Source organism: Orenia metallireducens, from assembly GCF_003001995.1.
Lineage (GTDB): Bacteria > Bacillota > Halanaerobiia > Halobacteroidales > Halobacteroidaceae > Orenia > Orenia metallireducens_B.
Map to the genome: position 1 here is coordinate 1 of NZ_PVNB01000005.1, position 212,203 is coordinate 212,203.

General features: G+C 33.0%; 193 protein-coding genes, 5 tRNA genes, 2 pseudogenes and 3 riboswitches. Of the genes and pseudogenes, 43 read left to right on the forward strand and 157 right to left on the reverse strand.

All coding sequences use genetic code 11. The annotated features are described in order from the left end of the window. Positions 1 to 530: 530 nt before the first annotated feature. The 15 genes from BX659_RS04635 to pfkB (BX659_RS04700) all read right to left on the reverse strand — a co-directional run bounded on the left by BX659_RS04635 (position 531) and on the right by pfkB (BX659_RS04700) (position 15,207). Positions 531 to 1,133, reverse strand: a complete 603-nt coding sequence (locus BX659_RS04635) for a class I SAM-dependent methyltransferase (RefSeq protein WP_172431817.1) — start codon at positions 1,131 to 1,133, stop codon at positions 531 to 533. After that, a complete protein-coding gene (locus BX659_RS04640; protein WP_253250659.1) occupies positions 1,094 to 2,353 on the reverse strand; it encodes a putative glycoside hydrolase in 1,260 nt (419 codons plus the stop codon). Before BX659_RS04640 ends, BX659_RS04635 begins: the two co-directional genes overlap by 40 nt. A gap of 161 nt (positions 2,354 to 2,514) precedes the next feature. Further along, complete coding sequence (gene lysS, locus BX659_RS04645) at positions 2,515 to 3,987, reverse strand: lysine--tRNA ligase (protein WP_097016657.1); 1,473 nt, start codon at positions 3,985 to 3,987, stop codon at positions 2,515 to 2,517. Between the two features lie 47 nt (positions 3,988 to 4,034). Next, on the reverse strand, positions 4,035 to 4,511 hold the full coding sequence (gene greA, locus BX659_RS04650; protein ID WP_097016658.1) for a transcription elongation factor GreA: 477 nt from the start codon (positions 4,509 to 4,511) through the stop codon (positions 4,035 to 4,037). 132 nt (positions 4,512 to 4,643) lie between these two features. Further along, on the reverse strand, positions 4,644 to 5,714 hold the full coding sequence (locus BX659_RS04655) for a polysaccharide biosynthesis protein (protein ID WP_097016659.1): 1,071 nt from the start codon (positions 5,712 to 5,714) through the stop codon (positions 4,644 to 4,646). Positions 5,715 to 5,799: 85 nt separating this feature from the next. Further along, a complete protein-coding gene (locus BX659_RS04660) occupies positions 5,800 to 6,714 on the reverse strand; it encodes a quinate 5-dehydrogenase (protein WP_097016660.1) in 915 nt (304 codons plus the stop codon). Positions 6,715 to 6,824: 110 nt separating this feature from the next. Further along, on the reverse strand, positions 6,825 to 7,793 hold the full coding sequence (gene dusB / locus BX659_RS04665; RefSeq protein WP_097016661.1) for a tRNA dihydrouridine synthase DusB: 969 nt from the start codon (positions 7,791 to 7,793) through the stop codon (positions 6,825 to 6,827). A 126-nt stretch (positions 7,794 to 7,919) separates the two neighbouring features. Continuing rightward, complete coding sequence (locus BX659_RS04670; RefSeq protein WP_097016662.1) at positions 7,920 to 8,693, reverse strand: type III pantothenate kinase; 774 nt, start codon at positions 8,691 to 8,693, stop codon at positions 7,920 to 7,922. Positions 8,694 to 8,719: 26 nt separating this feature from the next. Next, a complete protein-coding gene (locus tag BX659_RS04675) occupies positions 8,720 to 9,742 on the reverse strand; it encodes a biotin--[acetyl-CoA-carboxylase] ligase (RefSeq protein WP_258176106.1) in 1,023 nt (340 codons plus the stop codon). 73 nt (positions 9,743 to 9,815) lie between these two features. Continuing rightward, a complete protein-coding gene (locus tag BX659_RS04680) occupies positions 9,816 to 11,192 on the reverse strand; it encodes a fructose-specific PTS transporter subunit EIIC (protein WP_216358743.1) in 1,377 nt (458 codons plus the stop codon). Between the two features lie 84 nt (positions 11,193 to 11,276). Further along, positions 11,277 to 11,729, reverse strand: coding sequence for a PTS sugar transporter subunit IIA (locus BX659_RS19255; RefSeq protein ID WP_216358744.1), 453 nt, complete (start codon positions 11,727 to 11,729; stop codon positions 11,277 to 11,279). Between the two features lie 15 nt (positions 11,730 to 11,744). Continuing rightward, positions 11,745 to 12,677 carry a 1-phosphofructokinase gene (gene pfkB / locus BX659_RS04685; RefSeq protein WP_097016664.1) on the reverse strand — a complete coding sequence of 311 codons (933 nt, stop codon included), beginning with the start codon at positions 12,675 to 12,677 and terminating at the stop codon, positions 11,745 to 11,747. An 11-nt stretch (positions 12,678 to 12,688) separates the two neighbouring features. Continuing rightward, positions 12,689 to 13,453, reverse strand: a complete 765-nt coding sequence (locus tag BX659_RS04690; protein ID WP_258176107.1) for a DeoR/GlpR family DNA-binding transcription regulator — start codon at positions 13,451 to 13,453, stop codon at positions 12,689 to 12,691. Positions 13,454 to 13,808: 355 nt separating this feature from the next. After that, positions 13,809 to 14,261, reverse strand: coding sequence for a PTS sugar transporter subunit IIA (locus BX659_RS04695; protein WP_097016665.1), 453 nt, complete (start codon positions 14,259 to 14,261; stop codon positions 13,809 to 13,811). Between the two features lie 13 nt (positions 14,262 to 14,274). Then, positions 14,275 to 15,207: a 1-phosphofructokinase gene (gene pfkB / locus BX659_RS04700; protein WP_097016666.1), complete on the reverse strand. Its 933-nt coding sequence runs from the start codon at positions 15,205 to 15,207 to the stop codon at positions 14,275 to 14,277. Positions 15,208 to 15,817: 610 nt separating this feature from the next. Here pfkB (BX659_RS04700) and BX659_RS04705 point away from each other — a divergent pair. The 3 genes from BX659_RS04705 to BX659_RS04715 are packed head-to-tail and all read left to right on the forward strand — an operon-like array spanning position 15,818 to position 16,869. Next, a complete protein-coding gene (locus tag BX659_RS04705) occupies positions 15,818 to 15,994 on the forward strand; it encodes a spore coat associated protein CotJA (protein ID WP_097016667.1) in 177 nt (58 codons plus the stop codon). Between the two features lie 24 nt (positions 15,995 to 16,018). Continuing rightward, positions 16,019 to 16,270: a spore coat protein CotJB gene (locus BX659_RS04710; protein ID WP_097016668.1), complete on the forward strand. Its 252-nt coding sequence runs from the start codon at positions 16,019 to 16,021 to the stop codon at positions 16,268 to 16,270. A gap of 17 nt (positions 16,271 to 16,287) precedes the next feature. Further along, the gene (locus BX659_RS04715) at positions 16,288 to 16,869 is read left to right on the forward strand and encodes a manganese catalase family protein (protein ID WP_097016669.1); all 582 of its coding nucleotides are present in this window, start codon (positions 16,288 to 16,290) and stop codon (positions 16,867 to 16,869) included. A 69-nt stretch (positions 16,870 to 16,938) separates the two neighbouring features. Here BX659_RS04715 and BX659_RS04720 read toward each other — a convergent pair whose 3' ends face one another. From BX659_RS04720 to BX659_RS04745, 6 genes are all read right to left on the reverse strand, one after another. Next, complete coding sequence (locus BX659_RS04720) at positions 16,939 to 18,093, reverse strand: glycosyltransferase family 4 protein (protein ID WP_097016670.1); 1,155 nt, start codon at positions 18,091 to 18,093, stop codon at positions 16,939 to 16,941. 39 nt (positions 18,094 to 18,132) lie between these two features. Then, a complete protein-coding gene (locus tag BX659_RS04725; RefSeq protein ID WP_106231677.1) occupies positions 18,133 to 18,663 on the reverse strand; it encodes a phosphatase PAP2 family protein in 531 nt (176 codons plus the stop codon). A gap of 666 nt (positions 18,664 to 19,329) precedes the next feature. Next, on the reverse strand, positions 19,330 to 19,854 hold the full coding sequence (locus BX659_RS04730) for a phosphatase PAP2 family protein (protein WP_097016672.1): 525 nt from the start codon (positions 19,852 to 19,854) through the stop codon (positions 19,330 to 19,332). 223 nt (positions 19,855 to 20,077) lie between these two features. Continuing rightward, the gene (locus BX659_RS04735) at positions 20,078 to 20,506 is read right to left on the reverse strand and encodes a C40 family peptidase (protein ID WP_097016673.1); all 429 of its coding nucleotides are present in this window, start codon (positions 20,504 to 20,506) and stop codon (positions 20,078 to 20,080) included. Between the two features lie 316 nt (positions 20,507 to 20,822). After that, on the reverse strand, positions 20,823 to 21,485 hold the full coding sequence (gene spoIIR / locus BX659_RS04740) for a stage II sporulation protein R (protein ID WP_106231679.1): 663 nt from the start codon (positions 21,483 to 21,485) through the stop codon (positions 20,823 to 20,825). Continuing rightward, the gene (locus BX659_RS04745; RefSeq protein ID WP_097016675.1) at positions 21,482 to 22,264 is read right to left on the reverse strand and encodes a SigB/SigF/SigG family RNA polymerase sigma factor; all 783 of its coding nucleotides are present in this window, start codon (positions 22,262 to 22,264) and stop codon (positions 21,482 to 21,484) included. The genes spoIIR and BX659_RS04745 overlap by 4 nt, the downstream gene beginning before the upstream one ends. A 229-nt stretch (positions 22,265 to 22,493) precedes the next feature. Here BX659_RS04745 and BX659_RS04750 point away from each other — a divergent pair, with 229 nt between their 5' ends. After that, positions 22,494 to 23,588, forward strand: a complete 1,095-nt coding sequence (locus BX659_RS04750; RefSeq protein WP_106231681.1) for a GerAB/ArcD/ProY family transporter — start codon at positions 22,494 to 22,496, stop codon at positions 23,586 to 23,588. Between the two features lie 311 nt (positions 23,589 to 23,899). On the opposite strand, the gene BX659_RS04755 is transcribed toward BX659_RS04750, so the two are convergent. The 6 genes from BX659_RS04755 to BX659_RS04780 form a co-directional block, all read right to left on the reverse strand. Next, on the reverse strand, positions 23,900 to 24,133 hold the full coding sequence (locus tag BX659_RS04755) for a hypothetical protein (protein WP_097016677.1): 234 nt from the start codon (positions 24,131 to 24,133) through the stop codon (positions 23,900 to 23,902). A 12-nt stretch (positions 24,134 to 24,145) separates the two neighbouring features. After that, a complete protein-coding gene (locus BX659_RS04760) occupies positions 24,146 to 25,357 on the reverse strand; it encodes a Ger(x)C family spore germination protein (protein ID WP_106231683.1) in 1,212 nt (403 codons plus the stop codon). Further along, positions 25,350 to 26,984 (reverse strand): spore germination protein, encoded by a 1,635-nt coding sequence (locus BX659_RS04765; RefSeq protein ID WP_106231685.1) that lies wholly within the window; start codon positions 26,982 to 26,984, stop codon positions 25,350 to 25,352. Before BX659_RS04765 ends, BX659_RS04760 begins: the two co-directional genes overlap by 8 nt. Before the next feature lie 118 nt (positions 26,985 to 27,102). Then, positions 27,103 to 28,221 (reverse strand): GerAB/ArcD/ProY family transporter, encoded by a 1,119-nt coding sequence (locus BX659_RS04770; protein WP_097016680.1) that lies wholly within the window; start codon positions 28,219 to 28,221, stop codon positions 27,103 to 27,105. After that, entirely contained in the window at positions 28,214 to 29,284 is a 1,071-nt protein-coding gene (locus tag BX659_RS04775; protein ID WP_097016681.1) for a GerAB/ArcD/ProY family transporter, read from the reverse strand. Before BX659_RS04775 ends, BX659_RS04770 begins: the two co-directional genes overlap by 8 nt. 172 nt (positions 29,285 to 29,456) lie before the next feature. Beyond that, positions 29,457 to 30,530 carry a GerAB/ArcD/ProY family transporter gene (locus tag BX659_RS04780; protein ID WP_097016682.1) on the reverse strand — a complete coding sequence of 358 codons (1,074 nt, stop codon included), beginning with the start codon at positions 30,528 to 30,530 and terminating at the stop codon, positions 29,457 to 29,459. A gap of 434 nt (positions 30,531 to 30,964) precedes the next feature. On the opposite strand from BX659_RS04780, the gene BX659_RS04785 reads away from it, so the two are divergent. Beyond that, complete coding sequence (locus BX659_RS04785; protein WP_097016683.1) at positions 30,965 to 31,453, forward strand: ferritin family protein; 489 nt, start codon at positions 30,965 to 30,967, stop codon at positions 31,451 to 31,453. Between the two features lie 26 nt (positions 31,454 to 31,479). Here the strand turns inward: BX659_RS04785 and BX659_RS04790 are convergent, their stop codons facing one another. Beyond that, positions 31,480 to 32,019, reverse strand: a complete 540-nt coding sequence (locus tag BX659_RS04790) for a carboxymuconolactone decarboxylase family protein (protein ID WP_097016684.1) — start codon at positions 32,017 to 32,019, stop codon at positions 31,480 to 31,482. A 368-nt stretch (positions 32,020 to 32,387) separates the two neighbouring features. On the opposite strand from BX659_RS04790, the gene BX659_RS04795 reads away from it, so the two are divergent. Next, entirely contained in the window at positions 32,388 to 33,476 is a 1,089-nt protein-coding gene (locus BX659_RS04795; RefSeq protein ID WP_097016685.1) for a GerAB/ArcD/ProY family transporter, read from the forward strand. Positions 33,477 to 33,503: 27 nt separating this feature from the next. On the opposite strand, the pseudogene BX659_RS19380 reads toward BX659_RS04795, so the two are convergent. From BX659_RS19380 to BX659_RS04855, 12 genes and pseudogenes are all read right to left on the reverse strand, one after another. Then, a pseudogene (locus BX659_RS19380) lies at positions 33,504 to 33,698 on the reverse strand (cold-shock protein); the annotation flags it as partial. Between the two features lie 234 nt (positions 33,699 to 33,932). Then, positions 33,933 to 34,259 carry a DUF4870 domain-containing protein gene (locus BX659_RS04805; RefSeq protein WP_097016687.1) on the reverse strand — a complete coding sequence of 109 codons (327 nt, stop codon included), beginning with the start codon at positions 34,257 to 34,259 and terminating at the stop codon, positions 33,933 to 33,935. 68 nt (positions 34,260 to 34,327) lie between these two features. Beyond that, a complete protein-coding gene (locus BX659_RS04810) occupies positions 34,328 to 35,590 on the reverse strand; it encodes an HD domain-containing protein (protein ID WP_097016688.1) in 1,263 nt (420 codons plus the stop codon). 303 nt (positions 35,591 to 35,893) lie between these two features. Further along, positions 35,894 to 36,655, reverse strand: a complete 762-nt coding sequence (locus BX659_RS04815; protein WP_097016689.1) for an ABC transporter permease — start codon at positions 36,653 to 36,655, stop codon at positions 35,894 to 35,896. Next, positions 36,648 to 37,571: an ABC transporter ATP-binding protein gene (locus BX659_RS04820; protein ID WP_097016690.1), complete on the reverse strand. Its 924-nt coding sequence runs from the start codon at positions 37,569 to 37,571 to the stop codon at positions 36,648 to 36,650. The genes BX659_RS04815 and BX659_RS04820 overlap by 8 nt, the downstream gene beginning before the upstream one ends. Positions 37,572 to 37,964: 393 nt before the next feature. Then, the gene (locus tag BX659_RS04825; RefSeq protein ID WP_097016691.1) at positions 37,965 to 39,020 is read right to left on the reverse strand and encodes a GerAB/ArcD/ProY family transporter; all 1,056 of its coding nucleotides are present in this window, start codon (positions 39,018 to 39,020) and stop codon (positions 37,965 to 37,967) included. A 185-nt stretch (positions 39,021 to 39,205) separates the two neighbouring features. Further along, positions 39,206 to 40,456, reverse strand: a complete 1,251-nt coding sequence (locus BX659_RS04830) for an NAD(P)/FAD-dependent oxidoreductase (protein WP_097016692.1) — start codon at positions 40,454 to 40,456, stop codon at positions 39,206 to 39,208. Beyond that, positions 40,453 to 40,902, reverse strand: a complete 450-nt coding sequence (locus tag BX659_RS04835; RefSeq protein WP_097016693.1) for a 4Fe-4S dicluster domain-containing protein — start codon at positions 40,900 to 40,902, stop codon at positions 40,453 to 40,455. Before BX659_RS04835 ends, BX659_RS04830 begins: the two co-directional genes overlap by 4 nt. An 87-nt stretch (positions 40,903 to 40,989) precedes the next feature. Then, positions 40,990 to 42,900, reverse strand: coding sequence for an anaerobic carbon-monoxide dehydrogenase catalytic subunit (gene cooS / locus BX659_RS04840; RefSeq protein WP_097016694.1), 1,911 nt, complete (start codon positions 42,898 to 42,900; stop codon positions 40,990 to 40,992). 121 nt (positions 42,901 to 43,021) lie between these two features. Then, positions 43,022 to 43,438: an RrF2 family transcriptional regulator gene (locus BX659_RS04845; RefSeq protein WP_097016695.1), complete on the reverse strand. Its 417-nt coding sequence runs from the start codon at positions 43,436 to 43,438 to the stop codon at positions 43,022 to 43,024. A 129-nt stretch (positions 43,439 to 43,567) separates the two neighbouring features. Then, entirely contained in the window at positions 43,568 to 44,086 is a 519-nt protein-coding gene (locus BX659_RS04850; RefSeq protein ID WP_097016696.1) for a hypothetical protein, read from the reverse strand. Positions 44,087 to 44,242: 156 nt separating this feature from the next. Next, entirely contained in the window at positions 44,243 to 44,779 is a 537-nt protein-coding gene (locus BX659_RS04855; RefSeq protein ID WP_097016697.1) for a PadR family transcriptional regulator, read from the reverse strand. 170 nt (positions 44,780 to 44,949) lie between these two features. Between BX659_RS04855 and BX659_RS04860 the strand changes: the two genes are divergently transcribed. Together BX659_RS04860 and BX659_RS04865 are read left to right on the forward strand one after the other, a co-directional pair. Continuing rightward, complete coding sequence (locus tag BX659_RS04860; protein WP_097016698.1) at positions 44,950 to 46,944, forward strand: oxidoreductase; 1,995 nt, start codon at positions 44,950 to 44,952, stop codon at positions 46,942 to 46,944. Between the two features lie 62 nt (positions 46,945 to 47,006). Continuing rightward, a complete protein-coding gene (locus tag BX659_RS04865; protein ID WP_097016841.1) occupies positions 47,007 to 47,975 on the forward strand; it encodes an alpha/beta hydrolase in 969 nt (322 codons plus the stop codon). Between the two features lie 144 nt (positions 47,976 to 48,119). On the opposite strand, the gene BX659_RS04870 is transcribed toward BX659_RS04865, so the two are convergent. From BX659_RS04870 to BX659_RS04905, 8 genes are all read right to left on the reverse strand, one after another. Beyond that, a complete protein-coding gene (locus tag BX659_RS04870) occupies positions 48,120 to 50,315 on the reverse strand; it encodes a CocE/NonD family hydrolase (RefSeq protein WP_097016699.1) in 2,196 nt (731 codons plus the stop codon). A 4-nt stretch (positions 50,316 to 50,319) separates the two neighbouring features. Next, the gene (locus BX659_RS04875) at positions 50,320 to 51,261 is read right to left on the reverse strand and encodes a 2-keto-3-deoxygluconate permease (RefSeq protein WP_097016700.1); all 942 of its coding nucleotides are present in this window, start codon (positions 51,259 to 51,261) and stop codon (positions 50,320 to 50,322) included. Positions 51,262 to 51,453: 192 nt separating this feature from the next. Further along, positions 51,454 to 53,463, reverse strand: a complete 2,010-nt coding sequence (locus BX659_RS04880) for an FAD-dependent oxidoreductase (protein ID WP_097016701.1) — start codon at positions 53,461 to 53,463, stop codon at positions 51,454 to 51,456. A gap of 81 nt (positions 53,464 to 53,544) precedes the next feature. After that, positions 53,545 to 54,045 carry a DUF1097 domain-containing protein gene (locus BX659_RS04885; protein WP_097016702.1) on the reverse strand — a complete coding sequence of 167 codons (501 nt, stop codon included), beginning with the start codon at positions 54,043 to 54,045 and terminating at the stop codon, positions 53,545 to 53,547. Positions 54,046 to 54,086: 41 nt separating this feature from the next. Further along, positions 54,087 to 55,022, reverse strand: coding sequence for an NAD(P)H-dependent oxidoreductase (locus BX659_RS04890; RefSeq protein WP_097016703.1), 936 nt, complete (start codon positions 55,020 to 55,022; stop codon positions 54,087 to 54,089). Positions 55,023 to 55,361: 339 nt separating this feature from the next. Further along, positions 55,362 to 55,937, reverse strand: a complete 576-nt coding sequence (locus tag BX659_RS04895; protein WP_172431818.1) for a TetR/AcrR family transcriptional regulator — start codon at positions 55,935 to 55,937, stop codon at positions 55,362 to 55,364. Positions 55,938 to 56,176: 239 nt separating this feature from the next. Next, positions 56,177 to 56,497 (reverse strand): DUF523 domain-containing protein, encoded by a 321-nt coding sequence (locus tag BX659_RS04900; protein ID WP_097016705.1) that lies wholly within the window; start codon positions 56,495 to 56,497, stop codon positions 56,177 to 56,179. A 547-nt stretch (positions 56,498 to 57,044) separates the two neighbouring features. Beyond that, positions 57,045 to 58,430, reverse strand: a complete 1,386-nt coding sequence (locus BX659_RS04905; RefSeq protein ID WP_097016706.1) for a deoxyribodipyrimidine photo-lyase — start codon at positions 58,428 to 58,430, stop codon at positions 57,045 to 57,047. Positions 58,431 to 58,811: 381 nt separating this feature from the next. On the opposite strand from BX659_RS04905, the gene BX659_RS04910 reads away from it, so the two are divergent. Together BX659_RS04910 and BX659_RS04915 are read left to right on the forward strand one after the other, a co-directional pair. Further along, positions 58,812 to 59,441 carry a response regulator gene (locus BX659_RS04910; RefSeq protein WP_097016707.1) on the forward strand — a complete coding sequence of 210 codons (630 nt, stop codon included), beginning with the start codon at positions 58,812 to 58,814 and terminating at the stop codon, positions 59,439 to 59,441. 4 nt (positions 59,442 to 59,445) lie between these two features. Continuing rightward, complete coding sequence (locus tag BX659_RS04915) at positions 59,446 to 60,480, forward strand: sensor histidine kinase (RefSeq protein WP_106231687.1); 1,035 nt, start codon at positions 59,446 to 59,448, stop codon at positions 60,478 to 60,480. 101 nt (positions 60,481 to 60,581) lie between these two features. Here the strand turns inward: BX659_RS04915 and BX659_RS04920 are convergent, their stop codons facing one another. From BX659_RS04920 to BX659_RS04940, 5 genes are read right to left on the reverse strand one after another with little or no spacing between them, the layout of a single operon-like run. Then, positions 60,582 to 61,622: a hypothetical protein gene (locus BX659_RS04920; protein ID WP_097016709.1), complete on the reverse strand. Its 1,041-nt coding sequence runs from the start codon at positions 61,620 to 61,622 to the stop codon at positions 60,582 to 60,584. A 12-nt stretch (positions 61,623 to 61,634) separates the two neighbouring features. Continuing rightward, a complete protein-coding gene (locus BX659_RS04925; RefSeq protein ID WP_097016710.1) occupies positions 61,635 to 62,390 on the reverse strand; it encodes an outer membrane lipoprotein-sorting protein in 756 nt (251 codons plus the stop codon). Between the two features lie 37 nt (positions 62,391 to 62,427). Next, complete coding sequence (locus tag BX659_RS04930; RefSeq protein WP_097016711.1) at positions 62,428 to 63,801, reverse strand: NAD(P)H-dependent oxidoreductase; 1,374 nt, start codon at positions 63,799 to 63,801, stop codon at positions 62,428 to 62,430. A gap of 43 nt (positions 63,802 to 63,844) precedes the next feature. Continuing rightward, entirely contained in the window at positions 63,845 to 65,038 is a 1,194-nt protein-coding gene (locus tag BX659_RS04935) for an ABC transporter permease (RefSeq protein WP_097016712.1), read from the reverse strand. Next, entirely contained in the window at positions 65,031 to 65,723 is a 693-nt protein-coding gene (locus tag BX659_RS04940) for an ABC transporter ATP-binding protein (protein WP_097016713.1), read from the reverse strand. The genes BX659_RS04935 and BX659_RS04940 overlap by 8 nt, the downstream gene beginning before the upstream one ends. 372 nt (positions 65,724 to 66,095) lie before the next feature. Between BX659_RS04940 and BX659_RS04945 the strand changes: the two genes are divergently transcribed. Continuing rightward, positions 66,096 to 66,419 (forward strand): YbjQ family protein, encoded by a 324-nt coding sequence (locus BX659_RS04945; RefSeq protein ID WP_097016714.1) that lies wholly within the window; start codon positions 66,096 to 66,098, stop codon positions 66,417 to 66,419. A gap of 29 nt (positions 66,420 to 66,448) precedes the next feature. Here BX659_RS04945 and BX659_RS04950 read toward each other — a convergent pair whose 3' ends face one another. After that, positions 66,449 to 67,057, reverse strand: coding sequence for a BsuPI-related putative proteinase inhibitor (locus BX659_RS04950; RefSeq protein ID WP_097016715.1), 609 nt, complete (start codon positions 67,055 to 67,057; stop codon positions 66,449 to 66,451). A 347-nt stretch (positions 67,058 to 67,404) separates the two neighbouring features. On the opposite strand from BX659_RS04950, the gene BX659_RS04955 reads away from it, so the two are divergent. Beyond that, positions 67,405 to 69,324, forward strand: coding sequence for a methyl-accepting chemotaxis protein (locus BX659_RS04955; RefSeq protein WP_097016716.1), 1,920 nt, complete (start codon positions 67,405 to 67,407; stop codon positions 69,322 to 69,324). Between the two features lie 83 nt (positions 69,325 to 69,407). Here the strand turns inward: BX659_RS04955 and BX659_RS04960 are convergent, their stop codons facing one another. The 9 genes from BX659_RS04960 to BX659_RS05000 all read right to left on the reverse strand — a co-directional run bounded on the left by BX659_RS04960 (position 69,408) and on the right by BX659_RS05000 (position 77,847). After that, complete coding sequence (locus BX659_RS04960; RefSeq protein ID WP_097016717.1) at positions 69,408 to 70,775, reverse strand: alpha-amylase family glycosyl hydrolase; 1,368 nt, start codon at positions 70,773 to 70,775, stop codon at positions 69,408 to 69,410. A gap of 82 nt (positions 70,776 to 70,857) precedes the next feature. Then, positions 70,858 to 71,424, reverse strand: coding sequence for a TetR/AcrR family transcriptional regulator (locus BX659_RS04965; RefSeq protein ID WP_097016718.1), 567 nt, complete (start codon positions 71,422 to 71,424; stop codon positions 70,858 to 70,860). A gap of 175 nt (positions 71,425 to 71,599) precedes the next feature. Next, positions 71,600 to 72,088, reverse strand: a complete 489-nt coding sequence (locus BX659_RS04970) for a ferritin-like domain-containing protein (RefSeq protein ID WP_097016719.1) — start codon at positions 72,086 to 72,088, stop codon at positions 71,600 to 71,602. Positions 72,089 to 72,196: 108 nt separating this feature from the next. After that, on the reverse strand, positions 72,197 to 72,706 hold the full coding sequence (locus BX659_RS04975) for a ferritin (protein ID WP_097016720.1): 510 nt from the start codon (positions 72,704 to 72,706) through the stop codon (positions 72,197 to 72,199). Positions 72,707 to 72,816: 110 nt separating this feature from the next. Next, positions 72,817 to 73,380, reverse strand: coding sequence for a MarR family winged helix-turn-helix transcriptional regulator (locus tag BX659_RS04980; RefSeq protein ID WP_097016721.1), 564 nt, complete (start codon positions 73,378 to 73,380; stop codon positions 72,817 to 72,819). 113 nt (positions 73,381 to 73,493) lie between these two features. Beyond that, positions 73,494 to 74,783 carry an acyl-CoA thioesterase/bile acid-CoA:amino acid N-acyltransferase family protein gene (locus tag BX659_RS04985; protein WP_097016722.1) on the reverse strand — a complete coding sequence of 430 codons (1,290 nt, stop codon included), beginning with the start codon at positions 74,781 to 74,783 and terminating at the stop codon, positions 73,494 to 73,496. A 523-nt stretch (positions 74,784 to 75,306) separates the two neighbouring features. Further along, complete coding sequence (rlmH, locus tag BX659_RS04990) at positions 75,307 to 75,786, reverse strand: 23S rRNA (pseudouridine(1915)-N(3))-methyltransferase RlmH (protein WP_097016723.1); 480 nt, start codon at positions 75,784 to 75,786, stop codon at positions 75,307 to 75,309. A gap of 53 nt (positions 75,787 to 75,839) precedes the next feature. Continuing rightward, the gene (locus tag BX659_RS04995) at positions 75,840 to 77,060 is read right to left on the reverse strand and encodes a S1C family serine protease (protein ID WP_258176108.1); all 1,221 of its coding nucleotides are present in this window, start codon (positions 77,058 to 77,060) and stop codon (positions 75,840 to 75,842) included. Continuing rightward, complete coding sequence (locus BX659_RS05000) at positions 77,053 to 77,847, reverse strand: MBL fold metallo-hydrolase (RefSeq protein WP_097016725.1); 795 nt, start codon at positions 77,845 to 77,847, stop codon at positions 77,053 to 77,055. Before BX659_RS05000 ends, BX659_RS04995 begins: the two co-directional genes overlap by 8 nt. Positions 77,848 to 77,990: 143 nt before the next feature. Here BX659_RS05000 and BX659_RS05005 point away from each other — a divergent pair, with 143 nt between their 5' ends. Further along, a complete protein-coding gene (locus BX659_RS05005; RefSeq protein WP_097016726.1) occupies positions 77,991 to 78,761 on the forward strand; it encodes a CheR family methyltransferase in 771 nt (256 codons plus the stop codon). A 38-nt stretch (positions 78,762 to 78,799) separates the two neighbouring features. Here the strand turns inward: BX659_RS05005 and BX659_RS05010 are convergent, their stop codons facing one another. Together BX659_RS05010 and BX659_RS05015 are read right to left on the reverse strand one after the other, a co-directional pair. Next, positions 78,800 to 80,506: a methyl-accepting chemotaxis protein gene (locus BX659_RS05010; protein WP_097016727.1), complete on the reverse strand. Its 1,707-nt coding sequence runs from the start codon at positions 80,504 to 80,506 to the stop codon at positions 78,800 to 78,802. A gap of 759 nt (positions 80,507 to 81,265) precedes the next feature. Beyond that, complete coding sequence (locus BX659_RS05015) at positions 81,266 to 81,889, reverse strand: redox-sensing transcriptional repressor Rex (protein ID WP_097016728.1); 624 nt, start codon at positions 81,887 to 81,889, stop codon at positions 81,266 to 81,268. 160 nt (positions 81,890 to 82,049) lie between these two features. On the opposite strand from BX659_RS05015, the gene lgt reads away from it, so the two are divergent. After that, the gene (gene lgt / locus BX659_RS05020; RefSeq protein WP_097016729.1) at positions 82,050 to 82,838 is read left to right on the forward strand and encodes a prolipoprotein diacylglyceryl transferase; all 789 of its coding nucleotides are present in this window, start codon (positions 82,050 to 82,052) and stop codon (positions 82,836 to 82,838) included. Between the two features lie 201 nt (positions 82,839 to 83,039). Continuing rightward, positions 83,040 to 83,957, forward strand: coding sequence for a P1 family peptidase (locus BX659_RS05025; protein WP_097016730.1), 918 nt, complete (start codon positions 83,040 to 83,042; stop codon positions 83,955 to 83,957). Here the strand turns inward: BX659_RS05025 and BX659_RS05030 are convergent. The 12 genes from BX659_RS05030 to BX659_RS05085 all read right to left on the reverse strand — a co-directional run bounded on the left by BX659_RS05030 (position 83,954) and on the right by BX659_RS05085 (position 95,642). Continuing rightward, positions 83,954 to 84,592, reverse strand: coding sequence for a thymidine kinase (locus BX659_RS05030; protein WP_097016731.1), 639 nt, complete (start codon positions 84,590 to 84,592; stop codon positions 83,954 to 83,956). The genes BX659_RS05025 and BX659_RS05030 overlap by 4 nt on opposite strands. A 192-nt stretch (positions 84,593 to 84,784) precedes the next feature. Next, a tRNA-Phe gene (locus BX659_RS05035) sits at positions 84,785 to 84,860 on the reverse strand. 32 nt (positions 84,861 to 84,892) lie between these two features. Further along, positions 84,893 to 84,969, reverse strand: a tRNA-Asp gene (locus BX659_RS05040). A 94-nt stretch (positions 84,970 to 85,063) separates the two neighbouring features. Further along, positions 85,064 to 85,139 (reverse strand) — tRNA-Val (locus BX659_RS05045). A gap of 91 nt (positions 85,140 to 85,230) precedes the next feature. Next, a tRNA-Glu gene (locus tag BX659_RS05050) sits at positions 85,231 to 85,306 on the reverse strand. 96 nt (positions 85,307 to 85,402) lie between these two features. Beyond that, a tRNA-Lys gene (locus tag BX659_RS05055) sits at positions 85,403 to 85,478 on the reverse strand. Between the two features lie 131 nt (positions 85,479 to 85,609). Next, positions 85,610 to 86,458 carry a sugar ABC transporter permease gene (locus BX659_RS05060; RefSeq protein WP_143786649.1) on the reverse strand — a complete coding sequence of 283 codons (849 nt, stop codon included), beginning with the start codon at positions 86,456 to 86,458 and terminating at the stop codon, positions 85,610 to 85,612. A 2-nt stretch (positions 86,459 to 86,460) separates the two neighbouring features. After that, complete coding sequence (locus BX659_RS05065; protein ID WP_172431819.1) at positions 86,461 to 87,762, reverse strand: carbohydrate ABC transporter permease; 1,302 nt, start codon at positions 87,760 to 87,762, stop codon at positions 86,461 to 86,463. An 85-nt stretch (positions 87,763 to 87,847) separates the two neighbouring features. After that, positions 87,848 to 89,071, reverse strand: a complete 1,224-nt coding sequence (locus tag BX659_RS05070; protein ID WP_097016733.1) for an extracellular solute-binding protein — start codon at positions 89,069 to 89,071, stop codon at positions 87,848 to 87,850. A gap of 798 nt (positions 89,072 to 89,869) precedes the next feature. Beyond that, positions 89,870 to 90,292: a ferritin-like domain-containing protein gene (locus BX659_RS05075; protein ID WP_097016734.1), complete on the reverse strand. Its 423-nt coding sequence runs from the start codon at positions 90,290 to 90,292 to the stop codon at positions 89,870 to 89,872. Between the two features lie 138 nt (positions 90,293 to 90,430). Further along, positions 90,431 to 91,669, reverse strand: coding sequence for a patatin-like phospholipase family protein (locus BX659_RS05080; protein ID WP_181186414.1), 1,239 nt, complete (start codon positions 91,667 to 91,669; stop codon positions 90,431 to 90,433). Positions 91,670 to 91,865: 196 nt separating this feature from the next. Continuing rightward, entirely contained in the window at positions 91,866 to 95,642 is a 3,777-nt protein-coding gene (locus BX659_RS05085) for a phosphoribosylformylglycinamidine synthase (RefSeq protein ID WP_097016736.1), read from the reverse strand. 240 nt (positions 95,643 to 95,882) lie between these two features. Here BX659_RS05085 and BX659_RS05090 point away from each other — a divergent pair, with 240 nt between their 5' ends. Further along, a complete protein-coding gene (locus BX659_RS05090; protein WP_097016737.1) occupies positions 95,883 to 97,079 on the forward strand; it encodes a patatin-like phospholipase family protein in 1,197 nt (398 codons plus the stop codon). Positions 97,080 to 97,150: 71 nt separating this feature from the next. Further along, the gene (locus BX659_RS05095; protein ID WP_097016738.1) at positions 97,151 to 98,035 is read left to right on the forward strand and encodes a LysR family transcriptional regulator; all 885 of its coding nucleotides are present in this window, start codon (positions 97,151 to 97,153) and stop codon (positions 98,033 to 98,035) included. An 87-nt stretch (positions 98,036 to 98,122) separates the two neighbouring features. Here BX659_RS05095 and BX659_RS05100 read toward each other — a convergent pair whose 3' ends face one another. Both BX659_RS05100 and BX659_RS05105 read right to left on the reverse strand, forming a co-directional pair. Beyond that, positions 98,123 to 99,244: a YibE/F family protein gene (locus BX659_RS05100; protein ID WP_097016739.1), complete on the reverse strand. Its 1,122-nt coding sequence runs from the start codon at positions 99,242 to 99,244 to the stop codon at positions 98,123 to 98,125. Between the two features lie 101 nt (positions 99,245 to 99,345). Further along, positions 99,346 to 100,872, reverse strand: coding sequence for a purple acid phosphatase family protein (locus tag BX659_RS05105; protein ID WP_097016740.1), 1,527 nt, complete (start codon positions 100,870 to 100,872; stop codon positions 99,346 to 99,348). 214 nt (positions 100,873 to 101,086) lie between these two features. Here BX659_RS05105 and BX659_RS19785 point away from each other — a divergent pair. The 3 genes and pseudogenes from BX659_RS19785 to BX659_RS05120 form a co-directional block, all read left to right on the forward strand. Beyond that, positions 101,087 to 101,216: pseudogene (locus BX659_RS19785) on the forward strand (LysR family transcriptional regulator); the annotation flags it as partial. A gap of 105 nt (positions 101,217 to 101,321) precedes the next feature. Beyond that, positions 101,322 to 101,507, forward strand: a complete 186-nt coding sequence (locus BX659_RS05115) for a hypothetical protein (protein ID WP_097016741.1) — start codon at positions 101,322 to 101,324, stop codon at positions 101,505 to 101,507. Between the two features lie 145 nt (positions 101,508 to 101,652). Beyond that, entirely contained in the window at positions 101,653 to 103,269 is a 1,617-nt protein-coding gene (locus BX659_RS05120) for a hypothetical protein (RefSeq protein ID WP_097016742.1), read from the forward strand. Between the two features lie 276 nt (positions 103,270 to 103,545). Here BX659_RS05120 and BX659_RS05125 read toward each other — a convergent pair whose 3' ends face one another. Beyond that, a complete protein-coding gene (locus BX659_RS05125; RefSeq protein WP_216358746.1) occupies positions 103,546 to 104,244 on the reverse strand; it encodes a class I SAM-dependent DNA methyltransferase in 699 nt (232 codons plus the stop codon). Between the two features lie 234 nt (positions 104,245 to 104,478). On the opposite strand from BX659_RS05125, the gene BX659_RS18950 reads away from it, so the two are divergent. Continuing rightward, positions 104,479 to 104,646 carry a hypothetical protein gene (locus BX659_RS18950; RefSeq protein ID WP_172431820.1) on the forward strand — a complete coding sequence of 56 codons (168 nt, stop codon included), beginning with the start codon at positions 104,479 to 104,481 and terminating at the stop codon, positions 104,644 to 104,646. A 97-nt stretch (positions 104,647 to 104,743) separates the two neighbouring features. Here the strand turns inward: BX659_RS18950 and BX659_RS05130 are convergent, their stop codons facing one another. The 6 genes from BX659_RS05130 to BX659_RS05155 form a co-directional block, all read right to left on the reverse strand. Then, positions 104,744 to 104,977 carry a DUF4351 domain-containing protein gene (locus BX659_RS05130; RefSeq protein WP_097016743.1) on the reverse strand — a complete coding sequence of 78 codons (234 nt, stop codon included), beginning with the start codon at positions 104,975 to 104,977 and terminating at the stop codon, positions 104,744 to 104,746. 16 nt (positions 104,978 to 104,993) lie between these two features. Further along, entirely contained in the window at positions 104,994 to 106,916 is a 1,923-nt protein-coding gene (locus BX659_RS05135; RefSeq protein ID WP_097016744.1) for a methyl-accepting chemotaxis protein, read from the reverse strand. Between the two features lie 281 nt (positions 106,917 to 107,197). Further along, the gene (locus BX659_RS05140) at positions 107,198 to 109,093 is read right to left on the reverse strand and encodes a methyl-accepting chemotaxis protein (RefSeq protein ID WP_097016745.1); all 1,896 of its coding nucleotides are present in this window, start codon (positions 109,091 to 109,093) and stop codon (positions 107,198 to 107,200) included. A 166-nt stretch (positions 109,094 to 109,259) separates the two neighbouring features. Next, complete coding sequence (locus BX659_RS05145) at positions 109,260 to 110,825, reverse strand: BglG family transcription antiterminator (RefSeq protein ID WP_097016746.1); 1,566 nt, start codon at positions 110,823 to 110,825, stop codon at positions 109,260 to 109,262. Between the two features lie 3 nt (positions 110,826 to 110,828). Further along, the gene (locus tag BX659_RS05150) at positions 110,829 to 111,293 is read right to left on the reverse strand and encodes a response regulator (protein ID WP_097016747.1); all 465 of its coding nucleotides are present in this window, start codon (positions 111,291 to 111,293) and stop codon (positions 110,829 to 110,831) included. Between the two features lie 45 nt (positions 111,294 to 111,338). After that, positions 111,339 to 114,347: a PAS domain-containing protein gene (locus BX659_RS05155; RefSeq protein WP_181186415.1), complete on the reverse strand. Its 3,009-nt coding sequence runs from the start codon at positions 114,345 to 114,347 to the stop codon at positions 111,339 to 111,341. A 642-nt stretch (positions 114,348 to 114,989) separates the two neighbouring features. Here BX659_RS05155 and BX659_RS05160 point away from each other — a divergent pair. Further along, a complete protein-coding gene (locus BX659_RS05160; protein ID WP_172431821.1) occupies positions 114,990 to 116,711 on the forward strand; it encodes a BamA/OMP85 family outer membrane protein in 1,722 nt (573 codons plus the stop codon). Positions 116,712 to 116,845: 134 nt separating this feature from the next. Here the strand turns inward: BX659_RS05160 and BX659_RS05165 are convergent, their stop codons facing one another. The 9 genes from BX659_RS05165 to BX659_RS05205 form a co-directional block, all read right to left on the reverse strand. Continuing rightward, entirely contained in the window at positions 116,846 to 117,829 is a 984-nt protein-coding gene (locus BX659_RS05165; protein WP_097016750.1) for an aldo/keto reductase, read from the reverse strand. Between the two features lie 159 nt (positions 117,830 to 117,988). Beyond that, complete coding sequence (locus BX659_RS05170; protein ID WP_097016751.1) at positions 117,989 to 118,789, reverse strand: carboxymuconolactone decarboxylase family protein; 801 nt, start codon at positions 118,787 to 118,789, stop codon at positions 117,989 to 117,991. Then, complete coding sequence (locus tag BX659_RS05175; protein WP_097016752.1) at positions 118,773 to 119,156, reverse strand: MerR family transcriptional regulator; 384 nt, start codon at positions 119,154 to 119,156, stop codon at positions 118,773 to 118,775. Before BX659_RS05175 ends, BX659_RS05170 begins: the two co-directional genes overlap by 17 nt. 120 nt (positions 119,157 to 119,276) lie before the next feature. Continuing rightward, entirely contained in the window at positions 119,277 to 120,059 is a 783-nt protein-coding gene (locus BX659_RS05180; protein WP_097016753.1) for an EFR1 family ferrodoxin, read from the reverse strand. 42 nt (positions 120,060 to 120,101) lie between these two features. After that, positions 120,102 to 120,782 (reverse strand): flavodoxin family protein, encoded by a 681-nt coding sequence (locus BX659_RS05185; RefSeq protein ID WP_097016754.1) that lies wholly within the window; start codon positions 120,780 to 120,782, stop codon positions 120,102 to 120,104. 356 nt (positions 120,783 to 121,138) lie between these two features. Beyond that, positions 121,139 to 121,567, reverse strand: coding sequence for a MarR family winged helix-turn-helix transcriptional regulator (locus BX659_RS05190; RefSeq protein WP_097016755.1), 429 nt, complete (start codon positions 121,565 to 121,567; stop codon positions 121,139 to 121,141). 195 nt (positions 121,568 to 121,762) lie between these two features. After that, positions 121,763 to 122,104 carry a DUF3024 domain-containing protein gene (locus BX659_RS05195; RefSeq protein ID WP_097016756.1) on the reverse strand — a complete coding sequence of 114 codons (342 nt, stop codon included), beginning with the start codon at positions 122,102 to 122,104 and terminating at the stop codon, positions 121,763 to 121,765. Positions 122,105 to 122,117: 13 nt separating this feature from the next. Beyond that, positions 122,118 to 122,420, reverse strand: a complete 303-nt coding sequence (locus BX659_RS05200) for an AzlD domain-containing protein (RefSeq protein ID WP_258176109.1) — start codon at positions 122,418 to 122,420, stop codon at positions 122,118 to 122,120. Next, the gene (locus tag BX659_RS05205) at positions 122,413 to 123,141 is read right to left on the reverse strand and encodes an AzlC family ABC transporter permease (protein WP_097016758.1); all 729 of its coding nucleotides are present in this window, start codon (positions 123,139 to 123,141) and stop codon (positions 122,413 to 122,415) included. The genes BX659_RS05200 and BX659_RS05205 overlap by 8 nt, the downstream gene beginning before the upstream one ends. Before the next feature lie 391 nt (positions 123,142 to 123,532). On the opposite strand from BX659_RS05205, the gene BX659_RS05210 reads away from it, so the two are divergent. The 6 genes from BX659_RS05210 (at position 123,533) to BX659_RS05235 (ending at position 129,925) form a co-directional block, all read left to right on the forward strand. After that, a complete protein-coding gene (locus BX659_RS05210) occupies positions 123,533 to 125,119 on the forward strand; it encodes an ABC transporter substrate-binding protein (RefSeq protein WP_097016759.1) in 1,587 nt (528 codons plus the stop codon). Positions 125,120 to 125,238: 119 nt separating this feature from the next. Further along, on the forward strand, positions 125,239 to 126,177 hold the full coding sequence (locus BX659_RS05215; RefSeq protein ID WP_097016760.1) for an ABC transporter permease: 939 nt from the start codon (positions 125,239 to 125,241) through the stop codon (positions 126,175 to 126,177). Between the two features lie 11 nt (positions 126,178 to 126,188). Next, the gene (locus tag BX659_RS05220; protein WP_253250663.1) at positions 126,189 to 127,211 is read left to right on the forward strand and encodes an ABC transporter permease; all 1,023 of its coding nucleotides are present in this window, start codon (positions 126,189 to 126,191) and stop codon (positions 127,209 to 127,211) included. Between the two features lie 12 nt (positions 127,212 to 127,223). Continuing rightward, positions 127,224 to 128,222, forward strand: coding sequence for an ABC transporter ATP-binding protein (locus tag BX659_RS05225; protein WP_097016762.1), 999 nt, complete (start codon positions 127,224 to 127,226; stop codon positions 128,220 to 128,222). Beyond that, entirely contained in the window at positions 128,212 to 129,189 is a 978-nt protein-coding gene (locus tag BX659_RS05230) for an ABC transporter ATP-binding protein (RefSeq protein ID WP_097016763.1), read from the forward strand. Before BX659_RS05225 ends, BX659_RS05230 begins: the two co-directional genes overlap by 11 nt. 13 nt (positions 129,190 to 129,202) lie before the next feature. Beyond that, positions 129,203 to 129,925 carry a gamma-glutamyl-gamma-aminobutyrate hydrolase family protein gene (locus BX659_RS05235; protein WP_097016764.1) on the forward strand — a complete coding sequence of 241 codons (723 nt, stop codon included), beginning with the start codon at positions 129,203 to 129,205 and terminating at the stop codon, positions 129,923 to 129,925. Positions 129,926 to 130,041: 116 nt separating this feature from the next. Here the strand turns inward: BX659_RS05235 and BX659_RS05240 are convergent, their stop codons facing one another. The 4 genes from BX659_RS05240 to BX659_RS05255 form a co-directional block, all read right to left on the reverse strand. Next, positions 130,042 to 130,236 (reverse strand): YwbE family protein, encoded by a 195-nt coding sequence (locus BX659_RS05240; RefSeq protein WP_097016765.1) that lies wholly within the window; start codon positions 130,234 to 130,236, stop codon positions 130,042 to 130,044. 54 nt (positions 130,237 to 130,290) lie between these two features. Then, on the reverse strand, positions 130,291 to 131,235 hold the full coding sequence (locus BX659_RS05245; protein WP_097016766.1) for a glycerophosphodiester phosphodiesterase family protein: 945 nt from the start codon (positions 131,233 to 131,235) through the stop codon (positions 130,291 to 130,293). 194 nt (positions 131,236 to 131,429) lie between these two features. Beyond that, positions 131,430 to 133,295: an LTA synthase family protein gene (locus tag BX659_RS05250; RefSeq protein ID WP_097016767.1), complete on the reverse strand. Its 1,866-nt coding sequence runs from the start codon at positions 133,293 to 133,295 to the stop codon at positions 131,430 to 131,432. Between the two features lie 487 nt (positions 133,296 to 133,782). Beyond that, entirely contained in the window at positions 133,783 to 134,043 is a 261-nt protein-coding gene (locus BX659_RS05255) for a stage V sporulation protein S (protein WP_097016768.1), read from the reverse strand. A gap of 294 nt (positions 134,044 to 134,337) precedes the next feature. Between BX659_RS05255 and BX659_RS05260 the strand changes: the two genes are divergently transcribed. The 3 genes from BX659_RS05260 (at position 134,338) to BX659_RS05270 (ending at position 138,461) form a co-directional block, all read left to right on the forward strand. Next, positions 134,338 to 135,918, forward strand: coding sequence for an ABC-F family ATP-binding cassette domain-containing protein (locus tag BX659_RS05260; protein ID WP_097016769.1), 1,581 nt, complete (start codon positions 134,338 to 134,340; stop codon positions 135,916 to 135,918). Between the two features lie 604 nt (positions 135,919 to 136,522). After that, complete coding sequence (locus BX659_RS05265; RefSeq protein ID WP_258176113.1) at positions 136,523 to 137,218, forward strand: TrmB family transcriptional regulator; 696 nt, start codon at positions 136,523 to 136,525, stop codon at positions 137,216 to 137,218. Then, entirely contained in the window at positions 137,211 to 138,461 is a 1,251-nt protein-coding gene (locus tag BX659_RS05270) for a diaminopimelate decarboxylase (RefSeq protein ID WP_097016771.1), read from the forward strand. Before BX659_RS05265 ends, BX659_RS05270 begins: the two co-directional genes overlap by 8 nt. 64 nt (positions 138,462 to 138,525) lie before the next feature. Here BX659_RS05270 and msrB read toward each other — a convergent pair whose 3' ends face one another. The 37 genes from msrB to BX659_RS05455 form a co-directional block, all read right to left on the reverse strand. Next, a complete protein-coding gene (gene msrB, locus BX659_RS05275) occupies positions 138,526 to 138,951 on the reverse strand; it encodes a peptide-methionine (R)-S-oxide reductase MsrB (RefSeq protein ID WP_253250665.1) in 426 nt (141 codons plus the stop codon). A 203-nt stretch (positions 138,952 to 139,154) separates the two neighbouring features. Continuing rightward, the gene (purH, locus tag BX659_RS05280; protein WP_097016773.1) at positions 139,155 to 140,723 is read right to left on the reverse strand and encodes a bifunctional phosphoribosylaminoimidazolecarboxamide formyltransferase/IMP cyclohydrolase; all 1,569 of its coding nucleotides are present in this window, start codon (positions 140,721 to 140,723) and stop codon (positions 139,155 to 139,157) included. A 120-nt stretch (positions 140,724 to 140,843) separates the two neighbouring features. Beyond that, the gene (gene purN, locus BX659_RS05285) at positions 140,844 to 141,455 is read right to left on the reverse strand and encodes a phosphoribosylglycinamide formyltransferase (RefSeq protein WP_097016774.1); all 612 of its coding nucleotides are present in this window, start codon (positions 141,453 to 141,455) and stop codon (positions 140,844 to 140,846) included. A gap of 93 nt (positions 141,456 to 141,548) precedes the next feature. Continuing rightward, a complete protein-coding gene (gene purM, locus BX659_RS05290) occupies positions 141,549 to 142,577 on the reverse strand; it encodes a phosphoribosylformylglycinamidine cyclo-ligase (protein WP_097016775.1) in 1,029 nt (342 codons plus the stop codon). 127 nt (positions 142,578 to 142,704) lie between these two features. Beyond that, on the reverse strand, positions 142,705 to 144,132 hold the full coding sequence (purF, locus tag BX659_RS05295) for an amidophosphoribosyltransferase (RefSeq protein WP_097016776.1): 1,428 nt from the start codon (positions 144,130 to 144,132) through the stop codon (positions 142,705 to 142,707). Between the two features lie 100 nt (positions 144,133 to 144,232). Continuing rightward, entirely contained in the window at positions 144,233 to 144,949 is a 717-nt protein-coding gene (gene purC / locus BX659_RS05300) for a phosphoribosylaminoimidazolesuccinocarboxamide synthase (RefSeq protein WP_097016777.1), read from the reverse strand. 63 nt (positions 144,950 to 145,012) lie between these two features. Then, positions 145,013 to 146,413, reverse strand: coding sequence for an adenylosuccinate lyase (gene purB, locus BX659_RS05305; protein WP_097016778.1), 1,401 nt, complete (start codon positions 146,411 to 146,413; stop codon positions 145,013 to 145,015). 91 nt (positions 146,414 to 146,504) lie between these two features. After that, a riboswitch (purine riboswitch) is annotated at positions 146,505 to 146,605 on the reverse strand. 94 nt (positions 146,606 to 146,699) lie between these two features. Continuing rightward, complete coding sequence (gene purE, locus BX659_RS05310; protein ID WP_097016779.1) at positions 146,700 to 147,221, reverse strand: 5-(carboxyamino)imidazole ribonucleotide mutase; 522 nt, start codon at positions 147,219 to 147,221, stop codon at positions 146,700 to 146,702. A gap of 110 nt (positions 147,222 to 147,331) precedes the next feature. Then, positions 147,332 to 148,492: a 5-(carboxyamino)imidazole ribonucleotide synthase gene (locus BX659_RS05315; protein ID WP_097016780.1), complete on the reverse strand. Its 1,161-nt coding sequence runs from the start codon at positions 148,490 to 148,492 to the stop codon at positions 147,332 to 147,334. Between the two features lie 119 nt (positions 148,493 to 148,611). Then, positions 148,612 to 149,877 carry a phosphoribosylamine--glycine ligase gene (gene purD, locus BX659_RS05320; RefSeq protein WP_097016781.1) on the reverse strand — a complete coding sequence of 422 codons (1,266 nt, stop codon included), beginning with the start codon at positions 149,875 to 149,877 and terminating at the stop codon, positions 148,612 to 148,614. 310 nt (positions 149,878 to 150,187) lie between these two features. Continuing rightward, positions 150,188 to 150,289: riboswitch (purine riboswitch) on the reverse strand. 151 nt (positions 150,290 to 150,440) lie between these two features. Then, a complete protein-coding gene (locus BX659_RS05325; protein WP_097016782.1) occupies positions 150,441 to 150,797 on the reverse strand; it encodes a hypothetical protein in 357 nt (118 codons plus the stop codon). A 358-nt stretch (positions 150,798 to 151,155) separates the two neighbouring features. Then, positions 151,156 to 152,016: a hypothetical protein gene (locus BX659_RS05330; protein WP_097016783.1), complete on the reverse strand. Its 861-nt coding sequence runs from the start codon at positions 152,014 to 152,016 to the stop codon at positions 151,156 to 151,158. Between the two features lie 134 nt (positions 152,017 to 152,150). Next, positions 152,151 to 152,885, reverse strand: a complete 735-nt coding sequence (pflA, locus tag BX659_RS05335) for a pyruvate formate-lyase-activating protein (RefSeq protein ID WP_097016784.1) — start codon at positions 152,883 to 152,885, stop codon at positions 152,151 to 152,153. Between the two features lie 322 nt (positions 152,886 to 153,207). Continuing rightward, positions 153,208 to 155,424, reverse strand: a complete 2,217-nt coding sequence (gene pflB / locus BX659_RS05340; RefSeq protein WP_097016785.1) for a formate C-acetyltransferase — start codon at positions 155,422 to 155,424, stop codon at positions 153,208 to 153,210. A 524-nt stretch (positions 155,425 to 155,948) separates the two neighbouring features. Further along, positions 155,949 to 156,033, reverse strand: a riboswitch (ZMP/ZTP riboswitch). A gap of 278 nt (positions 156,034 to 156,311) precedes the next feature. Beyond that, on the reverse strand, positions 156,312 to 157,598 hold the full coding sequence (locus BX659_RS05345) for an adenylosuccinate synthase (RefSeq protein WP_097016786.1): 1,287 nt from the start codon (positions 157,596 to 157,598) through the stop codon (positions 156,312 to 156,314). Between the two features lie 167 nt (positions 157,599 to 157,765). Beyond that, positions 157,766 to 159,061: an adenylosuccinate lyase gene (purB, locus tag BX659_RS05350; RefSeq protein ID WP_097016787.1), complete on the reverse strand. Its 1,296-nt coding sequence runs from the start codon at positions 159,059 to 159,061 to the stop codon at positions 157,766 to 157,768. A gap of 305 nt (positions 159,062 to 159,366) precedes the next feature. Further along, complete coding sequence (locus BX659_RS05355; RefSeq protein WP_097016788.1) at positions 159,367 to 159,489, reverse strand: cyclic lactone autoinducer peptide; 123 nt, start codon at positions 159,487 to 159,489, stop codon at positions 159,367 to 159,369. Next, positions 159,486 to 160,124 carry an accessory gene regulator ArgB-like protein gene (locus BX659_RS05360; protein ID WP_172431822.1) on the reverse strand — a complete coding sequence of 213 codons (639 nt, stop codon included), beginning with the start codon at positions 160,122 to 160,124 and terminating at the stop codon, positions 159,486 to 159,488. The genes BX659_RS05355 and BX659_RS05360 overlap by 4 nt, the downstream gene beginning before the upstream one ends. 698 nt (positions 160,125 to 160,822) lie before the next feature. After that, positions 160,823 to 161,143 (reverse strand): hypothetical protein, encoded by a 321-nt coding sequence (locus tag BX659_RS05365; RefSeq protein ID WP_106231689.1) that lies wholly within the window; start codon positions 161,141 to 161,143, stop codon positions 160,823 to 160,825. A 70-nt stretch (positions 161,144 to 161,213) separates the two neighbouring features. Beyond that, positions 161,214 to 161,687: a hypothetical protein gene (locus BX659_RS05370; protein WP_097016791.1), complete on the reverse strand. Its 474-nt coding sequence runs from the start codon at positions 161,685 to 161,687 to the stop codon at positions 161,214 to 161,216. A gap of 84 nt (positions 161,688 to 161,771) precedes the next feature. Then, positions 161,772 to 162,230, reverse strand: coding sequence for a hypothetical protein (locus BX659_RS05375; RefSeq protein ID WP_097016792.1), 459 nt, complete (start codon positions 162,228 to 162,230; stop codon positions 161,772 to 161,774). A gap of 72 nt (positions 162,231 to 162,302) precedes the next feature. Next, entirely contained in the window at positions 162,303 to 162,767 is a 465-nt protein-coding gene (locus BX659_RS05380; RefSeq protein WP_097016793.1) for a hypothetical protein, read from the reverse strand. Between the two features lie 14 nt (positions 162,768 to 162,781). Further along, the gene (locus BX659_RS05385) at positions 162,782 to 163,564 is read right to left on the reverse strand and encodes a sensor histidine kinase (protein WP_258176110.1); all 783 of its coding nucleotides are present in this window, start codon (positions 163,562 to 163,564) and stop codon (positions 162,782 to 162,784) included. Positions 163,565 to 164,024: 460 nt separating this feature from the next. After that, a complete protein-coding gene (gene dnaB, locus BX659_RS05390; protein WP_097016795.1) occupies positions 164,025 to 165,359 on the reverse strand; it encodes a replicative DNA helicase in 1,335 nt (444 codons plus the stop codon). Between the two features lie 14 nt (positions 165,360 to 165,373). Further along, positions 165,374 to 167,242 (reverse strand): Lon family ATP-dependent protease, encoded by a 1,869-nt coding sequence (lonC, locus tag BX659_RS05395; RefSeq protein WP_097016796.1) that lies wholly within the window; start codon positions 167,240 to 167,242, stop codon positions 165,374 to 165,376. Positions 167,243 to 167,262: 20 nt separating this feature from the next. Beyond that, positions 167,263 to 167,709, reverse strand: a complete 447-nt coding sequence (rplI, locus tag BX659_RS05400) for a 50S ribosomal protein L9 (protein WP_097016797.1) — start codon at positions 167,707 to 167,709, stop codon at positions 167,263 to 167,265. Between the two features lie 71 nt (positions 167,710 to 167,780). Beyond that, complete coding sequence (locus BX659_RS05405) at positions 167,781 to 168,668, reverse strand: DUF2232 domain-containing protein (RefSeq protein WP_097016798.1); 888 nt, start codon at positions 168,666 to 168,668, stop codon at positions 167,781 to 167,783. Between the two features lie 11 nt (positions 168,669 to 168,679). Further along, on the reverse strand, positions 168,680 to 168,997 hold the full coding sequence (locus tag BX659_RS05410; protein WP_097016799.1) for a MazG-like family protein: 318 nt from the start codon (positions 168,995 to 168,997) through the stop codon (positions 168,680 to 168,682). A 118-nt stretch (positions 168,998 to 169,115) separates the two neighbouring features. Next, positions 169,116 to 169,331 (reverse strand): 30S ribosomal protein S18, encoded by a 216-nt coding sequence (gene rpsR, locus BX659_RS05415; RefSeq protein ID WP_068714555.1) that lies wholly within the window; start codon positions 169,329 to 169,331, stop codon positions 169,116 to 169,118. Positions 169,332 to 169,354: 23 nt separating this feature from the next. Then, positions 169,355 to 169,765 (reverse strand): single-stranded DNA-binding protein, encoded by a 411-nt coding sequence (locus BX659_RS05420; RefSeq protein WP_097016800.1) that lies wholly within the window; start codon positions 169,763 to 169,765, stop codon positions 169,355 to 169,357. A 20-nt stretch (positions 169,766 to 169,785) separates the two neighbouring features. Then, the gene (gene rpsF, locus BX659_RS05425; RefSeq protein WP_097016801.1) at positions 169,786 to 170,070 is read right to left on the reverse strand and encodes a 30S ribosomal protein S6; all 285 of its coding nucleotides are present in this window, start codon (positions 170,068 to 170,070) and stop codon (positions 169,786 to 169,788) included. 152 nt (positions 170,071 to 170,222) lie between these two features. Beyond that, the gene (ychF, locus tag BX659_RS05430) at positions 170,223 to 171,320 is read right to left on the reverse strand and encodes a redox-regulated ATPase YchF (protein WP_097016802.1); all 1,098 of its coding nucleotides are present in this window, start codon (positions 171,318 to 171,320) and stop codon (positions 170,223 to 170,225) included. A 54-nt stretch (positions 171,321 to 171,374) separates the two neighbouring features. Beyond that, positions 171,375 to 171,557 (reverse strand): DUF951 domain-containing protein, encoded by a 183-nt coding sequence (locus BX659_RS05435; RefSeq protein WP_097016844.1) that lies wholly within the window; start codon positions 171,555 to 171,557, stop codon positions 171,375 to 171,377. Between the two features lie 212 nt (positions 171,558 to 171,769). Beyond that, the gene (locus BX659_RS05440; RefSeq protein WP_216358747.1) at positions 171,770 to 172,591 is read right to left on the reverse strand and encodes a carbonic anhydrase; all 822 of its coding nucleotides are present in this window, start codon (positions 172,589 to 172,591) and stop codon (positions 171,770 to 171,772) included. 154 nt (positions 172,592 to 172,745) lie between these two features. Further along, on the reverse strand, positions 172,746 to 173,609 hold the full coding sequence (locus tag BX659_RS05445; RefSeq protein WP_097016803.1) for a mechanosensitive ion channel family protein: 864 nt from the start codon (positions 173,607 to 173,609) through the stop codon (positions 172,746 to 172,748). Positions 173,610 to 173,614: 5 nt separating this feature from the next. Continuing rightward, positions 173,615 to 174,775 (reverse strand): alanine racemase, encoded by a 1,161-nt coding sequence (gene alr, locus BX659_RS05450; protein ID WP_258176111.1) that lies wholly within the window; start codon positions 174,773 to 174,775, stop codon positions 173,615 to 173,617. Positions 174,776 to 174,966: 191 nt separating this feature from the next. Continuing rightward, on the reverse strand, positions 174,967 to 175,998 hold the full coding sequence (locus BX659_RS05455; protein WP_097016805.1) for a YkvI family membrane protein: 1,032 nt from the start codon (positions 175,996 to 175,998) through the stop codon (positions 174,967 to 174,969). Positions 175,999 to 176,148: 150 nt separating this feature from the next. On the opposite strand from BX659_RS05455, the gene yyaC reads away from it, so the two are divergent. After that, positions 176,149 to 176,796: a spore protease YyaC gene (gene yyaC, locus BX659_RS05460; protein WP_097016806.1), complete on the forward strand. Its 648-nt coding sequence runs from the start codon at positions 176,149 to 176,151 to the stop codon at positions 176,794 to 176,796. 38 nt (positions 176,797 to 176,834) lie between these two features. Here yyaC and BX659_RS05465 read toward each other — a convergent pair whose 3' ends face one another. The 20 genes from BX659_RS05465 to rnpA form a co-directional block, all read right to left on the reverse strand. Then, positions 176,835 to 177,263 (reverse strand): GNAT family N-acetyltransferase, encoded by a 429-nt coding sequence (locus BX659_RS05465; RefSeq protein ID WP_172431824.1) that lies wholly within the window; start codon positions 177,261 to 177,263, stop codon positions 176,835 to 176,837. Position 177,264: 1 nt separating this feature from the next. After that, positions 177,265 to 177,762: a bactofilin family protein gene (locus BX659_RS05470; RefSeq protein ID WP_097016808.1), complete on the reverse strand. Its 498-nt coding sequence runs from the start codon at positions 177,760 to 177,762 to the stop codon at positions 177,265 to 177,267. 26 nt (positions 177,763 to 177,788) lie between these two features. Continuing rightward, positions 177,789 to 178,751 (reverse strand): M23 family metallopeptidase, encoded by a 963-nt coding sequence (locus BX659_RS05475; protein WP_097016809.1) that lies wholly within the window; start codon positions 178,749 to 178,751, stop codon positions 177,789 to 177,791. Between the two features lie 251 nt (positions 178,752 to 179,002). Beyond that, positions 179,003 to 179,674, reverse strand: coding sequence for a DUF554 domain-containing protein (locus tag BX659_RS05480; RefSeq protein WP_097016810.1), 672 nt, complete (start codon positions 179,672 to 179,674; stop codon positions 179,003 to 179,005). Between the two features lie 106 nt (positions 179,675 to 179,780). Beyond that, positions 179,781 to 181,202, reverse strand: coding sequence for an aspartate ammonia-lyase (locus BX659_RS05485; protein ID WP_097016811.1), 1,422 nt, complete (start codon positions 181,200 to 181,202; stop codon positions 179,781 to 179,783). After that, the gene (gene hydF / locus BX659_RS05490) at positions 181,202 to 182,422 is read right to left on the reverse strand and encodes a [FeFe] hydrogenase H-cluster maturation GTPase HydF (protein WP_097016812.1); all 1,221 of its coding nucleotides are present in this window, start codon (positions 182,420 to 182,422) and stop codon (positions 181,202 to 181,204) included. The genes BX659_RS05485 and hydF overlap by 1 nt, the downstream gene beginning before the upstream one ends. Positions 182,423 to 182,525: 103 nt before the next feature. Further along, on the reverse strand, positions 182,526 to 183,608 hold the full coding sequence (gene hydE / locus BX659_RS05495; RefSeq protein WP_097016813.1) for a [FeFe] hydrogenase H-cluster radical SAM maturase HydE: 1,083 nt from the start codon (positions 183,606 to 183,608) through the stop codon (positions 182,526 to 182,528). A gap of 19 nt (positions 183,609 to 183,627) precedes the next feature. Further along, positions 183,628 to 183,882, reverse strand: coding sequence for a hypothetical protein (locus tag BX659_RS05500; RefSeq protein ID WP_097016814.1), 255 nt, complete (start codon positions 183,880 to 183,882; stop codon positions 183,628 to 183,630). Beyond that, entirely contained in the window at positions 183,857 to 185,242 is a 1,386-nt protein-coding gene (gene hydG, locus BX659_RS05505) for a [FeFe] hydrogenase H-cluster radical SAM maturase HydG (RefSeq protein WP_097016815.1), read from the reverse strand. The genes BX659_RS05500 and hydG overlap by 26 nt, the downstream gene beginning before the upstream one ends. A 267-nt stretch (positions 185,243 to 185,509) precedes the next feature. Continuing rightward, positions 185,510 to 186,373: a ParB/RepB/Spo0J family partition protein gene (locus BX659_RS05510; RefSeq protein ID WP_097016816.1), complete on the reverse strand. Its 864-nt coding sequence runs from the start codon at positions 186,371 to 186,373 to the stop codon at positions 185,510 to 185,512. After that, complete coding sequence (locus BX659_RS05515) at positions 186,366 to 187,127, reverse strand: ParA family protein (RefSeq protein WP_097016817.1); 762 nt, start codon at positions 187,125 to 187,127, stop codon at positions 186,366 to 186,368. Before BX659_RS05515 ends, BX659_RS05510 begins: the two co-directional genes overlap by 8 nt. A gap of 247 nt (positions 187,128 to 187,374) precedes the next feature. Further along, on the reverse strand, positions 187,375 to 187,842 hold the full coding sequence (locus BX659_RS05520; RefSeq protein ID WP_253250666.1) for a hypothetical protein: 468 nt from the start codon (positions 187,840 to 187,842) through the stop codon (positions 187,375 to 187,377). 191 nt (positions 187,843 to 188,033) lie between these two features. Next, entirely contained in the window at positions 188,034 to 188,750 is a 717-nt protein-coding gene (gene rsmG, locus BX659_RS05525) for a 16S rRNA (guanine(527)-N(7))-methyltransferase RsmG (RefSeq protein WP_097016818.1), read from the reverse strand. Further along, entirely contained in the window at positions 188,750 to 190,633 is a 1,884-nt protein-coding gene (gene mnmG / locus BX659_RS05530; RefSeq protein WP_097016819.1) for a tRNA uridine-5-carboxymethylaminomethyl(34) synthesis enzyme MnmG, read from the reverse strand. The genes rsmG and mnmG (BX659_RS05530) overlap by 1 nt, the downstream gene beginning before the upstream one ends. After that, a complete protein-coding gene (gene mnmG, locus BX659_RS05535; RefSeq protein WP_097016820.1) occupies positions 190,630 to 192,501 on the reverse strand; it encodes a tRNA uridine-5-carboxymethylaminomethyl(34) synthesis enzyme MnmG in 1,872 nt (623 codons plus the stop codon). Before mnmG (BX659_RS05535) ends, mnmG (BX659_RS05530) begins: the two co-directional genes overlap by 4 nt. A 132-nt stretch (positions 192,502 to 192,633) precedes the next feature. Next, a complete protein-coding gene (gene mnmE, locus BX659_RS05540) occupies positions 192,634 to 194,016 on the reverse strand; it encodes a tRNA uridine-5-carboxymethylaminomethyl(34) synthesis GTPase MnmE (protein ID WP_097016821.1) in 1,383 nt (460 codons plus the stop codon). Between the two features lie 91 nt (positions 194,017 to 194,107). After that, positions 194,108 to 194,731, reverse strand: a complete 624-nt coding sequence (jag, locus tag BX659_RS05545) for an RNA-binding cell elongation regulator Jag/EloR (RefSeq protein WP_097016822.1) — start codon at positions 194,729 to 194,731, stop codon at positions 194,108 to 194,110. Position 194,732: 1 nt separating this feature from the next. After that, positions 194,733 to 195,755 (reverse strand): YidC/Oxa1 family membrane protein insertase, encoded by a 1,023-nt coding sequence (locus BX659_RS19385; protein ID WP_253250667.1) that lies wholly within the window; start codon positions 195,753 to 195,755, stop codon positions 194,733 to 194,735. A 20-nt stretch (positions 195,756 to 195,775) separates the two neighbouring features. Beyond that, a complete protein-coding gene (gene yidD, locus BX659_RS05555) occupies positions 195,776 to 196,006 on the reverse strand; it encodes a membrane protein insertion efficiency factor YidD (RefSeq protein ID WP_097016823.1) in 231 nt (76 codons plus the stop codon). Continuing rightward, complete coding sequence (gene rnpA / locus BX659_RS05560; RefSeq protein ID WP_097016824.1) at positions 196,003 to 196,341, reverse strand: ribonuclease P protein component; 339 nt, start codon at positions 196,339 to 196,341, stop codon at positions 196,003 to 196,005. The genes yidD and rnpA overlap by 4 nt, the downstream gene beginning before the upstream one ends. 353 nt (positions 196,342 to 196,694) lie before the next feature. On the opposite strand from rnpA, the gene dnaA reads away from it, so the two are divergent. The 8 genes from dnaA (at position 196,695) to gyrA (ending at position 206,481) form a co-directional block, all read left to right on the forward strand. Further along, positions 196,695 to 198,074 carry a chromosomal replication initiator protein DnaA gene (gene dnaA / locus BX659_RS05565; RefSeq protein WP_097016825.1) on the forward strand — a complete coding sequence of 460 codons (1,380 nt, stop codon included), beginning with the start codon at positions 196,695 to 196,697 and terminating at the stop codon, positions 198,072 to 198,074. Positions 198,075 to 198,359: 285 nt separating this feature from the next. Beyond that, positions 198,360 to 199,466, forward strand: a complete 1,107-nt coding sequence (dnaN, locus tag BX659_RS05570) for a DNA polymerase III subunit beta (protein ID WP_097016826.1) — start codon at positions 198,360 to 198,362, stop codon at positions 199,464 to 199,466. 19 nt (positions 199,467 to 199,485) lie between these two features. Then, positions 199,486 to 199,698 (forward strand): RNA-binding S4 domain-containing protein, encoded by a 213-nt coding sequence (locus BX659_RS05575; protein ID WP_097016827.1) that lies wholly within the window; start codon positions 199,486 to 199,488, stop codon positions 199,696 to 199,698. A 23-nt stretch (positions 199,699 to 199,721) separates the two neighbouring features. Beyond that, the gene (gene recF, locus BX659_RS05580; RefSeq protein WP_308870672.1) at positions 199,722 to 200,825 is read left to right on the forward strand and encodes a DNA replication/repair protein RecF; all 1,104 of its coding nucleotides are present in this window, start codon (positions 199,722 to 199,724) and stop codon (positions 200,823 to 200,825) included. A gap of 2 nt (positions 200,826 to 200,827) precedes the next feature. After that, positions 200,828 to 201,697 (forward strand): DciA family protein, encoded by an 870-nt coding sequence (locus BX659_RS05585; protein ID WP_097016829.1) that lies wholly within the window; start codon positions 200,828 to 200,830, stop codon positions 201,695 to 201,697. 13 nt (positions 201,698 to 201,710) lie between these two features. Beyond that, positions 201,711 to 201,968, forward strand: coding sequence for an extracellular matrix regulator RemB (gene remB / locus BX659_RS05590; protein ID WP_097016830.1), 258 nt, complete (start codon positions 201,711 to 201,713; stop codon positions 201,966 to 201,968). Between the two features lie 39 nt (positions 201,969 to 202,007). Then, positions 202,008 to 203,915 (forward strand): DNA topoisomerase (ATP-hydrolyzing) subunit B, encoded by a 1,908-nt coding sequence (gene gyrB, locus BX659_RS05595; protein ID WP_097016831.1) that lies wholly within the window; start codon positions 202,008 to 202,010, stop codon positions 203,913 to 203,915. Between the two features lie 10 nt (positions 203,916 to 203,925). Further along, positions 203,926 to 206,481 (forward strand): DNA gyrase subunit A, encoded by a 2,556-nt coding sequence (gene gyrA / locus BX659_RS05600; protein ID WP_097016832.1) that lies wholly within the window; start codon positions 203,926 to 203,928, stop codon positions 206,479 to 206,481. Positions 206,482 to 206,509: 28 nt separating this feature from the next. Here the strand turns inward: gyrA and BX659_RS05605 are convergent, their stop codons facing one another. Beyond that, entirely contained in the window at positions 206,510 to 207,505 is a 996-nt protein-coding gene (locus BX659_RS05605) for a substrate-binding domain-containing protein (RefSeq protein WP_258176112.1), read from the reverse strand. A 202-nt stretch (positions 207,506 to 207,707) separates the two neighbouring features. Here BX659_RS05605 and BX659_RS05610 point away from each other — a divergent pair, with 202 nt between their 5' ends. From BX659_RS05610 to BX659_RS05620, 3 genes are read left to right on the forward strand one after another with little or no spacing between them, the layout of a single operon-like run. Further along, the gene (locus BX659_RS05610; protein WP_097016834.1) at positions 207,708 to 209,279 is read left to right on the forward strand and encodes a spore germination protein; all 1,572 of its coding nucleotides are present in this window, start codon (positions 207,708 to 207,710) and stop codon (positions 209,277 to 209,279) included. Further along, positions 209,266 to 210,387: a GerAB/ArcD/ProY family transporter gene (locus BX659_RS05615; RefSeq protein ID WP_097016835.1), complete on the forward strand. Its 1,122-nt coding sequence runs from the start codon at positions 209,266 to 209,268 to the stop codon at positions 210,385 to 210,387. The genes BX659_RS05610 and BX659_RS05615 overlap by 14 nt, the downstream gene beginning before the upstream one ends. After that, positions 210,371 to 211,513, forward strand: coding sequence for a Ger(x)C family spore germination protein (locus tag BX659_RS05620; protein ID WP_097016836.1), 1,143 nt, complete (start codon positions 210,371 to 210,373; stop codon positions 211,511 to 211,513). The genes BX659_RS05615 and BX659_RS05620 overlap by 17 nt, the downstream gene beginning before the upstream one ends. Positions 211,514 to 212,203 lie beyond the last annotated feature (690 nt).

A 212,203-nucleotide genomic window follows, 5' to 3' on the forward strand; every position in this document is an offset into this window, starting at 1 on the left:
GTGAATACACATTTAATAACAAAAGTTTGATTAGCTCTATATTACGCTTGGTCAAAACTTGCATTGTTTAGTTTTCAAAGACCAAATTTAGTGCCGCCTTTAGTAGCGACATTTAATATCTTATCAAATCTCATTTCAGTTGTCAATAACTTTTTGAAAGTTTTTTTGGCAACAACAGAAAATAGAACCTGTCCAAGATTTTTTAAGGAAAACTTCAATACTCAACAAAGGTTATTCTATCAAATTTTATATTAATTGTCAAGAAAAAGTTTTAGATTAAATCTAACAAGTATATCTCATAGTAAAAACAATAATTGAGATTTTTTATTATAAATTGAAATCTTTTTTATATAATTCTTGCAAACAACAGTTAACATACTAACATCTAAACTATAGCTTGTCAATAATTATTTAATAATAAGTTTATAATGCTTAATATTGAGGTATAAAATTAGTCAACATCAAAAAATCTATACTCAACATTATAAAGAAACTGTAAATGCTGAGTATAGACTTTTATTTCTTATTATTTACCTACATAAAGCAACCATCAAATAATAATCTTTACCTTTAATCGGCTTTTCTATAGTCTTATCACATTGACAATATAAATCTATTTCTGAAAATGGACTTAATAATTCTCTAAATTCTTCTTCTGTATATTGTCTATAGTGATATGGATTAACACATTCAAAGTCTCTACCCCTTCCAAAAGGAGTAGAGACAATTAATAAGCCATCTTTTTTTAATAATTTTTTTAAGTTATAAACAAAAGTATGATCATCCTTAATATGCTCTATTGTCTCCATACTAACGATAGTATCGAATTTCCCTATTTTATCACAAAGAGATTTATCATTAACATCTCCTACTAAAAATTCATTCCATGAATAGTTATATACCCTTTTAGCATATTCAATTGTCTCTTCATCTATATCTATTCCTATTATCTTATCAATCCCTTCACCCATTGCCATTAGAATTTCACTTCCATATCCTACTCCACAGGCGATATCTAAGACTCTTCCTTTAGCAAAACGGCTAGCAAATTTGTATCTAGCTATATGCTCTATTACTAAACCATTTCTAGGATTCATTTCTTCTGGAATAACTCGCTCCCCTGTAAATTCCATCTCTCTTCCATTCCCTTCTTACTCTCATCTTTTACTGCACTAATTGTATAAACTGATCTAGGATTCCACAATAACCAACTAGATATCTGATTATCCTTTACAGCCTTTATCTGTTCTTTAACTTCTTTATCTGTATATATATGTCTCAAAGAAAAATCTTGTAACCATGGTCTTAATTTATAACTCTTATCACCTAGCTTTTCTCTTGCATCTTCTAAGCTTTCAAAAATTATATCATAGGGGTTACTATCAGGATTATCTATCCCATAAAATCCGGCACTATAATGAGAAGGATAAATCATCGGTGACAGATAATCTACATAATCAACTAATCTTGTAATATCCTGTCCTATCTTTAAATCACCTTTTGCAGTAGTAGTCAAACCAAATACATCTGCAGAGATCAAAATATTATATTTCCCTAATCTCTCATTAGCAAACTTCAAAAAACCCTCTATAGCATCTGTTCTTGATCTATTCTCTTCCAACCTAATAATCAACTCACTATTTACTGCCAAGGTAGGAAATCTAATGTAATCAAACTGAATCTCATCCAATCCTAACTTAACCGCCTGCTCTGCTATCGTTATGTTATGCTTCCAAACCTCTTTGGAATAAGGACTGGTCCAGAGGTTACTATTAATTACAGTTTCATTGTCAATAGCAGATATATATTTCAAAGCGTATTTTGAGTTCTTTTTAGCAAAGACAGGATCTTTAAAAACGGCTAACCTTCCAATCACATATATCCCTTTTTTATGGGCTTTATCTATCAATTCTTTTAATCCATTCCCAAATAAATTTGAAATATCATTCTGATTCTTAGAAAATGTAATACGCCCTGTTACATCCTTTAAATCCACTACAATTGAATTCAAATTACTCTCTTCAACCTCTTTTATCAAATTATCAATCTTTCTCTCATTACTCACTACCCAACCATTTATATAGATACCTCTAACCTCTTTAGAATAAGTAAAATGAGGTGATACTAAATCAATTTTACTTAAACTATAATCACTTTTATTTCTAATAGGAAGATTGAGAGTAATCCTATCAGATGTAAGTGATCCTTTATTTATATTAGATATATTAGATTGAGTGTAATCATTTAACTCTAATTCTTTCTTATAATCTAACACAAGACTAGCATCAACATTAAAGGAAAATAATGAAGCTAAAAACATAGTTATTACAATTACTGATATTTTTTTTATCACTCTCAACACCTCTTATTTTTTAGCAATTGTCTCTAATTCTTATTCTAAATCTTATTATAACATATGTTAGAGGCGCTTTTTATATAAATTTATTAGGTAAAAAAACAAAAAGAGGTGGCACTACCACCTCTTGAAGAAAAATCTATAAACTACTAAAGATACTATTTAACCTCTGGTCTTAAATGTGGGAAGAAGATAACCTCTCTGATAGATGGAGAATCTGTTAATAACATAATCAATCTATCAATTCCAATCCCTAATCCTCCTGCAGGTGGCATTCCATATTCTAATGCTCTAATAAAGTCTTCATCCATCATATGAGCTTCATCATCTCCTGCTTCCCTTTGGGATACTTGGGCTTCAAATCTTCCTTTTTGATCAATTGGATCATTAAGCTCAGAAAAGGCATTAGCTATCTCATTTCCTGCAATAAATAACTCAAATCTATCTGTAAAATCAGGATTATCTGGATTACGTTTAGCCAGTGGAGATACTTCTACAGGATATTGTGTGATAAATGTTGGTTGGATTAATTTAGCTTCTACAAACTCCTCAAAGAATTCATTTATAATCTCTCCAACAGATGTCTTGTCATCAACTTTAACACCTTTTTCCTTAGCTAAAGCCTTTGCTTCCTCTACCGTACTTATTTCAGAAAAATCCACTCCAGCATACTTTTTAATAGAATCAACCATAGTCATTCTATCCCAATCACCTAAATCAATCTCTAAACCATCATAAGAAATCTCTAAAGTTCCTAATACATCTTGGGCAACTGTCTTAATTAAATCTTCAGTAATCTCTATCATATCTTCATAATCAGCATAAGCCTCATATAACTCTAAAGAAGTGAATTCTGGATTATGTTTAGTTGATAAACCTTCATTTCTCATATTTTTACCAAGCTCAAATACCTTTTCAAAGCCACCAACTAGCAACCTCTTTAGATAAAGTTCTGGTGCAATTCTCATATATAAGTCGATATCCAAGGCATTATGATGAGTCACAAAAGGTCTAGCAGAAGCTCCACCAGCTATTGGATGCATTAATGGAGTCTGAACCTCTAAGAAATCTCTTCCTTCTAAATAACTTCTAATTTTATGTAAGATTCGACTTCTTAAAATAAACTTATCTTTTACTTCAGGATTTACTACCAAGTCAACATATCTTTGACGATATCTTAACTCAACATCCTTTAGACCATGCCATTTTTCTGGTAATGGACGTAAAGATTTTGATAATAATTTAAAACTCTTAACTCTGATACTGATCTCTCCACGTCTAGTTTTAAAAACAGTACCCTCTATTCCAACATGATCACCGATATTTAAGCTAGTAAATAACTCATATAACTCTTCACCTAGTTTATTCTGTTGAGCATAAACCTGAACTCTCCCTGACATATCCACAATATCAGCAAAAGAAGACTTTCCATGATTTCTAAAGGCCATGATACGACCAGCAGCCTTGATAACCTTCTCTTTAGCTTCTAATTCTTCAAAATTATCTAGTATATCGGCTACTATGTCCTCTCGATCAAAGTCATTACTATAAGCTTCAATTCCTGCTTCATTTAAATCATCTAACTTCTTATGGCGCTCCATCATCAACTCATTCAATTCATTTTCTAACATAACCCTATATACCCCCAAGTTTCATAAATTTATTACTATTTAAATTATTATTTTGTAATTGATAATATTTCAAATTTGACTGTCCCAACTGGTACTTCAATCTCAACAGTATCTCCCACTTTGTGACCTATTAAGCCATTTCCAATTGGAGAAACATTTGAAATTCTATTCTCATCTGGGTCAACTTCAGTAGGTCCTACAATTTTAAATTCTTCTTCCTCATCAAACTCTAAATCTCTAACTGTAACTGTAGTTCCTAAACTGACCTTATCAGTAGTGATATTTTCTGTATTTATAACTTCAGCATTCTTTAGCATCTGCTCTAGTTCTCTAATTCTTCCTTCAATAAAGGCCTGTTCATTCTTAGCATCATCATATTCTGAATTCTCACTAATATCACCTAATGCTCTTGCTTCTTTGATTCTTTTAGCAATCTCTTTACGTTTAGGTCCTCTAAGCTGTTGCAACTCTTCTTTTAATTTATTTAAACCCTCCTGCGATATAACAATTCTCTCCTCTTTCATCCTAGATACCCCTTTTCTTAAATTTTATAATATATTTATTATTTCAAAAATATAAAATAGTGTCAAGACATATTGACTTAACACTATTTATCACACTTTAATAAATTATTATAATTCAACTTGTAAAAATTGTCAAGTAGAGCTAACTATTCTCCGAACTTTACTGACCTGTTGTAAAGTAACCTCCCTTTCTAGACTCCTTAAACTGGATAATCTAAATCCATGCTTATCAGCTAAATTGCTAATTTCAATTATCTTCTCTAAATCCAGCTCTGCACCTAAGCTATAATTCTCATACCTTCCTTCTAAGGATAAAATCATAGTCTCTGCCATACAGGCATAAGATGTTCCTTTTGGAAAACCAAAGTTTAAATTAAATTCTACCTCCCCTGGAACCTCTACTATCCCTCCATCTATAACTAAAATATCATCTCTTTTAAGTGCTATCTCTTCTGCAACATCACGAGGTCTAGCAATATCACAGACTATTGCTCCTGACTTTAATAAACTTACATCAATCAGGCTATCTACTGAACTAGATACGGTTACCACAATATCTGCTTCTGGTAATAGTTTATTTAAATCTATGCCAGTCTCCACTTGAACATTATATCCAGTTCTTAATTCATCAGCTAGCTCCTTTAATCTCTCTTCTCTTCTAGCTACCAACATTAAGTATTTATTATCTCTTGCTAATATCTTACTACAAGCCTTACCTATAGAACCAGTAGCTCCTACAATTAAGATATTACTTTTTCCCATATTGATTCCCATGATATCACTTGCTAGTCTAATTCCCTCTAATGCTGTAGCCACTGTATAACTATTACCTGTAGTTACAGGAATATTGAGGTTTTGGGCAACTGTAAGACCTTTATCCCCTACTACAGAGGTAAATGCACCTAATCCCACAATCTCTGCCCCCAACTCTTCTGCCTTTCTTCCAGCATCAATAATCTTTTCTATAACCTCTTCTGTTGGCAGTTCAATCATCTGTCTAGCAGTTAGAGGGCAACAAACAAAGTATCCCTCCGCTTTAACCCCCTTAACTGATTCAATTCCTGTAATATGTGATGCTTTAAAAGCTGGCACTACCTTAAGCATCTTCTCTAATAACCTATCTGAGAAGAATCTAGAGACAGGAAATTTCCTTGCTATGTCACTAACATCAAGAGGGTGAATTATAAATCCAAATTTCTTCATTAATTTGCCTCCTTATGATCACAATTGATTAAATCTTAACTACTTATAGTTACTTTGACTCCTATACCCTCATTTCAAAATGTAGTTATTTGATCAAATAATCCTGATTGAACTCTTCTAGTCTTGGTTCAAAATCAATCTCACGTAATATATTCAGATAATCCGAGACCCTTATTTCATCTAATGGCTTGTCTAACAAGGTTACTAAGATTGCTTCCATTACATTGGTACCAAAAGAACGCCCTCTAAACTCTGGTGTAGTTGTAATTAATTTATTTAATCCTCTCTGCTTTAATAAGTCTATATCTGAAGTTGTGACTGTATTTGTAATTACTATTTTATTTTTCAAATTTGACGGCAAATATCTCTTTATATAATGAAAGTCTCCTGCTATAATATCAGCCCACTGATAATACTTGCTATATTTATCTCTACTCTCTTCTTGTTTATTTCCTGTAGGATATAATAGCTTAAAGGGTAATCTACTGACAACAGGCATGATAATCTGTGCTATATTATGTAGTGCATCTAAAGACTTTAAAGGGACAGGTATACCTAATCCAAAGATTAAATCACCAATCAATAGTTCAGCTCCAATATCTTTAAGGGCTTCTGCCATTCCAAATCTATCTAAGGCACAGACCATTAAAATCTTCTTATCCTTTAAGTTGATCTTCTGATTAACATGACGTATTGCTCTACGTTCTAAAGTATTTTTTAATCCACTACCATCAACGATAGGTGTCTTATTAATATTTTTTATGATCTTCTTAGCATCCCTTAACAGATATCTCTTCTTACCAGCATAAAGGTATAAATCTATCCCACCTAAACCAAAAGCATCTACCTTACCATCAAGATCATTAAACATCTTAATAGCCTTATCCATATCACCATCGGTACCTATCCGTTCAATAATAAACTGCTCTCCTAGTATCTCCCTTTGTACCCGATGATCTCTAGCGGAAGATCCTAAGCTTATACTTACTACTCTTTTCATCTAATTCACCTCTTGAGGTTTAAAACTAATAAATTACTCTCACTTTAATATGTGATAATGATTTTAAATTTATGTATAAAATAAAAAAAAAGCTGACAATCTCTAGAATGTCAGCTCAACTCTGCTTGATAATCTCTTAATATTTTATTCATCACATCTACACTCTCTGCTTGATTCAAAAGATCTTTAATTGTTGTACAGTTTTGCAACCCTTTGATATACCAACTAGCATGCTTACGCATCTCTCTAACTGCTACATATTCCCCTTTATAGTCGACTAGATTCTCTAGATGAATAATTGCAGTCTCTAGTTTCTCTACTGGACTGGGAGGAGCTAATAATTTACCAGTTTTGAGATAATGGGAAGTTCTTTTAAAAATCCATGGATTACCTTGAGCACCTCTACCAATCATCACTCCATCACATTTTGTCTGCTTAATCATCTTTAAAGCATCCTCTGGCTTAAAGATATCGCCATTGCCGATTACAGGTATAGTTACTGCTTCTTTAACCTGGGCTATAATCTCCCAGTCTGCCTTGCCACTGTAAAATTGGTTTCTAGTTCTCCCATGTACAGCAATAGCCTCAGCTCCATTCTCTTCAGCAATCTGGGCTACCTCTACAGCATTGATACTATCTTGGTCCCAACCTGTCCTAATCTTAACGGTAACAGGTCTACTTACCGCCTCTACCATCGACTTTACTATCTCACCTAATAACTTAGGCTCTTTCATTAAAGCAGAGCCATATCCATTCTTAACAATCTTGGGAGTAGGACATCCTACATTCAAATCGATTATCTCTGGGTTACTCTCTTCTTCCACCTTTTTAGCAGCTTGAGCCATCACTTCAGGATCATTACCAAATACTTGGAGCGAAACTGGTCTCTCCTCTAAAGCCACCTCTAATAACTTCTCAGTCCTCTGATTCTCATAAACCAACCCATTGGCACTGACCATCTCGGTACAGACTAAGCCACATCCCATCCCTTTAACCAGCTTTCTATATGGTAAGTCTGTAACACCTGCCATTGGTGCCAAAATAACTGGATTATCTATTTCTACATCTCCTATCTTCAACAAAATGCTCACCTCATTTGAAATTTTCTAAATTAAAAGTTAAAAGGGAAACCTAAAAGTCTCCCTTGATAGTACATATATTAAAATAAACCTATAGTAATTTAGGTACTAATCACTCTTTATTCCTTACTGTTTATCTCTATTCATCTTTTCAATGATCCTCAAGCCCTCTAAAGTAAGAAATTCATTAACAATATCGATCTCCTCAGAACGTGGACTAATCAGCTCTGCTAAACCTCCTGTGGAAATAACCTTAGCATCCTTAGCAAACTCTTCTTTCATCCTTCTAACTATTCCATCTACTTGTCCTACAAACCCATATAAGATTCCCGACTGTAATGCATCATGGGTATTCTTCCCAATTACATTCTGAGGAAAGTTTAACTCTATTCTAGGTAGCTTGGCTGCTCTATCAAACAAGGCCTCAGTAGAGATACCTATACCTGGAGCAATAACTCCTCCTAGATATTCACCATTAGTAGATAAGGCGTCAAAGGTAGTTGCTGTACCAAAATCAACTATAATAGCTGGACCACCATATAGTTCATCAACTGCAACAGCATTTACTATTCTATCAGCCCCTACTTCTCTAGGATTATCCATCTTGATATTGATTCCAGTCTTAACCCCTGGACCAATTACTAAGGCTTCTACTCCAAAATACTTGATCGCTACCTCATCTAAAGTGTTGATAATTGGAGGCACAACCGATGAAATCATCATCTTATCTACATCCTCTAACTTAAAACCATTACTCTCAAAAAGATTAATCAATAATATTCCATATTCATCTACAGTCTTACTTCTATCAGTAGAGATTCTCCAATCTATTAATAGCTCATCATCCTGATATAAGCCTAATACAATGTTAGTGTTACCTACATCAATAGCTAAAATCATCTTCCTTCTCTCCTTATCATTTATTATCAATTCCCAGAATTAAAGCCCTGATGACATAAAGATACTTCACCAGAGTAAAACTTTCTAACTTTATCATCAACCTTAACAAGCAATGCCCCATCTTCGGCTATATCGATAGCCTCTCCTATTATCTCTTCTCTTTTACTATCTATCTTTACTATCCTACCAAGGGTATAAGAGTATGCTTTCCATTCTTCTAATATCTCTTCGAAATTATTTAGCTTATAATAGATCCTCTCTATCTCTTCTAGCAGTGCTTGTACAAATTCAACTCTACTTACCTTCTTACCAGTCTCATGATAAATAGTAGTTACCTTATTATGTAAAGATTCATCAAAGTTGTCTAAAGAAAAATTGAGATTAATCCCCATTCCAACTACTAGATAGTCAACTCTATCTAATTCAGCACCCATCTCAGTCAAGATTCCACTGACCTTCTTATCACCAATAAGAATGTCATTAGGCCACTTTATCTTAGCATCTACAGCACTTAGCTTATTTATTGTCTTTACTATAGCTAAGGAAGCTATATAGGTAGCTCTAGTAGCCAATGTAGGCTTGATATCAGGGCGTAGAATACAAGATAACCAAATCCCCCCTAAAGGGCTACAGAACTCTCTGCCTAAGCGTCCCTTGCCTCTCTTCTGTTCTTCAGCTATAACTACTGTTCCTTCATCCACACCACTTTGGGCTAACCTCTTAGCTGTATCATTGGTCGACTCTATCTCTTTATAATAAATTATCTCTTGTCCAATTATCTCTGTATTTAAATTACGCTTAATCTCTTCTGGCAATAGATTATCAGCAGAAGTAATCAATCGGTAGCCTACCTTTGATGAAGATTCGATCTGATAACCTGCCTCTCTTAAGTAATTAATATACTTCCAAATTGAAGTTCTAGATACCCCTAATTTATTACTCAACTCTTCACCAGATAAATACTTATCTTGATTTTGATATAATAGATCCAATACTTTCTCTCTACGACTTAGATTCTTTTTCATAGCTTCACCTTCTTTTTCTAACAACAATTATATAATATCTTACCCCAAAATACAAAATAAAAAAGAGAGGATTACTCCTCTCTTTGAAATATTTATATTAAGCTTTTACTTCATCCTTTAAAATACTAATTAAAGCTGCAGAGACTATAGTACCAACCAAGATAGACACTGCATACATCACTACATTTCCTACAGCTCCAGGGATAAAGACAGTAAAGATTCCACCATGAGGGGCTCTTAAGGTTGCATTAAATAGCATTGATAATGCTCCAGTTACGGCAGATCCAGCGATAATAGAAGGGATTACCTTCACTGGATCAGCTGCTGCAAAAGGAATTGCACCCTCTGTAATAAAGGAGATACCTAATACTGCTGCTGCTTTACCAGCTTCTTTTTGCTGTTTGTCAAATTTCTTTGGAGCAATAAATGTAGCTACAGCTACAGCTAATGGTGGTACCATACCAGCTGCCATCACAGCTGCCATTGGAGCATAAACCTCAGATGCCAATAATCCAGTTGCAAAGGTATAAGCAGCTTTATTAACAGGTCCACCCATATCAAAGGCCATCATCGCACCTAAAATCAATCCTAACAATACTCTATTGGTTCCAGACATTCCTTGTAACCAAGCAGTAAGAGCATCCATGATATTCTTCATCGGAGTTCCCAGTACATAAATCATCAATAAACCAATGATTAATACAGACAATAAAGGTAAAATCAAGACTGGCTTTAATCCTTGGAAGTTCTTAGGTAACTTAATGTTGTCATTTAAGAACTTAGTAATATAACCAGCTAAAAATCCTGCTACCAGCCCACCTAAGAAGCCAGCACCAATATTGGCAGCTAACATACCTCCAACCATACCTGGAGCAAAACCAGGACGATCAGCAATAGAGCTAGCGATAAATCCTGCCAATACTGGAATCATTAAGGCAAATGCTGTTCCTCCACCAATTGTCATTAAAGCTGCAGCTAAAGTTCCCTCTTGCTCAAAAGCCTTGATCCCAAAGACAAAGGAGAGGGCAATTGCCAAACCACCAGCAACAACAAAGGGTAGCATATTAGAAACACCATTCATTAAGTGCTTATAGAATCCTGTTCTTTGAGAGCTTCTTTCTGCTTTATGCTGTTGAACATTATCTAATAGGTCTTCTTCTGGCTCAAAGTCTTTAGCCTTCTCTAAAGCTTCTTCTATCAAGCCAGCAGGGTCCTTAATCGCAGCTCCTACTGGTACAGAGACAACAGGCTTTCCTTTAAAACGATCAACATCTGCATCGGTATCAGCAGCAACAATAATTGCTTCTGCTTCCTTAATATCTTCTGGAGTCAACCCATTCTCTACTCCTACAGAACCTCTAGTCTCTACTTTAATCTCAATCCCTTTCTCCTTAGCAGCTCCTTCTAAAGCTTCAGCAGCCATATAAGTATGGGCTACACCAGTTGGACAAGCAGTTACAGCTAATATTCTCATTTTATTTCCCCCTTTAAAATAATAGTTATTTATATCTAGATTCCATTTACCAATATTACCTATACCTCTTCTAAAGCTTAATAATTACTCATTCTCTTTTATAACTGTTAAAATCTCTTCTTTTGTATTGGCAGCCATCAATGCTTCTCTAAAATCTGCATGCATTAATTTACGGGATAACTGAGCCAATACTTTCAAATGCTCATCATTCTTTCCTTCTGGAACTGCAATCATAAAGAAGATTTTTGCTGGCTGGTCATCAAAGCTCTCAAAATCAATCCCTTTCTCTGACTTAGCAAAAACTAAGGTAGGCTCTTTAACAACACCACTTTTCCCATGGGGAATTGCGACACCATTTCCTACACCAGTTGTACTTTTAGCTTCTCTGGCTAAGATTGTCTGATAAAACTCCTCCTTAGAAGTAATTTTACCAGCAACATCTAATAAATCTACCATCTCTGCTAAAGCTTCATTTTTAGTATTATTGGCTAAATTAAGTTTGATTAAATCTTCACTCATTAAATTACTAATTTTCACCTATACTCAACTCCCTTATTCTAAGATTTCTATCTCAACTTGAGTTAATAACTCTTCAACTTCATCCTTCTTACAGATTTGTGTACCTGACTGCATAACAGTATTAGCACTAGCCGCAGTAGCATAATGGATAGCTTCTTTTAAACTTTTCCCTTGACTTAACTTCAAGGATATAGCCCCTACCAAAGTATCACCTGCCCCAACAGAGCTAGCCACTTCAATCTTAGGAGCTTTTATCTTTAAGACTCCAGCGTCACTAACAACGATTGATCCCTCGCCTCCTAAAGAGACAACTATAATCTCAATCCCCTGTTGGTGGAGTTTCTTAGCTGCACTAATAACCTCATCAGTATCTTTTAGAGGTTTGTTAATCAACTTCTCTAACTCATCTAAGTTGGGCTTAATCAGATAAGGTTTTGCTTCTAACGACTTCATTAAAGAAATCCCTGATGTATCCAAAACTACTTTAACACCTTTGCCTTGTAGTTTAGCTATCAACTGGGCATAAAAATCTTCTGGAACCCCTCTTGGCAGACTACCAGCTAGTACTACTAGATTATCCCTTATGATGTTATTTAATAAATTTTCTTCTAAATTAATTAAATCTGATTTGCTAATACTAGGACCTGGTTCATTAACCTCTGTCTCCTCAGTAGTAGCAAGATCAATAATCTTTAAATTGGTACGGGTCTCACCCTCTACTTCAGTAAAAGAATGATTAATTCCAGCACTAGTCAACCTATCTTTAATAAACTGACCACTACTGCCTCCTACAAATCCTAAAGCCTTTGTACTACCATCTAGTTCAGCAATTACCTTTGAAACATTAATCCCTTTACCCCCAGCGTCCTTTCTAACATGTTTAATCCGATTTAATGCTCCAACTTTAAAATCGAATAATTCAACAGTCTTGTCTACGGCAGGATTTAAAGTTACTGTTATAATCATCTGCTCACCTCCTAAGCTAAGATAATATCAACCTTCTCTTTAAAACTATCTACTAACTCTTCTTTTAAGCTACTATCACTTACAATAATATCTACCTCTTCAATTTCAACCACTTTAACAAAGGATGTCTCTTCAAATTTACTATAATCGGCTAATACAATTACCTCTTTGGCTCTTTCTAGCATCGTCTTTTTGGTATTGGCTTCTACTAGATCAGGGGTTGTTATCCCTGCCTTTAAATCAATTCCATTGGTTCCTAAAAAGACTTTGTCGGCATAAAATTTACTTAAATTGTCTTCAGCAACAGGACCTACCATAGCTAAGGTATGCTTTCTTAAATGACCTCCAATTAAAATTACTTCACAGTTACCTTGTGATAATTCTAAGGCAATATTGACACCATTTGTTACAACTGTCAGGTCTTGATAATCACCTAAATGCTTAGCTAATTCAGTTGTAGTTGTCCCTGCATCCAAGATTATCGTATCTCCTTCATTGATTAATCCTGCAGCTTTGCGCCCAATATTTACTTTGGCTTGATGATGCTCTTTTTCTTTCTCAATAAAGGATGGTTCAAACTTTGTCCCTCCTTTAGCTACTGCTCCTCCATGAGTTCTCTGAATTAAACTCTGCTCTTCTAATAGTTGTAAATCCCTTCTGATTGTAGAAGCAGATACATTGAACTGTTCACATAATTGATTAACTGTAACAGAATTATTCTTTTCAAGTATCTCTACTATTTTCAATTGTCGTTCTTCTGCAAAAATTTTAATCACCTCTTATCTTGATATCTGTTTAGAAGTTTTCCACCAGCTAAACAAAAAATACCCTCCCTCAATTTTAGACTATCTACTTTTACAGATAGTAATTGAAAGTGGGTATTATCATCTTATATGGTCTTATCCCATTTATCTACTTTAGTGTAGATTATATTCGATTTTTATTCAAGAATGAACTTTTTAGTTTAATCACTTATGATTGCTTATGCTTGTTTGTTGTTACTTATGATTATATTATAAGTTTTCAGAAAAGTCAAGCCCATAACTTATAAAAGTTCCAATAATCTTTGACGACAGAAAAAGAGAAGGTTTACCCACCTTATGATAACCTCTCTAATTATTTTATAATCTTCTATTCATTCTCTTTGATTACTGCCAATACTTCTTCTGCAGTGTTAGCAGCTAATAAAGCATCTCTAAAATCAGCATGCATTAATTTACGAGATAATTGAGCCAATACTTTCAGATGTTCGTCATTCTTTCCTTCTGGAACTGCAATCATAAAGAAGATTTTTGCTGGATTATCATCGAAACTTTCAAAGTCTACTCCTGCTTCAGAATTAGCAAAAACAAGAGCAGCTTCCTTAACAACACTACTTTTCCCATGAGGAATAGCAACTCCATTACCTACACCAGTAGAGCTCTTTTCTTCTCTAGCTAAAATTGTTTGATAAAACTCTTCATTAGATGTAATCTTAGCATTCTGATCTAATACATCCACCATCTCTTGTAAAACAGCATTCTTTTCAGTATTCTCTAAACCAATTTTAATTAACTCTGGACTTAATAAACTACTAATTTTCATCTTTATCCTCTCCTTATTCTAATATGTCTATAGTAATTTGATCTAACAATTGATCAATCTCATCCTGTTTACATAACTGAGTCCCTGCTTTAGTTACACTGTTAGCACTAGCAGCTGTAGCAAAATGTATTGCTTCTTTTAAATCTACCCCTTGGCTTAATTTTAGACTTAAAGCCCCAACAAGAGTATCACCAGCTCCTACTGTACTTTCTACCTCTACTTTAGGAGCATTTACCTTTAGTACTCCATTTTGACTAACTACAATTGAACCTTCACCACCTAAAGAAACAACTACTATTTCAACCCCACTTTGATGTATCTCTTTAGCAGCTTCTATAACTTTAGATGTTGATTCTAAAGGTCTAGCAACTATCTTTTCTAATTCATGAATATTTGGTTTAACTAAAGATGGCTTAGCCTTAACTCCTTCAAGAAAAGGTTGCCCATATGTATCTAAAACCACTTTTCCACCTTTTTGCTTAACCTTTGTTATTAAATCAGCATAAATATCTTCAGGAGTACCTTGTGGTAAACTTCCTGTGAGAATTACAAAATCTCCAGTCTTAACTGTATTTAATAAATCATCAGTTAATTTAGCCAAATCTTCAGCACTTACCTGTGGACCTGGTTCATTAATCTCAGTCTCCTCATCAGTAGCTAGATCGATCATCTTCAGATTAGTACGGGTCTCACCAGCTAACCATGTAAAGTTATGCTTAACCCCTATCATTTCTAAGCTATCTGCGATAAATTGACCACTGCTACCAGCTAGAAAACCTAATGCTTTGGTCTGTCCCTGTAGCTCAGCTACTACCTTAGAAACATTAATCCCTTTTCCTCCTGCATCCTTTCTAACCTCTTTAATTCTATTTAAAGAGCCTATTTCAAAGTTAGACAACTTGACCGTCTTATCGATTGCAGGATTTAAAGTTACTGTTATAACCATTATTCCACCCCCCTGTGTTGTTATTATTTCTATCTTATCCTTAAATTGATTTAAAACTTCCTTATCTAAAGTCTTATTAATGTATGTTTTATGATTGTTTTTGATTGAATATTGTTATTTGTGATTATATTATATTGTTTTCTAAAAGTCAAGGTAGTAATTATGAAATTAAACTTTAGAAGGATATTATGACATTTTTACTTTTTAAAAAGTAGATAAATTATTAGGTTCCGCCTAAGGGCGGGTTACGTTTTTCCTTGATGAAAAAGTAACCAAAAAATCAAGAAGAAAATTAAACTCGCTACACAATCAATATTAATTGAAAACAAGACAGCTAAGAGTTCTACTTCAAAGATTATTTTATAAATTATTATTTTTTTAGAATACTTGCTCCGCTCAAACATTAATTTCCTTCGCGTTAAAATATTTTAAATATTAACTTTTAACTCTTAATTTTTAACTATAAAACTGTCGCAATATACCAATTAAGTCTCACTTCAAACTTGAACATCAACCTAAGTAAAATTTCATCTTGAAATTTTTGAAATTAATTTAACACTTTTCCATTAATAGGAATAGGATATATTAGCTCAAATATGGAGGTGATTTAATGGCTCGTAATCGACCAAATATAGAAAAAGAACATTATCCTAGTCGTGATTTTGAACTAGCACAAGCTTATATTCCCTTTCAAAACTATGGACCACGTTATAGTCCAAGGGAAGCATTAAAAAGAGGCACTATCTTTATCGACCTGTATCGACCATACAAAAGGAAAAAAATCTAGTCCCATAGATAAGGAGGTGAAGAGATGACTAGAGAGCAATTAGAGATGCTTAAAGAACTTATGGCTCTTGATTTTTATGTATTAGAACTGAGTCTATTTTTGAATACTCATCCTAATAATCGCCAAGCTTTGGAAGACCATAATATGACTGTTAGAAAATATCAAGATTTGAAGATGGATTATGTCAGAAGATATGGTCCATTATGTATTGGCTGTGTCAGTGAATATCCATGGCAGTATATCGAGACAGCATGGCCATGGGAAATTGAATATTAAAAGGAGGAAAGAAAGATATGTGGAATTATGAAAAAATACTCCAATATCCAGTTAAGGTAAGTAAAAATGATTTAGAGATGGCAAAATATCTTTATGCTCAATATGGAGGCCCTGATAGTGAGCTATCAGCAGGAATTAGATACTTAACTCAAAGATACTTTATACCTACTGATGAGGCTAAGGCTACTTTAACAGAAATCGGAACTGAAGAACTGGCTCACTGGGAAATCTTGGGTACTTTGATCTATAAATTAACTGAAGGGCTCCCCGTTCAGGCTTTAAGAGATGCAGGGCTAGGTGCTCATTATGCTCAACATGGTAAGAATTTATATCCCCATGATGCAGCGGGGGTTCCTTGGACGGCTTCATATATTCAATCCCATGAAGACCCTATTGCCACTTTACATGAGAATTTGGCTGCTGAACAGAAGGCAAGGGCTACTTATGAATATTTAATTAACCTTAGCAATGATGCTGGAGTTATCGATACCTTAAGCTTTTTAAGAGAGAGAGAAGTAGTTCATTTCCAAAGATTTGGAGAAACCTTGGATATTGTTAGAGATTATTTAGAAAATGAGGGTGGGCGCAGAGATTATTAATTTAACAATTATCTAGGAAAAATAAAAAAGTGCTGCTAAATATTTAGCAGCACTTTTTTATTTTTAAATTTAGGCTGATATAAAGGCTTCTCTAGACTTATAATCGATTACTTCTTGATAATTGCTAACTAATCTTTCAAATACATTATACCATGACTTACTTAGTGCATATTTATGAGCATTATTGGCTAGTTCAGCCCTCAGCTCTTTATTTATAATCAATCTCTCTAATTTAACAGCAAAATTTTCTGGGCTTATCTCTTCACAAGCTAAACCATTATAATTATCCAGCAAATTCTCTCTAACTCCCCCTTCTAAAAAACTAACAACAGGAAGTCCCGATGCCATCGCTTCTAAAATTACATTCCCATAGGTCTCAGTTATTGATGGAAATGCAAAGATATCTGCAGAAGCATATGCTTGGCTTAACTCTTTACCCTTCATATATCCAGTAAAGATAACATTTTCAGGTGAATCTGCTTTTAATTCAGCTGATAATGGGCCATCACCAGTAATTAATAAGTTAACCTTGTCTTTATACTTCCGATTGATTAGCTTCATACTCTTAATTAATAGACCTAAGTTCTTCTCTGGTGCTAAACGCCCTACGTATAATAAAGTTATCTTATCTTCTAATCCATAGCTCTTTCTCAAACTCTCATCTCGATAATCAGGAGAGTAAAGACTAGTATCAATGCCCCTATCCCAAATTGCTAAATCCTTAATTCCATTCTTTCTTAGCTCTTCTAATGTTGCTTGTGAAGGGCAGAAATTCATTTCACAATGATCATGGAACCATTTAAAGAAGCTCCAGATCGGTTTTTCTAATAGTTTTAAATTATAATAATCAAGATAATGGGTAAAATTAGTGTGATAAGATGATACTAAAGGAATATTATAGCTAGTAGCATATTTCAAACCACACAATCCAAGATTAAAAGGTGTTACTATATGAATTAAATCAGGTTTATACTCATTTAAAATATTCTTGATTCTAAAATAATTAGGAACTGATAATCTACATTCTGGATACAAGAAAAATCTAAAACTTACCATCCGTTGAATATTATCCTCAAAGCTCTCATTATTCTTCTTATAGTCATCAGGTGCAAAGATTAGATAATCAATCCCCTTTTGATCAAAATGTTCTTTAAGCTTGCCTAAGGTCTTTGTTACACCATTAATCTGAGGAAAAAAAGTATCAGTAAAGATAGCAACTTTCATGGTTAGCCTCCCTTAAATAACTTTATTCATAATTATCCCTTATAAACTCAATAGTAAGTGTATTATAGAGGAAAATAATATACTGATAATTATTCCAACAATTACATCAGAAGGATAATGTACTCCCAAATATATTCTTGATACCCCTACCAACAGAGCAAGAGACAGAAATAAAACACTGAAAAAAGGAAAATAAAAGCTTAAAGTAATTGCTAGAGAGAAACTAGCAGTCGTGTGTCCAGAAGGAAAGGAATACTCTTCAAAGGGTATATCTAATACTTCAATCTCTTCAAGTAACCTATAAGGACGTAAGCGATTGGTAATTCTCTTAATAATATAAACTAATAAATGACTACTTGATAGTACTAACAGTGCTTCATATCCAACATTATCAAGCTCTCTATTGCCAAAAATAACAAATAAACAAGGTAAAAGAATTGTAAAGACCGCCCCACCTAAATGAGTTATCTGAGACATAAAATAATCTAAAAAAGCTGATCTCTTTTTAGTATAAATAAAATCAAATAATTGCAAGTCCATTGTCAACAATTGATTTGTTAATCGATTCATAAAGCTACCTCCTTAATAAGGTAAATATTCTTAATAATATTATACTAATAAAGTATTAAAGGGTTGTTAATTTTAAATTAATTAAACGTAAAATCCATTTGTGAATTTATGGTATTATAGAGGTGATACAAATTAACAAGTAACAAGTAATTAGAAAAGGGCTTTAATTGCTAATAATTATCCTTACTCTCTTAATATTTCCATTGTGTGATACATCTATTATTTAATCCAATAAATTTATCTAATACTTTATAATGATATTGCGACACTTTCGTGTGATTTTACAGTGTACGGTGTACAGTTGACAGTTAGTTAAGGTCTTTAAAGGTGAAAAGAATTATTGTTTGAACGGAGCAAAAATTGAGATTAAATTTAGAGTATAATTAAGTTTTAATTAAAGAAATAATAATTGATAATATTTATTACTTTGATTGCGTAGTGAGTTTAAATTCTTTTCTAGACTTTTTGCTTACTTTTGGGGTAATGCCAAAAGTAAGGCGCCCTTAGGCGCAACCTAAGAAATTTGTCTACTTTTTAAAAGTAAAAGTGTCGCAATATCCCCATTAATTCTCACTTTAAGTTTCTATAAAAACAATATAAACAACAAAAAACTAGCTATCAGCTGATAGCTAGTTTTTTATAAGATTTATTAAATTTTAAATTGAGCTAAAGTAAAATGAGAGCCCAGTTAGAAAAATAGATTCCAATTAAAGCACCTATAATTATATCAGAAGGATAATGAACCCCTATATAAGCCCTTGAAATTCCAACTATACCTGCAACAGCTTGACTAACAGGATATAGACTTGGAAAGTTGGCTCCGCAAACAATTGCTAACGAAAAAGCAGCTGTTGTATGACCAGAAGGGAAAGAATGTTCACCAAAGGGTGGTTTCTTAAAGTTTACCTCCTCTAATGCCAAATAGGGACGAGTTCTACTGACAAGATGCTTAACAAGCTGTACTACTATTCCGCTGCTAAATAGCGCAATTAAAGATTGCCACCCCATATCACGAAATCTATCTTGACCAGATAAGACCAACAAAAGGGTAAAGGTAATAGTAAATAAAGCTCCTCCTAAGTGGGTTATCTTAGGCATAAACCAATCTAGAAGTCCACATTTAATTTTACGATTGAGTAGATAGAAGAGTTGAACATCTCTATTTATAATTGATTGTAATAAATTACCCATATTTTCGACTCCTTTTCTTCCTATTTATATCAAGATTAATATAAACATTATATTATATTTTATAACTGCTCTCAACAATTTTATCTATACTAATATATTATGAGTATAAGTATAAAGTTAAGTATGAGTCGAGTTAAGATTAGTTTTAGCCTTAATCTAATTACACTTTTAACTCCTAAATTCATTCTCCAGTTCAAATAATTTATTTATATAATATAGTAGATTATTCAGTTAGCCTCCTTGCTCCTGCAAACTTCTTTCGCCAAAATCTATTAAAACGGCTTACTTCTACATTCCTTCTTTGTAAAATATGAATAAATTCATGATCATTAATCATAATTCCTGAATGGGTCACAACTCCATCTAATAATTCAAAGTAGACTAAATCTAAAGTCTGCAATTGCTCAAAATCAATTGCTTCTCCTATATTTAAAATACCTTTTAAATAACGATCTGGGTCTTCTTTATACCATTCTTCAGAGATATATGAACCATCATCTGATGGTATTTCAATTCCAAACTCTCTATATACCGATATTAGTAAGCCTAAACAGTCTAAACCAGTCAAAGACCTGCCGTTATGCTTATAAGGTATATTCCTATATTTATTAACTATCTCTTCTACCTTCTTATCTATATCTTCCTCCTTCATGAATCCACCTCCCTCTTATCATTTTCCCAATTGATAACAGTTATACTGCTGAAAATAGATTATCTAGAGATTATAAATTGTACTAAAAGCTTATAATCTGCCAAACTCAACTTTGTCCAGTTGATTAATTCATCTAGGGTTCTGCAACAAAATCAGTCACTTCATTAAGATTCACTTTGACCACTGGATAAGTTCATCTAAAACTCTGCGACAAAATCAGTCGCTTCGTCAAGATTCACTTTATAACATCATATGTAATAAATAGCAATTGGTGAAAAGTTTATTTGATTATTAGAAGGTGTGAGAAACACATTATTTATTTTCCAAAAGAGAATATCTTAGCCAATTTTAAATTCTTCTTAATCAATTCAGGATTCTTCTTAAGATAATCTAAAAATTTCAATCTAAACTCAACTTCTACCTCTGTATCTTCTCCCATATTAGAACTATTGGCTTTAGCTTCCATTAATTTAGGAGACTTATTATTTACTGAGTCAACAGAATCTACAAAGCATAAAGGTGGAAATAAGACACACCACCAATTAGCCCCATTACCATCTCCTAAAATCACCCTTACTGCTTGATAATTACCTTCAGGTAAGGTTACACTACCATAAGTTCTCGTTGGAAAGTATGTTTCTTCTACTTTAATTGCTACCTTATAATCCTTACCTCTTCTGCTAAGTTCTTCATTTACTACTTCTGTTAAATAATCAATATTAGCTTCCATTATACTACTAGCATCAGTTACATCTTTAACATCAGTGAGAAGCTTTTTAGTTGATTCAATAACTTTGTTTCTAATCAATCTCTTTAATGCTTGATCAGCTAAAGTGTTACTATTTGCAATAACATGTAATCTTAATAAGTTATCAGGGGTATAATCTCTTGGCTCTAGTACAAAAGCTGTTTTACTCCCTAGTATTGATAATGTAAGTAAGGTAACTGCAATAATTAATATGAATCTTACTCTTTTCATTTTGCTTCCTCCTTTAATTCAATCTCATTTCTTAATTTCTCTAGAGCCTTCTTTTGAATCCGAGAGACCTGAGCTTGAGATACACCAATTCTTTGAGCAACTTCTGCTTGTGTCTGCCCCTGAAAGAACCTTAAATTAATGATAAATCTCTCTCTAGCAGATAAGACAGCAAAGGCATCTTTGATATTAATCTCTTCTGTCCAGTCTAGCCCTCCATTATCACTTAATTGGTCCATGATTCTCAATTGATCACCTTCATCCTCAAAGATTGGGGTAAAGATAGAGATAGGATTCTTGGTCGCTTCTAAAGCATAAACTATATCCGCCCTAGGAATATCAATTATTTTTGAAATCTCATCCAAACTAGGTTCTTTTCCAGTCTTTTTACGTAACTTATCCCTTGTTCTTAAAGCTCGATAGGCCAATTGCCTTAATGAACGGCTTACCCTAACTTCACGATTATCCCTAATATAACGTTTAATCTCCCCTAAAATCATCGGTACAGCATAAGTAGAGAACCTAACTCCTTTACTTATTTTAAAATTATCAACAGCCTTGACTAGCCCAATACACCCTATTTGAAATAGATCATCTATTGGATGGCTACTATTTCTAAACCTTTGTAATACACTTAAGACCAATCTTAAATTACCATTAACTATTTCTGTTCTTGCTTCTATATCCCCATTATTAACTTTATTAAATAACTCCATCATCTCTTTATTTGATAAGACAGGTAACTGTGAAGTATTAACCCCAGTTAGCTTTACCTTTTCCATATTATCACTCCCATTTTATACCATATTTTCTTAGTACTAGCATTGACACGAATAACAGGAGTTATACATATAAATTTTAATTTTTTTATTCTTAATATTATATAGCTATAGACCTTAAATGAATGAGAAACAAGATCAAAAGTAATTATTATTTGAATACTTAGGTATAAAATTCTTATAAATACAAAAAATAACCTATAATAACTAGATATATCTGTGGAGTGATTATATGAAAAAGATCTCCAATTTACAACTCTTTATTTTAGTAGTTAATTTTCTACTTGGCAGTGCTATCCTATTTCCTCTCGGAATTAAGGCTAAACAGGACTCTTATCTGGTCATGGTTTTTGCCCTACCTTTAGGAATCATTTTGGCAATGATATATATCAAGATAAATTCTATAGATCCTCAAAAAAATCTAATTGAAATAAACAAAGAGATATTTGGTAGATATTTAGGATGGCTAGTAGGTATGATTTATTCTTCCTTCTTTCTTTACATAAGTATTAGAAATATTAGAGATTTTGCAGGACAGCTCAACCACTTTCTAGTTACACAAGCAAGTCTAAAGTCACTTACTCTATTAGCTATTATCTTAATTATATACTGTATCTATTATAATATTGAAATGATAGCAAGAGTTACCACCTTTACTCTTGTAATAGGCTTATTACTCTTAACACCTAGTACTATTTACTTATTATTCTTCAGTGCTGACCTTACAACTCTACAACCAGTTTTAGCTAAAGGATTGACTCCAATTTGGAAGGAGATATATCCAGGAATTCTTGCCTTCCCCCTTGCTGAGTTAATAATTTTTCCTATGGTCTTTTCTAAAGTCAATAATTATAAAAATATTAAGAGATACTTTATCAGAGCAATTAGCTTATCCTTTTTGATATTAACTATAAATACTGTTACTATCGTCTCAGTTCTTGGTATAACATTAGCTGAGAATGTAAGTTATCCTTTAGTTAGAAGTGGACAGATAGTCAGTGGAAATCTATTAAAATTGGACTTTTTTATCGCCTTAAGCACCACCTTAATCTTATTTGAAAAGATCAAACTTTTAATGTATGGTGCTGTAAAGGGATTTTCAATTCTTTTTAATTTATCTTATAAAAGATTGTCCATTATATTACCCATCATAGCAGGCTATCTATCAATTATTATCGCTCCTGGTCGGGTACAGCATCTAGAATTTGGCTTAGGTCCCTCCCTCTGGATTAATATAGGAATTGGAATTTATCTACCGATAATTAGTTTATTGGTCTATTATCTGAAGAGATTGTTTGTAAAAAATAAGAAAAGTGATGATGGCTAATGGGGATAGTGCGACACTTTTAAAACTCCCCCCCTCCTAGCCTCCCCTACGAGTTTTTAAAAGACCAAAAACTCTTCGTGGAATCTCAATTTTTAAATGTCCCCCTTAAAAGGGGAGGGATAAAAAAGGTTCTTGAAGTCCTCTCCTTTTAAGGAAGAGGATTTAGGAAATTTATTGCGAAGTGGTCGTTAGACCCGAAAAGAGGGTGGTTGTTATATACTTAATCACACTAACACCCAAAGTGTCGCAATATCTCTATATTATCTCATTATATACATAAAAAGAGTTGAGGAATTTTTCCTCAACTCTTTTTATGCTAATAATTGATTAAAGATATACTCATAAAGTGGTTTAAATAAATTTGATAATATTAAAATGGGATTAGGTAGTGACAGCTCCAGAAGTACCCCATAACTATATAAGATCCCTATCGACATTAATAAAGTATATACAAATAATTCTTTCCATTCCTTCTGCTTGACCAGACCTTTAACTTGAAAATAAATTAAAACTATAAAGAACAAAGTTAAAGTTATTATCTTCATCTCTTTACTCCCTTATTGAGGTTTAGTGATTGGCTGTGAGATCATTCCTAATCGTTTGACAATAATCTCTACTTTAATATCTGTCACTACTGTAGGAAAGATTTGATCCCAATCATCCTTGATCTCTTCCCATTTCTTAGGATAGCTCCGATAGATAGCATTCCCATAGCCAAAGATATCAGCATTATATTCCTGTTGAGCCGTCTTTAAAGTTGTCTCAATGTACTTTTTAACCTCTTTAGCTAAATCCTTCTGTAGTAACTCAATATCCTCGCTCTTGGTAAGATCTAACTTAGTAATTGCCTCAGTGATTGCTACATCTGTCTTAACCTCTAATTTAAAACTTACCTTCCCATTCTTAAATTCTGGCTTTAACTTAGATTTATTGCTCAATATCTCTGCTGAGAACTTTTCCTTTTCCTTAGAATACTCTACAATAGCCCCACCTTCAATTTCATCCGCTATAAATAGATAACCCTTAGACTCTACTCTATCAAGCCAGCCCTTAAGTTTACCATCCTTTAAAACAGCCGCCCCTGATAAAGCAATTACATCCCTTAAATCAACAGGAACATCTTTTACTAAATCTAGCTGTTCATAAGTTCCCTCTGGTGCTAGCTGAGGACGGTGATTGGTTAATCTACCAGTAATCTCATCAAAGTCATCATCAGCTAATCTAATTAACATATCTTTTAAATTAATAGAATAAGACTCTGACCAATCTGTTTTGTTATTCTCAATTAAACCTTGAATCTCAGAAGGAAGACTTCCTTCAAAGCGTGGATTAGACTCCAAAGTCTCCCTAATAGGATATTCAGAGATTAAAACCCAGCTATTATATCTAATCTCTTTATTTCTAGCAAAAAAATCGATTATATCCTTTAAACCCTTTTTAGCTGCTTGCTCACCAATAATTATCAAATTACTATGAAACCAGACCAGTTTTTTAGAGACTCTAGATCTTAAATTCTTACTGGCTCTCATTAAAGTTTTTCCAGTAGCAGTAGCATTCCAAAGTTGAATATTTGAACCACCCATTCCACCACCTGCTCTACTAGGAACAATTACCTGTACCATAATTTCATACTTCTGCTGCTTTGGGTCCCAGTCAACAGCAGTTAGACCAACAATCCCTAATTCGTCCATCTCCCTCTTGCCAGCACAAGCAGTTAGGTTGACTACTAATAGTAATAATAGTAATAAACTGATAGACCTTCTATTCATCTTCATCATCCCCTTTAGCTGGTGAAGGCTTAACATTAGAGGCAATCCTTTGATTATCATCTTTAACCAGATAAGATGGGCGACTATTCTTAAACCACTCTGGAACTTTAATAAAGGAATCCTTTAAAGCTTCCCAATCTACCGGAGTAATTGGTGATAAATAGGGTACACCAAAGGTTCTTAGACTACATAAGTGGATTAACAAGGCTAAGACAGCAAAGGTAATCCCAAACATTCCCCAGCTAGCTGCTAAAAACATTACTCCAAAACGAATTAACCTCACACCTAGAGCAAAACTATAGGCTGGAATCATAAAGGAGGCAATACCTGTAAGTGCCACCACAATAACCATGGCCTGAGAGACCAATCCCGCCTGAACTGCTGCTTCCCCCACGACTAAGGCTCCTACGATACTGACTGCTTGCCCAACGGTCTTGGGCAATCTTATACCTGCTTCACGCAAGAATTCAAAGGCAATTTCCATAATTAATGCTTCTACTAAGGCAGGGAAGGGAACCCCAGCTCTTGAAGCAACAATACTTAAGAGTAATTTAGTAGGAATCATCTCCTGATGAAAAGTGGTAATAGCAATATAGACAGATGGACCTAGTAAAGCAACTAAAAAAGCTACAAACCTTAACATTCTTACAAATGAGGAGAAAAAGAATCTCTGATAATAGTCCTCATTTGCCTGTAGGAAATGGACAAAGACACTAGGCATAACAAGTACAAAAGGAGTACCATCAACAAATATACTTACCCTACCTTCATTTAAAGATGAAGCAACTCCATCAGGGCGTTCTGTATTAGATATTTGGGGAAAGGGAGAGAAGGGATCATCCTCAATTAGCTGCTCTATAATACCACTTTCATTAACTATATCTATATCTATCCGCTTGACCCTATTTAACACCTCATCTATTAAATCCTGAGGAGCAATCCCTTCAATATAAGCAACGGTAATATCGGTCTTGCTAACCCTACCTAATCTAAAGCTCTCAAACTTCAGATCAGGGGTCTTAATTCTTCCTCTTACTAAAGATAAATTGATATCTATGCTCTCTACAAACCCTTCTCTAGGTCCCCTTACAACACTTTCAGTCTCAGGCTCAGCTACATTTCTAACTTCACGGGTTGGAATCGGTATAGAAATCGCCTCATCATAACCATCTATTAACAATACCGCATGTCCACATAACATATCATCTATTATTGTAGTAAACTCATCTCTTCTCTCTATAGTCCCCATAGTCAATAGTCTATCTTCTATTAAATCAATTAAATTTGAGTAACTTCTTGATAATTTTAAATCTTGATTTCTACTAACAATCATCAATTCTCTTAAGATAGTATCATTAATAAAACCTTTATTTACTATCCCTTGAACATATACCAAAGTAGCCTTGACCTCTTCATCACCTAACTTAAATTTTCTAGTATTAAAATCACTTGCTTTACTGAATAAAGCCTCAAGATAAACTAAGTTTTTCTCAAGGCTACTATATACTTTTAAATTATTAATATCTATGTCATTGAGATACTTCTCTTCTAATCTTTCTAAAACTTCTTCTTCATCCTTTCTTTTCTTTTCTTCTATTGTTAAAGGTCTTTTCATCTTCTTACTCATTGATTATCCCATCCTTTTTATGTATAGAGAAGTTAATATTTATTTAGTTACAAACTATAAGGTTATTGTGTACAACTAATAGCTCATTTATTAATTGATCTCATTCTATTTAAATCATCTATGGATTAAACTTAACATTATTTTTAAATAGATAAGCTCCAATTAATAAGAGAAGAAAAGGGACTTCTAAAACAAATATAAAGATTGTTATAATATATATAAATAAAGTCTTTAAATAATGAATATCAGTTTGAAAATAGCCTAAAGAGACTGTAAATATCATAAATGGTAAAATTAGACTCCTATAACTACTTAACTTAAACCATTCCTTGATTAAATATAAAGATGTGAAGTAATAAAATCCTACCTTAATCATTGTTGCCATAATCCAAGCCACAAAAACAGTTACATCCAATCCAGTAATAGATAATGTACTCAATGTATAAAAAGGATATTCTATGATACTGCCTAACTGACTCCCAAATATCGTAATAGTAGTGGCTAATAAGACTGAAATAATAACCATGCTGGTTAAATTACCTAATAGGCTAATCTTAAGCACCTTAGCCTTGTCTTTAAAAAAAGGTTTATATACTAAAAATAGATTAGGAATTATTAAAAACCAATGTAATGGTAATAAACTACCTCTGGCTATTTGTTTAAAATCTAGTACTATAGGTTGTAACCTGGCAAAGTCGATTAAATCATAGTTAGTTGAGATAATAATAAAAATTGAAAATAACATAATAAATATTCCAAAACCATTTACCCGCATAATTGTTTCTATCCCTTTATAAGATAAATAACCTGCAATCAAAGCATTAGCAATCCAAATTCCCATTGCCCCTTTAGTCGGCATTACAAATTCTACAAATCCAACACTCTCGTATATTATTAAGATAGTTAATTCTATATTTAGCATGATAAAAGGGATTAAAATCAGTCTTCCCAGTATCTTTCCAAAAATATCTATACAATCTTGGACAAGGCTTTGATTAGAAAATTGGCAGCTTAATTTAAAAACTATATAATGTATAGCCAGAATGAGAAGACTGGCAAAAATAATTGAAATCCAAGCCGCTCTCCCAGCAGACATAATCATTTCACTTGGCACAAGCAATATAATAGTTGTTAAGATTACATTTAATGACAATAGAAAGGCCTGTTTATTACTTATCTTTTTTGTTGACATTATATCACCTAATATAAATTTAGTATTGTGTATCCATCTACCCATTCCTCCTACCCACTAAAGCATATGCCAGTATTAATAATAAAATAGTAGGTAAACTAACAGTTAATAAAGCACCAATAACAAAGTATTTAGTATCTGAACCAGGTAGACGAATATCGGTACTGTACACTGTTAAGGCAAGAATAGAGAACGTAAAGGGAATCACTATCTTCCTATAATCCTTTAACTCAAACAAATTGGCAATCAATTTGACAGCTGCAAAGTTAAATATCCCAATCTTTAAGATATTACCTAAAATCCAAATTACAAAGGTAATAGTCTCTACACCTGCCAATGATAAATCACTTAGATTATGAAAGGAGAAATTCAAAGTAACAGCTAATTCTTTACCAAAAGTAGCAACTAATAGGATTACTAAGATACTGACTACTATCTGAATTATTAGATTTGATAGTCCAATAGCCTTAATTGCTCCTCTTTTCTTACTAAAATAAGGCTTTAATACTATTAGGATAACTGAATGATAAAAGAATAACCTTGCTGGATATAATCCTCCAGCGATAACCTTCTTAAAGCTAAAGATTAAAGGTTTTAAGTTATCTAAGTTTATAGTTATAACTAAGGGAGTCGTTAGTATAATAATAACTATACCAACTAATAAGATAAAGCTTCCAATAGTATTGCTTCTGGCAATAGTTTCAATACCACTATAGGATAAGTATCCTACTAAAATACTAATAGCAATCCACAGACCAACTCCAGACGCCTTCTCCATCACAAATTGAATATACCCAGTACTAAAGACCAATAGAAAGAGATTGGTAATGATTAAAACAGCAATATATGGTAGTAAAATTACCTTACCTAATATTTTTCCAAATATCTCTTTACTATCATCAACAATGCTCTTATTAGAAAAATTACAGCCTAAAGTTAAGAATAGATGATTTAATGACCCCATAAATGTACCTGCCACTATTATAGGTGCCCAAGCAAGACCACCACAGGCTTCAATCACAATATTTGGAGCAGTCATCACGATAGTAGGTAAAATAACTGCTATTCCTATCCAGAAGGCTTCAAAACTGCTTATTTTTTCACTCATTTTATCACCCAACTATAAGATGTTATTTTAACCTATTGTGCTAGTTGAGCTTCAATATTGGTAATAACTATTAATAGGTAGATTACAACACTTTTACTTTTTAAAAGTTCCTCTCTCTTGGGAGGGGGAGAAGAATTAAAATTCAAAAGTGTCGCATTATCCTTATAATGTATCATTTTTTACCAATCTTCAAGCTCATCCAATATCCTATACTCACTAGAAATACTGTCGGCAGACTAATGACCGTCAAAAATCCTATAATAGCATACTTAATCTGTAATTCAGGTACAGGCATCTGAGTACCATAAAGGGTTAATCCTAAAATTAAAATAGAGAAAGGTATTATTATCTTCCTATAATCTCTAATACCAAACCAATCTCTGATTAATTTAAGGGATACAAAGTGGAAGATAGACATCTTTAGAACATTACCTAAGACCCAAATTATAAACATAATAACCTCTACCCCTCTTAAAGTTAAAGTACTTAAAATATAAAAAGGATATTGTATTATTTTAATCAAGTCAACCCCTAATAAACCTATAAAGACTACTATCAAAGTAGTTATAGCTAATTGATTAATTAAATTAGCTATGTTTACTGCTTTAATTGCCCTCTTCTGATTGCTAAAGAAATCCTTAAGCTGAATTACTATAATAGAATGGTACAAGAATAATCTGGCTGGATAAATACTTCCTGCAAATATACCCTTGAAGTTAAATACAAAGGGCTTTAAATTGTCAAAATCTATCCCTTGATTAGTGAAAATCGAACCTGTAATTATAATAAAGCCAATTAATAGAATAAAAATAGCGACAGCACTAACCCTCCCTATTACCTCAATCCCCTTATAAGATAATAATACAAGCAGTATCATCATTCCAATCCAGAAGAAGCTTAGAGGGGTACGGGGCATGATGACCTCGATATCACCAGTACTCTGATATAATAGATATAAATTGGTTATTGTAATTGCAAATATATAAGGAATAGTAATTATCCTTCCCAAAATCGGACCAAAGATGTTTTGGACATCCTCTATAACTCCTTTATCAGAGAACTTACATCCTAATGTTAGAAAGATATAATTTACTAAACCTATAATAGTTCCAGCCACTATGATAGATACCCAACCCATCTGTCCAGCTTGAGTAACAACAAAGTTTGGTATCCCAACAACAGCAGTTGGTAGTATTAGCCCTACTGATATCCAAAATAGTTGAAAGCTACTTGTTTTCTGCTCCATTTAATCACCTATTATTAAAATAATATTTATTAATAACTTTGGCTATTTGCTTAATAATTATTAAAAATACTATTATAAGAGATAATTCTCAACAATATAAAATTTATTTTGCTTACTTTTAATTTAAACAACTATCTCAAACTTATAGCCTTTATTCTTAGTAATTAAAGCTATTTTTATCCAAAATAGAACATATAATTTCAAATTTTAGCTATATTAGTAACAATAGATTCAAGAGATATTACAATACTTTAAATATAAATTTGAGATTAATTTTAAGCTTGAATAAATCATAAAATATTCTTTTAGCACTCTACTTGGGCTTAGCTAAATCTATTCCCTAGCAAAGTAAAATTATTTGAATTGTGCTACTTTAATGCTATGATTGCTAAACCTATCAAAACTTAGTATTATATAAAGAGGAGGTGTTTGATATGTCAACCCAATTTAATGCTTTAGAGATATTAAAGATTGCTATGAATGTTGAAAAACAAGGGGAGATATTCTACAGAAGATGTGTAGAGGTCAACTCTGAACCAGAGGTGAAGGCAGTTTTTAAAGAATTGCAAGAGGATGAACAAGAGCACTACCAATACTTTAAAAGATTATTAGAAGTCTTTGACGAAGAGGATAAAAGTATCACTAGAGACTACCTCTATGACCAAGAGGTTAACCAATACTTACGCGCTTTGGTCGATACTAAGGTATTTCCTGATGATGAAGAGGTTACTGATGATATCGCTCACAATCTACTTGAGGCGATCGAGGTCGGTATTAAGGCTGAAAAGAACTCTCTGCTACTTTATAGTGAATTATTGGAGATGGAGACCGATGATCAGACCCTTGATGCTTTAGAAAAGCTAATAATTGAAGAGAAACGCCATTTAATTAAGTTAGAGGTATTAAAGAGTACTATCTCATAATGAAAAAGATTAACCTCTAACTGAGGTTAATCTTTTTCTATATTTAATATTGCTGTAACACGATTTAATCCTGAAAATAAATCGATTACTGCTACCAACTCCAATAGTTCCTCTTCTTGTAAAGCCAGCTCTTCAAAATCATCATCAGCCAGCTCCCAGAAATTATTGGTGGCTTTATCTACAAACTCTAAGATTCTAGCTTCTATCTCAGTTAATAACTGATAATCACCTTCTCTAACCTGTTCTAATACTTCTGGTGGATAACCCACCTGCATCAGCCCATTGTAGTGAGCATTGATACAGTATTCAGCATTATTTAAGATAGATACTCGTAAAGCTACCAACTTCTTTACCTTTGCTGGCAGCTTTTCATCCTTCATAATGGACTGCATTCGATTCCAAGTTGACCTTAAGATTTGAGGCTTATGAGCTAAAGTCTTAAAGAGGTTAGGGATACTCCCCTTCTGCTGCTTAATATCTAAAAGAACATCCTTAACTATTCCAGTCGACTCTTCTAACTCAATTCTCTTAACCTTATCCTTGACTATAGTGATTGAATTAGCCATCTTTCCACCTCCTATATATATATCTTCCACTATATATAGGATTTTCATTCAATAAGCTATTTGATTTATCAAATTAAATCTATGTTTAATATTATTACTTTATACACAAAATAAGACAAATGTCAGGTTAGCATCAATAAAATTCATTCTAAACTTAGAAAAAATATAGATAAAAACTTTAAAATAAAAAAATAGAATGATAATGCTATGGTTTGGCTGTCTGGAATCAGAAATCAGTTATAAACATTGGTTCCAGATTCCTGATTCCCGACACGAAAGTGTCGCAATATACTCATTAAGTTTCATTTTAAATTCAAATACCTATAATAACTTATTGACTCATTTAATAATTAAGAAGGGGCTCATATATGAAATTTATCAATGATAATCAATTATTTGCTATAATGCTTACCTTTGTAATAGGTAACTCAACTATCTACCCTATGGGCATAGAAGCTAAACAAGATGCTTGGATTGCTGTATTACTGGCATTATTAATGGGAATTATCTTAGTTAAAATCTATCTACAAATACAAGCTAGTTTTCCCAATAAAAACTTAATTGAAATAATAGAAGTACTCTTAGGAAGATTTATCACAGTCCCCTTGGGTTTACTTTATACCTGCTATTTTCTCTATATCTCTTTATTGAATCTATTTGATATTAGTATTTTTTTAAATTCACGCTTATTAGAAGATGCTTCACTATCAGCAACTCAAATAATGATTTTAATGATTATTTTCTACCTTCTCTTTTTGGGAATTGAGACTATGGCTAGATTCACAGAGGTAATTACATACTTCTTAATCATCCCACTAGTTATAATTGGAATCTTCTTGATAATCGGTTCTGGGGAATTGAATTTCGATAATTTAAAGCCAATATTAAGTCAGGGATTAAAACCTATCATTAAAGTTTCCTTCTCTCAGCTTTTAACCTTTCCTTTTGGGGATATGATAACTTTTTTAATGGTTTGGCATTATCTTAAATCTAGAGATTATCTCAATGAAATCTCTTTTACTAGTACTATTATAGGAGGAATATTAGTCTGCTTATCAGTGATTAATATGATAGCTATTTTAGGGGTCCAATTAACTAAGCATACCACTATTCCTATTATGAGTATCAGCACTATTATAGATTTAGGCGAAATAATCCATGGAATGGATCCTCTAGTAGCAATTATTCTCTTTATCACTGGAATTATTAAGTTAGCATTCACCTGTTATGCTTCTGTATTATCATTCATAACTACCTTTAAGATAAAAAAAAGAAAGCTTGTTCTTATTTTCTTTATTTTAACTTTGATTCTAATTGCTAATAACTCTTTTAACCCAGTCAGCTTTCTGATTTTTCTCAAAGACTCACCAGAAAATTATATTCAACTTATCTTTGAATTAGCCATTCCAATTATACTCTTATTAATCTGTTACAAAAAAAAGAAAAAGAGTGTCTAGGAAAAAACCTAAGCACTCTTTTAAGATTTATAACTTAACTACATTCTGAGCTTGTAGTCCTTTGTCAGTTTTCTCAATAGAGAATTCTACACTCTCACCCTCTTCAAGGTTTCTAAATCCATCCTCTTTGATTGCAGAGAAATGAACAAATACATCATCTCCACTTTCTCTTTCAATAAATCCGAACCCTTTCTCACTATTAAACCATTTTACTTTACCATCAAATCTTTCTCCAGCATCTTCTACTGTTACTTTAGTAGTCCTTTTAGCTTGAGATTTTCTTGCTTCCTTTTTAGCTTCTTTATTAACTTTTTCTACTCTACTATCATCAACAACTCCTGCTTTGGCAAATGCTTCGCCTAAGTTCAACATAGAGATCCCCTCCAAAAACCTTTTATTTTATATATGCTCTAATTATGATAACATTCTCAAATCCCATTGTCAAATTTACTAGCACTACATTCTCCTAGCCCATTTACCTGTAATTGGATAAGAAAAGTCATAATCATTCCATACTTTCACAACGGCAACAATAGCTGCAATAATCGATAGAGGACCAATTACTGCTAAAAAAGCAAAGCCAATAAGCACAAAAGTTAAAACTGCACTGATTACCGTAGCCACCACCATCAGCCCTTGAAAGAATAATGCTTCTTTAGCTTGAATCTTAACAAAAGAGTCTTCACTTAAGAAGAATATCAGTAATGGAGCCAAAATCGGTGCTCCAAATAAAATTCCTATATGAGCAATAGTAGCCAAAATCTTCTGATCTGAAGTTAACATTATCCCACTCCTTTCTAACAATATAATCAATTATATTATATTCAAGTTTTATTTAAAAGGTTATTTTATTAATACCCTAATATCTCACGAATCTCTTTATACTCTCTTCCTTGATCCTCTAAGATAAGCTCCCTTGGATAGTAAAGATTATACATGACCTCTCTTTTACCTGCTATAGCCTTCACTGGATCTGACAGCTGAGAGAGCTCTTTTATACTTCCGCTCTTACTCTGCAAATAGATTGGATTCTTGCTATGCTCATCCTCTGGCTGATAGTAATCATAAGGAATATGATAGGGATGATCTATAACTAAGTAATATTTAGGGTTGATTCCTACCTTCTCAAATAATGGTACTAACCTTTCGTATAATCCATCCTTATCTTCACATTCGATTCTCTTTAAGAGTCTGCGGTCTAAGATTCTAGAGCTTAAATCAGCTAAGATCGGATCAGAACAATCTCTCCATTCTTGAAAGAGTGTCAAGATTAAAGAATCATCTAATTTTAAATAATCTGCTATATTTATCTTCCCTTTTAGCACATTTCTCAGACTCTCTGGTAGATAAAAGTCAAACCCTTTTTCGAAGAGATCAAGCACTCTTTCAAATATCTTCTTTAAAATTATCTCTCCACTACGGTTGGTCGGATGGAAATAGACCTGCCAATACATAGCATAACGTGCTAGGATATAAGCTTCAATAGAGTGCATCCCTGCTTCTCTAAATAGAATCTGCCCTTCAGTAGGCTTCATTACCCTAATAATTCTATCTAAATCAAAATCCCCATAAATAACCCCAGTTGCTTTAGAGTCCCGTAATAGATAGTCCATCCGATCAGCATCAATCTGGCTTGAAACTAGACTAACTATCAGCTTATTAGGATGCTTCCCATCTAAGACCTGTACTACCTCATCAGCAAAATCAGGACTAACCTCTGATAATATCCTATTGACTTCACTATCAGCAGCTATAATTCTCTTGCTCCACAGCTCATGGTTACCACCAAAGACACTCTCTAAGGAGTGGGAGAAAGGGCCATGACCTATATCATGTAATAAAGCAGTAACCTTGCATAATAACTCTTCTTTCTTAGATAATACTAACTCTCCTTTACGGGCTAGCTTTGATAGAATCTTTCTCATCACCTCATAAGTTCCTAAAGAGTGAGCAAATCTACTATGCTCAGCACCATGATAGGTTACATAAGCTATACCAAGCTGTTTAATTCTTCTTAACCGCTGCATCTCCTTACTATCAATTAAGTCTAAAATCACTTGGTCATAGACATATACAAAGTTATGTACTGGATCTTTAAAGACCTTTTCTTTCAAATTATCAACCTCCTTTAGCTCTAAGTTAGCTATCTATCTATCTATGAATTCCAGTTTAAATATAATACTATGTGGGTATATTGCAATAGTTTTGCTACTAGCTTATAGCTACTGGTTATTAGCTAAGACCTTAAAAGCTAAAGGCTAGAAGCCAGCAGCGGATTTATCACAAAGGGCTTGTTTTTAGCCCTGAAGGAGTAGCTAATAAAAAAGTGTCGTAATCTCTCTATATAATTTCATTTAATAATCCAAAATATCAATAAAGATAGCTGATAATTTTATCAGCTATCTTATTGATTCACTTTAACTTTTAACCTTATAGCCGATTTTGAATAGATAAGTAACTAATAGCAATAATCCTACAGCTAGTCCCCCAATTATCACCAATGAGAAGCTAGGATTGACATCAGACTGACCTATAAAGGCATATCTAGTAGCATCTACCATATAGAAGACTGGATTGAATAAGGAAACCTTACTCCAAATACCAGGTAGCCCTTTGACAGAATAGAATACTCCACTTAAAAAGGTTAAGGGTGTGATAAAGAAATTCGAGAAGATTGAGACATGGTCAAACTTCTCAGCCCATAAGCCTGCAATAATTCCTAACAAGGAAAATATAGAAGAGACTAAAAAAGCAAACAAGAGTGCCAATAAAGGGTGGACAATCTCTCCTCCATAAAATAGGATAGACACCAAATAGATTACACTTCCTACTAGCATACCTCTGACAATTCCACCGATCATAAAACCTAAAGTAAGTTCAATATAGGAGAAAGGAGCTAATAAGAAGTCAACAATATTGCCATTATACTTCGCCCCAATCAAGGATGATGATGTGTTGGCAAAGGAATTTTGAATCAAGCTCATCATAATCAAGCCAGGAACGATAAAACTAATATAAGGGATTCCATATCCCACAACTTCTCTGCTCTTAAAAGAGTAAGAAAAGATAATCAAATATAATCCAGTTGAGATTAAAGGAGCAAAGATAGTCTGAATAGCAACCTTAGAAAACCTAGATACCTCTCTTTTAACAAGACTATAAAAGGTAATACTATTCATCTCTATCACCTCCTAAATTAGTCAATTTGATAAAGACATCTTCTAGTTTTGCACTCTCAATATTCATATCAACAATATGTAAGTCTAAATTATTAATAAATTTGAGCAGATCATTTAAATCATTCTTGCTTGCCTCTATCTCAATTCGATTCTCCTCTTCATCTATTTTACAGCTTGTTCCTTCTAATTTTTCAGCCAGTCCAATAACTGAGTCAGCAAATTTAACACTAACCACCTTTTTGTCAATAGAATTGATTAAGTTTTCTTTAGTATCAATTTTTACTATCTCACCTTTATTCATAATTGCAATCCGATCACATAAGGTCTCTGCCTCTTCTAAGTAATGAGTAGTTAGAATAATCGTCTTTCCCTGACTATTTAACTTAATAACATAATCCCACAAACTATTTCTCAACTCTACATCTACCCCTGCTGTGGGCTCATCTAAGACGATTATCTCTGGGTTATGGACTAAGGCTTTAGCAATTAATAGCCTTCTTTTCATCCCACCAGATAATTGGCGTGGTCCTATCTCCGCTTTATCAGTCAGATCTAACGCCTTTAGAAGTTCATTAATCTTCTCATCATTATTCTTGATTCCAAAGTAGCCAGATTGAATCTCAAGGGTCTCTCTGACATTAAAATAAGGGTCAAAAGTAACCTCTTGAGGAACAATTCCTAAAGACTTCTTAGTTTCTCTATAATTAGAGATAATATCCTTGCCTAAAACAGTAATTCTCCCAAAATCCTTATTAACTAAACCTCCCAAAATTCCAATCAAGGTACTCTTTCCAGCTCCATTAGGTCCTAATAAGCCAAAAAATTCCCCTCGATTAATCGTTAAATTGATATCTTTTAATGCTTCTAAATCTCCATACTTCTTATTAATATTTTGAATTTCAATAGCAACTGACATCCGCAACCTCCTCCTTTATTAATATAATAACTCTTCAAAGTAAAATAATCAAAAATTTAATTTAATTTCAATGTAAAATATTAAGTTAATCTATATATATGAAGAATTTAATTTTTTCATAATAAATTTAGAGATTAAAAAGATTATAAGAATTTAAAATCAAAAAATCTATTAGACGCAGATTTACACAGACTAAAAGAAAACTAAAATATAAAAAAATAAAATTATTAAAAGTTTTAAGTCAGAATTTAATCAGATTTTAGTTTGCGTCAGAAAAAGGTTTTGATTTATATCTTTTATGAAAATCATTAATTCAATCTATATAGTTTAGCTAGGTAGAAAAATAAAGAGGGGGATTATGAGAAAAATAACAGGGTTATCAGAGGTCTTGGACTAATTTTTACTTGATAGCAAATAACCTATACTTATTATTAATAAAATAGGAATTTGAATCACTAAATATCCTACTACATAATAATTAGTATTAAGAAATTTAATTATAGGGACTTGACTTTTAAAGATAGATATCGCTAATATCATAATAGAAAAGGGAATAATTATTTTCTTCCATCTATTTAATTCAAACCATTCAGCTATACTTTTGATACTAATAAAATAATATAATGAAATTTTTACGATATTTCCAGAAATCCAAGCTACAAAAATAATAACACCTAAGCCCTCTATAATTAATGTGCCTAGACTATAAAAAGGATAACTTAATATAGAAAGTAAATTAATATCAAAAACCAAAATACAGATAACAATTAAAATAGTGATCAATAATTGACTGAATAGACTCCCTAATAGACTTGATTTAATCGCTTTATTATTATCCTTAAAGAAAGGTTTAAGAAATAATAAAACGATGGAGGGTAATATAAACCAACTAAAAGCATAAATACTACCTTTAAATATCTGATTAAAATCTATAAGTATAGATTTTAATCTATCTTCATAGTTTGGATAGTTTAATAACATAACAATTAAAATCACCATAATCAATAATGATGATGTTAATAAAGCAACTCGTGCTATATTCTCTATCCCAGCATAGACAAAATAGACAATTAATAATGTAATTCCTATCCAAATACCGATAATAAAGCTTCGAGGCATAAAAAATTCAATAAACTCAATAAGCTGATTTAATAAGGTAGTGGTATCATAAATTATCATAGAGAGATAAGGAAAAATTATTATTCTTCCTAATAATGGTCCAAAGATATCTTTAACATCTTCAACTATACTTTTATTGGAAAAACCACAGCCTAATTTTAATATAATATATTGTAACACTAACCCTACAATTCCAGCAACTATAACAGTAATCCATGCTGTCTCTTGGGCAAGACCAACTTCAACTGCAGGAACCCATAGAATAATTGTTGGTATAATAATTGCTATTACTAAGCAAAAAATTTGCTCTGAACTAATCTTTTCTTTCATCCAAGAACCTCTCCTAGCAATCAATTTAAATAATCTAGTTAAATAAAGGAGAAATACAGACTAACTTTCTGTTTCTTTCTGATAATTAACTATCTTATAATTTGAGATATCCTTAGTTTATTCAAACTATGTTACTATTATCCAATACAAGTAAAAAAAGACCTCGAAAGCTTCGAGGTCTAAACTCAATAACTAAAAACTCCATCCTTATTCTCTTTAAAGAAGTCAGCATAGCTTAGATTGAAGAGATTATCTAATCTATCATTTAGGTCTATTCTATCTTTAATCAACCTGCCATAAACACCAGAACCATCAATCTCTCCTTGGAAGATTGCTCCCTTTAATTTATTACCTTCTAGAATCAACTTTTGATAATTATCCTTATCCTCTATAAACAAAATCTGATAGCTATCATCTTCAACCTCAATTAAACCATAAGTAATAGTTGATAAACCTAAAAATCTCATTGAATTTTGATAAGCAAAATTATCACTAAGCTTGGTACTAATACCTGCCATATTAGAAGCAGCTACCTCTCCTTGCTTAGTAGCTAAAGGCCAAATCGGAGTTAAAGTTAACTCATTACTAAATAACTCCTGAGATTGAGCTACATCACCAGCTGCATAAATATCCTCTAGATTAGTCTGCTGATGCTTATTCACTACTATTCCTTGATCTACTTCTATATCTGTTTCTTTGATTAAATCTATATTAGGTCTAATACCTGTAGCTACTACAATTAACTCTCCAGCTATTATCCTATCATCGGCCAACTCCAACCCTACAACAGAATTATTATCATCAACCAAGACCTTCTTAGCCCTAGCACCAATAACTATCTCAATTCCCTTCTCTTCAAACCTAGTTTGGTATCTAGAAGCTGCTTTAGCATCTAACTGTAATGGTAAGATTCTATCTGCCATCTCAACAATAGTTACTTTAACTCCTAGCTCAGCCAATCCTATCGCTGCATCTACTCCTACCAGTCCTGCCCCAATAACTATCGCTTGTTGGATCTCTTCTGCTTTCTCTTTAATCTCTAGAGCATCATCTAAATTCCTTAAACCATAAATACCTTCAGTTTCATCTAAATTGTTAATAGGTGGGAAAAAGGAGCTTGCTCCTGTAGCTAATAATAACTTATCATAAGCAACATTTTCTCCATCTTCTAAGAGAAGTAATTTTTGCTTAGGTAGAACAGAAGTAACAGACTTTCCTTTAAGCCAATTAATCTTATTCTCTGTAAAAAAGTACTTTGGGGTAAAGTCTAATTGCTCTACATCTCTCTGCCCACCAATTAGATAATGGAGCATACAGCGAGAGTAGACCTTAGTATCCTTAGAGATGATAGTTATCTCACTATCATCATCCAACTCCCTTAGCTTCTTAGCAGCACTAATTCCTGCTGCACTAGCACCTACAATTACATATTTCATACTCTTCCCTCCCCTACTTCAATTAATTCTATTGCTCCCATAGGACAGTTTTCAACACAGGCTGTTTCTTCCTTATCCTTACATAAATCACACTTAAAAGCCACATTAGTTTGAGTATCCTTCTTAATCATTCCATAGGAACAGCTCATTACACACATCCAACAACCAGCACATCTATCCTGATCTAAGGAGACAATTCCACTCTCTTTATCCTTAGTTAAAGCACCAGACATACAGGCTTCAACACATTCTGGATCATCACAATGGCGACAGAAAAGTGGAGATAGTTCCCCCTGATTACTCTGTTTAACTAAATTAGCACTTTGATTAGTAGTATCTGATAAATTTAGACTATCAATATCAGTATTATTACTTTTAGCCATACAAGCTAACACACAGCCTTTACAGGCTTCACATAGATCACGATCAATATATATTCTCTTCATAAGATTATAAAGTCCCTCCTTTAACTTAGTGAAAATTCAGACTTTTTTAATAAGACCTGTGATTTATCACAGGTCTTACTCTTAAAACTAAGCTGGACGTTGACACTCATCTTCATTTTCCAATCCTAGATTAGTTCTTCTATCTAAAATAATCTCTTCTAACTTATCAGCACTACTCTCAATTTCAGTGTCTATAATCAACTGACCTCCAGTAATTTCAGGTAAGCTCTTAGTTAGAGTATCGACTATAATCTCACTTCCTGTGACAAATGGAGGTAAAGCTAAGTGTAATGGTAATCCTAGTGCCAATCCAAAGGCACCATCAGCTAAGGCCTGCTCCTCTAACCATTGAGGAGCTGATAATACTGCTGGAAGTTGTGGTAAATCAACATCCAATGCTTTAGCTAACTCCACAGCAACCTGCTCTACCCGACCAATTGATAAACAAGGTCCAAAGTTCAATACAGGAGGTATGCCTAACTCTTCACAGACCTCTCTTAAATTATCTCCTGCTAAACTAGCAGCACTAGGAGAGACCAATCCACAATTCTCTAAGCCTCCTGTTGTACAACCAGCTGATAAGACTAAGATATCACGCTTGATTAGCTCCTTAGTCAATCCTACTGAGAAGACATCATGTCCTTTGGCTGTCAAGTTAGAACATCCTACTACAGCAGCTACACCTTTGATCTTACCACTAGCAATTAAATCAATTAATGCTTTGTAATTTCCTCCTAAGAACTTACGTAATGACTTCTCACTAACACCAGTTACTACATCATCATAACCATGATCCTTTGGAATATCAATCTCAACCTGGCTACGGCGATTCTGATAGCTCTCTACTGCTGCTTTAATCAGCTTATCAGTAATTTCAGGTGCTTTAGCTGGATCAAACTTAATCATCTCCGCACTAGCTTTCTTAGCCACATCATCAATTGCAATCATCTTGACATCATACTCTTGAGCTACTAACTCTAAACCTGGAATAGTACAGTTAAATTCTGATACTATCAAGTCAATACCACCAGTAGCTACTAAAGCCTCACTAGTATAGTTATTACCAGCATGACCTGCAAAGACATCCTTGTAATGTGCCCCACGTAGTTGCAAATCTTGACCTACACAGGTTGAACCAACTATCTTAAATCCTTTTGCTCCAGCCTCTTGAGCCAGCTTAGTAGCTTCTTTTGTCACTAAAGCATCCTGTAAATGGGCAATCATTGTATGCTGATGACCTGTTATTACAATATTGATATAATCTTCATCTACAACCTTGAACCCAACCTTATCTTGAGTTATTTCTGGCTCCCCTAACATTACATCATTAAGCAAATTAGTCATATGTAGTCCATACAATCCTGTAGAGATTCCTAAGTTAAGCACATGCATTAACATATCCACTGGATCACTAGATAGGTTAGTGCTAGTCTTCACAAGGGCATCAAAAACTTCTGATTTAGCTCCCCCTGGCATAATATCTAGCTCTTTCCACTTCTTAAGCCTTGGTTCATAAGCCAGTTTCTCTACTAACTCCATCTTCTGATAACGAGGCTTATATAGATCAGCCAATACCTTCTCGGCTACTTGAACTGCTTTATCATTTACATCTTCAGCCTCAACTTCAAAAAGCTCAGCCAATTCATCTAACATCTCTAACCCCTTTAACTCTGTAGCATAATTACCTAGACCTGCTTCTCTTAAATTATTAGCTGTATTCTCAACTACATGAAGATAACAGGCTGCTCCTGCAGCTACATTTCTTAGGAAATTGCGAGATACAATCGTATCAGCATCGGCACCACAGACTCCTCTTGGTGATTTAGGAGTAATACGACAAGGTCCATTAGAGCAGAGACGACAACAAACACCCTTCTTTCCAAAACCACATTTCACAGATTGCTTAGGTTCACGATTGAATGAAGTCTCCAAATCTGGCTTACTATCCAAAAAGTCACATAACCTACAATCAGCAGAAGTACATCTTTCTTTAACCACTATAAATCCCCCTTATAACTATACTGTTTTTGTATACTTTTAGTTAAAAATAAAATCCGAATTTCAAATATACCTTTTCGGTATACTTTTAAACAGAATATTTAGCCAATAGCCTAAACTATTAGCTCTTCAATAAATCTGCAAAGCTATACTCATCTAACTTGCTAACAATTGTCTGTTGGACATCAAATAAAGCTCCATGAATTTTGCATGTTCTACATGAACTACCATTTATCTTATTACACTCAGCAGGATCGATCAAGCAACGATTGACTACAATCGGTCCATCTACTGCCTCTATTACATCTCTTAAGGTTATCTTAGCTGGGTCTAATGCTAAAGCATAGCCACCATTTTTGCCACGATAAGATTCAATAATCCTAGTTTGAGCCAACTCCCTAAAGATCTTTAAGAGAAATCTTTTTGGAATCTTCTCATCTTCACAGATAGTCTGTGCATCTACTATAGTTCCTTCTCCTTGCCTTGCTAAATATAATACAGCACGTAAGGCATAATCTGCTGCCTGACTTAGTCTCATTTAATTACCTCATTTCTTAATCATAGAGCAACTTACTGACAATTAAATTATACCAATCCGGTATACTTATGTCAATGATTGGATAAAATTATAAATGATTATCATTATCATAGTTATGTACTTCTAGCTTTAATCTGCTATATCCACTACTTCGACTAGCTTAGCTCCATTAAAAGTCTCCGTTGGAGCATAGCGAATTATATAGTCCTTTATAGCTACTTTGGCATAGCCATCAGGGGCTCTTTTCCCAAAGATACCTTTAGCCATCTCCTGATTATCAAAGATAAACCACGTTCTTCGTTCATCAAACTCTAATTTGGGGAGTCTGTTTTCTGTTTGAGCATTTACCTCAAAAGCAACTGCATCCCCTAGAAATTCATCATCTTCATAATTTATATATCTTCCTTCAACTATTACTTCTCCTGAAAATTGAACAGTCGCTGAGTATCTATTAGTGTTTTCAATTTGATGCAGAGATAATGATTCTATTTTAAGATCAGCAACCTCATCACCGATATTGACCTCTTGGGGATTAAAGATATTCCCCTCTTGCTTATTACTTAAATCTTGAGTTGAATTATTATTCTGATAAATAAAAAAGACTATAATTAGTACAATAACAAGCAGAAAAATAAACTTCTTTATCATGCGTTAATATCTCTCCCTAAAAATCTTTTAATATTATTACAACTTAATTTGTGATAAAGATAGATATTTATTCATTATCTCTTTAAAGAATTAATTTAATTCAAACTTTTAAATTATAGACTAAATAATAAATTTATTTTTACCTCTAATTAACTGCTACTGGCTACAGCGTTTGATAGAACGCTCTAACCACTCTACATAAGCCGCTTCACGCAAAATTGCACTCTCTAACACTAGATAATCACCAAATTCTTGACTTCCAAACTGAGGAACTTCACTATATCCATCTATTTTTTTCTTTAAAGTAGCCAGTTTCTCCCTTCTTTGCTCTAATTGACTCTCTAGTAATTCAACCAAATGCTCTTGCTCTATATTACTTGAGAAATACATTCGTAATCTAAACTTATCTTTAGCAGTTGGAACCATCTTCTCATCCTTATTTAACCATTCTAATAGCTCCTCTCTACCTTTATCCTTAAGCGAATAGACCTTCTTTTCTAAGGCTTCTCCTGCAATTACAGTTTCATATTCTATTAAACCTTCATCGACTAATCTCTTTAATTCTGGATAAATCTGACTATGCCTTGCTCTCCAAAAGTTTCCTAATTCAGCCTTAAACTCCTTAGTAATATCATAACCTGTACTTGGTCTACGATTAATTAAGCCCAAAATTGCATATTTTAAAGTTCTCATCTGATTATACCTCCTAATGTATTAAACTTTCTTAATCTATTATATCATTAACTAGAAAAATTAAAAGCACAATCATGTCAATATTTACATGATTTCTTTTGCGTGATATATTTATTATAAGGTATTAAAATAGTAATAATTGAAAAAATATGAAGAAGAAAGGAGAACAAATGATAGACTATAAGAATTTATTTACACCAACCAAAATTGGTTCTTTGGAGCTTAAAAACCGCTTTGCCCTTGCACCAATGGGACCTTTAGGATTGGGTGATGCAGAAGGTGGATTTAACCAACGAGGAATTGATTATTATACTCAGCGAGCTAAAGGAGGCACAGGTCTAATTATTACAGGGGTTACCTTTGTAGATAATGAGATAGAAGAGCATGGAATGCCTAGTGTTCCTTGTCCAACCCATAATCCTGTTCACTTTATCAGAACAGCCAAAGAAATGACTGAAAGAATTCATGCTTATCAGTCCAAGGTCTTTTTACAAATGTCTGGTGGCTTTGGTCGAGTGACTATCCCCACCAATTTAGGAGAATACCCTCCAGTAGCACCATCACCAATTCAGCATAGATGGCTTGATAAGACCTGTCGTGAATTGACAGTTGAGGAGATTCAGACTATCGTCAAAAAATTTGGTGAAGGAGCTTATAATGCTAAACGGGCTGGCTTTGATGGAGTTCAGATTCATGCTGTCCATGAAGGGTATTTAATTGACCAATTTGCTATTTCTTTGTTCAATCATCGTAATGATGAGTACGGTGGTTCTTTAGAGAATAGACTCCGTTTTGCGAGAGAAATTGTAGAGGAGATTAAAGAACGCTGTGGAGAAGATTTCCCAGTTACTCTACGCTATAGTCCTAAAAGCTTTATTAAAGGTTTACGTGATGGGGCCTTGCCAGGTGAAGAGTTTGAAGAACAAGGACGGGATTTAGATGAAGGGATTAAAGCAGCTCAACTCTTAGTCTCCTATGGCTATGATGCTTTAGATGTTGATGTAGGCTCTTATGACTCTTGGTGGTGGAGCCATCCCCCAATGTATCAAGAAAAGGGATTATATAGACCTTATGCTAAACTGATGAAGGAAAATGTAGATGTTCCAATTATCTGTGCAGGAAGAATGGATAATCCCCAGATGGCAACAGAAGCAATTGCTGATGGCACCTGTGATATCGTTAGTTTAGGTCGTCCCTTACTGGCTGACCCTGATTATGTTAATAAACTTCGTCGTGGCGAGGTAGAGGATATTCGTCCATGCATCTCTTGCCAAGAAGGCTGTATGGGTCGGATTCAAGAATATTCAATCTTAAACTGTGCAGTCAATCCTCAAGCTTGCCGTGAACGAGTGACAGCCTATAATCCAATTCTAAAGCAAAAGAAAGTCTTGGTTATAGGTGGCGGAGTGGCTGGTTGTGAAGCTGCTAGAGTCTCAGCTTTAAGAGGTCATCAAGTAGAGTTGCTAGAAAAAAATGATAGATTAGGTGGTAACTTAATCCCTGGTGGTGCTCCTGACTTTAAAGAAGATGATATTGCATTAGCTAATTGGTATACCCATCAATTAGAAAAATTAGAGGTTGAGGTGAAATATAATACTACAGCTACCAAAGATTCAATCTTAGCTGCTAACTATGATGTAGTTATTATCGCTACAGGCTCAACACCTAAAGTGCTCCCCTTAGGTAATGATCAGCAGGTCTTGACCGCTACTGAAGTATTAAATAAAGAAAAAGACTGTGGAGATAAAACAGTTATTATCGGTGGAGGATTGGTTGGCTGTGAAACAGCACTCTGGTTAGCTCAACAAGGCAAGGACGTTACCATTGTAGAGGCAATGGATAATTTACTTCAAAACAATGGTCCTTTATGCCATGCCAATAGTGAGATGCTAGAGGAATTGATTCCTTATCATAATATTGAAGTAATTACTAATGCAACAGCCACTGGCTATAAAAATAATCAGCTTAAAATTAAGGTAGATCAAAATGAGAAAGAACTTGCTTGTGATAGTGTGATTTTAGCTATTGGTTATCAATCAGAAGATTCTTTGTACCAAGAGCTAAAATTTGATATCCCAGAAATCTACCTATTAGGTGATGCTAAAAAGGTATCAAATATTATGTATGGTATCTGGGATGCTTTTGAAGTAGCTAACCATATCTAATTTAAAAACTCAATTAAGTAAACTAATAATTAAGAGGGTGTGGTTTAATGTACCTAAATAGAATGATTGTTTTAACAATAATATTAGCTTACTTATTAATCTCAAATTTTGGAGGTGATGTTTTGGCTCAGAATAATAATCTAACAAGCCAGAATCTCAATGTTCAATTAAAAGAGCCTTTAATTCAGTTAATTTCAGATGTTGTTTATGAACAAGTACCTATGGCTGGCTATAATAATGTTGCTATGAAAATGGATATCTTAAAACCAGAAAAGGATAAAAAAATGCCAGCGATTATTTACATTCCTGGTGGAGGTTTTATTTCTGCCAATAAAGATAGCTATATTCAACAGAGAATGAAGCTTGCCAAAGCTGATTATGTTGTTGCCAGCATTGAATATCGGGTTGCTCCCACTGTTACTTTTCCTCAACCTTTAGAAGATGTCAAAGCAGCAATCCGTTACCTTAAAGCCCATGCTGAGCAGTTTAATATAGATCCTAATAAAATTGGAGTAATGGGAGATTCAGCAGGTGGATATCTAGCTGCAATAACTGGTACTACTAATGGAATGAAGCAATTTGATCAAGGTGATAATTTAGAGCAAAGTAGTGATATCCAAGCCGTTGTTGATCTGTATGGATTATCTGATTTAACAAAGATTGGAGATGATTATTCTCAGCAAGTACAGCAAGCACATAAATCAGCTGGAGCAACTGAAGCTCTATTGGTCAATGGTAGCCCTGTCTTTGGAGGTCAAGATGGTGGAATTTTAGCCAATAAAGAAAAGGCTGAAGCTGCAAATCCAATTAGCTATATCTCTAAGCAGACTCCTCCTTTTCTATTGATGCATGGAGATCAGGATAGGATGGTATCTCCTAGTCAAACTCAAATTTTACATCAAGCATTAGTAGAAAAAGGTATTGAATCTATCCGATATCTTGTCAAAGGTGCTGATCATGGCGGGGTTTACTGGAATCAACCTGAAGTAATGAAGAATATAATTGACTTTTTCAATAAGTACCTTAAATAAACACAAGAACATTAAGTAAAGATAGACAGTATAGGGCTAAATAGCCCTATACTGTCTATCTTTTTTACAATATTAAATTAAAGTAATATCATTGTCATAATCTCTCTAAAAACTCGATAAATATACTTATTATAATAAGTATATTTACTTACCTTGTTTTACTAGAGGTAAGACTGGCAATTGCAGATATGATAACGCTATTTCACCTGTATAAATTGTATTCTCTGACCCTTTTCGATAACTCTCTTCATTATAATTTACCCACCGATTATCTACTGGATCAATCTCTAAACAGATCTTCCATCCAGCTCTAATAACTCCTGTAGTGGGGAAAGTTCCTACTTCACAACTAACCATTTCTTCAGGAACTAAGGGTTGATATGCCTCTTTAGTATGCTTATAAACTGGCAAATAGTCTCTAGAACGTTCTTGATCTAATTCACGATGGGATGCCAGCATAGCACCAAATCCTAAAGGCAATTCTCGTTCCATACTAGTTCTGGCAGGATAGATTACTTCACGATCATTTTCATCAAAAATACGAACTTTGATATGAATTTCCATATCATTAGTAGTTGAAGAGACATAAAGTCCAGCTTTAATATAGCCTGCAACTTCCAGATCTTCTTTTAGAGGTTCACTAATAAAAGTTGCACCTTCCACTCTTTCATTTATCGAATGATAGACATCAGCATTATAGCTAACCTTTCCATCAGCCTCTGGTTTACTCTCACTTAAAGACATCTTTTTTGCATCTAAATAAAATTTCTTATATTCTGTCCCTGGAACAGGCCAGTCCTCTTCATATCTCCAGTAGTATCCACCATTACCAGTTCGCATTTGAATTGAGACTGGAGGCTCATCCATAATATCATTATCCTCACCTTTTAACCAATAATCAAAAAATGATCTATATTTATTCAGATAGAATTCATTATACATCCAATAATGAATTCCACAGCCATTGACAACTAATAATTTCTTGTTTTCAGATGAACAATTGATATAGGCTTCAGAACTTCCTTTTCCATGTAAACTGGCATCGGGTTCTACAGCCGACCAAATAGGATAATCAATCTTTGATATATCACAACTAGACATATATTCGCCTTCTACTCCATAGGTCTCTTCATTCCAGAAAGGTTCATCCAATGCCTTTTTCATAAAATCATATTCCTGGGGAGTTGTACAAGGATCCATATTATCTGCACGATTAAAGAGTCCACCACCACTATAAATATAATCACGGTAAGAGTCATAATCTCCCATAATCGGAATCATAGCTGTCAATCCTTTGGGTCTTCTTTGAGCTGCTAAATACTGGGTCATTGCATAATATGAAGCTCCAAACAGTCCAATCTTGCCTGATGACCAAGGCATATCTGCTGCCCATTCGATAGCATCACAATAATCCTCTGCATTCTTTCGTCCAAACTGCTTAAATAATTCATCTTCACTTAGTGGGTTTTGCCCCATCCCCCGTTCTTCTATATTAATAACTACATATCCATAAGGAACCCAATCTAAAGCACAAGGTTGTTCAAAGGCTTCTGAAATTGGCACCAAACAAGGTGGTGGGCCATCTGGATGCACAACCTCATCCTCAGGATTTAAATTAGGGATAGGTAATGCAGAACCAAAGCATGATGCCATTCTGCGGAAAAATGCACCTTGTAGCAGCTTCTTAGTCTCAGTGCTCGAATAATCATCATAAAATTTGTCTTCTAGCATCTCAAAATATTCTTCATCTCCATCTTTTATTGGAAAACCATTGATAAAAGATTTTCCAAAAACACCCATACACATTACAACAGGATACTCTCCTCCCTGTAATGGTCGATAGACATCAGCTAGAACATAATTACCATCTCGTGTAGGAATTCTGACATCAGTCTCCTTTAAAATTCCTGCTGCACTTCTTCTGACAAGATTCTTAGCAGTTTCAATTCTAGCTAACCTCTTCCCGAGCTTATCCATCATCTCTGCTGTAGCCTCTTCATATTTCTGTGGCTCCATTACTGGATTCCAAGTATACTGATACTCCTCAATTATTGCTTTATCTTGCTCAGTAATAGTCTTTAGCCCAATCAGCAATCTAGCAGTATTAACTACTTGATAATGACTGACTGAAGCTTCCCTACAATCAGCCTCTACTACAAAATCTACTGGGGTAATATAAGCTTTAGCCTGACAAGAACCAATAACTAGATCTCCAATAGAAAAAGTAATCTCTTCTCCCTGCTCATATTCATAACACCCCTGCTCATCTATCACACCACTGTGAGTCTGAGTATAATAATCTAATCCTTTTATACTTCCATCTAAAAATATTCCCTTCATCTTTTTACCTCCTAATAAACTTGTTCTTCCATCTCCATTTCACCAAAACCGGTGTTATTACTGCACTTAAGACCACAGCCATGGCAATTTGGGATAAGGCTCTCTCCATATAGACTGCATAAGAACTATCTGACTGAAGCAATAAGGCTGGAACTGTCAAAGCCAATCCTGCCACTGATGAAATTCCCATTGATACATATCCACTACTCTTTAAAAGTAGTTTTTCAACTAATACTAACGGTAAATTATTTAATAAGGTAAAGATAATAAATAAAATAATTCCTGTACCAACAGACTGAAAGGCTATTTTCAAGTCTATAGATGACCCTAGGCAAAATCCTAAAAAGGGCAACATAATCTCCATTCCAGGTCGAGTAAATTTCTTTATTTCTTGGTCGATACTTCCTAGAATAATCCCAATAATAAATGGAAGAATGGTAGCGGCTATAGAATTTAAATCTATACCATTTCCACCTGCATAGCCTAAAACAGCAACTGGTATAAAAGGAAGTCCTGTTACATTCAGTAAAGCAAACCCTGCTAAATCCCCTTCATCACCATATTGCTTCATCAGAGCAAGATATAACCCAGCATTACAACTACAGATACAAGCAACTAAAGCCAAAGAAGAGATTCCATAAATTCCACCTTCACCTAAAACTCTGATTATAAATAAAGAACAAACTATATTTAGTACTAATTTTAATACAATTAAAAAACCACTCTTTTTGACACACTTTCTTATGCTCTTGAAATTTGTATCAATACCAGCAAAAATTAATATAATTCCAACAACAGTCATAGTACCTTGCTTAGAGAAGATAGCTGTCATAGGATTTCCTATCTCCACTATGTCAGGTATAAATGTGTGAATCACAGCCCCGATTACCATCGGCACTAGCATAAGTCCTCCTGGTAGCTTTTTAACATTACTTAATATATTCATCAACTAATTCTCCCTCTATTTCTTATTACTTAAGATCATACACTCTAACCCAACTTTAAAATCTATTAATAATTAGAAAATTAGCAACGACTAAACACGAATCATCGCAAATAAAAATATAAATATTTTACGATTTATGATTCGTGCTAATTCGTTGCTAAAAATAATCCAAAAATCTCTCAATTAATTAGATTAAATTTCAACTGCTGTATCAAAACCACTATGAACTGCAGTATATACATCACCAATCTCTTTTCCATCACCAATAACAAATACTTCAGTTGGAGGTACTAGATTTCTTAATTCATTTATTGTCTGCTTACGAGGCTTCATCCCTACTGCTAATACAACTGTATCTGCTTCATATTCATTCTTGCGGAAGTTAGAATTGATTGTTTTAATACCAGTAGTAGTTATCTCTTCTACATTAGTGTTGGTTACAATTTCTACATTATTTTCTTCAAGTAGAGATTGTAATGAAAATTTATTAATCAAAGCTGCCCCTCTAAATAGATCCTCAGGACCACACATATCAACAATAGTTACATCTTTTCCTTGCTTAGCAAGATTTAAAGCAGACTCTGCACCTGTTAGTCCACCACCGATTACTATAACCTTCTCTCCAGCTTCTACTTTACCAGAATCTATATCTCCAACCCAGTGTACGTTATCATTATCTATACCAGAAATATTTGGAATAAATGGCTCTGCTCCAACAGCTAAAATTAATGCATCTGGATTCTCTTTAGCAATTACTTCAGCAGTAGCTTCAGTATTTAATTTAATCTCAGCTCCACATTTTTGGGTTTGTCTAACTATCCAGTTTAAGAAGTTACTCAAATCTTCTTTAAATTCAAGGTCTGTTGCATGGTGTAAAGTACCACCAAGCTTATCTGATTTCTCAAAAAGAACGACCTCATGTCCACGCTCAACTGCTGTTAAAGCAGCTTGCATTCCGGCTGGACCTCCTCCGACAATTACTACTTTTTTCTGCTCATCAGCTTTAAGAACTCCTTCAGGATAATATGTTTCACGACCATTGATAGGATTTACTGCACAGCGTGTCTTTTTAAAGAAGGCTGCACGTCCACAGCAAGTATTACAACGCAGACATGGTCTGATATCCTCTTCCTTGCCATGAGCTGATTTTCTCATAAACTCTGGATCTGATACAAATGGTCTAGCCATCGCTACAAAATCAACTAGCCCTCTAGCTAATATCTCTTCTGCATTCTCTAAGTTCATAATTGAACCAACAGTGGCTACCTTTACACTATCTCCAACTGCTTTTTTGATCTTTTCTGCAAAATGAACATTATATTTGTAAGGTATATAATTAGGTTGAATCATATATTGAATTACAAATGGATTTGCTAGCATTCCAGCAGAAACATGAAGGATATCTATCTTATCCTCTATCAGCTTGACAAATTCGATTACTTCTTCAACTTTCATTCCACCTTCAACAAGTTCATCAGCACTTATTCGATATTCAATAATAAAGTTCTCTCCTACTTTTTCTCTAACAGCATCAAGCATCTCAATACAGAATCTAGCTCTATTTTCAAAGCTTCCTCCATATCTATCAGTTCTTCTATTCACATAAGAAGAAAGAAATTGAGCAGGCAACATTCCATGAGCTCCATGAATCATAATCATTTTAAAGCCACTATCTTTACATCTAGCAGCAGCATCAGCATAATCTTGAATAGTCTTATAAATTAACTCTCTACTCATCTCTTCAACTTCTCCAGGAGTTTCTCCCTTTAATTTTGCAAAGTATTCATCAATCTCAGCAGGAAGAGGAGTTGAACTTACTGGCTTAAGTCCTTTTTCAGCCAAAACCATAGAATTTGAAAAACGACCACCATGATTTAATTCAATCGAGATATTTGCTCCATATCTTTGAATCTCATCTGCTAACTCATCTAGCCCCATCTTGACATTATCATGACCTAAATTTAATTGACCTTCATGGTCCATAGCATGTTGCCAGTTGATTGCAGAATCTCCTATAGTTACACTAGCTGCTCCACCTTTAGCAATCGGTCGATAAAATTCAATTAATTCTTTGGTTACCCAACCTTCTGGAGTTGCTAAACACGGTACCATCGGTGCTGACTGAATTCTATTCTTAAATTCAACACCCTTAATTGTAATTGGAGAAAATACATTTTTATATCTATCCATCGCTTTACTCATAACTTCATTCCTCCTAAATTATTTTTGATCACCCTTTGCTTTGTTTGTTGTTACTAACTAACATTGGATTTAAAATAAATCTTAAGCAAATAATTTCAAGACAAATCTTTGAAACTTATCAACACCTACACCCACATACCAAACTCCAACAATCATAGAAATCCCAACTTGAATTGGCATTGAGCCCATCTTTTCTAATCCTATTGGGGTTAGAATAGTTAGACCGATAGCCCATCCACATAACCAAGCTGGTAAAAATACATACTTTCTCATCGGTTTTGCGATAAGAACAGCCATTCCACCTAGGATAAAAAGTGTAAAAAAGAGCTCTAAATTCTGGTTCCACTCTAATATTTTCATTATCTTCAGTGCTAATACTGACCAGATATCTCCACATAAAAAGCCAATTGTTATCTTCATAGCATCCTCAAGCTTATTCCCATTTGCTACATAAATTCCAGCACAGATTAATGCTACAGCACCTGTTGCAACTCCAATATATGGAGATAAAACTGCCCAAATTGGTGGTAACAAAGCAATCCCTAAGGCTAGTGTTAATGTATTTTTAGTTCTTTCTTTCACAATTTTACTCTCCTTTAAAGAATCAATCCTTATTTAATCTCTTATTTCTCTGGCATAGTTGCTGAAATAAATTTTTTATAATTACTCATACGTCGCTTATATTCATCAGACATTAGCATTTTCTTAAATGTTTTTACAGTTTCATCGATATCTCCTGCATGTTCAAATTTACCAGATAAAGTATCATGGGCATGTTCTAACTGCTCTTCAGGAAAGTCAAATTTAACCTTACCATCTACAACCTTAATATCTCCTTTAATACCACATAAACAGCAGATTGCTTCTGTTGATTGATTGTCTAAGAAGAAGTTTCTACTATGACAGTGTGGGCAGATACCCTCTTCACCTAGATAAGCAGCATTTTCGATATCTTGAGCAGCTTTAGCAAGATTTACCCCTATTTGATGTGCTCTAGCAACTGTATCATCATTCATAACAGCATCAGTAGACCAAGGGAAGATATCGTTATCAATCACCTTCCAAGCTGGAGTTAACGCCTGCATTGCTGAATCACATTGCATCCTTGTTACCCAGTCAGAACCACCAAAGCCCATATAAGAAACTACCTTGTCTTTTAAAATCCTTGGATCTGGAATCTTACCTCCGTTTTCTTTGGCGATTTTAGTAGCTATTACATTATTTCCCCTGTCCATTCTAGGTCCAAAACGGTCCGTGATTGTCTGAAAGATTCCAGGCACACCCTTCTCAAAGATAGGATTTGCAAAGATCACACCATCAGCATCTAACATCTTATCTAAAAGCCAATCAAAATCATCTTTTAAAGCACACATATTTCCTCTACCTGACATAAGTGCATTAACACAGGCAATACACCCAGTACAGTGTTCAATATCTAAATCAAGTAGGCGAATAAATTCAATATCTGCCCCCACTTCTTGTGCACCCATTAAGGCTTCTTTACACATAGCATCATTTTTTTGATTTTTTCTTCCAGCTGAAATACCTAAAATTTTCATTTTTAATCTCTCCTTATATAATATTAATTTATTTAACCATAACATCATTCATAATAGCTTTATGTTTTATTACTACCTATAGCCATTACTTTTTTAAGATTATGATTATAAGCTTAGCTTTAATTTATGTTAGTTAGTAACAACTAACATTTTGTCTAAAATAAATTTATAATTAATTATCAAAGATACTAGACTTTTATTAATCACCCTTTCTGTTTTATAAAATATTTAATTAATTTTTTGAGTGAAGTATTAACTAAAGGAGATTAGCTTTAATGCTTAATCATTTAGCATTTATGTTAGTTATTGATAACTAACATATCATTTGAAATAAAACCTTTATGATTCAATTAGTGAATCAATATAATCTTTAATACAGTCCTCAAGACTAACTTCTTTTAACATCTCAGGTAAACAATTGATATTAAAGAATAAGCCAAAATTAGTTGACAGAAAATTAATTGTTAAAGCTTCTAAATCTCTTTCCTGCTTAATTAGCCCTTTTTTCTGCATCGTTAAAAAATAGTTAACTAACTTCTCCTTTAACTTAAGAGGAAAGGTATCTAAAGGAGACTGCGGATTAGTAATCAATTCATCATTTTTTAATTCCATCAAGATTATCTTCTTATTATTTTCCATAGTTTCCTGATATAGCTGACTGATCTTTAACAGATCGTCTTTTAAATTATAAGTTAAATCATTCTCAAAAAATTCTTTGAATTTAGGAATATATACATATTCAGCAAAAGATTTATTGAATAAATTTAACTTGTTATTAAAGTGTCTAAAGACTGTCATCTCACTTACTTGAGCTTCATTAGCTATTTCCTTAATAGTAACAGAGTTATATCCTTTTTTAGAAAAAAGATTTATAGCTACTTCCAAAATCACTTCATATGTATCTTTATTTGGCACTGTATATGCTCCTTTATTATGTGTTATTATTCACTAACATTAACAGTCTAGCAAATATTATCGATATTGTCAACTAGATCAATTAAATTAACAGCTAATGATTTAATTCCAAAGTAAATATCTAAGGCGTTAGAATACTTTTATTATTCTAATCGCCTACTTATTATAAAAAATTTGAATCTCTGATATTTTACTAATAATCTCTTCCCTTCCCTGAATCTTTAATCTCTATCAACTCTTCAGGATAAGCGATCTTTTAACAAAAAGCCATCTACCTGCTCTAAGGAATCTAAAAATTCTTGGCTAAATCGATTAATCTCATCAGTTACATCCCTTTTAGTAGCTGGCTGGACTAATCTAATCTCGTCATCCTCTTTAACAAGCCTAATTGTCTCTCTTGGAACACCTAAACCTATCTCCACTTCAGGGCAGACTGGAATAAACTCTACATAGTCCTTGAGCTTCTTAACAAGGTCATCACTGATCATTACCCCATTATAACGGCACTTAGCAAACTCTAAACATCTACTGATAACTATAATCGGCTTTACAAACTCCATAATTACTCCCACTAACATAAAGTTATTGTAATCTGCTGTGGTAATAATATTATTAATATAATAGAAGAATAAAGCGACACTTTTACTTCAGTTTATAGTTGACAGTTAAGATCTTTAAAACCGAAGAAAATTTATGTTTGAGCGAAGCAAAAATTGAACTTAAATTTAGAGCTTAATTAAATTTTAAATAAAGAATATTATTAACGATAATAATTAGTACTCTGATTGCTGAGTGAGTGGGCTCTGCCACGAAGAGTCTTGGTCTGTGGACTCGTAGGTATATTTTCTTCTTGATTGGGCTGGTTTTACTGGTCTTGTGCGAAAGGGAATTTCTCTATATTCCCTGTAGAGCCACGGAAGGTTCTATGAACCTGTAGGTTTGGTTACTTTTTCATCAAGGACGTCCCGTAGGAAGTAGTCTTGGGCTGAAAACGTAACCCGCCCTTAGGCAGAACCTAAAGTTTTGTCTACTTTTTAAAAAGTAAAATTGTCGCAATATGCCCATTAACCATCACTTCATAAACTTAAAATCAACTTGTAAAATAAGTTATGCTAATTTCACATCTACGCCTTTAACTTGACATAATTGATTAATCTTATCTATATATTTATCAATCTTAAACTTCCGCTTTAAACCATTGGCATTCATATATCTGACCTTACCAAAGATCTCCCGTTCAGTCCAAGCCCGATCATGCTTTCCAAAACACCAAGCTACCCCTGCAAAAGCATTGGGATCTCTACCATCAAGACTATACTTATTATTAAGATAAAGAGCTATCTGAAAAGCCTCTTCTGGACTTTGAGCCCATTCTAAAATCTTCTTACCCCAATACATCCTCATATAACCTTGCATCTTACCTGTCAAGACCATCTCCAGCTGAGCAGCATTCCAATAAATATCATGAGTCAATCCCTGCTCAAACTCCTCTCTAGTATAAATATCTTCTCGCAGATCATCCTTGTGCTCATCTAAAGTCTGATAAGCCCAATCGGATAAGGTATCCTTCAAGGAAGCATCATACTTTTGATTATAATAGACAAAATTGATACTTAATTCTCTTCTCACAATCAACTCCTCTAAAAACTCTTCCTTGCCTGGACTAAGTATTTCATCCACCTCTAGAGCTAGATAAAGTGGAGAGATCTGTCCAAAATGGAGATAAAAGCTCAAATTAGAGGTATAGTCTAAAGTAGGGTCATTTCGTAGCTCCCCATACTTGTCCAACTTATTCTCCACAAAATCTTCAAAATACTTAATTGCTTCGGTAGTTCCACCTTTAAATTCTTCTACTCTGCCAACACTATCATCAATATCTAAACTTTCAATAATCCTATCTATCTCGTTGATATCCAAAGGCTCTAAGTCAAAATCTAAAGAAGAGATATCTACACTCCTTGTTTCTAAAGGAACTAAGTACTTATCTAACTGACGATGTATCTTCTTTCTAATAGTATAAGCTGCATACTCTTCCTTATTTGAAGCTTCTTCAACAGGTATAATTATATTACTCTCTACCTCTATCAAAGGGCAATTAATATTCTCTGCTACTATCTGCCTCCACCTTCTCTCTATTCTCAGATAACCCTTATCTACTATCACCAATGATGCATCTTGAGCTAATTTCTGTACTCCTAACTCTGGGCTCTCCTTTCTGAGAATAAACTTAATTTGCCGTTTAACTAAGTTCTCTGCCACCTCTTGTAGCCCTTCTAGCATAAAATAATAATGGCGGAGATTTGCTTCAGGAAAGTTATCGGTTAGACCAAAAAAGACTAGCAATGGTTGTTTAAGTTCATTGGCTTTATCTATTGCAAACTCCAAAGCATGGTTATATTCAGTCCGTTGCGAAGCCTGCATCCAATACAGAATATAATCCCCTTTTTGAACTGAATTATTATTCAAATCTTTAAATCTACTCTGCTGTATCAACCTAGTCCCCTCCCGTCTTACTTGAATTATATCAATAATAATTACTATTAATAAAATACGATAAAACTATACTAATACCTTTATTAAAAATGATAAAACAGATAGATAATGCAACACTTTTTTCTTTGGTAGTTAGGTAGTTTAGGGTGGTTTACACGAAGAGTCTTTTTTAGACTGGTAGGAGGTAGTTAGCTTTAATCTAACTATCTATCTACCTAATACTTAAACTGTCTAAATCTACTCCATTCGTACTAGTTAAATTACAACCTTATTATCTTCAAAGTATTAATAAAATAACATATAATATCTAGTATAGATACAAGGACTTCCTTAAATTAATGAGAAGATAAATATTAAAACAACTACAAAGGAGAATGTATAATGATTAAAGTCTATTTAGTCGATGATCATCCTTTTGTACTACAAGGATTAAAGGCTTTTTTAAGTACCCATGAAGAGATAGATATAGTTGGAGAAGCAAGCACTGGGAAGGATGCTTTAACAGATATCAAAAGGAAGAACCCTGAGATAGCCATTGTTGATTTACACCTTCCTGATATGACAGGAGTTAAACTAACCCAAGAAATCCTAAGTACTATTCCCTGTATACAGATAATAGTACTCTCTAGCTTCTGTGAGGATGATGAGGTTATAGCTGCAATCGATGCTGGAGCCTTGAGTTATCTGATGAAGGATTCACCACCTCAAAAGCTGATAGAAGCAATTTTTGCTGCTAAAGAGGGAGAACCTGTACTCCATCCCCGAATCGCAAAAAAATTAATGAAAAGAGTCACTAAAAAGAAAGCACTAATAGAACCCCTTACCTCTAGAGAGAAGGATGTGCTATTACACTTAAGCAAGGGGAAATCAAATAAAGCAATCGGTAAAGCATTATTCATCTCTGACAAGACTGTTAAAACTCATGTGAGTAATATATTAAGAAAACTAAATGTCAAAGATAGAACTCAAGCTGCTATAAAGGCGATTGAAGAAAATTTAATCAGGAGGTGATAATATGTGCAAAGGTAATTTTGTCACAATGTTAAAAACAGCTAAAAAATCAAGCTTGATTGGAATTGGTATATCTTTGACCTTTATGCTAGTAATTAATGGTCCCATGATAACCCCCTATCTTGTAATAGGATTTATAATTTTTGGGATTATTGTAGGCTTTTTTATCTCCTTAGCTAATAATTTAATACATCGATTATTATTTTTAGGTGAAAATAATAACCTGATTCTTCAATTAATAATATCATATATTATCTCATTTATAGTCTTTTATATTATCGCTTTACCCTTTGCTTATATTGGTAGTTTTTCTAAAGTAACATTATTATATGCTTCTTTAGCCACTGGACTAGCCTCAATGATGATCAGTCTCTTTTTTATGACCCTTGGCGAAAAAGAGGAACGAATAAAACTAGAACAAGATAATAAAGAATTAGCTATCATTGAAGAGCGCAATCGTATTGCTCGTGAACTCCATGATTCCGTCTCACAAAATCTATTTGGTATCAATCTCAATCTCAATACCCTAAACTATCTATTAGAGCATAATCCAGAGAAATCACAGGAGATGATTAAGCACTTACAAGAGATGGTACAAGAAGTACAAACAGAGATGAGATTGATGATTTATGGACTAAAGCCTTTAGATTTGACTGAAAGAGAATTCTTAGAAGCAATAGAGAATTTGATCTCTTTATTTAAAAGAAGATACAACCTAACTATCTTATTTTCAGTTATTGGAGATACAAACTTTATCAATAATAAAGTACAGTTGACCTTATATAGAGTATTGCAAGAATCATTAAATAATATTGTTAAGCACGCTCAAGCAGATAAAATCGAAATCTCTTTAGAGATTAAAGAAGATAAGATCCAATTATCTATTCAAGACAATGGCAGGGGATTTAACCTCCAAGAAGTAGATAAAGACAAGAGCTTTGGCTTAGAAGGGATGAAAGAACGAATTAAATATATTAATGGTAGCTTAGCTATTGAATCAACCATAGGAGAAGGAACTATTATTAAAGCCATAATTTAAAGGAAGTCGAGAGAAGAATTCTTCTCTGGACTTCCTTTAAATTATCTATATTGAAATTCAATCAGTACAGCTCATTATATAAGAAAATAATTAAATCAAACTTATAAAAAATCAATAGTAACTTTAAATTTAACAGTCCAATCTTTAGGGTTCTCTTGAAACTGACTATCTTTAGGTCCTAAAAAGTTAATAACTTCAACTGAGGGGGTTAATTTATCTTTAGCAGTATAAGCTAACTCAAAGCTCCTACGCTGACCAAAGTCACTGAGATTATACACTTCTTCTAGCTCCCATGACCAATCAGCAAAAGAATCACCTTGATTTCCTATTACACAAATCAAATAGTCATCCTCTTTTCGATAGTACTCTAAAGTAATTACCTTACTTCCCTCAGTGATATACTCTCCCCCTAAGAGATAATAGCTAGACTCCTCTCTTTCACTTCTCCAATAACGTAAATTATACTCTCCCCGCATCGTCAAACCATTGAGAAAATCTTTAGAATAGTTCATTCCTAAATTAATCCCATCTTCTTTCCTTACAGTATTTGCTTTCTTTAAAGGTTGATATAAATCTTCTAATTCACTATCATCCTGTTGATAAGAGAGAATAAGAGTATAATCACTACTTTCTAATAATGAATTGAACTTTATCCAACTAGAGTAGAATCTCTTATCATCACTATCTAGACTAGCACCTACTTTAAAGGTAGAATAATCAACCATCCAACTTAGCTCACTGCCTATGTAATTTTCATCACTATTTAGAGGATAGGTTGGAGAATAATCAAAGCCTTTGCCCCAAGTCCAATCCCTTTTACCAACCTCTAAGATACCATTAGCAATCATTCCACTGATAGTAGCCTCTTCTATATCCAAAGAGCTATCCTCAGTTTCCCCCTCTAAGATAATATTATATTGATAAAGCTTATATATCCCAGAAAGGCTAAGTTCCAAGGTACTCTCTATATCACTCTCTAAATCCTCGATAACTGCTTTAGGCAAACTATTATCATCAATATGGGAGTAATTAAATTCAGTAGTTAATTTACTATCTATTTCAATTGCTCTAACATTATCTATAACTGATAGATTGAAGATAAATATAAATAATAAGATCAATAAGAACCTTTTATTAAGCACCTTAACCCTCCTCTAATCTCTGATAAGTAGATTAAATTTGCCCATCATTAATGGTTGAAAGGCCTTAGCAGATAGTTTCTTATTCTCTATATCGATATATCTTAATTCTGTAACCCTATCTTGATTTTGCAAGAGATTTTTAATTGCTATATCAGCAAGCTCGTGCTCTCCTATCTTTCTATAATTGCTATAGGTCAATTCCTTTAATAAAGTTCCAGTGATAGCCTTTAAAATAACCTGCTTGATATGGTAGTTGTCCTTACTGATAGTTAATTTAACCTGTTGATAAGCAGTCTTGCTATCCTTAGCAATTAGCTCAAAGATATAATCTTTCTCTGATTGCTTAAACTCCTTAATCTGATAATCTCTATAATAATCTATTCCTACGGTCTCTCCGATTCCAGCATCACCAAATAACTTCTGACTTCCTGACACTCTAATAGGACGATGTAAGCCTTTCTTATACATCCAAGTATTAGTACCAATAGCTAAAAATTTATTATCAGTTAATCTTTCAGGAGCAGTAAAGGTTACCATCTGCCGTTCTCCACCATTATAGATATAAACCTTCAAGCTAGAGCTATCTCTCTTATCACCCTCACTTACTATACATTCCATCTCAAGCAGATATGAATCTTGATATAGATTCTGTTTTTCTAGGGCTAATTTAATTATATCCTTAGGTTCTTTGGCATAAATAACATTAGCACTGAAGATTAAGGTAATTAAAAATAAAAGTAAGATTAACCTTTTATTTATAGATTTCATTGAATACACCTCGACTTCAATTGTTTTTGATTGCTAATCATAGTCTTTCAAAACCTCTAATCATATGCTTTCTCATATTCTTTTGAATCTCTCTTCTAATAAAAGGTACCTTGTAAAAAAAATTAGCAAATAAATTTATAAACCTTTGCTTCCAATTTTTTTGGGGGAAATCATATAATTTATTCTTTTTATAATAAATATGATCTGCTCTAAAAGGAAAACGAAGATCTCCCCAGATCTCATCTCTAAAGATCTTATATGCACTAACACCTCTACAGGTCATAGGTGCTATGAAATTCTCCCTTGAAAGTTCTACAAGCCTTTTTGCCGCACTATATAGTAATTCATCAATTACTGCCATATCATTATATTCATCAGCTATAATATCTACCAAATTGGCTTGATCAAACTCAGTAGATGTTCTAATTATTTCATCTATATTATTATTTTGACTGATTACCCCTGAGATGAGATAGGCAACCTGCTTTCCAACAAGATGAGGTTGATGGGTCTTAAAGAACCGCCTATCTATAAACCTTTTAAATAAGGCACTAAGGTATCTATCTTTAATAGTAACTGCAAATACAATAATATCTGCTTGTTGAATCTTACCTTCATATATCCCTCTAATAGCATCCTGATTGTCATAAGCACAGCTATTATCGTAAGCACATTTTAAACAACCAAGGCATCCCCCTTTAATATCTTCTTTTGAAAGATCGATCAGTTCAGGGCTTTGAGTAAAGAAAGATTTGAATCTATCTACCATTCTACCAAGGTTAGTGTCAGAGTCATAATAATCACAGATTATCAGTATATTCTCTGTTCTATTAGCAATTTTTGGCTGATCGGTAGGTAGAGTTGGGTTATATTCTAGAACTTTCTTATCTATTCTTGAAAATCTCTTGCTAGTTCTTCTATTATTAGAGGCTGTATTCACTATCTCCTTAAAGAAATAGTTTAGTTTCTCTCTATTCTCTTCTGCTAACAAGTCATACATCTTAGCTGAGAAAGAGCTAATAAAGTTCATCTCCAAATCTTCAGATATCGCCTGAATATAATTATGAGCGGTATGGTCAAAAAAGTTAACTGAGGTACTCAATGATGCAGAGTATTTCCCTTTAAAGTCTTTAACATAATCGGATTCAAAGATCAGCTCGATAAATCTCTTATACTCTGAATGAACTAGGTACACATAAAGAGGAAAAGCCCAGAATACCAAATCACATTCAAGTATTGATTGCATTAAAGTATCGAACTCTTCTTTTGAGTCTTCAAGCTTTACTATTTGATTAGATACATTGAAGTACTTAAATTGATGATCACTAAAGTTCTCCTCTAAATATTTCACATATTGCATAGTAACACTTGTCTGCCCCTTAGGACTTCCATTCAATATAGCAATTTTCATAAGAACACCTCGTTTTTAATTTTTTATTCTTAATTGCTTTTTATCAAACATGTCTCAGCATCTCAACTACCTTAAGTCGTGATGCTTTTAAGGCAGGATATAATGCCGATAAAGTAGTTGCCAAAATTATTATGAAAAAAGGTGTTATTCCATTATTTAAAGCTAATTTAATATAGAGAGGAACCGCACCACTACTAGGTGGAGTATAGGTTATATTTAAATTATTAATAATTACACCTGCTCCCCAACCCAAAGCAACCCCCACAATACCACCTATAATTCCCAAAATTAAAGCCTCCTCAATTAATTGGACAAAAACTTGACTTCTTCTCGTGCCAATTGCTCTAATTGTTCCGATTTCACCCATTCTTTCAAAAAAGGACATCGACATAATCTCTAAGATGCTCATAAAGATTAAAATAAAGACTAAAATTGATAAGAAGAAGAAGGCTGTATCATACAATCCTTTAACCTGATGATAAAAGTTAGCCAAATCACGCCAACTCCTAACTTCCACCGCTAAACCTTCTCTTTTAAACTCCCTTTTCAACTCTTGAATAGTACTATCAGTCAATTCAGTATCACTTAGCATTACTTTAAAATTATCTACTCCATCAGTATTGAGCATAGTCTGAGCAAAGCTAAGGGGCATCATGATATAATGGCTATCAGCATCATCATTTCCCACAGAGAAAGAACCACTTAACTGTAAACTGCCTGCATTATAGGCTCCATCAATGGTAGTAGCCATAATAGAGACCCATTCATCAACTTTAAGATGAAGCTTCTTTCTTACCCCTTCACCTACTATTACTCTCGTCTCATCTCCAGCAAATAATTTAGTTCCACTTTTGATTTCAAGATTCTGTCCATTATCTGTCTCTATTCCCATTCCCGAAACGATGGTACTCCTATCTTCAGTTCCTAAAATCCCTGCTATCTCTAGTGTATTTGTATAGTCTATAACCTCTTCTTTAGCATCAAGTATCTTTGTAATCTTATTGATATCTTCACTACTTAAGATCTTTCTTTCCTCACTTCCCTCATTCCAAAAGCCTTCTTTAGCAATCTGCAAATGGCTATATTGATTAATTGCCATCAATTCTAAACCATCATAGGTTGCTGAAAAATACCCCCTCAGTAGGAATAATACTGCTACACTGATAAGAATCAATACTAAACTCAATAAGGAGCGTCGCTTATTTCTTAAGATATTACGCCAGGCTATTTTAAGCATATTCGTTAACCTCCTTTATCTTCAAGATACCATCTTGAATCTCAATCAGCTTTTGAGCATATTTATTGACAAATAAGTCATGGGTTACAATCACAAAAGCAACATTATATTCTCTATTTAAATTTAACATTAGCTCAATTATCTTCTCTCCAGTTTTAGTATCGAGATTTCCTGTTGGCTCATCTGCTAAGACTATTTCTGGATCAGTAACTAAAGCTCGGGCAATAGCGACCCTCTGCTTCTGCCCACCAGATAATTGACTAGGTAAACGCTGAGCCATTTTAGATAGACCAACCTGTTCTAGAATTCTATCAACCTTTCTTCTTCTTTCCGACTTACTAACCTTCTGTAAGAGCAGGGGATACTCTACATTTTCCCATGCTGTCAGAACTGGAATCAACTCAAAGTATTGAAATACTAACCCAATCTTATTCCTCCTAAGCTCTGTCCGTTCTCTATCACTTAATGAACTTAAAGAAATATTATTAATCTGAATATCTCCTAAGCTAGCTTCATCAATACCAGCTAACAAATTAAGCAGAGTAGATTTACCGCTACCTGAAGGTCCATTTACTACAATAAAATCACCTTTATCAATAGTTAAGTTTATATTCTTTAAAGCCTGAACCTCTTCAACTTGACTAGAGTAGGTCTTACTTAGATTTTCTAGCTTAATAATAGCCAATTTAACTCCCCCTTGAAATCATCTCTTAATTATATTATATGTACTAGCTCTCTTTACCACATCTACTAAAGGTTCCATTTCTATCAGACAAGAAGTAGGAAGAAATCTCATACCATTGGAGGATAGACTAGCCTGATATGTTCAGCAGGCTGGTCATCACGGAGAGTTATTTATAACTCGGAGGGGACTTGACTTAGAGCAAAATCTCAATAATTAGAGTCTCATTAAGAATATGCTAATTATCTAACTTAGATAGAATCATCTGTTATGTTCATACACGGAGAATTATTTATAACTCAGAAGGAGCTTAACTTGGATTAACAGATATATTTAGAGTCATACTAAAATAAATCTAACTAATATTTAGAGGAGATGATTAACATTATTATTGTCAATACCGATTATATTACTGGACAGGAGATAGAGAATATTATTGGATTGGTCAAGGGAAGTACCATTAAAGCAAGGCATATCGGCAGTGATATTGGGGCAGGGTTAAGAAATTTGGTGGGCGGTGAGGTCAAGGGCTATACCAAGATGATTGATGAAGCACGCGATGAAGCTTTGGAGAGAATGAAAAAAGAGGCTGAAAACTTAGGAGCTGACGCTATTATCAATGTCAGATTTACCACTTCTCAAGTGATGGCAGGAGCATCAGAGATTTTAGTTTATGGAACTGCTGTAAAATTAAAATAGGGACAGAATAAACTTCTGTCCCCTCATCACTACTCTTCAATTCTAACAAATACATCTAACCTATAATCACTGATCTCTTTAGCGACATTCCAACCTTGAATTCGATAAACTCCTTCGTCAATCTCTGCTCCTGGACTCCAAATCTCCTTATAAACTAGAGATTGACCAGGTTCTAGAGTTATTACTTTGGTAGACTGGACAAAGCTTCTATTAGCTGACCAAGTCCAGATTCTCCTTCCACTATCATAAGCTACCAACTCAATTCTTTGTCCTGACTTATAACTTAATTTAACAGGTGAATTAGTGATGTTAGTCTTTACTAAGGTAACTTTAATATTCTCACCTGGAGCATAGCTATCCTTATTGGTGAACATTACAATTAATAATCCATTAATAACAGTATAATCAAAATTCTTAGTCCTTACCTCTACCCTTCTCTCCACATCTCTATCAAAATCTTCATCGAAATCTCTATCTATATCCCTGTCAATATCTCTATCTGGTACTATTATTATTTGACCAACCTCTATCATATCAGGATCTTGAATATCATTTAAATCTATCAAAGTCTGTACTGTAGTTCCAAAACGTTGGGCAATCTCATAAAGGGTATCACCAGATTTGACTCTATAACGCATAATTTACCTCCTTTCTATTATTAAAGATACTTACTCTATCTATAGTATTCTATAGAAGGCATTATAGTGATATGTTTTGTAAAATATTCTTTAAATCCAAAAATAAGGATTAGAATAATTAATTATTTTTATCTACTTAAAGTTATAATATTAAAATTTACGTTAAATAAAAAACTGCCAAAAGGAATTTGTCTAATTTTATCGAATTTTGAAACTATACATCTTAATAACCATATTATTTATTAAGCTTCTTTATAAAATATAAACATATATTTAATTAAAGATTAAACACTAAAAATAGTCTTATTTATAAATCAAAAATATAAAAATAGAAAGAGGGAGAACTTATGAGATTAAATTCACTGGCAGCAAAAATTATTACCGCTATGTTGATATCGGCAACTCTAATATTTTCGATTCAAATTTATTTAACTACAAATTCAGAATTAACTAGACTCACAAACAATGCTAAAGAGTACCTAATAGCCAAAACCAATGAAGAGGTTGAAAAAGTTAATAGTGATTTCTTAAGAATAGACCAAGGAGCACAGGGATTGGCCTCTCTTATAGCCGTAAATAGGGAGCATAATACAGATCTAAATCTAGAATATATAAGAAGTTTAATTAAGGATATAGATTTAGTTATTGGCTCTGGTTTTTGGATGGAGCCTTATCAATATAATAAAGATCAGAAATATTTTGGTCCCTATCTCTACAAGGATAGTAATGATATCATACTGACTTGGGATTATAGTAATAGTGATTATGACTATTTTAATTATGACTGGTATAAAAATGGATTTAAGAGCAAAGACTCAACTTGGACTGAGCCTTACTATGATGAAGTTTCAGGAATAACTATGATGACATATACTACTCCTATTTACTCCAACAATGATATTATAGGAGTAACAACTCTAGATATAAATTTAAAGGATATGATCGATTATATAAAAAATATTAAAGTCAGTAAACATGGACAAGTCTATTTAATAAATGATATAGGAAATTTTATTGTTAGCCCTGATCATAGTAAGCAGGGTATCAATATTCAAGATAAAAACAAAAGTAAGTTTAGTGACTTTGCCTCTGAGATTTTATCTAAAGAGGATACGATGATACTCAATAAAAAATTAGCTGGTGAAGATCATTTTATTGCCTATTCATCTATTGGAAATACTGGTTTAAAACTTATCTTAACCTTTCCACTAAAGGATTTAGGCATAAAGGAGAAAGTTATCTTCTCATTAATAACCTCAATTCTTAGTTTAATCTTGTTTATGATAACACTATACTATTTGCTAAGATATCTTGTTATAAAACCAATAACTATTACCAGTCATTTTACCCAGTTTATTTCCCAGGGAGACTTTACTAAAGATATCCCTAGTAAATATACTAAAAGAACTGATGAAATAGGCAAATTAGCAAGTAGCTTTGATACAATGTCTAATAATTTAAGAGATATGATAGAAAAACTGATAAGTCTCTCTGAACAGATGGCTAGTTCAAGTCAAGAGTTATCAGCTTCTGCTGAAGAAGGTACTACATCTATCGAGAGTACTAATGAATTAATAGAAAATATCACTGCTACCATAGAACAAATATCTGCAAGTGCAGAAAGAGTAGCTAGCTTTGCTCAAAAATCAAATTCAAAAACAGAACTGGGTACAATTAATATTCAGAATACACTAACAACTATGAGCAACATTAGTCAAACTGTTAATAAAGCAGTAAATGTTGTCACTAGTTTAAACAGTACATCCCAGGAAATTGAACAAATTGTAGAAATGATTACTAACATTGCAGATCAAACTAATTTATTAGCTTTAAACGCTGCCATTGAAGCCGCTAGAGCTGGAGAAGCAGGGAAAGGATTTGCAGTGGTTGCAGATGAAATAAGAGAATTGGCTAAAGAAACAAATAAAGCTACAGAAAAAATAATTAACTTAATTTCTGAAACTAAAAATAAGACTACTTTAGGAATAAAAGTAATTAATGAAGTAGCAGATATAACAAAACACGGAGAGGATGTTGTGGCTAAAACAGGAGATGTCTTTGTAGAGATAAGCTCTGCCAGTGAAGAAACCTCTATTCAAATTGAAGAAACAGCTAAAGCTACCCATGAATTGGCTCAAAATAGTAGTCAAATTACTGAATCTACTAATGAGATTAAGAACATGTCTGAAGAAATAGCCTACTCAGCTCAAGAGTTAGCTAATATGTCTATAGAATTAAGTGATTTAATAGAGAAGTTTAAAATATAGATAATTAAGCACTTAAATTTAATAACACACTTGTTAAATAAGATTAGACATCTAATATTAGATGTCTAATCTTATAATTACTATTAAACTTTTTCTAATCTCATAACTCTTCCCCAAGCAGCTGGAATCTCTTTTATCATTACCTTCCCGTCTTGAATAATAAAGCTATCACCATCATTTAATAAATCTCTTAATAAATATTCTCCTTCTACATCAAGTTCTAACTCAATATCAACAGGCTTGTCCGAAGAGTTTACTACTGTTAATACCTGTTCATCTTCATACTCTCTTAAGAAAGCAAATTGTTGATGGTCAACAAAGATTTGCTGATAATTTCCATGGCATAAGGCTTTAGAATTCTTTCTAATCTCTGCTAAAGCAGTAATTACTTTTCCTAAGTCTTTATTTGCACTCTTCTTGGCTACCTCATTAATATTTAATTCAGGACGAAGTGGAGTATCATCACCATTAAGTTTCTTACCCTCTATCCCCCATTCACTACCATAATAAATTGATGGTATACCAGGCATTGCAAATAAGAGCAAGTGTAAAGGATACAAGTGAGCAGGATTATCAAGGGTGCTTGCTATTCTATTCACATCATGATTATCTACAAAGCTATATAAGGGTAGATGCTTATATATACCCCCTTCTCCAAATTGCCTCTTCAAAGAATAAGCAATCTCAAAATAATTCTTATCATTATGACTTGAATATAGACCTTTATAAGCTTCATAGTTGGTTACAGAATCCATCATAGCAGCCCCAGCCCATTTTCTATAATCACCATGGATTACCTCACCTAATATCCAGAAATCAGGCTTTAAATCTCTACAAAACTCACCTAACTCAACAATAAATTCAGGCTCTAAGCAATCAGCAGCATCTAGTCTTAGACCAGAAATATCAAATTGCTTGATCCATTCTTTGACTGCATTAAAGAGATGCTCCTTTACTTCAGGATTCTTAAGGTTTAATTTAACCAGATTATAATGCCCTTCCCAAGCTTCATAGGTAAAATCATCACCATAAGGGCTTTGATATTCAAAGTTCAAGCCAGCAAACCAATCACAATATGTTGAACTCTCTCCTTGCTCCAATACATCTTGAAATGCCCAAAAATCTCTGCCAACATGATTAAAGACCCCATCTAAAATTACTCTAATCTCATTATCCTTCAAATGGGATACTAGTTTAGCCAAGCTTTGATTATAACCTAACCTGCGGTCAACCTGATAGTAGTCCTTGGTATCATAGCCATGGCTAGTCGATTCAAATACAGGACCTAAGTACATCGCATTCACACCTATAGTTTTAAGGTGCTCTACCCAATCATAGATTCTATCCAAGGTATGATTAACAGGTGCTGAAAAATCATTCTCCTTAGGAGCACCACAAAAACCCAAAGGATAGATATGATAAAAAACAGATTCACAAGGCCAACTTTTCATAATTAATTCCTCCTTATAATTTTAATGTATTTAAGACTCAACATCTATACCGAACGGTATATTAAGGCTAAAAAAATAACTTTTAAGAATAGATTCCGTGCATAAATTGGTGAACTGCTTGATATAATAACTCATCATTTAACTCCCTATCACCTCGTAGTGATAACGCTATATATGTATTAATCATTCCTAGTAATGTAGCTGCATAAGCCTGATGCCTACCTTTCATATTACCATGATCTTCTGCTGCTTGAATAAAGAGATCTTCCACCATCTCATATTGCTCTTTGATATATTTAGAGACAGCCTTATTAGATTCACTATCTACTGGTGCAAAAGCCATCGCCAATTGCATCCTATAAAAGATTCTATTATTTTTTGCAAAATTAAAATAAGTAGCTACTAATCTATTTAATGTAAAAGGTAAATCATGATTATACCTTGTTGCCTCTTTAACCAAGTTATTTATCCTAGAAAACTTTTCTGCCAATAGCTCCTCTAGAAGTCCCTTTTTATTTCCAAAGTAATGATAAAGAGTAGGTTTAGTAACACCTGCTTCCTCAGCTAACTCTTTTACACCCACTCCATCATAACCCCGCGAAGCAAAAAGCTTTACTGCAACCTCTATAATCCTAGCACGATTATCCACCTAAGCTCTCACCTCCTAGAATACTCTTAGTGTTAAACCTATTATACCGTTCGGTATAGGAGATGTCAAGAAGATAATAAAAAATGTTAGTCTAAAAAATAAAACCCTCTCAACTATCCTAAGAGAGGGACTGAAATGATTATTTTAACTGTCACTCATTATTAATTAACAATTACTAATGAATTTGCAATAATTCTTGGTCTAATTTATGTAGTTTCTCATCATCTTTATTTAATGATTCTACCCTAGCTAAAATATCTTCTATTAGATGCTCCTCCTCAACCTGATGGTCAGCAAATTCTTTTAAAAAATCAATGATTGACTCTTTGTTCTCTCCTTCTACTTTAGAAAATAGGTTATATGCCTCTTCAGTTAACTTATGCTCATAATCAAAAGCAACTTGAAAAGCTTCTTCTAATGAAGCTATATTGGCTTTTAAACCATTAGTCTCTTTTACCTTAACCCTACCACCATACTTATCAATAAAATCAAATAGTTTTTGTGCATCATAATATTCTTCCTCAGCTTGTTTGACGAAAAAATTAGCAAAACCTTCTAAATCAATTGCACGACAATAGTCACAGGCTGCTAAATAATAATAGGCAGATTCATATTCATAATTCATACACTGATTTAACTCTTCAGATAATTGATCTAAGTTCATTCTAATCCCCCTTATAATAACTTTAAAGTTATTATAAACCAAAAAGAGAATATTAATTAAAAAAAGAGCTCCCAATTACGGAAGCTCTAATATTTATGTAGTGTTCTATTACTCTTCAGTAGGTGGAGTAAAAGTTCTCTGGGCTAATTCACTATCTAACATATAAATTCCATTTCCATTCTCACCAATTCGCTCTACCTTCTTTAATAATGCATCCATTGTAGCTTCCTCTTCAACCTGCTCATCAACAAACCACTGCAACATACTAATTGCCGGATAACAGCTCTCATTTTGAGCAATATCCATCAATTTATAGATACGCTTAGTAACTCCTTTTTCGTGGTGTAGAGCATATTTAATAGCATCTGCAATAGAGTCAAATTCATTTCTAGGCTCTCCTAAAGCTTTCAAGATTACCCTTTCACCCATCTCATCAATAAAGTTGGAGAACTTCTGAGCATGGAATCGCTCTTCTTCTGCTTGAATTTCAAAGAAATGGGCAAAACCTTCTAAGTCCTCTGACTTGAAATAAGCTGCTATAGCTAAATAATAGTGAGCCGATTCATACTCATATCTAACCTGTTCATTCAATTCTTCTAATAATTTCTCTGCTAACATTGTTCTAACCTCCTCAAATTATATGTGCTTACTAGTAATTATTCTCTATAAAGGTGAATTATCCTTCATTCTTTCGATATTATTATATCCAATTCTAAAAATAAATGTACTTACGTATCTAATATTTTAGCATTCCTTCTATTTGAAAATCTCTCTAAAGCACTTCTTACTTCTTTTTCATCAATATCTGGAATTGTCACATTTTCTTCAAACCCATCCATTTCTACACCATCAAAACGATATAACTTCTTCAGTAATTTCCATAGAGTTTCTATTTCTTCTTTATTAAAACCTTTGAAGATATCAGCCATAAAATCAACACTAATGCTAGCTCCGGATTTTACCATAATATCAATTCCTGAATCAGTCAAACATACATTAACAGCTCTTTTATCTTTTTCACTCGTTTTAACATATATAAAATCTTTTTTTTCAAGACTCTTAATTATTTGTGCGATATTTTGCTTAGTTGTACCTAATTTCTTGGCGATATTAACTATTGTAGTCTCATCTTCAGGTAAATGAAGCACTGCTAACATAGCCATATATTGTCTAGAAGTTAATTTCTCACAATATTGATTACCTGTAATTTGAAGTTTATTTGAAACTGAAATCAGACTTGAATATGACTGCTGCATAATATGTAATAAATAATATTCTCCATTATATTCCATGTTAAAATCTCCTTTATTAAGTTTAATCTATAAGCATCACATTTAGTCAATGTATTGCTTATATTTTATAACTTTATTCAAGAAATATCAATATATTAAGATATTTTCTAAATTCACTCTGACAAAGGCTCTTTATAAAATTCAATTGTTCTTTTCCATGATTTATACTGTCCTTCTGCATTACCTTCTATTGTTCCACCTGAAGAAAACACTCCATCCTCCATCTTCATAGATATAGTTTCGCTTAATGGTATAATATATGGAATTGGTAAGGGATGACCCATTTCTTCATATACTAGTAATTCGACATTATATGGGTAGTTATTATTTTTTAGATTTTTCAATATTTCTGTACATCCATCATAACTATTCCATATATTATCTTCCTTTCCTGCAATCATAAGAATATCTGCTTTAGCATTCTCTACTTTTATTCTTGCTTCTTCTTTATTTGTTGCTCTTTCTATACTTTTTTTATAAGTACTAGCGAATCCAAAGGGAATTCCTTTTTCAACATCCGTTTTTTGAGTTTCAAAAAATATATTATTATCAACTTTGATAAATGGAATTGACTGTCCTTTATATGACCATGAGGAGATATTCTTACCACTCATCATTCCATCAAGAGCTTGAAAGCAATAAGCATGAGGCTCTACTACAACCACTTTTTTAATCTGTTTATATCTTGAAGCAAGTAATAATGCCAGTTCACCACCTTTTGATGTTCCATGCACAAATATCTCTTTAGTGTTAGTAATTTCATTCTGTTCTATCCATTTAAATATTTTTTCAAAGTACTCTAATTGAATTTTTTCTAATTTATCTGGTAATCCTTCTGAAGCAAAATATGACACCATTAAAACATTAAATCCTCTAGATGCAAGCGGAGCGGCTAAAAGAGCTAATGACCTCATACTTCCATCTGAACCACCTAACATCAAAATTGTTTGATTATTTGATTTTTCTTTATATAACAATTTGCCATTAATTCCTTCCTCAGATACATGCTTTATAATAAGTTCATCTGTTTTAAACAGCCTTTTTAATTTAACTTGCTTTCTTTCAATAGAAGATTCAAATAACATATTCATAATAATCGGTTCATCAATAGAAATATTTTCTGCAATGTTTTTACCTTCAGTACTGGTCTTCTTCAAAGAATAAACTAGCCCCATACTATCAGCAGTATCATAACTACCTTCAATAGGTTTATCTGTATCTAAATCAACTTCACCTCTTTCATTAGCTCTAAATATTGCATATGATGAAAAATATTCTCCCTTACACCAAGGAAGTTCCATCTTCATACTAACTTTTAGTTTGCTATCAGGACTCAACTTAGTGATTTTAACCCTAATTCTATCATCTACAAGTGTTTCTGTATCAGACAAATAAATGTTCATATCTAGATTCTCCTTTATTATTTATTTTTGACTCAAGAACTCTTTCATTGACAAACTCATCAATATTACCTAGTATAATCGACAATATATTGACTATTATACTAGTCTAATTCGTTATTATCAATATGTTGTCTTTTTTATTTTAAAAAAATTATATTGCTAAGTTCACTTTTTAAATAAAAGAAACTATTTTGAATCAAAACTAAACTTTATGTTTACAAATAATAATTTATATAACTAGAGAGTTTAATGCGTAGTTTATGCAAAATTTATACGCCACTACAGGCTAAAGGCTAATAAAATAAATAATACAAATTCACAAAGTTAGTGAATTTGTATTGACTAATCCTTTAATACACAAAATATTCAAGATATCATAAAGATTAATGTATTTCCAGAATAACCCACAAGTGATAAAATTAATTGACAAACTTCACTAAAAAGCTACTAGTAGCATATACCTATATAGCATTTGTGAAGTATAAAGAAACACCACCTAAATTTTGAATTTAGGTGGTGAGGTTTATAAATGATATGGTTCATTCTTCATAATCTTAAAAGCCCGATAAACCTGCTCTAATAGAATTAATCTAGCCATCTGATGAGTAAAGGTCATATGGGAGAAGCTCAATATATAGTCTGCACTCTTTCTCACTTTTTCATGTAAGCCCAATGCTCCACCGATAATAAATTCAATACTGCTATAGCCTTGTAGCTGTAAATTGCCAACAGACTTGGCAAGACCTTCAGAACTCATTGGCTTTCCTTGAGGGTCTAAAGCAATTGTATAAGAACGATTATCCATCTTCTCTATAATCTTCTCACCCTCTGCTTCCTTAATCTGGTTCATCTCAGAAGAGCTCAAATTTCCTGATATTTTCTCATCCTTAACCTCAATTACCTCTAAAGAGGTATGTCTCTGTAACCTCTTGATAAATTCATCAATTCCTTGATTAATATAGCTCTCTTTAATCTTTCCAACAGCAATCACTCTAACCTTCATCTTAACCATCCTCTCAAAGTAAAAGACTAGCTCTAAGCTAGCCTTTAAAAACTCTATTCTATTGGTCTCTCCTCGAGTTTTAATTCCAGAGTAAGAGACTTATTTCCTCTATGGACTAATAACTTAATTTTATCATTAATCTGGTAACTTTTCAAAATATCTTTTAAACTATCCATACCATCAACCTTTTGACCTGCTATCTCTGTAATTATATCACCTTGCTGTAATCCACTATCCTCGGCAGGACTACCTTCTATAACTTTAACTACATAAACACCAGAATCCTTCACAAAACCATACTCTTTAGCACTCTCAGGGCTAATGTCCATTCCATAAATCCCAATCCAAGGTCTAATAATTCTACCATCCTTAATTAATTGCTTAGCTATCTCCTTAGCTACATTGATTGGAATAGCAAATCCTAAACCTTGAGCTTGTTGGATAATAGCAGTATTAATACCAATTACTCTGCCAGCTCTATCTAGTAAAGCTCCACCACTATTACCTGGGTTAATAGCAGCATCGGTTTGAATCATATTGGTCAACTCTACCCCTTCTTGAATAGGCAAATCCCTGTTTAAAGCACTGATCACACCAGTAGTAACAGTATTGGAGAATCCATAAGGGTTACCAATTGCAATAGCTAATTCTCCTACCTCTAATTTAGTTGAATCACCAAACTCTAAAAGAGGCAAATTATAATCTTCTACATCAATCTTAACCACAGCTAAATCTGTGATTGGATCTCGTCCAACTACTTCACCCAAGTAATCTATATCATCTTTGGGAAAGATTACTCTAATCCGATTAGCACCCTCAACTACATGGTTATTTGTAATAATATAGCCTTCCTTATTTAAAATTACTCCAGAACCTTCTCCTTCTACCTCTTGTTCAGTTCGACGAGCAAAAAAATCATAAACAACTCTCTCTCTAACAGTCTTAATCTTAACAATCCCAGGACCTACTTCTTTTACTACATCTACAATACTCAGCTGATTATCATCTACTTTAGCAACCTGTTGACTAGCAACTTCCTTCTCCAAATCTTCTGCTAAATTAGAACTTCTCCCTTCTAATAAATTTTCATTAGCCTTCTTGGGTTGAGAATTAAAGGCTAGCTGTTGGGAGAAGAAATATAACAATCCAGCCCCTAATAAGAAAGAGATTATTGCTATAATAAGATACGATTTAAATGTTGACTTGAACTCATAATGGTCATCTCTAGAAAAAAGATCCATCTTGTCCACCCCATCTTTATTATTTTTAGCCAATCTGATACAAAGGACTAACCTTATCTTGTAAAGCAAAGTCTAATTTTATATCCTTGTCCAATCTAATTCCTGCATCAACAAGCATATTCTTGATAGTCAAAAAAGCCAATTCGGGTACATTATTATCTTTGCTAAGATGGGCTAATAATATACGGGAGACAGAACTTTTAGCTAGCTCTACCACTGTAGCTCCTGCATCATCATTAGATAAATGACCTTGAGTTCCCATAATCCTCTTCTTTAATGCCCAAGGGTATGGACCAATCTTTAACATCTCTAAATCATGATTTGACTCCAATATCACTAAGTCAGAATCGCTAATCTCTAACCTTACCTCATCAGTAACCTCTCCCATGTCAGTAGCAATTGCTACTTTAGTATCTTTAAAACTGATCGTATAACCAACAGGTTCTTTAGCATCATGGGAGATACTAAAGGGTTTAACTAAACAGTCGCCAATAGTAAAAGCATCAGTTTTAATAATAATCTTATTCTTCTCATCTATATTTCCTAACTTAGGAGATGCTCCTTCCCAAGTACCTTTAGTAGCATAGATTGGCAAATTACACCTTCTAGATAATACTCCAGCACCTTGAATATGATCACTATGTTCATGGGTTAACAAAATAGCATCTAAATCATCGACTCTTAAATTTGCCTCTTTTAATTTATTATTAATCTGTTTACCACTCAATCCAGCATCAACCAATATCTTCTTACCCTTAGTTCCAACATAAATAGAATTTCCTGAGCTTCCACTGGCTAAGGTACATACTTCTAAGCTAATTTAAATCATCTCCTTAAATTAAAATAAATTCAATTATTTCTTCATAAAAAAAGGATTTACTCCATTAAAACGGAATTAATTTAATAATATAATAGATTTCTTTTAATAATATTATTATATAAGTAAATACAAGGAGGTTAGTAATGGATTTTCTCGAATTTCAAAATAAAGTATCCAATAAAATAAATGTGGATCTTAGTAGTTATAAAAGAAACAGAGTTGAACGTCGGATTAATAACTTGATGAAAAAACATAATCTTAGTGATTATAGAAGTTGTTTAGAAAAACTAAATACTAGTCATGATTTTCAGGAAGAATTTTTAGAACATATGACCATTAATACTTCAGAATTTTATCGCAATCCAAAAAACTACGAATATCTACAGGATAAACTCTTCCCAGAGTTATTTGCTAATAAGAGTAAAATCAAGATTTGGAGTGCTGCTTCTTCTAATGGTTGTGAAGCTTATACCCTAGCAATTATCTTAAACGAACTGGGAATTGACCCTAGCAAATACCAAATTAAGGCTACAGATATTGATCCTGCTATCTTACAAGAAGCAAGAGCAGGAAAATATAAAGAAAATTCACTTAAAAAAGTACCAGAAAAAGTCCTTAATAAATATTTTACTAAAAAAGATGACTATTATCAACTAGACCGTAAGATTATGAGCAGAGTACAATTTGGTAGATTAGATTTATTAAAGGATAGATACGATACCAATATAGATTTAATCCTATGTAGAAATGTCTTTATCTACTTTACCAAAGAGATAAAGGACCAACTGACTAAAAAGCTAAGTAATTCCTTAGTCAATGGTGGTATTCTATTCTTAGGAAATACAGAGTACCTGCTAAAACCTGAAGAATTTAACTTAAATAAAATATACAACTCTTTTTATAGAAGAAAATAAAAGGTGGCGAGTTAACTCGCCACCTTTTATTTTCTCTATTAGACTCTAAATTGAGAGATCAACTTCTCTAGTCTTTCTGACTTACTATCTAAGTCCATAGATATATCAGAAATTGAACGTGAAATATCTTCCAAGTCATAAACTACCTTAACCACTTCTCCAGCACTAGATGCCAAATCATGGGTTGCAGCACTTGTCTGTTCCATTTGCAAGGCTGTCTCGTTAGTAGCCTCTTTAATACCTTCAAAAGCCTTACCTGCTCTATTAATAACCTCTTCCCCATTTTCTACTTCTTTAGTACCCTTTTGAATCGCTTCCACAGCTTTATCTGATTCATCCTGAGTCTCTTTAATCAGACCATGTATCTTATCAGCAGCCTCAGATGACTGACTTGCTAAATCTCTAATTTCATCTGCTACCACCGCAAAGCCTCTACCAGCATCTCCAGCTCTAGCAGCTTCAATAGCTGCATTTAAAGCTAATAAATTTGTCTGTTCTGAAATTGCAGTAATTAATTGGACAATCTCTCCAATCTGTAAAGACTTCTTGTCCAAATTACCAATTACCTCAACCGACTCTTGGACTGTCATTTTAATATTTGTCATCTGTTCTACAACCATTTTAATCGCTTTATTACCTTCAACAACAATATTTTTGGTCTCTTCAGCCATAGATGCTACCTCTTCACTATTAGCAGATACTTCTTCAGTAGATGCAGAGATTCTATTTACTTGATCTAAGGTAGAATCAACATCTTCAGTAAAATCTTCTAAGCTAACCGATAAATCTCTACTAGATGAATTAAGACTATTAATAACAGCTTTGACCTCATTAATCATTGTAGACTGCTTTTTAGCCATTTGATTAAAACTTGTAGCTAGCTCACCTAACTCATCTTTTCTCTTAATATCAAGAGATGTAGTAAAATCACCTTCAGCCATCCTCCTCATACCTTCAGTAGCACTTTTAATTGGCTTAGATAAATTTTGTGAAATTTTAATAGCAAGCACAGTAACTATTATTATAGAAACGATTCCAAACAAGGTAATCATATTCCTAACCTTACTAGCAGTAGCGATAATAGCATTCTCTTTAGCCTCTACCACCAATGTCCAGTTATATGAGGCTATCTTGGCATAAGCACCTATATACTTTACACCCTTCTCTTCTCTATTGAAATATCCTGTAGCAGCAATTCTTGCCATAACCGTTGAAGAGTTATCTTCATTATGTCCATTACTAATTTCTTTAGCTTGGGCAATATTATTTTTGAAAAAATTACTCTCTCCATAATTACTTACCTTATTCTCACCATCACTATGCTGTAAAACCTTTCCATCTGTATCAAGTAGGTATATATTACCTGTTAAATTTAAGGCTTTAAAGACTTCATTATAATTATTTTCAACTTCCTCAGCAATATCAGTCATTGTCATAAAAAAGACCATCTCTGGCTTTAGACTATCTACCCGCATATTGCTCTTTGTAACCTTATCTTCAATTGTCTTATGAACCCTTGAAGCTGCAGAGCGAGAGATCATCATCAATTGTTTTTTAGATGTATCTAGTAATGAATCTCTAAAATAAAAATAAGAGAAACTACCTACTGCTAAGGTAACCCCTAGAGTAATAGCCAATAAAATTCCTAAAATCCTATTAAAAATACTACCAGACTTAAGTTTATTAACTACTTTAACCTCTTTTACTACCTCTTTATTATTAACCTCAGCCTCTTTTTCAGGCATTAAACCAACTCCCTTGTGTTAAAGTATTTATTGTTATTATAAACTTGTATTAATTATACAATTTATTTCTTTTTATTGTATTAATTAATTCTACTAGTAGCATTTTTAATTGAATTAAATAAAGCCTTTGAAACTTTAACAACAATTAAAATAGCTATTGTTGTAGAAATAATTCTAAACAAGATAATTATATTTATGACCTTAGCTGCAAGTAGTTGCTCTACCACTAATATTCCATCATAAACAGCTATATCTCTTTATTTAAGCAATCGATAGAAACGATTTCATTGATAGCAGATTGAGAGCGATATTGATAGTAAAGATTATTATCTCTTTAATTCTTGCAATATTATTCTTGAAGAAATAATAATCTACATAATTACTTATTTCATTTTTTCATCACTATACTGCATGTTGATAAAATATATCACCTATTAAGTTTAACAAATTCAATATAATTCTTCTGAACTCCATTATACCTATACTCAGTTATAGCCATAATCTAAACTATCTACTCTCAGATTACTATTTATAATTTTTCCTATACTTATTTTATAGTCATTTAAAGCCACAAAACCGAATGTCATCATCTTTAACATCTTTATCGGTCATCGCACTAGCTTCTTTATATTAAAGCAATTATTATTATAAAAACTTATAATACTTGTAAAAATCTGTTTTTCTTCTTTTATTTAGATAATTCCACATTTATCTTTATAATCCTTCTTTGTACATAATTATTTTTCAATATATATAATATTAATTGGATAGGTAATATGATAAACTGATTAATCCTATAGATAAATCTTCATCACGTACCTTTATATCCTCTGATACCCTTAAATGTATAGGTGCAAAGTTCCAAATTGCTTTTATTCCCCCATCTATTAATTCATCTGCCACCTGTTGAGCCACTTCTGAGGGAACAGCAATAATTCCTATTCTAATATCATTATCTGTTACCACTCTTCTTAGTTCCTTCATAGAGTAAACTTGTGCATTTCCTAAATTACTTTTTACCTTATCAGGATCAATATCTAGAACATAACTTATATCTAGCCCAAGCTTCTTAAATCCACCATAATTGACTAATGCTTGCCCTAGATTACCTGCCCCAACAAGAACAACTTCCCAATTATTATCTAAACCTAAAATTCTTTCTAAATTCTTCATTAAATCACTTACTTCATAACCTACACCTCTTCGACCAAATTCACCATAATAAGATAAATCCTTTCTAACTTGAGTTGAAGGAATTCCTAAGCCATCTCCTAACTCTTTAGAAGAGATAACCTCTACACCTTGGCTGTCCATCTTCTGTAAATAACGGTAATAAAGCGGTAACCTCTCAACAGTTGTAGCAGGTGTCGTTATATTCTTCATTTTATAATCCACTCTCCTTTTAAAATATTACTAATATTATTAAACCTTTAATTATATACTAATATTCAGTTGTAAATTAGTCTATCTTATAACTTGACTAACCTCTAATTTTATTATAATCTTAAAGTTAAGTATGGTCAAATTAAAGGAGGAAATAATAATGAATTCTAGCTATCTTAGTCCAATCGCTTTTAAACTAGGTCCTTTAAAAGTTCATTGGTATGGAATCATTATGGCATCTGCCGTATTAATAGGTTTGATTCTAGCTAGCAATGAAGCTAAAAGAAAGAAGATAAATCCTGATTTGATTTTAGATTTAGTAATTTGGGCAATTCCCTTTGCAATTATTGGGGCACGCACTTATTATGTAATTTTTGAATGGGATTATTATAAATATAACCCCTCTCAAATAATTAAGATCTGGCAAGGTGGCATAGCTATACATGGTGCTTTAATTGGATCTATTATTGCTGCAATAATATTTACTAAAAAACATAAAATAAGATTTTGGGAAGTAGCCGATATAGCTGCTCCTAGTTTAATCTTAGGACAAGCTATTGGCCGATGGGGTAATTTTATGAACCAAGAAGCTCATGGTGGTCCTGTAAGTAGGTCATTTTTAGAGTCATTACATCTACCTAAATGGATTATAGAACAGATGAATATTAATGGTACTTATTATCATCCTACCTTCTTATATGAATCTATCTGGAACCTAATGATCTTCTCATTTCTATTCTTCTTCTGGAAGAAGAGGGATTTTTTAAAGAATGGGGAAATCTTCTTAACCTATATTAGCTTATACTCAATTGGACGGTTCTTCATTGAGGGAATGAGAACGGATAGCTTAATGATTGGTCCTTTAAGGATGGCACAATTAATCAGTATTTTCATTATTATAGTTTCTATTGCTATTAGCTACTATAGACGGATTTTAAAGAAAAGTTAAATTTTTTGCTATATTGAATTTAGGGTGATACCCTAAATTCTTTTTTATATGATATCGTTTTAGAGAGAGATTAAGACGTATTTTATTATATTATATATATTGATTTTGTTGTAGGGTCTGGTCGCGACCAGACTCTATATAAATACAAGAATATATCCATATTACATTATAAAACAATAAAAAATTATAAAGGAGGTTATTATGAAAGACTATATTACCGATGTTCCAGGGATCAAGGTTGGACATCAAGATAATAAGAAAGGAATGACAGGCTGTACAGTTATCTTAGCTGATGAAGGTGCTGTAGCTGGGGTGGATGTCCGAGGTTCAGCGCCAGGAACCCGTGAAACCGATTTATTATCACCTATTAATATGATAGAGAAGGTCAATGCTGTTTTACTCTCAGGAGGAAGTGCCTTTGGTTTAGCTGCTGCTGATGGAGTTATGGCCGCCTTAGAAGAGGAGGATAGAGGTTTTGATGTAGGCGTTACTAAAGTACCTATAGTCCCTGCTGCTGTGCTCTTTGATTTAACTGTAGGTGACCATACAATTCGCCCTGATTATCAGATGGGCTATGAAGCTGCTAAGCTTGCTTCTAATAAAGAGAGTCGTTTGGGCAAGGTTGGTGTAGGGATGGGCTGTACAGTAGGTAAATTATTAGGTCCTAAGCAGGCTACCCCAAGTGGACTGGGAAGTGCTAGTATCAGATTAAAGGATGAGATATACATAGGTGCCCTTGTAGCTGTCAATGCCTTTGGAGATATATTTGACCAAGAAGGAAGAGTCATAGCTGGATGTAAGGGCGAAGATGGCAGGTTTATAAATACATATGAAGCCATGAAAGAACACCAAGTAAAAGGATTTGGTCAAAATACTACCATCGGGGTTATTGCAACCAATGCCAAGCTAAGCAAGACAGAGGCTACAAAAATAGCCCAAGTAGCTCATAATGGTTATGCAAAGCATATCAACCCTGTCCATACTATGTTGGATGGAGATACTATCTTTGCTATGAGCACTGGGCATAAAAGTATCGATATTAATTTATTGGCTACTGCTGCTAGTGAAGTAATGGGAAGAGCAATTATAAAAGCAATTCAAGCTGTCAAACTGGATTAATCCTTCTTTAATTCATGGCAAGCACGACAACGGGGCTCATACTTCTCATCCCTTCGGGGATTAACATCCCACTTCGTGGCAGAACCTGTACCTACTACCACTATTGGGTCATTAATACTTGCTGGCTTGCCATCAATCAACCTCTGGTTTCTAGTAGCTGGATTAGAGCATTTAACACATACAGCATGTAATTTACTAACATACTCTGCCCTAGCCATCAATTCTGGTATAGGTCCAAAGCCTCTACCAGCAAAATCAGTATCTAACCCAGCTATAATTACCCGATAGCCCTTTTCTGCTAATTCATCAGCTAGTGGAACAATTTCATCAGAAAAAAACTGTCCTTCATCAATAGCCACAACATCTATCTTTTTTTGCTGGCTCTCTTCTTTAATTATTCTTCTAATCTGCTTAACATTATCAACAATCTGAGCCTTGATAGTAATACCATTATGTGTTGCTACTGCTGTATCACTATACCTATTATCTATACTTGGCTTAAAGACCAATACTTCCTGTTTAGCAATTACAGCTCTTTCTATTCTCCTAATCAATTCACTGCTCTTACCTGAAAACATTACTCCTGTCACCACTTCTACCCACCCAGTATTGACACATCCATAGTACCCATGCATCTAAATAGCCTCCCTCTTTCTTGATAATTATTAAATATTCTTAATCTATAAAGAAAATAATTCTTGAAAAATCTAAAAACTACTAAAAATTATATATTAAAATTAAAAAAAGTTACTCTTTTACTGAGCAACTTAAATATCGAATTTATCTCTGTTATAATTATATGTAGTTTTAATTCAAATAATCTAAAATGGTGGCAAAACCCGGACTTGAACCGGGGACACGAGGATTTTCAATCCTCTGCTCTACCGACTGAGCTATTTCGCCAAAATTATAAATTAATTTATCAAAAAATAAAATGGCGAGGATGACGAGACTCGAACTCGCGACCTCCGGCGTGACAGGCCGGCGTGGTAACCAACTCCACCACATCCCCGTATTGTTAGCTTTTTACTTCTAGCTGTTGGCCTCTGGCTAAATCTTTAAAATCTGACTAGAAGCTAATAGCCAGTAGCTAATGGCTAAATAAATGGTGGGCGAAACAGGACTTGAACCTGTGACCCCCTGCTTGTAAGGCAGGTGCTCTCCCAACTGAGCTATTCGCCCTTATTAGTTGATAGTGTATAGTTTATAGTGGATAGTAAAATCTTTTGAACTTAACTATCAATTATCAACTATCAACTGTTAACTTTATTTTTGGTACCCCCAAGGGGATTCGAACCCCTGTCGCTGGGATGAAAACCCAGTATCCTAGGCCACTAGACGATGGGGGCCTAGATTAGTTGCTAGCTGTCAGCTGCTGGTTTCTGGCTTAAATCTTTAAAGATTCAGGCTAAAAATTAATAGCCAGTAGCTAGTAGCTAAATAAATGGTGAGCCATGGAGGATTTGAACCTCCGACACCCTGATTAAAAGTCAGGTGCTCTACCGACTGAGCTAATGGCCCTCACTCACATTTATAAATAATACACTATATCTAATAGCTTGTCAATACTTTTTTATAAAATATTTAGTTTATACTTTAAGCGATATATTTATGCATAATTTTAAGTTAATTTTTATTAGTAAATTATAGTTTTAACCTTTAGTAGCACCAGCAGAAAGTCCATGTACATAATATCTTTGCATAGATAAGAATACAATCATAATTGGAACAGCTGCTAATACAGCTCCTGCAGAGAACAATGTCCAATCATTATTAAACTGGCTATTAATCATATTATATAACCCTACTGCCAAAGTCTGCTTCTCTGGACTTCTTAAAACAAGGGCTGCCATAACAAAATCGTTAAATGGGTTGATGAAGTTCATCATCGCTACAACCGCTAACATCGGCTTAGCTAATGGTAGCATAATCTGCCAGAAGATTCTAAAGCGATCAGCACCATCAATCTTAGCAGCCTCTACTAAACTAGATGGAATAGTATCAAAATAACCTTTGATCATCCATGTAGAGAAGGGAACTGCTCCACCTAAATAAACCAATAATAGACCTAAATGAGTGTCTAATAGCCCAAACATATTCAACAATACATAAATAGCTACCATAGACATAATCCCAGGAAACATTTGAATAACTAAAAACGTCATTAATCCATACTTTCTTCCCCAGAATCTTGTCTTTGAGAAAACGTATGCAGTAAGAGAAGTTAACAATACTGCAAAGAAAGAATTTAAGGCACCGATTTTAATACTATTTATATACCACTTAACATAATGATACTCCTTAGTAGTCAGTATATCTTTAAAGTTCTTAAGACTTGCATTTTCAGGAATCAAACTTGAACTATACAAACTATTGCTAGGATTTAAAGCAGAACCTACAATCCAGATAGCTGGATATAATGCTGCTACAATCGCAATAGCAATTATAGTATAACAAAAGATTAAACCAATTTGACTTCGTTTTTCTTGTCCTAAACTCATTATTAACTCAACTCCTCTTCTTTAAAGGAATTTGTTCTTCTAAATTGATAAATACTAAATCCTGCAACTACGATAAAGATCAGGATTGAAATAGCCGCAGCATAGTTCCATTTTAATTTATCCATAGTCAATTTATATACCCACGAAATAAGGATATCTGTTCCTCCAGCACCTTGATAACCAAATTGAGGAGGATTACCGTTATTCAACAGATAGATAATTCCAAAGTTATTAAATTGGAAAGCAAACTGCATAATCATCAAAGGAGCAATCTGTCTTAATACCAATGGTAATGTAATTCCTGTGAATTTCTGAACAACACTAGCCCCATCAACTTCAGCGGCTTCATATAAAGATTCTGGAATACTCTGTAGAACTCCTGAACATAATGCCATAACAAAGGGGAATGATAACCATAGATTAACAAGTAACACACTTATTCTAGCCCACATAATATCTTCTAACCAAGGGATTTTGTCTATACCGATAATTGCCAATAATTTGTTAACTTGACCAAAATTATAGTTCAACAACCCTCTCCAAATTAGCATAGAAACGAAAGCAGGAATAGCCCAAGGTATCATCAAAATAGTTCTTAAGATGTTTCTTCCTTTAATTTTCTTATGATTTAGAACAACAGCTAGAAATAGTCCTAAAGCAAAGATACTAACTGTAGATGATATTGTCCAAATAACTGTCCAAGAGAATACCTTAATAAAGGTCATTCTCCATGTAGATAAAGTCATGATATCTCTAAAGTTTTGGAATCCAACCCATTCAATTAGTTTAGCAGGTGGGGAATGATATAAATCATAACTAGTAAAAGCTAATAAAACAGAGAAGATTAATGGAAAAATAGTCGCAATGAATAACATAATCATACCTGGACTTATAGCAATATAAGGAAAACCAATCTCCATCATATTTTTAATAGAATCTTTAAAGCTAGGTACCTCTTCACCATTATCTATCTTTTTACCATTATTATATGCATCAACTATATTAAAAACATGAATACCTATTGCAACTAATAATAATACAACACTTACAATACCATAAATCATCATAAAGATAGAATGATCTACTTCAGGGTTACTTCCTAAAGTAATCAAACCTTTAATATTTTCTATAAAATAACTTGGGCTCTGGAACCAAAAAGAAATATAATAAAGAAGAAATATAGCCCCTTTTACGTATTGACCATTTAAAAATTGTCCTAATCCCATAACTACAGTCGACAATATTGCACTATTTCTTGCTTGATTACTACCTACTCCAACATTTGTGCTAGTTTCTGACCTCACAGAAAAACCTCCTTTTATTCATAATTACAAATTCTAGCCTTACATTTACCCAAATGTAAGGCTAGAAAGATTTCTATCGAAATTATTATCTCATTTGCATAATTCCTTCTTGAATCATATCAACAGTCATTGGCAGTATAGTTTCAGCTGGCATTTGACCATTTAAGATAAATGTCATAGCATTATTAGCTGGTGACCATACTTGCATAAACTCAGGTGCATTTGGCATTGGAATTCCACGTCTAGCTTGAATGATAAATCCACGGATATCAGGATTATTCATTAGTTTATCACTACCAACAATCTCTTTATGTGGTACAAGAATACCATTAGTTTCATAGTGATCCATTGACATTTCAGTATTAGTTACAAACTTAATAAAATCAGCTGCAAGCTTTTTATTTTTAGAAAACTTACTTAAGTAATATCCTTTTACAGTTAGGAAAGTCTCAGGATATTTTCCATTAGGTAATTTGGGCATTGGAGCAACAGCATAATTAACCCCAGATTCTTTAATATCCTTAAGTCTCCAGTCACCATTGAACATAGCTCCAACTTTACCTTCACCAAATAATCCATTGATAGTGTCTCCAGTAGTACCTTTAGGAATTAACCCTTCATCTCTAAAGCTCTTGATTAGTTTAGCAGCTTTAATACCACCTGCATTAGCTAATGTCATATCAGTAAAGTTATAGCTTCCATCAGGATTTTTACCAAATGCATATGCACCATAAGCATTGAAGATAGCTCCACTATAATAGAAGTTATTAGCTTCAAATAAGAAGCCATATTTATCTTGTCTAGCATTAGTTAACTTTTTAGCTTCTGTAATCAATTCATCAAAAGTCTTTGGTGGTTCTGAATAGAAATCCTTATTATAAATCATCGCAATACTTTGGAATGCATATGGTAGTCCATAAAGTTTTCCATTGTAAGTTAACGCATCGATAGAATTTTCTAAGTAATTTTCTTTAGCATAACCTGCTGGTAAATACTTATCAATAGGTTCAACTAATCCTTGAACTACAGTTCTACCAAGTTTATCATGGAACCATCCTACAACATCTGCACCCTTTCCAGAAGGACCATCTAAAGCCAATCTTTGGGCTTGATCTATCTCTGGTACACTTTCAACTTTAACTTTAACTCCAGTCTTTTGTTGATAAAGTTTAGCAGCCTTGATCATCCAATTTGTCTCATCACCATTACTTACCCATACAGTTAACTCTTCTGCAGCAAATGCAAATGGAGAAACTACTCCAACACAAAGAGCAACTATAAGTGTTAATACTAATATCTTTTTCTTCATCAATAATTCCCTCCTAATTTTTATTTAATTAAAAATATTAAAACCTACATTAATTCCTTTTTAGAATCAAAAAGGAACATTATATAAATACAATAAAACCCAATAAATTAAATAAATACCAATTGGTAAAGCGATTGCACAATAGAGTTTAAAAAAATATCACATTATGCAATATCTTGCCAAAGGTAAATAATTCTTTAACTTATTGGGATTATTATCTTATTTAGAATTATCTAAAATACCTTATATTATTAAGTTGTAAAAAATCTTAATTATAAAATCAAATAAATTACTATAATTATATAAAGAAAACCCACCAACAATTGTATTCAACAATCATTGCCGGGGTGCTTGTAAACTTATACAATCTTGCCCTTAAATTTTAATAGTTTCATTATAATTATACCTATAACTATATATAGTGTCAAGACATATTATTCCAATTGCACTATCTATTTTAATAACTTATAATAATAATTTCAAAAACAATCTAAATATGTCTTTAATTATTAGTTCTATATTTATGATAATATTCCTGCTTAACTTTCTTTTTTTTAATAATTTTTTGATATCAATTTATTAGCTAAGTTAATTAATATTATTTAAAACCAATATTACTATGATTAATTTAGCTTTCTATTAAATTCATACAAGTAATTAATTGTACTATAATTTGGGGTTATTAACAGAGTATAATTAGTAACTTTAAAATAAAACAGTTATCTGATTTCCATAAAACATAAATAAAAGGAGGGATATCCCTCCTTTTATTTATGTTTTATTCAGTTTTAAAATTAATTATTCAGCAAAGTATCTGTCTAACATCCCTTTTAACATAGCGGCATGTCTAGCCTCATCTTTTGCAGACTCATTGAAGACATCATTAGCTGCATCTAAATTTTCTTCTTTTGCAGTTACAGCTGCTTTATTCTTCATTTTATTAGCCCCTTGCTCTCCTTGTAACATCTTCTCAATATTCTCTTTAGTAGAAGCAGAAATCTTACCATTTAATTCAGCAAATCTAGCTGCATGCTCAGCCTCTTCTATAGCAATTCTTTTTAATACTTCTGCTACTTCAGGATAACCTTCTCTTTGTGCTTGACGAGCCATAGCTAAATATAATCCTGTCTCTTGTGTCTCTCCTTTAAATTGTCCATCTACAACCTTTTCTAACTCTGTTCCTTTAGTTACTCCCAACTTGTTTTCAACAACAAAATCCATAATCAAATTCCCCCTTATATGTATTTAGCTTACTTAATTAGTATTAGTAATTGTTACTGATAATAGTATATTATCTCTGCATCTATTTGTCAAGGAATCACCTGAATTAACAATGATTATTATTATCAAGATAATTATTTATAAACTATAACAAGAATCAGATAATAAATTACAGTCTAATAGCCTAACATTATCTTGTTGCTGCTTAATAAAGGAGAAGATACCCTTTAGTTTGAGTGAGCTTATTTTATCATTATTTAGTATATCCAAAATGACTTTTGAGTTATCCTTAAAGTTGACTATAATTGCCTTATCATCGCTTTTAATTTGATTATAATGATACTCAATATTTCCTTTATTATTATAATTGATAATTGTAAATCTTTTATTCAACCTTTGAGCTACAAAATAAGAGAATAGATAATCATCACTATCAAAAGAGAGTATAGTATCAAAGGACTTAATATCTATTCTCTCTTTTAGAAAATCTACCATTTCATCAGCAAACTCCTCTAATTCTATGAGGCTTCCTTTTATCTTATCTATGTCTTTTACACCTTTAAAAGTAGCTATCCCCCTTTTTAAGCGTCTGTCTTTAAAATAATCTAATTTATTCTTAGTATTAGTATAACCAGAATTATATAACCACTCTTTATCCTCTTTACTTATAGAAAAATCAATTGCTTTAATCTCTCCTGTAGGAATAGCTATCACATGTGATTTAGATAATTCAATCTGCCGTTGTTCATTAACTATAATAACCATCTCCATTATTGCAGATAGATAATCAATGAAACTGTTTATCTTTTCTGCTCTATTACCTACTTCTTCTACTAGCATAAAACCTAAAGAAGGCAACCGAGAGTGATTAAATATCCTTAAAGGTAGATTGTTCATAACTGCCCCATCAACATAGAAATTAGATTTATAGCAATAAGGTACATATACAATGGGAATACTCATCGACATTCTGACCGCTTCTGCAACTGATACATTAGGAGTGTCCCTTGTAGAAAAAACTTCGGATCTCTTATAATTAACATTTGAAGCTATAATATAGACATCTTTATTAAGATCCTTAAAGCTTCTAATTCCTCTAGAAGCTAACTTAGACCTAATCCATTTCAGAACATTATTACCCTGATATAAACCATAGCTTCTAGCCAGCCTGATTAGTGAGAAGCTATCTTTAAATTGATCGAAGTTATGCTCATACATAATCTCCTTTAACTCTTCACAGCTATAACCTGCACCATAAAGAGCTGCTATAATAGCCCCTGCTGAACTTCCCGCAATCCCCACAATCTCAATACCATCATCCTCCAAAGCCTTAATTCCACCTAAATGGGCTATCCCTTTAATCCCTCCTCCACTCAATGAGAGATTAATCTTTAATTTATTTATCTTTACCACCTCCTAGATAAACCGACTACCCTATAATCAATATATAACTAGAAATTATTTTTCGTTATATGTATTTTTTGGAAACAATTTATTTGTTACAATGATTAATATTATCAATAAAAAAAGAGGCTACAGATTATTAATCTGTAGCCTCTTGTAACTCCACTATTTATTTTGTAAAATACTCTACTCCTGCTTTAAATAACATCTGATCTTTCTTACCAATTATATTCTTAGCCACATTGCTTCCAATCCGTTCTGAATGCCCCATCTTACCTAAGACACGACCATCAGGGCTTGTAATTCCTTCAATAGCATAGACTGAACCGTTAGGGTTAAAGGCTATATTTGAGCTTGGAGTTCCGGCTAAATCTACATATTGGGTAGCCACCTGTCCATTGGCAAATAACTCTTTTGCCATCTCTTCACTAGCTACAAAACGACCTTCTCCATGGGAGACAGGAATTGCATGAACATCGCCTACCTCTACATTAGCTAGCCATGGTGATTTATTTGAGACTATTTTGGTATTAGCAATGCAAGACACATGGCGTCCGATTGTATTATAAGTTAAAGTTGGTGCCTCTTTGGTCAACTCTCTAATCTCTCCATAAGGTACTAAACCTAGCTTGATTAGAGCTTGGAAACCGTTACAGATACCTAGCATTAATCCATCTCGCTTATTTAATAGGTTCATTACCGCTTCCTTAATCTGAGGATTTCTAAAGACAGTTGCTATAAATTTACCTGAACCTTCTGGCTCATCTCCTGCACTAAACCCTCCTGCTAACATTACAATTTGAGAGCTATTAATTGACTCTGCCATAGCCTCAATTGACTCTTCTATCTGCTGAGGCTTTAAGTTTTTAAATACTAGAGTCTCTACCTCTGCTCCTGCTTGCTCAAACTGTTTTGCTGTATCATATTCGCAGTTTGTTCCAGGGAAGACTGGAATCAAGACTTTAGGCTTAGCTACCTTAATCTTTGGTGTATAAATCTCTTTCACATTGTATGGTTTGAACTTATACTCTTTAGGTGCTTCCTCTGTCTTAGTTCGATATACCTTCTCTAAAGGCTCTTCCCAAGCAATTATTGCTTCATCAATAGCTAGTTCAGTATTATTTACTTTGATAGTCTCTTCAGCGCTTGTTCTTCCTAATAACTCATACTCTACTTCTCCAAATAAATCTGCTAACTCTGCTCCTGCTTTCACCTCTAACACAAGTGCTCCATATTCTGGAGTAAATAATTTGTCTTCTACTATCTCTTCTTGGAAGCTAAATCCTATCTTATTACCAAAGCTCATCTTAGTTACTGCTTCTGCAATACCACCTAAGGTGATTGCTTGAGCTGCTAAGACTTCACCTACTTTAATTAATTCAGTTACTTTACTATATGCAGCTGTTAATTTATCGAAGTTAGGCATATCAGCTTCATCTTTCTCTACAGGGATATAAACTACCTGACTACCAGCCTCTTTAAATTCTGGTGAAATAACATCATTTACATCTACTGTATCTACTGCAAAGGATACTAAGGTAGGTGGTACATCAATCTCATTAAAGGTTCCTGACATACTATCCTTACCACCGATTGCAGGTAAACCAAATCTCTTCTGTGCATAATAAGCACCTAATAAAGCACTAAAAGGTTTACCCCATTTAGAATAGTCATTATTCAATCTTTCAAAGTACTCTTGGAAGGTAAATCTAATCTTCTCATAGCTTCCACCAGTTGCTACTACCTTAGCCACCGATTCGATTACTGCATACAAGGCTCCATGGAAAGGACTCCAAGCTGATAGCTTTGAATTATAACCATGGCTCATAATAGTACCTGTACTTGTATCTCCTTTTAGCATAGGAATCTTAGCCACCATACTTTGAGTAGGTGTTAATTGATACTTTCCTCCAAAGGGCATTAAGACAGTTCCTGCTCCAATTGAGCTATCAAATTTCTCTATTAATCCCTTTTGGCTACAGACATTAATATCTGAGATATTCTCTAGCCATTTTGCTTTTAAATCACTATCTGTTGCTAATCTAGTTTTTGTTGCTGTTTCGAAGTAGCTCTCTTCTTGAGGTTGCTTAACTATTACCTTAGTTTGCTGAGTTGCACCATTAGTATCTAAAAAGTCTCTGCTGATATTGACTATATCCTTACCTTGCCAGTTCATGATTAATCTTCTATGACCTTTGACCTCTGCTACAACTGTTGCTTCTAAGTTCTCTGTCTCTGATAACTCTATAAATTCCTCTACATTCTCTTGATCTACTACTACAGCCATCCGTTCTTGGGATTCAGAGATAGCCAATTCCGTTCCATCTAATCCTGCATATTTTTTCGGTACAGCATCTAAATCAATCTCTAAAGCATCTGCTAACTCACCAATGGCTACTGATACCCCACCAGCTCCAAAATCATTACAGACCTTGATCATCTTGCTTACCTTAGGATTTCTAAATAATCTCTGAATCTTTCTCTCTGTAGGAGGATTACCTTTCTGTACTTCTGCTCCACACTCTTCGATAGACTCTTCTGTATGTGCCTTTGATGAACCAGTAGCACCACCACATCCATCACGACCAGTCTGTCCACCTAAAAGAATGATAATATCTCCTGGCTCAGCACTTCCTCTAACAACATTCTCCTTAGGAGCTGCTGCAACTACTGCTCCTATCTCCATATGCTTAGCTAGATATCTTTCATCATAAATCTCCTGTACCATTCCTGTCGCTAGTCCGATCTGGTTTCCATAAGAACTATAGCCATGAGAAGCTTCTTGTGCTATCTTCTTTTGGGGTAACTTCCCTGGGATTGTATCTTCTATTGAGGTTCTTGGATCTCCACTTCCTGTAATACGCATCGCTTGATAGACATAAGAACGACCTGATAATGGGTCACGGATTGCTCCACCTAAACAGGTTGCTGCTCCACCAAAAGGCTCAATCTCTGTAGGATGGTTATGGGTTTCATTCTTAAACATTACTAACCATTCCTCTTCTTCTCCATCTACATCTACTGGTACAACTATACTAGCAGCATTGACTTCATCAGAAATCTCTAAGTCTTCTAATTTACCGTCTTTTCTTAACTCTTTCATCCCCAGCAAAGCTATATCCATTAAACAGATATCCTTCTCTTTGCCCTCATAGACTACTTCTCTTCCTGCTAAATACTCTGCATAAGCTTCAGCAATTGGTTTAGTATATTTACCCTCTTCTATCTCTACATCCTCTATCTTGGTTAAGAAGGTTGTATGGCGACAATGATCTGACCAGTAGGTATCTAATAATCTGATCTCTGTAATTGTAGGGTTTCTCTTCTCTGTATCTCTAAAGTATTTTTGAGTATGGAGTAAATCCTCTTTACTCATTGCTAGTCCTAATTCTACTAATAAGTTCTCTATACCTGCTTCTTCAGCTTCAATAAATCCATCAATTGTTTCTACCTCTGTTGGTACTTCATACTTCATCTCCAAAGTCTCTGGCTTTGCCAAATCTGCTTCTCTAGAATCTACAGGGTTGATATAATACTCTTTAATCTTCTCTACCTCTTCTGCTGTTAAATCTCCTTTTAATACAATCACTCTAGCAGCTCTTACTATTGGTTTTTCATCATTATTTAAGATCTGTATACACTGCTCTGCTGAATCTGCTCGCTGGTCATATTGTCCTGGTAAATACTCTACTCCAAAAGCAGTTTCTGATTCAGCTAACTCTAATTCTTCTTCAACCAACTTATCCACTGTTGGCTCTGATAAGATTGTAGTACAAGCCTGCTGATAGGCTTCTTCAGATATCTTAGCAATATCATACCTATTAATAACTCTGACATCCTCTAAATTGTCTAACTGTAAACTCTCCTTAAAGTCAGCTAATAATTGCTTAGCCTCTACATTATAACCTTCTTTCTTCTCTACATAGACTCTTCTGATTTGCGACATGATGGAGCCTCCCTTTTATATTTTAAGTTCAAAAGATTTCATTTTTTAACTCATTTATATTAACTCAAATGCTTGATTTAATCTATTAACTGTACACTTACATTATAGTATGATATCATTAAGTAGTAAAATTAATAATTCTAATATTATTAATTAGTATTGGTTATATATAAATATTAATTATGAATTTTATTTTTGAAAAATCAAAGGTCAAAATAAGAATAATAGGAGGTAGCATTGATGTATGGTCTTGTTTTAGAAGGTGGCGGTGCTAAAGGCGCTTATCATATTGGAGCATATAAAGCGATCAATGAATTAAATCTAGATATATCTGGAATTACTGGAACTTCAATTGGAGCTATTAATGGTGCTTTAATCGCAGGTGAAGATTTAGAATATGTCTATGATCTATGGTATAATTTAAAGCCTTCTCAACTATTTGATGTTAATGAAAAAGTACTCAAAGACTTAAGAGAATTCAACTTCAATCAAAAAAATGTAAATTATATCATCAACAAAATAAAAGAGATTTTTAATAATGGGGGGATAGAATTAAATAAAATCAAATCTTTTCTTTCAGAAAATATCGATGAAAAGAAAGTTAGAAATACTAATATAGATTTTGGAATAGTTACCGTTAACATCTCTCAAAAAAAAGCAATGGAACTCTTTATTGAAGATATACCCCGAGGAAAATTATTAGATTATTTAATGGCTAGTGCCTATCTGCCTACTTTTAAAATGGAAAAGATAGATGGTGAATTATTTCTAGATGGTGGTTTCTATGATAATCTACCTATAAATTTACTAGCCCAAAAAGGCTATAAAGAAATTATTGCAATTAGAACCTTTGGAATGGGACGAGTTCGTGAAGTAGAAAACAAAGATCTAAACATCACTTATATCTCACCTAATGAAGATTTAGGAAGAACCCTTGATTTTGATCAAGAACAAATAAGATATAATCTGAAATTAGGTTATTTTGATGCCCTTAAAGTTTTTAATAACTTAAAAGGAAAAAAATATTATCTTAATGTTAATAAAAAAGAAAAAGACTATATAGAACTTTTACTAAAACTTAATCAAGAGCAGCTTGCCAAAATAAGTGAAATATTAAATATAAAAGAATTAACTGGCTATAGAATGTTATTTGAAGAAGCTATTGCTAAACTAAGTGTCTTATTAGACCTTGATAAGCAGAGCACTTATGAAGATATCCTTTTATCTTTATTAGAATTCATAGCTGAAAAAATTGATATAGAGAGATTTAAAGTTTATGACCTTGATGATTTTATAAAACAGATTAAAAAAGCTTTTCCTGAAAATAAAACACTAGAAAGTAATAACATTCCTAGCTTTATTAAAGATAATAAGTTACTATCACGAACTGTAAAAGATGCATTACTAGAAGATATAATTACTATAATTCTTGATTAAACAATCCCACTCTCCTTATATATTATCTTTAATTTTTAATTCTAATATTATTTAATCAGAGGTGTTTATCAATGAATGTTAACTATGAACTCTACAAAGTCTTTTATTATGTAGCAAAACATCTTAGCTTCTCAAAGGCTGCTGATGAACTCTTTATCTCCCAATCGGCTGTCAGTCAGAGTATTAAATCTCTAGAAGAGGAATTAAATACATCTTTATTTATTAGAAGCACAAAGAAAGTCAATCTTAGTAAAGAAGGCGAAATATTATTAAAACATATTGAACCTGCCCTCAACCTGATTAAAAGTGGTGAGCGAAATATTCAAGAGATTAACTCCTTTGAAAAGGGAGAGATACATATTGGAGCAAATGACACTATCTCAAAGGATTTCTTATTACCCTATCTGAAGAAATTCCATCAACTCTATCCCCAAATCCATATCCAGATTACCAATAGAACCTCTAGCACCTGTGTAGAATTATTAAAGCAAGGTACTGTTGATTTAATCATCACTAACCTACCTAATAACAATATTAGTGACTTTATGGAAGTTAAAGAGATTTTCACTTTTAAAGATATCTTTATCAGTGGATATGATTTTAAGAAACTCCAGGGAAGAGAGATTGAACTTAAGGATTTAGCTGATTATCCTATTTTAATGTTAGAGAAGAAGACTACAACGAGAAGATTTTTTGATAAATTGATGGATAACTTTGAAATTGAAATTACTCCTGAGGTAGAGCTAGGCAGTATTGACTTACTGATTGAGATGGCAAAGATAGGATTAGGCATCTCCTTTGTACCTGATTATTGTATCAATACAGCTAACAGAGAATTATTTAAAGTAGATATAAAAGAAGAACTGCCAGCACGCAAATTGGCAGTTGTCACTAATAAAAATATTCCCTTTTCTATTGCTAGTCAGAAGTTTATGGAATTATTGATTAAAATTTAAGTTTAAATTCACACATCTATATGAATATCCAATTCTAAATATCTATTAATAAATCTTTTTACAGAGGTCAAAATCTCTCTTATGTACTCAGGGGAGATTATTGACCTTAACTTTAGGTATTAAATAAGCCGCAATTAAAGAGACCATAGGTACTGTAAATATAACTCCTAAACTTCCTGAAATACCTCGTAAAATTTCAATTCCTATTGGATACATGTTCATAATCTGATTATACTCCATATCATAGGCGTAAATAAAAATTAGTGTATTAATTGATCCACCTGTAAAAGCTAAAATCAAAGTATTAGCCATTGTACCCATCATATCTCTTCCTACATTCATCCCAGATTTAAAGAGCTCTATTCTATTTAATGTAGGTTTTTGTATATAAATTTCATTGATAGCTGAACTGACAGACATACTAACATCCATAACTGCACCTAATGAGGAGATTAATAATCCTGAAAATAATAATCCTGAAATCTTTAGTTCTGTTAACGACCCTATGAAGATAAGTTCTTCAATATCTGATACATTATTTCCTGAAATTTTTGTTAAATAACCGAATAAACTAGCAAAAGCACCTGCTATCACTACACCTAAGATAGTTCCTAAAATAGCCGATAGAGTTTTATAAGTTATCCCACTGATAAGATAAAGGCTGACAATTGTTGTGAGGATAACTATAAGCACTGCTGACCAAAAAGGTGAATATCCCTTATATAACATCGGTAAATAGAGATAGATAATACAGATAAAAGTAAAGATTAGTCCTAAAGCTGAATTAAGACCCTTTGTAGAGCCTATCAACCAGATACTTCCAATAAACAAAGCTATCATAGCATATAAAGCTGGTGATCTGTGATAATTATATACAGAGACAAAAATAGTATCATTGTGAACATTTACTTCTGCAATTACAGTCATTCCTTCTTTACAATCAGCTCCATTTAAATAGCCTGAAAAACTTGTTGCCTCTACAACCTTACCTTTTTTAGTACCTGACAGTAACTTTAACAGAACTCTTTGACTGCCTATTCTTGAACCATCTTCCTTTAAGTTGTCTTCTATCACCTTGATTACTTTAGCCTTTTCAAAGCTTCTGCCTTGTTTATTGATAAGTTCTACTTTATCTACCTTGTTAAAGAAGAATAAAAATATTCCAAATAAGATCATTATAATTATAATAATAAGTTGTCTACGTCTCATTGATAGCCCCCTGCTTTTTTGTCCTTAAACTATTAACAGAAGTAGACATGTCTACTTCTGTTAATAGTTTATTACCTAATTATATTTAATGATAAATAACCCTAGTTTTTATCTGTTTTTACAATTGCGAATGTATTGTCTATCTTTTTCATAGTATCAGTTCTATAAGTATCGATAGTAAAACGGTTCCCAGCAATATTAATTACTGAAAAAGTAGGCACATTTCTCTGCCATCTTTTAGCAATATAAGCTTGCTGATTATCTACTAACTCATAATATTTACTACCTGTAGCAGAGTTAGCAGTTATATAAAGGATTCCCTCTGGATTGACTACCTCTGATAATTTATTGCTATCTTTGATTGCATCTTTGTCTGCAACACTTGATAAATATGCATTGTATCTATTATCTACTGATTTATCACCTTCAAAATATTCATCAAATTCATCACCTGTTAACATTTTATCTCTTTGGATTCTACCACCCTTTAGTAGAAAAGTTCTTGAATAAGTATGATCATGTCCTGCTAAAACTATATCGATATTATTTTTTTCAAAAATAGAGATTAAATTATATCTTAAACTAACAATTTTAGGTTCATTAGAATGTTCACCTGAACCATAAATATCATGGTGAACAGTCACAATACGCCATTTTGTATTAGGATTCTCATAAACTGCTCTTTCTATAAACTCTTTATGTTCTGCAATATTTCGATTATTGGTATTTAACATAATAAATAATGTATTCCCATAAGTGTAATAATGATCCCCACCAGCATTTGTTCTACCAAGATCACTAGTATTAGGATTATTGAAATGGAAAAAATAATTTTTTGATAATGAATCATGGTTTCCTATGGTAGTAGCAATAGGAACAGATTTCAAAACATCAGCACTTAAGAAAGCAGCATACTCAATTTCATTTCCTGTATAAAGAGGATTCTTAGTTTTCTTATCTCTTGATTGAACCTGATCTCCTGCTGATAAGATAAAACTAGCCTTAGGTGATATTGACAAAGCAAGATTAAGAGTGTTATTCCAGTTAAAACCATCATTTCTACATCCTAAATCTTGTCCTTGTTTTTTTAGACTACCAGTTGCTTTATTACGACTTGAAGAACCTATTTGTGGGTCACCAACGTAGATAAAACTGAAATTTTTAGTATTTTGAGTCTTATAGATCATAGGTTGAGACCATCTTCCATTCTTTATATAACTATAATAATATGTAGTATTTTCTTGCAATCCTGTTGCTGTAGCTTTATTTGATCGATACCCTTTTACAGCTGAGGTTGATACTACTTTCAGTTCCTTAGCATCATTTAAATCACTATGTTTACCTATTTTGATTTTAGGATTTGAATCTGTATCTTTACTATACCATCCAAAATTTAATTCTGTTGCATTAGCACCTGGAGTAAGAGAAATCTGTGTCCAATCATCTTTGAGATTGTCCCATTTTTTACTCCATTTTTCGAATGAACCATTTTTAGCAGCCTCTGTTTGAGCAGCTTCTGTCCAGGCATCATTTGATGCAGCAAAACTATTTAGACTAGTACCTATCAATATAGTTACTGCCAATAACAATCCTACTAATAATTTTTTTCTTCTTTTGTAATTAATCATCTAATATCCTCCTTATTATCTTATAGACTTAATTTTACAATAAATATTATTTTCTTTTTAATAAGGATTACTATATCAGATATATATGATGATTTCAATCAAGTTAACATATATTTAACTTTATTTACTCATTTTTAACAATAGTGTAGTTTATTTTATTATTTTTGATATTATATCAAAGTATGGTATAATAATTAATTAAATATAATTATAAATGGATGTTAACTATGAGCTCTACAAAGTCTTTTATTATGTAGCAAAACATCTTAGCTTATCTAAAAGCTGTTGATAACATCTTTATATCTCAATCGGCTGTTAATCAAAATATTGAATTTCTAGAAAAAATTAAAAACTTCAGAGTTAGTTTAACTAAAATTTGATAGGTTAATGGACAACTTTGAAGTTAAGCTTCTGAGGTAGAGCTAGGCAGTATTGATTTACTGATTGAGATGGCAAAGATAGGATTAGGCATCTCCTTTGTGCCTGATTATTGTATCAATACAGCTAACAAAGAATTATTTAAGGTTGCTATAAAAGAGGAACTGCCAGCACAACAATTGGCAGTTGTTACTAATAAGAACATTCCTTTTTCTATTGCTAGTCAGAAGTTTATGGAGTTGATGGTTGATATTTAGCCTAATAGTAAAAAAACTACTAAGATATAAGTTATCCTTTCTTAGTTATTTACAAAAAAACATTTAATTTTAATATAGTTGATTTCTACAACCAAATCTATTATAATGTAATAAATTAAATATTTGCTAAAAGAGGTGATAATTCATGATTAAAAAACAATTATTTATTATTTTTTCGCTTTTATTTATTATTTCTTTAGTTGGTTGTAGTTCAACAAAAGAAACAGGTATAATCACTAAAAACTCTTTAACTGTTAGCATTAAAAATAATATACAAACTCAAACCCTTCAACCAAATATCCCTATGACAATTATTTCTTATACTATTTCTGGAATTGGTCCTAATAATGAAACTTTTACAGAGAATACTAGTGATTCTTTTTGTGAAATAAAAGATTTATCAATAGGAACATGGGAAATTACTGTAGAAGGATACAATAGTGAAAAAACAAAAATTGCTCTAGGAACTACTTCTGCTATAATTAAAGCAGGAGAAGCTACTCAAACAGATGTTACGGTAACTCCTCTTACTGATAGCGGTACCTTCTCTTTAAATTTATCATGGCCATCTGAAGAGATAACTGATCCAATTATCACTGCTAGCATAACATCTAGCAGTTCAGAAATAACTACTGATATTTCTTCAAAAATTAATCTTTTAAATAATACTGCTAATTATACTGAAAAATTAGAACCTGGTTATTATAAGTTTAGTTTGAGCTTAAATGATGGAGAAACTCTAATCTGGCAAACTCAAGAAGCAATGAGAATCGTAGGTGAGCAAACTACTTCAGCTATTTATGAATTAAATGTTAACGATTTAGAAGAACCCCAGAATAATAACTCAGAAAGCGGTATTCAAATAAGTGTAACAACTGAGCTAAATAATCCAATTAATATTTCTTTATATGGGGGAAAATCTGATTTAGGAATTAAGGAAACCATGACCGTTTCAGCAAGTACAGATCAAGTAGTAGATTCTTATCAATGGTATCTAAATGGTCAACTCTTAAATGATGAGATAGACAAGGAAATTACTATTGGTTCTAATTTAGGAACAGGACATTATAAGCTAACCTGCTTAGTTAAAAAAAACAATATTTTAAGTTCTGAAGAATTTAATTTTTCAGTTAGACAAGGGATTACAGGAATAGGAGAAATTAATTTGGCTTCAGCTATTAATGATGTTATCTGGGATGGGACTAATTACTGGGGATATCGCTTTGATACTTTATATAAGTATGATTCTAATTTTAATGTACTTGAAGAACATAATCTAAGCTTATCTTCAAATATAATGGGAATCACATGGGATGGAAGTAATTTTTGGATTTTAAGTTATTCTACTCTTTATAAAATTGATAGTACATATAATATAGTAGAATCATTCGAAGTTCCTTTGGATTGGGTTGGTGCTATAGCCTGGGATGGACAGCACTTATGGATTGCTACAGACAATTTAATAGTTGAATATGATACAAATTTAAATGAAATAGCAAGGTACACAGATAATATACCTTCTATTGAAGAAATGACTTGGGTAAATAATAATTTATGGATAATGGATAGGAGTATTTATCCTGAACTCTATCTATTTGATAGTTCTTTAGAAAAAGTATATAAATATGATGTTTATGATAATATACCAAATAAAGAATTTCAAAATGATGTTTCTGGACTTGTATGGGATGGATCTAACTTTATCACCTTCTCTAGAAGTGAATTTAAGAGAGCTTATAAAATATATGGTTTACAACCTTAATTAGTATAAATATAGGTAAAAAGCATTAACCTACTTAACTCTGCTAGCTTAATTATTTAATAAGGTATAAAACAAAAGGTTAATGCTCTTTTTATAGTTTAAATTGAACCTTGCTAAAGATATAATATCTTTAGCAATTGATATACTGTTCTTTAATTAAATGATCTACCTCTATATTGACAATTATATAATCAAAAAAAGAACTGCTAATAAGAATATTCTTTTTTCTATTGCTAGTAAAAAATTCATGGAATTGATGGTTGAGATATAAAATAATCATCTTCTCCCACCATAAACTCCATAATTATAATATTTCCAAATTACATCAACATTTTCAAAGCCTATCTCCTGCAACCAGTTCAAATGATTGAGTAATGTAGTTGGACTATCCTCTTCACGATACTTACAAAACCAAGTATTCTCTATCTCTTCAATTGAACAACTTTTGCTCATAAACTCTTTCCATTTTTCCATATAGCTCTCTTGCAGTTGCTGATTGGAACCTAGTACCACATCAGCATTATAGAATACTCCCTTTGAAGAGAGTGCATTATATATTTTTCGATAAAATTCCTTTTTATCCTCATCGCTTACTAAATGATGTAATGCTAAGGAAGATATTATGACATCATATTTATTAGGAAATTCAAAATTATAAAAGTCATCTACATAATACTCTACTTCATCATATCCATCTAGCTTTAACTTAGTCATCTCTATCATATTTATAGATAGGTCAACAGCAGCCAATTTAGCCTTAGGAAACTCTTCTTTCACCCTCTTAATTATATTTCCTGTTCCACATCCCAAATCTATCATCTCTATCTTACTATCTTTCTCAAAGGGGATAGCCGAAAGCAAGGCTTCAATCATTTGATCATAATAAGGAATTAATTTTAATATAATCTGATCAAATTCCTTAGCCTCTTGTTCAAAGTGATCTCTTATTCTCTCCATTTTACTTGGCTCTTCCATAGATCATTCACCTCTTTATTAGTTAATTTTTAAATTAATAGAAAGAGACTAACAATAATAGTCAGTCCATTTAGTTTAGGCATTCAAATTATACATAAGCTTTATCTACCTAAAATCATTTTTTCTACATTAAAATTCCAATTTCCTTTTTAATTAAAATAATTATAGCTTTAAAATCTTAGCCAACTTGAGCCTGAGATTTCCCCTAAAATAGAATTAGGAACTATTGACCTCTTGATTAAAACAATAAAGATAAGACTAGGAATCCCTTTTGTTTCTAATTATTGCATTAATAAAGACATTAATAAATTATTTAAAGTAGATATAAAAGAAGAACTGCCAGCACAGAAGCTGGCAGTTGTCACTACTAATAAGAATATTCCTTTTTCTATTGCTAGTTAGAAGTTCATTGAACTAACGCTTAAAACTTGAGAAAGATAACTATATATTAATTTTACACATTGTGATAATTAAATTTTGATATAAATAACACTAACCTCTAATAAAGATATTTTTCTAGCTCCTCAATCTCCTTTATATCTATTATCTTCTCTAGAATAATTTCTAATTCTTTAACCTTCTTATCTTCTATAATTTTCTTATACTCTTCGTCTAAATCTCCAAATTGCTTTAATAACAACTTTAAAACTATCCTTCTAGTCGCCCTTTCTTCTCCAATCTTAATCCCTTTTTCAACTCCTCTTTCTTCTATCATCTTAAGGGCTTTGAGCATGTTCTCTCCTCCCTTATTAAACCTTAAACTTAGCAACTAAGCTCTGTAGCTCTTCTGCAACAGCCGCTAGCTCTTGAGAAGAATTGGCTATTTCAACAGACATATTCTCAATATCTTCAGAAGCATTCATCACATTTGCAGTCTCTTCATCTAATTCTTGGGTTGACATAGCAGTCTCTTCGATTTGGGCTGAAGTATTTTCACTAGCACCTTGAATTACCTTAAAGACCTCACCAGTCTGAGTCGCAATCGCTTCACCCTCTTTAGCCTTCTCTTCTACATCTTTGATTGCTTCAAAGCCTGTTTCTACATTATTCTGAGTCTGCTTAATTAAGTTAGATATATTATCAGTAGCCTTAGTAGTCTCCTCAGCAAGTCCTCTAATCTCTTCAGCTACTACGGCAAAGCCTCGACCATGTTCTCCAGCTCTAGCTGCTTCAATGGCTGCATTTAATGCCAATAGATTGGTCTGTTCAGCAATATTATTAATCAACTCCACGATTTTTCCGATTTCTTCAGAATTCTTCTCTAAAGCAGTTACAGCTTCTACTGTCTTCTTTACTGACTGATTAATTTCTTGAATACTATGGATAGTATCCTCTATATTCTTACTACCAGCTTCAGTCTGTGAACTACTCTCTTGGGCAAACGCAGTCACCTCTTGAATACTACCTGAAATCTGCTCAATATTAGTAGCCATCTTTCTCATCAACTCATTACTACCTTCAATACTAGCAGTTCCTTCTTCGGCACTAGCTGACAACTCTTCACTTTGAGCTGACAGGTTCTCTACTGATTCTAAGATATTGGTAACCATATCTCTAATGCTGCTTCCCATTTGATTTAAAGAATCAGCAATCTGACCTACTTCATCATTTGAATCAACCTTAAACTCAACTCTAAAATCCCCTTGACCAAACTTATCTATATCCTTGGCTAGCTTTTCTATTGGTTTTGCTATACTATTACCAACTAGATAAGAAGCTCCAACCATTAATATTACTAGAATAGCTATAACTATAATAACCATGTCAATTACACTCTTTGTTTCTTTTAACATCTCTTCTGTAGAAATATTGACTGCTAAACTCCACCCTGGTGTATTAGGAATAGGACTATAAAATACCTGATTCCTAGCTCCATCCGGAGTAACTAACTCTCTACTACCAGTTTTTCTGGCTATCATTTCCTGACCTATTTCTGTTAATCCTTTGAAACCATCCTTATCTCCATCTAAAACATTTATCTTCATTACTGCTTCATCATTAGGATTAGCAATCATTAATCCAGTCTTGTCAATTGCCCAAGCAAAGCTTTCCTCTCCTATTTTAATTTCATTAACTCTATTAGAAAATTCTTTTAGCAAAATAGGGAATGCAAGTAACCCTATAGTCTGGTCTTGATCATTCTTAATCGCCTGTGCCACCATAAATATAGGCTCTCCTGAAGCTTTAGAAATCATAGAATTACTTATAAAAGTATTCTTCCCATTCATTATCTCTTGAAAGTAATTTCTACTACTTACATTAATCTTAACACCATTAAATAAATAAGCATCTCCCTTACTATCAACAATAGTCATTTGTTCATATGGTATATCACTTTCTTCCATATCTTTAAGTAACTCTTTTTTAGCTCCATCCCAATCCAGAGATCTAACTACTTCTTTTTGAGCAATATTACTGGTCTCCTTTAAAATTCCATCCATCAGCTCTCCTAGCTCTGCAGACCTTGCCTTTACAATACCTTGAGACATATCTGACACTAGAGGTATCAGCCTCTTATTTAACTCAAATCGCAAGAAAGCTCCCATAATAGCCAATGAAATAATACTGATACTTACAAAGGAGATTAAAATCTTCTGCTTAATACTCTTAATCTTTATCTTGTCTTTAAGATATCCAGTTTTAACCTTATCTTTAATGTCCTTAATTTTCATCTGATCCCCACCTTAGAAAATTTTTTTATTTATTGTCTACTTTTATTTTATTATTTTTACTCATCATGTTCATTTAATCTTATGTCCACATTTAATTCGACATTTTTCAATAAAAATATAAAATAAGCTAGCAACCTTGTTAGTAAGGATTAACCCGAAATAAAAAATAAAAATCATAGACAAGATAACTGCAACTCAAATCCTTACACTCATTTTTAATTACTAAACAAAATTAAATAAAAAGCTGTGACCTGTTACAGGTTACAGCCTTCCCACCCTTATTAAACCTTGAATCTAGCAACTAAACTCTGTAACTCTTCTGCTACAGCCGCTAGTTCTTGAGAAGAATTAGCTATTTCGACAGACATATTCTTAATATCTTCAGACGCATTCATCACATTTGTAGTCTCTTCACCCAACTCTTGCGTTGACATAGCAGTCTCTTCGATTTGGGCTGAAGTCTCTTCACTTGCACCTTGAATTACCTTAAAGACTTCACCAGTCTTGGTAGCAATTTCTTCACCTTCTTTTGCTTTCTCTTCTACATCTTTAATTGCATTGAAACCTGCTTCCACATTATTCTGAGTTTGATTAATTAAATCAGAGATATTATCAGTTGCCTTGGTAGTCTCTTCAGCAAGTCCTCTAATCTCTTCAGCTACTACGGCAAAGCCCCGTCCATGTTCACCAGCTCGAGCTGCTTCAATAGCTGCATTTAACGCCAATAGATTAGTTTGTTCAGCTATATTAGTAATTAATTCTACAATCTTACCGATCTCTTCAGAGTTCTTCTCTAATGAAGTGACAGCTTGTACTGTTTTCTTTACTGCTTGATTGATCTCTTGAATACTATGGATAGTATCCTCTATATTCCTGCTACCAGCTTCAGTCTGGGAGCTACTCTCTTGAGCAAAGGCAGTCACCTCTTGAATACTACCTGAAATCTGCTCAATATTACTCGCCATCTTTTTCATTAAATCATTACTACCTTCAATACTTGCACTTCCCTCTTGGGCACTAGCTGATAGCTCTTCACTTTGAGCTGAAAGGTTTTCTACTGATTCTAAGATATTAGTAATCATCGCTCTAATACTACTACCCATTGTGTTTAAAGAGCTGGCAATCTGAGCTATTTCATCATTAGAAGCTACTTCAAATTCAACTCTAAAGTCACCTTCACCGAACTTATCTATATCCTTTGCTAGCTTTTCTATTGGTTTTGCTATATTATTACCGACTAGATAAGAAGCAATAACCATTAGTCCTATTATAATAACTATTACCATAATAACTAGCATAATTATACCATTAGTCTCTTTTAGCATCTCTGCTGTAGAAATATTAACTGCTAAGCTCCAGCCTGGTGTATTAGGTACGGGACTATAAAACACCTGATTCCTCTCTCCATTAGGCGTAATAACCTCTCCGTTACCCGCTTTTCCGGCTATCATGTTCTCAGCTATCTCTGTTAAACCTTCAAAGCCATCCTTACTCCCATTTAAAATATTGATCTTCATTACTACCTCATCATTAGGATTAGAAATCATTAAACCAGTACTATCAATTACAAAGCCATAACTTCCTTCTCCTATTTTAATCTCGTTCACTCTCTTAGAAAATTCTTTCAACAAAATAGGAAATCCAAGAACTCCTATAGTCTGACCTTTACCATCCTTTATTGCCTGTGCTATCATAACTATAGGTTCTCCTGAAGCTTTAGAGATAAGAGGATCACTTATAAAGGTATCCTTTCCTTTTATTATCTCTTGAAAGTAATCTCTACTACTTAAATTAACCTTAGCACCATTAGGTAAATACCCATATCCTTTATTGTCTAAAATAAAAGGATTTTCATATGCTATATTGCTCTCCTCTTTATCTTTAATTAATTCTTTTTTAGCTTCATCCCAATCCAGAGATCGAACAACTTCTTTTTGAGCAATATTACTAATCTCTTTTAAAATTCCATCCATCAGCTCTCCTAGCTCTGCAGATCTTGCCTTTACAATATCTTGAGACATATTTGACACTAGAGGTACTAGTTCTTTATTTAGCTCAAAATGCAAAAAGGCTCCCATAATCGCTAGTGAAATAATACTGATGCTTACAAAAGAGATTAAAATTTTCTGCTTTATACTCTTAACTTTTATCTTGTCTTTAATATTCTTGATTTTCATTTTATCCCCACCTTAGAAGATTATCTTTATTTATTCTTTAATTTTATTTTATTATCATTACTTATAATAGTCATCCAATCTTATGTCCACATTTAATTCGACATTATTAAACAAAAACAGCGTAACGGGAATCCCCATTACGCTGTTTTTGTCTCACTCTCAATTTTCAACTAGCAAAATAAGTCTTTAAATCTAGTAACACTTCGATTCTTTCCTCTATTCTTATGATATCATCCTGCTTAGCCAAAGGACTAATTACCATAATATCTTCACTTCCTTCTATCTCTCTTGAACTAATAATTAAATCGATACCATCTCTCTTAATCTTATTAAGATGACTGTAGTAAATAAAATCAACAACCTCTAATCTAGGCACTCTTCGCTCTAATCTTGCTTTCATCAACTGTGATACAGCCAAATTCCCATCAAAAACTATTAATGCTCGGATTTTATTCTTCTTACGTTCAACTGCAGCTAATAACATTAATCCAATAAAATCAATCTCATTTTCTCCAACCTCTATCTCTAATTCTTCCTTTAAAATACTATAGCTTATCCTAGCTTTTTTGAATAAATAGGGGTTATCCTCCTTAAGTTCATTAAACTCTACTTGATCCCAATAACTATCCTCATAATTAATCCCATAACTTTTAGCATAAAATAATGCTCTAATATATAAGACTATTCCTTTAAATAAATCCCAATCCTCAGCCAGCTTGCTTCCCAAGTCAAGCTCTATTTCAGCAATCAACCTCTCTGCTACTAAAACAATTTTCTTACTAGTTCTATTAATTATATCTTCTCTACTCTCCAAATCCTTACTGCTATATATTTCACCCGCTAAAACTTGCAGTAAGGCTGCTGCCTTCTCAGCTTCAGAGAGCTTAATCCCTAACTTCTTTTCTAACTTTTCAGACATAAAATCAGCTAAACTAAAATCTTCCTCACCTTTTAATTTATTTAATTCATCTCTTGATAAGCTCACTTCTTTACCTTCAACTATTCTCTTAAAACTGATTGCAGAATATAGACAGAAGTATAAAATTGAATGATTAGTATATAATACTCTTCTTTTGGCTTCTATTAGACCAATAGATTTTCTAATAAGCTGTAAATCTATTGCTGAACAGAACTCCTTTAAGACCTTATGATCACTAGTCTTCACTCCAATACCTTCATTCAATAAATCTATTATCTCTTTGCTTCTTTTAGATCCCAATAACTCTAAAAGAAGGTTAACCATCGCTACTCTAATATTCCTTTCTCTACCTACAATAATCAGATTATTGTTCTCTTTATCTAATGATAGAGCATATCTTCTTAACCAAGCCTCTACACTATCCAAATCATTATAAACAGTTGATCTACTGATATAAAGCTTCTCCTCTAATTTTTCAACTTTACATTCACTACTCCCAATCAGTAACCTCTTTAGAATCCATCTAACCCTTGCTTCTGGACTCAAAAATTGATCTTCTACTCTAGCCTCATCTAAGCTTTGTTTTAGCTTAAGAGCTTTAGTCTCTTCTAATTTTAGATAAACACCTACTCTGGCCTTCTTGATTAATTTAATATCCTCTTTCTCTAAACACTGCTCAAGCTCATCTAAATCCCTTCTGATAGTTCTAGCCGATACTCCTAAAAAATTTGCTAACTCACTAATAGTTATTGGTTTATTGAGTTCTAATAATCTATATAATAACTGTTTATGCCTTCTTTTCTCTAACTCCAAGTTTTATCCCTCCAAGCTTAAACCTGCTTTAATTACTCCTTTCTTCAATCTACTATTCTCTTTGATTAAATTATACCTTTCAATAGCCCTTTTGATTACAGGAATGAATTCAATCTTGTATCCTTCATCTCTGTTAACGATCCCTTTAGAAATATAATGATAGACATCTCCTGAGTAGAGAGCTGAGATCATTGTTTGACTATCTGAATAACTAGAGAAGATAATCTTAACAAGATCAGGATAATCATGATTGATCATCTTTAATAACTTTATCCCATTAACCTTAGGCATACTTAAATCAATTACAATTACTGCTATCTCATTCTCTTTAAGAATCCTTAATGCTTCTCTCCCTGAATTAGCAAAGAACATTGTAAAATCTTCTTTATTTAACTTTCTTTCTATCTTAGCTAAAATCAACTCTTCATCATCAACAAATAGGACGTTATTATTAGTTATTTCAATCATAGTATCCCTCCGATTACTAACTAAATTTCTTAAAATTTAAGTAGATCAGATCTTTAATTCTCTCTTTATTACTTCTCTTAATCTATCCTTATCTACTGGTTTAGTAATATAATCTTTACACCCCAGTACTAAACATTTCTCAGCAACCTCCTTCTCTACAGAAGCAGTTATTGCAATTATAGGTATATCAACCTCTATCTCTTCCATAACCTCTAAACCACTCATGATAGGCATCTGAATATCTAGTAATAGTAGATCATATTTATCTTTCTCTAACTTATCTAAAACATCTTTACCGTTACTGACTGTTTTAATTTCTAATTTGAAATTCTTAAGTATCTCTTTAATTAAAAGTTGGTTTAACCTTTCATCCTCAGCCAGAAGCACTTTAAAGCTATTTTCTTCTTTAGCTGATAAATAATGAGCTGGTATAATAGAAAGAATATTCTTTAATTCTTCTAAATCTAGCTTTATTATCTCTAAATCAAAATCATCACTTCTTGCAGTATCTGTTATCTTTGCTGCAATTTTATAAACTTCTTCCATATTAAAATTAGCAGCTAACCCCTTTAACTTATGGGCAATAGTCTCTATTTTCTCTTTCTTAGCAGACTTTACAGCCTCCTCTAGCTTAGTAATTCTATCAGATAGCTCCTTGATAGCCTTGAGAGTTAAATCTTTTATTTCAAGATCAAAGGCTAACCATCGCTCAATCATTTTTTCACCCTTGACCATCTCATTAAATCCACCTTGACCATTATCTTCCTTATTACTATCCTCTAACACCTCTAAGGGCAACTTAATTATAAAACTACTTCCTTGACCTAACTGACTTTTTAAAGTTAGCTCACCTGCCATTAAATCAACTAATCTTTTAACAATCGCTAGACCCAGTCCAGTTCCTCCATATTTCCTACTTATAGAGCTATCGACCTGCTCAAAAGCAGAGAAGACCTTACCCTGCTTTTCATCGGAAATCCCTATTCCTGTATCTTCTATCTTAATAATAAATTCTTGATCATAACTACAAGCAAGTTTGACCCTTCCTTTAGTAGTAAATTTAAAAGCATTACTTAAAAGATTAATAATAATCTGACTAATTCTATACTTATCTGCCCAAACCCTTTCTGGTAAAGAGTCATCTATATCTAATACAAAATCTAATCCTTTCTTATTCTCATTAAGCCAAAACATATTTTTAATCTCTAATAATAATTCCTTAAAAGAAAATTCTACCTTTTCTAACTCAATCTTTCTAGCCTCTATCCTTGAAAAATCAAGAATATCATTAATAATCTCAACTAAATGCTCTCCTGAATTAACAATTGTCTTTAATTTTTCTATTTTATTATAATCTCTTTCTTCTTCTAATAATAGTTGACTAAATCCAATTATACTATTAAGAGGTGTTCTAATTTCATGGCTCATATTGGCTAAAAATTCTGATTTAGCTTGATTTGCCTCTTCTGCTCGCTGTTGAGCTAGCTTTAATTCTGTAATATTACGACCTACACCTTGAATTTCTATTATATTCCCAGATTCATCTCTAATACCGTAAGATTCCCAGTCTATCCAATATTCTTGATGATTACTTATAAATTTATGCTCTAAGTTTACTCTATAGGGTGGATTCTTTAGTTTCTCTATTGTTATCATTACCTGCCTTTTTAACTTAGTTTCATCTATAAAATCAGTGAAACTGTTGCCTATTAATTCTTCTCTCTTTCTATTAAAAAATTCACAGTAAGCATCATTGACATAAGTAAATCTATTATTAATATCAACTCTAACAATTAAATCGTTTTGAGTCTCTAATAAACCACGATATCTCTCCTCACTATATCTTAATCTCTCTTCAACCTCTTTAATTCTACTAATATCCCTTGATGAAACTACAATTTTTATTACTTCATTATCAACAATTACTGGAAATAAAGTAGTTAGCCAAGTTTTACTATCCTCAAAAAAATCTAAACTCTCTTCATAGGTAATCACTTCTCTTTTTTCTACACATTCCTTATAATTTACTCCGACTACCTCACCTATCTCCTTACCAAAAATATCTTCTAAGCTCTTACCCTGCAACTCCTCAGTACTTAAACCAGTTAAGTCTTCTTGGATTTTATTAACTCTTTGAAAAACAAAGTCTTGTCCATCTATAACATCCAATAAAAAAATTGCATCTTTAGTATTATTAAAGATAGTTTCATACTCTTGATTCAAACTCTTTAATTTATCCTCTAGCAATTTATGCTCTGTAATATCTTCACCAGAACAGATTATACAACCAATCCTACCCTCTTTATTAAATTGGGGAGTCTTAGTAATTGCCAATAACCTCTTTTCTCCTTGAGCATTTATTATCCATTCTTCTGAATATACTGCCTCTCTCTTCTCAAATACCTCTTTATTGACTTTTATACAGATTTCTGCTTCATTTGTAGGAAGTATATCATATAAAGATTTATAGTATATCTCTTCTTTCTTGGCTCCTATAAAATCAGCATGGGCTTGATTGACTGCTCCATATCTCTCTATATCTTGTAAATACCAAATTTGAGTATTAATATTATCTAATAACAGTTCTTGCTCCTCATTTTGCTCCCTTAATTGATTGTGCATCAGCTCTAACTCTTTATTCTTAGCTTTGATATCCTGTTCAACTGTCTTTTTATCAGTAATATCACGAGCCAGTACAATAGCCTTATCCCCATCTATAGCATTCATCCTAACTTCATAGTATCTTGTTTCATTAGGAAAGATTAGTCTGTCCTCAAAAAACTCCACTTTCTTTAATTTAAAAGCCCTATTTAAATGATACCTTATCTTCTCAACATTCTCTTTAGGAAATATTTCATCAATATTTTTTCCTACAATCTCTTTAGGGAAGTGTTCATTAGACTCATCCCTCCAAACGTCTAGATGATAACCTTCCTTATCAAGACAGCTAATAATATCTGGAGTAGATAAAATAATTGACTGCAAATAATCCTGGTTCTTCTTTAATTCAACCTTTAATTCTCTTCTATGTTCTACAAAAATAACTATAAACAAAAAAAGGATACAAACTAACCCCTGAACCAATCTAGCTAGATCCAAAAAGTATACAAAGATTATTATCCCAAATAAGGTTATAGATATTTTTATACAATTATCTGCTAATCTCAATTCAACACCTCCAATTATACAAGTATCATGATAATAATTTGGTTATTATGTTCAAATCTTATAAAATATCCCTTGAAAGCAATAGACAGTATAATTTAAAATATTCAAACTCAATCATTCCTCCTCTAATATCTTAAATTATACTTTTTATTCAATATTCCTTTATTAACTATTAGAATAGCCCTTTGTAATAATTATCTAAAAATAAAAAAATTATCACTATTATATCTTTTAGCTCTTAATACCAAATTTATAAATTACTACATCAATTATTTGCCATCCTTAAAATTAGACGTTAAAATATATAAAGAGAAGCAGTTTAAATACTTAAGTCACTTTATTTACTAGCAAAGTAATAGAGCTTATTTAATCCATAAGCAGGTAGAAGCAATTAAATCTAGAATTAATTATGTTAGTAGATTAATAATTTTAATAAGCAGAAGATGAGTGAAATTACCCATCTAATTATAAGTATTATAATATAAAATTACATTGTTATAGCAGAGATAATAATTAAGGGGGTATATGATGTTTAGAAAAATTGGAATTATAATTATATTAATATCTATAATTGTAATCAATACTAATCAAGTAATGGCTAATAGTATTAACTCTAATACTATTGCTGATATTACGGTATCAGGGAATGAAGTTATTAAAGTGCAAACGATTCTAGAGCAGGTAAGTACTAGTATTGGAGAGGAAATATCTAATGAGAAATTAAAAGCAGATATGCAAGCTATCTATAACTTAGGTTATTTTAATAACATCGAAGTACTTTTTAAAAACTATGCAGGGGGAATACAGATAATCTTTAAAGTAGATGAAACCCCTGTGATATCTAATGTAGTTATTAAAGGAAATCAAGAGGTTAGTAATGATAAACTTAAAGAACTATTGACAGTTAAAAGTGGTCAAATCTTAAATTTTAATCAGTTAAATAAGGATAGGGATAGTATAAATCAATATTATTATGAGCAAGGCTTTGTTTTAGCTAGAGTAATTGATATTGAAATGGAAGAAGACCAGCTAAATATTATCGTAGATGAGGGTAGATTGAATAAGATTATAATCAATCCTGAGGATAATACAAAGGATTATGTTATTAGAAGGCAATTATCTATGGAAGAAGAAGAGCCTTTTAATATCAACGATGTTAAAAAAGATATTTCAAAAATTCAAAGCTTGAAGTACTTTGAAGAGATAAAACCAGAATTTGAACAGGTTCCTAATGATCCTCAAGCAATCGATGTCAAGTTAAATCTCAATAAACCGATAAATGGAAGAACAGTCTTTGGAGTAAAGGATTCAGCAGAGGGCAGTGTTGTCGGTAATATTATGTTAGAAAAACATAATATCTTAGGTAGAGGGCAGAAGCTAACCTTGAATTTTGAGGGTGGAAGTGATGTTACTGATTACAGCCTTAATTTCTCTGATCCTTGGGTCTTTGAAAGTCAGACTAGCTTTAATATTAATCTCTTCAACCAAATGACAGAAGAGACTACCAATATAAGCAATATAGGTGGTTTAGATGATATAGGCGGTAGTAATAGAGTTGAGAGAGATGTCAAAGAAAAAGGTGGAAATATTCAATTTGGTAGAAAACTGGCTGAAAATATAAGAGGTTACTTAAACCTTCACTATGATAAGACCAAAGAGGGTGAAGCCCCCTATCAAGATACTCGAAGTATTGCCGTTACTACTATTAGAGACCTTAGAGACAATTATCTTCACCCTAGGTCAGGAAGCAGGCAGGAATTTAAAATTGAAAAAGCAGGCTTTAATGGTGATAATGATTTTCTTAAAAGCCATTTAGATCTCAGAAATTACTATAAAGCAGGTGAAAAGGGTAGTTGGGCACTTAGAATGAAGTTAGGTGCTAGTGATGGAGAATTACCAAGTTATAAGAAATATAAGTTAAAGCCTGGTTTGCTTGATGGAGTTCGTGGCTATGATAGCAGCCATTATGGAGGTACCGATGGCTTCAAAGGAGATTCTATCTTCTTGACCAGTATAGAATATAGAAGGGATTTATATAAAGCAGTTAGAGGTGTTCTCTTTACTGATGTAGGTCGTACCTTTGAAGACAATGAATTCAGTTTAAATGATTTGAATTATTCTGTTGGTGCTGGAATAAGATTCTTCGTTCCTGTACTAGGTGCAGAGTTAGGATTTGATTATGGCTATGCTCCAGAAGGAGATGATGGTCATAAGGATGAATTTACCTTTAAGGTGGGTACTAGTTTCTAAATTAAATTCAAAAACCAGTATGTTGCTAGCCAATATACTGGCTTTTCTAATTTCTTACTAAATCCTGTACTCTATCATAATATTATAGGTTCAATAAGCAAAGCTCTAGAATTACTTAAGTTAACTATTCAACTTTACTCCTCTACCCCTAACATTCCCGATTTTGTATAACGCTCACCTTTAATCCCATCAGCTAAGATAGTTTCAATCTCTTCTAATTCTTTAGCATCAAATTCAACATCAACGGCTTTTATGTTTTCCATTAAATACTTAATTCGTTTGGTACCGGGAATAGGTATAATATCTTCACCTCTTGATAGAACCCATGCCAGTGAGAGCTGTGCTGGCGTAATTTCTTTTCGTGTTGCTATATTTATCAGCTTTCTTACAACTTTATTATTATGTTCAAGATTTTCACCTTGTAACCGAGGTAACATCCTTCTAAAATCTCCTTCTTGCTTTAGTAAATCTTGATTTAACTTTCCAGTTAGCAAGCCCCGACTTAATGGACTATATCCAACAAACCCTATACCCAATTCTCTTAAAGTAGGGAGTATCTCTTTTTCAATATGCCTTGTTGCAAGTGAATATTCTGATTGTACAGCAGTTAATGGATGGACACTATGGGCACGCCTAATAGTATCCACTGAAGCTTCTGAAATACCGATATATCTTACCTTACCTTCCTTAACTAAATCTGCCATTGCACCAATAGTCTCCTCAATAGGAGTATCATTATCCATTCTGTGTAGGTAATATAGATCAATCACCTCACGCTCTAATCTCTTTAGACTAGCCTCAGCAGCTTGCTTGATATATTCTGCTTTACCATTGATTTTACGCTCATATGCTCCAGGCTTTCTTATAATTCCAAATTTAGTAGCTACAAAAGCCTCACCACTCCATTCCTTTAGAACCTTTCCTAGCAATTTTTCATTTTCTCCATTACCATACATATCAGCAGTATCCAAAAAATCAACCCCAGATTCCAGTGCTGTAAGAATGGTATTACGAGAGTCTTCATAAGTGCTTTTCCCATAAAATTCGCTCATCCCCATACAACCCAATCCAATTGCTGAGACCTGCGGACCATTTTTTCCTAATCGTCTTTTTTTCATCTTTTCATACTCCTTTACAAAATTTTATCAGTTCAACAACAAACCTTGTGGCTCGATACAACGTTAGTGTGAGTTTTTTATAAATTTATCTAATATCATATTTTCATTCAGTTATTTTAGAATTGAGAGATGTTTTAATTAAGTTACTTAAAAAAGTTACTATTTCTTTCTCTGATTTAAAACTTCTTTTAAAATATTTGTTCCATTTATTGCTGATGGAAAGCCTGAATAAACAGTCATTAATAACATGATCTCTTTTATATCATCAACACTTAAACCAATATTAAGCCCTCCATTAATATGAAATTTCAATTGAGATTGTGCATTACCTAAGGCTGTTAGTGCTGCAATTGTAGCAATTTGTCTATATTTTTTATCTAAATTATTTCTTGCAAAGATATCTGCATAACCATATTCAAGTATAAATTTAGTAAGACTTGGCGAAAAATCTTTATAAGCTTTCTCAAGTCTCTCCACTTGCATACTATCTAATTGTTCAAGCTCCTTTGCTCCAATTTCATATCTACTATTTGATGATGTTTCATTTACTGGACTATCCCCAATCAAATCATTTTTTCCTTGCTTTTGACGTTCATTTAATACCTCTTTTAAAGCATTCATCCCATTAATACAACTTGGAAATCCAGAATATACAGACATCTGAAGTATTATTTCTTTGATTTCATTAATAGAACACCCAACATTAAGTGCACCGTTAATATGAACCTTTAATTGAGGCTTTGCATTGCCCAAGGCTGTTAAAGCTGCCACAACAGCAATTTCTTTTGATTTTAAGTCAAGTACATCTCTTGAATATACATCTCCAAAACAGTACTCAATTATATATTTTCCTAAATCAGGAGATATATCTTTTAAATTCTCCACTACCATTTCTCCTGCTTCTCCATCTATTTCAGATAATTTCTTATATCCTTTTTCGAATCTACTCTCTTCTATCATTAAAGTCTTCCTCCATTTCCTTATAAATTTCAATCTTATCCTTAACATATTCTTGAGTTTCTAAGAGCACCTTAATTTCATCCTCTATTAAGTTCAAATGTTCTTTTAATATAGTTCTTCTCTGGCTAATAGTTGTATCTCCCAAATTCTTCAATTCAGCATATTCTTTCATTTTACTTATTTTCATTCCAGTAGCTTTCAGTCTCTTTAAAAACTCTATCCATCTTAAATCTTTTTCACTATAAATTCTATTTCCCGAATCATTCCTCTTTACATCTTTAATTAATCCAATATTTTCATAATATCTAAGAGTATGAGGCTTTAATTTAATCAGTTTTGCTACTTCACCTATTTCCAATTCTTTCATTAAGACACCTCCCAATGCTAAGAGTGTATCACTTAAAGTATACTTTAAGTCAATATTAATTTATAATTTTATCAATTAAATTATAAATCAAAAATATATACTACTTATTCTCTTAACCTTTTATTTAATTATTTCAGCTAAACTAATCTCTGGATGATGATACCTACTCTTATTAAGAGTATTATTTCCTAGATTTATTGCACTTTGTGGACACCAATGAAAACAAGCCAGACATCCCTCACAGTTGTTACCCCATTCTACCTCTTGTTCTTCTAAAGTAATATTCTCTGTTGGACATATCTTCTTACAGATACCACATCTTCTACACTGCTTTGTTGTCCAGAAATGATTCTGAGGCTTATAGATTTTATAAACAGCTAGTTGATAAATTAATCCTTTAATGCTATCTTTTAAAGAAAAATCCCCCTCAATAGCTGCTTTTCTCTTCTCTTGAATATCTTTTATCATTTCCCTTATAATTACTTTAGAATTGTTAATCCTTAATATCTGCTCCTCTCTAGAATTTGTATTATCTTGAATCACTACTGAATTTCCTGGCATAACTAAGGTATATCCTAAATCAAGGTTCTGACCTTTCTCTTTTAGTAGCTTATCAATAGTAGCAAGAGTATAACCAGGCTCCCGATTATTAGTTGCAATAGAGAATATGTATGGATTACTATTAAAATTTACTTTCTTTATAAACTCTCTGACTATTTTAGGAGCATCTAAACAATATACAGGAAATATCAAGCCAACCATCTCACTATCGATATCATAGCTCTCTTTTTTAACTACCTCTGCAATTGATATCAGCTCACAGTTTTCTAACTTATTTGCTATCTCTTTGCTAACAGCTAACGAATTACCTGTAGCTGAAAAGTAAAACAAACTATTTTTCATTTTAGCCTCCTAATATAAGTTTTTAAATCAATTATTTTCTGCCTAGATTATCTCTTTATCTTTCCAAATATCTAAGACACCTTGATACTCATCTCTTCTTTTTAAAAATCTAGGCTTCCAAATCAATGGGAGTAAAAGTACTTTCGTGAAGATAAACTCAAAAATACTTCTACTTTTTCTCCCTTTAACTACCTGATAGAAACTTTCTACCTTCTTTTCTAATTTTGAAAGAAATTTTTTATCAGCAAAAGGATCTTCGTTAAATTTTAATCTCTTTAAAATACTACCACTTCTTATTGCACCAGAGACAAGAAAGAATTTCTTAATTGCATTAAGTGCTTTACTTCCTTCAGCTATCTCATATGTAGTAACTGAAAAACCATATTTATTGTAAAGGGATTGTTCTACAATAAAGTGTCCACGATCCCAAAAAGACTTTAGTCTCCCCGTCACATAACTTCCAAAGGTGGAACTTCCCATAATAATCCCATCAGCTCTTTTGATCTGTTCTGATAATTTTTCAATATCATCAGAAGTTATAGAACATTTTCCAGTTCTATAACAGACTCTACATCCAGTACAATACTCAAGTTGATAATCAACTAAATCATAATAATTGATCTCTACCTCATCTTTTTGAGTTAAAATCTCAGAAATTTTACCCAATATCTTTGCTGTTGCACCATCTTTTCTAGTACTTCCATTTACAATAGCTATTTTCATTACTCTTCCCTTTCTTAAAGTAAACTGTTTTTGTAATTAACTAACTCACCCTATTAACATGTTTATTAGATTGATATTTTTAATAGGGAAACTTGGACATCACTAATATCTATTAATGATTATATTGGGACAGTTTAGTAATTAGTGACGAGTAACAGGTAACGAGTAAAAACCTCCTCTCTTCACTTGTTACACATCACTCGTTACTGTCATAATATCTACCTAATATATTAATTTCCAAATATCACAAAACTTTAAAACATAATTTTAATTAGTTAATTAAGTGAACTAACTTTATAGACAAAATATATAGGTTAACCTATATATTTCTCCATAAAATAATTATATATACATATCTATTTTCCTCCTGAAATAATCTTCTCAGAAAGTTCAATAAAGCTATCTACTTCATCTTCACTCAAAGAATCCATTACATGATCAACAAAATTTAGATAACCCTGCTGGTAGGCATAAGAAATCTTCTCCCCTTCTTTAGTAAGGTGGATAAAATAAACACGCCTATCTTTCACAGACCGGCTCTTATATACTATATCTTGAGAGATTAATTTATTGATAATAGCCGTTACTGCCGGCTTACTTAAATCTAATGCTTCAGCCAATTCAGTATATGTAGGATTTTTGAGCTTATCTATCACATTTATATACTCAAAAAATTTTAAAGAAAGATCTCCACCCTTTGTTCCTTTGAACTCATTTTGTTTAAATTTCATTAGTATAGTTGCTAAACCTTCTGTTACTTTTAATATTTTATTTCCTTTATCCATAGCTTTGACTAAAACTCCTTTTGAATATAGTTAATTTAGTTAACTAATTGTATTATAATTAAGAATATTAAAGGTGTCAATGATAATATCAATAAAAATCTAAATTAATCTTATCAATTAATTGAATATAAGCTCAGGTAAAAAAGACTAACCACTGAAATCTGGTTAGCCCTCAAAATCAATATTTACTTTTTACTATCCCCAAAATATACAAAGGGGGTCTTTCTCTACTTCCTCTAACAGAACTTCAAAGTTAGAATTTGGCTTTACATCTTCATATCTATACCATCTTCCTGTATGCCTCCACCAATATAGCGACCACTTATTATCATCTTGGTTATATCTAAATTGAGCAATATTTGTTTTTATCCATTCCTCACCTTGATAGCTTTTTCGCTCCTCAAATAAAGTTACACTATTACCTCTTATCCCATATCCTAACTTAATTTTATTTCTAACATGCATTGGGATACGATTCTCACAATAATCCCCTAATAGTTTCTCTACCCTTCTTCTTATCAATTCATTTAATACCACTATAATCCCCCTCTCAAAAAGATAAATTTAAAATATAAACCACTAATATAGTTCCACCTACCACAATAATCATATTCTGCTTCTTTATAATCAAAACAGTAGCACATATTCCTCCTAAGACTGCTGTAAGGATAGATTCTGTTGAATATAGTATCTCTGGAAATAAGAGTGCTCCTAAGGCTGCATAGGGTATATATTCTAAAAAAGAACGTAAAAATTTTGATGGTTCTTTACCTCTATATAATAACAAAGGAATAACCCTTGCTAAATAAGTTACTACTCCAGTAAGTAAGATCATAACAATTGCTCTATTCATCATTATCTTCTTCCTCCATCGGTAAAAAGATTGCCCCCATTAGAGATGCAAACATGATAGTAATAATTATTCTCCAATTTCCAATAAAATCATTTAAAGCTGGAATCCAATAAATAATCGAGCTAATAAGCATTGCTAACCCTGCTACTATCGCTATCTTCAACGAGTTGATAATAGGAGGAACCAGTAGCCCTAAAAACATGATATAGATTGCAATTCCAATACTATTTATAATAGATGCTGGCAATATATCTGCTATCATCACTCCAGTTAATGTTCCTAAAACCCAGCCACTATAAGAGATAAGCTGTGCTCCAAAGGTAAAGGATGTCTCTAACTTCTCTTTGGTCATAGAGACGACAAAGACCTCATCGGTAACCCCAAAAGCTAATAAGGGCTTCTCTTTATCAGATAATACGCCCTTTAATTTATTGGCAAAGCAGAAGGACATCAGTAGATATCTGGCATTGATCATAAAGGTAGTTAAGACAATATTTCCAATTCCAATCCCTTGAGCCAACATCTTGACTCCAATAAATTGGGTTGCACCAGTAAAGTTAGTCAGTGACATCAAGACTGCTAAAAAGCCAGGTAATCCTGTCGCTTTGGCAATCAAACCAAAGGTAAGGGATATGGGGAAATACCCCATAAAGATTGGTATCCCTGCTTTAATTCCATCTTTAAATTCTTCTTTATCCTCTAAATAAATACTCTGTTCCATTCTCTACCTCCTTACTAAATATCTTTACATTATATAATATTATTAGGATATTTTTCAACTAGAAGTCACTCTATACCAGCTCATATAATCTGAAAGATGAGTTTAATCTAATTATAAATCTAACTAAATCTAGCATTTGACATAATAAATAGTAATATATATAATTAACACTAAATTAACATAATTATAATTTCTTTATTTAACTTACATTAAATTAGCACTAACTATAGCTATTAGTCTATAAGTCTTTAATTACTTATTTATCTTTAAATTAGTCTTATTTTATGGCTAATTATCTTTTTTCATCTTCAGATATAACCTTTTAATTTGATAAATTTAGCAATTTAAATTAAAATGTAGGAAAGATAACATTTTTAAGGAGGAGAGAGAATTGAGAAAAAAACTAACATTAGTATTAGTTACTCTATTAGCATTATTTCTGTTGGTAGGATGTTCAACTCAACAAGAAGCAGCAGTTCAAAAAGAAGGTCAAACAAGTCAGAATAATACAGAAACTCTTAAGATAGGAATTGCCAAAGAGCCAGCAAATCTAAACCCTGTACTAATCTCTGGGCTTTATGGAGAAAGCTTAGCTGGTAATATCTTTGACACTCTGGTCTCTTTTAAAGAAAACTCAGCAAAAGCTAGTCCTGCTTTAGCTGAAAGTTGGGAAATTAACAAAGCTGGAACAGAGTATACCTTTTATTTAAGAAAGGGAGTTAACTTTCATAATGGTGATAAGTTAACTGCCGATGATGTTAAATTTACTCTAGAGGCCATTATGAATCCAGAGAATGCATCACCAAGTAAAGAATTCTTTGAACCTGTTAAAATGATAGAAGTTATAGATGATTATACTGTTAAAATCACTTTGAAGAATCCATATTCACCCTTTATGATGGCACTAGGTAATCCTACTGCTGGAATTATACCTAAAAAGGTCGTTGAAAAGATTGGGATGGATGAATTTGATCGTAATCCAATTGGAACAGGTCCTTTCAAATTTGCAGAATGGATTCCTGATGACCATATTAAATTAGTTAAGAATAAAGACTATTTTCTAGCTGAACCAAACTTAGATGAAGTAATCTATCGACCGATCCCTAAAGCTGAAGTTATGGCAGCAGAGATCCAAGCTGGGGGAATTGATATAGCAAGTGATCTACTACCACAAGATATCAAGAAATTATCTCAAGATGATTCCTTAGTAGTCAAGACTGTATCAGGTTTATCTTTAAAATATGTTGGATTTTCAGCTCAGATAAAGCCATTCTCAGATGTGAGATTTAGAAAAGCAGTCTATTATGCTGTCCCAATTGATGATGTAGTACAAGGAATCTTTGGAGACACTGGAGATAGAGCTTATTCTTGGATTCCACCTTCAGTCTTTCCTGATGACAACGAGTATATGAAAGCACATGCTCTTAAGCAGAATGAAGATAAAGCTAAAGAGTTATTTGCTCAACTAAAGGCAGAGGGAATTTTAAAGGATGGATTTGAATTCTCTATCTATTCACCACAAGATCCTTATCGAAAGAAAGTAGCTACAGCAATTGCTACCGAGCTTAAAAGTTATGGTCTCAATGCCAAAGTAGAGGCATTAGAATGGGGAACTTTATTACCGCTCTTAAAGAAGGGAAAAGCAGGAATCTATATTATGGGATGGGGTTCTGTTCCTGACCCAGATAGATGGACATATAAGATCTTCCATACAGGATCAGCAATGAACTTCTCCAAATATAGTAATAAAGTAGTAGATCAAGCCTTAGAACAAGGAAGAAGACTAGTAGGTAGTGACAAGAGAGGAACAGAATATAAGAAAGCTATGAGAAAAGCCTTAGTCAAAGATTATATTCACATTCCATTAGCCTTTACTAATGTCACAACAGTAATGAATAAGAATGTTGAAGGTTTTGAACCTTCTCCACAAGGATACTTCCACCTAGTAACTGATAAAAGAAATGTAACAATCAAATAGATTAAAGTAATAATTAGTCAAGGGTGATAAAATAAAAGACCTGTAAAAACTGGTGGTAAGTAACTATTAATAGTTGCTTACCACTTAATTACTCATGCTAATTAAAGGAGATGCAAATTATGCTTAACTATATTCTCAGAAGATTACTAATCTTAATTCCTATACTGATCTTTATTTCTCTATTTATCTTTGTAATTATAAAATTAACCCCTGGAGACCCTGCCCTTGTCCTGTTAGGGGAGCGGGCTACTGAGCAAGCCCTTAACCAGACACGGATAAAATATGGCTTAGACCAACCTTTACATATTCAGTATTTTAAAATGATGGAAAATTTCTTTAAAGGAGATCTAAAATCTATCAATTATAAGCAGAATGTCATCTCTGTGATAATTAATAGATTACCTGCAACCTTAGAATTGGGAGCAGCAGCTTTAGTTATTGCTATAATAGTCTCAATCCCTGCTGGCATCATCTCAGCTATCAAGAGAAATTCTGTGTTTGATTATATCTCGATGTCAATAGCTTTATTAGGGATCTCAATTCCAGTCTTTTATACAGGAATAATCTTGATGTATATCTTTGCAGTAAAGTTAAATTGGCTCCCTGCTTCAGGCTATGGGGGTCACATCTGGACAACAGAAGGATTTAAATACTTTATTCTCCCAGCAATCTCCCTCTCCTTTGTATTGATGGCATCTACAACTAGATTGACCCGCTCCTCTATCTTAGAGGTAATTCAAGAGGATTATATCCGTACTGCAAGAGCAAAGGGAGTTAAAGAAAAATCAGTCATACTGATTCATGCTTTCAAAAATGCCTTGGTTCCTATAGTAACTAATATCGGTAATCAGGTCGCTGGAATCTTTGCCGGTGCAGTCTTAACAGAGACAGTCTTTGCCTGGCCAGGAGTAGGCAGATTAGCAGTCAATGCTATCTTTAGGCGTGATGAACCTTTAGTCTTTGGCTGTGTAATCTTCCTATCGGCAGTATATGTAATTGTTAATCTGATAGTGGACTTAGTCTATACACTAATAAATCCGCAGATCACATATGATTAGAGGTGAACAGAGTGATTTCAAAATACTTAATCGTTTTATTAGGCTTCAATCTCCTAACCTTAATCTTTAGTTTATCTAAGGCAACAAATAACCAGGATAATCTAATCTCTTATCTAATCTTTGCATTACTTACTTTAGCTTTAGGATTTTTGATAAATAAGGTTAGAAAAACCAATCAAACAGATTCTAATATACAAACAACTAGTAATTTAACTTGGAAAAAATTAAAGAGGAACAAGAATGCCGTCTTTGGCTTAATCATTATAATTATTTTGGTTTATATCTCTATCTTGGCTCCTTTTATAATGCCCCATGATCCTTTAGAGATGAACTGGGGAAAAACCATCCAAAAACCAAGTCTAGAACATTGGTTTGGCACCGATGAGTTTGGTAGAGATATCTTCTCACGAGCAATTTATGGCGTTAGGATTGCCCTTGGAATTGGATTATTAGCCGTAGTTTTAAATACATTATTAGGAACCTTTCTAGGATTAATTGCAGGCTATTATGGGGGCAGAGTCGATAATTTAATTATGAGAGCAATCGAGATGTGGAACTCAATTCCTTTTATCCTGATGGCAATTGCTTTAATAGCGGCCTTGGGAACAGGTCTGCTTAACTTGATACTGGTCGTTAGTATTACTGGAATTATGCAATTTGCTAGAGTAATTAGAAGTTCAGTCTTAGGACTTAAAAAGGCTGATTATGTTTTAGCAGCTAAGGTTATGGGAATTCCCGATAGACAGATCATAATCAGACATATTCTCCCTAACTGTATTGCACCAATTATTGTACTAGCTACACTAAGAATTGGAGAGATGATCTTAACCATTGCTGGTCTATCATTTTTAGGGCTAGGGATTCAACCACCTATGCCAGCCTTAGGATCAATGCTCTCTTCTGGACAGCAATATATTTCAGAAAATCTAATGATGTCTATTGTTCCTGGAACGATGATCTTATTGATAGTTTTTGCTTTTAATCTGTTAGGAGATGGCTTAAGAGATGCACTTGACTCTAAACTTTCCAATTAAGAGGTGGATAGCATGGAAAAAGATATAATTTTGGAGATAAATAATTTAAAGACCTACTTTGATACCGATAATGGAATAGTAAAGGCCTGTGATGGAGTCAGCTATCAACTCAATCAAGGAAAAACTCTGGCTGTTGTAGGTGAATCAGGCTCTGGAAAATCGGTAACTGCCCTATCAATCTTAAAGTTAATCCCTTCACCACCGGGTAAAATTGTAGATGGTGAGATTAATTTTAAAGGAATAAATCTATTGAAGATATCTAAAGAAGAGATGGAGAAGATCAGAGGAAATGAGATTGCAATGATCTTCCAAGAACCGATGACCTCGTTAAACCCTGCTCTAACTATCGGTTATCAGATTAGAGAAGCCTTGTTATTACATCAGAGTATCTCTAAAAAAGAGGCTAATCAAAGAGCTATTGAACTGTTAAACCTGGTCGGTATCCCTTCCCCAGACCAGAGAGTCTCTGAATATCCCCATCAGATCAGTGGAGGAATGAGACAGAGGGTGATGATTGCTATAGCACTTGCTTGTAACCCTAAGCTTTTAATTGCCGATGAACCAACTACTGCTTTAGATGTTACAATTCAAGCTCAAATTCTACGCTTAATTAAAAGGCTTCAGCAAGAATTAGAAATGTCGGTGATTATGATTACCCATGATTTAGGAGTAGTAGCCGAAGTAGCCGATACAGTGGCAGTGATGTATGCTGGTAAGATTGTAGAGTATGGGTTAGTAGATGACATCTTTTATGACTCTAAACACCCTTACCTAAAAGGATTAAAAAAGTCTATTCCCCGCTTAGATATTGAACAAGAAGTGCTACATACTATTAAAGGAGTAGTACCCAGCTCTTCGGACTTACCTGCTGGTTGCAAGTTTGAACCACGCTGCTCTTATTCTTTAGAAATCTGTAAATTTAAAGAGCCTAAAAGAACTTATTTTAATGATACTCATTATACTTGCTGTTGGCTGTACCAGAAGGATGGTGAAAATTTAAATGGAGAGTAAAGCAATTTTGGAGGTTAGAGATTTAGAAGTATACTTCCCAATTAAGAAAGGGCTTTTAAAGAAGAAGGTCGGCGAGGTCAAGGCAGTAGATGGACTGAGCTTCACCTTAAAAAGAGGTGAAACCTTAGGATTAGTAGGTGAATCTGGTTGTGGAAAGACAACTACTGGTAAAGCGATTGTAAAACTTATTGAAGCAACTGGTGGAGAAATCTATTATGATGGCAGAGAGATTTTGAATATGAGCCCAAGGGAGTTTAAAGCTATTCGCCCTAAGCTACAGATGATCTTTCAAGACCCCTTCTCTTCTTTAAATCCACGGATGACCGTTGGTGATATCATTGCAGAACCAATTAAATTTCACCGCCCCCAAGAGAATATACAAGAATTAGTGGAACATTATCTGGAACTGACCGGTTTAAAGAAAGAACAACTAAGTAGATATCCCCATGAATTCTCTGGTGGACAGCGCCAACGGATAGGTATCGCTAGAGCTTTGGCTTTGAATCCAGAGGTAATTATTGCTGATGAACCCGTTTCTGCTTTAGATGTCTCGATTCAAGCTAAAATTATTAATTTAATGAAGAGATTACAGGAGGAGTTAGGGATAGCTTATCTATTTATTGCCCATGATCTGTCGATAGTCAAGCATATCTCCGATTACATCGCAGTAATGTACTTAGGTAATATTGTAGAGCTTAGTCCTGCTAAAGAGCTTTATCAAAATCCTGCTCATCCTTATACCAAAGCTCTAATCTCTAGTATTCCTATTCCTGACCCTAGAAAGAAGAAAGATGAGATAATACTTAAAGGAGAGATCCCTTCACCACTGGATGCGCCTAGCGGATGTAAGTTTGCAACTAGATGCCCTTATGCTACTACTAAATGTAATAATCAGAGACCAAAAATGGAAGTCATCAGCAACAATCATCAAGTCGCTTGCCATCACTGGAAGAAAATCAATAGCTAAAGGAGAAATCAAAATGGAGAAACCAATTATAGGAATTACTACCTTTTGCAAAAAAGAACCTAAAAAAACATATTGTTCAGCAAGTTATAACTATATAACTGCAATTGGTAATGCCGGTGGAATTCCAATGCTGATTCCATTGCTAGGAAAGAAGGATTCTATCAGTAGATATATTGATAATATAGATGCTTTAGTCTTAAGCGGTGGAGAGGATATCTCACCTTTATTATATGGTGAAAATCCAACTAAGACGATTAAAATGATCAACCCTCGCAGAGATAAATGGGAGCTAGAGCTTTTTAATGAGGCACATAGACGTAATATGCCAATCTTAGGTATCTGTCGAGGGATTCAGCTGATTAATATTGCAGCAGGTGGTAATTTATATCAGGATATTAGTGTACAGTGTAAAGAAGCCTTGGGTCATATGCCTATAGAAACTGAGGTGCATCATCTCTTCCACTCTATTAATATTGAAAAGGAGAGTAAATTATTTGATATCTTCAAATCTACTAAGATCGATATCAACTCTTATCACCATCAAGCAGTCAAAGATTTAGCTGCTGGCTTTAAAGTTACTGCTAGATCTGAGGAAGGAATTATAGAAGCTATTGAATCTATTGACAAGAAGTTTGTCATTGGGGTTCAGTGGCATCCAGAGGATTTGATCAGGCATCATCCCCATTTTATGGAGCTATTTAAGGCAATTGTGCAAGCAGCTAAAGATGATGATTAAAAATTTTTATTCTTGAGATTAAAAAAAGAAGACTATTATCTTAAATAATAGCCTTCAAATCATTATACATAACTACACTACTTATTCTTCTCTAATCCCTAATGGAATCTTAAACTTTAACTATGAATAGCTTGTACCCTACCAACTTTACCACTCTCTAAGCGTACCTTGATTCCATGGGGATGGGTAGGAGAATTAGTCAGAATATCCTTAACAACCCCTTCTGTCAATTTTCCTGAACTCTGATCTTTCTTTAATACGATTGAAACCTTTAATCCTGCTTTGATATCTTTTCTATTTTTGCCATTCATTTAAACCACTCCTTGATTTCTTTATTATAGATTAGATTATTTTAATAACTAGATTCACTCCTCCAAAATATCTTCTATCTCTGATAGTTTAGGAAGTCTATTCAAAAATTCTAAGACTGCTTCTGGTCTATCGGTGATATAGCCACTGGACTGAAAATAAGCCAGTATTTTTAATTGCCATAATTGATTGATAGTATATGGAAGCACAAATAACCCTCTATCATGGGCAGCCGCAATATACCAAGGCCAGTTCATAAAACCTTTAGTACCTAAGCCCTGGGCTAGTCCTTCTGCTTTCTCTAACCAGCTCTTCCAACCTCTTCTACTGATCATATTATCTGTAATCAGTAGCAAGCGAGGCACTTTTGGAGCTAGCTCTCTAAATTTTTTCAGACTATCTACTTCAAAGGAGAAGAAGATAGTCTTAGCAAAGTCTTTTTTATCATCTCTTTTAGAAATTTCTTCTTTATTGTTAGTGGGATTTAACCATCCTTCTTCAGATAAAATAGCAACTATCTCCTCTTCAATACCAGGATATTTCTGAGGATTTTTAGTCTCTAAAACCAACCCAGGTGTATATTCCCCACCTTTTGCAATATCTATCAAGTCCTTTAAAGTAATAATATCTATATCTAATTGCTTTAACTGGGTATAAGTAAAGCTACCTACCTCTTCATCCTGTCTCTTTGGAAAAACCTCTGATGCATTAGAAACACGCTTGAGATTTGGGTCATGAAATACTATGATCTTACCATCTTTAGTCCGCTGTAAATCTGCTTCTAAATAATCTGCTCCTTGATCTCTAGCTTTAATAAAAGCAAGAGCACTGGATTCAGGAGCTATTGCTGAAGCACCTCGATGAGCAATTACAGCTGGATAAGGCATTCCTAGCTGAGCTGCTATCTCCTCCCCCTCTAAAGATGGATTGATAATATAATAAGCACCATAAAATAAAACAATAAGTAAGATAATAGAACCTATTATAATAACTAATTTCACAAAAATACCTCCTAATTGAAATATTATTTTAAAATTAATTATTAACTATAGATGTTCTTCTACTGTTGTTATCAAAGTCTAACATTACATATAGAGTTATGATATTGCGACACCTTTACTTTAGTGAGCTGTTGACTGACAACTGGCACAAAAGTATCGCAATATGTCCATTGAGTTAAAGTTTAAAATACTATCTACTCTTGAGTATCTATTCTCCTTTTTAGCATTATTGCCTTCATATAATCAATAATCTGCAAAATCCTATTCTTATCTTTCTTAGTTAATTCCACCCCCTCTTTTGTTGTCCCTTTAAGATGACCCACCTTTTCTAGCCCTTCAAGCCCCTTTATAAAGAGGTGATCTTTATATAAAACTTGCGGTAGCTCATGGATAAAAGGAACTGGCTTTTGCTCTCCTTTGAGCAGAGAAGAACCGATAAATTCCCTAGGTTTCTGCTCTATACCCATCATATCTAAAATAGTTGGAGCTATATCAGTTGTTGTAGCAGTCTTCTTAATCACATCTGCTTGCACAGCTGGATATTTAATTATAAGAGGAATGTGTTCAGGCTGATTGATATTTTCATCAGCTACAAACTCTTCACTAGAGGTATATTCCTTCTCATCAATTCCTGCTTGATGGTCAGCATATATGATAAAGAGGGTATTCTCTGCTAATCCCCTCTGTTGCAGCTGATCAAAAAACATCTCTAAGGATTTATCTAAAAAAGAGACTGATTGAAAATAATCATATACTATTGGATTATCAATATCACTATACTCCTTTTGAATCTCACTTTCTGGATAAAAGGTGAAAGGAGTATGAGTGCTTACTGTTATCATATACGCAAAAAAGGGTCGATCAGCTTGCTCTAAATAATCCAAGGATTGATTAAAGAAATCATAATCATTGATTCCTAAGTAGGATTCCTCTAAGTCCATTATTCTATCTTTACTTGAAAAGTCTTCTCTACTATAAAATCTATCAAAGCCTAAGCTAGGAAAGGCCTTGTAGCGATGAAAGAACTTTTTATTATTACCATGAAAGGCTAAGGTCTGATACCCTCTCTTCTTTAACAACTTAACTATAGAATCAAACTTGCTCATATCATCTTCTCTGAAAGAATAATTTCTATTCACTGGATAAAGAGAGGTTAAAAAAGCAAAATCAGCATCAAAACTACCATTTACATGTTGAGAATAAAAATTTTCAGCATAGAGACTCTCACTTTTAAGCTGATTTAAGAAAGGCGTCAACTCCCGATTATTATGCCTATAATCAATTATCTTCTCATCTAAGGATTCTAGTTGTATTACAATTATATTACTATTTTTATCTATTAGGCTTTTATCATCTAGTCTATCTTCTTCAATAGGAGTAGAGACCTCTTTATTAGCTATATTCAGATAAGCTGCATAAGTAGAGGTATGAAACTCATACAGATATAAGGAAGCTAACCCATAGACATTGACAAAGCCTGCACTACTTCTACTATATAGCTCAGCTGGACTATGATTTCCTAGTAATAAATTAACTGTGAAGATTTGAAAGATTAATAATAAGATTATAACTATAGTTCCCCTCTTTATCCTGCTTTTAGTAAATAACGCTACTATATTCCCTTTACTTTTAGTATCTCTAGCTTTAAATGTCAAAATAACTAATAAGATAATATCAATAACAAAGAAAATATCCCATACTTTAAAAATATGTCTAAATAATACCACAGGTGAGCCTACACCTTCACTGGTAGTCACATCAATAAAGCTTAAGTAATCACCAAAATGTCTGTTATACCAAAGATTACCCATAAATAAGGTAGTAAATAATATTGATACCACTAGTAAGGAAGCTCTACCTTTCTTCGCCTTAGCTAAGGGAGCTAAAAGATAACCGGTCAAAAATGTAAAGAATATATTTTTAAGGACAATTCCAGTGATAGCAGGAACATTGAAGATAAGTAATAACATATAATTATATTTAAACAAAAATCCAATCATAAAAACAATCATAAAATACTTCTGCTTTTTTGTTAAATTTAACTCTTTAAGCTGCAACACCTTTCTCCCTCCTTTACTCTACAAAATCAAAAGATCATATCTAAAGTCAACTAATAACTATTCCTGATATAATTGCATTATATCTAAGTTCTTGGCTTTAATCAAACGTAATCACTATTTATAGTTCTTATTTAACAGGATTAGGATAAAATATATAGAATAAATTTGTATTATGAAAAAATAATCGATAATAAATACAAGATTTTCCTTGACACAGGAGATTAATGATATTATAATATCGATAATAATAATCATTACTATAAGATTATGAGTTTATAAGGATGCAATGGGAATGGATGCAAACTACACTTATTTTGCAACTGCTTTATTCTTAATGAACAGAAGAAATAATGATGATGACAATTAAGCTCAAAATAAAAGGACTTGGAAAATTCCAAGTCCTTTACTAATTTTATTGAGATAATTCTGATTGCTTTGGAATTCAATCAGAGTATCTTTTTTATATTATTGTTAAGAAGTTACTAGCTTACTTATGCTCTACAATTAACTTAATAGCTGTTCTTTCCACTCCATCAATTTTAATATCTATAAAGGCTGGTATACAAATAAGGTCAACTCCACTGGGAGCAAGATATCCTCTAGCAATTGCAACAGCTTTGATCCCCTGATTGACAGCACCTGCTCCAATAGCCTGCAACTCAGCACGACCACTTTCTCTTAAAACACCTGCAAGTGCACCCGCAACTTTATTAGGACTTGATGTTGATGCTACCTTTAATATTCCCATCTTACTACCCCCTTGTATTTATTCGACTCTTATCTATATATATTAACCAGAATCTGGTTAATACCTTTATTTCAATAAAATATTTCAATTCTATTTGATTATTGGCAAAAGATATCAAAATTAGTAAATGATATAGTTATTCAACTTTAAATGATAAGAGCTAGCATTGCTAATATAATTGACTTATAGCTAACTTCTCTAGAACTATTAGAGAACTATCTAGAACTTATATTATTATTTACTAATTTGTGTTATAATTGAAGAATAAAATTTTAATTTAAAAGGAGCAAGCTTATGATTACAGTTAATAATGTTAGTGTTCAATTCAGTTCAAGTAAATTATTCAGTGATGTCAATCTAAAATTTACCCCAGGTAATTGTTATGGGGTTATTGGTGCTAATGGTGCTGGTAAATCTACTTTTTTAAAAGTATTATCTGGTGAGATCGATACTACTACAGGAGATATAATTATTCCCCCTAAAAAGAGAATCTCAGTATTAAAGCAAGATCATTATCAATATGATGAATATCAAGTCTTAGAGACTGTTATAATGGGCAATGAAAAATTATATGAGATTATGAAAGAAAAGGATGCTATCTATGCTAAGGCCGACTTTAGTGATGAAGATGGAGTAAAGGCTTCTGAGCTAGAAGCAGAATTTGCAGAGTTAAATGGATGGAATGCTGAACCAGAAGCTGCTCAACTTTTGCAGGGGCTTGGAATCAAGGTAGACTTACACACTTTAAAGATGAAGGATTTAGATGGTGGAGATAAGGTCAAGGTCTTACTGGCTCAAGCTTTATTTGGTGAACCAGATATACTACTATTGGATGAGCCTACTAACCATTTAGATATTGCTTCAGTTAATTGGCTTGAAGAATTCTTGCTTAACTTCCCAAATATAGTGATTGTAGTCTCCCATGATAGACATTTTTTAAATACTGTCTGTACTCATATTGTCGATATTGACTTCAAGAAGATCAAACTATATGTAGGAAATTATGACTTCTGGTATGAATCCAGTAAGCTGATGCAACAGTTAACTAAGAAGGAAAATCAGAAGAAAGAAGCCAAGGTTAAAGAACTACAAGAGTTTATCGCTCGCTTCTCAGCTAATAAATCAAAATCAAAACAGGCTACTTCTCGCAGAAAGTTATTAGAGAAGATATCTATCGAAGAGATGCCTGCCTCTTCAAGAAAGTATCCTTTTGTAGGCTTTAAAGCTGATCGAGAGGTTGGTAATGAGGTACTTTATGTTGAAAACCTTTCTAAAACTATTGAAGGAGAGAAGATCCTTGATAATATTACCTTTAGGATAAATAGAGAGGATAAGGTTGTCTTTTTAGGTGAGAATGAGCTTGCTATTAGTACTTTATTTGAGATCTTAGCAGGAGAGCTGGAAGCTGATAGTGGTACAGTTCAATGGGGTGTCACTACCTCACAATCATACTTCCCTAAGGATAACTCCCAATACTTTAATGATTGTAATTTAAGTCTAATCAAGTGGTTAGCTCAATTTTCTGATGATAAGACAGAGAACTTCTTGCGTAGCTTCTTAGGAAGAATGCTATTTAGTGGAGAAGATGCTTTAAAGCCAGCCAATGTCTTATCTGGAGGGGAGAAAGTCCGTTGTATGCTTTCTAAGATGATGCTATCAGGTGCTAATGTTTTATTACTTGATCAGCCTACTAGCCATTTAGATCTTGAGTCAATTACAGCTTTGAATAATGGATTGATTGATTTTAAAGGAAATGTTTTATTTACAGCTCATGACCATCAGTTTATTGAAACTATCGCTAATAGAGTGATTGAGATTAAAGATGACGGTTTAGTGGATAAAATGATGAGTTTTGATCAGTATATTAGTCAATAATAGGTAAAGGACTTGGGCTTCCAAGTCCTTTTTCTATTGCGATAATTTATCTTTTGAATGATAGCTTATTTTGGATTTGTTATAAAGAATTGTACTTAACCTAGTTTAGATTTCGTCTAAGGGCGAGTTACGTTTTCAGCCCAAGACTACTTCCTGCGGGTGTCCTTGATGAAAAAGTAAGTAAACCTACGGGTTCATTCTTAGAACCCTTCGTGATAAATCCAATCAAGAAAAAAATTTAACTCACTACGCAATCAATATCTATTAATTTTAAGAAATATAGTACTTCTAATTCAACAATTCTACTATAACTATTATTCCTTGAGAATACTTGTTTCGTTCAAACAGGAATTTTTTTCGCCTTTAAATACAATAACTATATCATTATATATTGATGTAAAAATAATATCCATTACAAGTTTTAAGTCCCTTATTCAATAACCCCTTCAACAATCTCTATTAACCAAAACTACCCCCCTCACACCCTAAATTCCTATTGACATAATTCAACAAATGTTATATAGTGTTCTTATAAAGAAACACTAAAAATATTAATCAAACAATTGATATCCAATTTAGTAGTTAGGAGGTTTTTTCTATAGATATACAAGAGTCACTTACATACTTTAACCTTACAAGACAAGAAGCAACTATCTATATAACATTATCTATCAATGGTGCTATGACAGGTTATGAGGTAGCTAAAGAGACAGGAATCTCACGTTCCAATGTATATACCAATCTAGCCAGTCTAGTGGAAAAGGGGGCTGCTTATCTAATTGAAGAGAAGGCAAAGAAATATACCCCTATACCTATTGATGAGTTCTGTAATAATAAGATTAGGCAGATGAAAGAGTTAAAGGTTAAATTGATAGAAAACATGCCCAAACGTCAAGCAGAAGACAATGGCTATATCACTGTACAGGGCAAAATAAATATCTTAGATAAGATAAAAAATATGATTAGCCAAGCCAAGGAACGCATTTATATATCTATATCTAATGAAACTATGGAGACAATACTGCCCTATTTAAAAGAATCTATCTCCAAAGGGCTTAAAGTGGTGATAATAAGTGAAAGACCATTTAAGCTTGAAGGTGCAGTGATTTATTATGCCAAAAGAGAAGAATATCAAATTAGGCTTATTGTCGATTCAACTAAGGTATTAACAGGAGAAATCATAGATGAGAATAACTCTACCTGTTTATATTCAAAAAAGCAGAATCTAGTAAATTTATTTAAAGAGTCATTAAAAAATGAAATCAAACTAATAGAATTAACTAATAGGAAGGATGATTGAAGTGAAAAAACCCTTTGTAAATTTAGAACAATTAAAAGAGATAACTCAAGAGTACCCTACTCCTTTTCACCTATATGATGAGAAAGGTATTAGAGAAAATGCACGTAAATTAAACGAAGCATTTGCTTGGAATGAAGGATTTAAAGAGTACTTTGCTGTAAAAGCTACACCAAATCCAACAATCTTAAAGATATTACAAGAAGAGGGTTGTGGGGTAGACTGCTCTTCACTTACTGAGCTGATGATGTCTGAGCAAGTTGGTTTTAGTGGTGACGATATCATGTTCTCCTCAAATGTTACACCTAGAGAGGACTTTGAATTGGCAAGCAAGTTAGATGCTATTATCAACCTTGATGATATTACCCATATTGACTTTTTAGAAGAAGTTACTGGTGAGATTCCAGAGACTATTAGCTGTCGCTATAATCCAGGAAACAACTTCAAAAGTGATAATGATATCATGGACAACCCTGCTGAAGCAAAGTATGGATTTACTTATGAGCAATTAGTAGAAGGATTTAACAAGCTACAAGAGAAAGGGGCTAAACACTTTGGGATTCATGCCTTTTTAGCTAGTAATACTGTAGCTAATGAATACTATCCTGCTCTTGCTAAAATCCTATTTGAGACAGCTGTTAAATTAAACAAAGAAACTGGTGCCCATATCTCCTTTATCAATCTATCAGGTGGTGTTGGTATCCCTTATCGTCCTGAAGAAGAGCCAGCTGATATCTTGGCTATCGGTGAAGGAGTTCGTAAAGCCTATGAAGAGATACTTGTGCCAGCTGGAATGGATGATGTAGCTATCTGTACTGAATTAGGTAGATTTATGTTAGGACCTTACGGTCATCTTGTTGCTACTGCAATCCATGAAAAGAATATTCACAAAAATTATATTGGATTAGACGCTTGTGCTGCTAATTTAATGCGTCCTGCTATGTATGGAGCTTATCATCATATCACAGTAATGGGTAAAGAGAATCAACCTCATGACCACAAGTATGATGTGACAGGTGGATTATGTGAAAATAACGATAAATTTGCGATAGATCGGATGCTACCAAAGATTAATAAAGGTGATTTAGTAGTAATCCATGATACTGGTGCCCATGGCTTTGCAATGGGGTATAACTATAATGGTAAATTGCGTTCTGCAGAGGTTCTTCTAAAAGAAGATGGATCAACTGAATTGATACGTAGAGCAGAAACACCTGCTGATTATTTTGCAACATTGGATATATAAATCTATTCTATTGATTAAAATAAGTTAAAGGAGGCCGGATAGGCCTCCTTTAATTTATATATCTTTATTCAAATTCCTCCAAGAACTCTTCATATCCCTCTTTTTCTAATTTATCTTTAGGAATAAATCTTAAAGCAGCTGAATTAAGACAATACCTTAGTCCTGTTGGCTCTGGACCATCTTCAAAGACATGACCCAAATGGGAGTCTCCCTCCTTGCTTCGCACCTCTATTCTAGTAGAAGACAGCTTATGATCCTCTTTCTCTACAATATTATTAGCAATTAGAGGTTTAGTAAAGCTAGGCCAACCACTTCCCGATTTAAACTTATCTTTGGAACTAAATAAAGGTTCTCCTGAGACTACATCTACATAAATTCCTTCATCATAGTTATCCCAATATTCATTTTTAAAAGGAGCTTCTGTACCCTCCTCTTGAGTAACTTTATATTGTATATCGGTCAACTTCTTTTTAAGATCTTGTTTAGACACTTCCTTTACCTCCTCTTTAATTTTTTAATAAATAATGACCTGTAAATTTAAAATCAACTATATCGTTAATATTATCATAGCGTAAATAGATTATTATTTCAAACCAAGGCATCTATAGAAGAAAGAAAAGGATCATTACAATATAATTGTAATGATCCTCTTTAGAGATTAGTATATTCACTTTTATTTCTATTTATATGCTTTTAATGCTTAAAGTGTCTTCTACCTGTAAATACCATTGCAATTCCATGCTCATTACAAGCTTCAATTACTTTCTCGTCTCTGATAGAACCACCTGGTTGAATTACAGCTTTGATTCCCTTCTTAGCAGCTTCTTCGATAGCATCTGGGAATGGGAAGAAAGCATCTGAGGCTACTACTCCACCCTCTTGGCGTCCGTCAGCCTTCATTCCAGCGATAATCATAGAGTCGACACGGCTCATCTGACCAGCTCCTACACCTACTACCATCTCATCCTTTGCCATCACAATTGCATTAGACTTAACATGCTTGACTACCTTCCAAGCAAATAATAAATCCTTTAGCTGCTCTTCAGTTGGCTTAACCTCAGTTACTACTTCTAATTCATCTGCAGTAGTTTCAACCACATCTCTATCTTGAACTAATAATCCACCAGTTACCTTCTTCATATCATATCCTGGTTCCTCACGATTGATAAATAAGTCACCAGTCTCTAAGATTCGTAGATTCTTCCATCTAGCTTTAAGAAGCTCTAAAGCCTCATCAGTATAACCAGGAGCAATTACAACCTCTACAAACTTACCTTCTCCTGCAATCCCCTTAGCTACATCCTCTGTTACCTCACGATTAAGAGCTACGATACTACCATAAGCAGATAATGGGTCTCCTTCATAACCTTTCTCGTAGGCTTCTAATAAAGTATCTCCAACTCCCATACCACAAGGGTTAGCATGCTTGATGACTGCAACAGCAGGCTTATCAGTAAACTCTTTGACTAACTCCAAAGCACCATTAGTATCATTGATGTTATTAAAGGATAATTCTTTACCATGATGCTGCTTAGCTGTAGTGATTGAAGGCTCATTAAGGTCTTTCTCCTTATAAAAAGCAGCCTTTTGATGTGGATTCTCTCCATATCTTAAATCACTAATCTTCTCATATCTATCTAACATAACCTCTGGCAATCCTGCATCATCTTTTAACTGCTTAGCCAAATAATCTTGGATTAAATGATCATATTGTGCTGTATGATGGAAGGCCTTATAGGATAGCTCCATCTTTCTGTCAACAGCTAAAGCAGTATCATTAGCTTCTAATTCTTCTAAGATTCCAGTATAATCACTTGGGTCAACAACTACTGCTACATCATTGAAGTTCTTAGCAGCAGAACGAATCATAGTAGGTCCACCGATATCGATATTCTCAATAGCTTCCTCTAAAGTAACACCTTCCTTAGCAATAGTCTCAGCAAAAGGATAAAGGTTACAAATAATCAAATCAATTGGCTTAATTCCTTCAGCCTTAATCTGCTTCATATGCTCTTCATTATCTCTAACTGCTAAGATACCACCATGTACCGCAGGGTGTAAAGTCTTAACCCTTCCATCCATCATCTCTGGGAAGTTAGTCACCTCACTGATTCCTATTACAGGTAACCCCTCTTCCTTTAGCTTTCTAGCAGTTCCACCAGTAGAGATTAAAGTAACACCTAACTTATGTAGTCCTTTGGCAAACTCAACAATTCCCTCTTTGTTAGAAACACTCAACAATGCTTGACGAATCTTAGCCATTAATTCTCACTCCCCCTTTAGATTAATTAATAGTTAATAATGAACAGTTAAAACCATAATAAAACAAAATTACTTTTATTATCAATGCTAATTTGATATATTATAGAATAATTCTATTATTTATTCTCTATTCTTTATTTTTACTTTCCCATCCTTAACTTCCACTCTACCTTCACTAAATAATCTAATCGCTTCAGGGTAGATTCGATGCTCTTCTACTAAAATTCTTTTAGCCAAAGTCTCCTCTGTATCATCATCCTTGACAGGTACTGCTGCCTGTAGGATAATTGGACCTGTATCCATCCCTTCATCAGCAAAATGAACGGTACAGCCAGCTAGCTTGACACCATAATCTAAGGCCTGCTTTTGAGCATGTAAACCTGTAAATGATGGTAATAAAGAAGGATGGATATTCATCACTCTATTTCGATAGTATCTCACAAAATAAGGGCTCAATATTCTCATAAATCCTGCCATTACTACTAACTCTACTCCATACTTCTTAAGTACATCTATCATTGCCTGTTCAAAGTTCTCTTTACTCTCATAAGCTTTAGGATTAATGTATTTATTAGCTATACCATACTTAGCTGCTCTATCCAAAGCCTTAGCTCCTTCTTTATCACTAATAACTACCTTAATCTCAGCCTGCAGCTCTCCTGCTTCTATACTATCTATAATTGATTGTAAGTTACTTCCCCGTCCTGAAGCCAATACTCCAATCTTTAACATCTACTCCACCTCAATCTTTACAATGTGGGTGCTTAGTGTCAGTGTGAGTTTAGATAATAATTTCTTCACTCCCACTCTCCACTCACACTCACACTATTTAATTTCGACTTTTTTGTCTCCTTCTTGTACCTCACCGATTAAATAAGCCTTCTCGCCTAGCTTATTAGCCTCTTCAACTACAGCATCTGCTTCTTTAGCAGGAACTATCAAGACCATACCGATTCCCATATTGAAGGTACGGCACATCTCTCTATCTTCTATCTCACCTAACTTCTGCATGATATTGAATATCTCTGGCACATCCCAACTAGCTCTATCTAAGACAACCTTAGTATTATCAGGTAAGACTCTAGGAATATTCTCAATTAATCCCCCACCAGTAATATGAGCAATACCTCTAACTTGATACTTGTTAATTAACTCCAAAACAGGCTTAACATAGATTCTAGTAGGTGTTAATAGCTCCTCACCTAAAGTAGCCTCTAATCCCTCTAACTTACTATCAACATCATAGTCTTCTATCTCAAAAAAGAGCTTACGTACTAGAGAATAACCGTTGCTGTGAATACCATTAGAAGCCAGTCCAATTACTTTATCCCCAGCTTGAATCTTCTCCCCAGTGATTACCTTTGGCTTATCAACAATTCCGACTACAAAGCCACCTGCATCATACTCACCATCACTATAAAAATCTGGCATCTCAGCAGTCTCTCCACCGATTAGAGCTGCACCTGACTGCTGACATCCTTCTGCAATCCCTTTAACAATATCCTCGACTTTATCAGGATTTAATTTGCCTGTTGCCAGATAATCTAAGAAGAATAATGGCTTAGCACCTTGAGCTAAGATATCATTGACACACATAGCTACCAAATCTATCCCCACAGTATCATGCTTATCCATCATAAAGGCTAACTTCAACTTAGTACCCACACCGTCAGTTCCTGATACTAAGACTGGCTGTTCATAGCCACTTAAATTTGGTGCAAATAGACCACCAAAACCACCTAAGTCAGTCAATACCTCTGGTCCGAAAGTAGCTTTGACATGCTTACCCATCTTACTTACTGCAGCTTCTCCCGCTTCAATATCCACTCCAGCATCTTTATAAGATAATCCCATTTTACTTCACCCCTCATTTAGCAATATACAACATATAAACATACAAGTTTAAAATAAAGCATTTTTATATTCTAACCTTTTAACTTGCACTCTTTACTCGTTACTTGTTACTCATTACTGCTCTCGACTATTCTTCTAATGCGTATTTATCAGTTCCTCTACCAATTGGATAATCACCAGTAAAACAAGCCGTACAATAATCAAAGCCTTCAGCCTTAATTGAGTTTAATAAGCCCTCTATACTCACATAGGTTAAAGAATCTGCACCAATATAATTAGCAATCTCCTCAACACTATTATGAGCAGCAATTAGCTCTTGGCGTCTAGAGGTATCTAATCCATAATAACAGGACTCAATTACAGGAGGTGATGAAATAGCAAAGTGAATTTCACTAGCTCCTGCTTCTCTCATCATTCTGATAATCTGCTTGCTAGTAGTACCTCTAACGATAGAGTCATCAATTAAGATAACCCTCTTTCCTTCGACAATCTCTCTAATTGGGTTTAATTTTACCCTTACCTTTAAATCTCTAATCTCTTGGGTAGGTTGAATAAAGGTTCTTCCTACATATCTATTTCTTAAAATACCCTTTTCATAGGGAATTCCTGACTCTTCAGCAAAACCTATTGCTGCTGAAATGCCTGAGCTTGGTACAGGAACTACAATATCAGCCTCTACATCCATCTCTCTTGCTAGCTGACGCCCCATCTCTTTACGGGCTAAATGAACATTCTGACCACCAATTACACTATCAGGACGGGCAAAATAGATAAATTCAAAGATACAGAATCTAGATGGTTGCTCTTCACTATAAAAACGACTAGTAATTCCATCCTTATTGATAACTATCATCTCACCAGGTTTAATATCCCGAATCAACTTAGCTCCAATGATATCAAAGGCACAGGTCTCTGAAGCTACTACATAAGCATCTCCTAGTTTACCCAATGATAATGGTCTAAAACCATGAGGGTCACGAGCAGCAATTAAATTATCTCCAGCCATTGCAATTAGACTATATGCACCTTTAACCTGTTGTAAACTATGCATTAAAGCCTCAACAATATTATCCTTAAAGGAACGAGCTACTAAATGGGCAATAACCTCTGTATCTAGAGTAGAGTGGAAGATAGAACCTTGATTCTCTAAATTCAATCTAATCTCTGAGCTATTAATTAGATTACCATTATGGGCGATAGCTAAATCTCCCTTGATTGAGTTAGTCAATAAAGGTTGAGCATTTGCTAATAGGCTTGACCCAGTAGTAGAGTAACGAACATGTCCAATTGCTATCTCTCCTTTTAAATCTGCTAAAATATCTTCATTAAAGACATTATTAACTAAACCCATTCCTTTATAAATATTAAATTTCCCTCTATGATTAACACAAATTCCTGCACTCTCTTGTCCACGGTGTTGAAGGGCATGTAAGCCTAAATAAGATAGTGTGGCCACATCATTGCTTCCCTTAGAATCATAAATCCCAAATACCCCACACTCTTCTTCCATCTTATCTACTGCCATTTTCTTTTGGAGCGGATACTCTTTTTCCATCCTATTTCATCTCCTTCTAAGTTCAGTAATTAGTAACTAATAACTAGTAACGAGTTAAAAAATTTAATAATAATTATTAAATATCATTACTGATTACTTGTTAGCTGTTACTGCCTTCAAGTCTTTTTAAAATCTCTTGGTAAGCTCCTTCTACCTCTCCTAAATCTCTACGGAAACGGTCCTTATCTAATTTCTTTTTAGTCTTACTATCCCAAAATCGACAAGTATCTGGAGAGATTTCATCACCTAAATAGACCTTTCCATCTGTACCTTTACCAAACTCTAATTTAAAGTCAACTAAATCTATCCCTTTATCTGCTAAAAACTCTACTAATATTTCATTGATTTTAAAGGCTAAATCCTTAATTGTATCTAACTCTGCTTTGCTAGCCAATTCCTCTGCATAGATATGATATTCATTGATCATTGGGTCTCCCAATTCATCACTCTTATAATAGAACTCTAAAACCGGCTTTTTAAGCTCAGTCCCCTCTTCTAGCCCTAATCTTTTAGCTATACTTCCAGCAGCAATATTTCTCATTACTACCTCTACTAAGATAATATCTAACTTCTTAGTTAAAACATCAGTTTCATTAAGTTGTTCTACTAAATGAGTAGGAATACCTTTCTGCTCTAATAATTCAAAGAAGATAGTAGAAATCTTAGCATTTAACTTACCCTTTTCACTAATCTGACCCTTCTTTTCACCATTAAAAGCCGTTGCATCATCTTTGTATTCAACAATTACCTTATCAGTGTCTTCGGTACTATAAATCTTTTTAGCCTTTCCTTCATAAAGCATCTCTATTTTTTCCATAATAATAGAACCCTCCATTTTGTTTAAAATGTACGGATTGATCGCAACCAGTCCCTACTAAAGTTAATCTAACTCTATATCTAACTTTTCGCTCCAATACTCTACAACTTTTTCTGCTTTCTGTGAAGCAATCCCGATATACTTTTCTGGATTGATTAATAATTCCATCTGTTTATCAGTTAACTTCTCCCAGTAAGGTTTTAACTCCTCACTTTTCTGAATCAATCCTCTTAAGGTTTCACCTGATTGTTGTGATTCTAAGGTTAATTTTCGTACTGCTTCATGGGCGTCAGGGTGACCATAAGATGCTAACAGGATATAAAGCGGTTCTGCTACTATCATCTCTTTATTCATTTCAAAGTTTCTCTTAATATTTTCATGGTCTACTACTAGCTTTTCACATACTCTGATTAAGCGATTCACCGAGGATAATAGACCTACTATAATTTCAGGTATGAATCTACTAGAAGCTGAATTAGTTAAATCCCTTTGATGTTCTGATAACTGATCTTGATAGACTGTTACCATATGTGGCATGAAGGCTTTCCACATACTCTTAACATTCTCATAATTGATAGGGTTTCTCTTATGAGGCATAGTTGAAGAACCAACTTGATCTTTTCCGAAGTGTTCACCAACTTCGCCAATCTCGGAACGCTGTAAATGGCGCATATCATCACTAAAGCTTGCTAATACCCCAAAAGCAGAGATTAATGAATGAACAAAATCTGTGATATACTCTGGCTCTACAATTTGAGTAGAATGGGTACTTGCTTTTAATCCCAATTCTGCTAAAACATCAGCCTCAAATTCTTCAGGTTTATCAAAGAATAGATGACTAGCATTATAAGCACCTACAGCTCCAGATATCTTTCCTCTTAAATTCTTGGCACTCTCTTCTACCGCATGGATCTTATTACCAAAACGGCTGACATACTCCGCTACTGCAAAGCCAAAGGTAACTGGTACTGCATGCTGCCCATGAGTTCTACCAACTTGAACTGTATCCTTCTCTCTTAAAGCAATCTCCATTAACACCTTTTCTAGCTTCTTTAAGGTTGGTACGATTAACTCTTCAGCAGTCTCTTTATACCTTAAAGAGTTGGCTGTATCAACTATATCAAAAGAAGTAGTTGTAAAATGAATATAAGGCTTAGCATCTTCACTAACTCTCTTTTGAATACAATTTACTAAAGCCCGAATATTATGTCTAGTCTTCTTCTCTTCTGCATATACTTCCTCTGGACTAAGCTCACTTATAGCCTGCTTAACCTCCTTAACTACTTCTTCAGAACAGATTCCATTCTTAGCCAATGCTTTTACTAGAGCTAACTCTACCTCTGATTGGTATCTTATCTTTGCTCTCTCGGACAAATATCTACTATACTCTTCAAACTCCTCACTTCTCATCGAATAACGATGATCTAAAGGGCTAATATTATCAAAAATGCTACGACTTATCATCTTATCCCTCCTAATATATTTCATTTATATAAAAAACACCTAATTATTCCCTTTACTACTCTGATAGAAGGTATAATTAGGCATAAAGTTCCCTAAGTAAACTTCCTCAAGTAGTCAGACAGTTTACGGCTATCTGGTAGAAACGTGTAGGCCCTATCCCCACATATATACTGAGCAAGAATATTCGTTTTTAACGTCTTTACAATTCTATAATAACATATTAAAACCATTATATCAATCAATTAACGAATAATTTAGGTCTGAATTTATAAAATATTCGTTATGGTTATTTCTCTTTATTCTCTAAATACTTTTCAGTACCTAAACTCTCTAATTTATTAGCTACACCTTCAACCATCTCTTTCATATCAGCTTTATATTCCTTATACTTAGCTCTCAATTCTTTATCTACTCCACCTAAGATTTGAACTGCCAATAATCCTGCATTTTTAGCACCATTAATTGCTACAGTAGCTACAGGAACACCTCCTGGCATCTGAACGATTGAATATAATGAGTCAACTCCACTTAGAGTCGATGTCTTAACTGGAACTCCGATTATTGGAAGACTAGTAATAGATGCTACCATTCCTGGCAGATGAGCTGCTCCACCTGCTCCAGCAATAATTACCTCTAAGCCTTTATCTTCTGCCTCTTGAGCATAATCATATAAACGTTGTGGAGTACGATGAGCTGACACAACTGTAACTTCATAAGGCACTCCAAACTCTTCCATAATCTTCACAGCCTCTTTCATTACTGGTAAATCAGAATCACTTCCCATGATAATACCAACAAGTGGTTTCATAAAGTTAATCCTCTCCTATCTCTAGATTAATATGATTTTTATCAAGCTTATACATAGATTTAGGTCGAGTTTAACCTCGACCTGATTATTAATTACTCTTTACTACTTACCTAGCATTGTCCCTTAATCTTAATCACTTTACTTGCTTCCTCTGCCTTCTTGATTGCTTCTACTAGATTATCACTTGTAACTGTAAAATGCCCCATCTTCCTCTTAGGCTTAGATATCTCTTTACCATAAACGTGAACTTTAAGAGTATCCTCTCTAGCTACCTCTACCATTCCCTCAACAATAGCTTCTCCTTGCTGCCCTTCCCCCAAAATATTTCTCATCACTATTGGTCGTAGTAAAGCTGTCGCTCCTAAAGGTAATCCAGTAATTGCTCTAATATGCTGTTCAAATTGGGAAGTAATAGAACCTTCAATAGTATAATGCCCAGAGTTATGAGGTCTTGGTGCTATCTCATTAATTAATAACCTTTCATCTTCTGTTACAAACATCTCAATACAGAAGATACCTACACCTTCAAAGACCTCCATTACCTGATGAGCTAAGCTAATAGCATCTTCTTTAAGAGTATCTGAAATCTCTGCTGGCACTCTAGTTTCAATCAGGATACTATCTTGGTGATCATTCTCAGCAACAGGATAAACAGCTATCTCTCCATCGATTCCTCGACAAGCCAAGATAGAAATCTCTTTAATGAAGGGTACAAAGCGTTCTATCATTAATGGTAAACTACCTGCTCCTAAACTTTCATAAGCTTGTACTACCTCATCTTGATTCTTAATTATTGCATTACCCTTACCGTCATAACCTCCAGTACAGCTCTTTAGCATCATAGGGTAAGCAAACTCTTCTCCTGCACTTTTAATCTCATCTATATTTGAAACTGAAATAAAATCTGGAACTGCTATATTATTTACTGCTAATACCTCTTTCTGCTGATACTTATTCTGTATTATCTCTAAGCTTTTGATAGTAGGGTAGATTTTATACCCTTCATCTTCTAACTCTTTTAATACTTCTATACCAATGTGTTCAAACTCATAAGTTATAACATCAGCTTTATTGGCCAACTCTCTAATAGCCTCTTCATCATCAAAATCAGCAACAATATGCTCATCAGCTATACTATGAGCAGGACAGTTTTTGGTTGGGTCTAAAATTATGATCTTAAAATCCATTTTCTTAGCTTCTAAAATCATCATCTTCCCTAGCTGTCCACCACCGATAATTCCTATCTTCTGCTTAGTTGGATCTTTAGACACTTTAACACCTCACTTTATATATAGTAACGAGTGACAGGTAACAGGTGACGAGTAAAGAAAGAAAACTAATAATAGTCATTATTAAAAACTTATCACCCGTTACTCGTCACTTGTCACTGCTATTTAATTGCTTTAGCTCCAATATCAGTTCTATAATGAGCATCAGCAAAATCTATCTTCTTAACCCCTTCATAAGCCCTATCAATAGTCGCTTGGTATCCATTACCTAAGGCAGTTACTCCTAACACCCGTCCGCCTGCCGTTACTAACTTGTCATCTTTAAAGTCTGTCCCTGCTTGGAAGACTATAATATCTTCAGCTTCAGCTTCTTTTATACCACTAATCTCTTTTCCTTTCTCATAAGCAACTGGATATCCACCAGAAGCCATAATTACACATACACTTGTCTGATTTAACCACTCAATACCAACATCTTCTAATCTATCTTCGATTATTGCTTCTATAATATCTACTAAATCATTCTTTAATAGAGGTAATACTACCTCTGCCTCTGGATCACCAAAACGAACATTATATTCTATAACCTTTACTTCTCCATCTACAATCATCAATCCACTATAGAGAACACCTTTAAAAGTAATACCTTCTTTCTTTAAACCTTCAATAGTTGGTACTAGAATCTCTTCATAAACCTTTGCCATTAGTTCCTCTGTAGCTATCGGTGCTGGAGCATATGCCCCCATTCCTCCTGTATTAGGACCTTTATCTCCATCATAAGCGGGCTTATGATCTTGAGACGGAATCATTGGAACAATAGTCTCTCCATCAGTAAAAGCTAAGACCGTTGCTTCTTCTCCAGCTAAGAACTCTTCAACTACGATTCGCTCTCCAGCCTCGCCAAACTTCTCATTGACCATAATCTCCTCTACAGCTCTAACAGCTTCATCTACATTTTGAGCAACAATTACTCCCTTACCTGCTGCTAACCCTTCAGCCTTGACTACAATAGGAGCTCCTTCTTTCTTAATATAATCAATAGCTTCTTTAGCATCAGCAAAACTTTCATACTTTGCCGTAGGAATATCATATTTCTTCATAAAGTCTTTAGAAAATACTTTACTACCTTCTAACTGAGCAGCTGCTTTATTAGGTCCAAAAACCTTTAATCCTTCAGCTTCAAAGGCATCAACAATTCCTACTACTAAAGGAGCTTCTGGTCCAACTACTGTTAAATCAATTTTTTCTTCTTTACAGAATTTAATTAGTCTATCAATATCAGTTGCCTCTATCTCTATATTTTCAGCTAAATCTGCTGTTCCAGCATTACCTGGGGCTACATATATCTTCTCTACTCTCTCACTCTGTTTTAACTTCCAAACTAAAGCATGTTCACGACCGCCGTTACCTACAACTAATATCTTCATCTAATCCCTCCATATTTATATAAATTTATAGTTTCACGTGAAACATTTAGGTTCTTTTATTCTCCTTTAAACATAGAAAAGCCCAGACAGGGAACCTCTACTAACTAAGAGTAGAACCTCCCCGCCTGGGCTTTTATCCCTTCGGTGTAATAACTGAGCATCTGTACCGCTTGGACCAGCCACAAAAGCAGTTTACAGTTTACAATTTACAATTTACAGTTAAATTTAAAACATCAAGTTCTAAGAACTTAATTTTAAGATTTTAACTGTACACTGTACACTATCAACTATACACTGTCCTAGTGCGGAACCCTAGGTACACTTCCCTCATAGTCAGGTAGTTTACGGCCACCTGGTAGATACTTGTAAGCCCTATTCTTACACTTATATGAGGCATATTCGACTATTCTAGTCATATAATAACAAACTAAAAGATTTTAGTCAACATAAATCCGAATAATTAAGAATAATATAAAGATAAAATTCGATATTAAAAGGAAGCCTATATTATAGACTTCCTTTCAAGTGCAGTAAATTAAGTAAATATATAATTATTATCTAAATTAAAAACGATAAGAAAGACTAAGTCTAGCACCATATAGACCTATAGCACCACCAGCTGTCCAAAAATTCCCCTCTTCATTGGGAGTAAATATATAATCCCTACCAACTTCAACATAAGGTATTATTAATAAAATTGTACCCCATCCCCAATATGGATTGAACTGTCCTACTCTCAATCCAAGCTCAAAATAATTTTTTTGACTATATCCTAAAGCTAAATTAAATCCTTTATAAACAGTAATCAGTTCTTCTTCATTTCGTTTAGCCCAACCAACATGGGGAAGATCCAATCCAATCATCATTTCTGCATTTGCACTGGCATACTTAACTTCTTCAACTCTAGCAACAATATTCATTAAAAATAGAGTAACTAGAACTATAATTATAAATAATAAGCTTTTCTTTATCTTAAAAATCCCTCCTATGAATTCATCTTATATGTATTAAATAGATTCATATGAAATTATAACAAATTAATTAGGAACAGTTAAGTAAATCAGCTATTTCCCTTCTATCCCCTCTTAAATTTAGCTATAATTGATTTGCTTCCCTTTTGAATTAAACTAGTATAATGCATATACATAATAAAATATAAACTCATAATTATCTAATGATTTATTTTTTAAGCTATTATCAAACACTCACATAAGTACTAATACCCAGCAAAATAACTTTAAAGACAGATATTTTTAAATCTGCCTTTAATCTAAAACTCTACTTAGCTTCATCTAATTCTTTCAATTTTTGTAAAATCAACTCTCCCTTAACCTTTATAACCTCTTTTTTCTGCTCTTTAACTGCCTGTTCCAGATCTTCCACTGCTTTGTTCAACTCTTTAACTTTACTTTTCATCTTCTGATCTTTTTCAAATTTAAGCTCTATCTGTGGTAATAGTTCCTTAATTTTATCTATATCTTCTATTTGCTTATCAATGTTATTCTCGGTGTCAGTTAGAAAACTAAGATACATTATATCTCTAGTATAAGCTTCTACCTTTTTTAAGAGAGTTTTAATCTTGGCATTATAATTACTATATAATTCTGCTATTTCTAAATTAAATTGATTTATCTTTAATAAAGTAGCAAGTAATTTTTCATCATTTGATATCTCTGTTAAATCATTCAATTCTCCTTCTATAGAATTTATCTTCTGCTTATCTATTAACTCTTCGCTCTCATAACTATTCCAATTTTGATGTAAGCTTTTAATCTCTTTATTAACCTTCTCCCAACTTTCAGTTAAAGTCTTCTCTAAATCCTTCATCTTTTTTTCATTATTACTCGAGTCTTGATTTGCCTTTGATTCATCCTTTTTAGAACTCTTATTCTGAGAGTTATCTTGATTAGATTTGCTCTCTTTATCTTTTGATTTCTTCTCTTCTTGTACCTTCTCATAACCTTCTTCTAGCTTAGTGATAATCTTTTCAACACTCATATTGATATCTGTCAAAGAATTTGGAGGAGAGCTCTGATTACCCTTACTCTCTTTATTTTCTTCTTGCTTTCCACTACATCCCACCAATTGAATGAAAACTAGACTTATAATTAAGAATAATAATACTCTTCTTATCTTCATTCTTGCCACTCCTAATCAACTATTTTTCTTTAGTATAATACTAATGCTAATTTAATATTCAAAATAGATAAGATCGTAATAAGTAACAAATCACAAAAAATCAGGCAGCCTGTCAGGCTGCCTGATTAATATATCTATTTAACTACAGTATTGATTCCTTTATTAATAAATATCTCTTTAAACTCTTCCATCTTCTCTCCACTAGGAGGTTCAACATCCTTTAATTCATAATCTAATCCAATTGTCTCCCACTTATGAACCCCTAATTGATGATAAGAAATTAACTCAACCTTTTCCAGATTATCTAGTGGTGCTAATAACTCAGTTAACTTCTCTATATACTCTATCTTATCATTGATACCAGGTACAACTACATGCCTAACCCAAAAACTCTTACCTCTCTCTTCTAACAAATTCAAAATATCCAAAATTTTCTGATTACTAACACCTGTTAACTCCTGATGTTCAATATCATCTATATGCTTAATATCAAGCAAGACTAAATCAGTATAGGGCAATAACTTCTCAAATTTATCCTTATCAACATATCCAGAAGTATCTAATGCAGTGTGAATATCTTCCTCTTTACATCTCTTTAATAATTCTAAGACAAAATCTATTTGTAGAGTTGGCTCACCACCTGAAATAGTTATCCCACCCTTAGACCTACTAATAAAAGGTTTACACCTTAATATCTTATTCATTAATTCTTCTACTTCTACCTCTTGACCATCGGTCATACACCAAGTATCTGGATTATGGCAGTATTTACATCTAAGAGGACATCCTTGAGTAAAAACAACATACCTAATTCCAGGACCATCTTGAGTTCCCAAACTTTCAACTGAATGAATCCAACCTTTTGCCATTATAATCCCTCCTCTTTTTATAATCATCTGATTTTTAGCTCAAAGCTTAATGTAACACTATATGGGCATATTGCGACAGTTTTGCTACTAGCTTATAGCTACTGGTTATTAGCTAAGACCTTAAAAGCTAAAGGCTAGAAGCTAGCAGCGGATTTATCACAAAGGGCTGGTTTTTAGCCCTGAAGGAGTAGCTAATAAAAAAGTGTCGCACTTTCATTATTAAGTCTAACTTTAAATCACAATATTTATAAACATAAAAATCATAAAAAGAAATTAGGAGATGAATAATTCATCTCCTAATTCTTTAATGAAATCTATTCAATTACATACTCTTATGGAAAGTACGTGCAATTACCTCTTGTTGTTGCTCTGGAGTCAATCTAATAAAGTTTACAGCATATCCAGAAACTCTAATAGTTAATTGTGGATACTTCTCTGGATGATCTACTGCATCTAATAATGTTTCACGCTGTAGTACGTTCACATTTAAGTGATGAGCATCTTGATCAAAGTATCCATCTAAGATAGATACCAAGTTGTTAACTTGCTCTTCTTCATCAGAACCTAATGCTTTAGGAACGATTGAGAAAGTATTTGAGATACCATCTTGACAATAATCATATGGTATCTTAGCTACAGAGTTTAAGGATGCAACTGCACCAGAAGTATCACGTCCATGCATTGGATTCGCACCTGGAGCAAATGGCTCTCCTGCTTTACGTCCATCAGGAGTAGAACCTGTCTTTTTACCATAAACTACATTAGATGTAATTGTTAAGACAGACATTGAGTGTTTAGCATCTCTATATAACTTGTGCTTCTGTAATTTAGTCATGAATCTCTTAACAACCTCTACAGCTAATTCATCTACACGGTCATCATCATTACCATATTTAGGGAAGTCCCCTTCAATCTCAAAGTCAACAATAATTCCTTCTTCATTCTTAATAGGTTTAACTTTAGCATATTTGATAGCACTTAAGGAGTCAGCAATAATTGATAATCCTGCTACACCAAATCCCATAATTCTTCCTACTTCACTATCATGTAATGCCATCTGTACAGCTTCATAAGCGTACTTGTCATGCATATAGTGAATGATATTTAAAGCATCTACATACTGTTCTGTCAACCAATCTAAGAATCTATCAAATTGATCCATTACTTTATTAAACTCTAAAACCTCTCCAGTATAAGGAGTAAATTCTGGTCCTACTTGTACTCCACTCTTCTCATCCCGTCCACCATTTAAGGCATAAAGTAATGTTTTAGGTAAGTTACATCTAGCTCCAAAATATTGAATCTCTTTACCAGAATCCATCGCAGATACGCAGCATGCAATACCGTAGTCATCACCAAAATTAGGTCTCATAATACAATCATTCTCATACTGAACAGAACTTGTATCTTTAGATACTTTAGCGCAGAATTTCTTAAACCCTTCTGGCATTCTTTCAGACCATAGCACTGTTAAATTTGGTTCTGGAGCAGGTCCTAAGTTATACAATGTATTTAAAATTCTAAAGCTTGTTTTAGTTACTAATGGACGACCATCAATACCCATTCCACCAACTACTAGAGTTACCCAAAGTGGATCTCCACTGAATAAATCATTATACCCTGGTGTTCTTAATTGACGGGCTAATCTTAATTTAACTACAAAGTCATCAACTAACTCTTGAGCTTCTGTTTCAGTTAAATTACCTGCTGCAATATCATTTTCGATATAGATATCAAAGAATTCAGCTACTCTACCTAAGGACATTGCAGCACCATTGTTCTCTTGGATAGCTGCTAAGTATCCCATATAAGTCCATTGAATTGCTTCATAAGCATTCTCAGCTGGACGACCTAAGTCTAATCCGTAAGTCTCCCCTAATCCTTTTAATTTCTTTAAAGCTCTGATTTGATCAGATATCTCTTCTCTTAGACGAATAACCTCTTCAGTCATTGGTCCAGTTAAATGAGCTTTATCCTCTTGTTTAGCTTCAATTAACTTATCTATACCATATAAAGCTATTCTTCTATAATCACCGATAATTCTTCCACGTCCATAAGCATCTGGTAAACCAGTGATTACACCAGAACGACGAATCTCTCTTAATTGAGAGTTGTATACATCAAATACACCATCATTATGAGTCTTTCTATAGGTAGTAAAGATCTCCTTAATCTTATCATTTACTTCATAGCCATAAGCTTCAGCAGCTTGATTGGCCATTCTGATTCCACCATAAACATTTAAAGTTCTCTTCAATGGTGCATCAGTCTGTAATCCAACAATCTTCTCTAACTCCTTGTCTATATACCCTGCATCATAAGCATTTATGTCAGCTACTGTATCAACATCAACGTCTAAAACTCCACCATTTTCAATCTCTTTCCAGATTAACTCAGAACACTTTTCCCAAACCTTTGTAGTTCTTTCAGTTGGACCTGCTAAAAAAGAGTCATCACCTTCATAGGTCGTATAATTCTTTTGGACAAAATCCCTAACATCAATCTCTTGTTTCCATTTACCACTCTTGAAATTAGCCATTGTAATCCCCCTTTAGCTTATATTCTTATCTAATTTTATATGATTAAAAATGATAATAATTATCGTTACGAACAAATTATAACATATTGTGATTATAATTTCAATCAATTCACTAATTATTAATAATGAATCTCTTTATCAAATCTCTCATAACTAATATTATCATGCTTTCCATAAATAAACTGTTAGCTATATCACACTTATTATTTAAGGTTTTATTATTTAATATTATATTGTTAAAAACTTATCGCTTCTTTCTAGTAATGATAACTATTTATCTTGTTTAAATAATAACATAAGCCATTTTTATAGTCAATTAAATTAATTTTTTAGTGAAAACATAAAATTTTCACACAATTCAAACTTAAATAACAACTTCAAGAACACTTTTTATGTTATTTATTTATCAAGGTTCAACTTGAATAAAGTAAAAAGTGAGCTTTGAACTCATAATAAAACTTAATAGCAACTAGCTTTGGGGAATTTTTAACAAAAAATAAACCCACCTGAATAATGACTGATAACTTCATTATCCAGGCGGGCGACTTTAAAATAGATTATACTCCCCCATGGTTAATTCCATGCTTTCCGCCAGTCGTATAATCCTCTTTATATTCTTTTATATTTCTATTATATCCGATTTATCAATAATTATCAAATCATCTAATAATATATTATATAAATTGAATTAAAGTTCTTCATATCAAAATCAATACCAAAAGAAAATTTAGACACAGATTTACACTGATAAATACAGATTAAAAATTAAATAAATTAAGGTTTTAAATCGGATCTTAATCAGATTTTAGTCTGTGTCAAAAAAGGTTTTGATTTATATCTTTTTTATGAAAATTATTAGTTCAACTTATATAGATTAAATGATTAATTTAATCTAATAGCTCATCTAATACAATTGTCTGTTTTCTTTTTGGTCCCAATGAGACAATTGAGATCTTAACATCAGTCAATTCAGAAATACGTTCTAAATACTTTTTAGCATTTTCAGGTAGCTTATCATAATCTGCAATATCACTTGTTTTAGACTGCCATCCAGGCAAAGTCTCATATACTGGCTTACATTCCTTTAAAATTTCCTCTTTAGTTGGGAATTCTGTAATCACTTCACCTTCATACTCATATCCAGTACAGATTTCAATCTCCTCTAATTCATCTAATACATCTAATTTCGTAATTGCTAAGCTAGTCAATCCATTGATTCTGGTAGCATATTTTACAATTACAGCATCAAACCAACCACAACGACGAGCTCGCCCAGTAGTTGTACCAAATTCATGGCCTACTTTTCTTAGATATTCACCCATCTCTCCTGTTAATTCAGCAGGAAATGGTCCTTCACCTACACGAGTAGTATAAGCCTTAACTATTCCTAATACTTCATTTATCTTAGTAGGTCCTACCCCTGTACCACTACAAACTCCACCAGTTGTCGGGTTAGATGAAGTTACAAAAGGATAAGTACCATGGTCTATATCTAAAAGTGTTCCTTGAGCACCTTCAAATAAGATATTATTACCTTTTTCTATCTCTTGATTAATTAATAATGAAGTATCAGTAATATATTCTTTAATTCTTTCAGCATATCCTAAATACTCCTCAACTATCTCACTTGCCTCAAAGGTATCCATGCCGTATACTTTAGCTAAGATTAAATTCTTCAATTCAACTGCCTGTTCAACCTTTGCTTTGAATATATTAGTATCTAATAAATCTTCCATTCTAATACCTGTTCTGCCGATCTTGTCCATGTAAACTGGTCCAATTCCTTTACCAGTTGTTCCAATCTTACTATTACCCTTTCTCATCTCTTCTGCCTTATCCAATACTCTATGATATGGCATAATGATATGGGCTTTAGAACTGATATACAAATTATTAACCTCTACTCCCTTTTCAGCCAAATAGTCTAATTCTTCAATCAATACCTTAGGGTCTACAACTACACCATTACCAATTACACATTTAGTATCATCATATAAAATACCTGAAGGAATCAAATGTAGTTTATATTCTTTATCACCTACAACTACAGTATGACCAGCATTATTTCCCCCTTGATACCGGACTACTAAATCAGCCTCTTTACCAATCATATCTGTTATCTTACCTTTTCCTTCATCTCCCCATTGAGTACCTACTACAACTATAGTTGACATTTAACAAGCCCCCTCTAAATAAGTGTCAGTGTACAGTGTACAGTTGACAGTAGTTTAAGTAAAAATATACTAACTAAATCATCTATAAATAAATTCAATTAAATAAGATTATAAGTCAATAATTTTTGAAATGTTTTAACTATAAACCATCAACTGTCAACTGTCAACTAATTAAGTCCAAGTCTCTGATAAATCACATCTATATTCTTTAAATGATAAGAATAATCAAATATCTGCTCTACCTCTTCTTCTTTCATATGTTCAGTTAGTTCACTATCAGCCAACAATAATTCTTTAAAGGTCTTCTCACTATTCCAAGCTTCAAGAGCATTACGTTGTACGATAGCATAAGCATCATCCCTTAATAAACCTTTATCTACCAATGATAACATTACTTTCTGTGAAAAGATAAGTCCTTTAGTCTTAGCTAAGTTAGCCTCCATATTCTCCTCATATACAGCTAAATTATCGACTACATCAGTAAATTTATTTAACATATAATCAATTAAAATACTACTATCAGGCAATACTACCCTTTCAGGAGAAGAATGGGTCAAATCCCGTTCATGCCATAAATTTACATTATCAAATCCAACATTAGCATTTGCTTTAACCACTCTAGATAATCCTGAAATTCTCTCACAGGTAATTGGATTCTTCTTATGAGGCATTGCTGAAGAACCTTTTTGCCCTTTTTTAAAGCTCTCTTCGATCTCTAAAATATCTGTTCTCTGTAAATTACGAATCTCCGTAGCAAATTTATCTAAAGAACTAGCGATGATAGCCATTACACTCAAATATTCAGCGTGTCGGTCTCTTTGTAAGATCTGAGAAGAGATAGCAGCAGCTTTTATACCTAACTTCTTACAAGCCAACTCTTCTACCTTGGGACTAATATTAGCAAAAGTCCCAACTGCTCCAGAGATCTTACCTACACTAATTCTCTCTAATAATTGTTCCACCCGTTCAATATGACGATTGATTTCAGAATACCAGTTAGCTAACTTCAACCCTAAAGTAACTGGTTCAGCATGAACTCCATGGGTACGACCAATCATAACTCTCATCTTATATTTTTTAGCCTGTCTCGCCAAAGCTTGCTTTGTTTCCTGTAAATCATCTAAGATTAACTCCAAGCTCTCTTTCATCTGTAAGGCTCGTGCAGTATCTTTAACATCAGAAGATGTCAAACCCATATGTATATACTTTGACTCCTCTCCTAGACTCTCTGCAACTGCTGTTAAGAAAGCTAAGATATCATGACGAGTCTTACTTTCTATCTCTTTGATTCTATCTACACTAAAGGATGCATTCTCTTTAATCTTCTCCATATCATCTTGAGGAATCTCACCAGTCTCTGTTAAAGCTTCACAGACTGCTATCTCAATATCCAACCATTTATTGAACTTATTCTCTTCATCCCAAATCTTCTTCATCCCTGCTAAGGTATATCTATTTATCATTTATCGATCCTCCTAGCAATTATTTTTATCACTGCTTCATCCATAACTTTAGTTACTAACTATCATTTATAAAATTTAAAATCAACTAATAATTTATAAAGAATAATTAACAACCAAAATGAAATGTTAGTAAATTATTATTCAACATTAATATAATAGCAAACTATTAAATAAAAGTCAACGATAAGTCGAATTTTAATGATTTTCGAATTATTAATATTCGTATATTTTATTATTTTAATGTGATAAAGGATAAATGAAAAATAAGACTGGTCCTAATTTTAGGACCAGTCTTATTTTAGGTCTTATTTATCCTCTTTCAAAGCCTTAGGTAACTCTGGTTGATAATTACCAGCACCACATGCAGCAACTACATTTTTCTCAGCTGATCTCTTTAACAGCTTAGCTACAACCTCTTTTACCTTCATCGACTCACCCCCTTTCTTATACTATCTACTCTTATATACTCTTTATTGAATAATTTATAAGCTAACGGAGTTATCGTAAATATCTGCCAAACAACCCCAAATAAACTACTCAAGACATAGCTATCCACCTCTAACATTAAGTATAGACTAAAATCGATTAGTAGCACAATAAAAAAAGCAATAAATGAACTGATCTTTAACCTAACCCTTTTGGGTAGAGCAGTCAATGGCTTCTCCTTCACCCCTGCTGGAGCATAAGAATAGATCAGAATAGCCCCTATCATTAGTACCAGCCATAATAATATAAAGATAACTCCCCGATTTATACTCATTACTAAATAATTAGCTAACAATCCTAACCCCACACAGACCACTGTACCCAATAAAGCACACCTTACATAGGTAGAAGCATGGAAACCCCCTGAGAACCTTCTAATTATCCCGATACTAATTGCAGCAGTTACTGCCAATTCAGGTACACCGACCATTAACCCTACTATTACTATCGCTATCAAATCGATGACCGTTACCAATATCATCCTCAGCCCATAACCCATTATCTCCTGCTCATCATCAGAATAGTCTTTATAATAATAAGTAACTACCTTATTACTTAACAATCCTAACTTGTCCATCTGGCACACCTCCACTAATAAAATAATCATATCCCTTGCGATTGAATCTTATCTCTTCAAGCCAATTCTAAAAGCAACTTGACCTAAATAAAAATATCTATAGTAGACCAAGCTGTAATATAATTAAATCACCAGCAAATCAAAACATTACAGGATAGTACACACTATGGACTACTTAAATTACTAGAATTTGAAACTGATTCAATCTAACATTATAACTTAAGTTAATTTTATCTTTTAAAGCAGGTTGTCAAAAATTTCCGAAAATAGTATATTCTCATCATATTAACTCCCCACTATCTTATTTATATTCTAATTATATCACCTTATGTAAAAAAATGCAATAATAGGTTGTTATTTATTTATGTGGATAAATCATATCGGTTTAAATCATTAACTCTGTCGCTTCTAGGATAAATATCCAATCAATTAAATAACAAAGTGAATTTTTATTATTCAACCTAAAAGTCCCTAGCTGCTCATAGCTAGGGAAACATAACTAAGTAATTACTATTTATTCTCAATAATTTGTCAAAATCTAATTTGATTGCCTCTCCCTCTCCATATTAATAATTCTAAAATCATACAGGTGAACCAAGATTGCAGCAATCACTAAGGGAAGTTTAGCTAAGTAAAAGAAAACCAAGAATTCAATCAATTCACCATTAAAGAACCTTACTAAATCTAACTTTAACCAATCAAGGATTATGAGGAGTAATCGCCACTTCACCTAAAAATAACACAATATAACCTAGTAAAGAAGAGATAATGGCAATATGCCAATCAAGTTTAACTATTACTTTAAAGAGAACTGCCAGAAATAAAACCCCTAAGATAACATGCATCCCATACAAGTTAAATATATTTCTGATAATTATTAAAAAAATAGTACAACTACCTGCTATTTTCAGATATTTATTTAGCCTAATTTTTATACTCAATAATCCCAGACCTACGTATCCTATCAATAAAAACTCAGGGAAAATAGCCAATATACTTTGAATAAGTGATATTTCCATTTATCTTTCCTCCTCTAATTTTTTAAGTAAAAACTAGCCTTAATCTTCTAATTTATAACTATAGTCTAGCTTATCTCTTCAACCCATAGCTCTTAAAGAGATTTATATCTCCCCAATAAATCATTACAGCAGGAACCAACAACGGTACTTTACTCAGATAGGAATAACTCATGAATTTGATCAAATTATCACCATTAATAAAGCTTATCACTTCAAATTGCCAATAAGATAAGATCGTTGCTAGAATCAGCTCTCCTAAGAATAATAGAATATAAGCCAATAAGGACGCTATCAGCGCCAGCTCCCACTCGATTTTTACTATCACCTTAAAGACTACACTCCAGAATAAAATTCCTAAAATCACATGTAAACCGTACAACTTCAATATATCTATGACAACTATTAAAAAAGTCATGTCTATAATTGATATCTTAATATAGTCGATCACTTTAAGTTTAATTCCTACCAATCCCAAACCTACATAGCTAATCAATAATCCTTCAGGAAAAACACTAAACACAAGTTGAATAATCGATAATTCCATTATCCTTCCTCCCAATCTTCCTTTAAGCAAGAAGTCAGCTAATTTATTGCCAAAAATTAATTATCACTCTCTCTATTCAATCTCTTAAACCTTTAAGAAATCAACCTCTCCCCAATAAATCTTTATGGCAGCTATTAGCATAAGTATTTTGCTCAAATAAGAAAAAGTCAGTAGCCTAATCAAATGACCATCACTAACAAAATTAACTACGTCAAAATCCATATAGGATAAGATTGTTGCCAGAACCAGCTCTCCCAAACTCATTAGAATATAAGCCAATAAAGAGGCTATCAGCGCCAACTCCCACTCAATTTTTACTATTACTTTAAAAAGTAAACTCAAAAATAAAATTCCTAAAATCACATGTAAACCATACAACTTCAGTATATTTCTGACAACTATTAAAAAAATCATAAAGATCGTAGCTATTTTAAAATGATTTCTTGCTTTGGTCCTAACCCCTATTAATCCTAACCCTACATAACTAGTCAATAAGCCATCAGGAAAGACCACCAATATAATCTTAGTAATTGACAACTCCATCCACCTTTCCTCCCAATCTTCTCTTAAACAAGCAGCTATCCTTAAATCCTTTTAATCTATATCCCTATCTACTCAATCCCTTAAATCTAAAAGATTAACATCTTCCCAATAAATCTTTATAGCAGCTATTATTAGAGGCACCCTACTTAAATAAAAAAAGGTCAAAAATCTACTTAAACTATCACCACTAATAAAATCCACCGCTTCAAAATTCCAATAAGATAAGATTTCTACCACAATAATTTCTCCAAAAAAGGATAGTATATAAATTAACAATGTAGCGATCAGTGCCAGATTCCAGTCAATTCTTACTATTACTTTTAAAACTAAGCTTAAAAACAAAGCTCCTAAAATCACATGCAAACCATACAGCTTCAATACATTTCTGACAATTATTAAAAAAATCGTAAAAAATATAGTTATCTTAAAATGATTTATTACTTTAGTCTTAATTCCAATCAATCCTAAGCTTACATAGCTAAATAATAAGCTTTCAGGCAAGACCACCAATATAATCTTAATAAGTGATAATTCCATTCAATCCTCCTTGCTTATACAGTCCTACTCTTCTTTAAAGTACAAGTAAATTCAGTTCCAAAACCAACCTCACTCTTTAAATCTAACTTCCCTTCTCTTTCTTCAATTAAAGATTTGATAATATATAGTCCAAAACCTCTTCCATCACCTTTGGTAGAGAAACCAGGCTCAAAGATCTGGTTCTGTAGCTCTTCTTCTATAATAGGACCTGTATTATAAACAGATAAATGATACTTATTATCATTATTCTTCCCTATCAGCCTAATCTCCTTCTTGCCATTAAATCCTTCTATAGCATCAATAGCATTGTCAACCAAGTTAGAGACCACTCTAAATAACTTATCCAAAGGGAAATCAACATCTGTAACCCCTCTTTCAACTTGATAACTAAATGAAATCCCCTGTTTTATTGCTTCAAGTTTTTTAGGAATTAAAATTGAATCGAAAATAGAGTTGGATAGATCATCATTACTAAATTTAATTTCAGATAAATCATTATTCAAAGACTTAATATATTCCCTAACTTTGTCCTGCTTATTAAGTTGTACCATCCCATAAATTGTCTGTAAGTGATTCAAAAAATCATGCTTTTGACTTCTTAAAGTACGTATCAACTTTTTATTTTGCTCCAATTTGACCTGTTGAATCTTGAATTCAGTCTCATATTCTATCATCTTATATATCTCTTTAACTACAATCAGCGATAACATCGACAGGCCAACTACCACAAAAATTATTATATTCAATAGCTTATCATAAGAGATTCCAAATAAATCAGATTCCTTCCAGTTCGCCATAAATAATAATAACATTGTCTGCATTAATATAATCACTATCATTTGATACATACTATTCTTATTGATTTTATCCAATTTTCATCACCAACTAAGTTTTTGATTTAGATATATTCTACCAATATCTTCATTTATAATTTTCGACACAAATTACCATATTCCTTGGAGATTTAATTTTTAATTTTAAAAAAAGAAGCAGAAATAATCAATAATTCTTAAAAAAAAGCAGAAATAATCAATAATTCTTAAAAAAAAGCAGAAATAATCAATAATTCTTAAAAAAAAGCAGAAATAATCAAGTATTTGTTATTAAGCTGTAATAATTCAATTTCAAAAGCTCTAATAATTTTATTATATTTTTATTTTATTTAATTTCTTCAATTACTGCTAAATACCTTTATCTTCTTTAGATATAAAAAAAAGAGTGAAGCAACCAATAATCGTTTGCTTCACTCTTTAAAATTTATTTCTCTTCTCTTTTAGACAAATCAACAAATTTGGTATATTCTTTTTGGAAAGCTAACTCAACAGTACCTACTGGACCATTACGCTGCTTACCAATAATTATCTCTGTAATTCCAGCCCGTTCAGAATCTGGATTATAATAATCATCACGATAAATAAAAGCTACTACATCAGCATCCTGCTCAATAGAACCACTAGAACGTAAGTCACTTAATTGTGGTCGCTTATCATTACGCTGTTCCACTGCACGACTTAACTGTGATAATGATACCACTGGAACACTAAGTTCACGAGCCAAACCTTTTAAGGAACGAGAGATATCAGAAACCTCTTGTTGCCTACTTTCAGAACCAGAACCACCAGTCATCAACTGTAAATAGTCAATTAAGATCAAATCTAAACCATGTTCAGCTTGAATTCTTCTGGCTTTGGCTCTCATCTCCATTACTGTAATACCCGGAGTGTCATCTATAAATATTTTAGACTCCCCTAAGCGACCAGCACCTTGAGAGATTCTGCGCCAGTCATTCTCATTTAAGAATCCTGTTCTTAAACGATGGCTATCTACCTGTGCCTCAGAACATAACATTCTCTGTACCAACTGTGACTTTGACATCTCTAAAGAGAAGATAGCTACCGACTTCTTCTCATTTACAGCTGCATGCTGAGCTATATTCAAAGCCAAGGCAGTCTTTCCCATACTTGGACGAGCCGCTAAAATAAATAAATCTGACGGCTGTAGCCCAGATGTCATCTTATCTAAATCCCTAAATCCAGTAGCAATGCCTGTTACATCACCCTTATTATTATACAATTTCTCTAAATTATCAAAGGTATCCATCAAAATATCTTTGATTCCATCAAAGGTTTGTACCGTTCTCCTTTGAGAAAGATTAAAAACCAACTGTTCTGATTGGTCTAGGATATTATCTATCTCTTGATCACCTTTATAACCTAGTTGAGCAATCTGGTCAGCAGTTTTAATTAATCTTCTTAAAATTGCCTTTTCTTCCACAATCTTAGCATAATGCTCCACATTAGCTGCCGTAGGAACACTATTAACTAAAGAGGTAATATAGGAAGCCCCTCCAACTGCTTCTAAATGTCCTGTTTCATTTAATTCCTCACTGACTGTAACTAAGTCAACAGGCTCTCCTTTATCAAATAGACGATTTATTGCATTAAATATAATAGTATGAGCTTCTCGATAAAAATCCTTAGGTTTTAATATCTCAATTACCTTAGCTATGGCATCCCTGTCTAACAACATAGACCCTAATGTAGACTTTTCAGCATCTATACTATTTGGAGGAACTCTATCCATCTCTTCCATCATGAAACCTCCTTCTAGCCATCCAACATCTTATCCAAAACCTCTTGGATATCTACTACTGGGCTTACTTTAATCTTCATATCCTCTAAATCAACCTTATTATCAACTGGAATTAAGACCTCTTCAACACCAGCTTGATATGCACCATAAATCTTTTCAATTACTCCTCCAACTGGCTTGACCTTACCATGTAGTGAAATTTCTCCGGTAATTGCTATATCTTGGCGAACAGCAATCTCCTCTAAAGCACTGATAATTGCTACTGAGATTGCTGATCCAGCAGAAGGACCATCTACTTGACCTCCACCGATAATATTGACATGAATATCATAATCACTGATCTCCTTACCAGTAACCTTACGGATTACAGAGGCAGCAGTAAAGATAGAATCTTTGGTCATACTCCCTGCTGTTTGATTAAAGCGTAAACTCCCCTTACCCTCTTTACTAGCAGGAAAAGCAATAGCCTCTACCTCTAATACAGAACCTAAAAATCCACTGACTCCCAATCCTAAAACCCTACCTACTTGACTTTTATTACTAGCCTCTTTCCTATTGATAGGAACCAATCTACTTAACTTAACAGCCTCTAAAACCTCTTTAGTAGTAATCTTATTCTTTTGATAATATAATGCTAGATTATAAGCATCTATTAAGATATTAACAGCACTTCTTCCTTGAATTGTATATTCACTGATCAATTGGGCAACTCCCTTAGCCACTTTCATATCCAACTTATCAGCAGCCTGCTTGATAATCTTAATTATATCATCTTTAGTTAAAGGTTCGAAAAATATACTAGTAGTTCTAGAACGTAAAGCAGGATTTAAATCCTGTGGACTTCTAGTTGTTGCTCCTACTAAAATAAAGTCGGCTGGAGCTCCATCTTTAAATAACTTTTTAATATATTGAGGAACATTCTCATCATCTGGATCATAATAAGATGAGTCAAAATGTACCCTCTTATCCTCTAATACCTTTAATAATTTGTTCTGTAATATTGGGTCTAACTCCCCAATCTCATCTATAAATAGTACTCCTCCATGAGCCTTAGTTACTAGCCCTAACTTTGGTTCTGGAATTCCCTCTTGTGCTAACTTTCCTTTAGCACCTTGATAGATAGGATCATGAACAGAACCCAACAATGGATTGGTTACCTCTCTAGGATCCCAACGTAATGTAGTTGCATCAACCTCAATAAATTTAGCGTCATCACCAAAGGGAGTACTCTCTCTCTCTTTAGCAATCTCTAATGCTAAACGAGCAGCTGTAGTCTTTCCTACCCCTGGTGGACCATGAATGATAATGTGTTGAGGATAGGGTGATGATAATTTAGCCAATAAAGCCTTAATCCCTCTCTCTTGACCAACAATCTCTTTTAAAGCTTTTGGTCTTAATAGATTATTTGCTGAGACATTAAGCCCTTTATTCTCCAAATATTCAAGCTCAATATATTTCTTTAAAGTCGCCGGAGTATCAGCCCCATCATCTTTACTCTCTTCATTTATAATCTCTTCTTTTATCTCTTTAATATACTCTTGATGCCTTAATTCCAACTTCTTGTTGATCTTCTCTTCTAGCTCTTCCTTAATTGATTTTTTCGCTAAATCATCAACTAAAATATCTTCTAACTCTTTTAAAAGCTTTAATTTATCTTCAAACTCATCAGGAACTTTATCTAACATCGGATGATCTAAAATTATCTTCTGTAAAGCAACCAATTGATCCTTAATATCTTCAGATTCTAATATATCTAATATATCTAATTTACCTGCCTTTAATAATAGCTTTTCTGTTCCATATATTTCTGATAAAAGGTCAAAAAGGGCAGTAACTTTATGCTCTAACTGCCCTTTCTCATCTTGAGTTCGTTTATCTAGCATAGAATCCCCTTTCTAAATCATTAGGCTTCGGTCACTTTAACTTTCACATCAGCAGTTACATTTTTATGTAACTTTATGCTTACTTTCTTAGTTCCTAAAGTTCTGATATTATCATTTAAATCTATTTTACGTTTATCAATCTTTTGACCAGTTTTCTGTTCAATCTTATCAGCAATATCACTAGTCGTTACTGAGCCAAATAATCTACCATTCTCTCCAGCCTTAACCTTAAATGTAAAGATTTTACCTTCTAAGGACTTCGCCTGCTCTTGTGCTTCCTCTAACTCTCTTTCTTTTTTTCTCTTTTTAGCCTTCTTCTTCTGCTTCAAATTATGGATATTTCCTTCATTAGCTTCTTTAGCTAAACCACGTGGCAGAAGATAATTTCGTGCATGTCCATCAGAAGCATTAACAACTTCTCCTTTTTTACCTAATCCTTTAACGTCTTTTTGTAAGATGACTTTCATAATACCCCTCCATTATCTGTTATTATATAATAACTACTTAATCTTGACAATAATCTATTAATAACAAGAGACTAACTTTTATGTAATTTACGAAAATCAATCCAAATATCTAAAAAACCTATTAATAGACTCAAATAATTAATCATTGGCATAAAGAAAAATATAGTTAGTAAAATTAATGCAATCAATCTCTGATTCCTAAATTTTAAAAAATAATAATAAAGAACAGATAACCCTTCCATAAATAACAAGAATGTAATTATGACACAAATGTTCTTAACTAATATATTATTAAAGAAAATAATAGATAATATATAAATAATAGATAATATTCTAGAAAACCTAATAGCCCTAAAAGAGAACTCTACTTTATAATCATATCCTAATTTTTTTAAAGTCAAACTACTGAAATAATAGTTAAATAATGAATTAATTATAGCAATACAGAAAGAAAATGCTAGATAGGTATCCTTTAAAAAATTAATAGTTTGATTTATAACTTGATTTATATTAAAGAAACCTTCTTCTGACAATCCAAATTCTTGGTATAGATCAGAAGATAATTTTAATATTCCTTTCAATTCAGCAAAAATATCTATATTTAAAATATAAGTCAATACACTTAAAATTAGTAAAATCGATATAAAAGAAGTAATAATTCCAATTACTATAATTATCTTTGAAGAAAATTTCTCCTCAAAAGCAGCTCCCATAACAACACCCATAAATCCAATTGTCAGAATAAATACTAAAGAGACCACAGGATCAACTAATATAAATAATATAAATGCAGCTAAGATACTAGCTATTATAGTGAATTTACTCTCTCTTCTAACCGCTAAGATAATTAATGGGACAGGAGCTATAATCCCCAAAAAAGGTAAGAACAAACCCAAAACTACTAACATAACTGTAATCATCGCAAATAATATAATCTCTATTATTATTTTGCTTTTCACTCTTACACACCTCAAGTCCTATCTTTTAGATGTCCTAGTAACTCACTTAAATCACCATACCACGCCTCTATCTGATGCTTATCATTAATATTTAATTCTAATTGTTTTTCTAATTTTCTATCTAGTTGATCAAAGGAATATCCTAATCTCTTAGCTAATAAATATGTAGACATAATTATATTGGTCAAAATTTCTAATAATTTTGCTTCATTCTGTTTAATCATCAATTTAAATAGTAAAGAGACATTACTCAATATTTCTGTCTTTAGCCATTCTATTATCTTCAAATTTTTAGTTATAGAACCCTCGATAGAGTTGAACTTCTTCATGAGGAACCTCCTAATAAAACAATATCACAATCAATCATTATCTATAACTTAATTCTTCTTACGTCTAATTTTTCCTGCAAAGTAAAAATAAAAGGAGGCATAGATTGCCCCCCATTTATTAATCAATTTTATAAGGTAATAAAGCGATATTTCTCGCTCTCTTAATAGCACTAGTTAATTCTCTTTGGTGCTTTGCACAATTACCAGAAATTCTTCTTGGTAAGATTTTACCACGATCTGTTATATATTTACGTAGAATATTAATTCTTTTATAATCAATCTTATCTACTTTATTGGCACAAAAATCACAAGATTTTCTTCTTCCTCTAGCCATCTGTTTTCCCTCCTTTTAAATTTTTAGAAAGGGACTTCTATATCTTCTTCCATAGATTGTATGTTGTTATTATTATTGCTACTGCTATTATTATCACTTCTATTAGAATTACTGTTACCCCAGTCTAAGAAGGTAACATTATTTGCTACAATCTCTGTAACCTTTCTTCTTTGTCCCTCATTAGTCTCATAATAACGAACCTGTATTCTTCCATCAACAGCAACTAGTCTTCCTTTTTCTAGGTGGTTTGCGCAATTTTCTGCTTGCTTTCTCCAAACAACAATATCAACCCAATCTACTTCCCGTTCACCTTGGGAATTTGTATAATCTCGTTGTACTGCCAGAGTAAAGTTACATACTGCGGTTCCATTAGGAGTATATCTTAGTTCCGGATCAGCTCCCAATCTACCAATTAAAACAACTTTATTAAGCAAAATAAAACACCACCTTGTTATTATTCATCTCTTAAAATTAAGTAACGAAGGACATTATCATCAATCTTAAAGATTCTTTCTAATTCCTCAACAGTTGCAGGCTCACCTGCAAAGTTAACTAGTACATAGTATCCAGTCTTATCTTTGTTGATTTCATAAGCTAACTCTTTAGTTCCCATTTTATCTAGATTAGCTACTTCACCACCGTTGCTAGTAATAACACCAGTCATCTTCTCAATTACTGCCTCAGTAGCTTCTTCACCTAAATTAGACTTAATAATAAACATAGTTTCATATTTTCTCATCCGTTTCACCTCCCCATTTGGTCAATGGCCCTGTATAGAGCATGGAATAACATAATAAATTATAACACTAGCTTGTCTAGATTTCAACTATTTTTTATATATTTAGCTTTCAGTTCCTAGCTACTAGCCATTGGCTAAAAGCTAACAGCTAATTACACATTAAATTTAAAGTAACATACATCTCCATCTTCAACAATATAATCCTTACCTTCAAGCCTTAAGGTTCCAGCTTCCCTTGCTTTAGCAAAAGAACCAGCTTCAATTAAATCCTCATAACTGACTACTTCTGCCTTAATGAAACCTCGTTGCATATCAGTATGTATAACGCCTGCTGCTTCTGGTGCTGTAGCGCCTTTTTTAACAGTCCATGCTCTAACTTCCTTCTCCCCAGCTGTAAAGTAGGTGATCAGACCCAGTAATTCATATCCAGCTCTGATTAATTTATCCAAACCAGATTCTTTTATACCTAACTCCTCTAAAAACATCTCTTTCTCTTCTCCATCTAATTCGGCAATCTCTGCTTCTAAGCGGGCACTGATAGTTACTACCTTGGCATCTTCTCCAGCCGCCTTCTCTCTAACTTTTTTAACTAATTGGTTGTCTTCCTCTGTAATTTCATCTTCTCCTATATTGGCAGCATAAAGCACTGGCTTTAAAGTTAATAGATTCAAATCACGAACTAGTTTCTCTTCATCCTTAGATAAACCAGCACTTCTAGCAGGATTTCCTTCTTCCAATACTGGAACCAACTTATCTAAAACAGCCATCTGTTCTTTATAAATCTTCTCCCCTGTTTTAAGCATCTTTTGAGTTCTATCTCTTTTCTTAGTAGCACTCTCCAGATCTGCTAAAACAAGCTCTAATTCTATAATCTCAATATCCCTTAATGGGTCTACACTACCTTCTACATGGGTAATGTTCTCATCATCAAAGCACCTTACTACATGAACAATTGCATCTACTTCTCGAATATTACCCAAAAACTTATTACCTAGACCCTCTCCCTTACTAGCACCTTTAACCAATCCAGCAATATCAACAAACTCAATTGCTGTTGGTACTGTCTTTTTAGGATCGATAACCTCTGTTAGTTTATCCAATCTTCTATCTGGAACCTCTACAATCCCAATATTAGGATCAATTGTACAGAAAGGATAGTTTGCTGATTCAGCACCTGCCTCTGTAATTGCATTAAATAATGTTGATTTTCCTACATTAGGCAAACCAACGATTCCACATTTCATTCCCATCTAATAAACAGCTCCTTTATATTTAGCTTTTAGCTACTAGCCACCAGCTATCAGCTAGTCACCAGTCACTTTCTTTTTAACACTCTTCTCAAATTTAGGACGTGGGAGCATAATCACTCTACCACATTCTATACATTTTATTCTAAAATCCATTCCTGTTCGCAAAATCTCCCATCTATCCTCTCCACAAGGGTGTTTCTTTCTAAATTGAACCACTTCACCAACAGAAAATTTCATCATAAATTCACCCCTTACACTTAAATTACAACTACTAGTATACAGGGAAAAAATAAAAAATGCAAAATAAAGTATTAAGAAGGACTGAAGATAATTATAAGATTATAAACTTTAAATTTATTCACCTATATTATCTTTAAAATTCACTATAATTATTTAATAGATCAAATAATATAAAGGCAATGAGATATTATCTCATTGCCTTTATATTATTATTCAGCCATTACATTGCTAGATTTTTCAGATGACTCCTCAACATTTTTTAAGATTTGATCTACTTTCTCAAATGGTAACCAATTAACTTTACCTGTAGAAACATCATAAATAGCTCCTATAACTTTAACTTTTCTATCTCTTACTAACTCCCTAGTAATTGGACTAGCCATAAATAAATCTTCAATACTCTGCCATACATTCTCTTCTATAGCATATGAAATTATTTGATCAGTTTCTAAATCTGGATGAGCTTGTATAGTAGATTTAACAGCAGGTTCTATATTATCTACTAAAGCAGGAATATTACGCTCTAAAGCATGAGCTACTCCTTGAATACTATGAGTTACCGCTGTAACTGCTCCACACTGTGTATGACCTAACACTACTAGTACAGGAGTATTTACATGAGCTAGACCATATTCGATAGAACCTGCTTCATCAGTATCTATAACATTTCCAGCTATCCTAATTGTAAATATATCCATTACTCCCGCATCAAAAATTAGTTCAACTGGAACTCTAGAATCAGAACAAGCAATTACTGTTGCATAAGCATAATCCTTTTGATCTTCTTTACCTGCTTGTTCAAAACGTTTTTTTGTGATATCAGGATGTTTAGATTCTCCTAGCCAAAACCTTTTATTCCCCTCTTTTAATAAGTTTAATGCTTGCTCTGGACTGGGCTTATTACCAACTGTCTTCTTAACCTCTGATAATTCTTTTGAGTCAGCAGTATCTCCACCATTTTGCATACTACAGCCCATAATACCTATCAATAATAACAAACTAATTAAACAAACAATTCCCTTCTTATTCATATTTATTCCCCCTTAGAATTATTTAATTATAGGATTTGTTTGTATATATATTATATTTAATCTATTTTTTCCCTTCTTTTAAATATAATAAATCAATATTTTTCCATTTTAAAATAAAAAGCAGAGAAAAGATTCTCTACTTTTTAAGTAAATATTACTGCTTATTCACTATTACCATATGATTATAAGGAATCTCGATTCCCTTCTCATCAAATCTTTCTTTTACCCTCTGCCTTATTATCCTAGCAATCTGCCAAGACTCCATCGGCTCTGCCATAGCAACTAATCTGATATTAACACTAGACCCAGCAAGCTCTTGTACCCCTTGCACTGTAGGTCCTTCCTTGATTTGAGGAAATTCTTCCTTTAACTCATTGGCTAACTCTTTTAAGACATCAATAGCTTCTTTAATATTTTGGTCATAATCTATTGGAGCATCAATAACAATCCTTCTAGTCTCTGAGCTAAGATTGGTTACTTGTTCTATCTTACCATTAGGGATAATATGCAAATCACCATCAAAATTTCTTACCTTAGTTACCCTTAATCCAATCTCTTGAACAATTCCCTCAATCCCTGCAACCTTAACATAATCACCGATAGAAAATTGTCTTTCAAATAAAATAAAGAACCCTGTAATAACATCACGAACAAGGTTCTGAGCTCCAAAACCTACAGCTAGTCCCACTACTCCTGCACCAGCTATAATAGAGGTCGTTGGCACACCAAGTACATCCAGCCCCATTGTTCCTCCAAGAAAATAAAGAATATACCTCAAAGCACTCTTTAGAACAATCTGTAAAGTCTTATTTCTCCTTTTAACATACTGGTCATATTTTGTTTTCTCTTCAAATAAGCGATCAATTAGATAATTACCTAGCTTTAAAAGTAACTTTCCTACTATTAAAATACCTGCTAACTGCAATAGCCCTACACCAATTTTCATCAATAAATCAGGATCTAGAATCCTCTTGATAAAACTATTAAAAACGCCTTCAAAATCTGTAAAATCTCCCATAAATATTACCCCTCCTTAAATCCAATAACTTTCTTATCCTTATAAAAGACTCTAGGCACCCTTAAAGCAATTCTACAAACTATCTCATAATTTATAGTTTTTAACTTACAAGCTAGCTCATCTGCCGAGATCTCCTCATCTCCTTCCTTTCCTATTAAGGTTACTACATCTCCTATCTCTGCTTTCATTCCAGATACATCTATCATCATTTGATCCATACATATATTTCCAATTACTGGAACCCTCTGTCCTTTAAATAAAACCTCTACCTGACCAGATAAAGCCCTAGAATAACCATCATGATAGCCAACAGGCAAAGTAGCTACCTTAGTTCTAGATTGAGTTATATAGGTTCCTCCATAACTGATTGGTGTTCCTGCATTTACCTCCTTTAGATGAACAATCTTGGCCTTCCACTCCATAGCAGGTTTTAACTCTATCTGATCAGATAACCTTGGGTCAGGATATAATCCATATAAAATTATCCCCATTCTTACTAATTTATAATTGGCTTTAGAAAAATTGATAATGGCTGCACTATTAGAAGTATGTATTAATGGAACTTCAATCCCGTTATCCTTTAAAAAACCGACTAGTCGATTAAATCTATCTAATTGCTTAGCAGTATAAACCTTGTCTACATCAGATTTAGCAAAATGGGTAAAGAGACCCTCAATTTGAATATGAGGTAACTTAGCAATTTTAACTATCTCTTCTCCAGCCTCTTCATCAGCTAGCAGTCCTATCCTTCCCATCCCTGTATCTACTTTAATATGTATTTTTATATCAATCCCTAGTTGAGATAACTCCTTAGCTAAAGCATAAGTATAAACCGTTGGCGTTAAATCATATTCTACTATCTCGTCAATTTGGTTGGTCAATAGAGTTCCTAAAATCAAAATAGGCACTTCTATTCCTGATCTGCGTAATTTAACCCCTTCATGTACTGTAGCTACACCAAGCCAGCCTACTCCCTCTTGCACAGCCACTTTAGCAATTTCACTTGCTCCATGACCATAGCCATCTGCCTTAACAATTGCCATTATCCCTGTTTCTGAACTGATTCTTTCTTTGACCTGTTTGAGATTAAACTTGATAGCATCTAAGTCTATATTTAACCAAGTAGGTCTTAAATTTTTAAGCTCCATAACCTCTCCTTCTTTCATATTATTATAAAAATTTTTAAGCATATCTTCTCAATAAACCTGTTTAGGGTGAAATTTAAATATAACATTATAGATATTACCACTCTTTACGCCTAAGGCTAAGATTAAGGTTAAATATTATTTAACCTTAATCTTAAAATATCACAACATCCCCATCAAACTCAATTTTATAATCGGACATCTATATAAATTTACAAATGCCTATTAAGATTTCTAACATAACTAAAGATTAAAAATAATAATAATCCTAAACTTAATTTTCCTAACTGTGGATAAATTAATTCAACTAGCTTAGAAAAAGGCATTTTTACAAAGGGAAATACAAAAATTAAAATAATAAAAATAACCTTTCTCTCCGATAATCCCAAACTGTCATTTAACCTGCTAGTTAGAGCATATAAGTTACAACTAGCCGTAGTCAACATCGCCAGCCATAAAGTAGATGAGTATATATAATACAAATCATACTTATAACCTGCAATTATATCTATAATAGGAATCTGGCTATTTACTATCTCATTATAAAATTGATACAAGAGATAATAGAGGAAGAAAGCTACCGTTCCTAAAACTATTCCTCCCATAGAAATTCCACAAAAAAGCTCTTCCTTTTCTACCTTTAAACTCAAAGGAACTAATACTGTTAGTGCTAAAATCAGATTATATCCAGTATAAATAAAAGAAGAGGCTATCCAATTTACTTTTAAGTAATCATGGGGGAGAACAATCCTAAAATCATCTATAATACCTAAAAGTACAGCTACTATAATAACTAACAAGAGTGGAATTAAGATTAAATTAAGCTTCATAATACCTTCTACCCCATAATAATTTGACCAAATAATAACTATTATTGTTAATATCAATCCAAAATTTATCTTATAATTAAAGAATTGATTAAATATCTCTTTACTACCTGCTAACATTACAATTAAACTACCTAATAAGAATAAAGTTAAAATTAAATCAGCTATGAATCCAAATTTCTTTCCAGCAATACTATAAAATAATTCTTTATAATTATTTGATTTTAAAGTATGACTTATCTGAACAATAAGAAGGCCTAAAATAATGAATAGTAAACCAGAGAATATTATCCCTAATAAACCATTACTACCATAAATAACGAAGAACTGTAATATTTCCTGTCCTGAAGCAAAGCCTGCTCCAATAACTGCTCCAATATAGGTTACAGCTATCTGTAAACTTTTATTTATCTTCACCTTATCCCCCCTCAATCATTTATATGAAGGGAAAAAGGGATAAATTTAGGTAAAAGTTTACAGTTTAGATAAAAGTAAATTTCCACATCTTAAAAGAGTAACTAGTTTATAGTCAAAACTATATTTTTAATTAAAAAGTGGTGGATAAAAATGGATAAATTTATTTCCAATAAAGAAAAATATCATAAGAAGATTGATAATAATCATGAAAACATAGCATCTACTAGCTTTAACAGACAGGAGTTATTAGAACAAGACAGAGTGCATATTGATGACCCACTAGCAATTAGCCATCTTAAAAAGATTATCAGACATAAATTACAGACAAGATATAATCCACAAGCCCAAGAGTTAATAGTAATATGTATTGGAACAGATCGCTCTACTGGAGATTCTTTGGGTCCTTTAACTGGTTCTAAGCTATTAGATTTTCGTTTTAGAAATAACACAAAAATCTTTGGCTCTCTAGAAAAACCTGTTCATGCTACTAACCTAGAAGAACACCTAAATTATATTAATAAGAATTACTCTAATCCATTTATTATAGCAATTGATGCTAGCTTAGGAAGAAGTAGCAGTGTTGGTTCAATCAGTGTCAATAATGGACCTTTAAAGCCAGGTTCTGGAGTTAATAAGAATCTCCCTCCTGTAGGAAACATACACATTACTGGCTTGGTAAATGTTTCTGGATACATGGAATATTTCGTACTACAAAGCACTCGCTTAAGCTTAGTTATCAAAATGTCCAAAATAATTGCTTATTCTTTATTCCAGGAATTAAGGGAATACAATAGCTAAAGGCTTTGATTTATCTTATTAAATCAAAGCCTTTACCTTTATAATATTTTATTCATCTTCAGATGTTCAATACCTGCTTCTTCAATTATATCCTCTGAAAGTACATTAAAGCCATTATTCTTATAAAAAGCAACAGCATGGGTTTGAGCATGTAAAAGCAACTCCTCTAACCCTTCTTTTTTAGCAAAATCCATAACCTCAGATAATAATCTAGAGCCTACTCCTTTGTTACGATACTCTTTTTTAATTGCCATTCTCTGTACCTTAGCCAAATTATCATTAACCAATAATAATCTGCAGGTTCCAATAACTGCTTCTGGTGTCTGAACTATAAAATGAATTGCTCTCTTATCATCTTCATCAAGCTCCAATTCAGCTGGAACACCTTGTTCTCCAATAAATACTTCTCTTCTCAATTTGAAGGCCCTTTGTAAATCTTTTTCCCTAGTTACTATTTTAAATTCCATATTAGTCATTCTTCTTATCTTTATCTTCTTCTAATCTTTTAAAGCCATTATTAGAGTTATTATTAGAGGATTGCTTAGATTTATTATCAGTTACTTCTTCTTTACCTTTCTTATCTAAAGTTTTTTTAGATTCAGATATCTTCTGATCAATCTCTGCCTTAGAAGTACTATTACCTTGGAAAGTTGCTCCATCATGAATAATTAAGTTAGAAATAGATATATCACCTATCAATTTACCTGTTTCTACTATCTCTAATTTACCTTCAGCCTTTACATTACCTTCAATAACTCCAGCAATCATGATATTATCACCTTGGACATTGGCGGTTAGCCTTCCTTCTTTACCTACATAAATATCACCATTTACAATTAACTGCCCTTCTAGTTCTCCATCTATTCTAATTGATTCAGCCACTTCAATTACACCTTCAACCTTTGTCCCTGCGCTGATAATTGTTCCTATACCCTTTGCTTTTTTCTTTTTCTTCTTTCCGAACATCTATAGCCCCCCTATTTATCATATAACTATTTTATATATTCCATTGGATTAACTACTTTTCCTTTATATCGAATTTCATAATGTAAATGAGGTCCTGTACTACGTCCAGAATTACCTGATAAAGCAACTACATCTCCTCGCTGAACCCATTGTCCACTCTTTACTAATACTCTATTATTATGTGCATATATGGTTCGATAACCATAGCCATGATCAATTACAACCTTTCTACCATAACCATCATTCTTATTTCCTGCAAAGATTACTCTACCCTTTCCAGTAGCAATAACCTTATGATTATACCAGATACCAATATCTATACCATCATGAAATAGCCTTTTTTTCAATACTGGATGGTAGCGATATCCAAAAGGTGAGGTAATGCGTCCTTGACCATTCCTAATTGGCCACCCTTGAGGTTTAGCCTCTATAAATCTATTATGTTCTACTACCTTCTGCTTTAGATCATATAAATCTTCTTTCTGTTTTGGCATTACTTCCTTTAACATAACCAGATTGGCCTCTATATACTGGATCATATCACTGCCTTTATCCTCTGAGTTTTCAAAGTCATAATAGCCAATATTATTGCTCATATTAGTTTGCATGTCATTACTTTCACTAATATCATCTTTCCCATTAATTAATTCCCTTATCTCTTGTTTCTCAGTTATAATATCCCCAAATTCATTATTTATCTTCTCTATCTCGTCAATAAATTTCGATAATCTCTGCTCATAATACTCTTTTTCTTCCTTAAGAACTTGATTCTTCTCTTTATAAGGAAGCAGATTACTAATCTCATCTTTGGCCTGGCTATATTCTCCATAATAATACCATAAAAAGCCTACCACAGTAATAACAGAAATAAATATAGACAAAAAGATAAACTTAATACTACTCTTAGATATACGTAAGGTTCGGACATCACCATCGGTATGGGGAACAATTGTTAGAGTTATTTTCCGCTTTCCCTTATGATAAGACATAATGCTGTCCCCTCCATTTTATAGATTAAATGTGCTTATTAAAACCAAATACCTGATTAAATAGTCAAACTTATTACAATTATTCTACATAAAAAACATTTTTCCTTTTTTTTATCAAGATTTCAAATTAATTATTTTTATTAAATAAACTTCATATTATTTAAATTAAAAGTACTATAATGGTCTAAGTTATAATATCATCTTACTGATTATAAAATTAAATTATAACAATTATTCATTATTTATTATAATTAGAATAAGTAAACTAAGGCAATTACTACAAAAATAGCCGGTAATAGATTTCCGACTTTAATTTTGGTTATATTTAGCATATTTAAAGCAATTGCCAAAATTAATAGTCCTCCTGTTGCTGTCATTTCAGTAATGATAGGGTCGGTCAAAAAGACCTTGACCTGACTTGCTAATAAAGTAATAGCACCCTGATATAAAAATACAGGTATTGCTGATAAAATAACTCCTATACCTAAAGTAGAGGCAAAGGCTATTCCAGAAAATCCATCTAATAAAGCTTTGGCATATAATGTAGAGGGGTCATGCTGTAATCCATCCTGAATAGCCCCCATTATTGCCATAGCACCAACACAATAGATTAAGCTACATTGGACAAAGCCTTCAGCTACTCTACCCCTATTTCCTAGCCTTCTCTCAAACCATTTACCGATGCTTTCTAATTTATCCTCTATATTAATTGCTTCTCCAATTAATCCACCTATTAATAAGCTAAAGATAATATAGGTTGGGTTATTAGTGCTTAATGCCATCTGTATACCTATCAGTAATACTGATAAGCTCAATCCCTGCATAACAGTTTCCTTAAATCTCTTCTTTAACTTAGCTCCAAGCATCATTCCTAAACTACCTCCTATGATAATCGAGATAGTATTAACTATAGTTCCCTTCATATTCTCTCTCCTTCATTATTCCTTGATTTTATAAAGAAATTATACTTTTATCTCTTAATTCCTGCTAAAATAGTAAAAAGAGAGGATTTTTCCTCTCTTTTTTGCACTAATCTTTTATCTTCCATTCTTTATACAATTTTTCTGCTGCTATACCTGGATGGGTCATCTCAGTCGGACTTAAGATTTGCTTTAGCTCTTCTTCACTAAAGAGCCCCCTCTCTAGAACAGCTTCTCTAACCTTCTTTTCTCCTATTAAAACCTCTTTAGCAATCTCTGTTGTCAGTTTATAGCCTAAATAAGGGTTTAATGCTGTTAGTAGTCCCAAACTATCTTCTAATAGCTCTTGGCACCGCTTTTGATTAGCTTCAATTCCTGTAATACATCTCTCTCCAAAAACTTTAACACCATTTTTTAAGACTGTTAAGCTCTCTAGTAACTTATCGGACAATAACGGGGTCATTACATTTAACTCCAATTGACCCGACTGAGCAGCCAAAGTAATGGCTTGGTCATTACTGATTACTAGAAAGGCTACTTGATTGATCGCTTCAGGTATTACTGGATTGACCTTGCCTGGCATAATTGAAGAACCTACCTGTACTTGAGGTAATTTAATCTCACCTATTCCTCCTTTAGGCCCTGAGCTCAATAATCTCAGATCATTAGCAATTTTATTTAAGTTTACAGCTAAAGCCTTTAATAAGCCTGAAACTTCCACAAAAACATCCAAATTTTGTGTATTATCTATCATATTCTCAGCATGAGCTAGATTCAAACCTGTGATGTTTCTAATTTCCTTGACAACCTTAAAGATATATTTGCGGGGAGCATTCAAACCTGTCCCTATAGCTGTCCCACCTAAATTAATCTGCTTTAATCGCTCAGCTACTTTAAATAATCTCCATCTATCACGGCTAATCGCCTCAGCATAGGCAGAGAACTCCTGTCCTAGAGTAATAGGGACAGCATCCTGTAGTTGAGTCCGACCTAATTTGAGATAATTGGCAAATTCCCTCTCCTTTTCTTGTAATACTTCCTGTAAGTTAGCAACCTCTTCACTTAAGGGTATCAATAATTTTAAGGCAGCAATTCTGACAGCAGTCGGATAGACATCATTGGTAGACTGGCTTAGATTAATATCTTCATTGGGATGAACTAGACTGTAATCCCCCTTTTGTCCTCCTAACAGCTCAATAGCTCGATTAGCAATCACTTCATTGACCATCATATTGGTCGACGTCCCTGCTCCACCTTGTAAAGCATCTAAGATAAACTCCTCATCAAATTCTCCTGCTAATATCTCCTTACAAGCCTTTAAAATAGCTTCTTTCTTCTCTTCACTAACCTTAGCCAACTCATAATTAGTAATTATTGCAGCCATTTTAATTTGAACTATAGCCTTAATCAACTCCAAATTGACCTTTCTGCCAGTAAGGTTAAAGTTTTCAGCAGACCTTAAAGTACTAATTCCATAATAGCTTTCATCTTTAAGCTCTCTAACCCCTAATAAGTCCTCTTCAACTCTCATTACTCTTCCTCCCAGATCATTTGAGCTAAGGGAAAAGGTTCTAAGGCTCTATCTAAAATACCATGTACATAAGCAATTAGCATCCCATAATTAACGATTGGAACACCTAGACTGTCAGCCTTCTTCAACCTATATAGAATCTCTTTGCGATTGGTCATACAGCCTCCACATTGAACAATTAAACTATACTCCTCAACATTATCAGGAAATTCCCTTCCAGCCACATGGTCAAATTCCAACTCTCCACCTACTTCTTGGCGTAACCACCTAGGAATTTTGATAGTTCCAATATCATCAGCAGTCCGATGGTGGGTACAGCTTTCACAGATTAATACCTTATCTCCTGCCTTAAGTTTAGAGATTCCTTTAGCACCTCTAGTAAAGATCTCTAAATCACCCTTATAGCGAGCAAATAAGACTGAGAATCCAGTCAACATAATATCTTCTGGTACATCGGCAGCCACCTTCATAAAGGCTTGAGAATCAGTAACTACAATTTTAGGCTTCTTTTTAAGACTATCTAAAGCACCTTTTAACTCTGTTTCTTTAACTACTACTGCTTGGGCATCATTATCAAGAATATCTCGTAAGGTCTGAACCTGTGGTAAGATTAATCTACCCTTAGGAGCAGCCAAATCTATTGGAATAACCAATACCACTATATCTTGAGGTTTGATTAAATCTCCAATAATATGGGGTTCTTCAAATTTCTCTGGAGCTTGTAGGATTATCTCTTTCTTTAGCTCTTCTATCCCTGTCTGCTCTTTAGCACTGACTTTCAATAATTTAATACCTAACTCCTTCATTAAAGAGTTTAACTCTAACTTATCAAATTTGTCCTCTTTATTGACTACTCCTACAACTGAAATCTCCCGATCCTCTAATTCAGCCAGTAGCTCCTTCTCATATTCATCTACTCCTACTTCAGGATCAATTACTAATAAAGCCAAATCCGTCCTACTTAAAGCCTCTTTGGTCTTCTTAATTCTTAACTTCCCTAACTCACCTACATCATCAATTCCTGCCGTATCGATCATAGTCACTGGTCCAATCGGTAAGATTTCCATTGACTTATAGACTGGATCAGTCGTTGTTCCTGCTACATCAGAAACCACAGCCAAATCCTGATTGGTCAGTGCATTAATTAGACTAGATTTACCAGCATTTCTCCTCCCTAAAAGAGCAATGTGTAATCTATTAGCCTGTGGTGTGTTTTGCATAATTCTTCACCTCCGAAGTTATATAAATAGCGCGAGTGATTAGTGGGAGCGTGAGAAACCCTAATATTGAAAGACTCACACTGAAAACTCACACTGACACTTATTATTTATTAGTCCTCTTAAAGTAATGTGGTGAATCTCCCCACTCACCATACACAATCTCATCACCTACTGTACCCACTCTAGCAGCTAAGCAGTTCTTACAGTCAGATGCCTCTTCATCGATACAGGGTTTGTTCTCATAAAGTTGATACTCTGTTCTATATTTTCTGTGAGTAATAATCGGCATTAAAATATTAGCTCCTGCCTTTAGTGCCATCTCACGCCCTACTGGATTTAGAGCCTGTAAGGCAGTAGTTGCTGCAATATTAATATCTTTCATTAATAGTCTTAGGATTGCAACCATCTTCAATCCCCAATTAAGGTTTCTAGTCTTTAAAACTCCATTATCTTCAACATCCTTAGCTGTCGGGGTATCTTCATGGAGAACATAAGGTCCCATTCCAACCATATCAATATCATTTTCTTTAAAGAAGATTAAATCATCAACTAAATCTTCTATAGTCTGACCTGGAAAACCAATCATTACCCCAGTACCTACCTGATAACCGATCTCTTTCATCTCTGCTAAACATTCTAATCTACGTTTAAAGTCATGGTCATCTGGGTGAAGGGAATTGTATAACTCTTGATTAGAGCTCTCTATTCTAAGTAAATAACGATGGGCTCCTAGATCATACCAACGCTGATAGGTTTCCTTACTCTGCTCTCCTAAGGACAAGGTAATCCCTAATTCATCATTACTTAATTCTTTAATCTTCTTAATTATATTATCAACAAACTCAACAAACTCCTTATCACTTCTCTCCCCTGATTGGAGAACTATCGAACCATAATTATTCTCATAAGCCCATTTAGCTCTATCTAAAATCTCTTCCTCAGTCATAGTAAATCTATCTACCTTGTTATTATCCTTTCTAATTCCACAATAATTACAGTTCTTGACACATACATTACTAAACTCTATTAAACCACGATAGTAAACCTTCTGCCCTATATATTCAGCTTTAACTTCATAAGCTTTATCATATAGTTTTTGTAAATCCTCTTTATCCTCTAGATTCATTAAATAAATTAAATCATCTCTAGTTAATTGATCTTTGTTCAAAATAACTTCTAAATTCATATGATAACCTCTTTCTGCTTTAGTTTTTATCTGAATTAAAATAATCATTAAAGAGTATAGCTGACTTATCTTTCAACTTTTTATCTATATTTTGACCTAACAATAGAAATTCATCATTCTCTCCTATCACTTCAGAACTAGTAAATTGTTCTTGACCAACTTTAAAGATATAGTCAATTCTCTTACTTGCTTTTTTATTCAGCCAGACCTTATTATTATCTTGGTCAATCAGTTTACTTAACTCTTCTTTAAAAGTATAAATCTCTTTTTTCATTTTCAATCTCCTCTAATTTAGCTTCAATCTTCTCTTTAGTCTTCTCATCTTCTATCTCAGCTAATTTTTCTTGTATTAACTTCTCCCCAACATCTTTAGTCTTCTCAGAAGCATAATCCTCTAAATATTCCTTAAAGGTTAATAGAGCATTAGGTCCACAGTATCTTTTGATAAAGCCAGGAATAGCAAATTCCATAAAATGTTCTCCTGTCCTGCCTAAACGATAACAGGCAGTACAGAAGGAAGGAATATATCCATCACTAAGCAATTCATAAATTACATCATCTAAAGATCGACTATCTCCTATCACAAACTGCTCACGATTTATATCTTGTTCATCATCATCATCAGAATAACCATTTATCTCTATCTTAGTTCCAGCATCAATCTGTGAAACTCCTAATTTAATAGCTTCTCTTCTTAGCTTAGCATCTTCACGGGCTGTTAAGATTAAACCAGTATAAGGAACAGCAAGTCTTAAAATTGCTATTATCCGTTTAAGTTCTTCATCATTAACAAAGTATTTATCATCTATACTGACATTACTAGCTTCCTTTAATCTAGGAAAAGAAATTGTATGAGGACCAACATTGTACTTCTCTTCAAGATGAATTGTATGCTCTAATAGTCCCATCACTTCATACTTCCAATCATATAATCCAAATAATACTCCAATCCCTACATCATCAATTCCAGCTTCCATTGCTCTATCTAGTCCTGTTACTCGCCATTTAAAATCTCTTTTAGGTCCAGAATGATGTACCCTTTGATAAGTTTCATGGTGATAAGTCTCTTGGAAGATCTGATAAGTTCCAATACCAACCTCTTTTAATTTCTTATACCCTTCTACATCCAAAGGAGCAGCATTGATATTAACCCGTCGAATCTCCCCTTTATCCTCTCTTGTATCATACACAGCTTGAACAGTCTTAGCAATAAAGTCTGCATCATAATCTGGACTCTCTCCATAAACTAAAATAGAACGCTTCTGCCCTTTCTTCTCCATTGCTTTAACTTCAGCTTGTAATTCTTTAATAGTCAAAGTACAGCGATCAATCTCGGTATTAGAAGCCTTAAACCCACAGTATTCACAGTTATTGATACATTTATTTCCTACGTATAAAGGAGCAAATAATACTATTCTATCACCATAAACTTTGTTCTTTAACTCCTCAGCACCTTTAAATATTCTCTCAATCCATTCTGGCTTGTCAGCTTGCAGAAGAGTGGCTGTCTCTTCTAAAGACAGTCTCTCTTTATTTAATGACTTATTAATAATTGTCTCTATCTTCTCTTCTGTCGGTTTTACCTGTGCTAAAATATCCTCTAACTTCTTATCATCAATAAAATCCTTTGACACCTTTATCACTCCTCTTGAGATTTTTTTCACATTTATAAACAAAAAAAGACTTACCACAGAGATAAGTCTTGACATACTAGTCCTAAGACACTCTCTCCCTATGATTAGGATACCCCTTTCATTTAGAGAACTTGTAATAATATTTCACTTTACCCCTCTAAACCAGGAAAAATCCCAATCCATTAGGGTGTTTCATGTGAAACATTAAAATATTCATATTTAATTATATTATACATTATGGAAAAGAAAGTTTCAAACAACTTCTTCCTATTTATCTAATACCTCAATTATTCTAGATAAGTCATCATTAGAATAATATTCAATAACTATCTTACCCTTCTTCTTGCCAGATTGTATTGCTACCTTAGTTCCTAAAATACCTCTTAACTTCTCTTCGACTATAGTCACATTTGGATCTTTTTTAGTTATTGTTTTCTTCTTAGACTTACCTTCTTTATTCTTTAATCCTTTAATTAGACGTTCAGTCTCTCTTACACTTAACTCTTTCTCTATTATCTGTTTAGCTGCTTTCTTCTGTAAATCAATATCTTCAATAGCCAATAATGCACGGGCATGTCCCATTGCTAGAGTTCCACGTGAAACATACCCTTTAATTTCATCAGGTAATTTTAATAATCTCAAAGAATTAGCAATACTAGAACGACTCTTACCAATCCGTTTAGCCAATTCAGCCTGTACCAAATTAAAAGTATCAATTAATTGCTGATAAGCTTCAGCTTCTTCAATAGGATTTAAGTCTTTTCTCTGTAAATTTTCAATCAAAGCAATCTCCATCATCTGTTGCTCATCAATCTCTGTAATGATTGCCTCTATCTCTTTTAGCTTTAAATTCTTAGAAGCTCTATATCTTCTCTCCCCCGCTACAATCTGATAATCTGAACCACTTTCAGCCTTCCTTACTATGATAGGTTGAATCAATCCATGCTCTTTAATAGACTGAGTAAGCTCCTCTAGCTCTTCTTGATTGAAAGTCTTTCTTGGTTGATAAGGATTAGGCTTAATTAACTCTAAATCAATCTTCCTTATCTGCGAAGTATCCCCTTCTATTAAATTACTATCGGAATTACTAATTAAAGCATTTAATCCTCTTCCTAGTCTTCTTTTAGACACGTACAATCACTTCCTTTGCCAATTCTAAATATGCTTTAGCACCTGTAGAGGTCTTATCATAAATATTAATCGGTTCTCCAAAGCTTGGTGCTTCACTTAAACGTACATTTCTTGGAATAACAGTCTTATAAACTATCTCCCCAAAATGTTCCTTAACTTCATAGCTAACCTGTTCTGATAAATTTGTTCTAGAGTCATACATAGTTAATAGAACACCATTTATATCAATATCAGGATTCAACCCCCCTTTAATTAAGTCAATAGTACTCAACAACTGACTTAACCCCTCTAAAGCATAATACTCACACTGAATAGGAATCAGTACAGAATCAGCTGCTGCTAATGAGTTTAAAGTCAATAATCCTAAAGAAGGCGGACAGTCTATTAAAATAAAGTCATAATCTTCCTTGACCTCATTTATTGCCTGCTTGACCTTATATTCTCTAGAGATACTTGATACTAACTCAATCTCTGCCCCTGCCAATTCTAAGGTTGCTGGAACAATATCCAACCCTTCTATAATGGTACTTTTCATTATTTCACTTAGCTTCTTACCCTCTATCAATACTCCATAGATACAGTCTTCGATCTTAGACTTGTCCACTCCAACTCCACTAGTTGCATTCCCTTGTGGGTCTATATCCAATAATAGAACCCTCTTACCTAGCTCTGCTAAATAACTTCCTAAATTGACAGTTGTAGTACTCTTTCCAACTCCACCTTTTTGATTAACAATTGCAATTGTCTTACCCATCTTTTCACCTCTTAACTCCAATTATTTTATATAAATTTAATATAACTTACTTTATACAATAATCCATTTTATTCCTATTGTACTATTAATAGTTCGTTAAATAAAGCTAAACTCCTCTTGCTATCTCTCTAAATAAGAGATTTTATAATCTAATTTATATGTCTAATAAAATTTTAAAACAGTACAGCTTAAATCATATACAGAGTTAAGAGGTTATAGATAAAATAGGAAGCAGATTATCTGCTTCCTATTTACTAATCTTAAATTTGCTAATAGCAAGAAGCTCATCATCAAGATAAAAATAAATAGAGTACTCTCCAAATAAGCTTGGCACCATCAATTGACTCTTATTCTTATTAATAAAGCTAATATAATCTCTAGCTACAGAATCAGAAAAATTACTTAAATTTAAGTAATTAATTAGTCTATCCTTAGGGTCAAACCACTTAATTTTAATATTATGCTCCTGATTATCAGGAATCCATTCAATATAATATTGGACTCCTTTGTGCTTACTTAGACTAAATTCATCCCTATATGTAACTGGAAAACCTTCCTTATTCAATCCTTCAGTTGTTAATAAGGTATTGATCCTTATTTGAGCAAGTGCCGGTAGTGAACTCACTAGCAGAATTAAAGCTACTAGAAAAAATTTAATCATAGTACCTTTAATAAAACCTCTAAAACCACTTTGAAAAATATTATATTTAAACAATAAAATCACCCTTTCGGAAGATATAGCTATATCTATTTTCTCCAAAAGGGCTACTTTTATAAATCATTATATATATCCATGTCTAAAGTAAGATTTATCTTGTTTTATTTTTCACTGTTCACTCACCACTTGTTACTTGTTACAATCATCCAAGCTAATATTATTTTAATCTTTATTTCAAAATTGGATGATTATAGAGGACTCTTCTTTGGCTTTCCTGCTCTTCTTGGGTAATTATTAGGAGTTGCTACTACCTTATCAATAATAACTAGGTTCCTCTGTGCATCTGTATAAGGCAAGTCTACCTCTACAACATCCATAATCATGCCTCCCAAGATTTCAATAGCATTTGTCCCCTCTATTACTTCTTCTTTCACATTAGTACCACGCTGAGCAACAAAAGCACCTCCAACCTTAGCAAAAGGAAGAGTATATTCAGCTAATACGTCTAGTGAAGCTACTGCTCGAGCTAAGACATAGTCATATTTTTCTCGATACTTCTTATCCTGACCATAATCCTCAGCTCGACCATGAATACACTCTACATCCTCTAGCCCAAGCTCTACAGCAACATGGTCTAAGAAGTTAATTCTCTTCTTTAATGAATCTAATAAAGTCACTTTAAGCTGAGGGTATATAATCTTTAGCGGAAGCCCTGGAAATCCAGCCCCTGTTCCTACATCGATAATTCTCTCATCACCATCTATATCCATACCTTCTACGCAAGAGATTGAATCTAAAAAATGCTTAATTACAATCGCTTCTGGCTCTTCTAGACCAGTTAAATTCATCTTTTGATTCCATTCATTTAAGATATTCATATAACTAATAAATTGTTCGACTTGCTTGGTTGTTAAATCAATTCCAAATTGCTTTGCACCTTCTACTAACTTCTCTTTATAATCCACTAATCTCGCCCCTTACTTCTTTCTAGTTGTTCTAAATAGATAGTAAGTACTGAAATATCAGCTGGTGATACTCCAGAAATTCTGCCTGCTTGCCCTAAAGATAAAGGTCTAATCTCATTTAATTTCTCTTTAGCCTCTAATCTTAAGCTCTTTACTTCATTGTAATCTATATCTTCAGGTAAGCTCTTATTCTCCAATTCCTGCTGCTTTTTAATCTGCTCTTGCTGCTTTTTAATATATCCTTCATACTTAAGCTGAATCTCTACCTCTTCTCTAACTGAATAAGGTAATCGAGGTCGATCTTGGTCCAACTCAGCTAAGGCTTTATAGCTTAACTCTGGACGTTTAATCAACTTGGCTAATGTCACCTTATTATTAATCTCAGTACTTCCTAGTTTAACTAAGTACTCCTGCACCCCTTCATCAGTTGGATATATCTCTGTATTCTCTAATCGTTCTATCTCTTCTTTAATTGCTTCTTTCTTATCTAAAAACTTCTGGTATCTCTCTTCAGAAATTAAACCAATCTCATATCCTAACTTAGTCAATCTTAAATCAGCATTGTCTTGGCGTAATACTAAACGATACTCAGCTCTAGAAGTCAGCATACGATAAGGTTCATGGGTACCCTTAGTCACCAAATCATCAATCAATACACCAATATAGGCTTCTGAACGCTTTAAGATAAATGGATCTTTTCCTTGAATTGCTAAAACAGCATTGATTCCAGCCATCAATCCCTGTCCACCAGCCTCCTCATAACCACTCGTTCCATTAAGCTGACCAGCTGTATAAAGGTTCTTAATCATCTTAGTCTCTAAGGTTGGCTTTAAAGTAGTTGGATCAATGCAATCATATTCAATTGCATAGGCTGGACGAATAATCTCTGCCTGCTCAAATCCAGGTAAGGTTCTTAGCATCTCTACTTGAACATCAACAGGTAAACTAGTAGAGAAACCAGATAAGTACATTTCATAGATATATTCACCTTCTGGCTCTACAAATAACTTATGGCGATCTTTATGTTGGAACCTATAAACCTTAGTCTCAATAGATGGACAATAACGGGGACCCTCTCCATGAATATCACCATTAAACATTGGAGAACGATCAAGATTATTTAAAATGACCTTATGGGTATCCTCATTAGTATGAACAATCCAACAGTCTTGTCTTTGGAGATTATTCTCAATACTATCATTCTCAAAGGAGAAGGCAATCTTATCTTCAAACTCAGGTTGTAATTCCAACTTACTAAAATCTATCGTCCGCTTATCAACCCTTGGTGGAGTTCCAGTCTTAAATCTAAATAGCTTAAATCCTATCTCCTTTAGATTATCCGATAGAGCATTTGATGGGAATTGATTGTGAGGACCAGAGCTATATCTAGTATCTCCAATAATAATTTCACCTTTTAAGAAGGTCCCTGTAGTTAAGATAATCTTCTTAGCTTTAAAAACTATTCCTGTCTTAATCTTAACACCAGTAACAGCATTATCTTCAACTATTAGTTCTTCCACCATAGCTTGGCGTACATCCAAATTCTCCTGCTCCTCTAAGACTTTCTTCATCTCAATATGGTACATCTTCTTATCAGCTTGAGCTCGCAAGGCATGGACAGCAGGACCTTTACCTGTATTGAGCATTCTAATTTGGATACAGGTCTTATCAATATTCTTGGCCATCTCACCACCTAAAGCATCAATCTCACGGACAATATGGCTTTTGGCTGGTCCTCCAATGGCTGGATTACAAGGCATTAAAGCAATGTTATCTAAATCAACAGTCAAGGCTAAGGTTTTAGCTCCCATTCTAGCAGCTGCTAAGGCTGCTTCACAACCTGCATGTCCTGTCCCAACTACTATTACATCATATTCTCTCATTCTTTTCCTCCTCTCTGCATCTCCTCTAAATAAATCATCAATACTGAAATATCGGCAGGCGATACACCAGAGATTCTTGAAGCCTGTCCAATCGACATCGGTCTAATATTATCCAGCTTCTCTCTAGCCTCTTTTCTCAAGTTAGTCAATTGGTGATAATCGATATCTTGAGGAATCTTCTTCTCCTCCATATATTTAAACTTATCAACTTGTTTTAGCTGTCTACCAATATAACCTCGATATTTAGTCTCAATCTCTAACTGTTCTCCTACCTCTTCATCTACCTCTGGAGCCTCTAAACTAAATCTCTTTAAATCCTTATAGCTAACCTCTGGTCTTTCAAGAATAGTAGCTAAGCTAACTGCTTTCTTTAAACCACCACTACCTAATTCCTCTAAAAGTCCACGAACCTCTTTAGTTGGAGTAACAGTTATTTCATTTAATTTAGCTAAGTTCTCTTTAATTGCAGTTCTTTTGGCTTCAACCTTATTATAATTCTCTTCACTGATTAATCCTAATCTATATCCAATTGGTGTTAACCTTAAGTCTGCATTATCCTGGCGTAAAATTAAACGATACTCTGCTCTAGATGTTAACATTCGATAAGGCTCACTAGTACCTTTAGTAACTAAGTCATCAATTAATACACCTATATAAGAATCAGAACGCTTTAGAATCAATGGCTCTTCACCTTTTATATCTAATACAGCATTAATTCCTGCCATCAATCCTTGAGCCGCTGCCTCTTCATATCCACTGGTTCCATTTAACTGTCCTGCTGTATATAATCCAGCTATAACCTTATTCTCCATCGTTGGCTTTAGTTGATATGGTGGTATATACTCATACTCTACTGCATATCCTGGTCGCATAATCTCAGCCTTCTCTAATCCAGGTACACTACGGACAACCTTTAGTTGAATCTCTTCTGGCATACTTGTAGTTAAACCATTAAGGTAAAGTTCATTTGTATATAAACCCTCTGGTTCAACAAAGACCTGATGAGTTAACTTATCAGGAAATCTCATAATCTTGCGGTCAATTGATGGACAATAACGGGGTCCACTCCCTTCCACAATACCTGTTGATAAGGGAGAATGTTCAATATTTTCTACCATCACCTCTCTAGTCTTCTCTCCAGTATAGGTTAACCAGCAAGGACGAGTCTCCCTATCTTCATATTCTCTAAAGAAAGAAAACTTAAGTGGTTCTTTAGAGCTTGGATGAAGGTTCATCTTCTCAGGGTCTATGGTATTTCTATCTATTCTTGGCGGAGTTGCTGTCTGGAATCTCTCTAAGTTAATCCCTGCTTCTTTCAAACTCTTAGCTAAATCAGTAGCAGCAAACTCTCCTTGCCTTCCTCCTGTATACTTAACATCCCCAATAATAACCTTACCATCTAATGAAGTTCCAGTAGTTAAAACTACCTTCTTAGCAGCATAGGTTACTCCAGTAATCGTCTTTACCCCTTTAACTACATTATCCTCTACCACTAAATCTGTTACTATAGTCTGCTTCAAATCTAGATTTTCTTGCTCTTGTAATACCTTAGTCATTTCATACTGATATTTATGTTTGTCAGCCTGAGCTCTTAAGGCATGAACAGCAGGCCCTTTAGATGTATTAAGCATTCTAATATTGATATAAGACTTGTCTATATTCTTGGCCATCTCTCCACCAAGAGCATCTATCTCACGGACAATGTGTCCCTTTGCAGGTCCACCTATTGATGGATTACAAGGCATTAAAGCAATATGGTCTGCATTTAACGTTAAAATTAAAGTTTTATAGCCCATCCTTGCAGCAGCTAAGGCTGCCTCACAACCAGCATGCCCTGCACCAACTACTATAATATCATAGTCTGTCATAACTATTCACTCCTCTATAACAAGTTACTTATCACTAGTATTTTCCTAAAAATCCCCTTCGAGTCTCAATAGACTCTTCGTGGTAGTACTTCTTTATCATAAAACTATAAAGAATTACTGCCTCATGAAGAATTACTTACCTAGGCAAAAATCAGCAAAAATTTGGTCGATAATATCCTCTCCGATAGTATCACCAGTAATCTCTCCTACTGCCTCTAAAGCAGCTCTTAAATCAATTGTAATAAAATCATTTGGCAAATCTAGCTCAAAGGTCTTTTTCACATCTAATAACATCTGATAAGCTCTATCTAAAGCATTTTTATGCCTCATATTTGTAATTAAAGTCTGGTCTTCATTCTTGATCTCACCACTAAAGACTAGATTAGAGATAACATCTTCTAACTCATCGATACCCTGATTTTCAACAGCAGCAGTCTTAACAATAGGTTTATCTGTTAAAATCTCTTCAATCTCTGTAAAATCTAATTTGCTATCAAGATCTAATTTATTAGCAATAATTACTGCATCCTTCTCTTTAATTGAACCCATTAGTTTACGATCTTCTGCTGTAATCCCTTGATGAGCATCTAATACCAACAAGACTAAATCAGCCCTATTTAAAAACTCTTCAGACCTCTCTACACCTATTTTCTCTACAATATCCTCAGTATCACGAATCCCTGCTGTATCAATTATTTTTACTGGGATACCATCAATATTAATTACCTCTTCAATAATATCTCGTGTAGTTCCTGGAATCTCAGTAACAATCGCTCTCTTCTCTCTTAACAAAGCATTTAATAAACTAGACTTACCGACATTAGGTCGCCCAATAATAGCTGTTTCTATTCCCTCTTTTAATATCTTACCTTTTTGGCTTGTCCTTAGTAATTTTTCTACCTTCTTAGCTATTCCATCTATTCTATCAGAAAGTTCATCAGAATTAAAGTCTTCAATCTCATCTTCAGGAAAATCGATAGTTGCCTCTAAATGGGCTAATAATTTAATTAAATCTTGTCTAATCTCTCCTACTTTTTGAGAAAGGCCTCCCTCTAACTGATTCATAGCAACCCTTAACCCAGTTTCAGTTTGAGAACGAATCAAATCTATAATAGCCTCTGCTTGAGCTAAATCTATCCTACCATTTAAAAAAGCCCTTTTGGTAAATTCACCTGGATCAGCTAAACGGGCACCTTCCTTTAAGATCAAATCCAAAACCTTTCTTAAAGGAACCATCCCTCCATGACAATTTATCTCAACAATATCTTCAGTTGTATAGGTTTTTGGAGACTTCATCACCAAAGTAATAACCTCATCGATAATTTCCTCTGTTGAGTCAACTATATGACCATAATGGGCTGTGTAACTATCAACTTCCAATAAGCTTTTACCTCTAATGCTTCTAAAGATTTTATTAACTATTTCAATAGCTTCTGGACCGCTAACTCTTATGATTCCAATTCCACCTTCACCAATAGCAGTTGAAATAGCAGCAATTGTATCTTTAACATACATATTTATCACCTCTAGTTTATAAGTTACCCAAAATTCTTTTTTCAATAAATAATTAAACAGACCCAGTATTTTAAAATACTGGGTCCTCAAATTATTCCTTTACAATAACTACTTTACGATAAGGCTCCTTGCCTACACTATAAGTATTGATATCAGATTTATTATGCAAAATCGCATGAATTACTTTTCTCTCTTGAGGCGGCATTGGCTCTAACATCACCTTACGCCCTGTCTTCTTAGCCTTATTAGCCATCTTAAGAGCTAAATTTTCTAAAGTCTCTTTTCTACGTCCTCTATATCCTTCTGCATCTAAAGCTACCCTTAAATAATCTTCTTTACCTTTATTAACTGCTAAATTAGTCAAGTATTGTAGAGAATCTAACGTCTTTCCTCGATGACCAATTATAATCGCTAAATCGTCACCTGTAATATTTAATAAGGCATCTTTTTCATTATTATCTTGAATAATTTCAACTGCAAGATTTAAATCCATCTCTTCTAATAACTCTTCTAAAAATTCTTTAGCCTTCTCTTTCTTATCAACTTTCTTTATAAGCTCTAGTTTAGCGTCTTTTCGCCCAATAAGACCTAGAAAACCACTCTGAGCTTCTTCTAACACTCTATACTCTACTTTATCTTCTGTAGTGTTTAATTCTTCTAATCCTCTACTAAGGGCCTCTTCTATTGTTTTTCCTGTAATAATGACCCTTTCCATGTTAATTCGATTCCTCCTTAAACTCCACATCAGGCTCCTTTGATATTAAGTATTGCTGTATTACCATAATTAAATTAGAGATAAACCAGTATAATAAAACCCCTGCTGGCAAGCTAGCTCCAATAAAGATGATAAATAGTGGCATAAATAAAGCCATCTTATTATCCGCAATGACTTTCTGTGGGTTCGACTTAAGATCATCAAAAGAAATATTTTGAGTCAATAAACTCTGAACTGCTGTAATTACTCCTGTTAATAAAACTAAAGGCATGTAACCTTGGCTTAAATCAGGTATTATTAAAAATGATTTACCAGCTAAGTCTTCCCACCCTCTTAAAGCTTGGAATAATGCAATTAAAATTGGCATTTGAACAACCATAGGTAAGCAACCTGATAATGGATTAATTTTATGCTTTTGATATAACTTCATAGTCTCTTCCTGAAACTTTTGCTGATTATCCCCATATTTCTCTTTTAACTTCTCAATCTCAGGCTGTATCTGTTGCATCTTCTTCATAGAACTTGTCTGTTTATGGGTTAAAGGATATAATATCAGCTTAACAGCTAAAGTTAAGATTATAATTGACAGACCATAACTTTTAGTATAGTCATATATTGTTCCTAACAAATTCTGCATTAAATCACCCAACCAACCAAACATTCCACCACTGCTAGTACCTTTTTTAAATTGAACATCTATTGTTGTATCACTAAAAGTAGCTATAACCTCTTTAGAGTTATCAACAATAAATTCCTTTGGATTTTCGCTATAAACATCCTGCTTTTCTTCATCACCCATATTATTAACATGCCAACTCTTAAACTGGTCTTTAGGATAAGCTGTTAAAGTTATCTTATCCCCCTGTGCATAACCTTGTTGATGGGGTTCAACAACAACCTTACTTTCACCAGTATAATCATCTGCTTTACTAATATTTAATTTATATTCTGGGTTTGTCGAGCATCCAGCTAATATAATTACTACTAAAATTAATACCAAAGATAATCTTTTATTTCTAAACATCATACTCCTCCTAAATAAATTTATTCTACCGGGTCATATCCACCAGGATGGAAAGGATGGCAACTTAAAATTCTCTTAATTGCCTTAGCTCCACCCTTTAATAGTCCATACTTATTTAAAGACTGAATAGCATATGTAGAGCAACTAGGATAAAACCGACAAGTGCTTTTTGTTTTTAAAGGTGAGATAAACTTTTGATAGAATTCAATTATTATAATTATTGTTTTCAAAACTATTCTCATTGATTTCATTCCTTAATTATTTTAGCTTTTTTAAAAAGATGATTTAAAGACTTATCTATTTGTTGATAACTAGTATCTACAATTGGTTTACGAGCAATTAAAACAATATCAATACCTGTAATTAATTTATCTTTATTATGCCTATAAGCTTCCCTAAAAACTCGCTTAATTCTATTTCTAACTACAGCTTTACCTATCTTTTTACTAACCGAATAACCTACTTTTCTTTCAGAACTACTATTATGCAGAACATACAAAACAATATAACGATCGGCAATAGATTTTCCATATTTATAAACCTTTTTAAATTCGTAGGTCTTCTTTAATTTTTTATCAATACTCATTTTAGGACAATCCTCCTCAAAAATAACAAACTAACCCTCCTCTGTAGTTATTCACAAAGTGTCTTATACAATTATAAATTATCAGCTTGTGTAATGTCAAGAATAAACACCTTACAAACAATTTATCCACAAAAACTGTTGATAAATTGTTTGTAATTTGTTATTATTAGTCTGTCTATCTAAGTTAAAAGACAGTTATTAACAGTAGAATATCAATAATAGGATTAGTTATCCACAAAATAATATGTTAATTGTGGTTAACTAATCATTTTTTAACTTTTAATTAAATAATCCACAGTTATCCACAGGTTATTCACAATTTCTGTGGATAACTCCGCTTAGGAGGTTATATTTTGAAAAAAGAAGATATTAAAGAGATTTGGCAAAGCACTCTTGATGATATTGAAAGTCAACTAAGTAAACCAAGCTTTGAAACCTGGTTTAAGCCTACTGAAATACTAGCAATCCAAAATAACACAATCATAATTGAAGTACCTAATGAATTTGCCAAGGATTGGCTAAAAACAAAATATTCTAATCTTATCAAAGAAACTCTTCTCAAAATTACTAATAAATCTCATCAAGTAAAATTTGTAATTCCTGAAATGAGCCAAGAGGAGATTTTCATAGAAGAAGAACAAGAAGAAGAAGCAGAAGAACCTAAAAATGAGGTTTTAGAAAAAAAAGAGACTGGCAGTTCAATTTTAAATCCAAAATATACTTTCGATACCTTTGTAATAGGAAATAGTAATCGTTTTGCTCATGCTGCTTCCTTGGCAGTCGCCGAAGCACCAGCTAAGGCATATAATCCCTTCTTTATCTATGGAGATGTAGGGTTAGGTAAGACACATTTAATGCATGCTATTGGACACTATATACTAAAACATAATTCTAATATGAAGATTATGTATTTAACCTCAGAAGAGTTCACTAATAGATTGATCAATTCAATCAGATATGATAAAACAATACAATTTAGAAATCAATACAGAAATATAGATATACTGTTAATAGATGATATACAATTTTTAGCTGGTAAAGAAAGAACCCAAGAGGAATTCTTTCATACATTCAATGCCCTTCATGATGCTAATAAACAGATAATCATCTCTAGTGATCGCCCCCCTAAAGAGATTCCAACTTTAGAAGAGCGTTTACGCTCAAGATTTGAATGGGGTCTTATTACCGATATACAAGAACCAGATTTAGAGACAAGGATTGCAATATTAAAGAAAAAAGCAACCTTAGAAGATTTAGAAGTACCAAATGACGTGATTGTTTATATTGCTAATAAAATAGAATCAAATATTAGAGAATTAGAAGGTGCTTTAATTAGAGTAGTAGCTTATTCATCATTGACAAATGAACGCATCAGTGTAGACTTAGCCCAAAGGGCACTTAAAGGAATTGTTGTTAATAATAACATTGAATATCATACCAAAGAGATTACAGTTGACTTAATTAAAAAAGTTGTTTCCAATCATTATGGAATAAGAATTGAAGAGATGGATTCTAAAAAGAGGACTAGAGCTATATCCTTCCCACGACAAGTAGCGATGTATATTTCAAGAGAATTAACTGATTTATCCTTACCACAAATAGGTAATAGATTTGGGGGAAGAGACCACAGTACTATCTTGCATGGTTATGATAAAATCAAAAATAAGATGACAGAAGAAGCTAATTTTAAAAGAACAATAGATACATTAATAGACAAATTAAGGAAAAAATAGTTGTGGATAACCTGTGGATAACCTGTGGATAACCTGTGGGTAATCGATCTTTTCTGTTGATAAATTAACCTGGAAGATTATAGGCTGTGGAATTGTGGATAATTATCAACAACTTATCAACAGCTTATCAACAAGCATAACCCTTTATAATATAAGGGCTAGCTGGAGTTTTCCACATTATCCACAACACCTACTACTACTACTACTATCTTTTTTATATAATATAAAGTAATAATAGATTTTTTTAATAAGAAGGTTTAAAATAAAAGTATAAGGGGGTACAATATGAGAATAGAGATCAGTAAAAAAGATTTTTTTGAAGGAATTCAAACAGTTAATAGAGCAGTTTCTTCAAAAACAACCTTACCTATACTTTCAGGTATTTTATTAAAAACAGAAGAAGATAAAATAAAGTTAGTTGCTACAGATTTAGAAATAGGAATTGAATTCTATGTTAAAGCAAATATTATAAGAGATGGCGCTATAGTTTTACCAGCAAAATATTTTACAAGTATAGTCAGAGAATTATCTGATGATCAAATTATATTAACAGCAGATTTATCCAATAATACTGCACAGATTAAATGTGGACAAGCACAGTTTAATATACATGGGTCTCCATCTGATGAGTTTCCTTTATTACCAAAAATAAATTCAAAAACAAGATTTACCATGTATCAAAATATACTTAAGGAAATGATTAATCAAGTAAAGTTTGCTATCTCTGACGATATAAGTAAACCATTTTTAACAGGTGGTTTATTGAAATTTGAAGAAAAAAACCTCCTACTAGTGGCAACAGATACATATCGTCTATCCTATAGAAGAGTTAGCTTTGATAGAAAAGATATAATTGGTGAAGAAGTTATTATTCCTAATAAAACTTTAAATGAAATTTCAAAACTCTTAAATGACAATGAGGATTTAGTAGAGATATCAATTACAGATAATCAAATTTTATTTAAATTTTCAGGAGTAACTATAGTATCTAGATTAATAGATGGTCAATTTCCTAATTATAAACAAGTAATTCCAAAGAAGAATAATACAAAAGCTATAATAAACAAAGTTGAGCTATTAAATTCCACTAAGAGAGCATCTTTATTAGCTAAAAGAGATTCTAATATTATTAAGATTAATTTACAGGAGGATCAATTAATTATTACCGCCAATGTCCCTGAAATAGGTCAGGCGTATGAAAGAATTTCTATTTCTTTAACAGGTCAAGAGACTGAAATAGCTTTTAATGCTACCTATTTGATGGATTGCTTGAAAGTAATAACTAGTGAAGAGGTTATCTTAGAATTATCAGGTTCATTATCACCTGGAGTTATAAAAGATAGCTCTGGGGATGAATATATATATATTATTATGCCAGTAAGAAGTAATTAAAAAGGAGGAGTTGTATATTATGAGAGAGATTAAATTAAATACAGAGAGCATAAAATTAGATCAATTTCTTAAATGGGCTAATTTGGTATCAACAGGTGGTGAAGCTAAAGTAATAATTAAAGCAGGAGATGTTAAGGTAAATGGCGAAATAGAAGAAAGAAGGGGTAGGACGCTAAAAGAGAATGATGTAATTGAATATCAAGATATAGAATATAAAATAATTACCTCTTAAGGGGTGAATGAATTAAATTGTATTTGTCCCAGCTTTACTTAAAGAATTTTAGAAATTATACAGAAGAGCATCTAAAATTTAATAAAAATATTAATCTCTTAATTGGTTCTAATGCACAAGGAAAGACAAATATTTTAGAATCAATTTATTTAATTGGAACAGGAGGTTCCCATAGAACTAATATTGATTCAGAATTGATTAATTGGCAGAAAGATGGTTTATATTTAAAGGGCGAATTAATAAAAGATAATCAAGATTATCAATTAGAATTATCACTTTTAGGAAGAAATAAAGAAATTAAGATTAATTCTAATCGTTTGAGTAGAATTAATGATTTAATTGGATACTTAAATATAGTGATATTTTCTCCTGAAGATTTAAGTTTAGTAAAGGGTAGTCCTAATTTAAGGAGAAAATTTATTGATTTAGAGATATCACAAATTAGCCCTTATTACAGGCATTTAATATCTAAATATGGCAAAGTGCTAAAGCAACGCAATAATTTACTAAAAGAAATTAGAGATAATAAGGCTCCAAAGGAAATGTTATCTGTTTGGGATCAACAATTAATCGATTTAGGATCGAAGATAATAAAGAAGAGGCTTGAATCTCTAATTAAATTAGGAATTCTATCTAAGCTAATGCAAAGAAAGATCACAAATGGTTTAGAGGCTTTAGAATTAAAGTATGATACTGAATTAGACTTAGATAATAATAGTTCAGAAGATGAGATAAAGGAGTCCTTTAAATTAAAATTAAAAGAAAAGAAAGAGAGAGAGATTTATCAAGGGGCAACAACACTTGGTCCTCATAGGGATGATATCTCCTTAATTGTAAATAATATAGATATAAGAAAGTTTGGTTCACAAGGGCAACAAAGAACTGCGGCTTTAGCTTTAAAATTGGCTGAATTAGAATTTATGAAGGGTGAAATTGGAGAATATCCAATTTTATTGCTTGATGATGTTTTTTCAGAACTTGATATTAGTAGAAGAAGTTATCTATTGGACACAATCAGAGATAAAATTCAGACTTTTATTACTAGTACTGATTTAAAGCATTTAGATGGTCTTAAAGGAAATCATAAGATTTTTGAAATAAAAAATGGATCAGCAATAGAGGTGTAAGCATGGCTGATTTAATTGAGAATATTTTAAGTAAAACCTTAAATAAGTTAGGAATAGATGAAAAGATTAGAGAAAAAAGGGTCTTAGATTTGTGGTCTGAAATAAATGGTAGTGAAATAATAAAACATACTGAAGCAAAGTATATTAATCAAGGAGTTTTGTTTGTTGCAGTTGATAGTCCAGTTTGGGCTCATCAATTGGTCTTTATGAAAAGAGAATTTATCAATAAGATAAATAGCAAAATTGGTAAGAAAACAGTTGAAGATATTAGATTTCAGTCTGGAAAGGTTTTCATTTCTAAGCCTAAAGAGAAAGAAGATATAGATTATAAAAGTATTGAACTTGATAATTTAGAAGTACAAGAGATCTCTGATATTGCAAACTGTATTTCTGATAGTGAATTAAAGCAAAAGTTTAGCAATTTATTGGAAGCAGAGACTAAAATAAAGAAATGGAAAGAAATAAATGAGTGGACACCCTGTCCAGAATGCTCAGTTTTAATTGCTCCTAATGAGAGTAAATGTGTAATTTGTGAATTAAAGGAGAAGAATAAAAAGATAGATATAAATAAAATAGAAGAGATATTAACTAATACTCCTTGGTTAAATTATCAGGAAATATTAAATATTTATCCAAATATTTTACAAGAAGAGTTTGAAAGAATAAAGAATCAATTAATTATAAAAATGAAAGTTAAATTAGATGAATTAATAGCTGATGCTTTGAAAAAAGAGACTAATTCTAAAGAAGTAAAAGTATTTGTTCAAAAATATGTTATGTTAGAAGCCAATGTTCACCCTAAGCATCTTAATAATAGATTGATTCATAAAATTATTGGGAAAAATTATATGAAGATATATCGTTCTTTGTAAGGAGGGGTTATAGTTGTTGCATTTAGGTGCTGGTTATATTATTCCTGCTAAGGATGTAGTTTTGATAGCTGATTTTGAATCGACAACCCATTCTAAAAAAACTAGAGAATTTTTAGAAGTAGCTGAAGAAGAAGGCTTTATTACTGATTTTTCTGAAGGAAATCCAAAGTCATTTATTGTAACTGATGAGACAATTTATTATTCTATGATATCATCTAGTACATTAAGCAAAAGAGTAAACTTTGCTTATAATCTAAACCGTGATGAGTAAAATCACGGTTTAATAAGTTTAAATGGAGGTTTTATATTTATGGGAAAAGAAATAAATTATGATGCAGAGCAGATACAAGTACTAGAGGGGCTTGAGGCTGTTCGTAAACGTCCAGGAATGTATATTGGTAGTACTAGTCTTAAAGGATTACATCATTTGGTCTATGAAATTGTGGATAATAGTATAGATGAAGCCTTAGCAGGATATTGTGATCAAATCACAGTTAAAATTCAAAAGGATAATATTATAACAGTTGAAGATAATGGAAGGGGTATTCCTGTCTCTATACATTCTAAGATGAATCGACCAGCTGTGGAAGTTGTAATGACTATATTGCACGCTGGTGGTAAATTTGGTGGTGAAGGATATAAAGTATCTGGAGGACTGCATGGAGTTGGTGTTTCTGTAGTAAATGCCTTATCAGAATGGTTAGAAGTAGAGATTAAAAGAAATGGAAAGGTTTATTATCAAAGGTATCATCAAGGTATACCACAAGCAGATTTAGAGGTTATTGGAGAGACCGATGAAACGGGAACTAAGATTGCTTTTAAAGCAGATTCTGAAATTTTTGAAGAGATTAATTATAAATATATTACTTTAAGTCAACGCTTAAAAGAGTTGGCTTATTTAAATCGTGGGATTAATATTAATATAGTTGATGAAAGAAAGGAAGAGAAAGTAGAGGATAGCTTTGAGTTTGAAGGAGGTATAATTTCTTTTGTTGAAGAGATTAATAATCATCAAGATCCAATTCATGATGAGGTAATTTATTTTGAAGCTGAAAGTGATGAGGCTCACATAGAGATAGCAATGCAATATAATACAGATTATGTTGATAAAATATTCACCTTTGCTAATAATATTAACACTCATGAAGGTGGAACCCATTTAAGTGGATTTAAAAGTGCCTTAACTAGGACTGTTAACGATTATGCTAGAAAGAGTAATTCACTTAAAGATAAAGATGAGAACCTTTCTGGAGATGATATTAGAGAAGGTCTTGTAGCTATAATTAATGTCAAACTATCTGATCCACAATTTGAAGGTCAAACTAAAACTAAATTAGGAAATAGAGAGATTCGGGGAATAGTTGACTCAATAACTTCTGAAAAATTGAGTACATTTTTAGAGGAAAATCCACAGATAGGTAAGATTGTTGTGGAGAAAGCAGTAACTGCTGCTAGAGCGAGAAAAGCAGCTAAAAAGGCAAGAGAGCTAACTAAACGTAAAAGTGCCTTATCTAGCACTTCCTTACCAGGTAAATTGGCTGATTGCTCATCTAAAGATCCTGAAGAATGTGAGATTTATATTGTTGAGGGTGATTCTGCGGGAGGTTCTGCAAAGCAGGGGCGTGATAGAGAATTTCAAGCTATTTTACCTCTGAAAGGAAAGATATTAAATGTTGAGAAGGCAAGATTAAATAAGATTTTAAGTAATGATGAAATCAGGGCATTGATTACAGCATTTGGAACCGGTATTTCTGATGAGTTTGATTTAAGTAAAGCTCGCTATAAAAAGATTATTATTATGACCGATGCTGATGTTGATGGTGCCCATATTACAACATTATTGTTAACTTTCTTTTATCGTTATATGAGACCTTTAATTGATGGAGGAAATGTCTACATAGCACAACCACCTTTATATAAGATAACTAAAGGTAGAGGAGAGTATTATGTTTATAATGACCGCCAATTAAAAAAATTACTAGAGGAGATCGGTAATAGTGGTATCTCATTACAAAGGTATAAAGGTTTAGGAGAGATGAATCCAGAACAGTTATGGGATACTACAATGGACCCTGAGAATAGAACATTAAAACAGGTACAAATTAGTGATGCTATTATTGCTGATGAGGTATTTACAACTTTAATGGGGGATAAAGTTCAACCAAGAAGAGAATTTATTCAAAACCATGCTAAAGAAGTTAAGAATTTAGATATTTAGGGGGATATTTATGATAGAATTTGATAATGAACGGATAAAACCAGTAGATATTGAAGATGAGATGCAAGAAGCTTATATAGATTATGCGATGAGTGTAATTGTTGCTAGAGCTTTGCCAGATGTTCGTGATGGTTTAAAGCCAGTTCATCGTCGTATTTTATATGCAATGCATGATTTAGGGATGAAGCCTTCAAAATCTCATAAAAAATCTGCTAGAATTGTTGGAGAAGTCCTAGGTAAGTATCATCCTCACGGTGATACTGCTGTTTATGATACAATGGTACGAATGGCTCAAGACTTCTCTTATAGATATCAATTGGTTGATGGTCACGGTAACTTTGGTTCTATTGATGGTGATTCTGCTGCAGCCATGCGTTACACTGAAGCACGAATGGCTCAAATCACTACTGAATTATTAGAAGATATCCACAAGGAGACTGTGGATTTTGTGGATAACTTCGATGGAAGTTTGCAAGAGCCAAGTGTTTTACCTGCTAAAATACCCAATTTATTGATAAATGGTACATCAGGAATTGCTGTAGGAATGAGTACTAATATCCCACCCCATAATCTAGGAGAAGTTATTGATGGGGTAATTACTATAATTGAGAACCCTGATATTAAGATTAGTGATTTAATGAAGATTATTAAAGGGCCTGATTTTCCAACTGGTGGTATTGTTATGGGAAGAAATGCCATTAGGAGATACTTTGAAACAGGTAGAGGAAAGGTAAAGGTCAGAGGGAAGACAGAAATTGAGGAATTGCCTAATGATAAATCTCAAATCATTATAACAGAGCTTCCTTATCAAGTTAATAAGGCTAGATTAGTTGAAAGGATAGCTAGCTTAGTTAGGGATGATAAGGTAGAAGGAATTTCAGATTTACGTGATGAGTCTGACCGGCGAGGAATGAGAGTTGTCATTGAGTTAAAAAGAGGAGTAAACCCTAAAATCACTTTAAATCAATTATATAAACATACCAGATTAAAGGTTACCTTTGGTACTATTATGTTAGCCTTAGTAGATGGAGAGCCTAAGGTATTAGGGATTAAGGATGTATTAAAGCACTATGTAGAGCATCAAAAAGAAGTAGTTACTAGAAGAACACAGTATGATTTAAATAAAGCAGAAGCACGAGCCCATATTCTAGAAGGATTTAGAATTGCTTTAGATAACATTGATCGAATCATTAAGATTATTCGTTCTGCTGATGATACAGTTGAAGCTCAAGATAATTTAATAAGTGAATTTTCTTTCTCTGAAAAACAAGCTAAGTCTATCTTAGATATGAGATTGCATCGGTTAACTAATTTAGAGAGAGGTAAGATTGAGGAGGAATATCAAGGTTTACAGGAGAGAATAGAATATTTCCTATCAATCTTATCTGATGATACAAAACTATTAGCAATTATTAAAGATGAATTATTACAAATGAAGGATAAGTATAGTGATGAACGCCGTACAGAAATTAGTGATGAAATAATCGATATAGATACAGAGGATTTAATTCCAGAAGAAGATATAATAATAACTTTAACTAATGATGGATATATAAAACAACTTCCTTTGGATACATATCGTAATCAACGTCGTGGAGGAAAAGGTATAATCGGTATTAAAACAAAAGAAGATGATATAGTTCAGGATATTTATACTACTTCAACCCATGATTATATACTATTCTTTACTGATAAGGGGCGCGTTTATCGGCTTAAAGGTTACCAAATCCCTTCAGCAGGAAGACAATCAAGAGGAACAGCGATCGTTAATCTCTTAGATATAGAGGCTAATGAGAAGATTACTGCTGTTATTACTATTTCAGAGTTTGAAGAAGAACGTTATTTATTTATGGCTACAAAAAATGGAATAGTTAAAAAGACCGATTTAGATGAGTATAATACAAACTATACTGGCTTGATTGCTTTAAACCTAGATGATGATGATGAACTAATTGATGTTAAGTTGACAGAGGGTAACTGTGATATTATATTAGGAACTAAAAAGGGAATTGCTATACGTTTTTCAGAAGACAATGTTAGAAGTATAGGACGTACTGCTCGTGGTGTAAAAGGAATTGACTTAGACCAAGATGATAGAGTAGTAGGTATGGATGTTGTAGATGATAATAAAGATTTATTAGTTATTACTAATAAAGGGTATGGTAAGAGAACACCTCTTAATAAATATCGAAGTCAAAGTAGGGGTGGAAAAGGATTAATTACTTTAAATAGAACTGATAATAATGGAGATTTAATCGATATTAAGGTTGTTAGTGAAGATGATGAAATTATGATTATTACAGCTGAAGGAATTTTATTAAGAACTTCTGTTGCAGAAATATCCTCGATGGGGCGTAATACTCAGGGGGTTAGAGTTATGAAGTTAAATAAAGGTGACGAGGTTGTATCCATTGGTTATATAAATACTAATGAAGAAGTTGAAGAAGTTGAAGAAGTTGAAGAAGTTGAAGAAGTTGAAGAAGTTGAAGAAGTTGAAGAAGTTGAAGAAGTTGAAGAAGTTGAAGAAGTTGAAGAAGTTGAAGAAGTTGAAGAAGTTGAAGAATAAAAAGAGGTGAGCTTAAGCTCACCTCTTTTTATTCTTTGGTAGGTAATTTCCCCCAACGTTCTTCTAAAGTTTCAATATTGTACTTGTCAATTAATTTAACAGGAGAGATTATTAACTTAATATCATGTTCTCCATTCTTTATTGTACGGTCCCAATTCCAATCTGTCCCTCTTACAATAAAGGATGCTACAATTAAGGCCTTTTTTCCCATAGTATAGGACATTTTATCTATAGTAGCATCTAATTTTCCTTGAGCTATAGCTATTGAGGCCTCTCTACTTGCATCTGATCCGACCACAAATACTTTCTCACTCATATTATTCTCTTCTAAGGCAGCTATAGCTCCTAAAGCTAATTTATCATTATTAGCTATAATACCATCAATCTTTTGATTATCCTTTAAAATTTGATCTATAGTTTCTTTAGCTAATTTTTTTGACCAATTATGATGAAATTCTTCCTTAATTATTTTAATTTCCTTATTGTTTTTTAATTCACTTTCATTGCCTATTGTGATATTATCAGTTACATTTGTATTTTTGTCACCTTTTAAGATGATAATATTACCCTTTTTATCTATTTGATCAGCTAAGTAACGGGCTTGTAGTTGACCTGCTCTAAAGTTATCGGCACTAATATAAGCATCAACTTTTGAGTCTTTTGGTAGCCTATCTAAAGCCACTATAGGAATATTTAATTTATTTATTAATCTAATAATTTCTTTCCCTGGTTCATCAGTTCTAACAGCATGAAAGATAATTATATCTACTTTCTGTTCAATTAGAGATTTAATATCTTCTTCTTGCTGTCTAATATCATTATTTGCATCTTTCCAAATAATATCTGCATTTATTTCTGTTTTATATTCCATAATTGCTTCTTTCATAACTTTATATACATCTTCTTTCATATTAGCCATACTAACCCCTACTACCATTGGATTTTCAGATTCTATAGGAATTGTAAAAGGGTTTAGATCTTCTGCACTGAATTTACAGCCTCCAATTATTAAGATAAAAAACATTAAAATTATCATTCTACTTTTTCTGTTCATAATAATCCCCACTTTACTATGGTTAATATTTTAAATTATAATTGTAAAGATTGATTATATTAATCTATTTGATATCACCTTTAGTTTAATAAAAAATAAAAATTATTATACTTAATATTAAAGATTGATTTGGTTAATAATATAAAAGAACTAGGTAAAGAGGAGGTCTGCAATGTTTTGGGATAAAATAACAGGAAAAAAGAATATAGAAAATATTGAAGAAGATAAGAAAGAGATAAATAAAGTAGGGCTAGAGGACAGTGTAAGAAAGAATGAGGAGATTATCAAGGATTTAATTGGTGAGAGTAGTGATGTTGTATTTAGAAAATTTAATTTAGCTAAAGATGAAGAAAGTCCTGCAATGTTAATATACATAGATGGATTAACCAATACTGATATATTAAATTTACATATTATAAAGCCTTTATTAAGTGATTTAAAAGAAGAGGATTTAACTGAAAATAGTATTGAAGAGCAGGTAGATTTAATTACAGAATCAATTGTAACAACTCATGAGATAAAGTTAGAAAAGAAGATGGACAAATTAATTACAGCAGCTTTATCTGGAGATTCAATATTATTAATAGAAGGTCTTAGTCAAGGTTTTATTATTGCTAGTAAAGGCTGGGATGCTAGGTCAATATCAGAACCAACTACAGAATCTGTTATCCGTGGACCTAGAGATGGATTTACTGAAAATCTAAGAACAAATACCTCACACATTAGAAGAAGGTTAAGAGATCCAGGTCTAAGAGTAAAAGGAGTTGCAGTTGGTGAAAGGAGTAAGACAGACATAGCTATTCTTTATATAGAAGGTGTGGCTAATCCCCATATAGTAGATGAGATAATGAATAGAATTAAATCAATTAAAGTTGATGGAGTTTTGGAATCTGGTTATATTGAGCAGTTTATTGAGGACAGTCCTTTTTCTCCATTTCCTCAATTACAGCATACAGAAAGACCTGATAAAGCAGTAGGTAATCTACTAGAAGGAAAGGTTGCTATAGTTGTAGATGGAACCCCTTTTGTATTAATTGCACCAGCTGTATTTGAGCAATTTTATCATTCTCCAGAAGATTATTATAATAGGACTGTAATTGTAAGCTTACTCAGAGTGGTTAGAGTGATTGGGCTTATGATTTCTTTAGCTTTACCTGCTTTATACATAGCACTAACTTCTTTTCATTTTGAAATGTTACCAACGGTATTTGCTCTATCTATTGCTGGGGGAAGGGCTCAAGTTCCTTTGCCTGCATATTTGGAAGCATTCTTAATGGAGGGAATTATTGAAATATTACGTGAAGCTAGTGTTCATCTGCCCAATGTTATTGGTTCTACTATAGGAATAGTAGGAGGTTTGATTTTAGGAACTGCAGCAGTTGATGCAGGTTTAGTAAGTCCTGCGATGGTGATAGTAGTAGCTTTGACCACAATTGGTTCCTTTACTGCACCTACGTATTCGGTGTCTAATGCTATTAGAATTTTACGCTTTATATTGATGATTTTAGCTTCAAGCTTTGGATTATATGGATTAGTAGTAGGATTAATAGCAACTTCTATTCATATGGCCTCTTTAAAATCTTTTGGAATTCCATATCTAACACCTTATGCACCATCAAGATTAGAAGATTTAAAAGATAGTATTATTAGATTTCCTCTTTGGAAGATGAATTTTAGACCTACCTTAATGAGGACTAAAAATTCTAAAAGAGAAGAAGCTAAAGAAGAGGGTGATAAAAATTAAGAAGGAAGGAAAGGTAACAGAAAGGCAGTTCTCTGCAATTATTATCAATACTATTCTTGGTGTAGGTATTTTAACTCTACCAAGGGAGGCTGTATCTTTTGCAGATAATGCAGGTATAATTTCAGTTATTTTAGCATCGCTGCTCTCTTTAATAAATTTACTTATTATAATTAGGTTAGGATTAAAATATCCAGATAAAACAATATTTGAGTATTTACAGATACTCTTAGGAAAAATTTTAGGAAAAATAATTAGTTTTTTTATTATTTGTTATTGGTTTGTCTTTACTGCATTTGTAATTAGAACTTTTAGTGAATTAATAGTAACTGCTGTTTTACCTAAAACACCAATAGAGGTTGTAATAATAATAATGTTATTACTTGTAGCTTACTTATCATACAAAGATATTCAAGTATTAGGAAGAGTTAATGAACTATATGTTTTTATAGTAATAATTCCTATTTTGCTTTTAACAATACTTTCCTTTAAAAGAGGTCATATGATATATGTATTACCTGTTTTTCGTGGACATAGTATGGTAAATATCTTAAAAAGTACAGGAAGGTCATACTTTTCTTTTTTAGGGTTTGAAATAGTAGCTATAATTCTTCCTTTTATTACAACTAAGAAATTATCTATAGAGTATGGAATTAAAGGGTGGTTAATTCCATCGATTTTGTCAGTGATAGTTGTAATAGCTTCAATTTCTGTTTTTGGTGTTTTTGAATTAAAGAATCTGGTATGGCCTACTTTTGAGTTGATTAAATCAACACAATTTTTTGCTTTAATTTTTGAGAGATTAGAGGTTGCTTTTATTGCAACCTGGGTAATTGCTCTGTTTACAACTGCTTCTAATTTGCTCTTTGGAATAGCCATGGGAGGAGCACAAATATTAAATTTACATAAACACAAGACATTGGTGCTTTCTTTATTACCATTATTATATTTATTTGCTTTATCTCCTAGGAATGCTTATGAATTATTTAATTTGGTTGATATTGTTTCAATAGTAGGGTTAATATTAACTACTATTTTACCAATTATTCTATTAATATTAGCAGAAATTAGAGGTAAAGGAGGTAAAGCAATTGATGAAGAAAGTAATTAAGATAATGATTATTGTTTTATTAATGAATTTATTATCAGGATGTTGGGACAGAAGGGATATAGAAGCAACTGTTCCGGTATTAGGTGTAGGTATTGATTTTATAGAAGAAGAAGATAGAGATTTAACTAAAAGTAATAAAGTAAAGGTTACTATTCAAGTACCTATTCCAGCCAATATGGAGCAAGGAGAAGATGTAGTTTGGATAATAAGCAGTGTAGGAGAAACTGTAGCAGGAGCAATAGATAATTTACAAAACAAATTGAATCAGGAGCTATTTTTTGGTCACTTGCAGGTTATTATATTTAGTCAGGATATTGCTAAGGAAGGAATCAATAAATATTTAAATTTCTTTAGAAATTCACCACAAATAAGAAGATTAAGCTGGTTATTAATTGCTGAGGATACTGCAGAAGATATAATTAAATCTGAACCAAAGTTAGAGAGTATCCAATCAATCTATCTAACTCATATGCTTAATAATGGGGTTTCTACAGGTAGAATTCCAGACATCAGGTTAGGAGATTTCTTTATTAGATTATCAAATCCTGGAGAACAAGCTACTGCAGTAATGCTTAAAGCAGACAAGGAGATAATAGATTATATTGGTTTAGCAGTATTTGAAGGTGATGAGTTTGTAGGTTCATTGGATCAGCCAGAAACTTTATATTATCAAAGGACATTAGGTGTTCCTAATGATACTAGTAATTTGGTACTTGCTTGTGATCCAACTACTGAGATTGATCGTTTAACAATCAAAATGCAAGAAGTATCTAGTAAATTACAACCAGAGTTAAAAGAAGACAAAATAATCATGAAGATAAAATTAAAGGTAGAAGCTAAGGTTTTAGAGCAGCTCAACAAAAATAACTTAGGAAGAGAAGATGTGGTGCATCAAATTGAAAGACGTATAGAAAATAAATTAAAAAGAGAGATTGATAAAGTTATAGAGAAGACACAGAGTAAATTTCAAACTGATATTTGGGGTTTTGGTGAATATGTTAGAGCATATTATCCTGAATATTGGAACAAGATTAAGTGGGAAGAAGAATTCCCTAAAATTAAAATTAGTACAGAGGTTAAAGCTTATATTAGACAAGTTGGTATGATTAATTTCACAGGAAGATAGCAAATTGATTAAATATAAAACTGAATAATCCTATAAGAATATATAAATAACCTATTGTTTTAAGTATTTTTATATCTGAACTTTGATTTTCCCTATAATTTATAGATAAAAGAGAGATTAGACCTGCAAATAGAGAAATAAAAATAAAGTAAGGTGAATATAAAAAATTAAATATTGTTAGTAATGAATTTAACATATAAATACCTCCTTTACTAATTATCTTTTCTATAATTTTAATTAAATATGTAGAGATAAAAAAATTATTGACAGTTTAAATTATAGATGTTATTATATCAATTACTGTTTGCAAGAAAAGGATTTATTTATCTTCTATTAATAAGTATAGTTAAAATTAAGTGAATTAATAAGTACTTTATTAAATATTGATATTTATTTTCTCTTGACGAGACTCAGTGCTTTTGATATACTATATCTTGTCGCTTGTTAAGAAGTCTTTTGTTTTATAAAAAACTTCTTGACAGAGATTCTTTAGAATGGTATGATTAATGACGTTGTCGCTAAAAAACTTTTAAAAAGTTATTGACAACTGAAATGAGATTTGATAAGATATTAAATGTCGCTACTAAAGGTGACGCTAAATTTGGTCTTTGAAAACTAAACAATGCAAGTTTTGACCAAGCGTAATATAGAGCTAATCAAACTTTTGTTATTAAATGTGTATTCACATTT

Coding starts and splice junctions, on each gene's coding strand:
- BX659_RS04635 (WP_172431817.1), bottom strand. CDS start 1,133: ATGGAATTTACAGGGGAGCGAGTTATTCCAGAAGAAATGAATCCTAGA.
- lysS (WP_097016657.1), bottom strand. CDS start 3,987: ATGTTAGAAAATGAATTGAATGAGTTGATGATGGAGCGCCATAAGAAG.
- greA (WP_097016658.1), bottom strand. CDS start 4,511: ATGAAAGAGGAGAGAATTGTTATATCGCAGGAGGGTTTAAATAAATTA.
- BX659_RS04655 (WP_097016659.1), bottom strand. CDS start 5,714: ATGAAGAAATTTGGATTTATAATTCACCCTCTTGATGTTAGTGACATA.
- BX659_RS04660 (WP_097016660.1), bottom strand. CDS start 6,714: ATGAAAAGAGTAGTAAGTATAAGCTTAGGATCTTCCGCTAGAGATCAT.
- BX659_RS04670 (WP_097016662.1), bottom strand. CDS start 8,693: ATGATTTTAGCTATTGATGTAGGTAACACTAACATTGTATTAGGCTTA.
- BX659_RS04680 (WP_216358743.1), bottom strand. CDS start 11,192: ATGAGAATATTAGCTGTAACTGCTTGTCCAACTGGTGTAGCCCATACT.
- pfkB (WP_097016664.1), bottom strand. CDS start 12,677: ATGATTATAACAGTAACTTTAAATCCTGCCGTAGACAAGACTGTTGAA.
- BX659_RS04695 (WP_097016665.1), bottom strand. CDS start 14,261: ATGAAAATTAGTAGTTTATTAAGTCCAGAGTTAATTAAAATTGGTTTA.
- pfkB (WP_097016666.1), bottom strand. CDS start 15,207: ATGGTTATAACAGTAACTTTAAATCCTGCAATCGATAAGACGGTCAAG.
- BX659_RS04705 (WP_097016667.1), top strand. CDS start 15,818: ATGGCTCGTAATCGACCAAATATAGAAAAAGAACATTATCCTAGTCGT.
- BX659_RS04710 (WP_097016668.1), top strand. CDS start 16,019: ATGACTAGAGAGCAATTAGAGATGCTTAAAGAACTTATGGCTCTTGAT.
- BX659_RS04715 (WP_097016669.1), top strand. CDS start 16,288: ATGTGGAATTATGAAAAAATACTCCAATATCCAGTTAAGGTAAGTAAA.
- BX659_RS04720 (WP_097016670.1), bottom strand. CDS start 18,093: ATGAAAGTTGCTATCTTTACTGATACTTTTTTTCCTCAGATTAATGGT.
- BX659_RS04725 (WP_106231677.1), bottom strand. CDS start 18,663: ATGAATCGATTAACAAATCAATTGTTGACAATGGACTTGCAATTATTT.
- BX659_RS04730 (WP_097016672.1), bottom strand. CDS start 19,854: ATGGGTAATTTATTACAATCAATTATAAATAGAGATGTTCAACTCTTC.
- BX659_RS04735 (WP_097016673.1), bottom strand. CDS start 20,506: ATGAAGGAGGAAGATATAGATAAGAAGGTAGAAGAGATAGTTAATAAA.
- spoIIR (WP_106231679.1), bottom strand. CDS start 21,485: ATGAAAAGAGTAAGATTCATATTAATTATTGCAGTTACCTTACTTACA.
- BX659_RS04745 (WP_097016675.1), bottom strand. CDS start 22,264: ATGGAAAAGGTAAAGCTAACTGGGGTTAATACTTCACAGTTACCTGTC.
- BX659_RS04750 (WP_106231681.1), top strand. CDS start 22,494: ATGAAAAAGATCTCCAATTTACAACTCTTTATTTTAGTAGTTAATTTT.
- BX659_RS04755 (WP_097016677.1), bottom strand. CDS start 24,133: ATGAAGATAATAACTTTAACTTTGTTCTTTATAGTTTTAATTTATTTT.
- BX659_RS04760 (WP_106231683.1), bottom strand. CDS start 25,357: ATGAATAGAAGGTCTATCAGTTTATTACTATTATTACTATTAGTAGTC.
- BX659_RS04765 (WP_106231685.1), bottom strand. CDS start 26,984: ATGAGTAAGAAGATGAAAAGACCTTTAACAATAGAAGAAAAGAAAAGA.
- BX659_RS04770 (WP_097016680.1), bottom strand. CDS start 28,221: ATGGGTAGATGGATACACAATACTAAATTTATATTAGGTGATATAATG.
- BX659_RS04775 (WP_097016681.1), bottom strand. CDS start 29,284: ATGAGTGAAAAAATAAGCAGTTTTGAAGCCTTCTGGATAGGAATAGCA.
- BX659_RS04780 (WP_097016682.1), bottom strand. CDS start 30,530: ATGGAGCAGAAAACAAGTAGCTTTCAACTATTTTGGATATCAGTAGGG.
- BX659_RS04785 (WP_097016683.1), top strand. CDS start 30,965: ATGTCAACCCAATTTAATGCTTTAGAGATATTAAAGATTGCTATGAAT.
- BX659_RS04790 (WP_097016684.1), bottom strand. CDS start 32,019: ATGGCTAATTCAATCACTATAGTCAAGGATAAGGTTAAGAGAATTGAG.
- BX659_RS04795 (WP_097016685.1), top strand. CDS start 32,388: ATGAAATTTATCAATGATAATCAATTATTTGCTATAATGCTTACCTTT.
- BX659_RS04805 (WP_097016687.1), bottom strand. CDS start 34,259: ATGTTAACTTCAGATCAGAAGATTTTGGCTACTATTGCTCATATAGGA.
- BX659_RS04815 (WP_097016689.1), bottom strand. CDS start 36,655: ATGAATAGTATTACCTTTTATAGTCTTGTTAAAAGAGAGGTATCTAGG.
- BX659_RS04820 (WP_097016690.1), bottom strand. CDS start 37,571: ATGTCAGTTGCTATTGAAATTCAAAATATTAATAAGAAGTATGGAGAT.
- BX659_RS04825 (WP_097016691.1), bottom strand. CDS start 39,020: ATGAAAGAAAAGATTAGTTCAGAGCAAATTTTTTGCTTAGTAATAGCA.
- BX659_RS04830 (WP_097016692.1), bottom strand. CDS start 40,456: ATGAAATATGTAATTGTAGGTGCTAGTGCAGCAGGAATTAGTGCTGCT.
- BX659_RS04835 (WP_097016693.1), bottom strand. CDS start 40,902: ATGAAGAGAATATATATTGATCGTGATCTATGTGAAGCCTGTAAAGGC.
- BX659_RS04845 (WP_097016695.1), bottom strand. CDS start 43,438: ATGAGACTAAGTCAGGCAGCAGATTATGCCTTACGTGCTGTATTATAT.
- BX659_RS04850 (WP_097016696.1), bottom strand. CDS start 44,086: ATGATAAAGAAGTTTATTTTTCTGCTTGTTATTGTACTAATTATAGTC.
- BX659_RS04855 (WP_097016697.1), bottom strand. CDS start 44,779: ATGAGAACTTTAAAATATGCAATTTTGGGCTTAATTAATCGTAGACCA.
- BX659_RS04860 (WP_097016698.1), top strand. CDS start 44,950: ATGATAGACTATAAGAATTTATTTACACCAACCAAAATTGGTTCTTTG.
- BX659_RS04865 (WP_097016841.1), top strand. CDS start 47,007: ATGATTGTTTTAACAATAATATTAGCTTACTTATTAATCTCAAATTTT.
- BX659_RS04870 (WP_097016699.1), bottom strand. CDS start 50,315: ATGAAGGGAATATTTTTAGATGGAAGTATAAAAGGATTAGATTATTAT.
- BX659_RS04875 (WP_097016700.1), bottom strand. CDS start 51,261: ATGAATATATTAAGTAATGTTAAAAAGCTACCAGGAGGACTTATGCTA.
- BX659_RS04880 (WP_097016701.1), bottom strand. CDS start 53,463: ATGAGTAAAGCGATGGATAGATATAAAAATGTATTTTCTCCAATTACA.
- BX659_RS04890 (WP_097016703.1), bottom strand. CDS start 55,022: ATGAAAATTTTAGGTATTTCAGCTGGAAGAAAAAATCAAAAAAATGAT.
- BX659_RS04900 (WP_097016705.1), bottom strand. CDS start 56,497: ATGGAGTTTGTAAAGCCGATTATAGTTATCAGTAGATGTTTAGAGTTT.
- BX659_RS04910 (WP_097016707.1), top strand. CDS start 58,812: ATGATTAAAGTCTATTTAGTCGATGATCATCCTTTTGTACTACAAGGA.
- BX659_RS04915 (WP_106231687.1), top strand. CDS start 59,446: ATGTGCAAAGGTAATTTTGTCACAATGTTAAAAACAGCTAAAAAATCA.
- BX659_RS04925 (WP_097016710.1), bottom strand. CDS start 62,390: ATGAAATCTATAAATAAAAGGTTAATCTTACTTTTATTTTTAATTACC.
- BX659_RS04930 (WP_097016711.1), bottom strand. CDS start 63,801: ATGAAAATTGCTATATTGAATGGAAGTCCTAAGGGGCAGACAAGTGTT.
- BX659_RS04935 (WP_097016712.1), bottom strand. CDS start 65,038: ATGCTTAAAATAGCCTGGCGTAATATCTTAAGAAATAAGCGACGCTCC.
- BX659_RS04945 (WP_097016714.1), top strand. CDS start 66,096: ATGATTAACATTATTATTGTCAATACCGATTATATTACTGGACAGGAG.
- BX659_RS04950 (WP_097016715.1), bottom strand. CDS start 67,057: ATGCGTTATAGAGTCAAATCTGGTGATACCCTTTATGAGATTGCCCAA.
- BX659_RS04955 (WP_097016716.1), top strand. CDS start 67,405: ATGAGATTAAATTCACTGGCAGCAAAAATTATTACCGCTATGTTGATA.
- BX659_RS04960 (WP_097016717.1), bottom strand. CDS start 70,775: ATGAAAAGTTGGCCTTGTGAATCTGTTTTTTATCATATCTATCCTTTG.
- BX659_RS04970 (WP_097016719.1), bottom strand. CDS start 72,088: ATGAACTTAGATCAATTATCTGAAGAGTTAAATCAGTGTATGAATTAT.
- BX659_RS04975 (WP_097016720.1), bottom strand. CDS start 72,706: ATGTTAGCAGAGAAATTATTAGAAGAATTGAATGAACAGGTTAGATAT.
- BX659_RS04980 (WP_097016721.1), bottom strand. CDS start 73,380: ATGGAATATAATGGAGAATATTATTTATTACATATTATGCAGCAGTCA.
- BX659_RS04985 (WP_097016722.1), bottom strand. CDS start 74,783: ATGAACATTTATTTGTCTGATACAGAAACACTTGTAGATGATAGAATT.
- rlmH (WP_097016723.1), bottom strand. CDS start 75,786: ATGAAGGTTAGAGTGATTGCTGTTGGAAAGATTAAAGAGAGCTATATT.
- BX659_RS05005 (WP_097016726.1), top strand. CDS start 77,991: ATGGATTTTCTCGAATTTCAAAATAAAGTATCCAATAAAATAAATGTG.
- BX659_RS05010 (WP_097016727.1), bottom strand. CDS start 80,506: ATGCCTGAAAAAGAGGCTGAGGTTAATAATAAAGAGGTAGTAAAAGAG.
- BX659_RS05015 (WP_097016728.1), bottom strand. CDS start 81,889: ATGAAGAATATAACGACACCTGCTACAACTGTTGAGAGGTTACCGCTT.
- lgt (WP_097016729.1), top strand. CDS start 82,050: ATGAATTCTAGCTATCTTAGTCCAATCGCTTTTAAACTAGGTCCTTTA.
- BX659_RS05025 (WP_097016730.1), top strand. CDS start 83,040: ATGAAAGACTATATTACCGATGTTCCAGGGATCAAGGTTGGACATCAA.
- BX659_RS05030 (WP_097016731.1), bottom strand. CDS start 84,592: ATGCATGGGTACTATGGATGTGTCAATACTGGGTGGGTAGAAGTGGTG.
- BX659_RS05060 (WP_143786649.1), bottom strand. CDS start 86,458: ATGAGTTTAGGACAAGAAAAACGAAGTCAAATTGGTTTAATCTTTTGT.
- BX659_RS05070 (WP_097016733.1), bottom strand. CDS start 89,071: ATGAAGAAAAAGATATTAGTATTAACACTTATAGTTGCTCTTTGTGTT.
- BX659_RS05075 (WP_097016734.1), bottom strand. CDS start 90,292: ATGGATTTTGTTGTTGAAAACAAGTTGGGAGTAACTAAAGGAACAGAG.
- BX659_RS05085 (WP_097016736.1), bottom strand. CDS start 95,642: ATGTCGCAAATCAGAAGAGTCTATGTAGAGAAGAAAGAAGGTTATAAT.
- BX659_RS05090 (WP_097016737.1), top strand. CDS start 95,883: ATGTATGGTCTTGTTTTAGAAGGTGGCGGTGCTAAAGGCGCTTATCAT.
- BX659_RS05095 (WP_097016738.1), top strand. CDS start 97,151: ATGAATGTTAACTATGAACTCTACAAAGTCTTTTATTATGTAGCAAAA.
- BX659_RS05100 (WP_097016739.1), bottom strand. CDS start 99,244: ATGAGACGTAGACAACTTATTATTATAATTATAATGATCTTATTTGGA.
- BX659_RS05105 (WP_097016740.1), bottom strand. CDS start 100,872: ATGATTAATTACAAAAGAAGAAAAAAATTATTAGTAGGATTGTTATTG.
- BX659_RS05115 (WP_097016741.1), top strand. CDS start 101,322: ATGGCAAAGATAGGATTAGGCATCTCCTTTGTGCCTGATTATTGTATC.
- BX659_RS05120 (WP_097016742.1), top strand. CDS start 101,653: ATGATTAAAAAACAATTATTTATTATTTTTTCGCTTTTATTTATTATT.
- BX659_RS05125 (WP_216358746.1), bottom strand. CDS start 104,244: ATGGAAGAGCCAAGTAAAATGGAGAGAATAAGAGATCACTTTGAACAA.
- BX659_RS05130 (WP_097016743.1), bottom strand. CDS start 104,977: ATGCTCAAAGCCCTTAAGATGATAGAAGAAAGAGGAGTTGAAAAAGGG.
- BX659_RS05135 (WP_097016744.1), bottom strand. CDS start 106,916: ATGAAAATTAAGGACATTAAAGATAAGGTTAAAACTGGATATCTTAAA.
- BX659_RS05140 (WP_097016745.1), bottom strand. CDS start 109,093: ATGAAAATCAAGAATATTAAAGACAAGATAAAAGTTAAGAGTATAAAG.
- BX659_RS05150 (WP_097016747.1), bottom strand. CDS start 111,293: ATGATTGAAATAACTAATAATAACGTCCTATTTGTTGATGATGAAGAG.
- BX659_RS05160 (WP_172431821.1), top strand. CDS start 114,990: ATGTTTAGAAAAATTGGAATTATAATTATATTAATATCTATAATTGTA.
- BX659_RS05165 (WP_097016750.1), bottom strand. CDS start 117,829: ATGAAAAAAAGACGATTAGGAAAAAATGGTCCGCAGGTCTCAGCAATT.
- BX659_RS05170 (WP_097016751.1), bottom strand. CDS start 118,789: ATGATAGAAGAGAGTAGATTCGAAAAAGGATATAAGAAATTATCTGAA.
- BX659_RS05175 (WP_097016752.1), bottom strand. CDS start 119,156: ATGAAAGAATTGGAAATAGGTGAAGTAGCAAAACTGATTAAATTAAAG.
- BX659_RS05180 (WP_097016753.1), bottom strand. CDS start 120,059: ATGAAAAATAGTTTGTTTTACTTTTCAGCTACAGGTAATTCGTTAGCT.
- BX659_RS05185 (WP_097016754.1), bottom strand. CDS start 120,782: ATGAAAATAGCTATTGTAAATGGAAGTACTAGAAAAGATGGTGCAACA.
- BX659_RS05190 (WP_097016755.1), bottom strand. CDS start 121,567: ATGGATAAAGGAAATAAAATATTAAAAGTAACAGAAGGTTTAGCAACT.
- BX659_RS05200 (WP_258176109.1), bottom strand. CDS start 122,420: ATGAATAGAGCAATTGTTATGATCTTACTTACTGGAGTAGTAACTTAT.
- BX659_RS05205 (WP_097016758.1), bottom strand. CDS start 123,141: ATGGAACAGAGTATTTATTTAGAGGATAAAGAAGAATTTAAAGATGGA.
- BX659_RS05215 (WP_097016760.1), top strand. CDS start 125,239: ATGCTTAACTATATTCTCAGAAGATTACTAATCTTAATTCCTATACTG.
- BX659_RS05225 (WP_097016762.1), top strand. CDS start 127,224: ATGGAAAAAGATATAATTTTGGAGATAAATAATTTAAAGACCTACTTT.
- BX659_RS05230 (WP_097016763.1), top strand. CDS start 128,212: ATGGAGAGTAAAGCAATTTTGGAGGTTAGAGATTTAGAAGTATACTTC.
- BX659_RS05235 (WP_097016764.1), top strand. CDS start 129,203: ATGGAGAAACCAATTATAGGAATTACTACCTTTTGCAAAAAAGAACCT.
- BX659_RS05240 (WP_097016765.1), bottom strand. CDS start 130,236: ATGAATGGCAAAAATAGAAAAGATATCAAAGCAGGATTAAAGGTTTCA.
- BX659_RS05255 (WP_097016768.1), bottom strand. CDS start 134,043: ATGGGAATATTAAAGGTAGCATCAACATCAAGTCCTAATAAAGTTGCG.
- BX659_RS05260 (WP_097016769.1), top strand. CDS start 134,338: ATGATTACAGTTAATAATGTTAGTGTTCAATTCAGTTCAAGTAAATTA.
- BX659_RS05270 (WP_097016771.1), top strand. CDS start 137,211: ATGATTGAAGTGAAAAAACCCTTTGTAAATTTAGAACAATTAAAAGAG.
- purH (WP_097016773.1), bottom strand. CDS start 140,723: ATGGCTAAGATTCGTCAAGCATTGTTGAGTGTTTCTAACAAAGAGGGA.
- purN (WP_097016774.1), bottom strand. CDS start 141,455: ATGTTAAAGATTGGAGTATTGGCTTCAGGACGGGGAAGTAACTTACAA.
- purM (WP_097016775.1), bottom strand. CDS start 142,577: ATGGGATTATCTTATAAAGATGCTGGAGTGGATATTGAAGCGGGAGAA.
- purF (WP_097016776.1), bottom strand. CDS start 144,132: ATGGAAAAAGAGTATCCGCTCCAAAAGAAAATGGCAGTAGATAAGATG.
- purC (WP_097016777.1), bottom strand. CDS start 144,949: ATGGAAAAAATAGAGATGCTTTATGAAGGAAAGGCTAAAAAGATTTAT.
- purB (WP_097016778.1), bottom strand. CDS start 146,413: ATGATAAGTCGTAGCATTTTTGATAATATTAGCCCTTTAGATCATCGT.
- purE (WP_097016779.1), bottom strand. CDS start 147,221: ATGAAACCACTTGTTGGTATTATCATGGGAAGTGATTCTGATTTACCA.
- purD (WP_097016781.1), bottom strand. CDS start 149,877: ATGAAGATATTAGTTGTAGGTAACGGCGGTCGTGAACATGCTTTAGTT.
- BX659_RS05325 (WP_097016782.1), bottom strand. CDS start 150,797: ATGAATATTGTTGCTAGAGTTGAAGAAGTTAAGTATGCCAGTGCAAAT.
- BX659_RS05330 (WP_097016783.1), bottom strand. CDS start 152,016: ATGAAGATAAGAAGAGTATTATTATTCTTAATTATAAGTCTAGTTTTC.
- pflA (WP_097016784.1), bottom strand. CDS start 152,885: ATGGCAAAAGGTTGGATTCATTCAGTTGAAAGTTTGGGAACTCAAGAT.
- pflB (WP_097016785.1), bottom strand. CDS start 155,424: ATGGCTAATTTCAAGAGTGGTAAATGGAAACAAGAGATTGATGTTAGG.
- BX659_RS05345 (WP_097016786.1), bottom strand. CDS start 157,598: ATGTCAACTATAGTTGTAGTAGGTACTCAATGGGGAGATGAAGGAAAA.
- purB (WP_097016787.1), bottom strand. CDS start 159,061: ATGATAAATAGATATACCTTAGCAGGGATGAAGAAGATTTGGGATGAA.
- BX659_RS05355 (WP_097016788.1), bottom strand. CDS start 159,489: ATGAAGGTAAAAGAGGTTGTAGCTAAGCTGTTAAAGAGATCAGCTGAG.
- BX659_RS05360 (WP_172431822.1), bottom strand. CDS start 160,124: ATGGACAAGTTAGGATTGTTAAGTAATAAGGTAGTTACTTATTATTAT.
- BX659_RS05365 (WP_106231689.1), bottom strand. CDS start 161,143: ATGGAAATATCACTTATTCAAAGTATATTGGCTATTTTCCCTGAGTTT.
- BX659_RS05370 (WP_097016791.1), bottom strand. CDS start 161,687: ATGGAATTATCGATTATTCAACTTGTGTTTAGTGTTTTTCCTGAAGGA.
- BX659_RS05375 (WP_097016792.1), bottom strand. CDS start 162,230: ATGGAGTTGTCAATTACTAAGATTATATTGGTGGTCTTTCCTGATGGC.
- BX659_RS05380 (WP_097016793.1), bottom strand. CDS start 162,767: ATGGAATTATCACTTATTAAGATTATATTGGTGGTCTTGCCTGAAAGC.
- BX659_RS05385 (WP_258176110.1), bottom strand. CDS start 163,564: ATGGCGAACTGGAAGGAATCTGATTTATTTGGAATCTCTTATGATAAG.
- dnaB (WP_097016795.1), bottom strand. CDS start 165,359: ATGGAAGAGATGGATAGAGTTCCTCCAAATAGTATAGATGCTGAAAAG.
- lonC (WP_097016796.1), bottom strand. CDS start 167,242: ATGCTAGATAAACGAACTCAAGATGAGAAAGGGCAGTTAGAGCATAAA.
- rplI (WP_097016797.1), bottom strand. CDS start 167,709: ATGAAAGTCATCTTACAAAAAGACGTTAAAGGATTAGGTAAAAAAGGA.
- BX659_RS05410 (WP_097016799.1), bottom strand. CDS start 168,997: ATGAAGAAGTTCAACTCTATCGAGGGTTCTATAACTAAAAATTTGAAG.
- rpsR (WP_068714555.1), bottom strand. CDS start 169,331: ATGGCTAGAGGAAGAAGAAAATCTTGTGATTTTTGTGCCAATAAAGTA.
- rpsF (WP_097016801.1), bottom strand. CDS start 170,070: ATGAGAAAATATGAAACTATGTTTATTATTAAGTCTAATTTAGGTGAA.
- ychF (WP_097016802.1), bottom strand. CDS start 171,320: ATGGGAATGAAATGTGGAATCGTTGGTTTGCCTAATGTAGGAAAATCA.
- BX659_RS05435 (WP_097016844.1), bottom strand. CDS start 171,557: ATGAAATTTTCTGTTGGTGAAGTGGTTCAATTTAGAAAGAAACACCCT.
- BX659_RS05440 (WP_216358747.1), bottom strand. CDS start 172,591: ATGAATAAGAAGGGAATTGTTTGTTTAATTAGTTTGTTATTATTGATA.
- BX659_RS05445 (WP_097016803.1), bottom strand. CDS start 173,609: ATGGGAGATTTTACAGATTTTGAAGGCGTTTTTAATAGTTTTATCAAG.
- alr (WP_258176111.1), bottom strand. CDS start 174,775: ATGAAAGAAGGAGAGGTTATGGAGCTTAAAAATTTAAGACCTACTTGG.
- yyaC (WP_097016806.1), top strand. CDS start 176,149: ATGGATAAATTTATTTCCAATAAAGAAAAATATCATAAGAAGATTGAT.
- BX659_RS05465 (WP_172431824.1), bottom strand. CDS start 177,263: ATGGAATTTAAAATAGTAACTAGGGAAAAAGATTTACAAAGGGCCTTC.
- BX659_RS05470 (WP_097016808.1), bottom strand. CDS start 177,762: ATGTTCGGAAAGAAGAAAAAGAAAAAAGCAAAGGGTATAGGAACAATT.
- BX659_RS05475 (WP_097016809.1), bottom strand. CDS start 178,751: ATGTCTTATCATAAGGGAAAGCGGAAAATAACTCTAACAATTGTTCCC.
- BX659_RS05480 (WP_097016810.1), bottom strand. CDS start 179,674: ATGAAGGGAACTATAGTTAATACTATCTCGATTATCATAGGAGGTAGT.
- BX659_RS05485 (WP_097016811.1), bottom strand. CDS start 181,202: ATGAGAGTTGAAGAGGACTTATTAGGGGTTAGAGAGCTTAAAGATGAA.
- hydF (WP_097016812.1), bottom strand. CDS start 182,422: ATGCAAAACACACCACAGGCTAATAGATTACACATTGCTCTTTTAGGG.
- hydE (WP_097016813.1), bottom strand. CDS start 183,608: ATGAATTTAGAAGTTATTTTGAACAAAGATCAATTAACTAGAGATGAT.
- BX659_RS05500 (WP_097016814.1), bottom strand. CDS start 183,882: ATGAAAAAAGAGATTTATACTTTTAAAGAAGAGTTAAGTAAACTGATT.
- BX659_RS05515 (WP_097016817.1), bottom strand. CDS start 187,127: ATGGGTAAGACAATTGCAATTGTTAATCAAAAAGGTGGAGTTGGAAAG.
- mnmG (WP_097016819.1), bottom strand. CDS start 190,633: ATGAGAGAATATGATGTAATAGTAGTTGGGACAGGACATGCAGGTTGT.
- mnmG (WP_097016820.1), bottom strand. CDS start 192,501: ATGACAGACTATGATATTATAGTAGTTGGTGCAGGGCATGCTGGTTGT.
- mnmE (WP_097016821.1), bottom strand. CDS start 194,016: ATGTATGTTAAAGATACAATTGCTGCTATTTCAACTGCTATTGGTGAA.
- jag (WP_097016822.1), bottom strand. CDS start 194,731: ATGGAAAGGGTCATTATTACAGGAAAAACAATAGAAGAGGCCCTTAGT.
- BX659_RS19385 (WP_253250667.1), bottom strand. CDS start 195,755: ATGTTTAGAAATAAAAGATTATCTTTGGTATTAATTTTAGTAGTAATT.
- yidD (WP_097016823.1), bottom strand. CDS start 196,006: ATGAAATCAATGAGAATAGTTTTGAAAACAATAATTATAATAATTGAA.
- rnpA (WP_097016824.1), bottom strand. CDS start 196,341: ATGAGTATTGATAAAAAATTAAAGAAGACCTACGAATTTAAAAAGGTT.
- dnaN (WP_097016826.1), top strand. CDS start 198,360: ATGAGAATAGAGATCAGTAAAAAAGATTTTTTTGAAGGAATTCAAACA.
- BX659_RS05575 (WP_097016827.1), top strand. CDS start 199,486: ATGAGAGAGATTAAATTAAATACAGAGAGCATAAAATTAGATCAATTT.
- BX659_RS05585 (WP_097016829.1), top strand. CDS start 200,828: ATGGCTGATTTAATTGAGAATATTTTAAGTAAAACCTTAAATAAGTTA.
- gyrB (WP_097016831.1), top strand. CDS start 202,008: ATGGGAAAAGAAATAAATTATGATGCAGAGCAGATACAAGTACTAGAG.
- gyrA (WP_097016832.1), top strand. CDS start 203,926: ATGATAGAATTTGATAATGAACGGATAAAACCAGTAGATATTGAAGAT.
- BX659_RS05605 (WP_258176112.1), bottom strand. CDS start 207,505: ATGTTTTTTATCTTAATAATTGGAGGCTGTAAATTCAGTGCAGAAGAT.
- BX659_RS05610 (WP_097016834.1), top strand. CDS start 207,708: ATGTTTTGGGATAAAATAACAGGAAAAAAGAATATAGAAAATATTGAA.
- BX659_RS05620 (WP_097016836.1), top strand. CDS start 210,371: ATGAAGAAAGTAATTAAGATAATGATTATTGTTTTATTAATGAATTTA.